A 230,686-nucleotide genomic window follows, 5' to 3' on the forward strand; every position below is an offset into this window, starting at 1 on the left:
GTACGCAAGTACACCCTTGGGAACGCGAGCAGTATATGACGACTTACTAAGAGAATCGCTGGGACGGTTCTCGCGATTCATAGTAGAATTTAAAAACAGAATGGGCTTTATATTAAAATTAAAAGCGGCATATCCTCTCAAAATAGAGTAGGATATGCCGCTTTTTATAAGCTCTATATTTGTGTAAGAAAGGTGATTAAGGAGACTGAATTAGTAGAACAGTCGAGTTGCGTATGCAATAGTAGCTTCGTTGTTTTAGTATCAAGAAAATTTCTGAATTACTACTCTGTAATCATTTTCTCCATCATAACCTGTTCATAAGTCCGATACCCCCCATCAAGATTAACCGCCTCAAACCCATTCTCCTGAAGTATACGTGTCGCAATATACCCCCGTAACCCAACCTGACAGTGCACATAAATCGTCTCACCCTGCGGTAGCTCAAGAAGCTTACTCCGTAATTCATCAACTGGAAGATTAATAGCTCCTTTTATAAATCCATTCTTAAATTCTCCAGGGCTTCGCACATCAATAAGCGTACCGCCGTTTTCCACGATCGCATCAATCTCATGCCACTGAACGGTTTCCAGCATCCCTTCAACCATGTTACTTGCTACATATCCCGCCATATTCACCGGATCTTTCGCTGAAGAGTAAGGAGGAGCGTATGCCAGTTCTAAGTCAGGGAGGTCGAGAACGGTTAAGCCCCCTTTAATCGCGGTTGCGATGACATCGATTCGCTTATCCACGCCATCCTTACCGACTGCTTGCGCACCGAAGATCTTTCCGGTTTCTTTATCGAAAACAAGCTTTAAGGCAATAGGGGAGGCGTTTGGATAATATCCAGCGTGTGAACCTGGATGAACGTGTACGACTTCATAAGCAATACCAAGGCTTTTTAAGGTTTTTTCATTATTACCTGTCGTAGCAACAGCATAGTCAAACACCTTGGCAATCGATGTTCCAAGTGTCCCTTTATACGGCGTTTTTTTGCCGTAAATGTTATCAGCAACGAGTCGTCCCTGTCTATTTGCCGGCCATGCTAAAGGAATCATGGTTGTTTGCTTGTTAATGAAACATTTTACTTCAATGGCATCGCCAATTGCATAAATGGAAGGATCACTCGTTTGGAGGTATTCGTCTACTTGAATGCCGCCTCGTGCTCCTACAGATAACCCGGCATGGACAGCGAGTTCATTTTCAGGGCGGACACCGATAGACAATATGATCAGATCCGTTGCGATTTCTTTTCCGCTTATGGTGAGTAATTTCGTTCCATTGTTTTCGAATGCTTTTACCCCGTCATTTAAAATCAGGTGAATGCCTTTATCTCTAAGGTGCTGGTGAACGATTGCGGCCATTTCATAATCGAGCGGTGGCATGATTTGATTTGCCATTTCAATCAGTGTGACGTTCATGCCAAGGTCGCTCAAGTTTTCAGCCATTTCAACTCCGATAAAACCACCGCCTACGACAACAGCTTGGGACGGGTTCTCTTCATCAACATAAGCCTTGATCCGATCGGTATCAGGAATATTGCGAAGCGTAAAAAGCGCCTCTGCTTCATTAAGACCAGGGATTGGTGGCACAATCGGACGCGCTCCTGGTGAAAGAATTAGTTGATCATACGTTTCTTCGTAAGTTTGACCGGATTTTAAATCGTGCACAAAGATGGATTTTTTTGCACGATCAATTCGTGTAACTTCGCTCAATGTACGAATATCAAAGTTATACCTTGCGGCCATGCTTTCTGGTGTTTGGACGAGTAGTTTCTTGCGGTCTTCAATCGTTCCACCTATATAGTAAGGGAGCCCACAGTTGGCATAAGAAATATACTCCCCTTTATCAAACATGACAATCTCTGCCGTTTCATCTAATCTTCTTAAACGAGCAGCTGCTGTTGAGCCACCAGCTACGCCACCAACAATGACTATTTTTTTACTCATATGATCGTCTCCTTTTTAATTACCCTGTGGGGTATTTACATTTTTATTATAGATCATTGAATCAAAAAGAAATGTGACATACCTCACTATTTTAATAGATTGGTGGAGAAATGAAACGAAGGTATTGTCACTACTAATAGAGCTTCTAAATGTTAATTAGAGAGAAGCATAGAGGGGGGAGTGATAAGGTATTACAAAGATATTCCTTTATGTAAAAAGCGATCATCCAGGCTTAATGACAGTGAAACCTCATTACAGAACTTTTCTGTTAGACTAAGTGAATCGGCTCGAAGGCGTGTGGAAATCACACGGCAACATCTGCCAGTCGTTACATATCCTAAATTTTCATCTGACTATTAAGTTGCAAACTTCAGCTAGAATCAGTTACAGGAGGAATTTACATGAACAAATCTAGATTAACCGCACGAATTGCTTCATCTACTTTGGTGGCCGCGATGGTCTTTTCTCCGGTCTTAAGTGAAGGGGCTTTTGCTAAGGTCGATTCAAATGACGTGAAGCAAAGTGATACAGTTAGTTCATCAATCAACGTTCTGGGTAGTGGAGATCGTGGCGAGGCTGTTACGGCACTGCAATCAGAACTGGAATCTCTCGGTTATTATACCTATCACGTCGATGGTATCTTTGGTCAGATCACAGAAGATGCTGTTGAAGATTTTCAAGAAGATAAGGGACTTACTGTTGACGGTATAGCTGGACCTGAGGTTATGGGTGCACTATCTGCTACGGATTCCCGAGCTACTGAACCGAATTCCGATGACACACCTACTGAGTCCGTCTCGCAATCTGAAGTTGTTTCCACTGCGAAAAGCTTAATTGGAACGCCATATGTTTGGGGTGGTACAACACCAGACGGGTTTGACAGCAGTGGCTTCATCCAATATGTGTTTAACGAAGCTGGAGTCGACATATCACGAACGGAACGTGATATGTGGAAATATGATGGAACAGAAGTAGAGTCTCCGGCGATCGGAGATGTTGTCTTTTTTGAAGGCACGTATGATGTAGAAGGAGCTTCACATAGCGGAATCTATATCGGCGACAACAAAATCATCCACGCTGGTAGCGGCGGTGTAGAAGTCACTGATCTTAGCTACGACTTTTGGAAAGACCATTATTTAGGCGTGAAATCATTCAAATAAATCCAAAGCCAGTGCCCGGCGCACTGGCTTTTTTCTATGGAATAGAAGTACCACAATTCTTTTATGCTCATTTACAGCCGCTTCAAATATGAATATAGTTGTAAGTACATAGGTATGGAATGGAGGTTATTCATGGATTACATACAGCACCTACGTTCCATGGTAGGTCACGAGAAAGTGATTATGGTCGTCGCGGGAGCAATGGTTTTTGATGATGAGAATCGCCTTTTGCTGCAGCTTCGTACTGATAATGAGTCATGAGGATTGCCTGGTGGGTTTATGGACTTTAACGAATCAGTACAGGAAACGGCAAGAAGAGAAGTGTTGGAAGAGACTGGACTTGTGCTAAAAGAGATGTCACTCTTTGGTATCTACTCAGGTCCCGATAAAGAGAAAACGTTTGATAATGGCGATCAGGTTTCACCTGTTCAAATCCTCTTTCGCTGTCACGATTTTGATGGAGAACTGCGCGGAAGTGAAGAATCGTTCGAGACAGCATTTTTTTCACTAGATGCGCTTCCGGATCAACTTTTTACCGAGCACAAACTGATGATAAGTGATTTAATAAATGGTAAAGAACAGCCTATAATAGGGTAGTGGAAAAAATTTAAGAAGGAGTAATTCAATGTCAAAAAGGAAAGTATCTGTTTACATCGCGACAAGCGTTGACGGCTACGTTGCAACGGAAGATGACTCACTCGACTGGCTTTTTAAAGTTGAACCAGAAGGTGACGCGGGTTATGAGGAGTTCATGAAAGATGTGGACACCATGATTATGGGTCGTCGTACGTATGACTGGGTGATGGAACAGGAGAACGGAGTAAATCCGTATCAAGGGAAAATATCCTACGTGTATACAACTCAATCAAGAGAAAACACAGAAGATGTGACCTATACATCGGAAGATCCGACGTCACTCATTGAACGATTAAACGAGCAGGGTGGTGGAACGATCTGGCTCATCGGTGGTGGTGTACTCGTTCATGAATTTCTTGAGAAAAATTTGATTGATGAATTTATTATCTCGCTTGCTCCGGCACTAATCGGAAAAGGGATTCCACTGTTTCAGAAAAGCGACGTTAAACACGATCTTGAATTAACCGATGTGCGCCAGTATGGACAGTTTGCCCAGCTACATTATCGCGTTAAGAAAGTTTAATCCAACTTATCAATAGAGAAAAGCCATTCTATAAATGCGCATGTTGCATCTTAGATGGCTTTTTGTTTAAGGTAAAAACGTTTCTAAATAAATGGTAAAAATATGGTATCGTATATTAGTACAATCATTTTTCTTAGAAAAGTGGAAAAACGAGTCTTTGGAGTGGTTATTTGTATTTACTGTTAGCGATTGTATTAGCGATGATTTTAGGATTTATTTTAATCATGCTAGGTCCACTTGTAGGAGGAATTGTGGCGTTTGGATTAGTAGCGGGATGTTTGTTTAGAGGGGTGTATTTACTTCATGACATGCATCGAAGAATCTCACGGATTACTCCTAAACCAGATCGAGCAAAAGAAGCGTATCAAAATTACATAAAAGAACGTGAAAATGTCTCTTCTTAAATGCTATATTATCTGGAGGTGCCGTTGAATGAAGAGGAAGTCGTTTTTCTATGCGGTTTTGGCTGGAATACTGGCTGTTTTAATTGTTTTTCTTCTAAATGGTTTCGTATTCGAATGGGCACCGTCGATAGGTATTTTTCTTGGGATCGCACTGAGTCAATATTATGGACAGCAGATTTTAAATAAAAAATGATATAGGTTGTGCCCACTTGTTAGAAGAGGTCATGATTACTATGACACCCATAGTTGGTTTTCCGTTTAAGCGCTCACTTTCTAATGTGAGCGCTTATTTGAGTAGTCAAAATATTTTTAAATCACTTGCGTAAACTGCTTCTGTTTTTGTCTGTTTTGGAGGTAAAGCTCTCACTATTTTAAAAATATTTCGCTTTTTATTACTATTTTAGTTGTAATGAAACTTATAATTATGTAATAATAGAAAATAATTAATGAAAGCCCTTACTTATGAGGGTGCATTAGAGGAGGAAGGCGGCATGGCGATCAAGACCACATATGTTTTACAAAAACGTGCGAGTACGGAAGAAGAGTATCCTCGACCTCAGTTTAAGCGAACGGCATGGTACGACTTAAATGGAGAATGGCAGTTTGAATTTGATGATGAAGATCGTGGAGAACCCGAAAAATTGTTTAATCAAAAGAAAGATTTAACGCAAACGATTCAAATACCTTACGCTTACCAGAGTAAAAAATCCGGCATTGAGGTAGATGAAAACCATGAAGTGGTTTGGTACAAGCGTGAATTTCATTGGGAGAAAGACACTAATAAAAAACTTTTGCTGCATTTTGAAGCCGTTGATTATCACACCAAAGTTTGGGTGAATGGAGAATTTATTGGTGAGCATGAGGGTGGCCATACCCCATTTAGCTTTTCCATCTCGAATGCCATCTGTAACGGTGAGAACACGATCGTCGTTCGGGTGGAAGATCGCAATAGTGTGGAGCAGCCGGTTGGGAAACAGTCGTGGAAAGGTGACAACTTTTTATGCTGGTATTCAAGAACGACAGGTATTTGGCAATCCGTTTGGCTTGAGGAAGTGCCTTTTCAGTATATTGAGGATGTTAAGATGACGCCTCGAGTAGAAGAAGGGAGACTTTCGATTGAAGCGAGTCTACCACGTCAAAAGAAAAAAGCTTACTTCGAGGCAAACGTTTATTTTAAAGGGGAGTGGATCGATACCGTAGGCGTATGGGTGAAAGAAAATCAAACGAGTGTAGAGCTCACCGCCAACGTTGAATCGGACCAAGCTGATTTTCGCGTCTTTTATTGGACGCCAGATACACCGAATCTGTATGATGTTACGTTTCAACTATTTGTCGATCAAGAGATTGTGGATACGGTCGAAAGTTATTTTGGGATGAGGAGTATTGAAGTTCAGGAAGGTCGGATTCTACTTAACAGAGATACTTTTTACCAAAAACTAATTCTCGATCAGGGCTATTATAACGATTCGTTGATGACCGGGAATTATGAACAGATGGAGTCTGACCTTCTTAAAGTGAAGGAGATGGGGTTCAACGGTGTTCGACGCCATCAAACAATTGCGGACAGACGGTACTTAGCTCTTTGTGACGAATTAGGTTTAGTCGTGTGGGCTGAGATGCCAAGTAGTTTTAAGTTTAGTAGCACGTCGATGTTTCGCATGATGAATGAAACGAGAGAGATGGTGCAAAAACATTATAACCATCCGTCGGTTATTATTTATACCCTTATGAATGAATCTTGGGGCGTGAATGAAATCTACCACCGAGAAGATCAGCAGGCATTTGTAAACGCTCTCTATTATCAGACAAAGGCTCAGGATCCGAGTCGCCTTGTAGTAGGAAATGATGGATGGGAACATACGCTAACCGATATCTTGACGATACATGATTACAATTCTGATGCGGAATCTTTAAGAAATAGCTATGAAAAGATGGATTTTGTAAATGGTAGTCCTTCGAAAACAAGCCGGAAGCAAAATTATGCGAAAGGCTATGCATACCGAGGGGAACCGATCATGATCAGTGAATATGGCGGTATAGCTTATGGTAATGAACAGAGCGATGTTGAGTGGGGCTATGGTAGTCGCCCTCAAACGGAGGAAGAGGTACTCCATCGTTTGGAAGAACTAACAAAAGTGATTATGGAGAATGACAGCATTCAAGGTTTTTGCTATACCCAGCTGACAGATGTAGAGCAGGAAGTGAATGGACTTCTTGATCATCATCATGACTATAAATTTGATCCAAAAAAAATTAAGAAGATCTTATTATCCAGGCAGTCCAACGGTTTTATCTTTGAATAATAGAGGGGGAATAAACGATGGAAACAGCGAGAAAGTATGCTTCACCTAATATCGAAACGAAAGAGGATATCCGACCGAAAGAATTTGCTTCTTATTTTGGATATGGGTTTGGGCAGTGTATTAGCTTTGGATTGGTAGGATCTTATATTCTCTTTTTCTATACCGACATTTTAGGAATATCCGCTGCAGCAGCAAGTATAATTTTCCTTATTGCCAGAACGTGGGATGCAATTAATGATCCGATGATGGCTTCTGTGATGGACACGCTTCATTCAAGACACGGAAAGTTTCGACCTTATTTAAAGGTCATGCCGTTTTTCGTTGCGATCATCACGATTGTCTGTTTTCTCCCCTTAGATGGACTAAGTCCAACTGCCAAGTTAATTTATGCGGGTGGCACGTATATCCTTTGGGGTATGATTTATACCGTTTCGGATGTACCGTACTGGTCGCTCTCCTCTGTGATGAGTCAGGATGCACAGCAGCGCACGAAATTAATTACGTTTGCGAATATGGGCGTTTTCGCCGGTATTGCTTTATCGCCAGTCTTATTTGTCCCCCTTGCTGAGTGGCTGGGTGGAGACGATATGGGGCAGGGGTACTTCCTTGCAACAGTGGTGCTCATGGTTTTTGCGCTACCGATCATGCTGAATGGATTTAAAAATACGAAGGAACGAGTCAAAGCTCCTAAGACAAAAGTAAAGCTCTCTGATGCAGCACGTGCCATCAAAGCAAACAAACCAATGTTCGCCGTATTAGTCGTTTTCTTTTGCAACGTTTTTATGAATATTACTCAAGCCTTAAACGTTTTCTTTTTCACATACAATCTTGGAAGCGCTTCACTCATGTCCATTTTCGGTATTATTAGTTTAGCTAGCTGTATCGGGTTTTTCATTATCCCAACGCTAGCAAAGCGATTCAAGAAGAAGCATATGCTCATGACGATTGTTGCCCTTGATATTGTCATCCGTGTCATCTGGTTTACTGTTGGTTACTCCAGTGTATTTGTTTCCTTTGTATTTATCGCGATCACCATGCTCCTTTACACGGCAACGGGGCCATTAATTTCCTCGATGCTAGCAGAAACAATCGAATATACCGAATTGAAAACTGGGAAACGAAATGAAGCAATCATCTTCTCTGGACAAACCTTTACAGGGAAACTATCTGTAGCGATTGCGGGTGGTGCGACTGGGCTGATCTTAACATGGATTAACTATCGTCCTAATGAGGCTCAAACTGATTTTACACTTGATATGATGTTTTTCGTTATCGCGCTATTACCTGCACTAGGTTCACTTATAAGATTAATTGTGATGTATTTTTACTCTTATACAGAAGACGAGTACAATGTAATTGTTGAAAAACTGCACGAAAGAAAATTGAGAGAGCAATAGAATAAGTTCCATAACAGTAGTAGCTCCCTTAGTAGGGGGCTACTACTGTTATGTCGATAGTTTGTTATAATTGGTCCTAGGAATAAAAGAGGGAGGTCTGAGTCATTTGAAAAAGTTACAGCTATCTTTTGATAACATGGTGCCAATTAATAAAGCTCTTGCAAATCAAACAAGAGTGCAAATTCTTAAGTTGCTAAGTGACAAACCATATAATGTGAACGATTTAGCAGAAAAGCTTGGATTGCCTTTTTCGACAACTGCTTCACATGTTAGTAAATTAGAAGATGTTGCTCTCATTGCCACCGAGCTAGTACCGGGAAGAGGAACCCAAAAAGTGAGTGCGATGAATTATGATCGCATTGTCGTTGATTTATATAGTTCGGATGAAAAAAAGGAAGAGCAACAAGTCACCTACGAAATGCCAATAGGGGATTATCTCGACTGCCATGTGGTACCGAATTGTGGAATTGTAGATGAGAAGGGTTTTATCGGAATGCAGGATGATCCTCGTTCCTTTTATGAACCAGATCGAAAGCAGGCACAGCTCCTGTATTTTAAAGATGGGTATGTGGAGTATCGCTTTCCAAACCGCATTCCTTATGGCTTTAGAGCAAGTGAGTTAGAAATAAGTGCTGAAATTTGTTCAGAAGCGCCCAATCACAAACTAGATTGGCCATCTGATATAACGGCATGGGTGAATCATGAAGAAGTTGGAACGTGGACCTCACCAGGTGACTTTGGTGGAGAGAGAGGTCAGTTAACACCTGAATGGTGGCGAACCAATTTAACGCAGTATGGGTTGCTAAAGCATTGGAAACTGAATAAGAGTGGTTGTTATATAGATGGTGAGAAAATATCTGATCAAACGATTGATGATTTTCAGTTGTCTAACTACCCTTACATTGCCTTTCGATTAGGGATAAAAGAAGATGCTGTCAATAGTGGTGGAATGAATTTGTTTGGTCCTAAGTTTGGGAATCATGAACAGGGAATTGTGGTTCATATCAAATATGATTCGTGAATAAATGATAATGCTACGGTTGAAGGTGCAAGATAGTTGAAACTTTTAATCTAGCGCATCAAACAATGATCCATCTTACAAAGTGGACTACTTCATTCAAACATTTTTTCTTAGAAAGTAAAATTCCTAGTTCCTTACAATAAATATAAAAAAACAGTGCCGCTGACTAGTTAAAGAACGATTCATTAGAAAGGCGTGATTTCTTTGACTCTTTTAAGAAAAGTGAATTTGTTATTGGCAATCGTAGCAATAGGAATGGCTTTCTCTCATTTTTTTATTTTTCCTAACGCGATTTCTAGTCAAGTCTTTATATCATTTTTGTTTGTTATGTTTCTGTTATTTGGAATAGAAAAAATTAGAGAAGAAAAACAAAATAAAAAAATAGCCAATACATACATTGTTACAGCAGTCATTCTTTTCATTGTGTTAATGACTGATTTATTATAAAAAAATATAAACTAATGAAAAAGACTGCGCCTCAGAATACACCTTATTTCGCAACTTAGTAAACTATAATTAAATTATGTAAACTAGAAAGGGAGATCATATGCCCGACTGGTCCTATCATGTGATATTTAAACCTTTTCTATCAAAATGGTGTCCCGAATTTTCACGAGAGTTTATACATCAGTCCATGAATTGTATTGCTTCACTTCCAGGTGGACAGCATCTCATTCACTTTTTAGGCAGAGAAGAGGTTTCCGATGAGCTGATGGTTAAGATCGAGGACATTACTTTTCCAGGCTGTGTGGGGCTATCTAGCAAAATTGATCCCAGACTTTCTGGTTTAAAAGGATTTAGCCACTTAGGGTTTGGCTGTATTGAAATTGGTCCGATTACGAAAGAGCCATCTGAAAAATACACAAAACCAACAAGGCTTCAGAATGGAAGTATTGCTCTTTCTAAACAGGGAGAGAGAGCGGGTCTTGTAAAGACCCTTCAACGGTTAGGTCAATCCAAGCTGGTTCAGCCCGCTATGTTCCAGTTAAGCGGTACAAACGCTGAGCTAATTGAGATCGCTAGAGCTTTAAAACCTTATAACGGTGTTTATGAAATTGATTATAGTGAAATCGATTTTACGAATATGGATGTGCTGAGGTCCATTCGAGAATGGAAAAGCATTTATATTCGCGTGCCAGGTAATCAAATTGAAAAGGCTGACTTGCATTCTATTTTTCCATACATAACGGGTGTTGTGATTGATGAAGTGCAAGGTTTGGATACGTTGGCAAATCTTGCGATACATAAGGAAGCGATTGTCTATTGTCAAAATGAATATCCTTCATTAAGACTGGTGACCGTGGGTGGAGTGAAAGAGCCAGATGATGCTGTACAGCTATTAAATCATGGTGCTGATTTGTTGTTCCTATCGGGTGAATATGTCGAAGTTGGGCCAGGCTTGCCTAAGAGAATTTATGAAGCGATCAACGATGAGAGCGCATTTCAAGAAGAACTTAGTGGATGGAAAGACTACTTCTTGTTTGGATTATTCATCATGATTGGTGGCTTGATTGCTTTAGTGTTAAGTCTCACTTCGATTGTTTTACCTTATGATGAAAGCTTCATGCAGCTAACTCGTGAGGAGCTTCTGCTCTTTAATGAACGACTCTTATGGTTTATGGCACATGACCGAATGACGTTAGCTGGAACGATGATTTCTGGTGGCATTGTTTATATGACGTTGTCTTATTACGGAGTTAAAAACGGTTTGCTGTGGGCGAAGCAGGCGATTGATATTGCGGCAATTATCGGTTTTCTAGGTATCTTGCTTTTCATTGGCTATGGCTACTTCGATTGGCTACACTTGCTGTTTTGGATTATACTATTACCCTTTTACTTGAGAGGATATGTGAAAACGAAAGGGATAAAGAGGACGCCGAAATCACGCAACCGTCGAAATGACCTGGCATGGCGTAAAGGCATTATGGGGCAATTTTGTTTTGTTATGCTTGGATTTTCATTTGTTCTTGGTGGAGTGATTATTTCTGGAATTGGTGTGGCAGGGGTATTTGTGCCAACGGATTTACAATACATCTGCATGCCAGCGGATCTGATTCACTCATTCAATGATCGGTTGATCTCTGTCATCGCCCACGACCGTGCTGGATTCGGAGGAGCGATGATGAGCGTTGGATTGTTAGTGCTAATGTCTGCTCTCTGGGGCTTCCAATCGGGGAATACCTGGCTATGGTGGATGTTTCTTATAGGAGGTTTACCTGCGTTTGTAGCAGGAATTTATGTACACATCATGATTGGCTACACGACGTTTATTCACTTGCTACCGGCCTACATCGTTCTTGCGCTATTCTTTGGAGGGTTGTACTTTTCAAAAAGTTATTTGATGGGGAAGTATTCATATTGAAGAATTAGAAGTGGATTCTCGATTGTTCAATGGAGTCCTATTTTAATCGGAAGCTGAAGTTCACTTTAGGGTGCTTCGGCTTTTTTATATGAATTATTTCCTAATTTCATCCTAAAGTCGTAGAGAAGTTCATTCATTGTACTAGCGCTATGACGCTGAAGAAAGCTTAAAATATAAGTATGTCTCAATTAGATTTTTGGAAGTATCGTGCTTATATATAGTAATTGGAGGGAACGACGATGAAATTTCAAGATTTTAACGCAGTTCAAGTTCGAATAGCTAGGCCGACCGATCAATTTGATAAGATTATTCAGTTTTACGAACATGGATTAGGTTTGCAGCGAGTAGCTGAATTCACAGGACATGAAGGATATACGGGCGTGGTATATGGTTTACCACAACTATCCTATCAACTAGAGTTCACGTCACATGAAGAAGGTAGCCCTTGCCCTGCTCCTACTGCTGATAACTTGATTGTTTTCTATATTCCAAATGGAGAAGAGCTGAAAAGCGTAGCAGAAAGGCTTCAACAAATGGGGCATAGGGAGGTAGAACCAGAAAATGTGTATTGGAAAAAGAAAGGATTAACGATTGAAGATCCTGATGGCTGGAGAGTTGTATTAATGAATACAGAAGGGATTTAAACTTAATCGATACCTAACTTTTAAATTTGTAGTTGGAATCGGGAATGGAATAATATGTTAAAATCAATGGTGAAGATAAAAATGATTTATTATATTGAAACTGCTTACACCAAAATTACGTAAAGCGGACACCACGTTAAAAAGGAGGAGAGCGCAAATGACACCTGTTATCTTAACAATTATAACGGTTACAGCCTTAATTATAGCCACATTTATCGTTTTTCGTAAAAGAAAAGCGGCTGGTTTGACCGGTATAAGAAGTGCCTTAACACCAATGTTTCTCTTTCTCATTGCGATCGTGAACCTTTTAGCTTACTGGTTTGATTTCATGGGAATGATCAACTGGGTTGCGATGATGGTTTTTCTCTTACTCGGTGCTTATTTTACTAAGTACACCTTCAAAACTGAAAACAAGACTTAATCTGTTGTTTGGCTGAAAGGGTGTAAGTAATTATATGCCAAAAAACATTAAACTGGCTCTGATTGTCACAGTGTTCTTAGCTTTGCTCCTTGGAGGAATTTTGATCACTGCATGGATCGATTCATGATCGGTAAAGTTCTTTTATAACAAATGATTTAGCATGGGGGAAAACAAGATGGAAGTTAGAATACATAGACTTCAAGAAAGTGATGCGGAATCATTGTTTCACTTTGAGGTCGCAAACAGAAGCTTTTTCAATAAGATGGTCCCAGATCGTGGTGAGGATTATTATAAGTTTGAGACGTTTAACGATAAGCTCGTACAATTAATAACTGAGCAATCTCTGGGTTTATCGACCTTTTATCTTGTAAGAGATGAAAATGGCACGATTATAGGAAGAATTAATTTAGTTGATTTTAATCACTCTAACCAGAGCGTCGAGCTTGGCTACAGAATTAGTGAAAATCAGTCTGGTAAAGGTATGGCTACATTAGGTGTCAAGCGAGTACTAGATGAGGTCTATCATCAAAATAAGATTAAGCACATCTCCGCTAGGACAACGAAAGACAATCTTGCTTCACAAAAAGTACTTGAAAATAATGGTTTTACATACATCTCTACAGATCCAGATGAAGTGCTATTGAACGGAGTAAAAGTAAATTTAATTCACTATCGGTGGAGTAAATAATTAACTTATGCTAAGAAATGACCTGGTATCTTGAAAGTTGTGAAGCGAAATTAAAAGAGGGGGAAGGAATGAATGTATCAGAAATGCTGTCTATGCAGGCGAGAGGGCTTCCTAATCATGAAGCGATTGTATCGAATGGAAAGAGAATATCTTAAAGTGAGTGGGATACGGTAGTCAATTAGTTAGCTTCCTCCCTACGATCGCATGTCATCGATCGAGGAGATAAAGTGGTTCTTTATATGCCGAATACGAAAGAGTTTCTCTTTATTTATTATGCTGTTCAACGAATTGGTGCCCTAGTTGTACCGATTAATGCAAAGCTGATTGCAGCAGAAATCACAAGCAAGGAAGAAAAACCGTTAAATCGATTGCTGATTGTACTAGTGAAAAAGAGTCCGCAGAGCAGGCGGTTCACTTCTCCCATGAAGCGATTATTACAAAAAACATAAGTAAAATAAAAAGACCTCACCTTCTTACTTATGAAGGTTGGGGTCTTTTGTAGGTTTTAAGTAGAAATTTTATCCTGGCTGCCTCTGACCAAGTTCTTGATCGATCAGTAAGAGTGCGGACGTGTTATCTCCTGCTAATTTCAGCCTTTCGACAATCGTAAGTGCCTGTGCTTCTTCGTCAATCTGTTCGCGTAGGAAATCCTGAACGATGACGGCCGTTTGCGGATCAATTTTTTTGATGTAGTTATAAGCCTGACGATAAGAATTCGTAACATACTGTTCGTGTTCTAAAACTTGCTGGAACGTTTCGAGCGGCGTTCCAAAGTCTGTCGATTGTTCTGGGAGAGCACCTAATTTAACAACGCCATCTTTACCGGCTAAGTAATTAATTAGAGTAAGAAGATGCGTTCGTTCTTCATCAGATTGAATTCTTAACCAACTGGCCATTCCAGTATAATTCTTTCGATCCAAGTAAGCAGACATCGCTAAATATAGCGTGGTTGAAATGTGTTCAATTTGAATCAGTGTGTTTAAAAGTTCTTGAACTTCTTTTTGTACCATTACAATCACCTCATCATCTTACTATCATCACAAGTTATGAAGATGTGGATTGTCTCGTTACGATTAAGAGAGCGACCTTCAAGTAGTAATCGATCATAAAAAAAAGAAGCGCAATTTGCGCTTCTAGTGGATTGAGCGGAAAACACCAACCACTTTACCAAGGATCGAAACATTATCAAGAATGATTGGTTCCATCGATGAGTTTTCCGGCTGAAGTCGGAAGTAGTTGCTTTCTTTAAAGAAACGTTTTACCGTTGCTTCGCCATCGTCCGTCATCGCAACAACGATGTCTCCGTTATTTGCAGTTGGTTGCTGCTTCACGATAACCATATCACCGTTATAAATACCAGCTTCAATCATACTATCCCCTTCGATGACAAGAATGAATGTATGCTCTTCATCCTGAGCGAACTGCTCCGGAAGAGGGAAGTACTCTTCAACATTTTCAATCGCTGTGATTGGTTGACCAGCTGTTACTTTACCAATGACAGGAACATTAACCGTGTGCTGACGTGGGATGTCGATCGCTTCATCAAGGCCCAACACTTCAATGGCTCTTGGCTTTGTTGGGTCTCTTCTGATATAACCTTTTTTCTCGAGTCTTGCCAGGTGGCCATGGACAGTTGAGCTTGAAGCAAGTCCAACGGCTTCGCCGATTTCTCTAACAGACGGTGGATAACCTTTTTGTTTTACTTCGACTTTAATAAAGTCCAGAATGTCCTGCTGACGCTTTGATAGTTTCATATTTCTGGCACCTCGTTCCAATCTATCTATTTGTTACTAGTATACCAGAATTTTTGTTCGCATACAAACATAAGTTCGAAGTTACTAGTTGACACGAACAGGGGTTCTGATTATACTAAAAACAGAACAAATATTCGTATATGGGGTGATTGGGATGAGAAAGCAAGCTGGGGGCTTGTCTGGAATTGATTTTCTTGTCATTATATCTTTTGTAGCTGTGTTAATTATTGTGTTCGTATCTTTGCGAACAGCTGCAGCTGAGGAGTATGATCGGTATACAACGATTCAACTGGAGCACGGTGATACGGTTTTAGAAATTGCTGATGAATATCGTTCCGCACATGAATTGTCTGATCAGAAATTTGTTAGCTGGGTTGAAGACGCTAATCGCATAGATGCTAATCGAATTACAGCAGGAGATACTCTCATCATCCCTGTTGAAGCGAACGCTACCGCACTTGGGGGTACAGAATAAAGAATGAACGCCGTTATTTATTGCCGAGTAAGCACAAAAAAAGAAGCGCAGGAGTCGTCTCTTGCAAGGCAAAAAGAAGAATTGCAACGTTTTGCATCACAGTCAGGTTTTACCGTTCACCGAATGATTGAAGAAAAACACAGCGGGTATGACATTGATCGCGATGGCATACTCGAGGTACTGGATTTGTTAAAAGAAGGGCAAGTCGAAGCATTGCTCATTCAAGATGAAACAAGACTTGGACGAGGGAACGCTAAAATTGCTCTTCTTCATGCCGTTCACAAATACGGCGGAACCATTTATACGGTAAATCAAAATGGAGAACTTCAATTATCGGAAGCTGATTCAATGGTGCTTGAAATTGTAAGTATTGTCGAAGAATTTCAGCGAAAGCTTCACAACTTGAAAATCAAACGCGGTATGGATAAGGCGGTGAAAGAAGGCTATCGACCGCAGCGAAATTTAAGTCATCAAAATAACGGTGGAAGAGACCGTGTTGAAGTACCGATCGAAGAAATTGTTAATCTTCGTAATCGTGGCTTAACGTTCCATGAGATTGCAGCAACGCTTAAAGGTTTTGGTCACCATGCATCAAAAGCTACGGTACATAGACGCTATAAGGAATATGTTGACGAACAGAGTGAGAAGCACTAAACTTGTCTATGGTAAAAAGATGCGTTAGCATAGAACGTACAAGTTGCAGTAAAGGAGCTTTTTTACATGCTTTCTCAAGATAAAATTCAACGAATTAACGAGCTATCTCGTAAATCAAAAGAGTCATCTTTAACAGATGCTGAGAAAAAAGAACAAAAAGATCTTCGTCAGGAATATCTGGCAAGCCTTCGTTCTTCTTTTAGTAACCAGCTTCACTCCATCAAAGTTGTGGATGAAGAAGGCACAGACGTAACGCCTGAAAAATTAAAAGAAAGCAAGAAAAATCGCGGCTTTCTTCAGTAAAAAATAGCCTAATTTTGCATTTAGCAAAATTAGGCTATTTTTATGGTTGCAATTTTTCAAATATTCGTTATACTGTACTATAACAAGATGTACTAATACAAAAACGGAGAGGGCGGATAAGATGTTTGTTGTAACTGATTCTGCAGCTGAGTTTTACAAAAACGAAATGGAACTTGGTCATGGTGATTGTCTAAGATTGTTTGTGCGTTATGCAGGAAGTGGGGACAGCGGTGGTTTTTCCCTTGGAGTCATGTCTGACCGGCCTTCATATGATGATTATAAGCAAGAAATTGGGGGCGTTACTTACTTTGTTCGACCGGATGATCAGTGGTTTGTTGATCGAATGAAATTAGATTATGATGAAAGCAACGGTGGCGTTCTTTGTGACCTGCCGAGTATGGCATAGCAGTCAAGGACCTGTACTATAACATCTATGTTATAGTACAGGTCCTTTTTTGAATTCGACAAAACTAGTGATGTGACGCTCCAAGTATAGACAATCCTTTTAGAGAAGGTGCAGTATACTGTTTTTTATATGATTTGTTCTCTGATAAGGGGGAAGTGGTATGAGGCATTATGAAATGTATTTTGTTAAACAACACATCGCCGCTCAATATGCTGGCAAAGAACATCTTTTGTATCACCTTTTCCTTGAAAGAAAGCGAGCGATCCAGGTGGATGAGAAAGACCTTCTCGATAAGCAGGTTTCCTTTATTACTGAGCCCATTGCAGAAGAGGAGCTAAACACTTATCTTGTCAGCGAACTAGGGGCGTTCCGGACGTACGAATACAAAAACGAAGGGCACCGGTTAAGTATAAATCAATCAAAAAGCGATGCTTCTTTGTTTGTGAGAAAAGAGAAAGTGAATGTCTATGCGACTGGTGGTACTGAAGTTGAAACAGTCTTTTTTGAGGTGATTCGAAAATTAACTCCTTCTTTCTTCGCGATTGACTTCCAATCTGGTCGATATGGATGGCTTAACCCGATCAAACAGCAGAAACTAGTTTGAACAAACTCCTACTATTTTAGTAGACGTTATTGTATAATCATTACGGGTTGTAGTACACTATTGGAAGAGAAAGAATAAGGAGGAAATCTAGAATGTGGTGGATGTACACGCTTGTGGGCGTGCTAGCGTTGATTGCTGGAGTAGCACTTGGCTTTTTTATTGCCCGCAAATATATGATGGACTATTTAAAGAAGAATCCCCCTATTAATGAAAACATGCTTCGTGTAATGATGATGCAAATGGGGCAGAAACCTTCTCAGAAGAAGATTAATCAGATGATGAAGGCTATGAATAGTCAAATGACGAACAACGATAAATAGCGTAATGGCACTCTGTTAGCAGAGTGCTTTTTGTATGGAGTAATTTTGGTTGACGGGTCTAATTGGTGTGATGGTATGATAGATTAGACTATAAAAAATCAGGAAGTGTTTACATGACAATGAAAAAGTTAGTAGTAGCAACTGGACTTTCGTTTGCGCTTTTAGCCGGATGTCAGGCTGGAGATGAAGAGCAAACGTCTAACGAGCCGCAGAATCAAGCGGAGAACGGTGGACAAACGAATAACAACTCCACAACTAATTATGGAAATGCCAGCGATAATCAAGAGAACGATAGCCAGAAAGAAAATCAAGAGAGCAATAAAGAGCAGGATCAACAAAGTGACGATAAAGAGAGAGCAGCAGCCTATCCGACGATGGCTGAAACAGTCGAGAAAAATGGTGAGAATCAAACGGTCACAAATCCAGACAGCATTTATGTTGTTGCTAATAAAGAACGTAATCTACCTTCTGACTTTGTTCCGAAAAATCTTGTGGAACCAGACGTCTCTACATATGCCCCTGAAGGTGATCCGAAGCGTTTGATGGTAGAAGAAGCTGCCAGAGCGCTTGAACAAATGTTTAAAGGTGCAAAAGAAGATGGCTATGAGTTAAAAGCTGTTTCAGGTTATCGCTCCTATGAGCGCCAGGAAGCTATTTTTGCTTATAATGCTGAGCAGCGTGGAGAAGAAGTAGCGAACCAGGTAAGTGCACAGGCGGGACAGAGTGAACATCAGACGGGATTAACGATGGATATTAGCACACCTTCCCTTGGAAGCTCTCTTACTGAAGAGTTTGGTAACACACCAGAAGGGAAGTGGGTAGCGGAGCATGCGCATGAATATGGCTTCATTGTTCGTTACTTAAAAGGGAAAGAGGATATTACCGGATATCAATATGAGCCATGGCACGTTCGCTATGTCGGGAAAGAAGCGGCAGCTGATGTTCATGAGGCTGGCGTTACGCTTGAAGAATTTTTCTCTGAAGAAAAATAGTTATGGAATGTTCATAGTTTGAATAAGATAAATCGTTTAAAATAAAGGTTGAAAAGGTAACCACATGCACATGATAAGATCATGCATTAGACAGGGAGTAATTCAATGGCAGATTTGAACTTGTTTTTAGCGTTCGGTGCCGGCTTTTTATCATTTATCTCACCGTGTGTACTACCGCTTTACCCGGCGTTCATTTCTTACATCACAGGGGTTTCTGTGGATGACCTGAAAGAAGAACGTGGTATGATGCAAAAGAGAGCCATATTTCATACGATTTTCTTCCTAATTGGGTTTTCGATTATTTTCCTAGTGTTAGGAATGTCAACGTCCCTTGTTGGGAATTTGTTCATTCAGTACAAAGAGCTTCTACGTCAAGTGGGTGCCATTTTAATTGTGGTGTTTGGACTTGTTGTTGTTGGTTTTTGGACTCCGAACTTTTTAATGAAAGACCGTCGCTTAAAAATCCGCAACCGTCCATCTGGTTTTATTGGTTCTATTTTAATCGGAATGGGGTTTGCGGCAGGCTGGACGCCTTGTACAGGCCCGATTTTGGCAGCTGTTATTGCTCTCGGTGTTTCTAATCCTGGAGCTGGACTCATGTACATGGTAGCGTATACGCTTGGTTTTTCCGTGCCATTTTTCATTTTGTCCTTTTTTATCGGCAAAATGCAATGGATTAAGAGAAATAGCCGATTGATTATGAAGACTGGCGGGTATTTAATGATTGTCATGGGCGTTTTGCTTTACTTTAACTTCATGACAATGTTTACATCATTCCTTGTAAATAACCTGTTTGGTGGCTTTCAAGGATTCTAATTAAGAAAGGATGCGTTGGTTTGAAAGGAACAAATGACCTTATACTTAAAACGACGACAACCATTATCGTCTTTATTATTCTAGGATTTTCGATTTACTTATTTTTCGCAGGTCATAATGCACCGGGCGGGGGCTTTATTGGAGGTCTTATGACTGCCGGAGCATTGGTTCTTCTGTATATCTCATATGGTTTTAAAACCATGAAGAGAGTGATACGGATTGACTTTAAGAACTTTATTCCGATCGGTTTATTGATCGCCGTTCTTACGGGAGTAGGTTCGTTCATTTTTGGTCAACCCTTCCTAAGTCAAACGGATGCTTATTTTGAGTTACCGATTCTTGGACATTCTCACCTTGCGACCGCAATGCTATTTGATCTTGGCGTTTATTTCACTGTTGTTGGGGTAACAATGACGATTATTTTAAGTATTGCAGCCGATGAAGGAGAAGAGGAGCTTTCCAAATTAAATGGGTAGGGAAGAAAGAACGGTGGAATGCCGTTCTTTTTTTCGTGAGCTTGTATTTTTAGTCTCTTCCACATACAATGGAAATGATGGGTAGTACGGTATAGGTGAGGGATGAGTATATGCTGATTTTAAGTACAGTTGTAGGAGCGATGATGGCTCTTGCGATGGTAGTAATCAGGTTGAAAGCTTCAAAAAAACCTGCAACGATAAGGAAAATTATACTTCCGCCGTTTTTTATGGCGACCGGTTTTTTTATGTTTGTCGTTCCAGATGCGAGGGTTCCGTGGTACGAAGCAATTGAAGCGCTATCAGTAGGCGCAGCGTTTTCGCTGTTGTTAATTCGTACGTCGAAGTTTGAAATTAAAGATAATCAGATCTATTTAACTCGTTCAAAGGCATTTGCGTTTATTCTGATTGGATTACTATTAGTTCGGATTATTTTCAAACTAATCATTGGAGAGTCTATACCAGTTCTTCAGACGAGCTCGCTTTTCTTTGTGTTGGCATTTGGAATGATTGTACCGTGGCGAATCTCAATGTATTATCAGTTTAAGAAAACAGAGCGAAGTAGAACGCATGGAACAACACTTCATCAAACATTACTATAAAAAAACTCGTTTAGCTTAAGCTAAACGAGTTTTTTTATTGAAGCAAATGATGATAAGGGGTCATATCGATTCGCTTTTCATCCAGTTTTTTTACGAGCCACTTATGATCTCGTTTCGGAGTCGCGATAATGTACCCCCGAATGATTAGATCTTGAGACATGTTTTTTGCTTTTTCTCTTAGCGCAAGCTCACCTATTGTTCCTGCAATTTTATACTTCGCAATATCTCGAAACAATTCAGGTACGGGCGAGACCAATTCATCTAAAAGTTTCTTTTGATCGCTGCTCCACATATGCTTCGTTTGTTCAATATAGTGTTCTTGCCAGTCGAGAATAGACTTGCCATCTTCTTTAGGAAGGCGTTTTAAAAACTTCCGGAACATAAAGAATCCACCGATTGCGATCAATGAAATTAAGATTACTGTCCATCCGACGATAAACCACTGGAACCATCCTGCCAACGCACTCACCTCATGGCATCATAATGTAATTGGTTGAATACGGTCACATTATACGCCGAAAGCGCTTTTTAATCAAGAGGTAGCGGGTTAGTTTGACGGGCCAAGAAATTAGAGTTTCATCATCCTGAAACTAGATGGGAAATTCACTAGCAATCTGGATGAGGGTGGATTGGTAAATTCAAGTAGATCAACGCTCTTGAATGTGTAATTAAGATATTCTTGCATTTCAATTTTGACTTTCAAGCATACATCAAAATATTGTCTTTGCTAAGAAGAGGGGAGGGGAGTGACAGCAACACAGGTAGCATCAACAATATTAGCAGGTTCTATTGGAAGAGTAGCGGGATCAATCGATAGCCTTATTGTGTTATAAAAAATGTTGTGCAGTCGATGTAGTTTTGATGGTGGAGGAAATGCTTGAAAAGATTCCTGTCATGTAAAAATACATCCGGTTTATCAAGACAAGTTTACAATTTTTACGATATGTAAACTGATTAAAAATGAAAATGTAAGAGAGAGAATAGTGAGGAAAAGTTGTGAACGTTATAAGCTGAATAGATCGAAAGAAATCTCGTCATAAATAATGTGTCCCAGCCAGAAATGACTGACAGAATAAATGTTGGGGGAGCAGGTTATTTTTGCAGACCGATTTGTGAAGCGACGATCATCTTGCAAATGATTGAAGTTTAATTGGCGGGACTGTGTGGGAATCGAACCCACCGAAGACGGCACGCGCCTCCCAGGCGGTTTTGAAGACCGTGGCACTCACCAGACGTACAACCAGCCCCGAAATATAATGTACTTCTAATATAGTAACTGAATGAATAGAAATATTCAACGCAAGTGCTCAAATTGATTATTTCAGAAAAATAAATAGTAAACTTTGTAGTAAAGTTTTACTTTAAGGAAATTGTGCAGTTCCTTTTAGTAGAAGGTTGTCGAATAAAGTCCTATTGCAATATAAGTAGTTCGTTCTTTTGTGAAAATCGACAAAAATCGTTTTGTTTTATGAAATTCGAGTTTTCGACAAATTAACCAATAGAACAGTTTTCTATAACGAACTGATACAGTTTATAGAGTGATACAGGTCATAAATGAAGCTATAACAGTTTTGGCTGTGGATAGCTGTGAATAACTTTATCTTCATGCAGGATTGAATAAATATACAGGGGTGCATAAAAGGAAATTTCACTATTTTCTTAAACACAATGGTTTAAATTTGCATCCTGTACCTACATTTATTACTGTTAATAGGAGATGACAGGTGATAGGCAGGTGTAAGCATGAACTATTATACGATTGGACTAGCGGGGCACATTGACCATGGAAAAACGACATTAACAGGCGCATTAACAGGCGTTGACACAGATCGGTTGAAAGAAGAGAAGGAACGCAACATTTCCATTGAACCAGGATTCGCACCGTTTCAACTATCTGATGATATGAAAGTGTCCATCATTGATGTTCCGGGTCATGAACGATTTATCCGCCAAATGATTGCTGGGGTTGCTGGGATTGATCTAGTTGTTCCAGTTGTCGCTGCTGATGAAGGAGTGATGCCACAAACGCGAGAACATCTTGAAATTTTATCGCTTCTAGGTATACAGCGGTCGATTATTGCAATCACAAAAGCGGATATGGTGGAGGAAGACATGCTTTCTCTCGTGCAGGAAGATATTCTTGAATACATAAAAGGAACCGGGTTTGAGGGATCAAAGATTCATATCGTTGATGGCAAAAGTGGAAGAGGCGTTGCTGAGCTTAAGGATAGCCTTCACTCTTTTCTTATCAACACACCTTCAAGAAATAAAGCTGGAGCACTGAGGTTACCAATTGATCAAGTGTTTACTTTACAAGGCCACGGCACGATTGCACGAGGAACGATTTTTGATGGAGAGCTAAAAGAAGGAGAACTTGTTACACTACTTCCTGATCGCTTAGAAGCGCGAGTAAGACAAATACAAACGCACAGTACAAAAGTGGAGCAAGCTTTTGCGGGCGAACGAGTTGCGGTAAACCTGACAGGACCAGATCGACAACAGATGGTTCGGGGACAAGTCATTGTTAATTCCAATTACTATCCTGTTACGTCGACCATTGATCTTTCATTTACGAAAGCTCTTACGATGTCTCATGACTTGAAACAGCGAGCTGAAGTAACGGTACACATTGGAACGGCGGAGGTAAGAGGAACGATCGTCTTCTTCGATCGCAATACGCTTGAGGCCGGGAATCGAGAAGAACTCTTCTGCCAGATTCGACTCCATGAACCTATTACCGCTAAAAAAGGGGATCGCGTTATCGTGAGACGTCCTTCACCGGTTGAAACAATTGGTGGCGGCAGTATTCTTAATGTGGCAGGAGAGAAATATAAATTTGGCGCTGAAACAATCGCGAAATTTGAACAAATGATGAAAGGGACACCAGCTGAACAGCTTGAGCAAATTCTTGAAGCGGAGCAACTGTTATCAAAAGAACAAGTTATGCAACAAATTGGATTAAATGAGGAAGCGTTCCGCCAGCTTGAGGATGACGATCACCTTGTCTTTATCGACGGTGGTGTGACTTCACAAAATGTTTTTACACGAGTTGTAGAAGCGATTCATAAAAATTTGCAAGCGGCACATGAACGATATCCTATGCGAAAAGGTCCACAGAAAGCGGAAGTGGTGCAGGAGTTAAAGAAAACTTATCCTAAAAAAGTAATAGATACCGTCTTGAACAATCAGCTTCAGGAAGAATTGCAACAAAAAGGGCCATATCTTTCCATGCGAGCTTTTCAGCCATCGCTGCCGGCCGCATGGAAAACGCGTATGACAAAGGTACTAAAGCATTTAGAGGAGCAAGGAGTTAACGTCTCGCCAGTAGATCGTTTAATCGATGAGGAGCAAATTCCAGATCCATATAAGACGGAGTTTAAGAACTATATGTTGGAAGAAGAGATTGCGGTTAAATTAACGGACGAGCTTTATGTGCATGATGAAAATTGGAAGCAAACCATTGCATCTTTAAAAGCGGAAACAGATCAAGCCTTTACGTTACAGGAGGCGAAAGATGTTCTTAATGTAAGTCGAAAGTATCTAGTGCCGATCCTAGAGAAGCTTGATAACGAAGGATATACCGTAAGAAAAGATCAGGAGAGATATTGGAGAGTAGAGAAATAGATTGAAACTGAGGAGTGGAGAAACATGAAAAAAGCAATTCTTTTTATAATGGTGCTTATGCTCGGTATTCTTGCGGCATGTAGCTCGAATGAGAACGAAAATGCTTCAAACGATAATAGTGAAAAAGAAGAAGGGGCCTTTACAATTGGTGTAATCCCAGTTCAAACGGAAGGTGAAATTGAAGAAGCGATGACGAAGCTTCAAGGTGAGCTTTCAGAAAAACTTGATCGTGATGTTGAAATTACAACGTTTCCTGACTATAACGGTGTTGTGGAAGCGATGAATTATGATCAAATTGATATGGCTTATTTTGGTCCGCTTACGTATGTGATTGCGCACGAGAAAAGTGGTGCCAAAGCTATTGTGACTCAGTTGATCGACGGTGAGCCTTTCTACCATTCTTACATCATTACGAATACAGAAAATGAGTGGGAGACGCTTGAAGATTACCTTGAAAATAGTGAGGAAAGAAGCTTTGCATTTGGCGATCCTAACTCAACATCAGGTTCATTAATTCCTTCAATAGAGCTCCAAGATCGCGATGTCTTTGAAGATCAGGATACAAATGATTTTGCTTCTGTTGCCTATACTGGCTCTCACGATGCAACAGCTTTATCTGTTCAAAATAAACAGGTTGACGCAGGCGCAATTGATAGTGCGATTTATAATCAGTTGCTCGAATCAGGGAAAATTGATGGAGACAAGCTTAAAGTGATCTGGGAATCTGAAAAGCTTTTCCAATATCCATGGGCTGTTTCTAAAGGAACGGATGAAGAGACGATTGATCAGCTACAGAATGCATTTCTAGCTATTGAAGATGAAACGATTTTAAATGCATTTGGGGCATCAGGATTTACGAAAGCAAGTAATGAAGATTATGAGAGCATAAGAAGCGCTGCTGATAAGCAAGGGTTGTTAACGAAGTAGAATGGCCTGGTTTAAATGGAGGCACCTTATTCTATTTTTGATGGTAATTGGATTAATGGTGTGGAGCATAGGTGTTACGGAGTTTGATGTAAGGAAGTTTAGTCAATTTAACAATATGATCGATTTCCTGTCGAATTGGTTTCCGGTGAATATAGCGGTGCTTCCAACCATGTTAAAAGCAAGTCTTGTTACACTAGGAATGGCGTTTCTTGGAAGCTTTGTGGGTTTACTCGTTGCATTACCCATTAGCTTACTTGCTGCTAAAAATACGGCGGGCCCATTCTATGGGTCTGCGCGTGTTGGTTTAAGTTTCGTTCGGTCGATTCCAGAAATCGTATTAGGGTTAATGTTTCTTACGATTGTTGGACCTGGACCATTTGCGGCAACGATTGCGATCATCGTTCATAATGCGAGTGTTCTCTCTAAATTAATTGCAGAATTAATTGAAGCGGCTGATAAAGGCCCTCAGGAGGCTATGAAGGCAGTTGGGGCAAGACCGCTAACAGGCGCGTTATTTTCAGTCTTTCCTCAAATTTGGCCGAACGTCCTGTCGCATTATTTTTATCGATTTGAAGTGGCGATTCGAACTTCGTTAATGCTCGGTTTAGTTGGCGGGGGAGGAATTGGACAGCAGTTGTTTGTTCATTTTAAAACATTCCAATACTCGACCGTTGCGGTTGATGTGATGCTGATTATGATCATTGTCATTGTCGTTGATTTTCTCGGAAGTAGGGTGAGGCAATATGTCATGTAACGAAGCGTTGTTAACGGTTGAGAATGCATCCGTGCGCTATCAAAATGCTGAATCTTATGCGTTAGATCATGTTTCTCTCACCTTTCAAAGGGGCGAATTTGTTTGTATATTAGGAAAAACGGGCGCAGGTAAGTCAACGTTCATTCGGACGTTAAATGGTCTGCAATCTTTAACGGAAGGCGACATTATTTATAATGGTCGTTCTTTCCAAACGCTCGATCGAGAAGGGTTAAGAAGGCAAAGGCGAAGTATGGGGATGATTTTTCAGCATCATCAGTTGATTCCTCGTTTAACGGTCATGCAAAACGTCTACACGGGTTTATTCGGTTCTCGATCAACCATTCGCAACCTGGCTGGCTTATTTAATGAAAGTGAAAAAAAACTTGCAAGAGACGTTATCGAACAAGTTGAACTACTTCCTCATTTAAATAAGCGGGTAGATTTATTGAGTGGAGGGCAAAGGCAACGTGTTGGTATTGCCCGGGCACTTGCTCAATCGCCTGATATTTTTCTTGGAGATGAGCCTGTCGCAAGTCTTGATCCAGGTACAGCAAATCGCATTTTTCAACTCATTCACCGTTTGCATGAGGAGCGGAACTTATTAACGATTATAAACGTTCATGATGTCAAACTAGCGAAAAGATATGCCTCTAGAATTGTGGCATTAAAAGAAGGTCGCGTCGTATTTGATGACCGACCAGTAGCGCTTACTGAGGAGTTAGAAGATATGCTGTATGAACTATAAAAAAGGAAGTTGGGGATTCCCCAACTTCCTTTTTTTATTTGCTTGCGGTGATCGCAAATGCACCTTTGTCATTAACGTGACCGACAATGTAAGCTGATTTCCCTTTAGCATTCATCCGTGATACATATTCATTCGCTTCATACTCAGGCAAGCTAATTAATAGGCCACCAGAAGTTACCGCATCACATAAAATGAATTGCTCAAGTTCTGTGAGGTTTTCGTATCTGACAGATTCAGCAATCCAGCGGTGATTTGCTTTTGATCCACCAGGGATATAACCTTGCTCCGCTAGCTCAACAGTGCCAGGTAAGATAGGCACATTGTTATAGTCGATCTGAATGCTAACGTTGCTTCCGGTTGCCATTTCAAAAGCATGTCCGAGTAAACCGAAGCCGGTGACATCTGTTACAGCATTAGGTGTTAGACCTGATAGTTCTTCAGCTGCGGTTTTATTTAACTCAGCCATCGTTTCTGATACGCGCTGAAGCTGTTCAGCGGTTAACTTTTCAGGTTTAATGGCAGTTGTTTGTATGCCAACGCCAATAGGTTTTGTTAACACGATCGCGTCTCCCGGCTTAGCGCCAACGTTCATATGGATTTCATCTGGATGAACGAGACCTGTCACAGATAAACCAAACTTTGGCTCCTGATCATCAATAGAGTGTCCTCCGGCAGTAACAGCCCCTGCTTCTTCAACTTTATCAGCAGCGCCTTTCAAAATTTCTGCAAGGATGGAAGGGTCTAAAGATTTGATCGGAAAACCGACAATATTAAGAACGGTTTTCGGAACTCCACCCATTGCATAGACATCGCTTAATGAATTGGCCGCTGCAATTTGACCAAACATATATGGATCATCAACGATAGGTGTAAAGAAGTCTACCGTTTGAATCATGGCGAGTTCATCAGTTAGGCGGTACACGCCTGCATCATCGGAGGTTTCCACACCGACAAGTAAATTAGGATCATTTTTCTTATTAGGTAATTGACGCAAAACTTGCGTCAGGTCCTCAGGACCGATTTTGCATCCTCAACCACCTTTTGTCGATAGGGATGTTAAACGGATGTTTTCTGGATTTGACATATTACCACCTCCTACCATGAGTATAAATCTTTTCTTCGTATTTTTGAAATGATATAGTATGTACAACTTGAAATTCATTAGAGGAGGTAGCCTAAATGAAGTATCATGTAACGATCGAATTCTGCATGCAGTGAAACTACGCTCCAAAAGCCGCGAGTTTCGCGGAAGCATTATTTAACCATTTCAGACAGGAAATTAGTTCGCTAGAAATGATACCTGGTTCTGGTGGTGTGTTTGAAGTGACGGTAAATGATCAGCAGATGCATTCAAAAAAAGAATTAGGTCAATACCCGGAAGTAGAATCATTTATTAAGAAAATGGAAAGCAGAACGTTCGAGTAAGGCACCCCGTTCAGGGTGCCTTTCGTTTCGATATAGGAGTTGAGAGTTTGAAATTACTTAGAGAATTACCCCCGATTCATCAAATTCAAGAAGCGATGCTGAAAGAGAACATAGGGAGCGACCTCCCTCAGAAGCTTCTCAAACAAATGGTCCAACAGGAAGTGGACGAGCTTCGTGGCGCTTTACTAAAGGAAACGTATACCGGACATGCTCAAGATCGCCATGGTTTTCAAGTTGAAATTATAGCAAGCGTGAAAGAAAAATTAACGCGAAATGCTTTTAATTTAGTGCCGGTTATTAATGCAACCGGTGTCGTCCTACATACGAATCTTGGAAGAGCGAGATTAAGCGATGCTGCAATAGAGCATATGATTGAAGTAGCCAAAAGTTACTCCACCCTCGAATATAACCTCACAGAAGGACGGCGAGGCTCCCGACACACCATTGTTGAAGAAGCGGTTTGCAAGGCAACAGGGGCAGAAGCAGCTATGATCGTCAATAACAATGCTGCAGCTGTTTTCATGATTTTGAGCGCCCTTGCAAAAGAAAAGGAAGTGGTTGTGTCACGAGGCGAACTCGTTGAAATTGGCGGATCCTTTCGGGTTTCTTCAATAATGGAAGAGAGTGGGGCGCGCTTGAAGGAAGTAGGCACCACGAATAAAACGCATCCTGCTGACTATGAACAAGCTGTGAATGATGAAACGGCGATGTTAATGAAAGTGCATCGTAGCAATTTTGCCATTGTTGGTTTTACGGCAGAAGTAGAACGCGAGCAATTAGCATCCATTGCAAAAAAACAACAGGTCATTTTTTACGAGGATTTAGGAAGTGGCGCATTGTACGATTATCGAAAAGATGGTATTGGAGAAGAGCCTACTGTTCAAGAAACGCTTGCTGCTGGTGCAGACTTAGTATCTTTTAGTGGTGATAAGCTCCTTGGTGGCCCGCAGGCAGGTATTATCGCTGGTAAGAAAGAACTTGTCGATCGGTTGAAGAAACATCAGCTGGCACGTGTATTACGCGTAGATAAGTTTACTCTTGCTGCTCTTGAGGCAACCTTACTCGAGCATTTGTATGAAGAAGCAAACAATATCCCTGTGATCAGAGATATTACGGTATCGCCAGAAGAGGTGCGAAAGCGTGCACTTCAGTTCAAAGAAAAACTTGAAACGAAGTGTTCGCATTATCAAATTGATGTGGAAGTGGGTGTTTCCCAAGTTGGTGGCGGGACCATGCCTGCGGTTGAATTGCCAACATCTGTTGTTGTCATTCGAACTGGCCGTTTCAGTGTGAATGAACTTGAAGAAAAGCTTCGAATGCGTCATCGCCCAATCATTACCCGTATTAAGGATGAAAAAATTCTAGTTGACCTTAGAACTTTAACGAAAGAAGAAGAAGAAGTGCTTTTAAGCGAATTGATGAACATATGTAACGAGTAAAAGGCGGCCGTTTGGCCGCCTTTGTCTTTGAGTTTTAGAACCCTTCACCATTTTTTTGTCGCGTATGGTTTCTGTTTTTAACTTTATGAGAACCTTTCATGGGTTCAGGCTGACCAGTGTGGCCTTTAGGAGCGTTTTTACGAATATCTTTAAACGTATTACTTTCAGTCATAATAATCCCTCCTTACTCCTTAGTATGGACAGGTTGATGGCTGTTATTCTGATCGAATAGGACGTCGTTACATGGTTACACTATGGTGAAAGCAATAGAAAAGGAGGTTGAATGAATGCCATATAATAAAGATAAGCAACAATCATTTCAAGCGGCTCAACAGGGATATGAACAGGCAGTTGATGCTAAAAAAGAAATCGTTGTAAGTAGCAGTGGGTATGGAAAAGATTTAAAACACCTTCAGCAAGAGGTTGGTGAGGCGAAACAGCAGATCGAAAGCGCGTTAGTAAATGCATCTGAACATCAGCGCACGCAGTTGCTTCAGTTCCAACAGGATCTGCAGTCCATTGAAGCAGAAATTAACAACGAGTGACACTAAAAAACCCGTCATCCAATTGTGACGGGTTTTGCTTCTATTGGCGTTTTTTTGTCTTTTTATTATATTGTTTCTGTTCTGCTGTCATATGCTCATGCGCATACTCATTATCATAGCCAGCACCGTTTCCCTGTGCGCCAGCATCATTCATACCTGGGCGAACACCATTTGCTTTACGTTTTCCCAATGTTATCACCTCCCTCGTTCTAACATGTCCTGAACAGGGGAAATTATGTGGTGATAAGCTAGACTTATCAATAGCGATAACAATGTTGTTATTTACTTATGTTTAGAAATTTACTAAACTGGATAAAGGGAAGTTGAAAACGTTTTTTCGACATCCGCTTTGTTATGCAATTTGGAGGAGGGAACTACATATGGCAAATCACGAACTTTATAATTCCAAAGCAACATTCGATGCCAATGGTAAATCATACTCCTTCTATCGTCTTCAGGCGTTAGAAGAAGCAGGCATCGCTAAGGTAAGCAAGCTCCCTTACACGATCAAAATTTTGCTCGAATCCGTGTTACGTCAGTATGACGGTAAAGTAATTAAAGAAGAGCACATTGAAAATCTCGCTAAATGGGGAACTAGCGAGCAAAACAAAGATATTGACGTACCATTTAAACCTTCACGCGTTATTCTTCAAGATTTCACAGGCGTACCTGCTGTTGTTGACCTTGCGTCACTTCGTAAAGCAATGGCTGATATCGGCGGAGACCCTGATAAAATCAACCCTGAAATCCCAGTGGATCTTGTTATTGACCACTCGGTACAGGTTGATAAATACGCATCAGACGATGCACTTGAATTTAATATGAATAAAGAATTTGAACGTAACCTTGAGCGTTATAAGTTCCTTAAATGGGCTCAAGATGCTTTTGATAACTATCGTGCCGTTCCACCGGCAACTGGTATCGTTCACCAAGTAAACCTTGAGTACGTTGCGAACGTTGTTCAAGAAAATACAGTTGATGGCGAAAATGTTGCCTATCCAGATACATTATTCGGAACTGACTCCCATACAACCATGATCAACGGTCTTGGTGTTCTTGGATGGGGTGTTGGTGGTATTGAAGCTGAAGCTGGTATGCTAGGTCAGCCTTCTTACTTCCCAGTTCCTGAAGTAATCGGTGTGAAGCTTACTGGAGAACTTCCAAGCGGAACAACAGCAACGGATCTTGCGCTAAAAGTGACTCAGCTTCTTCGCGAGAAAAAAGTTGTTGGGAAATTTGTTGAGTTCTTCGGACCAGGGCTATCTGGCATGCCTCTTGCTGACCGTGCAACAATTTCCAATATGGCACCAGAGCAAGGTTCTACATGTAGCTTTTTCCCAGTTGATGAAGAAGCACTTGAATACATGCGCCTAACTGGTCGCTCTGAAGAGCACATTAACCTTGTGCGTGAATACTCAATCGCTAACGGATTGTTCTACACACCAGAATCAGAAGATCCTGAATTCTCAAGCGTTGTTGAACTTGATCTTGGAACAGTAGAACCAAGTCTTGCTGGTCCTAAGCGCCCACAAGATCTGATTCTTCTTTCAGATATGAAAAAAGAGTTCAATAAAGCAGTCGTTGCCCCTCAAGGTAACCAGGGTCTAGGTATGGATAAGAAAGAATTCGATAAGGAAGCTGTTGTTAAATTTAACGACGGAAAAGAAGTAACGATGAAAACAGGTGCAGTTGCGATCGCAGCGATTACAAGCTGTACAAATACTTCAAACCCTTCCGTTATGCTTGGTGCGGCTCTTCTTGCGAAGAAAGCTGTTGAAAAAGGACTACAAGTTCCTGAATACGTGAAAACAAGCCTTGCGCCAGGATCTAAAGTCGTAACAGACTACCTTGATAAGTCTGGACTAATGCCTTACCTAAGAGACCTTGGTTTCCACCTGGTTGGCTACGGATGTACAACGTGTATCGGTAACTCCGGTCCACTGAAAGAAGAGATTGAAGATGCGATTGCGAAGAGCGATCTTACGGTGACTTCTGTTCTTTCAGGTAACCGTAACTTTGAAGGACGTATCCACCCACTAGTAAAAGCAAACTACCTTGCTTCACCACCGCTTGTCGTTGCTTATGCACTTGCTGGTACTGTAGATTTCGATCTTCATTCTGATTCATTCGGTAAAGATAAAGATGGAAACGACGTTTACCTAAGCGATCTTTGGCCATCACCTGAAGAAGTGAAAGAAGCCGTTGCTGAAACAGTAACACCAGAAATGTTTAAGCGTCAGTACAAAACTGTATTCGACGAAAACAAACGTTGGAACGAACTAAGCACAAGTGAAGGAGATCTTTATAACTGGGACGATGAGTCTACTTATATTCAGAACCCTCCATTCTTCGAAAATCTTTCTAAAGATCCAGAAGATATTCATGAGCTTAAAGATCTAAGAGCAATCGCGAAGTTTGGTGATTCCGTTACAACGGACCACATTTCTCCAGCTGGTGCCATTGCAAAAGATATGCCTGCAGGGCAATATCTACAAAATAATGGCGTTCGCCCAATTGACTTTAACTCTTACGGATCACGTCGTGGTAACCACGAAGTTATGATGCGCGGTACGTTTGGTAACATTCGTATTCGTAACGAAGTAGCTCCAGGCACTGAAGGGGGCTGGACAACATTCTGGAACACGGATGAAGTTATGCCGATTTATGATGCAGCAATGAAATACAAAGAAGAAGGAACAGGTCTAGTTGTTCTTGCTGGTAAAGACTACGGCATGGGAAGTTCACGTGACTGGGCTGCTAAAGGAACAAACCTTCTTGGAATTAAAACGGTTATTGCAGAAAGCTACGAAAGAATTCACCGTAGTAACCTTGTATTGATGGGTGTGCTTCCACTTCAATTTAGAGATGGCGAGACTGCAGATACGTATAACCTTACTGGTAAAGAAACGTTTGCTGTTGAAATCACAGAAAACGTGAAACCACGTGATGAAATTAACGTAACGGCAACATCTCCAGAAGGCGAAACGCAAACATTTAAAGTACTTGCTCGTTTTGATAGTGAAGTTGAAATTGACTACTATCGCCACGGCGGTATTCTTCAAATGGTTCTTCGCGATAAAATTGCAAATTAACTTAGGAAGGATGGCAAATGCCATCCTTTTTTTGTTTATTACGACATTGTAAACACAAAAAATTCATTATAATAAACAAAAAAATCGGATTTTTGTAATAAGTTTCAATAAATCGGGAATAATGGTTTTAAAACCTGTTGAAGAGGAAAGGAGACTAATATGAGAAAGTCTAAGAAGGTTTCATTTAAAGAATTGGTTATGCAAAATAAATTGGAAATAATGAGTGACAAGAAAGCGATTGACCGCATTGAAGATAAATTCGAACAAAAACATGCAAAAAATTTGTAAACGGGTAGATATTTCTCCTCTAGTTGCACAGCCTATAGCGTAAAGGAGGAGATTAATATGAGTAATCCAAAAAAGTTCCCTAAATCATTTAAGCCTAATCACCTCGCTTCTGTGAATCCTGAAGCAGAGGGGAACAAAGGAAAACAGATGCAAACAAAAGGAAACGCTGAACCGGACTACGCCCCTCCAAAAGGGAAATAGGCTGATGACAACCAGAAAGGAAAACTCTTTCTGGTTTATTTCAATTTTAACAACTTCTTTTCATTTCATGTAAAGTCGTCCTAAAGGATGGAAGTGTCGCGAAAGCTTAGGAGACAAACGTTTTCGGGGGGAACATTATGACAATTACAGCAAGAATTGAACCAATCACAGCTAAGGGCAGTGAAGCAGAGCGAAATGAAGATCTTCTTGTGAAAGAACTTGAAATAAAAATGCAGCAAATGGGTTATCTCGTTCCATATCGTGAAGAGTTAAATTGGGATCGTACCATTGCAAGTCTAGAGTTAGGAGAAGCGCAAACTCTTCATCAATTGAAAAAAGCAGCAGCCAAAAATGATCGTGTCCTTCTCATATATGCACGTTTATTTAAAGGGACGATTTTTCAACACCTTATTCTACACCCTAACCAGTCTGGTATCTATCTTCCCTTTCGATTTGAAGAACCATTTGTGCTACAAGTAGAAGATAGAAAAATATGGATTGGCTCTTCTGTAAGGCTTCTTGAGGAATTATCTTGGCTTCAAATTAGCTTTGATCAAGGAAATCATCAGGAAAGTGTGAAAGAATACTGGCAGAATCTAATCGAGATTTCAAAAAAAAGCGTAACGTACATGAGCCCGATTATTTTTGAAGAAGCCATTTAGAAGATTTTAGTAGAAGAAGAAAGGGTATGGGACTATAGGAGAGGTGATAGAAGTGGATCATAAAGAAGAGTTAGGTAGTGACATTTACCGTATGCTTGAAGCATCTGGGCCACCTTATGGTTGTGGAACTGCATCAATCGTAGGTGGTTTTGCAGCGAGGCTAGCGGTCATGAGTCTTACAATTTCTGATATCGAGCACGACCTACATGATGTCCCAGGGTCTTTTTTCCTTATGTGTGATGAAGATGACCGTGAATTTCAATCTTTCCTTGAGGAAGGAGGAAATCACTCCCCTAACGACGTACCGATTCGATTATTGGAATGCACGTATCGGCTTCTCGTTGAATTATCTTCGTATGAAGATCAAATTCAGGAAAACGTAGTAGTAGATTATCGGATGGGCATTCGTATGTTGAAACAGGTATTTACAGCAGCTGAAAACATCCTTCTTAATAATGGGTGTTCAGCCGACGTTCGGAAAGAGATGTTATTTTATGAAGGGAAGCTAGAAGGGACCTTACCTAAAAGTCTCCAGTCCTAAGCGCATATCTCATGAATTTGTAAGCCATAATAAGCTCGTAACACCTTGTCATTTCACTTATAAACAGGGAGGGCTTACTTTGAAAGCAAATGCAGATGATCGTCGAGATAACGCAGAAAAATTAAAGAGCATGGTACAAGACACGATTGAGAATATTCATGATGCTGAAGCATCTTTAGAATTTACGGATAGCGATATACAAAAAAAGGCGATTAAAGAAAAGAATCAGCGCAGAAAACAAAGTATTGAGTCAATGCGAAATGAAATTAAAGATGAATCAAAACAATAAGTAGTTTAAGGACTGAATGACAAAACGTCATTCAGTCCTTCTTATTCATGCTTCATGGGAGGTTTATGATAAAATAGAATTGACACCACGTTGAAGTTAGGAGAGGAAACAGGATGTACATAGCTACTACGTCAATAGATGTTCGATATGCAGAAACCGATCAAATGGGGGTTGTTTATCATGCCAACTATCTTGTTTGGTTTGAACTTGGCAGAACAGCTTTAATAAATGATTTAGGATTCCGGTACGCTGACATGGAAAAAGAGGGGATTCTATCTCCGGTCATGGATATAAAAGCAAGCTACAAACATCCCGTTCGATATGGCGATGAAGTAAGAGTGAAGACCTGGGTGGATTCTTATGATGGTCTTCGCGTCAATTATGGGTATGAAGTAATCAATGGAGACGGTGATATTTGCGTGACGGGTGAATCAATGCATACGTGCGTGAAGCGAGATACGTTCCGTCCTGTATCTATTCGAAGAAAGTTTCCGGAATGGCATCAGGCGTATGAAAATGCCAAAAAGCAACCTGCTTCTTCTGGAGCTGAATAATGGCATTTGGCTTGTCAAAGGGTGAGCTTTCAGAATGGAAAGCAAAGGTTAAAAGAGGAGAAATCGCTTTATTAACTCATTTTTGGTATGATCCTCGTTTTCCACAATTTCATTCAGTTACAAAAGCGGGATGCAGTGATAAAGAAAAGCTTGCAAAATGGGGCCAACAGTATGGATTAAAGCGAGAGTGGATGCACGAACGGGAAATGTTCCCGCATTTTGACTTGCTTGGAGACGACCAAATTCGAATTCTTGAACAAGAAGGTTTACGCTCTCACATTCAGCGATTTCGGCTAAAAAAGATCTATTAAAAAAACGCGAAAGCGAGAGGCTTTCGCGTTTTTCACATCAATTTCCGTGCACAAACTGAATTTCTTCTTTATTTCGACTGAATTTAACAGTGAAATCTTGATTCTCAAAGAACCATATGTCCTTTTGTTCTACAAAAAAGGTAATGCCTTCTTCTTCAAGCATAAGAGCAGGCTCAATTGGCTCTTCCACAGTCATGCCAAGTGAAAATCCATCTTGTACAGTACTGCATCCACCTAAGCGTACAAAAAAGCGGAGATGATCCCCTTTTTCAAGGTCCATTTCTCTTTTAAACCAGTTCATAGCCGGTTTTGTAATTGTCATTTTCAAGTGTCATTTCCTCCTTTGCCGAACGGGTCTACTCATACTATTATAAAGAAGTAGAGGGAACTTGCAAAAAGAAAAAGGTTATGGAACGAAAAAATGGCAATAATTCCATACCTTGAATGGAAGCATTTCGTATTTTGCGTTAATTCTTCATACAATAAGGGTATAAAAAGAATTGTAATGAGGAGGTTTTTAAATGAAAAAACAGAGAGTATGGCTGTTTTTATTCCTCATTCTTGCTGGAGGTATTTTATTAAGCATTAAACCAATAATGGAATACCGCAGTCAGCGTTTGAATGAAATAAAGCAAGCAGCATCCATGATGGTGATGAGTGAAGCACCAAATGAAACTGTCATTTCATCAATAGCAAATAAAAATGATCAAGCTAAAACGGATATAGAACCAGAAGTGACTGCTATCAAAGAAGAACATAAGCCTGAGAAAGTTGAAAAAGCAGTCACAGATCCAGATATTCGAATTGTAGGCCTCGGTGATTCTCTCACTAAAGGTAGCGGGGATTCGACAGATCAAGGATACATCGGAAGGCTTGCTGCGAACCTTGAGCGTGATACAGATACATCGATATTAGTTGAAAATTACGCGGTTCATGGTAGACAAACTCCTAAATTATATAAAATGTTGGTAGAAAATAATGCGAAAGCTTCGCTTGCAGAAGCTGATTTGATCGTCATGAGCATTGGTGGAAATGATTTAATGAAAGTTGTGAAAGAACATTTTCTAGACTTACAGATCGATGTTTTCCAGCGTGAACAAACAAGCTATGTTGAACGACTTGATGCGATTATGAAACGTATTCGAAGCATCAATTCTGATGCACCGATTTTGTTTATTGGCCTATATAATCCATTATTAGAGAATTTTCAATCGGTGACAGAAATTGATCAAATTGTACAAAGGTGGAATGGCGCAAGTCAAGACACAGTAGAAAAGGATAATCGTACGACATTTGTACCGATATATGAATTGTTTAGCTCAGTTGATGAGAATTTATTTTTTGAAGATGGATTTCATCCGAACGATCAAGGATATGAACTCATTGCAAGACAAATTCAATATCGATTGAAGCAAGACGCTATTGTCGAAGAGATCCCTTTTGAATAGCACGTGTACGAGATATACTCCTTTTGATAGAATAGTAGTAACAATGGATAGAGAAAAGGAAAATGACAATGAAGCGATGGATGAAATGGTTGTTAATCACCCTGATTCTTTTAATTTTTAGTGGGGCAGGGACGTTCACTTATTTTTATTTCAACACGGATTCACACTCTGATCAAACGAATTCACTCCCATTGAGTGATAAAATACAGGAAGCGTTTCAAGAGGAACCGGATCTTGACGAGCCAAAAAAAATTCGAATTGTAGGACTTGGAGACTCCTTAACAAAAGGAGTTGGAGACCATGCAAAAGAAGGATACATTGGCTATGTAAGTGATAAGTATTTTGAAAAGGATCAAGATGCAACTGTCACGCTTAAGAATTATGCCATTACAGGAAGTGAAACAAAGGATCTATTAAAACGGCTTGAACAAGAAACTGTGCGGAATGGGGTTCAAAAGGCTGATTATATTTTTTTAACGATCGGTGGAAATGATCTTTTCGGTGTTGTGAAAAATCACTTTATGAATTTGGATCAGCAGTTTTTCACTCTTCAAAAGAAAATCTATCTAGAAAACCTGACGACTATTTTAGCTACTATACGTAACCTTAATCCCGATGCGCCAATTTATTTTACGGGTTTATTCAATCCCTTTTCGAAAGCATTTGGAGATATTCCTGAAATGAATGAAATTGTGGATGATTGGAATCAAGGAAGTCGCTCAACGGTTTCAGATACAACTGATGCAACGTTTGTACCAGTTGCTGATTTGTTTCTTGAAAGTGAGGAGAACTTATTATACGAAGACGCTTTCCATCCTAATGATGATGGTTATCATTTGATGGGAGATCGAATAGTGTCTTATTTAAAAGAAAATAACGTAGCAAATCGATAAAGGCAGGGAATGGTTTATGGATGCATCAGAAAAATTTGAACGGCAATACCAAGCACTTGCGAAAAATTACGAAGTGCCAGAAGTCATCTCATCGAAAACAAAGCTTATTTTTATATTAGAATCTCCACACGTAGCGGAAGTGAAAAACGGCGTACCCGTTGCTGGTCCTTCAGGTGCGACGATGTCAAAGAAGCTTTTTGGGCCAGACTATGCAAAGCCTCTTGGACTATTATTGAAAAAGCACCGTGAAGAAGAGTTGGAAAGACCTTCTCTTGATGTAGTCGGTTTGCTAAATGTTTGTAATATACCAATGCAAGCTAGACCTTATGCATCTGAAGATCTAGAAAGCAACCGTGAGTTACTAGATTGTCTGGGTACAATTCGAACATCTGCAAAGAAAACGCCTTTTAAAGATGAAGCGTTAGTTAAGGTTAATGAACTTCTTTTAACAAAATTCAAAAACCGATTGATGGAACTGATCGATCGAGAAGTGACGATCGTCCCCTGTGGACGATTTGCTCAAAAGTATTTTGAACTCGCAAATGTATCGAGTGATAAATGGACGATAGTGCAGGACGTTCCTCATCCTAGCTATAATTCTTGGAGTCGTGAGCGTTATCAGGAGCCTGTCAATAGGGTAGTTGATGCGTTTAATTGTCATAAAATATAAGGATGTTTATTGAATAGAACGAAAAGCCCCATTCGAATTCGTATGGGGCTTTTTCTATGAAATAAGACAGCACATAGAGCGAATGCATAAATATTGGCTCCGTTGTAATATAAATGTAATGAAAGGAGGGTTGACATGATGAAGAAATGGGCAGCTTTACTTCTCGTCTCGTTGGTATTCATGAGTGGATATGCGATCACCCCTCATCATTCGACTGACATCATTCAAGCATCAGCATATGTTGTTCAAGATGAAGATCTACCTTATTGTCATTAATTAATGAAAAGGGGTCTGTCGTGTGTCTGCACCTTTCCAATTTATATTAAACCGAATGAATAGTCCATGATCTCTTTGAAAGGAGGACATGCTATGGAAGAACTCACATTGTTTATTACGGCAGGACTTTTCTTCGTGTCTCTCTTTAATTTCATCGTTATTTTGATTGAAAAGACAAAGCATAAATAAGCTACGCATTTTGAATCATTCCAATTTTCTTTGCATAATGATCGACATGTTCTTTAAAAACCTGGTTTTGATCAAGTTCAAAAATGGTAGAGGCTGTCGCGAGATATTCATAAGCTAACTCTTGCTTGCCGAGTAGATAGTGAAGCTTGCCACACTGATAGCTAAGTTCGCCAAAAAGATAGAGGCGCTGTTTCTCGCGACAAAGTAAAAATCCTTCTCGTGCAATGGACAGAGCTTTCTCGTAGTTTCGGCAAGTGGATAGAGCTTTGGAATAATTATAATAGAGACGGATTTCAATCGTTTCATCATTAATAATGGGGAAAAAGCGAACATGATAGAGCGCTTTATGAAATAACGGTAGCGCGCGTTCCCAATCTTTTTCCTCACTATACAAGATTGCCATGCTAATGAGTAGTTCGATTTCACGTTCTGAGTAATTCTTGGAAGTAGTCGTTGTAAGGCGTAGGGCTTCATCTAGAAGTTGAAGTGCAGAGTGGGGGTCTCGTTCTAAATAATAGGTGCAAATCGCTTTGTGCCAGAGATAGAATTGTTTATTCTTTACTGTTCGAAATAGCGGGTTCGCTTCTTCTGCTTGAAGGATTTCAGCAACTTCACGATACTCGCGCCGTTTAATGTGTTTTCTAACCTGTCGAATCACTTCATTCACATAATCAAGGCGAGGTGTCTCTTTCATATGAAAAAAATAATTAATATCAACGCCAAGTCTTGATGCCAATTGGTAAAGAAGCTCTGCGGAAGGTGATACATCATTGTTTTCAATCTGGCTTATTAACGCTTGTGTACAGATGCCTTCTGATAAATCGGACTGTGATAGTCCAAGGTACAATCGAAGTTCGCGCAACGCATATCCGAGTGTATCCTGACGCACCTGCAATCCCCCTTTTTTTGACCTCATTGTATCACGATTCTCTTTTAAATACATATTTTTCTAAATAAAATACAGTAATATTATTATGTAAACTAATATGTATGAAGGGATTTTTCACTTGGTCGAGAAACTCTTTATTATAAGGCTAAGTTAGCTGTATAAAAAGGAGGAGAAATGTTGTCTTATTTACCATCATTTGAATTAACCAATCAAGTCGTTGTCGTGACAGGTGCAGGAAAAGGAATTGGGAGAGCACTTGCGATAGGAGCGGCAGAAGCAGGGGCTGATGTTGTGGTCCTAGCAAGAACAGAAGCGGATATTCAAGAAACAGCTGGACTTGTTCGGGATGTTGGTCGAAAGGCTTATCCCATTCGAGCTGACATAACAAAAGAGAGCGAACTCACAGAAGCTGTTCAACAAATTGAAAAAGAAGCGGGAAAGATTAATGTGTTAATTAATAACGCAGGAATGAATATTCGCTCAAAAGCGAGCGATGTGACGGAAGTGGAGTGGACGCAAATTTTCCAAACAAACTTGCAGGGCGCTTTTTTTATGTCGCAAAAGTGTGCAGAAGTAATGAAACAAGGTGGAGGGGGAAAGATTATTAACATCTCTTCTGTTGCGGGGCACGTTGCGTTAAGAACAGGAGTCGTATACGCAGCATCTAAAGCAGGTATGATTCAGATGACAAAAAACCTTGCACTAGAATGGGCTGAGAATGGTATTACAGTTAATGCAATTGGGCCGTGGTATTTTAGGACACCACTTACAGAAAAGTTATTGCAAGATGAGCAGTACTTAGCAGATATACTAAATCGTACTCCAATGAAAAGAGTGGGTGAACTAAAGGATTTAGTTGGAGCAGCCGTATTTTTGTCCTCTGATGCATCAAATTACATAACAGGTCAAACGCTGTTTGTAGACGGTGGAATGACGAGCTATGGATTTTAGAAAAAAACCGTTACTCAGCTGAGTAACGGTTTTCCTATTAGTCGACTAAATCAGCTGAAAAGCTTGGCGCTGTAAGGCCAGCATCTTCGTAAACTGTAGCCATTTTTTCTTCAAAAGAAGCGAATTGTGCATCGCTTTCTTCATAAGTTGCTTCAGGCTCGTCAGAAAGATTAGCGGCACGTGTTTCATAAGATTTAGCAAGATCCTCTAATGCTGCTTCAATGTCGCTTTTGTAAGTGTCCAGCTCAGCTGGGACTTCGACAGCACGAACATCTTCAGCAACGGTTTTAGCAGCTGCTTCAGCATCAGCTTTCATCGTAGCAAGCTCTTCATCAGATGGTTTTTCTTCCACCACTTTAGCAGCTTCAAAAGCGTAGATAGGACTATCATTCTTATTAACTGTTTGAATTAAATTCATTTGAAAGTCGAGAAGATCACTTTTTACATCCGTTTCACTAGCATCACTTGTTTCTTCTGTGCTTCCTGAATTATTCGTAGCGCCGCCTTCGTTTGCTTCATTGTTGCTACAAGCAGCTACAAAAACGAAAACAAGCAGCATCGCTAGCGGTAAAAATCGTTTCATTCAAAACCCTCCTAATTTTTAGAAAATTCCCTTTCGATTACAAATTCTAGTGTATTCAATGCTGTTTGTAAACTAGAAAAAGATAAACTTGGCATAAATTGTAATAAGTAAAACTATTCAGAAAAATACAGGTGAAGGCAAGCAGTCGAATATGTTATTGTGGAGAGGGAAAAAAATGGCTAGAGGAGTGGGAAGATGATTTTAGTAAACAACGATTTAATGACAAGAGATCAGGCAACAATAGATATTGAAGATCGAGGTTACCAATTTGGTGACGGCGTTTATGAAGTCGTACGAATTTACAATGGTGTTTTTTTCGAATTGGATGCACACCTTGATCGATTAGAAAGAAGCGCAGGTGAGATTAAAATTGTTTTACCATTTACTCAAGAAAAATTAAAAGCCAATTTAAACAAGCTCATTCAGCAAGTTCCTGTGCAAAGTGGGCATGTTTACATGCAGGTGACAAGGGGTGTTGCTCCGAGAAATCATCCGTTTCCGGCAAAGACAGAACCTGTCTTTGTAGCCTATACAAAAGAATACGAGAAAGAGCCATCACGCTCACCAGGACGAGCTGTTTTCACAGAAGATATCCGCTGGTTAAGGTGTGACATTAAAAGCTTGAATTTACTCGGAAATGTGCTGGCAAAACAGTTTGCAAACGAACAGAATGTCGATGAAGCGATTTTTCATCGAGGGGAATGGGTAACGGAAGGAAGTTCTACGAATGTATTTATCGTAAAAAACAACGTACTTTATACGCACCCTGCCAACCATTTTATTCTGGATGGAATTACGAGAAAAGTTATTCTTTCTGATGCCAATGAACTGGGAATACAAGTAGAGGAAGAAGCGTTTACAAAGCAGGATCTACTTAATAGTGATGAGGTGTTTATCTCAAGTACGACGCAAGAAGTAAGACCGATAGTAGAAGTGAACGGTCAACCGATTGGAACTGGAAAAGAAGGCGTGATAACTTTATCTCTTCATGCGAAATTCACTAGTCGTTTAAGGTGATCAATTGGTTTAAACAAAAATCTTTTTATTTTGTTTAGTTGAATTTTGCACGAAACAGTGGTACTGTTAACTTTGGCTATATGTGAATGAAGAGTTGCTTGTTCCGAGCGTTTTCCAACATTAGGGAGATGCTTTTTTGAACATTATCAGGAGATTTTTCTCCCGTCTATAGCATTTAATGCATTTTAAAAGTAAAAAGGAGTTTTTAAAAGTTGAAAAAATTTCAAGATCTAGGTTTAAGTAATACGCTGCTAGAAGCAGTTAATCAAATGGGATTCGAAGAAACGACACCAATTCAAGCAGGTACGATTCCTCTAGCGCTTGAAGGCAAAGACGTTATCGGTCAGGCTCAAACTGGTACTGGTAAAACGGCTGCTTTTGGTATCCCAATGATTGAAAAGATTGACACTTCTCTATCTCATGTACAGGGAATCATTCTTGCGCCAACACGTGAGCTTGCTGTACAGGTTGCAGAAGAATTGAACCGTATTGGTCAAGCAAAAGGCGTGCGTGCCCTTCCTATATACGGTGGACAAAGCATCGTTCACCAAATCAAAGCACTTAAAAAGAGACCTCAACTAGTTGTTGCTACACCAGGGCGTCTTATTGATCATATGGAACGTAAAACGATTCGTCTTTCAGAAGTTTCATTTGTTGTTCTTGACGAAGCAGATGAAATGCTTAACATGGGCTTCATTGAAGATATCGAAAAAATTCTAAAAGGTGTTCCTGAAAAGCGTCAAACGCTTCTATTCTCTGCGACAATGCCGAAACGTATCGCAATTCTTGCAGAGAAATTCATGAGCAACCCTGAAACAGTTAGAACGAAATCGAAAGAAATGACTGTTCCTGCGATTGAACAGCATTACTATGAAGTTCGTGATTCTAAGAAATTCGATATTCTTTGTCGCCTTCTTGATACTCAGTCTCCTGAGCTTGCGATTGTATTCGCAAGAACTAAAAAGCGCGTAGACGAAGTATCTGAAGGACTTAAGAAGCGTGGATACATGGCTGAAGGAATTCACGGTGACCTTCCTCAAGGGAAGCGTGATCAAGTTATTAAACAGTTTAAAGACAGCACAATTGACATCATGGTAGCAACAGACGTTGCGGCACGTGGTCTAGATATTAGTGGTGTAACGCACGTTTATAACTTTGACATTCCTCAAGATCCTGAAAGCTACGTTCACAGAATCGGTCGTACTGGCCGTGCTGGTAAATCAGGTCTTGCTTCAACGTTCATCACTCCACGTGAGTATGATCACTTGAAAGTGATTGAGAAGATCACGAAGAAAGACATGCAGAAGCGTACGATTCCTAGTTTTGCTGAAGCAATGGAAGGCCAGCAGCAAATGGCGATTCAGCAGCTTCAAAGCACAATTGAAGAGCAGGATCACTCAGTATACCGTTCATCAGCTGAACAACTTCTTGATGATCATGATTCAGTAACGCTTCTTTCTGCAGCTCTTAAGTTGCTAACAAAAGAGCCGGATACGACTCCAGTTAAGATTACTGAAATCGCGCCACTTCGTGCTAAAAAAGCTCATGGCCGTGGCGGCAGTGGCGGTGGAAACCGCAACCGTAACCGCAGCAATGATCGCGGAGGCCGTAAAGGTGGAAGCGGTGGCGGATATCGCGGAGATCGTAGTAACAGCGGAGGCGCTAGCAAGCGTCGTAAGTTTAACGACAAAGGAAATAAATAAGACATGCCAAAAAGTCGGGAGAAATCCCGGCTTTTTTTATTTGTCATGATCAATAAGTGTGAAAAACCCAATCAAATTCATTTCTGGTTTCATTGATGATAAGAGAGAATATTTTTAGACAATACTGGGAAAATGTCACTGAAAGCGTTATTCTTAGAGAGACACTATTTACGGAAAGGCAGCGGGATATTATGAAGCATGATTACCAGTCACAGACGAAAGTAAAAGAAGACGTCCTGCTAGAACGTCTTGCTCTCATCCAAACAGAGTTAGCGCATGCAGAAGCATCGAAAATGAAACAATTAAGCGATAAATTGATGAGTGGTGAACAGCACTTTCTTTTCTCGGGGCATTTTTCTGCAGGAAAGTCATCATTAATTAATGCGTTATTTGAAACCAATTTACTGCCATCAAGTCCTATTCCTGCAAGTGCGAATACGGTTCGTATCCGGTCTGGACAATCAGGTGCTTCTGTTCATTTTATCAATGGCAAAAAAATGATTTTTAAAGCGCCATATGATATCGATCAAGTAAAAGGTTACTGCCTGAATGGAGAGGAAGTAGAGCGCGTGGAATTATCTGCGCCATCTAAGATCGAAAAAGACGTTATTTTCATTGATACACCTGGAATCGATTCAACTGACGAGGCTCATAGGCTTTCGACCGAGTCATCCATGTATTTAGCAGATGTCGTTTTCTATGTGATGGATTATAACCATGTTCAATCGGAAGTAAACTATCAGTTTATCCGCGAGTTATATCGTCAAAATAAGAAAATCATACTAATTGTGAACCAAATTGACAAACATAACGAAGCTGAGATTTCATTCAAATCCTTCAAGAAATCAGTTGTGGAGTCTTTTGAGACGTGGGGGATGTCACTCGAATCGTTTTTCTTTATCTCCCTGCGTGATCTAAACCATCCTCAAAACCAATTTCATCAGTTGAAAACCTACATCGAAGGTCTTTCCAAGAAAACTCCCGAGGATAAAGTTAAGCGAGTTTACGATGCGGCGATCGAACTTATTGAAAACATTGACACGGTTGATGAGGATAATGAGGTGATCCAAGCTTATGAGGAGATGGAAACCAAACTCTCTTTTTCAAAGGAGCGCATCAAGCTGATTGAAGAGGAGTTTCAATCTGAAGCTTCAACGATCCAGAAAAGCGCGATTCTAATGCCTTATGAAGTAAGGGAGGCAGGGCGTGCCTATCTAGAATCTTTACAATCTGGATTTAAGGTTGGGCTAATTTTTCGTGACAAAAAAACACAGCAGGAACGTTCGATCCGATACGAGGCATTTGTATCAGGTTTAGAGGAACAAGTGAAGTCACAGCTTGAATGGCATTTTAAGGAGCTACTTCAGGAGCTAAAATCGACTGCAGCCTTAACGAAAGTCGACCCTCCAGTTTTAGATGATTCATTCCACGTCGATTTCACCGTTATTCAAGAAGAAGCAAAAAAGGGGAACGGTGCAACGGGTGAAGCGGTGCTTCATTATACCGAAAATGTCGCTTATAGCATGAAAACTCAAATCAAGCAGCAAGCAGAAAAACGAAAGAATTTGCTCATTGATCAGGTGAATGTAGAGCATAACCAAATCGCGATGGATGTCCAAAAAGCTTTTGAAACTCAAGTTGGAGAAAAAGATTCCGAAGTCTTCTTAGCAAAGATGGAATTGGTGAGTGAGAAAGCTAACGGCCTATGGGCGATTCTTGAAGGAAGTCGTGATGAAGAAGCTAGACGCATAGCGAACAGTGAAGATCGACAAGAGGAACGCCAGCAGGTCATTATTGTGGAGTCCATCGAAAAAACAAACAATGAAATTCACAGCGAAAATGAGGGCTCCTTAGTAGAGGAAGTTGTTAAAAAGAATGATGATGACCTTCCTACTTCTGAAACGACTGTACAGGCGCTTCAAAATATCGCGACTGAACTAACCGATCTTCCAGGTTTCGATCATACGAAGCAAAATTTAATAAAAAAAGCGAGTAAACTTGCGGATCAATCTTACACAGTTGCGTTGTTTGGTGCATTTAGTGCTGGCAAATCATCTTTTGCGAATGCTTTGATAGGTGAGAAGATATTACCTTCTTCGCCGAATCCAACGACGGCAACGCTTAACCGCATTTGTCCTGTTACAACGGAGCACGCACATAAAACGGCGATGATTCATTACAAGACGGAAGAGGAGCTTCTTGAAGACTTAAATCATTCTCTTTCTTATTTTGGAGAACAGGCTTTTTCGCTTCGAGACAGTTTGCAAATTATATCAGCTGGTAAGCTGTTCAAGCGGGAGTCGGCCGAAACAAAACCTCACGCGTTATTTTTACGCGCGGTCGTTAAGGGAGAAGGGGAGCTTTCGTACCTTGGAATGGACCGAGAAGTAACGATAACAGAATACGAACATATGATTGTAAACGAATCAAAAGCAGCTTTTATCGCTTCCATTTCTTTATATTACGATTGTCCTCTAACGAGAGAAGGTATAACGCTTGTGGACACGCCTGGAGCGGATTCGATCAACGCTCGACATACGGGCGTTGCTTTTCAATATATGAAAGCCGCTGACGCAATTCTGTATGTGACCTATTACAATCACGCCTTCTCAAAAGCAGATCGCGAATTCTTAATTCAGCTTGGGCGGGTGAAAGATGTGTTTGAGATGGATAAGATGTTCTTTCTTCTAAATGCTTCTGATCTTGCAGAAAACGACGGGGAACTTCGCACTGTACTCGATCACGTGAATAAACAGCTGCAGCAGTATGGGATTCGCTATCCATCCCTTTATCCGGTTTCAAGCCTTGCGGGAATGCTTTCATCAGAAACGCTAAGTGAGGATGATGAAGCGTTTCTTTCAAAGTTACCAAAACAACTCAGAAATAAAGGTGGACTTGCTTCTTTTGAAGAACGCTTTTATCGCTTTATTCGAACAGATCTATCGAAAATGGCCGTTGAAGCAAGCCTAAGTGAAATAACCCGTATCAGAGAAGAAATCGCCCATTGGATCGAGCATTTTGAATTGAATGCCAATGAAAAAGAAGAGCAGCTGAAGCGCTTGTACCTTCAAAGTGATGAGGCGATTGAAGAAGTGGAGCAATATGCCGTTTCAAACTCCTTACAACAAATTGAACAGGAGTTAACAGAACTTGTGCACTACGTGCCGCAACGCCTTTTCTACCGTTTTAATGACTTCTTTAAGGAAGCATTTAACCCCTCTATCATTCAAAGCCGTGATGGACTAAATGCTGCATCGCGTTCACTTCTAGAAGATATTGAACAAGATCTTCTTCAAGAGTTGAGAGCGGCGTCACTCCGGATCGATCGGTTTATTAAGCGAGAGCTTCAAAAGAATGAGAAAGACATGCAGATGACAATTAGAAACCACTTAACAGATTTCCGCTATGTGTCTAACGAATCAAGGGATATGGCGACACCTGCATTTTCAGCTTCACTCACAACCTGGATCAGCAGTGAAGCACTTGTAAAGTTAGCGCGGAGTTCTTTTAAATCTTCAAAGCAATTTTTTGAACAAAATGGAAGAGATAACTTACACGATGTGCTGAAAAAGGAATTTCAACAGCCTGTTAGTGACTATTTAGCTACGGAACAACAGGTGATTGCGTCAATGGCGACGAATTTTTATGAAGAAAACCTTGATGAAATGAAGCACGAGATCCAAAACGAAATAAGGGAGTACATTGAAACGAGAACAACCATGTTAAATAGTAATTTATCAAAAGGTTTCTTACAAACGAAACAGTCAAATGTAGCAAGAATTCAAACGAACTTATTGGGGGAATAGGCGATGAAAAATCTTGTTTCTGTTGAATGGCTCGCACATCATTTATACGATGAACATCTTGTGATTGTTGATTGTCAGTTTGAATTAGGCAAGCCTGAAAGTGGCTATGCTGCTTATGTAGAAGGTCATATCCCTGGGGCTCTATATGCTGATCTTGAAAAGGATTTATCGGGTGAAGTCGGAGAGCACGGTGGGAGACACCCGTTACCAGATCAAGAACAGCTTCAGGAGCTCGTTGAAAGGTTAGGGATCCAGCAGGATTCAAAAGTGATTGCATATGACTATGAATATGGGGCAATGGCTGCAAGATTATGGTTTTTACTTGGTTTTGCTGGTCATAAGGAGCGAGCTGTACTTGATGGAGGACTGAAAGCGTGGAGAGGGGAGGGGCATAAGCTTGAGACGAAGGTTCCGGAAGTTAACCGCTCTGAATATCCAATTAGCCTTGATAAATCAATGATTGTTTCGATGAACGATGTGAAGCAGGCGCAACAAGAAGGGAGAACGATTATTGATTCTCGTACTCCAGAGCGTTTTAATGGAGAAAAAGAGCCGATTGATCAACAAGCGGGCCATATCCCTGGGGCAATCAACTATTTTTGGAAAGATAACTTGAACGAAGATCAAAAATGGAAAGACCCTGAAGAGAGAGTAGGGATAAACGAGCACGGTCAGGAGCCAATTGTTTACTGTGGGTCTGGGGTAACTGCTTGTGTGAATTTGCTCGCTCTACAGGAAGCCGGGGTGCATGCGAAGCTTTACCCAGGTAGCTATAGTGATTGGGTGTCTTATCAAAATAATCCAATTGATTCAAACTAAATGAAAGCCAGCCCGAAACACATGTAGGGCTGGCTTTTTTCTGAGCATTTATATGGTTTTAAAGAGTAGAAAGAAATCGTTCTAGTCGATCCATCCCTTCTTTTAACACATCGAGATTATATGCGAAGGAAATTCGAACATATCCTTCTCCGAATGTGGAAAAAGCGCTGCCTGGCACAACAGCAACATTGCCTTCTTTTGCGAGTTTCATGGCAAAATCAAAAGAGGTTAAGCCAAATTGTTTAATAGAAGGAAGGATATAGAATGCGCCGTCAGGCTTGATTGGTGATAGCCCCATTCCGACTAATCGATCAAATACATAGTTCATTCTTTTCGAGTATTCCGTTCTCATTTCAATGGGATCATCAAGTCCGTTATCCAACGCTTCGAGAGCAGCATACTGAGAGACAGAAGAAGCGCAGGAAACGTTGTATTGGTGCACTTTCAAAATGTGTTTTGCGAGCGCTTCTGGTGCAAATAAAAATCCAATTCGCCATCCTGTCATTGCGTGGGACTTGGAAAGTCCATTTATGACGATTGTCTTTTCTCGCATGCTAGCAAATTGAGCGATGGAAGCGTGATCTCCTGAGAAGGTTAGTTCTGAATAAATTTCGTCAGAGAGAACAAAAATGTTTTTATCTTCCAATAGAGCCGCAAGATCCTCAAGTTCAGCTGCAGACATGGCGACGCCTGTTGGGTTGGATGGTGATGGAAGAATGATGCATTTTGTTCGTTCTGTCAGCGCTGATTCAATTAGTGAGCGTGACAACTTAAAGCCATTTTCCGTCGTATCAACGTGTACAGGAACAGCGCCACATAGCGTAATGATTGGTTCGTATCCGGGATATACTGGTCCAGGCAATATAACCTCATCGCCTTCAGTAAGAAGAGTACGAAGCGTTACATCAATCGCCTGGCTAGCGCCTGAGGTAGTAATGACCTCAGTTTCTGGCTTGTATGTTAGGTTGTACTTTGTTTTTAGAAAATGGGATGCCGCTTTACGGAGTTCAAGTATGCCAGCATTGTGTGTATACGTCGTCTTATTTTGATCAATGGCCGATTGAGCCGCTTCCTTAATGTGACCGGGCGTTTCAAAATCTGGCTGACCGATTGTTAACGAAATCATGTTTTCATAATCTGCCACCATATTAAAAAAAGTACGGATACCTGAAATTTCAATGTTGTTTACTCGAGGGTTTAATAAATGTTCCATAGGGCTGTCTTCCTTTCCGTCTCAACTTCTCATAAACATCATTGTAGCATAATTTTTAAACTATCGTCGAAATGAAGTTCTTTTGCGGATAAGTTCCAAAATGGATTAAGAATGTAGGTGTTGATAACTCGGCTAAGTACTGGTAGTATTGGTTTTCTGAGACTTATCAACAGAAGAAACTATATACCCACACCCGGTATTTTCATTTCGCTCGGGGGTATGGTAGGGGGATATAGGTTACCCACAAAATTCTGTGGATAACCAATATTCAGATAATTTAGGGCGGATCACCAAATTCTTTCATGATACACAAAAGACCAGATTCCGGGGTAGTGGAATCTGGTCTTTTTAGTTTGATGACAAAATACTGTCTGTCAAATAAGCCAGTAAAGCGAATTGAACGTGGATGCGCTGTTCATAAGAGTAAATATCAATTCCCATTAGCTTTTCTAATTGTTTAATTCGATAATTTAGCGTATGCCTGTGTATGAAAAGTTTATCCGCTGTGCGATTAATAACAAGGTTATTTTCTAAAAAAGCTTCAAGCGTTCTCATTAGTTGAGATTGGTGTTTCTGATCATACGAGACAATCGGTGATAAGAGAGGTTCATAATAAGCCGTAAGATCCTCTCCATTTTCTTTTAAGCGAATGAATACCTGGTAAGCTCCTAAGGATTTAAATTGAATGAGAGATTCTTTTCGATACCGGGCAAAATGATGAGCAACTAACGCTTCTTTAAGAGCAGATTCAAGCTCCCGAATTCCTGTAGCTGTGCTCACACCTACAGTAGATAAAGAAGACTCTTGCTCGTCTATAAATGATTCAAAATCACCGCATAAAAGAACGACAACGTGATCCATTTTCCTTTTGATTAAGCCTTTTGTTCTTGTTGAAATCAACGTTTGCTGACACTGCAGTTCGAGTTCAGATAAGTTGGAGGAAGAAAGAACAGCTACGCAGTTAAGACGGGTTAAATCATAGCCCATTTCTTTGCTTTTCTTTAGAATCGTTTTCTCATCTTCATACGAATGCGAAAAGAGGATATCAAGAAAATCCGCTTCCATTTGTGATCGTGTATCTTCAATAATTCGTAACTTAAGAAATTCAATCGCAAAGATATTCGCTGCTTGTTTAAGCGCAAGCTGATCAAGTGACGTGAGAGGAGTCTGTTTTTGAATGAAGATCGTTCCGATCGTTTGCCCTTCTGTCACAATCGGATAAGCGTGTTCGATTGGATATTGTCGGTTAGTTATATATGATCCTGCTAAAAGAGCTTGATTTGATTCATAGAGCGATACATTGCAGTGAAGTAATTTTGAAAGCGCATCTGTTAACGATGAAAAGCCGGTATTTTTAATGACTAGAGCTGTTAATTCATCTTGAATGCGCTGTGCTTGTGTGAGCATACTAAGCTGCTTATTAACAAGTTGTTCGAGTATACTTCTAGTAACGGTAGAAAAATTCATCGTTCTTGGAATTTCAAGGAGCGGTAACCCCGTTCGATTTGCGGCTTCAATCATCGCTAATGGCACAACATCCAAGTAAAATCCCGTATGGATTGCAACCGCGGAAAGCTGCCGGTTTGAAAGTGCGTGGATGAGCATTGAGTAAGAGTCGGATTTTTCATGCCAACCATATGCAGTAGTAATTAAGAATTCACCTTCATGAAGACGTGTGACGTCCTCCATAACTTCCACAATCGTTAACCACTTAATATCGCGATCGATTCCTTGCTTTCCAGCAATTAATTTGATTTCCCTCATTTCGGATAGTTGTAACGCCTCTCTAACGGATAGTCCCATCGATGTGTCCCCCAATCCTCTTATCCAAATCGTACAACAAAGTCTGAATTTTTTGTAGATGGTGTGGAATAGAATTTTCTCGCTATCCCACATAGGCTAGAGATATAGACAAAAAAAGTGAGGTGACAAATCCGAAATGACGAAAAGAACCCACTTGATCAAACCTTTGCTTGGGATGGATTATGCTGTTATTTCTCACGGAAAAGGAATTTATTTATACGATGAACAAGGTCATGCTTTTATTGATGGATGCTCTGGGGCAGTCACTGCGAACATCGGGCATGCCGTTCCAGAAATTAAAGAAGCGATGGTCGCGCAAGTAGATCAGGTATCATTTGTGTATCGTTCCCAGTTTACAAGCACTTCAGCTGAGCAACTTGCAGAACGTCTTTGTCAATCTGCACCGGGTGACCTTGACTGGGTGTTTTTTGTGAACAGTGGATCTGAAGCGATGGAAACGGCTTTAAAAATAGCTGTTCAGTACTGGCAGGAACTTGGTCGTCCAACGAAGAACAGAATCATATCACGGTGGATGAGCTACCATGGAATTACAATGGGAGCGCTATCGATGTCAGGTCATGTGATTCGGAGAAGTCGTTTTAATGCGATGCTTGAACACTATCCAACGCTATCGCCTCCTTATTGTTACCGATGCTCTTTCCATGATCATTGCCCAAATTGTTCGAAACAATATGCGTTTGAATTTGAACAAACCATTCAACGGCTCGGTGCCGAAACAATCGCAGCCTTTGTTTGTGAGCCTGTGATTGGTGCAGCTGGAGGAGCTGTGGTACCACCTGATCGTTATTTTCAAGAAATGAAAGCCGTTTGTGAACGCTATGATATTCTCTTTATCGCGGATGAAGTTATGACAGGTATAGGTCGAACAGGGAAGATGTATGCGATGGAACACTGGGGAGTTGCCCCGGATATTTTAGCACTCGGTAAAGGAATGAGTGCCGGTTACACACCGATGGCAGCAACGCTAGTTTCGGATCGAATCATCCAAGTAATTGAACGAGGATCAAAGGTCGTCTTAAGCGGGCATACGTTTAGTGCAAACCCATTATCATCCGCTATTTGTCTTGCTGTTCTCGACTATATCGATAAAAACGATGTTGTTCAAAATGCTTCCAAAAGTGGGGCCATTCTTATAAAAGGATTAAAAGAGTTACAAGCACAATATTCCATTATCGGAGATGTGAGAGGGCTCGGTTTACTAACGGCCATTGAATTTGTTCAAGATCAAGTGACAAAAGAGCCGTTTTCGCTTCAACATGAAGTGACAAATCGTTTTATTCGGAAATGTTATGAAGCTGGTCTTCTAGTATATACAGCTGCAGGTGGCCTAAACGGGATGGCTGGTGACGCTGTCATTGTGGCGCCTCCGCTTGTGATTAAAGAACATGAAGTTCAGCTTCTCTTATCCAAGCTGAACGTAGGGTTGATTGAATTGGAGAAGGAACTTGAAGCAGAAGGACTCTACCAAAAGCGCTCGATAAGCTGATGATCGGAGGAAACTCAATATGCGAAGTAAGACATGCGACTTGTCAGAACTAGATATTTTGAAAGATAACATGACCATCATGTGCGGTGGTTTTGGGGGAGTCGGTTCACCGCCATCGCTTATTGAATGGATACTAGATTCCGGCATTAAAAACATCACCCTGATTTGTAACGATGCTGGATTCCCTTGGATAGGACCGGGCAAGCTTGTAACGGAAAAAAGGGTTTCAACACTCATTGCCTCGCATATTGGATCTAATCCTGAAGCGGGGAAACAAATGCATCGAGGAGAGCTCAATGTTCAATTTTATCCCCAGGGTACGCTTGCAGAGAAAATTCGTGCAGGTGGAATGGGACTTGGTGGGATATTAGTCGATGTAGGGCTTGGAACATCTGTTGAAGAGGGTAAAGAAAAGGCAGTTGTCCTGGGAAAGGAATATATGATTGAACCTGCTTTAACGGCAGATCTATCGATTGTGGCCTGTAAGCAAGCTGATTTATACGGGAACCTGCTTTATGATCAAAGCGCGAGGAACACGAATCCGCTTGTGGCACAGGCTGGCGATCTAACGATAGCGGAAGCGGCTGAAATCGTCCAAATAGGTGAGCTTGATCCTGAACAAATTGTAACGCAAGGTGTTTTCGTTGATCACGTGATCAAAAGCAAAGGGGTTGATTGGAAATGGGTATGGGAGCTGAAACGAGAAGGTTGATCGCTCAAAGAGCTGCACGAGAAGTAACGTATGGCATGATGGTTAACCTTGGGATCGGTATTCCTACGCTAGTAGCCGACTATATTCCAGCTTCCCTGGACGTTATGCTTCATACGGAGAACGGCATTCTAGGCATGGGAGGTAGCCCGGAGCCTGGTCATGAGGACGGGAACCTTTCAAACGCCGGAGGTTACCCAGTCACGATTCAACCCGGTGCTTCTTTTTTTGATAGTGCAGAAGCATTTGGAATGGTGAGAAGGGGTTATCTCGATTTAACGATTCTCGGTGCTCTTGAGGTAAGTGGTAAAGGAGACATTGCCAATTGGATTGTTCCGGGAAAAAGGGTTCCCGGGATGGGGGGAGCAATTGATCTTGCCCAAAAAGCTAAGAAAGTGATTGTTTTAATGAGCCATACAACAAAGGAAGGTTATCCTAAAATTGTACAAGAATGCTCCTTACCTTTAACGGTTAAAGAGGGTGCTGATATGATTATGACTGAGCGAGCAGTGATGAAGGTGGAGAATGGTAAACTTTATTTGTTAGAAGTGATGCCAGGCTACTCCTTGGGCGACGTGTTAAACGCTACAGAAGCGCAGGTAAATGTTGATCATGTAAGGGGGCGAACGTATTGAAGAGTAAAATCAAAAAATGGATGGATGATCATCAAAACAGCGGCATAAACCTCCTTCAACGATTTGTGCAGTGTGACAGTGTACAGGGAAATGAAGCAGAAGTGCAGCGCCTTGTGGAAGCTGAACTCGAACAATTAGAAATGAAAGTCGATCACTTCTTTCCAGGGCCGGAGACGATCAATCATCCTGCCTTTTGTGCAAATCGTACTGATTTTTCGCAAAGTCCTAATATCGTCGGCGTTTGGAGGGGGAGTGGTGGTGGTCAATCTCTCCTATTAAATGGCCACATTGACGTAGTACCACCGGGGAATAGGAGCGATTGGGAAGAGGATCCCTATAGTGGATTAGTGAAGGGTGGTCGGATTTTTGGAAGAGGCGCCACGGATATGAAAGGCGGGAATACATCTATGCTTCTTGCCTTAAAATGCATAAAAGAATTAGGAATTGTATTAAAAGGCGATGTTATTTTTGAAAGCGTTGTCGAAGAAGAAAGTGGTGGAACAGGTACGCTTGCGGCAATTGAGCGCGGGTATCAAGCGGATGCCGCGCTTATTCCCGAGCCTACTAAAATGAAAATTTTTCCGAAACAACAGGGGTCAATGTGGTTTCGCTTAAACGTAAGCGGTCGAGGCGCGCATGGGGGAACACGGTATGAAGGGGTTTCAGCGATTGAGAAAACGATGTTAGTCCTTACAGCAATACAGGAGCTCGAGCAAAAGCGAAATGACGGGATTACGGATCCCCTTTATCAAAATATACCAATCCCTGTCCCGATTAATATTGGGAAAATTTCTGGTGGCGACTGGCCATCTTCAGTGCCTGATCAGGTAGTTGTCGAAGGGAGAATGGGGGTTATTCCTGGTGAAGAGTTAGATCATGCAAAAGAAGAAATGACGCGTGCGTTAAAGGAAGTGGACGACGCCTGGTTATCGGAAAACCCAGTTGGAATCGAATGGTTTGGAGCGAGATGGCTTCCTGGTGAAGTAGCTGAAGATCATCCTCTCGTTACGGTTATTCGTCGTAATTACAAGGAAATAACGGGAGAAGAAGTGGTTGTTGAAGCGTCTCCGTGGGGGACGGATGGAGGCTTGTTGCAAGAAGTAGGAAAGACGCCTTCCATTGTGTTTGGTCCTGGCGAGACGGCTGTTGCTCATTTTCCTAATGAATACATCGAGGTTGAGAAGATGATGCTAGCGGCAGAACTTTATGTTCACATCATAATGGAATGGTGTGGGTTTAACGATTAAGAGCGGAGGCGCTCTTTTTTCTTTTTTAAAGGAGTTCCTTCTAAGAAAGAAGAAATACTGTTTAGGAAGTGTGGGAGGGGTTGCGGGTGAATCAAAAACAATTAGAAGCAGTGGAACAAGTATATCGTGGTGAGGACTATACGTTTACTTGTACGCTTGATCGCTTTAATGAGCGAATTCGTGTGGATCATTATGATGGTAATCTTCGTTCCATTGCCGCTCACATTCAGAGTATCTTTACAAATGAGTATACAAAATGCATTGTGAAAGCAAAAGGTGAACACGTTTCGTTCTTTCTTTCCGAATGCTACACGTATGAAGGCGTCATTCAATCCTATTATTCAGGGAGTGATGCTCATTTAATGACGTTATATAACGGAGCCTGGCGTCGTAATAGCCAAACGTGGTTGGAAGAGGATCAGCTACTAGCTGCTGTTCGTATGAAGCAAGTCTCTCCACTTAAGGAAAAGCCTCTTATGCGAAAAGGGACGGAAGCAGATGCAGAGAAACTTGCAGCTCTCTACCAAAAGGTGTTTGCCGTTTACCCAACCCCGATGGATAACCCAAACTATATTAAAAAAGTGATGAGAAGTGATACAATTTTCTTTCTGATTGAAGAGAATGACCGAATTGTGAGTGCTGCTTCAGCAGAAGTGAACCGCACGTATAAAAACGCGGAAATGACAGATTGCGCCACGCTCCCAGAATACAGAAAAGGAGGTACGATGCGCCACTTAATTATGGCGTTAGAACAAGAACTGCTTCGAGAAAATATTTATTACGCATACTCGATTGCGAGAAGCCGATCGTTTGGCATGAACGCTGTTTTACATCAGCTTGATTATCAATACGGAGGAAGGCTTGTCAATAATGTGAAAATTTTTCAAGATTGGGAGAATATGAATCTTTGGAGTAAGCTTCTTATTAAAAGTGCTGAATAATGGGCACTAATAGATGAATTTCTGGCATTAAGGAGGACGTCTATGAGGAATACGTTAACTGAAGGCATGTTTGAAGCCATTTTAGAAAGTATTGATGAGGGCATTCACGTTGTAGATAATCAAGGTGTTACGATATACTACAATGAAATTGCAGCAAAACACGATGGATTACTTGTAGAAGATGTGTTAGGAAAGCATTATTTAGAAGCGTTTCCTTCTCTTTCAAAAGAAACGAGTACGCTCTCACACGTTCTGATGACGAGAAAAGCGATTTTTAATAAAGATCAAACGTATCGAAACATGAAAGGGAAACTTATCTCAACAATAAATACAACGTTGCCTATTGTCGTTAAAGGTCATTTAGAAGGTGCTGTAGAGATTGCTCGTGACATTTCTCGTATTAAAACGTTATCGGACAAGGTAATGGAGTTACAATCAAAAATGAACAAGAAAACAGCGAAAGAATTTGATGATGGAACCAGTTATACGTTTGATCACATTCGAACAAATGATCCAGTGTTTATGCAAGTGAAGGAGCGGGCAATGAAAGCTTCAGCTCTAAACTCTCCTATTCTTGTTTATGGTGAAACAGGTACTGGAAAGGAGCTAATTGTGCAGTCAATTCACAATGCTTCAAAACGACCAGGACCATTTATCGCTCAAAACTGTGCCGCCTTACCGGCATCGATTCTCGAGTCAATTCTTTTTGGAACGGCAAAAGGAAGCTTTACTGGTGCGGAGGAGAGAGAAGGTTTATTTGAGCTTGCGAATGGCGGAACGCTTTTTCTTGATGAAATCAATTCGATGCCAATTGATGTTCAAGCAAAACTACTTCGCGTATTAGAAGATGGGGTGATCCGACGAGTAGGCGCAGGCAAAACAAGAAAAGTAGATGTCCGTATCATTGCAGCGATCAATGAAGAACCGGAATTAGCCCTTGAAGACAGGCGCTTACGTGTAGATTTGTTTTATCGTCTAAATGTGATTTACCTTCGAATACCTCCGCTTCGTGCGCGACGTGGAGACATTCCCGATTTAATTGCCCATTTTATCGAAAAGTATAATAAGAAGTTCCAGAGGCACATTGTTTCTATTGATGAGAAAGCAGAGTTCCGATTGTATCATCGAAGTTGGCAGGGAAACGTACGAGAGCTGGAACATGTGATTCAATCAGCGATGAATTTTGCAGAAGGCGACATATTAGTTGAAAAGGACTTTCCGATGTTACTTTCAGAACCGATGCGAGAAATGGTGCAGTCTCTTCCGGAGATCTTACTTAAGACAGAGGCAGATCTTATCCAGCAAGCGATGAAAAATTGTCTTGGCAATGTGAAAAAAGCAGCAGAGCAGCTCGGTATTCCTAGACAAACGCTCCAATATAAACTTTCCAAACATCAAAGTCAGAGTGCCGAATAATGAGCACCTCTGACTTTTTTTATTGCACGTTACACCCCTAAAGCGTGGTACTCTGCTTTCTTGAAAGAAATAATGGAGCTGGCACGCTACTTGCATAGTATAGAAGTAGATTATATGAAGGGGGAATGTATGATGCTAATGCAACTTTATAAGCCTGGTCGTCATTGGAAAGACATTGAACTGTGGAAGGATGTTACCGAAGATCAGTGGAATGATTGGATCTGGCAGCTTACGAATACGATTCGAACGCTAGATGATTTAAAGAAAGTCGTTAATTTAACACCGGACGAAGAAGAAGGTGTCAAGATTGCGACAAAAACCATTCCATTAAACATAACACCTTACTATGCTTCATTAATGAATCCTGATGATCCTCGTTGCCCGGTACGCATGCAGTCAGTGCCAATTTCTCAAGAGATGTATAAAACAAGGTATGACCTTGAAGACCCTCTTCATGAAGATGAAGATTCGCCTGTTCCAGGGTTAACGCATCGTTACCCGGATCGCGTTCTTTTTCTAGTAACAAATCAGTGTTCTATGTACTGCCGTTATTGTACGAGAAGGCGCTTTTCTGGGCAAATTGGAATGGGCGTTCCAAAAAAACAGCTGGATGAAGCGATTCAGTACATTTCGAATACGCCTGAAGTGAGGGATGTTCTCATTTCTGGTGGAGATGGGTTATTGATTAATGATAAAATTCTTGAGTACGTTTTGAAAAATTTACGAGCAATTCCACACGTTGAAATTATTCGAATCGGAACGAGAGCGCCTGTCGTCTTTCCACAGCGGATAACGGAAGATTTATGTAATATTCTTAAAAAGTATCATCCTGTTTGGTTAAATACCCACTTTAATACAAGTATTGAAATTACCGAGGAATCCAAAAAAGCATGTGAAATGCTGGCAGATGCGGGTGTTCCAGTCGGAAATCAAGCAGTTATTCTTGCAGGTATTAATGATAGCGTCCCTATCATGAAGAAGCTGATGCATGATCTCGTGAAAATAAGAGTAAGGCCATACTATATTTATCAATGTGACTTATCAGAAGGAATCGGCCATTTTCGTGCTCCAGTTTCCAAGGGATTGGAAATTATTGAAGGATTGCGAGGACATACGTCGGGTTATGCCGTGCCGACCTTTGTCGTAGATGCACCTGGTGGTGGTGGGAAGATCGCTCTACAGCCGAATTACATGATTTCCCAAAGTGCAGATAAAGTTATTTTACGAAACTTTGAGGGAGTTATTACCTCTTATCCAGAGCCTGAAAATTATACCCCAGGCACAGCCGATACGTATTTTAATCAGGTTTATGAAATGAAGAAAAAACCTGCAATTGGGATCCATTCCTTGATGACGGATGAACGATTTAATCTTGTTCCAGAGGGGATACAGCGGTTTGATCGAAGGTCGAAGTATGAACAAGATGCGGCGCACAGCTCATTAAAAGATAAACGTGATAAGCGAGACTTAATGAAGGAAAAGAAATTTAATTCAGAGCAGCAGAAATACAAAGGCAGTGAGAAAGGAGAAGAAAGCGTATGATCTGCAAATGGTGCGAGCAACAGGGCGCATTTGAAACGCTTGATAAAGGGTATTGGGAGCTCCCAGACGGATCTAGAGCTGTAGAAATAAGTGATTTGCCGTCGATTCAATGTAGTGACTGTGGGATGTGTTACCAAACGGACGAATTAGTTGGTGATGTGGAGGAACAGCTTATGCTAATTGATACGTCGAAATTACCTCCTTCTTTTTCCTACAAAGAATTAATGAGTCAGGAGAGACTTTTAAAGAAAAACTATTTTGACATTAATCGTTATCCACTTTAAAAAGGACTTTCAAAGACAAAAATATGAATTAAAAAAAGTTATATCGGAATATTCTGAAAAATATTGATATTTTGACGATTCCCTCGTATAATAGAAAAAAGAGCTTCAGAGGGGGGAGAGCTAGCATGAACAATCATCATAAGTCGTATAAAGACAATATGAAACAACGTGCTATGAAAAAGAAACAAGAACAGGAAACGTTTGAGTTGGAATTGTACGCCCAATTAATCCTTGATGAAGCTGTCTTTACTTTCCAGGAAGAACGTTATCAGCAAACCATTGATCAAGCTCTAGACCGACGAGACGAGAAGGCATTTGAAGAAGCGTCAAGACAGTATGTTGCGTTTCTCCGTTCTTACAAACAGGAGCTTCATTTCGACTGAATAGAATGAGACCTAACTGACACAAACTAGAGAAGAATTACTTTCTAAAGGAGTGTCACAATGGGCAGACAGAAAAAAGGCAATCCAAATGCACAGCGTAATAATAATGCAAAACAGCAAAAAGCGAAACAAATGCCATCCTATGCAGAGATGGAAGCAGAAAAGCTCAAAAATCCGCAGTAAAGAAAGAAGCCTCCAATTCATTTTGGAGGCTTCTTCTTTTGCGCTCAAAACGTACTTTCTGAATCTATGTTACCATTACAAAAGAAAATAGGTTTTTTGAGCGAAGGGAAGATCAGAAACATGGGAAGACTAATCTTAATTGATGGGTTTAATTTATTAAGTAGGGGTTATTTTGCTACCGCATATGGAAAGTCAGAAGAGCAGCTTTCAAAAACCTCTGAAGGACTTTTCACAAATGCTTTAAGAGTGAAGCTACAAAAAATAATGTCTCTTATCAATGATTATGAACCAACTCATTTTGTTGTCACATGGGACGTAAAACGAAATGAAGTAAAGCGTAAAGCGCTATATGAAGACTATAAAGGTACAAGAGATGATCTACCAGCTCCTCTGATTCAGCAATATGAAACAGCAGTGAATTTGTTTAATGCAACAGGAATTCCCCAGATGAGTGTAGAAGGATTTGAAGCGGACGATGTTATCGGCACACTTTCAGAAAGATGGACAAAAGAGGGGCATGGCGATTGTTACATCTACAGTAACGATAAAGACTTGCTTCAGCTTTTAAATCCTGCTGTCTCACAAATCATCGCGGTTCGAAAAGAAGGAGACCGGGTATATACAGAAGATCATTTTATAACGGAGTATGGCATTACTCCTAGTCAGTGGATTGATGTGAAAGCTCTCTTAGGTGATAAGAGTGATAATATCCCTGGTGTTGCAGGTGTAGGAGACAAAGCAGCGTTACCACTTATTCAGCAATATGGATCGGTTCAAGGTGTGTATGAAAGTATTGGTGTACTAGACAGCAAATATAATCGCTATCGAAAAAAACTGACTGAGGGTGAGGAATTGGCGAAATTAAGTTTAGAGCTCGTTACAATTGAGCGCGCGATTCCTGAACTTGATCTTTATTCTTTTGCGGAGTGCAAGTTAGATCTTGATATTAACCAAATGAAATCCGAGCTCGATAAGCTAGGGTTACGCATCCGTATGTAAAGAAAAAGAACATAAAACAGCGCCTTTGCATATAAAGGCGCTCGTTTTGTTCGGTTAAAGGATTATTGTTCTTTCTGTTCATTTTGTTGAATTGCTTTTCGGGCGAGTTCGTCTGCCATTTTATTTTTGGAACTAGGAATCCACTTAATAAAACAGAGGTCAAACTGATCCACTAATTCAAGGCATCGAGTTAAATAGGGTAGATAATTTTTATTTTTGACGTACCTTCCATCTACAGCGCTGCTGACGAGCTGTGAGTCTGTTCGTATGGATAGTGTACGGTACTGTTTCTCTTTACAGATTGAGAGCGCGTGAATTAATGCTTCAAATTCTGCTTCATGGTTTGAGAGCATACCAAGTGGAAGAGCGGATTTAATGACGCTACCTTCAGCTTTAATAAAAACACCGGCGCCGGAAGGGCCTGGATTACCTGCGCTTGCTCCGTCTACATAGACTTCAATCATATGGTGCTCCTCTCTGTGGACTGGTCTTGCTGTATTTTATCATAATCATGTTCGTAGAGAGAAGACATACATTTAAGATAAAAGGAGAAAGCTGTATAGAAGGGACTGTGTGTAGGAGTGAAAAGTATGAAGAAAAAAGAAGTGATGATGGAAGTTGGATTAATCCTTGATACATATTGTCAGGATTGCTTATTAAAACGAGTCAACCAGCATGATTACGGTAAGTGTCACGCCCAGCGCTTTTGCATTACCGAATGCACGGTTGGAGATGAATTAAAACAATTAGGCAAACATTTGACATAAGGAGGACCAATAATGGATGTAATTGTAAAATGGAAATACAAAACGCCTAGAGGCATTTCCTCCTGGATGACGTCTGATGAAATGCCATTTAATGAAGCGATGTTAATGGCTCGTGATATTGTTAAAACGGGTCGCTCCATTGATTTATACTTTTTAGATAACAGAGGCACAAAATGGTCTGTGAAAGAATTAGAAACCTATATGACAAAAAAACAAGAACGCCCTGCTTCTATTGAAATTATTTTTGATGGTAGCTTTGATAAACAGACAAAGAAGGCTGGGTGTGGCGCAGTCATTTATTATTATGAGGGAAGAAAGAGAAAACGGATTCGTATCAATAAAGCGCTGGACTATCTTGAGAACAATAATGAAGCTGAATATGCTGCTTTATGGCTAGGTCTTCAGGAAATTAAAACGATTGATGTAGAAGATACGGAAATTCTGATTAAAGGGGATTCTCAAGTTGTCATCAACCAACTTGCAGGCGAGTGGGCTGTCTATGAACCGCTCTTTACGAGATGGATGGATCGCATTGAAGATACGCTCCAACAACTTAGACTGCAACCGGTGTACAAGTATATTTCTCGCGATGAAAATAAAGAGTCTCATCGCTTAGCGAAGCAAGCGTTGAATGGAACAGAAATTAGTAGCTCGATTGAGCTGGATAACGAATAAGAGAAGCAGCAATTAGGCTGCTTCTCTTATTCGTTCGCTTCTCTTAATTGAGTTTCGCATTTTTCAATCAATTCACTTGAGAATTCATAAAATTGTTCATTAGTACCGGATTTGTGTGAAAGTGCCTGCTGAAATTGCTCTTTGGCCTGGTTAATCGCGTCCTGAGCAGCTTTCAATTGATTCCCATTCATACTTTTTGTAGCCTGGCCAACCAGATGCTGTGCTGATTTAATGGACATTTCAATTTGTTGTAAATCAGAATATGGTTCTGACATGTCATCCCACCTTTATCAATCATTCAAGCATAGTATGGCCACAACTAATGGGAATTAACCGAAAAAAGACGCAAAAAAAGGAACTGATGTAGGCATCAGTTCCTTTGAGGTTTATAATTAAATTTTGTTAACGTTAGCAGCTTGAGGTCCGCGGTTTCCTTCAACGATTTCGAAAGAAACTTCTTGGCCTTCTTCTAGTGTTTTGAAACCTTCGTCATTGATTGCTGAGAAGTGTACGAATACATCGTCAGCTCCTTCGATTTCGATGAAACCGAATCCTTTTTCTGCATTAAACCATTTTACTTTACCGTTTTGCATGTTTGTTCCTCCTAAAAGCTTAGCACAATCCTTGTGCACTTTAAATTTCAACCATTCACCGGATGTTGAAGAAGAGATATTCGATGTGTACGAGAAGTGCACAAAAAATCGAATTCAAATTCTCAATCAAATATCCTATGTGATAAATGGTTAATTTAACTATAACGTCTCACTATAAAAATGTCAACACTACCTAGAGAATAGCACATAATCCTTAACGTAGAGAATAAAGTTGGGTAAGATGGAAAATGGAGTTATGCAATTTAATTTATGGAGGGGTTTTATGAAGCCGGGACTAACATATAAGAGTGATATCGAAATTGCACAAGAATCGAAAATGACGCGAATTAAATCGATCGCTGCACAATTAGGGTTACATGAAGATGAATGGGAGCCATATGGTCATTATAAAGCGAAAATTTCATTGAATACGATGAAACGTTTGAATACTCATCCTTCTGGTAAAGTTGTGCTTGTTACTGCAATCAATCCGACCCCTGCAGGAGAAGGGAAAAGTACGGTAACAGTCGGTCTTGCTCAAGCATTAAATCGAATCGGTGAAAAAGCCATTGTCGCAATGAGAGAACCTTCACTAGGGCCAAGCATGGGTATTAAAGGTGGTGCAGCTGGGGGAGGATATTCTCAAGTTATGCCAATGGAAGACATTAATCTCCATTTTACAGGAGATCTACATGCCATAACGTCTGCTCACAATGCTCTTTCTGCCCTTATTGATAATCACATTCATCAAGGAAATGAAGTCGGATTTGATACTAGACGCGTGACGTGGAAGCGAGTTGTAGATCTGAACGACCGGGCGTTACGAAACGTTATTGTTGGTTTAGGCGGTCCAACGCAAGGAGTGCCCCGTGAAGATGGATTTGATATCACAGTAGCGTCAGAGATCATGGCCATTCTTTGTCTAGCATCCGACTTATCAGATTTGAAGAAGCGGATTGCTTCAATTGTGATCGGATATCGCTTAACAAAAGAGCCGATTACAGCTGGTGACTTAGGTGTAGAAGGGGCGATTACACTTCTATTAAAAGATGCCATGAACCCAAATCTCGTTCAGACGTTAGAAAATACACCTGCGCTCATTCATGGGGGCCCATTCGCAAATATTGCTCATGGGTGCAATAGCGTCGTTGCAACGAAAATGGCTCAAAAGCTTTCTGATTATGTGATCACAGAAGCTGGTTTTGGGGCAGATTTGGGCGCTGAGAAGTTCTTTGATATTAAAACGAGAGCAGGAGAAATTGAACCAGCAGCAACTGTTATCGTTGCCACAATTCGTGCTCTTAAAATGCACGGCGGCGTAGCGAAAGATCAGCTTAAAAAAGAAGATGTTGGTGCGTTACAAGCAGGGCTTGTTAATCTTGAGCATCATGTATCTTCCGTTAAAAAATTTGGTGTTCCTTTTGTAGTGGCGATTAACCGGTTTGTTACTGATACCGAACTTGAAGTAAATGCATTGCTTCAATGGTGCAAGGAAAAGGACATACCAGTGGCTTTAACAGACGTATGGGCAAATGGTGGAGAAGGTGGAGTAGAACTTGCTAAAACGTTATTAAACGAAATGGAACAAAATGAGAACCATTTCAAACCTCTCTATGACCTTGAAAGCACCATTGAAGAAAAGTTGGAAAAAATCGCAACAGAAATTTATGGAGCTGAAGGCGTCGATTTATCCGCTAAAGCAAAAAAGCAAATGCAAGAATTTGAGGAAAATGGGTGGGGGCATCTGCCAATTTGTATGGCGAAAACACAGTATTCACTTTCGGACGATCCTTCACTACTCGGACGGCCATCTGGCTTTCGAATAACGATCCGTGAATTTCGCCCTTCCATTGGAGCCGGATTTATCGTAGCATTAACCGGTAACGTGATGACCATGCCAGGATTACCTAAAAAACCAGCAGCTCTTAATATGGATGTTTCAGAAGATGGAACCGCAATTGGGCTTTTCTAGAAAGTGTGGCTAAAAAATGTCGAATACTGCTTTATCAAAGAAATTAATACGTGATTCTAGAACGACAAAATCAAGCTTTGTATTACCCTCAGACACGAATACACATGGAACACTATTTGGTGGTAAACTAATGTCCTACATAGATGACATTGCGGCGATTTCAGCGTCAAAACACGCTAGATCCGCTGTTGTGACTGCATCAGCGGACTCCATTGATTTTCTAAGTCCGATTCGTGAAGGAGAAGTCGTTAGCTTAGAAGCCTATGTAAGCTGGACGCATAATACATCAATGGAAGTGTTTGTGAAAATCTTTGCCGAAAATGTGATTTCGAGTAAAAAGAAAGTATGTGCTACATCCTTTTTAACGTTTGTGGCGCTAGATGAAGAAAGCGTTCCGGCAAGGGTGCCAGAAGCCATTCCTGAAACGGAAGAAGAGAAGTTCGTGCACGATGGTGGTTACGAACGTATGAAAGCGAGAAAGGCTAGAAGGAAACATTCACAGACGTTAGCAAGTGAATTTGGCGTTTTTTCTTAAGTAGCTTCTCCTCAAAAAAAGATCTGCTGTTAGCAGATCTCACGTTTCAAATCCAAGAATAAAATTATTCTGTCGATCCTGAATTTGCTGTTGCGCTCTGTGAAGCGCGTCACGCTGTTCAGGATTTGCACTGTGAATCATTTTATCAAGTTCAACAGACATACGTTCAAGCAATTGTTGGGTTTCTGTATAACCCTTATCATTGACCGCTGATTGCTGCTTTGTAGCTAGTTGGAGCTGCTCGTCAGCATATTCAGTTAGCTCATGAGCGTTTTTTAACATTTCTTCTACTTTACGGTATGTGGACATGAGGAACCTCTCCTTTTGTATTGATTCATGATTAGTATTGACAGGAAAGATACTTTTATGAGAACGAAGGGGAAATAACAGAAGTGAAAGTGATATACTAAGATGAGAAACAAGAAAGGCGTGAATCAAGTTGGCAAGTGAATTACATGCAGGAGAAATGACTACGTTACGTGTCGCACGTATGCAAGAATACGGGTATTTTTTAACAAATGGATATGAAGATGTGATGCTTCATAAAAAAGAAGCTAAAAATCACTACGAAGAAGATGATGAAGTAGAGGTATTTCTATATCACGACCATCAAGGAAGACTTTCAGCCACTGAAACAGTTCCGCTCGTAACAATGGATTCCTTTTCGATTCTAAAGGTTGTAGAAGTGAAGCGAAGCCTTGGGGTATTTGTGGATATTGGTATTCAAAAGGACATGCTTTTATCAAAAGATGACTTACCTTATGACTGGGCTACCTGGCCTGCTATTGGAGATGAGCTCTATTGTGGGCTAAAGCTTGATAAAAAGCAGCGTCTTTTTGCTGATTTAAGTAAATTTGAAGAAATTCAGGAACTTTCTGTCGCAGCACCAGCAGATAGTAAAAATTCCGAAGTTGAAGGATTAGTTTTCCGCTTCCTTGAAGATGGCGTTTCAATTTTAACAAGTGAAGGGTATCTTGCCTATTTGCATAAAGATGAGATGAAAGAACAAGTAAGACTTGGTCAGCGTCTTACAATGAGAATTACATTTGTAAGGGAAGACGGTCGTGTGAACGTATCGACAAGACCTCTTGTAAAAGAAGCAAGACTTGAGGACTCAGATCGCCTTGTTGCATATATGGAGAAGCACGGCAATCAAATGCCTTTTACTGATAAAAGTGATCCAGAAGCGATTAAGAATGAATTTAACATAAGTAAAGCTGCTTTTAAGCGCGCAATGGGGAAATTGATCAAAGAAAAGAAGGTTGAACAACAAGAGGGAGTCACCATTTTAAAATCCTAATATGTCATCTTTTTCTTCGTGTAACTGGAGCTTACGGGCTAATACTATACCTAAGCTCCTAGAAAGGGGGCAAGTCATTGGATATTACTGACTATGACAAAGCTCTATATTACACGCATCATTGTGCTTGCATTGATCTTAGTGTTTTGATGATGAAAACAGAAGATGACATCCTTTCGAAGCGAATTGAACAATTTGTTTATGCCTTTATACGTGAAACTGAATTTATGAAGGTAAAGGAAGCACGGGATACGCTTCTTTCCTACATTGATTACGTATATCGGATGGAACCTGACCTTAGTGAAATGGCCGCTATAAATCAGACTTTAGACTGACCTCAAGCATATGGGGTCGGTTTTTTTATGGTTAAAAAGGTTTAAAATTGTCGAAAAGGGTATAATTGTAGTAAAAAATAAGGAGCAGGTGAGAAATATGAATCAACAGCAGCTGCACAGTGTACTTGAAAGTATGCGACTACCCAACGGAGCTTATGTTGCAAGTACATCGGATGATTACGACTACGTTTGGATCAGAGATGTATGCTATGCGGTTATGCCATATTTAAATTCGAAATGTTCACGATATGAAAAAGCGTACAATGCTTTACTCACACTACTTAGAAAATATGAGTGGAAGCTTGATATTCATACGGAACAAAAGCCACATTATTTACATGAATACATTCATGCACGTTATACAAGAAATTTAGAAGAAATTCCCGTCGAATGGGGACATGCGCAAAATGATGCAGTTGGTATTATGTTATTCGGAATCGGTCAAGGAATTCAAAATGGTAAGCCGATGTTAAGAGACAAAGTAGACCAGCGTATCGTTCAAAAACTTGTAGATTATCTAGAATGTCTCGAATACTGGAAAAGCCCTGATAATGGTATGTGGGAAGAAAATGTAGAATTACATGCGTCAAGCGTTGGAGCGTGTGTAGCGGGACTAAAAGCCGTTAAAACTCTCGTTAACGTACCGTCATATATGATTGAGGAAGGTGAAAAAGCTTTAGATAAACTTTTGCCTTGTGAAAGTGAAACGAAAGAAACGGATTTAGCTCTTTTATCATTAATTTATCCTTTAAATGTTGTATCAAGAGAACAAGCGATCCAAATTGTGGACCGGGTCACAGAACGGCTTGAGCGAGAACGAGGCATTATAAGGTATGAAAATGATGTGTATTATAACGAAGGTAGCGAAGCGGAATGGTGTTTTGGATTCCCGTGGTTAGGTCTTTGCTATGAGCAGCTAGGAGAACTTGATAAAATGAGTGAATACTGGTCGAAAACGATGAGTATAACACCTGAAAGTGGAAAAATTCCTGAACTTTATATTGGCGGTACGAATATTCCAAATAAAAACACACCGCTAGCTTGGTCTATTTCCATGGCTTATCAACTTCAAGTACGGATGAATGAAATGCAAGAGAATGTATCTTAAGGTTTTTATTTATAAATGTGAAAGGTTGCGCTACGATGCGCAACCTTTTTTTATTGCAATTTATGAAAAAATATTCCCTTATTTGTCGAAAAACACATGTATTTTTCGACAATAAATTTTTTAAGAGGAAACCTAAAGGTACGTGTCGAATCTTTAGGATGTAGAGGATAAGTATCGTGGAATCCCTCTATTTATCAATGAGAGCGAGGTGTCGCAATGACTGTATCTATGCCGACAGAGTATGATCGGTATCTATTTCATCAGGGAAATTTATTTCAGGCTTATCGTTCAATGGGCGCCCATTTAAGGGAAGAAGATGGACGGTTTGGAGTCAGGTTTACAGTCTGGGCTCCTCATGCTGTAGTAGTAGCCGTAACAGGGAATTTTAATCAATGGGATACCACATCGCATCGTATGGAAAAAGTGGAAGAGTCAGGACTATGGTCGTTATTTGTAGAACACTTATCAGAAAATGAGCTCTACAAATATGCTGTCGAAACAACTGCAGGGGAGACGCTCATGAAGTCTGATCCTTATGCTTTCTATTCGGAACTGAAACCGAAGACGGCTTCCATCGTAAAAAAAATTGATCATTTTGACTGGCATGATACGAAGTGGATGGCGAAACGAAAGAAAACTGCCCCATATGATGGGCCGCTATCCATTTATGAAGTTCATCCTGGTTCCTGGCGTAGGAAAAAAGATGGTTCCTATTATTCCTATAAGGATCTGATGCATGAATTGATTCCTTATGTGAAGGAACATGGGTATACCCACATTGAACTAATGCCGGTAATGGAGCATCCATTTGATCGCTCGTGGGGTTATCAAATTACAGGGTATTTTTCGGTCACAAGTCGATTTGGTGAGCCTGATGATTTAAAGGCGTTTATCGATAAGTGTCATCAGGAAGATATTGGCGTGATTCTTGATTGGGTGCCTGCTCATTTTTGTAAAGATGCCCACGGGCTCGGTCAGTTTGACGGCGGGCCGGTATTTGAACCGTCTGATCCGGCTCGAGCGGAACGGCATAATTGGGGAACTTATAATTTCGATTATAGTAAACCTGAAGTGGTCAGTTTTCTTATCTCGAATGCTGTCTTCTGGTTTGACTATTACCATATTGATGGGTTAAGGGTCGATGCAGTTTCACAGATGCTTCTTTATCACCATGACCATGAAAGCGGTGGCGTGGAAGGAGAGAATTCTGCAGCTAAGGAATTTATTCAGAAATTAAATCGAACAATCTTTGAACAATTCCCAAATGCTTTAATGATGGCAGAAGAGTCGACGGATTATCCGTTAGTAAGCGCACCTATTCATGAAGGTGGCCTCGGTTTCAATTATAAATGGAACATGGGATGGATGAATGATGTTCTGAAGTACATGGAGCTTCACATGGATGATCGTAAACACCATCATAACTTGTTAACGTTCTCTTTTTTCTACGCTTTTTCAGAAAACTATTTGTTGCCGCTTTCGCATGATGAAGTGGTACATGGGAAAAAGTCATTACTAAATAAGATGCCAGGTGACTATTGGCAAAAATTCGCTAATCTTCGAACGCTTTATGGGTACATGATGGCTCATCCCGGAAAAAAACTCCTCTTTATGGGAGGAGAATTTGGTCAATTCGTTGAATGGAAAGATTTATCTGAGCTTGACTGGTTGCTTTTTGACTATGACATGCATAGGAAGATGAACGCTTATGTAAAAGAGCTCAATCATTTTTATCTTGATTCAAGGGCAATGTGGCGCATTGATCATGAGTCTGAAGGATTTGAATGGATCGATGCGAACGATAACGCTCAGTCTGTCCTCACCTTTATGAGAAAAGGCAAAGCAAAAGGAGATTGCGATATCGCGATTATTAATTTTTCTCCTAATGTGTACTATGATTATCGGATTGGCGTTCCATCTACTGGAACGTATATTGAAATGTTTAATAGCGATCAAGAAAAGTACGGTGGGTCAGGTCAGTTAAACGCAGACGAATTGCAAAGCGAAAAAACGCCCTATCACAATCAACCTTATAGCCTGATGCTTAAAGTACCACCGCTTGGAATTGTTGTTCTCGGCAAAAAAAATAAAAGCAACCTTGAAAGGAGAAATCGCTATGTCTAAAAAACGTTGTGTCGCCATGCTACTCGCAGGAGGTCAGGGGACAAGATTAGGAAAATTAACGACTCGTCTTGCGAAGCCTGCCGTTCCGTTCGGAGGTAAATATCGCATTATTGATTTCACACTTAGTAATTGTAGCAATTCCGGTATTGATACGGTTGGCGTTCTTACACAATATCAGCCGTACATACTCAATTCATATATCGGAATTGGCAGTTCATGGGATCTGGACCGAAAAAATGGAGGCGTTTCCGTCCTTCCCCCTTATATGGGCCAAAAGGGTGGCGAGTGGTACCGTGGCACAGCGAATGCGATTTACCAGAACATGTACTATATCAAGCAATATGACCCAGAATATGTTCTTGTTATTTCAGGGGACCACATTTATAAAATGGATTATTCTGAGATGCTTGATTATCATGAGCAGCGTGATGCGGATGCAACGATTGCGGTTCTTGAGGTGCCATGGAATGAAGCAAGTCGCTTCGGTATTATGAATACGGATGACGAAGACCGGATTGTTGAGTTTCAAGAGAAACCAGCTGAACCGAAAACAAATTTAGCATCGATGGGCATTTATATTTTCAATTGGAAAACGCTTCAAAAGTATCTAACAGAAGATGAGCAAACTCCCGGATCATCTAATGACTTTGGTAAAGATATTATTCCAGCCATGATTGAAGACGAAAAGAACGTATTTGCTTACTCATTCAATGGATACTGGAAGGATGTAGGAACGTTACAAAGTTTGTGGGAAGCAAACATGGATCTTCTCGATGATGATCCAGCCTTGATTCTTAATGATCCAGCCTGGAAAATTTATTCGGTAAATCCAAATCAACCACCACAATATATCGCTCCTCAAGCGAAAGTGACACGTTCACTAGTAAATGAAGGGTGCGTTGTCTATGGAGACGTTTATCGATCGGTTCTTTTCTACGGCGTGCACGTTGGACTTGGAAGTACGATTCGAAACTCAATCATTATGCCAAATGTAAAAATTGGAGCAAATGTAACGATCGAAAACGCGATTGTAGAAAGTGGCACTGTAGTAGAAGATGGTATGTCATTAGGGTCAAGTGATGGTTCCATTTCTTTAATTGCTGATGGCGAAATCGTCTCGGTACCAAAATAGAGTAGGGGGATTAAACGATGAAAAAAGTAGTAGGAGTTATTAACCTCGTAGATGAAAAAAACACACTAAGTGAGTTAACCAATCATCGGAGCTTTGCCTCTGTTCCATTTGCAGGGCGGTATCGATTGATCGATTTCTCTTTATCAAACTTAACAAATGCAGGTGTTAACACGGTAGCCGTTTTTACTCGTGAAAAATACCGTTCCTTATTTGACCATTTAGGTTCAGGCCGAGAATGGGATCTCGATCGTCATCAGGGAGGGCTTTTCTTCCAGCCCCCTGCAGATGAAGAACGCAGAAATTCTGGTGACATCCATTCATTTTATGAGAACCTTTCTTTTTTTAAGAGAAGCCTTTCTCATTATGTTCTTGTAACGAACGGACAGCTTGTCTGGAACGTAGATTTCGATCAAATCATTGACGAACATGAGGCCGAGAATGCTGATATAACGGTTGTATACAAACCTTGTGACGACCCTTATACGAGTGGCAGTCATTATAACGTGTTATATACGAACGATGATGAACGGGTAGATCGGTTAAATTTAGGTGTTGAACCGTTGCCAGGAGATAACGTGTTTTTGAACACCTTCTTGATGAAGTCATCTCTCCTTATTTCTCTTGTTGAAGATAGCATTGAGAGTGGGAAGCATGAGTCCATTAATGAAGCGATTGCTGCAAATTTAGATCGTTACCATGTACACGCCCATCATTTTGGTGGATATGTTACCTTCATCGATAGTGTTGAGAGCTACTATCGTTATAGTATGGAAATGCTTGATCCAAATGTGACGCAGGAATTATTTTATAACACGGGACCAATTTATACGAAAGTAAAGCACGAATCTCCTGCGAAGTATTTAGAAAGCTCCAACGTATCGAACTCCTTGATTGCAAACGGCTGTACGATTTCAGGGACGGTAGAAAATAGCATTTTGTTTAGAGGAATTAGAGTTGGAAAAGGTGCAGTTATTAAAAACAGTATCATTATGCAAAAGTGTGAAATTGGTGAGGGTGCAGTGATTGAGAATGTGATTCTGGATAAAGACGTTTCCGTATCACCAAACGAGAAGGTCATTTCAGAAGATCAACCACGCGTTATCGCAAAATCGACTGTCATTTAGTAGGGGGAATTTGTAATGAACGTACTATTTGCCGCATCTGAAGGTCATCCATTTATTAAAACGGGTGGTCTTGGTGATGTGATCGGTGCTCTTCCAAAAGCACTTCAAAAACAGGGAGCAAACGTTTCTGTTATCTTACCTAAATATCAAGATATGAATGAGACGTTTAAAAGTCAGCTTGAATTAAAAGAGACGATTACCGTTTCAGTTGGCTGGCGTGATAAATATTGTGGCATTGAGATGCTTAAGTATGACGGCATCACCTATTATTTCGTTGACAATGAGTACTATTTTAAGCGAAGTGGTAGCTATGGATACTTTGATGACGGTGAGCGCTTTTCATTTTTTTGTAAAGCCGTATTAGAAGCGATCCCATATCTTGAAGATCAGCCTGACATTCTCCATTGCCACGATTGGCAAACTGGGATGATTCCTGTACTAAAGAAAGCCCATTATAGAAACCACCCTTACTATGAGGGAATTAAGGTCGTTTATACAATTCATAATTTGCGTTATCAGGGAATTTTTCCGAAGTCCATTTTGCATGATTTGCTAGATTTGAGTGAACTTCATTTTAATAATGAAGGGGTAGAGTTTCATGGTAATGTAAGCTTCATGAAAGGTGGACTGCTTTATGCAGATTACATTACAACTGTAAGTCCATCGTATGCAGATGAAATTAAACAGCCATATTTCGGTGAATACTTGGATGGAGTTATGAGGAAAAGAGAAAATGAATTTACTGGAATTATTAACGGGATTGATACGGACCTTTATGATCCAGCCAGTGATTCGGCTCTTGCTTATACGTATCACGCCTCACACTTTCTAAAAGAAAAAAACAAAACCGATCTTCAAAAAAATCTCGGTTTACAAATAGGAGAAGGCATTCCAGTTATTGCCCTCATCACGCGACTTGTCGAACAAAAGGGAATTGATCTGTTCTTCAGAGTCTTACCTGAAATAATGGAGCAAAAAGTCCAGGTAGTTGTTCTTGGAACAGGTGATGAGCATTACGAGCATATGCTTCGAGAAGCAGAAGCACACTATCCTGGTAGATTTTCAGCAAACATTTATTTTGATGATGGTTTTGCGCGCCAGCTTTATGCTGCATCTGATTTGTTCTTAATGCCTTCCCAATTTGAGCCATGTGGCATTAGTCAGCTTATCGCGCTACGATATGGCAGTCTTCCTATTGTTCGAGAAACTGGTGGCTTAAAAGATACTGTCCAACCTTATAACAAGTTTACAGGGGAGGGCCATGGATTTAGTTTTGCGAATTATAATGCGCACGAAATGTTAGATACGATCCGTCTTGCTCTTGATCTCTATCATCATGATGACATCACATGGAAAAAACTAGTTGTAAGAGCGATGCGTCTTAACTATTCGTGGGAAGCTTCATCAGTAAAATACTTAAATTTGTATCAAAACCTATTAAAATAATTTCAAACTTTACCGATAAGAAAAGCAGAGGGGAAACTCTCTGCTTTTTTCGTTAAGAATGCTACAAATTTAAGATAGGAGAAAATGACTGATGATATCATGTACAAAGTGCCAAACGATACCAAACATTCATTCTGCAGGTTATATAGAAATCTTTACTACCGTTCCTCAGCTTAATCAAAGTTTACATGACCTCATGGGCCGAAAGCAGCTAGACCATCCGCTAGTCATACCTTTTGTAGGTCAAGAAGCTTTAGCGGATGTTTGCCGCCTGATCGCTTCGAATTTCAATCAGGCAGCAGTTGACATGTTTTTTTGCTCAACATACTCAGAGAATGAAAGGGAGAAAAGTCAACCACTCTCATTCTCGCAATTTTATTCAAGAGTCCAGCATCCTGATTACATAGAAATAATGAAAAACTCACTTTTTACAAGTCATATGCAGCCGATCATCACGCTTGCTGATCAGAGTATTACAGGATATGAGTTTTTAATGCGGCCTACGAGTGAAGACTTTCTTTTTTATCCGAACGAATTATTTGAAATGGCAAGACAATCTGGTTTGCAGTCATTTCTTGATAGTGCCGCTAGAATTGCTTCACTTAAAGTAAGCGCCTCTCATCTAGAAAATGGGACGAAGCGATTTATTAACTTCTTACCATCTTCCATTTATGATCCTGCTCACTGCCTTCGAACGACGTTTCAAGCAGTGAATGCTTTCAAAATTGATCCGAATGACCTTGTGTTTGAAGTAGTGGAAACGGAAAAAATTAATGAAATTGCTCATTTGAAGAAGATTTTTAAAACCTATCAACAAGAGGGAATGAAGATGGCACTCGATGATGTTGGGTCAGGTTTTGCAACTAGAGAAATATTATTAGAATTAAAACCGGATTATGCAAAGATTGATCGAAGTTTGATTTCCCACAGTGACCAGGACCCTGTTAAACAGAAGTATTTAATTGAAATGGTATCGTTATCAAAAGAGGAAGGCATTACATTGCTCGCTGAGGGGATTGAACGAAAAGAAGAAGTTGATTTTTGTAGGGAAATAGGAATCCCACTTGGTCAGGGCTACTATTTTGGACGTCCTGCAAAGGAACCTGTTACAGCTCTACAAGTTTAAGTGGAGAGACATGACTAAATTTGAGTGAGTGACGCTTATGGTCAAGAGCTTCATAACTTCTCATACTATTAAGAAAAAGAAGGGCGCTCCCTTCTTTTTCTTATGGAAATTTAGACTAAAAACCGATATGCTTACGACAGATTACAAAATTGGGGTGACGGAATGTTAACGTTTTATCAACGCTATGCACGTACAGCTTTTGATATTGGACTTATCGTATTAACCGTATTTCTAATAATGTTAGTATCTAGTTTTTTATTTGATATTGCAGCACCCATTATCGTAGGGTATGTTATCTTTTTAATCATTGAACCTTTCGCACGTTTTCTACATCGAAAAGGAATTGGGAAGACAGCCGCAACGACCATTTCAACGCTTTTGTTTGTTCTTGTTGTCTTAAGTGTCGTCTTTCTAGCGGGAGCTATTTTTGTTCTTCAGTTACAAAATCTAATCGGCTTAATTCCTGGATACGTTGCGAAGTTTCAAGATCAGATTATGAATTATATTGAATGGGGACAGCTTCAGATAAATGCTCTCCCACCTGATGTACTTGAAAAGGCCCAGGACTTTTCATTAACTCTTGTAGAAAAGGCTTCCTTTATGCTTACTGCATTCTTAAATAGTGTGTTTGCCTTCGTAACTTCAATCCCAACACTTGTCATTAATTTTATTGTCGGAATCGTACTTGCTTATTTTTTAAGTATCGAAATTGAAATGTGGAAACGAATTGCAGTAAAACGCACGCCGAATACGTTTAAGACCGCGTACTACTTCTTAAAGGAGAATGTATTAAGCGGTATTGGAGCGTACTTAAAGGCGCAGTTAAAGCTCATAACGATTACGTTTGTTCTCGTTCTCTGTGGATTATGGATCTTGCGAGTAGATAATGCGTTTACCCTTGCTCTATTATCAGCGTTTTTTGATTTATTACCGCTTCTCGGTGTTTCGGCCATTTTTATACCGTGGGCTATTTATCTCTTTGCGGTAGGCCAAACATCTCTTGCAGTATCGCTTTTAATTTTGCTTGGGGTTGTCATGCTTGTGAGACAGATTATGGAGCCGAAAATCACGGGTGATTCTCTTGGTGTGTCAGCCTTTACAATTTTATCCTTTATGATTATTTCACTCTCATTATTTGGGATTTCAGGAGTTATTATTTCACCGATTTTACTCATATTGATCAAAGCTCTTTATGATCACGGGTATTTAAGTAAGTGGATCCATCTTCCTAGTGAAGAATTTTCAAATCCACAGGATAGACGGTAGGAAGGAAGAACGAATGTGAAACGAACGGGAAGTTTAATTATCGTAACGATTATCATTAGTGGTGTGATTGGCTTGATTTTAAAACAGTCACCGGATTCTTTTTCTCAGTCATTAAAAAAATCCGAGGTGCCAGAGGAGTATATTGATCTCTACCGTGAAGCAGGGGATGAATATGATGTGCAATGGGAGCTTCTCGCGGCTGTTCATCGTGTTGAAACAAAGTTCTCCACGATGTCGACATTAGAAAGTCCAAAAGGGGCAATTGGCCATTATCAATTTATGCCTCTAACCTGGATCGGTTGGAGTTATGGCGGCAGCCGTCTTGGTGAACTCGATAAGGATGATTTAGTGGATATTACGGATTTAGATCTTATTCAAAAACACGGTGGATATGGAAAAGATGGAAACGGTGATGGAAAAGCGGATCCTTATAATCTTAAAGATGCTGCTTATACAGCAGCAAGCTACCTTTCAGCCAATGGAGCTAGTGAGGGAAGACTGGAAAGTGCACTGTTTGCTTACAATCAAAGCGATGAGTACGTCGAAGAAGTGCTATCATTCTATAATGAATATAAAGAAAACGCTACAGTTGTGAAATTAGATCCTTGATTCAATGTAATGGTACAGTGCTTTCACATATGATAAAATCACGATTAGAAGGGGGCGATTGCGTGAAGATTGTTTCAATCGAACCGACTCCAAGTCCAAATTCGATGAAAATTAATTTAAGTGAAGAGTTACCATCTGGAGACACGAGGCAGTATAAACTTGAGACTGATCTCACAAATGCTCCACCGTATATTCAGAAATTAATGGCCGTTCCAGGCGTGAAGGGCCTTTATCATGTGATGGATTTTATTGCACTAGAACGAAATGCGAAATACGCCTGGGAAGATATTCTCCCAGGTGCAAGAGAGGCGTTCGGTGAAGTTGTTGAAGAATACAAAGCATCAGAGCAGGCTTCTGAAGATTTCGGTGAAATAAAAGTATCAATCCAAATGTTTCGTGGCATCCCGATGCAAGTGAAGCTAGAAGAAGGCGAATCTGAACAGCGCTTTGGATTACCTGAGCGCTTTATGCAAGCAGCAATGAAAGCCTCATCAGCTTCAGAAAATATGGTGATGGAGCGACAGTGGAAGGAACAAAATCCAAGGTACGGTTCACCTGAAGAAATCGGACAAGAGGTTACAGAAGAAATTGCGGCGACTTACAGTGAAGAGCGTCTTGAAGCACTTGTAAAAGCTGCATTTTCAGATCAAAGTGAATCAATTAAGCAAGAGAAAAAAGTGGTCACCCTTGCGATGCTTGATGATGCTGACTGGAAGGTCAGATACGCTGCACTTGACCGTATGGATCCAGAGCTTACTGATTTACCAGTGCTAGAAAAGGCATTGCAGGATGAAAAAGCTTCTGTACGACGGTTATCAGTCGTTTTCCTCGGTATGATCGAATCGAAGGAAGTGCTTCCGCTTCTTTATCAAGCATTGAAAGATAAGTCTGTTACAGTAAGACGAACAGCTGGAGATTGTTTGTCTGATCTAGGTTTTGTTGAAGCCATTCCCGAAATGATTGAATCGCTACAAGATCGTAACAAGCTTGTTCGATGGAGGGCGGCAATGTTCTTATATGAAGTGGGAGATGAAACGGCAATTCCGGCACTTGAACAAGCGGCAAATGATCCGGAGTTTGAAGTAAAGATGCAGGCCGGTATGGCGTTAGAGAGGATAAAAGGCGGAGAAGAAGCAAAAGGATCTGTCTGGCATCAAATGACGCAAGCAAGAAAATCAAATTAATTTCACAGGAGGTATAGGATATGAATCCATACGAAGAATATATGCGCCAGATGGCGCAGCCAATGCGTGATGAATTAACATCAGCTGGTTTTGAAGAGCTTACAACACCGGATGAAGTAGCAAGCTTTATTTCGGAGAAAAAGGGAACCTCACTTGTTTTTATCAACTCCGTATGTGGTTGTGCAGCTGGTCTCGCTCGCCCTGCCGCTCGTGAAGCGATTGAGTATGAAAAGAAACCAGAACATCTTGTGACCGTTTTTGCAGGACAGGATCGTGAAGCAACTGGAAAAATGCGTGAATACCTAGAAGGATATGAACCTTCATCACCTTCCATCGCCCTTTTAAAAGATGGTCAGGTACTTCACTTTATTCCAAGAGAAGACATTGAAGATCATGATGTGGAAGAAATCGTAGCAAACTTGACAGGAGCTTTTGAACAATATTGTTAATGACAAAACTCCACTCATATGAGTGGAGTTTTGCTCGAGTTAATAGGAGGTCGATAAAATGGATCACGTATTTGAACTGCAAGGAAGCTGGAAGGGTGGCCTCTCTGGAGAGGGGATTGTTAAAACGGAAAACCTTACGACAGACGTCTCAATCCCATCGTCAATGGGAGGAAGTGAAAAAGGAACGAACCCGGATGAATTGCTTTTAAGCTCCTCAGCTGCCTGTTATTTTATGACGATTGGCTTGTATTTAGAACGAAATGAAATTCCTTTTGAAGATATTAAAATCTCATCTAAATTGACCGTAAGTGATAAAGGAAGGCTTCACGTTGCATCTATTCATCATTATCCAGTCATCTACCTGTCAAATGATCCTAATGAGGCAATGACTGCACGAATTCATGACATTGCCCATCGAGCAGAGGAAGGCTGTATGATTACAAGAGCGATAAAAGGAAATGTTGATGTTGTCGTAGAACCATCTATAAAAAAAGTGTGATGTTTTTCACTGTAATCGTTCATTTGTTTTGATAAGCTGGCAAAACATGCCTGTCCTCACCATTTAGATCATATTATGAATCTGACCCTTTGCATTTCTTGCGAAAATCATTATAATAAGGTTTTGGAACGGAACAGTGACGGGCAAAATGGAAACAGTGAAATAAAGGAGATAGAAGCATGAATAAAGACTATCGTGTATTATTATTTTATAAATATGTACAAATTGATCAACCGGAAGAATATGTTGAAGAACACCTTGCTTTTTGTAAAGAGCATAATCTAAAAGGAAGAATCCTTATTGCGGGAGAAGGCATTAACGGAACGCTTTCTGGAACATTTGAAGAAACGCAGCAATATATGAATATGATGCATGCGGATGAGCGTTTTGCTGACTTGTTCTTCAAGATTGACGAAGCTTCTGAGCATCCATTCAAAAAGATGCACGTCCGTCTAAGACCAGAGCTAGTTACGCTTCGTCTTGACGAAAACCATGATCCAAACCAGGTCGGTGGTAAGCACTTAAAGCCTGCTGAGTGGCGTGAAGCGATGCAACAAGATGATGTCATTATTCTTGATACCCGGAATGATTACGAGTATGATGTCGGTCATTTCCGCGGTGCGATTCGTCCAGATATTAAGAATTTCCGCGATTTACCGGAGTGGGTACAAGAAAATCTTGCCGATCAAAAGGATAAAAAGATTCTTACGTACTGTACGGGCGGAATACGCTGTGAAAAGTTCACAGGCTGGATGGTTAATCAAGGATTTGAGGATGTTAATCAGCTTGATGGTGGTATCGTGACATATGGTCAGGATGAAGACACTAAAGGGGAACTTTGGGATGGACAGTGTTATGTGTTTGATGGCCGAATTACTGTTCCGATTAACCAAAAAGATCATGTTGTTGTTGGTAAAGATTACTTCACTGGTGAACCGTGTGAACGCTATGTTAATTGTGCAAGCCCTGAATGTAATAAACAAATTATTACATCAGAGGAGAACGAACATAAATACTTGCGCGGTTGTTCACATGAGTGTAGAACATCACCTCGCAACCGTTACGTAGCTGAACATGGCTTAACGGAAGAAGAAGTCAATGAACGTCTACAAAAATTAATGCAAGAGCATATTGAACAAGAGGTTTAATCAGAAAAGCTAGCTGTCTGCAGACAGCTAGCTTTTATTTGTCATATCTGATTTTATTTACTTTAAGAAGATGATCAACTTTTGAAAGACGATGGTCTTCTATTTTTTCGAGGTATTGATGAAGCGTTAACTCCATTTGGCAAAGAGCTTGAAATAGGTCACGGTGCCGCAACTCGCGATTTTCTGCAGATAGGGCAGTGAAGCCTGTCAGTATGTTTGGTAGCTCAGTTGAAAGCATCCGCTTTACAACATGGCGTTCCTCAAGGTCAAGCGGCTTAAGTTCAGGTAAGATTTGCCGGAAAAGGTGAATGAGCCTTGTCGCTCTAGAATGAATAACGCCACTAATATAAGCGTGTGTAGCCACTTGCTCTAAATGATTTAGCTGTTCTTTTAAAACCGGATCAATTGCTCCTTGATCTTGCGTTGCATTTGTACCTAATAAGGCGTGATCCAATAATTTCATGCGCTGAAAAATCCCTTTAAAAAAAGGAGAGCGTTTAATACTTCGCTTAATAATTTTTCCTCGGTCATTAATTAAAATGGTACCCTGCTTGCATTTACCTGAATCTCGTTTTGCAATCATTTGTCGTTCCCATTGAATGTAAAACTTTTTTGGTGTAGATGAACGGTCTTTTTGGCTGTCATATCCAGAAAATAAAATAAGGTTTCGGCGTATTTTTAAATAAACAGTAAATCCTCGTTCTGTACGTTTCCATTTTTGTGGCTTATTTTCTAAAGGATCGAGTTTATCAATAAATTCATCTAACAACTGTTCCGCATATGAAAGGAAGTTTGTTGTACTCGCATCCTGAAGTAGTGATGCTTCCACCGTCTTGAATTGCGGTGGTAACAGCTTTTCAAGCCACTGGGGTTCAGAAGAATCGAAAAGCCCCATGGGATTCCCTCCTGTCATTAAAGTCGATCGGCTGCATCAGATAGCTGCTTTTGCCTCGACGTTGTGCTATCCAATTTGGTTTTCATTTCATTGTTTAACTGATCCATTTCTAGTATGAACTTTTTACCGCTATCAATAATGCGAACATTAGATTTCTCTGTAATCTCAATGGCTTCGAATACATCCTGATAGGCTTTTCGGAAGGATTCAATCGCAATGGCCGGTTTTTCAAGTGTTTTGACCGTTTCCTCCGTATTTTGCTTTAGCATTTCAGCATTTCGAAGAAGCATTGACTCTGTTGCTTCGTTAACATTTTGAACAGCGGAAATTACCTTCTGCTGGTTGCCGAGTGCTAACTGGATCGAAGCTGTAACGGTGATGATGTTCTTCGTCATCGTAACGGCATTGAAGATTGCTTCTTCTAACTTTTCATTATTTTCCATGATCAAATCGACTGAGGCCATAGACTGACGAAGAACCATGACAGCCTGTGACATATTCTTTACTCGACTTACGACTTTTTGTTGCGCCTTTTGGATTGGAAGGGGATTGTCTTTCCATTCGGCCTTAGCCGCTTCCTCATCAAGCATTGTCATGAGCGTCTGACCTAGCTCCATTTGATCTTCTAAGCCGAAAATTCGATCTCTAGCCACATCTTTAAGTTCTTTTAACATCACATTATCTTCTTGTAGCTTATCTTTACCGGTTAGAAGAGACTCAACAATGACTTCAACCTGAGATTCTACCGTTTTATATTTCTTCGCATATTGTTCAACTTCATTGCGACCCATGACGCGATTTAGCAGTTTGTTAAATTTATTTTTCTTTAAGTAAGAGGGCTCAAGTTCTGAAACGTGCTCTCTAAGTTTGTGTAGATTATCAGGTAAATCGTTATTCGGTTGATCGATCATTCCTTTAACCGGTCGCTTTAATGCTTCTAATGACTCTCCAGCATCACGCTGGGCATCTTCACCTAGCCCAGATAAGGATTGAAGTATTTTATCTGTATCATCTTCATGATAAAAGCTTTGAATAATTTCCTCAGCTTTTTCACGTTGAGAGTTAACTTTTTCAGGCTGATTACTCATATATGACACTCCTTCAATAGAATGAAATCGTTTGGATATACTTCCTACCATTCTATACGAATAGATTTCGCGAAAAGTTTCAAAACACCTTCAGCAAAACCTTTCCCTTTGCGAAATAAGTACAAACGTATCGCATGTAAAATAGTTGAAAGATGATGAGAGGGGTGATATGTTTTAAACGGATTTATTTTAACGTTAGGACGTGATGAAAGATGAAAAATGTAAAGCTCTACACCCAACCAGCATGTCCGCCGTGCGAGTTTGTGAAAAATTATTTTCAAATGCACGGTGTCAAATATGAACTGTTAAATATAAAAGAAAACCAGGCAGCGCGAAATGAGCTCATCAACGAGCACGGATCAATGTCTACGCCAACGATTGTCATTGATGGTGAAGTGATTATTGGATTTGAACAAGAACGGATTGATGAACTTCTTGATCTTTCGTCTTCTAAAATGAAGGATTGATAACTTGTTGAAAGAGGGTGCATGAAATGATTGAGAAATTTGTACGAAATGATCGTCAGAAAGAGCTCCTTCATCTAGCTAGTAAGCATCGCGCTGAGCTTAGAGAGAGCGCTGAGCAAATTGACGAGGAAGCGCGCATTCCTGACTTCATTATAGCAAGTATGAAGGATTCAGGCTTTACTTCACTGCCCATTCCAGAAGAATTTGGTGGGAAAGGACTTTCACTTTACGAACTAGTCCTTATTCAAGAGGAGCTTGGGAAAGGCGAAGGAGCAGGTGCGTTATCGATTGGTTGGCACTTTGGTATTCTAAAAGATCTTCAAGATCGTCGACCTTGGAATGATCATACGTATGCGGAACTTTGTAAGGACGTAGTGAAAGGAGCTCTTGTGAATAGAGCTCAAACAGAAGAGGAAACTGGTGATCCAACGAGAGGAGGACTCCCTGCAACGATCGCTACAGAAGTAGAGGGGGGCTATCAGCTTACTGGCCGAAAAACATTCACAACGTTAAGTCCACATCTTGACTCTGTGATTGTAAAATCGACGTTAAATGGTGTGCCGGCTGACTTTTTAGTATCAATGAATCAAAAAGGTGTATCCCTTGAACAAACATGGGAAGTTTTGGGGATGAGAGGAACGAGGAGTGATGATCTTGTCTTAACAGACGTCTTCGTTCCGTCTGAAGCTCTCCTTGAAATTTATGATAAGGAACGCAAAACGGCATCCCTTCCTCCTGCATGGTTACTTCATATCCCGGCTGTGTATCTTGGAATTGCTGAATCTGCACGAGAAGAAGCGGTGAAATTTGTTACTTCTTATCAACCGAACAGTCTAGATATACCATTAAAAGATGTTCCCCATATCCAAGATAAGTTTGGTCGCATATCCCTTGCGCTCTTAAGTGCTCGTCACTTTCTTTATTCGGTCGCAGAGCAGTGGGATCAGTATCCAGAAGAGCGAATGAACATGCAGGGACAGCTTTTTGCTGCAAAAACCCAGGCAGTTAAAGCTGCGATGGAAGCTGTTGACCTTTCCATGCGCATTGTTGGGGGACGGAGTTTAATGAAAAAGAATCAGTTGGAACGCTTGTACAGAGATGTTCGAGCGGGACTTCATAATCCTCCTAGTGATGAATTAACGCTACAAGTTCTTGCGATGAAACAATTTTAATATGAGTGTTTACTCCTTCTATAATTGGAAGGAGTTTCTTTTTGTTCTTATATGTGGTTCTCATCCCTATGACTCCCTATTGTAAGTATGCTGTTCTTCCTCTATCCTTTATGACGTGTTAAAAGCTACTGAAAGGATGGGGTGTATGAAAAAGTCGGTTCTGACGATTTTAATGACAAGTCTCTTTTTTACGATGTTTTCTGCTCAGTCTCATCACGTAGTGGCGGTTACTATGATGAAGGCACCTCCGATGATCGAAGAAGAGCAAACTGCAATTGCTCCTAGTGAAACGCCTGAACCGGAAACGAAGCAGGATGTGGCGTTATTGCTTAACCTTCCTGTAAAAAATATGAATGATGTTAAGAAAGTAACGAAGGATCAATTTTCCGTTACCAACTATTCAATAGAAGAAATTGAAATGCTAGCCAAATTAGTTAATGGAGAAGCGAGAGGCGAAACGTTTGAAGGAAAAGTAGCGGTAGCTTCTGTGACCATTAATCGTGTTCTTTCTTCAAAATTTCCAAATAGCCTAAAAGAAGTAATCTTTGAAAGCGGCGCATATACGGCCGTATCAGATGGTCAATATGATCAGCGTCCAGGACCAGAGTCCTACAAAGCAGTTTATGCTGCACTTAGTGGACAAGATCCAAGTTCAGGCGCTTTGTTTTATTATAATCCTGATATTGCAACTGACGATTGGATTCGGACAAGGCATATTATTAAAGAAATTGGCAAACATGTCTTCACAAGATAAAATCCTCCTGACGAAGGAGGATTTTATGATATCATCGACTTGTACCCACAGTTTGATGAAGGAGTGAAGCGAAAATGACACAGAAAAAAACGTTTCAACCAGGTGAAATAGTCACAGCAGGATATAAGACAGGTAGGTATATTGGAGAGGTTGTAGACCTAAAGGATCCAAAAGCTGTTGTCAAAGTGCTTGCGGTGATGAAGCACCCAACACAGGGCGATCTTCATAATCCAAAACAGCTAGATGTTCCGCTTTTCCATCAACGTAAAGCGCTGGCTCAATTTGAGAAGGCTCTTGTGCCGTTATCAGCTATTAACCACTATGAAGGGGACGTTCCGAATTACAACGAATCGTTGCAAGAAGCCCTTGGTACACAAGAAGCTGAGTTAAAGCATGAAGGCGGAAGATGGGCAGAGGCCTCTCTCATTGAAATTGAAAAACTTAAAGAAGAGTATTTTCCGACAAGATAGTCTTCTTTACATCACTATTTAAATCGGGTAAGATATAGTATTGATTTAGGCTTGCAATAAGAAGACCTAAGTGAAGAAGACGTAAAGGGTGGTTTTTGATTTGCAATCAGAAGCTTCAGCATATCAAGTGCTGTTATATTATCAGTATGTAGAAATTGAAGATCCAGCTTATTTTGCTCGAAAGCATCTTAAGTTCTGTCAATCTTTGAATTTAAAAGGAAGAGTGCTTGTCGGTACAGAAGGAATTAATGGAACCGTTTCAGGAACCGTTCAGGATACTGAGCGGTATATGGAAGAACTAAAAGCTGACGAACGTTTCCACGATATGGTGTTTAAAATTGATGAAGCACATGGTCATACGTTTAAAAAGATGCACGTACGACCACGTGAAGAGATTGTTTCATTAAGACTTGAGGAAGATGTTAATCCGAAAGAAATCACCGGAAACTACCTTGAGCCTAAGGAGTTTATGGAAGCGCTAGAAGATGATGACGTGATTGTTATTGACGCTAGAAATGACTATGAGTATGATATTGGCCATTTCCGTAATGCCATTCGTCCTGACATTAAAGCATTTCGTGATCTTCCAGACTGGATCGAGCAGAATCTTGCCGACCAAAAGGACAAAAAAGTATTAACGTATTGCACGGGCGGGATTCGCTGTGAGAAATTTTCAGGATATTTATTAAAGAAAGGATTCTCTGATGTTTCTCAGCTTCATGGTGGGATTGTCACGTACGGTAAAGACCCAGAAGTACAAGGTAAATATTTCGACGGTAAGTGCTTTGTTTTTGATGATCGCCTTGCTGTACCTGTGAACCGTACTGATGAAGATACGGTGATAGGGAAATGCTATCATTGCGAAGAACCGGCAGATACGTACATTAATTGTGCCAATGTTACGTGTGACAAGCTTCATATCGTTTGTGATTCTTGCAAAGAAGAACATCAGCAATATTGTTCATCAGCTTGTGAGGAAGAAGTTCACATGGCGCAAATGTAACGCAGCGGATACCGCTGCGTTTTTTTTCCACTTAATCAGAGTGAGGAGGTACGTAGAGGTGTGTTTAATTGCTGTAGCAATAAATGCTCATAAAAAATACCCTTTTATTTTAATCGCTAATCGAGACGAGTTTTACGAGCGCCCAACAATGCCTGCGCATTATTGGGAAGATGTACCTGGATTACTAGGTGGTCGTGATTTGAAAGCAATGGGAACATGGCTTGGTGTTACAACAAAAGGGAAAATTGCTGCGCTTACAAATTATCGAGAGCCTGGTGAAGAACCTAAGAAGCATTCAAGAGGCGATTTAACTGCTGATTACTTGCGACAGAATCAAACAGCAGAGGCATATTTAAAAACCGTTCAACAAAAGAAAGAGCAGTACAATGGGTTTAATTTACTTGCGGGAGATTTCAACACCCTTTATTACTATTCAAATAAGCAAAACCAAATTTCCAGAGTAGAAAGTGGCATTCATGCGGTAAGTAATCATTTATTGAATACGAACTGGCCGAAAGTAGAGATGCTTAAGGAAGAGCTCACCAACTATATACGAGAAGAAAACGAACTTGATCAGGAACGGCTTTTTGAAATGCTCTCGCATGCTGATCCTGCGCCAGATCATTTATTACCTGAAACAGGGGTACCAATCGAATGGGAGAGAATGCTTTCACCGGTATTTATTTCATCTGAGAATTACGGTACAAGGGCGCAAACGATCATTACCGTTACATGGGATGGTCAAGTAACCTTTACCGAGCGATCAGGAAAGGATCAGGAAAACACGTACCAATTTATCCTGAATGAGGAATAAAGTTTCAGGTGCTGAATAAATTATGTGTTACCTGTAACTTTTCGATCTAAAATAAAGTAATAGGTTCTAGTTTCAAAACAAGCATACAGGGGTATTGGAAGTTAATACTTATGAGGAGGGGTTTTTTTGAAAAGAAAGCGTCACTATCTCGAAGATCAGCTTTTGAGGGAATCACTTGATATGAAGGAATACCGAAAATATGATTCTGAAATGGTGACTAAAAAAAGACCAGTACTCCGTCAAAATAAAAAGAAAAAACCACTCATTCAAACTCCAGTATAAGTGAGGGAGAAATCCCTCGCTTTTTTTATGGAAAAGGGTTGTGTTTTTTATAAAGCGATGATAAGATAAGTCTTGTCCTTAAAAAAACACATAAAATCAAGTGTTGACGAAGTAATGCTTCATATAGTATGATTATGAAGTCGCTGTTTAATGGAGGATTAGCTCAGCTGGGAGAGCATCTGCCTTACAAGCAGAGGGTCGGCGGTTCGAGCCCGTCATCCTCCACCATTAATTTTAGATGTACCATGAGCGTTATCACTCATAAAATTATGCCGATCTAGATCAATTGATAGAGCAAGGAGCAAGGCTTCACCGAATGATCTACGACTTGTCTCGACGCATCTTGCTTCAAAGCAAAGCTAGCAGAGGAAGAGACAACAACCTGATTAAGCTTCAATAGACTTCGCCGGTCTAGCTCAATTGGTAGAGCAACTGACTTGTAATCAGTAGGTTGGGGGTTCAAGTCCTCTGGCCGGCACCACACATGCGGGTGTGGCGGAATTGGCAGACGCGCTAGACTTAGGATCTAGTGTCTTACGACGTGGGGGTTCAAGTCCCTTCACCCGCACCATATATTTTTTGCGCCCGTAGCTCAATTGGATAGAGCGTCTGACTACGGATCAGAAGGTTAGGGATTCGACTTCTCTCGGGCGCACCATATTTCGGGGCCTTAGCTCAGCTGGGAGAGCGCCTGCCTTGCACGCAGGAGGTCAGCGGTTCGATCCCGCTAGGCTCCACCAATTATATATCGGAGGAATACCCAAGTCTGGCTGAAGGGATCGGTCTTGAAAACCGACAGGGGCTTAGTCGCCCGCGGGGGTTCGAATCCCTCTTCCTCCTCCATCTTTGCGGGTGTAGTTTAGTGGTAAAACCTCAGCCTTCCAAGCTGATGTCGTGGGTTCGATCCCCATCACCCGCTCCATTTTGTTGGCCCGTTGGTCAAGCGGTTAAGACACCGCCCTTTCACGGCGGTAACACGGGTTCGAATCCCGTACGGGTCACCAGCATCCTTTAACGAAATGATTTTCTCAAGCATACTCAGGAGAGATGCTTTTTTTGTTGTTTTCATTTCGGTACATCTCACTTGGATACCGCATACATTGCTGTATAAGAGAGAGGGGATGGACCGAATGTATTATGAAGAACATGAGCATATTGCTTACCACTATGACAACACTGATGCTTATCGCCAGCAGCCAATAGCACCAACATCGAGCCCACCTGCATCACCGCCTCCAAGACCAATGTCTTCTGCGCAAGCAGGAACATTTGCTGTTGATCCTGGCTCGATTAGAAGATGCATGTATCGATTTACGTATATTTGGATGAGGGATGGCAATTCGTTCTGGTTTTGGCCGGTATTTGTAGGGCGTACGTCTGTATCAGGATTTCGTTGGACTGGTAGAAGGTGGGTTTATACAGGAATTAGCTTAAGAAGAATTGACATGTTTCAATGCTAAATCGTGGAGCGCTTACATGAGGCGCTCTTTTTCATGACCTCATTGTGAAAAATAGCGTAAATATCTGGCTTTTTTTAATAGATCGTGCGAAAATAAGACTAACTATTGATCTTCGAAAGTCAGGTGCACATAATGAAATTTCCTCTATGGATGAGAAAGTTATTTGTAGCATTTGTCGCTGTTATGACGTTAGGAACGGTTATTCCTACTGGATACCTGGCAGATGAAAAAAACGAGCCGTCAGAGACGTATCAGGAGGAAGGCCATCTTCTTCTCGATTCATTGGACGAGCCTTTAGGGTTATTGGAACCTACGGAAGAAGAGGCTACAGATTGGCCGACAATTGCAGCTCAAGTTCCTTCTACTGAATTACTTGCGCATTTTGTCACTTATGCAAGTAGTCAGTCAGAAGAACAGGGATTATCAAAGTTTGGAGAAGCGATTTCAACTCGTGTAGGTAGCGAATATTCGGAGTCAATCGTTCCCAAAATGACAGAAGCTATTGTAGCATCCGTTGCAGATCTCGATATTGAAGAACTTAGGACGCTTCGTTTAACGGAATCACCGTCTGGCGGATATGGAGAGCGGATTCTTCATGTATACAGCGAACAGAGTGGAGAAGATCTTTTGCGATTTCACGTTCGAAGAGATCACCCACCTCAGGATGGCTACTGGTTTAACTTTCACTATCATGCAGCAGATGATAATTTTGAAGAGCATTATGAAGTAGGTAAAATTTATTGGGATAAAAACACTCCGCCTAAGTGGCTCTCTTAAGAGAGGTGCGCGGGGTGTTTTTGGTTGGAGAGTAGTAAGGGAGGATTACAGCCTAGATGGAACTTGTACAATGCATTAGAGATGTTTTTGAAGAAGAACCGCTTGTCGGTTCAGAAAACCCGTTTCAGCGGAAATTATTTAAAGAGGGAAATTTTTATCCGGTTTACAGGGATGAACACAATAGTTGGATTACACTCGATGAAGAAGGCGAACAGCATATCATTGCAACAGGGGATTTGTTAAATGATGATTTTTGGTTCACATTTCGGTTTCGAATCGCATAAGAAAAAGCCGCAGCGTGCGGCTTTTACTTCTTTTTAGGGCGCGCATTTTGCGGGCCTCTTTTTTTATTCATCAGAAGAGCGTCTTCGCCCTCTTTTTCGCCCTGGACCCCGGTTTTAGGATCATAAGCATTACGGTTTTTCATACAAGTGCCTCCTCTACGTGGATTCATCACTTAGTATGTCCGATTCTCATTAAAACATCGGGTTTTCTTCGATGAACTGGTAGACGTTATCAACAAGTTCATCTGGCGTTTCACCTGTCACACGTTCGCCGTTTACAAGGCAGTACATTTCTTGGCTACATAGCGTGCAATGGCCAAGACAGGAATATTCAAGGACGTCTAGGTCCGTATCTTTTTCTAGTGTTTCCATTGCTTTATGTGAACCGCTTGAAAGATTGCTCATGCAAAATTCTACAATTGGATTCATTTCTATTCACCTCAAGTTTTCCTAACAAATTCATAACTGTTTCCATTCTACCAAGAAGGGAGGAAAATGGACAACCATTTGCATGAAGGAAGAAACATATTGACTATTACTCATATAATTTGTAAGAGAAGGGTTTATTTCTTTATAATTAGGAAAAATAACATAATGAAGTCGATAGAGGAGGGTCATTATGCATAAAGCAGTTATTGTAGGAACAGGACCAGCAGGTTTAACAGCAGCGATTTACCTTGCGAGAGCGAATATGGATCCGCTTGTCATTGAAGGGCCGGAACCTGGTGGTCAGCTTACGTTAACAACTGATGTAGAAAATTTCCCCGGGTTTCCAGATGGCGTTCTTGGTCCTGAATTGATGGAAAACATGAAGAAGCAGGCGCTCCGTTTCGGTGCAACGATCGAACGCGGCTGGGTGAAGGACATTGATTTTAGTGAACGTCCTTTTAAATTAACAACGGATACGCTTGGCGACATCGTGGCAGAATCAGTTCTTATTTCTACTGGTGCTTCAGCGAAGCTTCTTGGAATTCCAGGTGAATCAGAGAATATGGGCAGAGGTGTAAGTACATGTGCGACGTGTGATGGCTTTTTCTTCCGTGGTAAAAAAATCGTCGTAATTGGTGGAGGAGACTCTGCGATGGAAGAAGCCACTTTTTTAACAAAATTTGCTTCAGAAGTAACCATCCTTCATCGTAGAAAGGACTTACGTGCATCAAAAATCATGCAAGAGCGCGCACGCACAAACGAAAAAATTAGCTGGAAACTCAATGCTTCACCTATTGAGGTTGTGGCCGAAAACAATAAAGTTAGTGGTATTAAAGTGAAGGATAGTGATTCCGGAAAAGAAGAAATTGTAAAAACGGATGGTATTTTCGTTGCCATAGGCCACCGTCCAAACACAGATTTTCTTCATGGGAAACTTAATATGGATGATAAAGGTTACATCCAAGTGGAACCGGGAACCACCAGAACGAATGTTGCAGGTGTATTTGCATGTGGCGATGTTCAGGACTTTACTTACCGACAAGCGATTACAGCAGCAGGAACAGGCTGCATGGCTGCGATGGATTGTGAGCGGTTCTTAGAAGGAAACGCCTTTATTGATTGGAGTATGTAAACATGAAAGCGCAGGGCATGTGCCCTACGCTTTTTTAATGGATATCGATATAGTTTGAATCGTTTTGAATCCGGTCGGCTTTCGGAATTTTAATTTCAAGAATGCCGTTTTCGTATTTTCCCTTCACATTTTTCATTGAGAAGTGATAAGGCAGTTTGATCGTGCGACTCGTACTCGCATAGGAGCGTTCTTGTTTATAATACTTTTGCTTATCGTTTCGTGTTTCCTGATATTCTTTCGACTCGATTGAAATGCGCAGTCCATCTCCAAGCGGTTCAACCTTAATTTGTTCTTTTGAAATACCAGGTAACTCTGCCTCTACGATAAAAGCAGCATCCGTTTCATATAGGTCAACGCGAAACGACTGCGCAGGCAGTAGATTGGCAAACGGCTCTTTAAAAAAATCATCAAACGTGTTCATCCAATTCTGAATAGCGGGATCTTGAAACAGTTTCGGCAATTTATCGCCTTTACCCATTTGACATTCATCCTTTCCAACATTTCTGATATACAGTATGTATGCCTATTGAAAAGGTTCCTTTTGGCTGTTTTTACAAGAGATTCTGAAGTTACTTCTCTACTTTCTTCATGTTACAATGGTCAGTAGAGAATTAAAGGAGGAGTACGATGAAGACTTATTTGCAGCTTTGCGAAGAAATTTTACATAACGGAACAAAAAAATCTGATCGAACTGGTACGGGAACAATGAGTGTATTTGGCCATCAAATGCGCTTTGATCTGCAGGAGGGTTTTCCAGCGTTAACAACAAAAAAACTTCACCTTAGATCCATCATTCATGAGCTACTTTGGTTTTTAAAAGGAGATACGAATGTGAAGTATCTTCAAGATAATGGGGTACGTATCTGGAATGAATGGGCCGATGAAAATGGAGAGCTTGGTCCCGTTTACGGTCATCAGTGGCGCTCATGGACAGGAGCAGACGGATCGACAGTTGATCAAATTGCAAAAGTGGTTGAGCAAATTAAAACAAATCCGGATTCCAGAAGAATGATCGTAACGGCATGGAACCCTTCTGAAGTTGATGAAATGGCTTTGCCTCCTTGTCACTGTCTTTTCCAATTTTACGTAGCGGATGGTAAACTTTCTTGTCAGCTTTATCAGCGGTCTGCTGATGTTTTTCTTGGCGTACCATTTAACATCGCTTCATATGCGCTTCTCACTATGATGATGGCACAAGTGTGTGACTTAGAGCCCGGTGAGTTTATTCATACGTTAGGCGATGCTCACATTTATAACAACCATATCGAGCAAGTTCAGCTTCAACTTACGCGTGATACGAAAGATCTTCCCAAAATGAAAATTAACCCAGAAGTGAAATCCATCTTTGATTTCTCATTTGAGGACTTTGAATTAACGGATTATCATCCTCACCCTCATATTAAAGGAGAGGTTTCTGTATGATTTCATTTCTTCTGGCAATGGATGAAAAGCAGCTAATTGGTAAAGACAACGATCTTCCATGGCATCTGCCAGCTGATCTTGCTTACTTTAAACGAATGACCACTGGAAAGTCGATCGTGATGGGAAGAAAAACATTCGAATCCATTGGAAAAGCATTACCTGGACGTGAAAACTATCTGATTACGAGAAAAAATCTTGAATATGAAGGGGTTACTGTTCTCCATTCAATTGAAGCTTTTCTCGATCTTACAAAGCGTGAGGAAAAAGAGTGGTTCGTGATCGGTGGAGCGGAAATTTATCGGCAAATTCTGCCGCATGCGGATCGACTATATATTACAGAAATTCATGAAACATTTAATGGGGATACTTATTTCCCTAACTTCTCTAAAGATGATTGGAAAGAAACATCGCGAGAAAAACATGAAAGCGATGAGCGAAATAAGCATAATTTTGATTTTGTTGTGTACGATCGTATCTAACTAAACCAATCCCCCGGTGAACGTCACCGGGGGATTATTTATTATGTTTTTGGAAAGGTAAAACCTTCTCCAAAAACATCTCGCACATCATGAACGACAACAAAAGCTTTATCATCAACTTGCTGAATCATTTTTTTGAGAAGAAAGAGCTCCTGTTTGTTAATCACAACGTATAGAATATCTTTTGATTCATTGGAGTAATGACCGCGTGCATTAATGACTGTAACGCCTCGGTCCATTTCTTCGCTTACTTTTTCTGCGATTGCGACGGTGCTATTTGAAATAATCGTAACGGCTTTTCGTGTATCAAATCCATCAATTAAATAGTCCAATATCTTCGTACTAATATAGATAGAAATTCCCGTATACATCGTATTTTCAATTCCAATTACGACAGAAGAACCGAGAACGACTAGAATATCGAATACAAACATCGATGTACTAACGCTCCATCCAAAGTGCTGATTAAGCATTCTGGCTACAATCGTAGAGCCGCCGGTTGTTCCACCGGAGCGAAGAACAAGGCCAAGTCCGATCCCGATGAATACACCTGCAAAGACAGTACCTAGCATGATATCAAGAGGTTCGCCCATTCCCTCAGTGAGCTGGATAAATAATGAGCTAAAGAAAATGGCAAGCATTGTGTACCATGTTACTCGTTTGTTTAGTACTTTGTATCCAATCGCTAAAAGTACAGCGTTCATTACAAAGTTCGTAATTCCTGGTGACCAATCAAGAATATAATATAGCGTCATGGAAATACCGGTTACGCCACCTTCACCTAATTCATTCGGAATCGCAAACAAGTTTACTCCAAGCGCAAAGAATAGCGATCCAATAATAATTAAAGTGATTTCTTTTCCAGTGTTATTCACTTTATCACTCCGTTCTGTTCCTGAATACGTAGGATAATATATCATATCGGATAAAGTCGAACAAGATTGTTCAACAATATTGTTCGAAAAAACAATTCATATGTTAAAATGAGGGAAAAGAAAGGTAAGGCGGGTCTTGAGATATGCGAAAAGAAACGGTCGAGCAAAAAGTATATCAGCTTATTAAGAATGCAATATTAAGGAGACAAATTGCACCCGGAAATCAGCTGTTTGAAAGTGCAATTGCAGCGAAAGTAAATGCTAGCAGAACGCCGATTCGTAGCGCCATTTCGAAGTTAGAAGCAGAGGGACTAGTCGATGTCATTCCGAATAAAGGGGCATTTATCGTTCAACCGACAATGGAAGAGATGATTCAGGCTTTTGAAATGAGAAAGGTCTTAGAAGAAATGGCAATTAGGGAAGGATACTCTAAACTAGTGAAAACACATATAGCGTTGTTAAAATCTCATACAGAGGAGATGAGTAAAGCTTTTGAAGCGGGGGACATGCTTGTATACCATGAGCAAAATAAAACGTTTCATCTTATAATGGCAAAAGCGAGTGGAAATCGTTATTTGATTGATTTTATGGAGAGGATATTAAACCAAATCACCATATATATGATTTTGTATGATGTTTTTAGAGAAAATGATGAAAATGATCTGCTCCAACATCATCAAATGATCCAGCTTATAGAGAAGAATGATAAGGAAAGCCTTCTTGAAGTGGTTAAGGAACACCTTAATCACAGTTTAACAAAGCTCGAGAATGACAAGCACAAATATCAGTCGCTTACGAAATTATTCTAAAGAAAGACGAGCTGTGTATAGCTCGTCTAAATAGGTTCCCTTATTCTGCAGGTCTCGGACCGGCATCCAGACCAGAACTTTCAACAGTCATCATAGGTTTTACTTCACAATCACCGTTAACGCGAACTTGACAGGAAAGACGTAGGTTTTCTTCTACACCTTTTTTCTTGAATGCTTCCTGCTCAATTTCTGTTAGATCTCCAAACTCCCCATTCATTACTTCAACACGACAAGTCGTGCATTTTGCTTTACCACCGCACCGGTGAAGCACCTGAACTCCGTTATCTTCAAGTGCAAGAGTTAGCTTTGTCCCTTCTTCTACGTCAAATGATCCGTGATCTGGTACTGTTACTTTAGCCAAAGAAATTCCTCCTTTATAAATCGTTCCCCGTTCACTTACTATCATATCGGAAATATGTACTCGTTTGAAGCACTCTTTTAATTGTAAAATTTCGTCGAATGATGTGTAAAGAATAGAAGGAAGGGTAAATAAGAAGTAGTAAAGATGAACCAGGAGGAAAAACATGGATAAAAAATATTTTACTTTAGAGGAAGCGAATAATTTATTACCCATGATTAAAAGAGAGCTTGCCGGATTAAAGCGTTTAAAAGCCCAGTTTAATGAACATTATGATCAAATTGAGCAACATAAAAAAACGCTTCTTTATCGCCATAAAACAAAAGTAGATGAGGATATTCTATTTAAGAAAGAAGCGCGTATGGAGTTTATGGAATTAGAGGCACAAACGTTTATCAATAATATTATGGCCCTCGGGGTCGAAATTAAAAACGTAGATGAAGGGTTAATTGATTTTCCTGCCGTTATCAATGGAAAAAAAGTGCTACTTTGTTGGAAAGAAGGGGAAAACGAGGTTTCCTTTTTTCATTCTGATTTTGGAGGGTTTAGCCAAAGAGAACCGATTGAAAACATCATTAAAGAAGAAGAGCAGGGCTGAGGTCGTTCAGCCCCCCTTATTTGGAAGAATAAATAAATTTCAATTACCGTACTAGTATAGAAAATAAAATATTGCTTACCTTAAGAAACAAGGGAGGTGAAGCAATGAAAAACCCAAAGCAAAATCAAAAGCATGAGACAGAATTTGCGAGTGAGCTTGCAGCTGATCAGAACAATAATAAGAAACATAAGAAAAATAAAAAACAGAAAAAGAATGCCTAACAAAAAGAAGCTCTTAATGGAGCTTCTTTTCTTTATGATAGTAGTAGATTAGTTCCCTTCTATCTCTAAAACAGTTAAAATAGAAAGCAGACTAAAGAGAGAAAAGGATGAGGATCATGAGCTTGTTACAGGCTGAATCAATCACCAAGTCATATGGAGAAAAAACATTATTCGATGAAATATCTTTTTCGCTCGAAGATAAGCAAAGAATCGGATTAATCGGTGTTAACGGGACTGGAAAATCGTCATTGCTTAAAATCCTTGCAGGGCTTGAATCAATGGATCGTGGCAAACTTTATCACGCAAATCAATTTCATGTGGAATATTTACCTCAAGATCCAGTGTTTATAGAGAAGAAGACGATTCTTGAAACGGTTTTTGATAGTGACGTACCGCTTTTTAATACGGTGCGGAAATATGAAGAGGCGCTTCAAACCGTAATGAATCATCCCGAAAAAGAATCTGCTCAAGAAAAGTTGCTTCAAGCACAAGAAGACATGGATCGTCTTCAAGCATGGGATTTTAGTACACAAGCTAAAACGATCTTAACGAAGCTAGGTCTCCAGGATTTTGAGGCAAAGGTTAATGCATTATCGGGTGGTCAACAGAAGCGGGTGGCACTAGCAAAAGCATTTATTAATCCTGCCGATTTATTAATTCTTGATGAGCCTACAAACCATATTGATAATGCTACAGTGGAGTGGTTAGAGCAGTATCTCGCGAGCTATTCGGGCACTCTTTTACTTGTCACACACGACAGGTACTTTCTTAATCGCGTAACGAATCGTATTTTTGAATTAGATAAAGGACGGTTATTTGAATATGATGGAAACTATGCGACGTTTTTAGAACAGAAAGCGTTGCGAGAAGAACGTGAAGCAAAAGAAGAAGATAAGCATAACAAATTACTTAAGAGTGAACTCGAATGGCTAAAAAAGGGAGCTAAAGCAAGAACAACAAAACAAAAAGCCAGGAAACAAAGAATTGAAAACATGAAAGAACTACCTGGGCGTGCGACTGAAGGCAATGTAGATATGGCATTAGGAGCTAGTCGACTAGGCAAAAAGGTGATTGAAGCAACTGACCTTACAAAAACCATTAATGGTCGCACCTTGACTGATCGGTTTAACTATCTTGTCCTTCCTCAAGATCGAATTGGTATCATCGGACCAAATGGTTCTGGTAAAACAACGTTACTCAATATGCTTGCAGGTCGGATTGCACCTGACTCTGGTCACGTTGAAATTGGGGTCACAGTTAAGCCTGGTTTTTACACTCAACAAAATGAAGGGCTTGATGAATCTTTAAGAGTTATTGAGTACATTCGAGAAGGGGGAGAAGAGGTTCGTCTACGTAAAGGCGGTACCGTTTCAGCTTCCCAAATGCTTGAGCGATTTTTATTTTCACCTGATATGCAGTGGACTTACATATCACGATTGTCCGGTGGAGAGAAAAGAAGATTATATTTGCTTCGCATTCTAATGGAAGAACCAAATGTACTTTTTCTTGATGAACCTACGAACGATTTGGATGTTCAAACGTTAGCGGTATTAGAAGACTACCTTGCTGATTTCCCTGGGGCTGTTATTACCGTCTCTCACGATCGCTATTTCCTTGATAAGATCGCAGAACAGCTTTTTGTTTTTGATGGCACAGGAAAGATTAATCATTATTATGGCTCTTACTCTGATTACCTTGATGTTGTAAAAAGAGAAAAAGAACTTGAAGCACTTGATAAAAAGCAATCGAGTCAAAAAGAAGACATTGTGAATGAAAAGCCTAAGCAAGTGAAATTATCCTATAAAGAAAAGAAAGAATGGGAAACCATTGGGGACACAATTGAGAAAATAGAGCAGCGCATTGAAGACGTGAAGAATGAAATTGCAGAATCAGGAAGTGATTTTGCCAAAGTAGACGAGCTCTATAAAGAAGAGCAGGCTCTTTCAATGGAGTTAGAAGAAAAAATTGAACGGTGGTCTGAGCTCTCGGAAAAAATGGAATAAGCAATACAAGATCCTACCATACACGCTGGTAGGATTTTTTTATCGTCTTTATATCCTTTAATCGTTAGAGTTGCAAAAAACTATGAAATAAAACTTCACAATGTCTTTAGAATATTTTGAGAAACGAAGTAAATAGTGGTATAATAATTCAGAAAGTTACGAATCTAGAGAGAAAGGAGAAAATTTGTGAAGTTTTATTTATCGGTAGATATGGAAGGAATAACAGGACTTGTTGATGACTCGTTTATTGATGCGAGCAAGCGGCACTACGAACGCGGGCAGGAAATCATGACAAAAGAAGCCAATCATGTGATTGAAGCGGCTTTTGGAAGTGGATGTTCAGCGATAACGGTGAATGATAGTCATTCAAAAATGAACAACTTGCTTTTTGAGAAGCTTCACCCTGAAGCAAGGCTCATTTCAGGGGATGTGAAACCTTATTCAATGGTTCAAGGGTTGGACAGTACATATGAAGGAATGGGAATGATTGGCTATCACGCACGCGCAGGCACTCCGGGTGCAATGTCTCATTCCATGTTCCACAATGTAAGGAATTTCTACATAAACGAGCAAGTAGTTGGAGAGCTAGGGATGAATGCTTACGTTGCAGGATATTTGGGTGTTCCAGTATTATTTGTCGCTGGTGATGATCGAGCAGCACTCGAAGCTGAACAGCTGATCCCAAATATTACAACTGCTGTCGTTAAAGAATCGATTTCGCGATCTTCTGCGCTTTTATTCTCTCCCCATAAAACAGAGAAGATTTTGCGTGAACAGACAGAGAAGGCGTTTATCAACAAACGCAGTGTCGAACCATTAGTGCCTCCTCGTAAGCCTGTTCTTCGTATTGAATTTAACAATTATGGACAGGCCGAGTGGGCGAGCCTTATGCCGGGTGTCGAGATTGAAACAGAAACGACCGTTAAATATCAAGCGAAAAATATGCTTGAAGCCTATCAAGCCATGCTTGTGATGACGGAATTAGCATCTAGAACAACATTTAGCTAGAAAGTAGGGATGCCTGTGGCGAAATATATTGTAAATCGTCTCTTCGCCATGGTGATTACATTATGGATCATCGTAACCATTACGTTCTTCTTAATGCACGCGGTTCCAGGGTCACCATTTAACCAGGAGAGAAACACCAGTGAAGCGGTGCAGCAAAATCTTGAAGCGCATTACCATTTAGATGAACCGGTCTTTATTCAATATGCGATTTATATTAAATCCCTTGCGACACTTGACTTTGGACCATCAATTAAACAATCATCTACCTCCGTTAATGAAATGATTGGGAGAGGGTTTCCTGTCTCAGCAGAGCTCGGAATAACTTCTCTTCTGATCGCGATTATTTCAGGCATCATACTTGGTATCATGGCGGCCCTTCGTCACAATGGGGCGATTGATTATATGGCCATGACATTTGCGGTGATTGGGATTTCAGTTCCTAACTTCATTATGGCGACACTACTTATTCAACAGTTAGCGGTCACGTGGGAAATTTTTCCTGTGGCGACATGGGCGTCACCAATGCATATGATTCTACCATCAATCGCGCTTGCTACAGGCCCAATGGCGATCATTGCGCGGTTAACGAGGTCAAGTATGATCGAAGTACTCAATCAAGATTACATCATGACGGCTCGTGCGAAAGGAATGACTACCTTTCAAATTGTTACAAAGCATGCGCTTAGGAATGCATTGCTACCAGTTATCACGATTCTAGGTACGCTTGTTGCTGGTGTATTGACGGGTAGTTTTGTTATTGAAAAAATCTTCGCCATCCCTGGAATGGGGAAATATTTTATTAACGGCATTAATGATCGTGATTATCCTGTCATTATGGGAACAACTGTCTTTTATAGTGCCTTCCTCATAATGATGCTCTTTATTGTAGACATTGCTTACGGGATATTAGATCCGAGAATTAAGCTACATAAGAGGGGGGAATAGCATGATACCAGAGCGAAAAGAAATGAAACAGGAGTTATCTGATGACCTGTTTCTTCCTGTACAAAACCCCTCTTCTAATGCTGAGATGATCGCGAAACCTAGTATTTCCTATTGGAAAGATGCCTGGATGAGGCTTTCTGGGAACAAGCTATCTATGGCTGGACTTGTGATGCTAGTTTTACTTGTATTAATGGCGATATTTGGGCCGTTATTAACGCCATATTCCTATGATCACCAGGTGCTAACAGAAGGCAATTTACCACCTTCTTCTGAACATTGGTTCGGTACAGATAATCTTGGACGAGATATGTTCACCCGAACATGGAATGGTGCAAGGATTTCATTATTCGTTGGATTTATGGCGGCCATTATCGATTTCATCATTGGAGTCGCTTATGGTGGGTTTTCTGGATACAAAGGTGGAAGAACAGACAATTTTATGATGAGAATTATTGAGATTTTATATGGTCTTCCATACTTGCTGATGGTCATTTTACTAATGGTAGTCATGGGACCTGGACTATTCACAATTATTATTGCGTTAACCGTAACGGGCTGGGTTGGTATGGCAAGAATCGTTCGAGGCCAGGTTCTTCAATTGAAGAACGCCGAGCACGTACTGGCATCTCGAACATTTGGAGCGCGTGCTGGTCGTGTTATTCGGAAGAACCTACTTCCGAATACAATGGGACCGATTATCGTTCAAATGACGCTTACCGTACCCACGGCGATTTTTGCAGAAGCTTTTTTAAGCTTTCTAGGGCTAGGTGTACAGGCACCTGTTGCGAGTTGGGGTGTTATGGCAAATGATGGTTTGTCTGTTATTTTATCTGGTCACTGGTGGAGATTATTTTTCCCTGCATTCTTCATTTCGTTAACGATGTTTGCTTTTAACGTTCTTGGCGATGGTTTGCAGGATGCTCTTGATCCAAAATTGCGTAAGTAAAACCTCATTTTCATGAGATTTCACTGATAATAAAATCATAAGGGGGAAATTTATTTGAAGAAAATCGTAACAATGCTACTTTCCTTGTTGCTTCTTATTGGAATCGTTGGTTGCACTACAACGGAAAATAGCTCATCAAATTCAAATTCAGGAAGTGACGATGCAAACCAAGAAGAGGGTACGAAGGTACTTAAGCTGAATAATGGAAGTGAACCAACTTCATTTGATCCACCAATTGGCTTTGATAGCGTATCATGGAACGCGTTGAACAACTTAATGGAAGGTTTAACGCGTCTTGATGAGAAGGATCAGCCACAGCCTGCTGCGGCAAAAGAGTGGGAGCTATCTGAAGATGGCAAAACGTATACGTTCCAATTACGTGAAGATGCGAAGTGGTCGAATGGAGAAGCCGTTACTGCTGAAGATTTTGAATATGCTTGGAAGCGACTAGCGAATCCTGATACGGCATCTCCAGCCGCGTTTCTTGCATACTTCATCGAAGGGGCGGAAGCATATAATACAGGAGAAGGATCAGAAGACGATATGATGGTAAAAGCTGTGGACGAAACGACGCTTGAGGTAACACTTGAAAGTCCAGTTGCTTTCTTTCCTAATTTGATTTCAAACCCGGCTTTCTTCCCTGTTCATAAGGCGACTGTAGAAGAAAACCCTGAATGGCATACGGAAGCAGATTCGTATGTAAGTAATGGACCTTTTAAACTATCAAAATGGGAACATGATTCTGAGTTTGAATTTAGTAAGAATGAAAATTATTGGGATGCTGCGAATGTAAAGCTTGACCAAGTAAATTGGGCAATGGTTGATGATACGAATACAGAGTATCAAATGTATAAAACAGGAGAGCTTCATACTTCTGATGTCCCAGCTGACTTAAGCGAAGAACTTTTCAGCGATGGAAAAGCTCAAGTGGAAGATCAGTCAGGAACTTATTTCTATCGCTTCAACCTTGAAATGGAGCCTTTCCAGAATGAAAATATTCGAAAAGCTTTTGCAATGGCCGTTGATCAGCAGAAAATTGTAGAGTTCGTTACGAAAAATGAAGAGAAACCAGCTTACGGCTTTGTTGCATATGGATTTGAAGATGCGGCAGGTGGTGATTTTAGAGAAGTTGGTGGTGATCTCGTCAAAACAGACGCGGATCAAGCAAAAGAACTACTTGAAAAAGGCATGGAAGAAGAAGGGTATGATCAACTTCCAGCTGTAACCTTAACGTACAATACGGATGATGCTCATAAAAAAATTGCTGAAACGCTACAACAAATGTACAAAGAAGTTCTTGGTGTAGATGTAGAGCTTGCGAACCAGGAATGGAATGTTTTCTCTGATGAACAAAAGCAGTTAAACTTGCAGTTTTCAAGAAGCTCATTCCTTGCCGATTATGGTGATCCGATTAACTTTCTTGAAAGTTTCCAAACGGATCATTCTATGAACCGTACTGGTTGGAGCAACGAGGAATATGATTCTTTAATCGCAAAGGCGAAAGAAGAAACGGATGAAGCGAAACGTTTCGAATACATGCATGATGCAGAAGCACTCTTATTCGAAGAAATGCCGATTTTCCCGATTCATTTCTACAATCAAGTTTACCTTCAGAGTGAAGATGTGACGGGAATTGTTCGTCACCCTGTAGGATACATGGAATTGAAATGGGCGGATATTAAGTAAAAGCACGGAGCCCGGTTTGAGTAAACCGGGCTCTTTTTTATAAGAAGACTATAAAGGAAATCTGAAAAAGGACTATAGTTCTAAGTTCATCATTGATAGAATAATTGTGATGAATGTCGTAAGCCTAGTTGAAATTTACCGGATCACGTCCTCATGAAAAGGAGAATTTGAATGAAGATCACGAACATTGAAACGTTTTGTGTATCAGTTCCATTGAAGAAACCATTTAAAACGGCGCTTCGAACGGTAACAGAGGCTGAAGCTGTGATGGTGAAAATCGAAGCAGAAGAATTAGTAGGTTTTGGTGAAGCTCCGCCAACGGTGGTGATTACGGGGGAGAGTCTGGCTAGTATTAATTCAGCAATACAACATGTGATTAAACCGAAACTAATTGGAATGAACCTCACAGAATATGAATCTATCTTCCACCAACTTCACAATGCAATGATCGGAAACACAAGTGCGAAAGCTGCGGTCGATATGGCCATTTATGACCTTATATCGAAAAAAAGTTCTCTTCCTTTATATCAGTTTTTAGGCGGTTATCGCAACACGATGCAAACGGACTACACCGTAAGCGTGAATGATCCTAATGAAATGGCTAATGATGCAGTCCAGTACATAGAAGATGGCTTTACCATTTTAAAAGTAAAAGTTGGAAAAGATACGATCCAAAATGATCTAAATCGCATTAGAGAAATTAGAAAACGCATTAAAAACAATGCCTGTATCCGATTAGATGCAAATCAGGGTTGGACGCCTAAAGAAGCCATTTATGCCATTCGTCAAATGGAAGAGGAAGGGCTAAACATTGAACTAGTTGAACAACCGGTACATAGAAAAGACTTAGAGGGATTGAAGAAAGTAACTGATGCTGTACTGACACCAATTATGGCGGACGAGAGCATATTTTCACCTCAAGACGCTCTTCAAGTCATTCAAATGCGTGCGAGTGATCTTATTAATATTAAGCTGATGAAATCTGGAGGCATTCACCAGGCACTTAAAATTAACGCACTTGCTGAGACTGCTGGAATGGAGTGTATGGTTGGCAGTATGATTGAATCCCGTGTAGGCATAACTGCTGCTGCTCATTTTGCTGCAAGTCAACGAAACATTACTCGATTTGATTTTGATGCGCCCCTTATGTTTCGAGACGATCTCGTTCAAGGTGGCGTTCACTATAGGAGGAATGTGATGACTTTTACGGAGACTCCAGGATTAGGAATTCACACAATTGAAAAGGATGGGATGACAATTGGAATTGACTAGAAAAACAATCGCTGTAACAGTAGCAACTTTATGGACTACACCAGAGAAAGCACGATCGATTGACAAGAATGCCATTACAAATCCTGTCTGCCTAATCGACTGGTTGGAGCCGTTAACATATACAGAAAGACTTGAGTTATGTGATCAAAATCATATTCAATCGCAAGTATTATACGGGGAAGAAGTCATTCTACTTGATCAACGAGGGAATTGGTCATACGTTCTAGTACCTTCCCAACCTTCTTCAAAAGATGAAAGAGGCTATCCGGGATGGATTCCAACGGTTCAACTATCGAGTCAATTACCTGATCCTAATTCCTTATGTGTTTCAACAAACAAACATGGCGCTAAACTACGTGACGTGACTAAAAACAGCGAGATGCTATTAAGTTATCAAACGATTCTACCTGTACTCGATGAACAAAAGTTGGATTATGTCGTTTGGACCCCTCATGGAGAGGGACGATTAGATAAGGAAGATGTAACACTTTGGAGAAAGAACGAGCAAGCGGGAACAGGGGATGAGCTTGTTCACGAAGCTGAAAAGTTTATTGGTCTTCTTTATTTATGGGGAGGTATGTCTTCTTATGGCTACGATTGTTCAGGATTTAGCTATAATATGGCAAGGTCCATTGGCTGTACAATTCCGCGTGATGCACATGACCAATTGAACAGTGGGGAAGCCGTTGAAGAAGGAGAGTGGGAAAAAGGTGATTTACTCTTTTTTGCTTATGAACATGGGAAAGGATCGGTTCACCATGTAGGCATTTATTATGGAGATGGGAAAATGATTCATTCTCCTAGTACAGGTCGATTTATTGAAGTAACACCACTTAAAGGAACCATTTACGAGGAAGAATTATGTGGGGTCGTACGTTATTGGGGGAAAAATTGATGCAGTTTGGACAGGTGAAAGAGAAAATCCAAGAGTGTTTTCACGGGCTTGAAGGGAATCAATCGATTTATGTATCGACCCCTGATGGCGAAATTGCGTTACATGCTGATCAGCCAGTATCCTCAGCAAGTATTATCAAAATCGCTATCTTGGTTGAAGCATTAAGACAAGTCGACAATGAACAGTTGACAATCGATCAGGTTGTCCAAATAGATAACGTAAATTATGTTGGGGGAGCCGGAGTGATAAACCACCTTTCACGTGATTATCAATGGAAGTTAGCTGACCTCCTCAAGTTGATGATCATATCCTCTGATAACACTGCAACGAATCAGCTAATTGATTTAGTTGGCGAACACAACATTAATCATACAATGAAAGCAGCAGGAGCCTTTCATTCAAAGCTTATGAGAAGGATGATGGACCGAGATGCTCTTAAATCAGGGTTGGACAACATGGTAAGTGGGAAAGACACGTATTTACTATTACGTGAATTTGTTACCCAGCATTTACTGTCACAATCTTCCATGGAATGGGGAGTAGAGGTTTTATTACAGCAGCAGTTTAAAGATAAGTTTCCAAGCAAAATTTCTTCTATAAAAGAAAATCTTCTTGCTCACAAAACCGGAGAACTGAATGGAGTCGAACATGACGCTGGTATACTGTTTACTTCTAATGGTCCTGTGGTTTATGCTTTTTTAACAGCAGGCTTATTGGAGAATCGTTATGGGCGAGAAGCCATAGCGAATGCAGGCAGGTTGCTGTATGACTTTTACAAGTAATAGATAGATATCGAAAGACGCTGTCCAAAAGTGGACAGCGTCTTTTCTATATGTTTAAGGTCCTATTGTTACAGAAGTGCCAATTGGAATCGTATTGGCGAGTTGTTCCACATCTTGATTATACATGCGAATACAGCCTCTCGAGACGTATTTTCCGATTGAGGATGGATCATTAGTACCATGAATGCCATAATGGATCTTCGAAATACTCATCCACATTGTTCCAAATGGGCCTCCAGGATTTGGGGCTTTATTAATAATAATAAACTTTCCAGTAGGCGTATTGTGAAGCATACGGCCAACGCCAACAGGGTATACCTTTACAGTAGATCCATTTTTTTGAAGCGTAAGTGTACGGTTAGTTAACGATATATAAATCGTAAAGGGCAGTGTGTTTGGATCTGGGTATCCTGGAATTTCAATTAGCTGGCCAGGGTATATGAGGTTTGGGTTAGCTAGTGAATTTGCCATAATGATTTGCGAAACAGGAATACGGTAATCACCACTAATCGAAGACAATGTTTCACCTGATTTTACAATGTGCTGCACAATGAAACCTCCTTAAACAATGTTATATCGAAGGGAATGAGAACAATGAATGTCATTATCGTTTCAGATACGCATATGCCACGGATGGCAAAGCAACTTCCAGAAGTTTTACGAAAGGAACTTCTTGGAGCAGATCTCATCATCCATCTAGGGGACTGGAAAACAAAAAAAGTGTATGAAGAATTAAAGTCGTTTGCACCTGTAACAGGAGTTTATGGTAATGTTGACGAAGCTTTTTTTATTGAACAATTCAACGATAAACTTGTCCTTGACCTGGAGTCTCATCGCATAGGCATCACGCACGGGCATGGTAAAGGAAAAACAACAGAGCAAAGAGTGATAGCTCAATTCGAAAATGAAGATGTAGAAATCATTCTCTTTGGGCATTCACACATCCCTCTTCATAAAGAGTATGAAGGGAGAATCCTCTTTAATCCTGGATCCCCAACTGATAAGCGAAAACAGTCCCATTACTCCTTTGGTAAATTAAGCGTAGTACGAAATCAGCCTCTTTACATCGAACATGTTTTCTTTCTGAAAAAATAGGGCATTACGTTAAAAACAAGCTTTTGTGCATAAAATGTTGAACTATTTCTGGCTAATATGTATAATGTTTGTATAACATATGTGCGAAGTTTCATATGCGGATGGAAGGGGAACTAATCATGTCAATAAAAAAACGAGTTATCGTAATCGGGGCTGGACCAGGGGGGCTTACAGCCGCCATGCTTCTAGCAAGTAAAGGACACTCGGTTACAGTCTATGAGAAACAGTCCTATGTCGGTGGTCGAACCTCGGGATTTGAGCGAGGCGGCTATCGTTTTGATAGAGGGCCAACCTTCCTTAACATGCCGCATATTCTTGAAGAAATGTTTGAAGAATCTGGACGGAATGTACACGACTATCTTGATTTAATCGAGATTGATCCAATGTATGAATTGAAATTCGATGACGTTTCTTTTTATCCTACGCGAGATCAGGATGAGATGGTACGTAGAATTGAACAAACTTTTCCTGGCGATGGAGAAGGATATAGGCGCTTTATGAAAGAAGAGAAAGAGAAATTTGAAGCGCTCATGCCTATACTCCAAAATAAACATGATTCTCTCCTTGACTATGGGAGATGGCGGTTTGTAAAAGCTTTACCAAAATTAACGGTAACGGATAGTGTTTATAAACGCTTATCTCATTATTTTCAGGATGAACGGCTGCGGTTATCTTTTACATTTCAGGCGAAATACCTTGGGATGTCCCCATGGGAGTGTCCCGGTGCGTTTACAATTCTATCTTATATGGAGCATGCTTACGGAATCTTTCATCCGATCGGAGGGCTGAATCAAATTCCAGAAGCCATGGCTAAAGTAATCAAAGAAGAAGGCGGAGACGTATATACGAATAAAGGTGTTAAACAACTACTGCTGGATGGGAAAACAGTGAAAGGTGTGGAACTCGAAGATGGGTCTGTGGAGTATGCAGATGAAGTTGTCATTAATGCAGACTTTGCCCATGCTGTAAATCATCTGATTCCATCAGGATCTGTGAAAAAGTATACACCTGAAAAAATGGAGCAGAAAAAGTACTCCTGTTCTGCATTTATGCTTTATCTAGGTGTTGATAAGAAATATGACTTACCTCATCATTCAATCATTTTCTCTTCTGACTATAAAAAGAACGTAGAAGAGCTTACAAAGCAAAAGATCCTTTCAGAAGACCCGTCTATTTATGTACAGAATGCTTCTGTCACAGATGACACGCTAGCACCAGAAGGGAAATCTTCTATTTATATCCTCGCCCCAGTTCCAAATAACTTTAGTTTAGTAGATTGGGAAGAGCGAAAAGGTGATTTTAGAAGGTTAGTTCTTGATCAACTTGAACAAAGAACAGGATTCAAAGATATTGAGCAACACATTGAAGTAGAAGAAATGTACACACCTACTGACTGGGAAATGGATTTAAACGTTTATAAAGGCGCAACGTTTAACCTTGCTCATAATCTTCCACAAATGATGTATTTCAGGCCTCCAAATCAATTTAAAGAGCTAAATAACTGCTGGTTGGTTGGCGGAGGAACTCATCCTGGAAGTGGGCTTCCTACTATAATGGAGTCAGCAAGGATTACGAGCAAAATGCTTCATGAGCAGGCGTCATTGGAGAGTGTGAAATGACGATCGGTATTGTAGGTGGAGGGATTGGCGGGATGCTTTCTGCGCTCCTCCTTTCACAAAAGGGATATAAAGTTGACATACATGAAAAAGCATCATCATTAGGTGGAAGACTTGCATTTATTGAAAAAGATGGATTCAAAATTGATAAAGGACCGACAATTGTGCTTCTTCCAGAAATGATATATGAGTTTTTGGATAAAGCAGGTATTCCGAGGGAAGAAGTCGAGATGGTAAGGTGTGACCCGCTGTATCGTATGATTTATCCTAATGGAGAAACGTTTACAAAAACGAGCGATATTGACAAGCAGTTAAAAGAAATTAATCGCATGTTTCCTGGTGAGGAACAGCACTTTCTCTCATACATCGAGGATATGCGTGAACGATTTATTAAGGGGAAAGCCGCATTTCTTGAACGGTCCTTTGTTAAACGGAAAGATTTCTTTACACCTAGTAATATTAAGCTTCTTCTCGAATTAAAAGCTTATCAATCTGTTCAATCACAAGTTTCAGATTATTTCAAAGATGAGCGATTGCAGGATGCCTTTTCCTTACAAACCCTTTATATTGGTGGTAATCCATCTGCTTCACCTGCTCTCTATTCACTTGTTCCATTTAGCGAGTATGAACATGGAATTTGGTATATCAAAGGAGGGTATGCGAGTCTTATTACTGTATTAGAAAAACATCTTCATCTACAAAATATTTCAGTTCACCTAGAATCCAATGTAGAGGAACTTCTTATCGATGGTCATGTATGTAAAGGGATTCGTACTTCGAGTGGCGAACATTATTATGATAAAGTAGTTTACAATGGAGATTTCCCTATGATTAAGCATCTTATAAAGGATGTGAAAGCACCTAGAAAGAAATACAAAGCCTCTTCTGGTTGTCTGCTTCTTTACATGGGGCTAGACCGAGTTTACGAGAATGCAGATGTTCATCAATTTTTCATGACGGATAACTTTTCTTCTCATATGAAGGACGTCTTTCAAAGCGGAAAACTGACTGACCAGCCAGCTATTTATACATTCCATCCTTCTCGAATTGATGAGACGTTAGCCCCTCCTGGTAAAGGTGTATTATATGTTCTCATTCCCGTCCCTTCAGGGGAATCGATTCAATGGGATGAAAAGGAGCAAGTAGCCTCCAGAATGATTGAACTTCTTGAATCACGAGGGTTTCCCGGTTTGCGTGAAGCAATCGAATGGATGGAGATTCGAACACCTGCTGATGCAGAGGTGGAAGGGTTGTATAAAGGTGGAAGTTTTGGAATCGCACCGACGCTCACACAATCCGGTGCCTTTAGACCACAGGTAAAACCTTTTAAATATGACAATCTTTATGCAGTTGGTGCGTCAATCCATCCTGGTGGTGGAATTCCTATTGTGATGCAGGGAGCGGATCTTCTTGTAAAAGAAATTGAAAGGGTGTGAACGAAAGATGCTTGAACAAGCCTATGCACACTGTGAAGCCATTATTAAACATCACTCCAAAACCTTTTATAAGGCTTTCTCTTTATTGCCACGTGCTAAGAGGAACGCCGTTTGGGCTGTATATGGCTTTTGCAGACAGGTTGATGACATCATTGATGAAGGCACAGATCCTGAAGCAGAACTAACCGTCTTTCGTTCTGAATTTGCCTCTTTTTTGAATGGACAAATCCCGCAAACCGACCCGATGTGGCTTGCACTTGAAGATGTATTCCGTCATTATCCAATGGAAGCAAAGGCCTTCCATGATATGATTGCAGGCCAGGAAATGGACTTATACAAAACCAGGTATTATACGCTTGATGAACTTGAACATTATTCTTATCATGTAGCTAGCACGGTAGGTCTCATGCTTCTTCCTATACTAGCGCCACAGAGAGTAGATCAACTACGAGAGAGTGCTATTTCACTTGGTCTTGGCATGCAAATTACGAATATATTAAGGGATATTTCAGAAGATCTTGATCGGGATCGTATTTATTTGCCTATTGATGAGATGACAAAAGCGGGGTATCATGTTGACGATTTAATGAGTAGAACAAAAAATGACGCTTTCGTAAGCGTTTGGGAAAAGTTAGCTTCTCGCGCCGAAATGCATTACGAACATGCTTTTTCAGCAATGCATCACTATCCACTAGATTCACGTCTTCCAGTAAAAAGCTCTGCTGTCTTTTACAAAGCAATCTTACAATCAATTCGAAAGAAAGACCATAACGTCTTCCAACAGCGTGCTTTTGTGTCTGATCAGGAAAAAGAAGCGCTTTTATCAGGAATTGCAGGAAACTAAAAAAAGCTCACCTTCATTTAAGGTGAGCTTTTTTGTTATCCTAAAAGTTGAAATAAAAAAGAGTTGTAACATTTGTGAAAATTTGAAATGATTAGGTGGGAATTGATGATTAATCTTTACTAAGTTAGGCGCTATACAACTTATAGGAAACTTGGTGAAACCGATGATAAAAATGTTTGATCATGATTTCTCCTTCTATCTTATGAAACCGTTACATACTTCTACCATCATGTATATCATTCTCTATCATGGCTGGGGGAGCAGTGCATCGAAGTACTTGGAGTATGCCTCCTCCTTGACAAGAAAAGGGTACACGGTCATTATTCCTGAATTGGTTTATCATGACACGAGAAATCCTCTTACTAATCCTTTTAATCTAAAAAATATGGAAACCTACTTCTGGAAAGTGGTTTTACAAAGTATCGATGAATGTCACCAGTGGTTAAACCGTTCAAACCTAAGAAAGGAAAACACGGTGGTTGCTGGGGTTTCAATGGGAGGATTTATTGCAACCGGCGTTTATGCGACTACTGATTTAAAGGGATTAGTAAGTATCAGTGGTTCGGGATCCTTCTTTTATTCAGAGCGGTTGTTTCGTCAAGCGTCGAGCCGAGATCCTCTTACGAATAAAGAAGAAACTAAGCTAAAAATGTATGACCCTATGAATCATGTTCATGGAGACGGTGAAATTCTACTGTTACACGGTGAACAGGATCAAATCATCTCAATCAAAGCTAAAGAAGATTATTTTGCTTATTTGACAGACAAAGGAAAAAAAGCGCAGTTGAAACGATATAAGGATGTCGAGCACGAATTTACAACATGTATGCAAACAGACATTTTAAACTGGCTAGAAGTTCAAGCAGCTAGGTGAGCGTTTTGTTACAAAAGTAAATTGAAAATGAAAGTATAAGGAAAGGGAGATTGTTTTTGATTCATATCGAAAAAAAGAAGGTTATTTTAAGAGAAGCAACATGGGAAGATATCAATACTTTATACTATTGGAAGTATGAAGAGAAAAATCAGGAAGCAAAAAAATGGAATGGTCCATATATTTTAGAAAAAAAGCTGTCGAGAATAGAGTATCGAAAAGAATGGCAAAGCCAATCGGATATTTATCCAGGTGTCCCAGATACCCTTGTTATTGAAGCTGATCATGAAGTGATTGGAACGGTTGGCTCCTATTGGGTTGATAAGTACACGAACTGGCTTGAAACAGGTATTGTAATCTACAACCCTCTCTTTTGGAATGGAGGATACGGTTATGAAGCGTATAAAGAATGGATAAACTTTCTTTTTCGTTCTACTGATCTTCACCGAATTGGGATGTCTACATGGTCTGGAAACATACGAATGATGAAAGTAGCAAGTAAAGTTGGTATGAAAGAAGAAGCTAGAATTAGAGAGGCTAGAATGGTAGAAGGCATCTACTATGATGCGATTAAGATGGGCATTTTACGCAAGGAATGGGAAATGACGCACGATTAAAAAGCTTGAATTGAAAATATGGAGGATATGATGAAGAAATTAACTTATACACGTTTACTAAATGAAACGATTTCTATATACGAAAAGAAAGGTAGTTTGGAAGCTTATCAATTTATGAAAGAAAATGCTGAGAAGGTAGATGGGAACGAAGCACAGCTCTACAACTTTCAATATGCGCTTGCTGCAGCATCAGACCTTAAAGAAGAGGCACTAGGAATCATGAAGGAAGCGATCCTCGATCATGGGTACTGGTATGAATATGCATATTTACAAGAAGACGAAGATTTGAATTCCCTCCGTTCATTTAAAGAGTTTCAGGAACTGGTTGAACTTTGTAAGAGAAGAGAAGAAGATGCAAAGAAGCAAGCAAAGCCCAAGTTAACAATTCTCAGTGAAGGTCAAAATCAACCTATTCTGATGGCGTTACATGGCGATCAAGAAAATGCCAAGATGACCTCATCCGTATGGAACCGTCCCGCGACACAAGGTTATACGCTTGCTTTTCCACAATCCTCTCAAATTCAGTTCTCAGATGCTTATGAATGGGAAGATTTACAAAAAGGTGTGCAGGAAATAAAAGAACATGTTAAAGAAATTTCTTCTCACGACTCATTTTTAATTGGAGGCTTTTCCGCTGGATGTCGCGTTGCACTTAAAGCGATGATGGAAGGACGCGTATCAGTAGATGGATTTGTTTTTGTCGCTCCATGGCTTCCTGAAATTGATGAGTGGAAAGAAGCGATGACTTCATTACAAAATACGAATATAAGCGGTTATATCATTTGTGGGGATCAAGACGATGATTGTTTGGAAGGCTCAAAAGCTTTATCAGCCATATTAGAGGAAAAAGGTATTGCACATGAATTGAAAGTCGTAAAGGGGCTGGATCATGAATACCCGGAAGCGTTTAATGAATCGCTACAGCGCGCTTTGAACTTTCTTAACAAACGAAAGTAAGGATATTTTTCACTTCACTTAAAAATGAGATTGATTTTAATGGTGAACTCACTCTATTACTTTCTGAAATTAGTTAGCGATTGAGAGGAGAGTCTTTAGTGAGAGAACGGATTGGGTCTTGTACACAATGTAAAAAATCAATTTATTGTTTGGATGGTTTTTTGGATGGTGTTATAGCTGAGAATCAAAAGCTATACTGCTTTCCGTGTTATGAGAGATCAGAATTTGAAGCATCTAAAACCTAGATGGGGAGTGGGGTAGGTTTAGTAGTGAGGTAGTCTTACATAAGGGGGAAAGAAAAGTGAGATTGTCGGAGGAAACGCAATATGTTAGAAGTATCTGTTTAGGACAAAGAGAATCGAATGAATTCCCCTTTTCTTTACCAGCCGTCCAATCACTTCAAGAAAGACTTTCTTTTCATCCGAATGTGACATACATTGTTGGTGAGAATGGCATGGGGAAATCGACGTTACTTGAAGGGATTGCAGGGGCGCTAGGCATAAATCCAGAAGGCGGAACAAAGAATTTTAATTTTTCTAGTTATGACTCCCATTCTAATTTACATGATTTCCTAAAGGTAACGAAAGGCGTACATAGACCAAATGATTTGTTTTTTTTTCGTGCAGAGACTTATTACAACCTTGCAACAAATATTGAAGAGCTCGATCGGGGAGGATTTGGTCCAAAAATCATTGATTCGTACGGTGGTCAATCGCTTCATGAACAATCACATGGGGAATCATTCTTTGCCACATTTATGTATCGGTTTAAGGGTGAAGGATTGTATATTTTAGATGAACCTGAAGCGGCACTTTCCCCAATCAGGCAGCTTTCAATGTTAACCAGAATACATGAGCTCGTTCAAGAAGGTTCACAACTCATTATTTCAACCCATTCACCAATATTAATGAGCTATCCTTATGCCAAAATTCTTCAGTTAACTGATAAAGGTATGTGTGATGTTACTTTAGAAGAAACCGATCATTACGTAACAATGAAGCAGTTTTTTGACGACAAGGATCGTCTTTTGCATCATTTGCTTAACGGATAAAGAAGTGGAACCAACAAGCTAAAACGAATTGAAAACAACGAAATGAGAAGCTCAATTGAAGTCTTGTAAATGATGAAAAGGAGCGAGATGGGATGTTTAGTTTACAAGTAAATGATGAATTAGCGTTGAAGTTACTTGAAATTGACGATGCGAAAGAGCTCTTTGCGTTAGTAGATGAGTCCAGAGGATATTTACGAAAATGGCTTCCTTGGGTAGACCACATGAAGAACGAGAAGGACTATGAACCTGTTATCGAAATGTGGTTAAAACAATTTTCTTCCCATGATGGTTATCAAACGGGAATTTTGTACAATGGAAAAATAGCAGGCATGGTCGGTTTTCATGGCATCGACTGGTCAAATAAAAAAGCAAGCATCGGCTATTGGTTAGCAGAAAACTTTCAAGGAAACGGTATAATGACAACTGCTGTGAAGGGAATCATTGACCAGGTGTTTCACGAGTATGGATTGAATCGCGTTGAAATTCAATGTGGGATTGAAAATAAGAAAAGTAGAGCAATTCCTGAACGCCTTGGTTTTAAACAAGAAGGAGTTATTCGAGATGCCGAATATTTGTACGACCATTTCCATGACATCATCCTATATAGTCTCTTATCGAGAGAATGGAAGTAACTTAACTGTTGGCGGGGTACATTAATAACTAGAAACTTAAAGCGTAATAAAAGGAATGCCATTCTTAATGGCTTCCTTTTTTTAGTATGCAAACCTAAGAACAATAATAAAATCGTTATAAAGAATAAAAAGTTATTGTTTTACGATAAATATTGTTTTACAATAAAACAATAACGAAGCGAGGTGCTAACGATGAATCGAGGATCTACCTATTTTTTAAGATCAGTTGTTCTTCTGCTTGGAACTTCAGTTCTATTATTATGTATATTTGGCTTACCGTGGATCGCTAAAGAAGCATCAGGAAATGCAGAGTTTGCTTCTCTGATCTATCCTGTCTTAATAGGAATGTACATAGCAGCTATCCCGTTTTTTATAGCATTATTTCAGGCATTGAGACTTTTACGCTTAATTGATAAAGACAATGCGTTCTCGGTATTTTCTGTCAATGCTTTAAGGGTGATCAAATTCTGTGCGGTGGCGATAAGTGTTGTCTATATAGTGGTTATGCCGTTTTTCTATTTCATCGGAGAGAAAGACGATGCGCCAGGAGTGATTTTAATTGGGCTCGTATTTATTTTTGCTTCACTTGTGATTGCTGTATTTACAGCAGTTCTTCAAAAATTATTAAAGAGTGCCATTGAGATTAAATCTGAAAATGATTTAACGGTTTGAGGTGAATAACATGGCAATTATTATTAATATTGATGTAATGCTGGCTAAAAGAAAAATGAGCGTAACCGAACTTTCAGGAAAAGTGGGGATCACAATGGCGAACCTATCGATATTGAAAAATGGGAAAGCTAAGGCGGTTCGTTTTTCCACATTAGAGGCGATTTGTAAAGCGTTAGACTGCCAGCCAGGAGACATTTTGGAATATAAGAATGAAGAAGATGCCGATGATTTATAATCTTAAGTTGGATTGTAGACGATGAAAGCAATGAAACAACTCGGTCATTTTGGTATGGAACAAGCGCTATCTTGTTTGTTTCCTGTTGTTATCTTCGCTTCTTTAGCCGCCACACAAATTATTTCATTACCTTTCCTACCACGTTATGATTGGCTGCTTATTATTTGCCTTTTTATGCAGTGGGGGATGGTACGCTCAGGTCTTGAAACGCTCGATGAGCTAAAGGTGATTACATTGTTTCATATCATCGGGCTAGCGCTTGAGCTCTTTAAAGTGCATATGGGTTCCTGGTCATACCCTGACGAGGGCTATACCAAAGTACTAGGAGTTCCTTTGTATAGTGGCTTTATGTACGCAAGTGTCGCAAGTTATCTTTGTCAGGCGTGGAGGAGGTTGCATGTTCAGCTCATCAACTGGCCGTCAAATTGGATTGTTATCCCTTTATCAGCTAGCATTTATTTAAATTTTTTTACTCATCATTATTGGATTGATGTCCGCTGGTGGTTATCTGGTCTCGTGATCATCGTATTCTGGAAATCATGGGTTACATACGAGGTTAACCGGAGTCAGTACCGTATGCCAATTGCTCTTTCTTTTGTTCTAATCGGTTTTTTTATATGGATTGCAGAAAATATTGCTACCTTCTTTGGCGCCTGGGAGTATCCGAATCAAACAGAGGCATGGAGTCTCGTTCATTTAGGTAAAGTAAGCTCTTGGCTTTTGCTTGTCATCGTGAGTTTTCTTATCGTAGCCACGTTAAAACGTGTCAAAGGAGAAAGTAGGTCCAGATGGCAAGAAAGTTTATTTGTTCGAGAGGATAGCAAGAAATTGCATGAGTGATTGCAGAAAGGGTAGTAGATTTTATGTTACCAAATGTTGAGTGCTTAGGTTGTAAATTAGCCAATAAAATGGAGCCTGTTCATGTGATTTATGAAGATGCTCAGGTTTGTTGCTTTTTAGATATCGAACCTTTTAATGAAGGTCACACGTTAATCTTACCGAAGAAGCATTTCTTAGATGTCGAGGAGTTAGACCCATTAACAGCAAATGCCATTATGAAAGCTTCAATGAAAATTTCAAAAGCACTCAAGCATCTATTCGCTCCAGATGGCATTAGTATTTGCCAAAATGGCGGTCAATTTAACGAACTTCCGAAAGAAGTCTCCCTCTTCAAGCGTGTGAAGGGCGTAGCACAACGGTAAGGGGGAGATGAATTTCGGTTGGGGGAAAACTCGAAATTTTCTGACTCTTTGTCTCCAAATGGTATAATTAGTCTTATTACGTATGAGGGCTGATATAAAAGTGAATTTAGATAGTAATAACCATTCAGTGCTCTTGATGTATTACCATTTGGTAATGGTTGTGAAACATAGAAGGAAAGTCATTGATGATACCATTTCAGATTATTCGAAAGAAAAGTTTGTATCCTTGGGTGAGAAATACAATATCACACTGGTCGAATGGAACCACGATTTTGACCACGTTCATATTCTCTTCAAAGCCCATCCTAATACCGAACTATCAAAGTTCATCAATGCCTATAAAAGTGCCAGCTCAAGACTGATCAAAAAAGAATTTCCTTTTGTGCGAAAGAAGCTATGGAAAGAAATGTTTTGGTCAAGAAGTTTTTGTTTGTTGATTACTGGTGGTTCGCCTATTGAGGTGGTTAAAAAATACATCGAAAATCAAGGGGTAAAGTGAGGTGATTGGATATGGCCAAACTGAATAAAGCATACAAATTCAGAATATACCCAACTGATGAACAGTCTTTGATGATCCGTAAAACCTTTGGTTGTGTTCGCTTTGTCTACAACAAAATGTTAGCTGAACGAAAAGAAGCCTATGAAAACCTAAAAGATGATAAAGAAGCATTGAAATCCGTAAAACACCCTACCCCTGCCAAGTACAAAAAAGAGTATGAATGGCTAAAGGAAGTAGACTCACTAGCGTTGGCAAACGCACAATTAAATTTAGATAAGGCATATAAAGCCTTCTTCAAAGGGAATGCCAAGTTTCCGAAATTCAAAAGCAAGCGACACAGACAAAGCTACACAACAAATGTCGTAAACGGTAATATCGAGTTGTTGGATGGTCATATCAAGTTACCTAAACTAAAAAAGGTCAAAATCAAACAACATCGAGAAATTCCTTTCGTGCACAAAATCAAATCTTGCACCCTATCGATCACGGCATCAGGAAAATACTATCTTTCTATTCTGACAGAGTATGAGAAGGAAATCGAAACCAAAGAAATCAAAGAAGTAATTGGGTTAGATTTTGCGATGGATGGGTTGTTTGTTGATAGTGAGGGTGAGAAAGCCAATTACCCTAAATTTTATCGCCAAATGCTTGATAAATTAGCAAAAGAACAGCGCAAACTTTCTCGAAAAAAGAAAGGCTCTTCGAATTGGAATAAGCAACGCATCAGAGTTGCCAAAATCCAAGAGAAAGTCGCCAATCAACGTAAAAACTTTCTTCACCATACATCAAAAAAATTAGTGACTCATTTTGACGCTGTAGTGATGGAAGATTTGGATATGAAAAGGATGTCGCAAGCATTAAAGTTTGGAAAAAGTGTTACTGATAATGGTTGGGGAATGTTCACCTCTTTCTTACAATACAAACTAAACGAACAAGGGAAACAACTTATCAAAATAGATAAATGGTTCCCATCCACAAAAACTTGTTCGAAATGTGGTTCGGTAAAAGAAATCAAACTATCAGAGCGAACTTATCAGTGCACTTGTGGTCTAAATATCGATAGAGATTACAATTCAGCACTTAATATCAAAAAAGAAGGCATTCGCTTATTAGCAAGTGCCTAATCAAAAGATAAACTTTTGGAACAAGAGGGTTAGCTTGGTCAATTTCGTCAGCTGATAAGAGTGGCGATTACCCAAGAAGCCCCCACTTCAAGCAACTCGTAAGGGTGGTAAGTGGTGGGAGTAGTTCACCGATTTAGGTCATTATCATATGCATTTGATTCCAAGGTTTCCTGGTCAACCATTTTATAACGAAGCAGAAATTGACAATACCAGGGAGAAGCAGAACCTTAAAGAAACAAGGACTAATTTAATCAAGCAATTACATGTTAATCAGTGGAGAGATTGAAAGAGATGTGGGATTGTATAAGAGGAAAAAGCTATCATATGACTCTGTCATGGATGGCTTTTTTTCATCAAGTGGGCTACATGCTGGAATAGGGAGGGGATTATGATTAAAGCGAAAGCAAGTTTAAGTGTAAAGCTAGCATTGATTTTGCAAATCATATGGTATTTCATGTTTTTTACTAATTTTATTGGAGTTATGGGTTCTCGGAGTTCGTTACTACAAAATATTATATGGCTTGGAATACCGTTGGTTGGAATAATTACTTCTTTAATTTATTTATTGAAATTTAGTTTTACAAGGGTTGCGCTTACTACTCTTACCTTATCACTACCGATTTGTCTATTATGGATATTAATTTCTGGTATAAGTAAAATGTGATTTTTTATAAATTTTGAGGAGCCGAGAGAAATGAAAATATCCGCCTGGATTTTATTAGTATTACATACAGTTATCCTATTTCTTTGGGTAATGAACTCTGTATATTTATTCTCATTTTTTGGTGTTGTGTTTTGGGCTATTTTAGTTGCCATAGGTTTTATTGTACAAAAACAGTTAAATGGGCAGTTGTTAATAAAAGTATCATTGTTGGCTTCAAGTTACCTTCTGATAGTACTGATTGGAGTTACAGTTGGGATCTACTTTGTTACAAGTTCGATGCCTTGATTTTTTTATAATTAAAGGGATTCTCTCTAGAATATGGAAGATTTAATAAACATCATTTAGGAGGTAGTGAAATGGTTTTTGAAATGACTACTCAAGTTTGTGTTTCCAACATGGCAGAGGGGCGTAAGTGGTATGAGACTTTTTTAAATAAGAAACCCGATTTTATTCCTCATGAGGGATTTGCGGAATGGGAACTCATTCCCGGATGCTGGCTACAAGTAGCAGAGGGGGAAGTAACAGAAGGAAATGGTTCTCTGCGGTTAGGGATTACTAATATTTCAGCTGAAAGAGATCGATTAATGAAACACTTAAAAATAGATAAGTTTGAAATACATTCGAGGGCTGAAGTTCCGGTTAAATGGGGTACGTTCACAGATCCCTGGGGAAACCGTCTGGGTTTTTTTGAATACCTGGATAAGAATGAAGAAGAAAAACAAAGGAAATCGATTACAGGTCTATAAGAAAGATGATTTTCAAATCTAGATGACGCTTATATAAAAACAAATTGAATTCGTGTAGGAGGTCAGTTGATGATTGAGAGAATTGATACTTTGTGCATGAAAGTAAAAAACGTTGAGAAATCAAGTGATTGGTACGAAGAATTATTAGGTTTCTCAGTAGTTTTTAAGGATATAGGCTATCGTTTGATCTGGATGATAATAAACTTCAAGTTTGTCATTTTAAAGAGTAAGAACAAGAGACAGAATAGCCTGGTATGACAATAAAGAGTAGAAGAGAAAAATGGAGGCCTCGAATGGGGAAGTTGTTTTTATATAGTGATCAAATTAGTGAATCTCCTGAAAATCAACGATTAGACTCGTTACTTTTTAATGGAATGGAAACGGAAAAAATTAAGGTTGGTTATATTCCATCAACGCAAGATAAAGATAAAAAGTATTTTCGTACAAAAGTGGATTACTACCAGAATTACGGTATTTCGGATATCGTGTTTTTTGATTTATACGCTGAATTTACTTCAAATAACATTAACAAGCTCATGGAATGTGACATTATCCATCTTTCTGCAGGAAACCCGATTGAGTTTAGAAAAGCGATTAAACATCGCAAAATGGAACAGGTTTTATGGAATTATTATCATAGCGGAGGAATCATTGTTGGCGTAAGTGGCGGTGCCGTTCAACTTGGTCAGTCTACGGCATTATTTCATCTTTTTAAGGGTTCAGACTGTGTGGAGTCTTCTGATGCACTAAAGATGGTGAATTTTGAATTTCTCCCCCATTACAATCGTTGGAATAATGACTTTAAACAAGAGGTTCTAGCATACTCAAAAAGAACGGGAACAAGAATTTTATGCGTGAATGACGGAGATGGGGTTATAGTCGATGGGAAGAACATCCAAATGATCGGTGATATTAAAGTAATTGGCGGAAAAGTGAAAAGCTGAATGAATGTTAGGGTAAAACGGTCTAAAACGAAGGGAAGCCCATAAACGGCTTTCCCTTCGTTTTTTTATCTTTATTAAACCGTAGAACGATCTTCTTGTATAATCTTTTCAGCGACATTTTTCCCACTAGTTACGACCATCGGTGATCCGCCTCCTGGATGCGTACTCCCTCCTGCAAAGTAGAGATTCGGTATGTCCTTTGATTGATTCGAAGGACGTAGGAAGCTGTTTTTTAAGGAGTTAGAGGAAATGCCGTACAAGGCTCCTCGGAAAGCGTGAAACCTCTCCTGAATCTCTTCAGGACCGACCAATTTCTCAACGACAAGATGTTTTCGAATCGACAGTCCGTGTTTTTCCAATTTATCGTACACCTTTTCTTTATAGTCTTCTAAAGAAATACGATTTTCGTCTGTTAAAGGCGGTGCGTTAACTAAAATAAAAAGGTTATCGCCGTCTGGAGAGACGGAAGGATCCGTGACAGAAGAATTTGAGATGTAAATTGTCGGATCGTCTGGCCACTGCCCGTTAAATAGCGTTTCAAACTCTTGAGCGTAATTTTTTGAAAAGTAAACTTGATGGTGCTCGAGGTTCTTTAACTTTGTTGATAGCCCGGCCATAATCACAAAAGCTGAAATCGATGGAGAAGACCGCTCAATTTTCTTGTTAGGCATTGATGGTCGATTTTTCTCATCTACTAAGTTCGGATAGGCGTGAAGCAAGTCTCCATTAATAATGACATGATCGATTTGAAGCGAGGCGGTCGCTGTATCAATTCGGCGCGCTTTTTTGTTCTCAATGTGTATGTTCGTTACCTGTGAATTAAGGTAAAAAGTAACGCCTAGATCCTTCGCTGCCATTTCAAGACTTTTTGCAAGCTTAGTGTTTCCGCCCTTTACATAATAGACTCCTTGTACCATTTCAAGATAGCCAATCATCGCAAATGTTGCAGGTGCTTGATAGGGGGATGAACCTATATACGTCGAATAACGATTAAAGGCTTTTAATAAGAGCGGGTGCTTAAAATAGCGTTCGTGAAAATGGTTCATTTTTTCTAGTGGCCGCACCTGCACCACAGCGTTAAAGAGACCGGGAGACAAGTAATCCTGCCATTTCGTAAACATTCTCGGAAAGAACGAGTTCTTAGATAAATAATAGAGTCGCTCGATTTCCTTTAAATAGGCGTGATAGTTCTCAGCAGCAAACGGATCAATCTTATGTAGTTGGGTTTTCATATATGTATCATCGGTACTCATCATAAAAGATTGTCCATCATGATCCACGTTTTTTGTATGATGATCGAGTTTTATCCAGCTGTAATAATTTCTAGGGTTAAGGTCTGCTTCTTCAAAAATAGAATCAAACACTTCAGGCATCGTCATCGTGTTTGGACCAAAATCAAAATGATGTGTTCCTATTTTAACGGGCATCATTTTTCCACCTGTATAAGTATTTTTTTCAAAAACATGTACATCGTATCCTTTGCTTGCTAGTTTAATCGAGGCAGACAGTCCACCGAGTCCAGCCCCGATAATCGCGATTGTTTTCATGAGTAAGTTCTTCCTTTCCAAACATACCCCTTCTGTTTTAAGCCTGTTCGCATTGAATGGATCAGAAGCGTCATAAATGCAATAGCGCTAAGTGGCATGAGAAATGCTAGCGTCATTTTCTGATTCGTTCTCCTATCAATCCATAGTTTTTGTAAAACGATAAGCAGGTAGGGGATAAATAAAGTGAGTTGAAGTGAGTCTGTCATAAAGGTATAAAGTCCAATCGGTAGTAGAACAAGCGGGCCGACATAAAAGAGACCGTAAAAAATAAATAGCATTATTATTAGAAACCTAGAGCGTCCAAGACCTGGGAATAAATTTTTCGTGAAACCTTCCCATACTTCTCGATTTGTTTGATACATGTAGCACGTGACCATGTTCGTAATATTCGCAAGGAGCACCTTACGTCCTTTTTTCTTAAATGCTTTTGCTAAATCAATGTCATCAAGTAGCGTTTCTTGAATGCTCGCATGACCACCAACCTGCTTGTATGCTTCCTGATGCACCATAATAAATGCCCCATGAGCTGCGGTGAAGGAGGGGAGCATTGTTCCGTTTGCTGGAGCTATTGGAAGATGGAAATGAACAACAAAATGTTGAAGTGGTACAAGTAGCTTTTCGAGAAAAAGGCTGACTGGAAATGCAGGGAAACCTGTTAACATAGAAGCCCTACGCTTTATCATAAGAGAGAGTGCTGCTTGAATGGCATTAGGCGACAAACGTAAGTCAGCATCATGAAAAAGCAAATAGTCTCCTTTCGCACGTTCACTAAGCTGATGACAAGCGTATACTTTACCAGTCCATCCTTCAGGAAGATCTTTCCCTTGTATAATGGTAAAGCGCTGATCGTTTTTTGTATATTTAAAAAGTAAATCCAGCGTTTGATCCGTAGAGTGATCATCCAGAAGGAGAACTTCAATGTTTTGATACGTCAGCTTTTTTAAACTTTGGACAAGCTCACTTACGTTACGTTCCTCATCACGAAGGGGGACAAGAATGGATACTAGCCCATTCTCGTCCCCCGTCCCTTGAAGGCGTGGCATGAATAGCGAATTAATGATCGTCCAAAGAAGAAATACACCAAGAATACAAGTATAAATAAGTATCATTAGACAGTCACCTCTTCGACTGTAGCATTTTGCTGATTTATTTTCTTCTTATAGGTTAGTAAAAGAAACAGTGTCGGAATAGATGTTAGTAAACAAGCAAGCCAGAGTCCGTCAAGCAATGCTAAGAAAATAAACATCCCCATTACCAATCCAAACAACATTGCCATTCGGTGTTTCCATACGTGGAAAGAAGCTTGATCAGGCACTTTATTCCGCACATAAAGAGGGTAGAGTAAAAGATGGAAAAAGAGAGACACCCAAAACCATCCAGTGAAATTTTGGAAAGGAACGTTATAATAAACGCCATTTCCCTCCCAACCCCAGTAGCCTTTTACTAAATAAGCGACGGGATCAATGATTAAATCAATTAAAACCGCAATGAGCGCGCCTGTTAGAGCATAAACGATCCATTTTATATAGCTTTCTTTCATTTTTTCGATGATTTGCATAGCTAAAACATGCGTGACGGCGATCACCATAATCCATGCAAAGCCAATGCCGATTGGAACCTCAGCAATTTTAAAACCAAAATCACCTGAATAAACATATTGGCCGAAGATAAGTCCGTAATGTACGCCAAGACCTTCTGCCAACATACTAATCACAAAGATAAAGGAGGCAAAAGATAGCCCCCATAAAGATCCGAAAGTACGTATAAAATAGATGCTGCCTAGTATTCCACAAAGTATGAGGAAAAAGGCATTTGCCCAATTAAGAAATGGGGGAAGCAGGTCGAATCCTACTAGGATCAACCCGCAGCAGTACCAAAAAATAAAAAGTCGAAAAATAATATTATCCCAATTCATGCTGCGAAGGTCCTTTCTTAGCCAGTTTGCTCATCTTTCAATTTCTGATCCTCCGCAATTAAGTCTGCAGTTAACTGTCCTGAGAGTGTGACCATCGGTACCCCACCGCCTGGATGTGTCGAACCACCTACAAAGTAGAGGTTATCAATCAACGTACTTCTAGATGGGATTTTAAATCCTCCGTTCACTTTACGATCGGTAGCAACTCCGTAAATCGATCCTCCATTAGATCCATATAAATTTTTAATATCATCCGGTATAAACTGATATTCGAATTCGATCGATTCACGAAGACCTGTCATGCCCATTCTTTCTAACTTATCAAGCACAATTTCGCGGTATCTACCGCGATGTTTTTCAAAGCTCTCGCCAGGCTGAAGTGGAGGGACATGCGTTAACACAAATAAATTTTCTTTTCCAGAAGGTGCTTGTGTCGGATCTGATTTTGAAGAGACGCCAATGTAAACAGTTGGATCGTCAGCAGGAACACCTTCATCAAAGATTTGTTTGAATTCAAGCTCTGGATCTTTCGAGAAAAAGAAATTGTGATGTTGCAGCTGATCGAATGTTTTATTAACTCCAAGTAACAGAACAAGACCTGATACAGTCGGTGTATATTTTTGGAGATCTTTTTTCACTTTTTCTGCTCCAGGTTCGCCTTTTAAAAGCGTCTCATGTGCAGGAATTCCTTCAAGGTTGCTGACAATTAAATCAGCTTCCATCGTTGTTCCATTTGCAAGCTTTACGCCAGCGGCTTTTTTGTTTACAGTAAGAATCTCAGCTACCTCTGTATTCACTTGAACGTCGACACCTAGTTCATCGAGAAGCTTTAGCATTCCTTCTGCTATGTTGTACATCCCGCCTTCAACATAATAGATTCCTAGACCAAGTTGGACGTACACAAGCTGTGATAGGATAGCAGGAGAATGATAAGGCGAAGAACCTATATACATAATGAAGAAGTTGAAAAGCTGTTGAAGATGCTTATCATCAAGATACTTTTCTGTAGCCTGATTCATTGATTTCATCGGATCCATTGTGAGAAGATCTTTAAATGAGTGAAGCTTTTGCAAATCTTGAATGCCTGATAAACTTTTCTTGTAAAAACTTTTAAGACTCAGGTCAAACATAGTTTTGCAATAATCTAAGTAGGATAGGAAGTTGGAATAATCTTTCTCTGAGCGTTTATGTACCTCAGATAACATGACCGCGATGTCACTCGTAACATCAATTTGTGCACCGTCTTCAAAAAAAGTTCTCCACTGAGGTTCAATTCGCTTAATCGTCATATAATCGTTTACATTTCGCTTCGCACTTTTGAACAGTTTCTCGAGCACCCAGGGCATTGTGAGGATGGAAGGTCCTGTATCAAACTTAAATCCTTGACCGGAACGTTTGTTTAACTTACCACCAGCTCGTTCGTTTTTTTCAAGTACAGTTACTTTGTGTCCATCTGCAGCGAGGCGAATAGCGGCTGAAAGTCCACCAAGGCCAGCCCCAATTACGATTGTTTTTTTGCTCATTCCTTCTCCTCCTTCATCAAATTAGCGTCATGAATCGACTTTTGTACACTGTCATTGTATAGTTTAGGTATAACCTTTGTAAAGGAATCATAACGCTGTTAAAGTGTTTAGTATGCTTTCTTGTTAATTACCTAAAAATGGATAGGTTAAACAATGTTGAAGTGAGGTATGCATATGCACGTTATCCACTTAACCGTCCTAGAATTAATCTTAGTGAATATTTTTGCATGGCTGATTATTCATGTATCTATCTCTTATATTTGCCTTCGTTTGCCAGATTCCTTTTACGAATCAAAAAAAACTGGGTTAGAGAGCAACAAAAAGGAACTAAATTTCTATGAAGGCTTACGAATACGTAAATGGAAAACCATACTTCCTGATGGGGGAGACGTGTTTAAAGGTGGCTTTCGAAAGAAAGAGTTAAAGACACTTAGCTCATCCTATCTTACGAAATTTATTGTTGAGACAAGACGTGCAGAAGTGACCCACTGGCTCCTAATCCCGCCTTCCATTTTGTTTTTTTTATGGAATCCAATGAATATTGGGTTCGCTATGGTTGGGTACGCACTAATTGTTAATCTTCCATTTATCCTGATTCAACGGTACAATCGACTCAGGTTAAAACCATTACTAAGTAAACAGTTGAAAAAAGAGCAGCGCAGGGGGAATTCCATTGGAACATTTGGGGTTTGAGCAAACCGAAAAACGAAAAAACGAGCATATCGACATCTGTCTTACAGAAGAAGTTGAAGGGGCAGGATTAACGACAGGACTAGAACGCTATCGTTTTAAACACAATCCATTACCTGAGATTGCTTATGATGAAGTGGATATCTCTACTTCTTTTCTAAATAAAAAATTAAACACGCCATTTCTTATAAGCTCAATGACCGGCGGCACTGAACGAGCATGGGAAATAAATAAGCGTCTTGCCAAAGCTGCTGAAGCACATGGGTGGGCACTTGGAGTAGGATCGATGCGTGCAGCGATTCAAGAATCCAAATCCGTATACTCCTTTGATGTGAGAAAATACGCACCAACCATCCCGGTCCTAGCTAATATTGGGGCTGTACAACTTAATTACGGTTTTACCATTGAAGAATGTAAGCGAGCCATTGATTTAATTCAAGCTGATGCGCTGTTGCTTCATTTAAATCCACTACAGGAAGTGTTTCAACCAGAAGGCGACACAGATTTCCAGGATTTAATTGTTAAAATTCGTGAAGTAGCAAAGGCGATTCCCGTTCCGCTTGGGATTAAAGAAGTTGGTATGGGGATTGATGCGAAGACAGCTCAGCGCCTGATTAGTGCGGGGGCCAGCTTTATCGATGTCGCAGGGGCGGGCGGAACGTCCTGGATTCAAGTTGAAAGCTATCGTTCTCATCAAACGATGCGCAGGCAAGCTGCGAAGGCTTTTGAGGATTGGGGGAACCCAACCGCAGATTGCATCATTGATGTGCGAAAGCAGCACCCTGATGTACCAATGATTGCAAGTGGAGGGCTAAAAAACGGTGTGGACGCAGCGAAAGCGATCGCCCTCGGTGCAGATGTTTCTGGATTTGGAAGGGCATTACTTGAAAATGCCGTAAATGAAACTGAAGAAGCGCTCTCAGAACAATTGAAACGAATTGAATTTGAATTACGAACTGCTATGTTTGGGATTGGTGCTTCGTCTATTAACAGGTTAAAATACAATAGCGCATTACGTAAGAAATAGTCAGGGCCCAGGCTCTGGCTTTTTTGTTTTTGTATAGGTCGTCTTCTAGCGTGCAAACTAGAGCAGAAGGAGGGCGAACTTATTGGACTGGTTATCTGTGTTCCCTTTTATCGTAGTGATAATGGTTGCGATGAAAACTAAGCTAGTGATTCCAGGTCTTACAGCAGGACTGTTAACGGCCTCATTTATTTATAAACCGGGCGTCATTAGTGGTTTACAGCAGTTTTATGAGTTTATCATGAGTGGTCTTAAAGATGAGAATAACGTTAAAATCGTTCTTTTTCTCTATATGTTTACCGGATTAATTGGATTAATGAAATATACAGGTGGAATTAAAGGGTTTGTTCATCTAGCATCTTCGAAAATCAATACAAAAAAAGGAGCATTGTTTCTTACTTGGATCTCGACAATTGGAACCTTTAGCGCTCCGAGCTTTCGCATTGTAACAGTAGCACCAATCATGAAAGCTCTTCTAAATAAAGTGAAAATCACGCCTCAGGAACTTGGATTTGTGATCGAGACGACTGCCACTCCAGTGATTGTATTGATGCCAATTGCGACTGCTTTTGTTGGATACATGTCGTCTGTTGTTCAGCTTTCTTTAAAAGCGGAAGGCATTGAAGGTGATGGTTATCGTTATTTTCTTCAAAGTATTCCGTATAACTTTTTTTCCATCAGTATCATTCTAATCGGCTTTTATTTAAGCTTTTTTCATCACAGCAAAAAACAAGCGACTGATGCAGGGAATCAAGAGAAGGAGCTAGATGATCAGTGGGAGGACTGTCATCCAGCCGTAGCAAAAGACCTTCCAAAAAAGCCGTTCAACTTATTACTGCCGCTTGGAGGAGTCATACTGTTAACTCTTTTTCTTACGTATTGGAGTGGGTATGAAAAAGGCTTTACCTCCTTACTTCAAGCATTCATTGAGGCGGATGTGCTTGATGCCATGGTATTTGCTCTATTAACAACGGTGCTACTTACATTCCTTTTTTATTTATTCCAGCGTTTCTCCTTAAAGGAACTCGTGACTTTCTTTATTGAAGGAGGAAATGAAATGATGCCGGTGATCATATTGTTAACGGTTGTGTGGGGGCTCGCTGCCTCAACTGAAGCGCTTGGATTTTCAACATTTGTCACATCTAATCTTGATTGGATTCCATCGTTATTCGTTCCGCCTGTTTTGTTTCTTGTTGGTGCGTTTATTTCTTATTTCATTGGTTCGTCGTGGGGAACTTGGGGGATTTTAATGCCGCTTGGTATTTCGCTTGGTCATTCAACCGGAACCGATCTTCCTCTCGTCATTGGAGCCGTATTTGCGAGCGGTACATTTGGAGCTTTTTCTTCACCGTTAAGTGATAATACGAATACAATAGCGAGAATTTTAAAGTTAAACCCGATGACATATGCTAAATTTAAACTAACTCCTGCACTTATTGCAGCAGGGACGGCTGCAGTAGGATATTTTATTATTTCTTTTGTGATTTAGCTTGAGCACTTTTCTATTGACAACTGTTTTAATACCATTTATTATTGAGATTAACTTAATAATCCTTTGTTTAAAGGATCTTCTTATTCAGAGAGGTGGAGGGACTGGCCCTTAGATACCTCGGCAACGGACCAATGAACATTTTGTTCATGCGGAACCGTGCCAATTCCTGCGGCGAAAGTCGGAAAATGAGAAGAGGCTCGGTATATCCAAACCCTCTTCTGTTCGGGCAGATGAGGGTTTTTTGTATGCATCCTCATCTGGAAAATTGTTTTAGTAGAGGGAGTGAACGATCTTGCATACACTAATGGATAACGAAACTAGAAAACAGCAACTTATTAAGACCCTTCTCCAAAAAGGAATCTATAAGAAGGGTGCCAAACAGCTTTATATGTTAACACTAAATGAACTGGAAAACATATATGATCGATCTGAAAAAATCAATACGATAACTGGAAACGGAGTGGTCAAAGTGGAGCAAGCAACATTTGCAGCAGGGTGCTTTTGGGGTGTAGAAGCACTATTTCAACAATTAAACGGCGTTATTTCGACAACAGCAGGATTTACTGGTGGTGAAACAATTAACCCTACGTATGAAGATGTTTATTCTGAGTTAACAGGTCATGCAGAATCCGTGCAAGTTGAATACGATCCTTCCCTCATTTCTTATGAAGAGCTCGTGGAAGTGTTTTTTGAAAATCATAACCCAACTTCTTTAAATAAACAGGGAGAAGATATCGGAACCCGCTATCGCTCAGCGATCTTTTTCCATTCTAATGAGCAGGCAGAAATTGCATTAATTGCAAAAGAAAATCTTGAGCGTTCAGGGCGTTTTAAGAAACATGTTGTTACTCAAATTGTTCCGATCACTTCATTTTATCGTGCAGACGAATATCACCAAAGTTATCTTGCTAAGCGTGGACAGTCTTCTTGTAAAATTTCGTAACACAAAAAAGCTTTTCCTCAATAGTATGAGGAAAAGCTTTTTTAGTTTGGTTGGTTTACACCGATTTGATCAAGAAAAATCTTTCCTTTTGGAGAGGCGTTAAACTCAAACGTGATGGAGTCGATCTCATCTAGCTTCACAAATCTGTTTTCCTTCTTGAAAAGTTGTATCGGAATGTTAAACGTTTGGAGTACGGGTTCGGTAGGTTCACCGTAACGCCGTTCTTCAAAAAAATTTGTTTTCGTATGCTGAATAGGGAGTGCCCCGTGCATTGGCATAATATCACTTAACAATACGCTGGATGACTCACCGTTGGCTGAGCTTACAGTTACCCTAAAATCAACCGGCTGTTGATCTTCTGCTTCCGATACGTTTGCTGCAGTAAATGTTAGTGCGCTATTCGGTGTGAAATGATATGGATCTTGTAACGGTTTCGTGAGATCTAGTGAGTAAGATGCATTTTTTGAATAGGATTGATCCCATTTCAAAAACACACCGTGAGTTCCTCTTTCCTTATCTCTACGAAATTCAAGTTCCCCTTCATACCACTGAATAAAGCTATTGGCTTCTATATCAATAAAAGGTGATGTTGCGGTTAGCACGTTCACATCTTCCTCAAAGTCACTGAATATATGGTAGGACGGATCTTCGTATTTACTAATATAAGTTGTCTTGGGTAACCACTCAAGTGCATAGCGGTAATCCTCAAACATTGGCTGATAACGATCATCTTCATGAAGAGTTGCCTCTAGAAAACCGGATACGTAAGTGCTTGCAATCTGACGCTGCTCATCGCCTTCAAGTAAAGGCTGTTTATTTAATAGTAATGTAAAAGGGAAGTACGTATCATTTTCTCCCCAGGTGGTGTTAAATTGTCCATGATTAGCACCATCAATATAAAGAGACGATTTCATCGCATTTTCGCTACCTGTTAATTGAATACCGTTATATTGGCGATCTCCTTCAAATTCAGATAAGTCACTATCATAAGAACCACCAAGTAATAAGTAATTTACATCATCAACTTCAATTTTACGATCAGAGAGAGTTTGATAATCGGTTGGAGCCAGTGCAATTACGGTTTCAATCTTGTAGTTAAAGTCAAAACGCATGTTAGCATTGTTTGGATAGCGATCGAGTTCATTGAATTTTGTCGCAAGGATAGCTGCTTGCCCCCCGCGAGAGTGACCAATTAACGCAATGTGATCCATATCAACTTTATTGAAAAATTGGGTATCTTGTTGTGTCGATAACGATTCAATTTCTTCAATGTGTTTTAGTAATAACCAGGCTCGGCCATTAATATCTCCTGATACACCGCCTGACCAAGAAGAGTTGAAGAAATTTTCATCAACTGATATGGTTAAAAACCCTCTACTTGCAAGCAGCTCTCCTAAATAATTGTAGCCTTGATCTGAAAAATCTTCCATTTTATGATTTCCATGTACGATAAGAACGAGTGGGAAAGGACCTTCACCTTCTGGCATAAATACACGGCCATTTAGTGGAACGTTAGCATCTTTAAAACCCCAAAACCATTCCCGTTCTTTAGACCATTCTCCAATCATGCTTGAAGCATTAACGGACCTTGTTTGGAGGTCGACTTCATTACCGAATTCGTCTCGTTGCTTATCAGTTCCACTTCCGTATGTAAACGTATTTACTTCAAGCGCACCATATTCCGATGGGTTTTGACTGACGGTGGAAAATGGCTCAACGGTGTTGGCGAGGCGCTCATCCATGGTACCAGGGGTAAATAGCCAGTAACAAAAAATGCCTGTTACGAAAACCCCTAAAAGTAGCATGATGATTGAAAGTGGTTTCTTCAATCCAGTAGTTAGCGGGTATCCAAACAGTACTCCAGTAATAACGCCAATAGCAACTAAGAGATAGGCAAGGGGGAGAATGTTCTCAAGACTGCGAAATTGATCTAACGTGTAAATCGTGATTGTAAGGGAAATACCTAAACTAGCGATGAAAAGAGTAGGAAGTTTTTTAACTCTTTTTATAAACCATTCTCCCATTTTCACGGCTACCCATGTTCCAATAATAGCTATTAGAAAGAAAAGAAAGAGATCTACTAATTTTCCGAGTCCAGTATGAAAATCAAAACCGATGGCGAAGATTAGAAGCATTGTGATTAATGTGGCACCATAGGAAGCGCCTTTCCAACTCGCATTAAAAAAAGACTGTACAGGCAACCTTATGCGCGTAAATAGTTTTTTTACTTTATTCTGGTTATGCGTCTCTTTACGTGTCTTTCCGTACTCTGGTTCCTGTTCCACGCGAATCCTCCATTTCATTATTCACTTCTTTTATTATAGCAAATACATAAAGAAGAGAGGGAAATCATAATGGCTAATCCCCATTCATTTAATTGTCAAATCGAAATCAGCAAAGTATTTGATTCTTACTTAGATAAGTCGTACAATTAACATAACGCTTAATGTGAAGTATTTCACAAACGTGCGTTTGTGATTGAGATGAAGGTGGGGATAAGGTGAAGAACGAGCTTAAAGCATATGGTTCAGATTTTAAAATTACGCACCTCTTGATGATTTTAGGCGCGCTTTTAATAGGTGCTTCAATTATTGCACAGGCCTTTCTTACAGTAGAAATTGTAAACAACGTTTTTGTTGATAAAACAGCCTTTGAAGAAAACGTGCCTTTTCTTATTAGTTTGTTACTTGTGTTGATGTTGCGACCATTCTTATCTTACTTAATGGGCAGAGCAGGAGTAAAGATGGCTGCTACAGTAAAACAAAGAATTCGTAAAGCGCTATTAGACAAATTTTCGCGGGAAGCGCTACTAACTTCTCATCAAGGGCAATCTGGTCAGAAGGTGAGCGTCTTGCTTGATGCAGTTGATGAGATCGATGCTTATTATAGTAAATACATTCCACAAGTGTTCAAAACAGCCGTGATCCCAATTTTTATTTTAGTTGCTGTTTCTACTCAGCATCTCGAAACAGGACTAATCATGATGGTAACAGCACCATTCATTCCAATATTTTATATAATTATTGGGATACGTACTCAGAAAAAATCTGAAGAGAAGCTTGAACAAATGACTGTTTTTTCTGGACGCTTTTTAGATACGATCCAAGGATTGACTACGTTAAATTTGTTTCGGCAGTCAAAAAAATACCGAAACATTATTAAAGAAAGTAGCTTAAACTACCGTGACGCTACAATTGAAGTATTAAAAGTTGCTTTCGTTTCCTCTTTAATGCTTGAGTTAATTTCTATGCTAAGCATCGGCATTATTGCGCTTGAAATCGGTCTTCGTCTCATTGTGTTTAACAGCATGTCTTTTGCAACGGCATTTTTTCTTCTTATCCTTGCTCCAGAATTCTACCTTTCATTAAAAGAACTAGGCAGTGCATTTCATACTGGGAGAGGGAGTATGAGCGCAATGAAAAAGGTAAGTGAAGAACTAGGTCGTGAGAGCGAGGAAGTGACATGGGGAGATCGGTTTATTGAAAATAGAAAAACTCCACCAAAGATTGCTTTAAAAGACGTTTCTTATCAGTATAAAGACAGTGGTTTCTCTTTATCATCTCTAAATATAACTATTGAACCTTATCGTCAGGTAGCGGTAATCGGGCGAAGCGGGTCTGGTAAGTCAACGTTTTTGCATATGATTGCCGGGTTGCTACCACCACAACAAGGTGAGATTGCGGTCGATGATCATTCCATGACAAGTTTAAATGAAGGTAGTTGGTTTTCACAGGTTAGCTATATCTCTCAGCATCCGTATATATTTACAGGGACGATAGCTGATAACATACGTATCGGATCAAAGAATGCTAGCCAATCTGAAATTGAAGATGCAGCGGTAAAAGCTGGTATATCAGCATTTGTTGCTACACTAGAACAAGGTTATGAAACGATCATTGGTGAATCGGGTCGCGGTTTATCTGGAGGAGAAAAACAGCGTCTGGCACTGGCACGTGCTTTTTTAAAGAAGCCAAATGTCATTTTGTTTGATGAGCCAACAACCGGACTTGATTTATATACAGAGAAAGTACTTCAATCAGCGATGAATTCATTATCTCAAAACGCTACAATGATTACAGTGGCGCATCGACTTCATACCATTCGAAAAGCCGACCATATCATTGTGCTCGATCAAGGAAAGATGATGGCTGAAGGCACTGACAAAGCACTTTATGAGTCAAGTGAATTATACCGGGAGATGGTAAATGTTCAAACAGAGGAGGTAACCTTATGAGAGAAATAGCATTTGTTTGGCGTGAAATGCTGACCGAGAAAAAAGATATCCTTCTTTCCATCTTATTTGGCTTTATTGCTGGTATAACAGCTGTTGCTCTTTTTGCTGCAAGTGGCTACTTAATTTCTAAGGCAGCATTGTCGCTACCTGTTTTCGCATTAGCCATCTTAACAGCTGTCGTGAAATTTTTCGGACTTGCTCGTGCAGTAGGCCGTTACTTTGAAAGAATTTATTCTCACCGCGCCACATTTTCAATCTTAAGCAACATGCGCGTATCATTTTATAAAAAGCTTGAACCAGTTGCAGCGAGCTTAACTCAGAAACACCGAAATGGAGAATTGCTAGGGCGAATCGTAGGAGATATTGATCGGCTTCAGCATTTTTATTTGCGTGTCTTGTACCCACCGATCGTATTTATTCTTATTTTCCTTGTTACCATTTGGTTTACATTATTCTTTTCAATTAAAATTGCCGGTTTAATGCTGTTAGGTGTTTTTCTTACTGGGATAATAATTCCTGGTTACTTCGCGTGGCGTATTCGAAAAAAAGATCAGGCCGTTCGTGCACTGAGAGGAGAATTTGCAGCTGATTCGGCTGAGTTCTTCAATGGCTATCGTGATTTGAAAATCATGAGAGAAACCGCTAAGAGGAAAGAAGAGTTGGAAGCAAAATCAAGCGCTACTTTGAAGGCAGAAAGTAAAGAAAGTAAGGCGGAAGTTTTTCATCAGGCGGTTAACTCATTTATCTCTTTATTTGTCACATGGTGTGTCATAGTGGTGGGGGCCTATCTTGTGACAACTGGAGAATTGGATGGAGTATTTCTCGCCATGCTTGTCCTTATCTCCTTAACGTCGTTTGAGAATGCGGTGCCGATGGCGATCGTGCCAGCTTATTTACAAGATAGCATCGTAGCATCCAAAAGACTTTCAGATGTACAAGCTGTCACTTCGAATAACATAAAGCAAACAGTAAAGCTTTCAGAAGATAAACCATTTTCGCTATTAGCGAAAAATGTAACTTTCTCATATCCAGGTGAAGAAAGAAAAGCACTGAAACATGTATCCGTTCATATCCCAGTAGGGGGGAAAACGGCGATCGTTGGGCCTAGTGGTTCTGGTAAGTCAACGCTTTTACAACTTTTCCTTAAGTTCTATGAGAGCGGGGGACTAGAAGTGAATGGTGATTCGACTCAAACGCTATCACAGGAGCAAATTTGGTCAGAAACAAATGTTGTCCTTCAACAAAACCATTTTTTCTCAGGCTCTATTCGTGACAACTTGAAACTCGCCGGAGAGACGTTAACCGACGAACAGTTAACGAATATCCTTGCTATTGTTCAACTCCATCATCTTTCTCTTGATTACGAAGTTCATGAAAAGGGTGCCAACCTATCCGGTGGGGAACAGCAGCGTCTTGCCATTGCAAGAGCTCTGTTAAAAGGAAAGCGTGTCTGGTTATTAGACGAGCCAACTTCCTCGGTAGATCTTTTGACAGAAAGATTAATCCTTAACCATTTATTTGATCGAGCCAAAGAAGATACGCTTCTTTTGGTCAGTCATCGACTGAACAATCTTGAAAAGATGGATCAAATTATCGTGATGGATTCAGGTGAAATTGTTGAAAGTGGTACGTACAAAGAATTGATGAAGAGTAAGGGATATTTTTATCAAATGAGAGAAATCGAGAAAAGCGTTCTTGTGTAGACTTAGCTTCCAATATGCTGCCATGTAGCAGTTAATTGGAAGCTTTTTATTATTTATTATAAAAAAAGAGGATAAGTATCCTTTTTATGGAATTTTGTAGAGATAAGTAAAAAGGAGGAGTTCTCTTGTTAAATAACGTGTGTGTCATAACAATCAAAGTGTCGAATATGAAAGAATCTTTAGCGTTTTACACTGGAGTACTAGATTTTAAAATTTCAAAAGAGTACGGACCGAACATTGTGAGTCTTCAACATGAGTCGATTCCGATCGTTCTCGAAGAAGAGTCTCAAGAAACTGTAAAAAACAGCGTTCTGATAGCGATTCAATCAGATAATATCCATCAAGATTTTCAGTGGTTTAAAGATAAAGAAGTATCGATTTTATCGGAAGAGCCAGAACCTTGTCCACCGGGTTTGTTTTTTGTGATAGAAGATCCGTCGGGGAATCAGATCGAAATACTTCAATTTATGAATTGATTGGTTACATAAATGGTATTTAAATCATTTGTTTGGCGCTCTGTTTCTCAATTTCTGTTAACATCACTGGGGATTCTATTAATAGGATCCTTACCTTACCTCTTTTTTAATATGAAGAGCCAACTTGAAATATTGAAGATGATTGATCAAAAAACGCTATCAAACACGCTTTTTTTATATGATACCATCGTATTTAACGTGGAAGCTTATGTAAATCAACTTGTTCATACAATCAAGGTATTGTTTAACGGAAATATGCTTGACTATTACACAAGAGGAAGAAATGTACCATTATTTCCTGATTTGTGGCATGCCTATAAACTTTCTATGTCTTACTTAGTCGGATCCTTAATCATCTCTGTGTGTGCAGCGATAGTACTCACGATTGTAACCATGGTGTTTCCGAAACGAATGAGAGGTTATCTAAAAGGCTTTTTCTTTCTTATTGAATCCTTACCTGATATATTCGTTATCTTACTTGCTCAGTTAGGTGTGATTTGGATTTATAAACAGACAGATCTTCTTCTATTCAATGTAACAAGCGGGTTTAATGAAAATGCAATCGTTTTACCGATTCTAATTCTATCTTTACTTCCTTCTGTTTACATTTATAAATACTTATTACTCTCCTATGAAGAAGAAGAAGTAAAGCCCTATGTTGTACTGGCAAAAGGTAAAGGAATTGATCACTTTACAATTCTACTAGTACACATGTTTCGGAATGCAATGGTGTCATTATTTCACCATTTTAAAGGGATTTTTCTCCTTGCTCTAGCGAACTTGCTTATGCTTGAGTTGATTTTTGACATGAATGGTTTAATGATGTTCATTTACAAACATGGAGCCGTCAATACAGAAATAGTGACGCTTTCTCTATATATGATTTTTTTACCATCTTTTATTCTTTTTACCTCAATTGAATGGTTGATTAAACGATGGACGGCAAAGCGAGAGGGGGCAATATGAGAAAAGATTCACTTTTACGAAATGGCCCTTTTGTCTTCGGTGTTGTTTTTTTATTACTCCTATCACTAAGTAGTTACTTTTACAGTTTTTACAGTTTAGAAGTTCATCCTGATAAAATGCTTTATGATAAAAATGGAAATGTTATGGCATTAGCACCATTTGCTCCTTCGCTCAACTTTCCACTTGGAAGTGATCTTGACGGCAATTCGTTTGTATTTAAACTAATAGAAGGTGCTAAATATACGATTGGGTTATCCCTTATCGTTGCCTTTTTTAGAGTCGTCTTTTCATGTATGTTTGGCTATTTGCTTTATCGTATGCCTTTTTCATTAAGAAATTTATTTGGTGGCCTTTCGAACGTGTTTCATTATGCCCCTGTTACGATTTTTACTTATATCCTTATCGCACCTGTCATATTAACGTTTAGTTGGAGCTATGATGTTTCTACGAAAATCATTTTTCCAATGTTGATATTGATTGGTATTAGCATTCCTGTTTTAGCTCTTTATGTACAAAATGAATTGGATTCCATATCTACAAACGAGTTTATAGATAGTGCAAAAGTATTGGGAGGAAGTAGGTTTCATCTTTTAAGAAAACATCTAGCCCCTTTTATGTATCCGAAGTTATTGCTTCTATTTGTGCAGCAGGTAGGTCAAGTACTCATTATATTTGCCCATCTAGGACTATTAAATGTTTTTATCGGAGGCACGGATGTAAGGGTGATGGATGTTGATTTTAAAACAGGCGAGACGACAACGGAATCCTTTTCGATGACGAATGAGTGGGCCGGTTTGATCGCTCAAAACTTCCAGTATGCCCAGTCGTTTCCTTGGATGGTTCTAGCACCAGTATCTGCTTTTGCACTATCCATTCTCGCAATTAATAGTATTGTTTACGGATTAACGAATCGCAAAACAGTTAAGAAAGGTGTTGGCAAAAAGAGTCTACCTGAGAAAACGGCCATTCTTAAACAAACTCACTTTGAATTAAATGGAGCAGGCCATTCATCAAAACAAGGTTAATACTATCCGATACGATCACTTGTACGCTATACTAATAGCTAGCGTATTTTTTAGAGAGAGGGATGTTACGATTGGCCGTTTGTATTATCGCCGAAAAGCCAGACCAGGGAACGCGCCTTGCAGCGCCTTACCCAACTGAAAAAAAACAAGGATATTTGTACATAAAACCAAACCCGGACTTTCCTGACGGAGCTTATATGACATGGGCGGTGGGACACTTATGTGAACTTGTTTCGCCTGAAACCTATGAATCTTCATGGAAGAAGTGGTCTCTTCAAACACTTCCTATGATTCCAAACCAATTTCAATATCAGGTAACGAAAGGAAAATGGAAGCAGTTTAACGTGATTAAAGAACTAGTCAATAAAAAAGATGTTGGCTCAATTATCCATGCTGGAGATGCTGGAAGAGAAGGTGAGCTGATCGTTCGAACGATTTTGAATCAGGCTCGTTGTAAAAAGCCGATGAAGCGGCTTTGGATTTCTTCCTTAACTGAGCGTGCTGTAAGGGAAGGATTTCAATCTCTGTTAGAAGAAGAAGAGACTCGTAATCTTTACTATGAGGCTTATGCTAGATCATGTGCAGATTGGGTGGTTGGCATTAATGCTTCGCGTGTTTACACGCTTCTTTTTAAACAGAAGGGTGTTCAGGATGTGTTTTCTGCAGGGAGAGTTCAAACGCCTACACTTGCGTTAGTTGTGCAAAGAGAGAAAGAAATCGCGGACTTTAAATCAGAGCCATTCTGGGAAGTTAAGGGCACGTTTGACTATAACGGAAAAATCGTTGTAGGTAAGTGGATTAAAGACGATCAAACGAGGTTGCAATCTCCCGAAATGGCGCAGGCAGTCGCTCAATTTTGTAACCAAAAAGACTGCATTGCAAGTGAAGTAAAGAAAGAAAGAAAGCAATACAAGCCTCCTTTTTTGTATCAGCTTTCTTCTCTTCAATCGACTGCGAATAAACGATACAAATTTTCGCCGAAAAAAACGTTGGACATTGCGCAAAAGCTTTATACGAAAGGGAATATTTCTTATCCACGAAGTGATTCTAGCTTTGTTACGAAGGATGAAGCGGCTGAATTTCCATCCATTTTATCAAAGCTACAAAAACAAAGTGCTTATCAAGATTATTTTCCATTAAAACGGGAGTCGATCTTAACTGACAAGAGGTTTGTCAATGCGTCAAAAGTAAGTGACCACTATGCGATCATCCCAACAGAACAGGTCCCAAACCTTGATAAACTGTCAGGTGATGAGGCAAAGATTTATGATTTAATTGCAAGAAGTTTACTTGCGGCGCACGAAGAGGCCTCAATCGTTGATTATACGACTTTATTCACGCTTGTCGATCAGCGAGCTTTGTTCCAATCAAAAGGGCAGGTTCGCGTGCAAGAAGGTTGGCAGCGAATCATACCATCGACTCAAAAAGATGAGGAACTACCTGCTATTGAGCAGAACGAGCAAGGTAAGGTGCTTTCAGCAGAAGTAACAGAGGGTAAAACCCAGCCGCCAAAACGATTTACTGAAGGTCAGCTGATTACAATGATGAAAACGGCTGGAAAGCATCTTGACGATGAGTCATTAGAGAAAATCCTTAAAGATACAGAAGGACTAGGAACAGAAGCAACGAGGGCGGGCATTATTACGATGCTGAAAGATCGGAAATACATTGAAGTTGTTAAGAACCAAGTATTCGCAACAGATAAGGGAGTTCTTTTAATTGACTCCATTGGGGACGCTGTTCTTTCAAGTCCAGAAATGACGGCGAAGTGGGAGCAGCGGCTCAAACAAATTGGTAGCGGTGAAGCGTCACCCCAAACCTTTATGGAGTCTGTTAAGAAGCTTGCAGCGAAACTAACATCAGATGCGATTGAATCTTCAGCTTCCTGGGATTTAAAGGATATAAAAATAGAAGCCCAACCTTCAAAAAAATCAATAGGGAAAAAGATCGGTATATGCCCGCTCTGTGGTTCTGATGTACTTGATAAGGGGAAGTTGTTTGGATGTAGTAGCTATTCTAAAACAAACTGTGCATTTACAATTTCTAAACGTATTCTGGGGAAACCTATTTCACAAACCAATGCAAAGAAAATTCTAACAGACGGAAAATCAAATGTAATTAAAGGATTAAAAAGTAAAAAAGGCACATTCGATGCAGCGCTCGTTTGGAGTGCTGAAGAAAAGAAACTAACATTTGAATTTGAAAAGAAGTAATTTGAAGCATGCCTCTACTAAAGGCATGCTTTTTCTATTTGGAGATAGGGCTGATCTTAAATATAAAAATAATCAAAATAATTGTTGTATATATATTCTTAAATATGTATAATCATTCAATAAGAACAGTAAGAGGGAGTGGAAATAGTGAAAGCAAGTATTGTCGGTGCTAGCGGATATAGCGGCCTTGAATTAATTCGCTTATTGCTTAGTCACCCTGAAGTAGAAATTAATACAATTGTATCTCCATCTAATGCTGGAACGAATGTACATGATGTTTTCCCACATCTCACGAATATCCAAGTAAGTCAGTTCGAAGCGCTTGATGTAGAGGAGCTTGCTTGCGAATCAGATGTGATCTTCTTTGCAACACCAGCTGGCGTGAGCGGCCAATCTGTTCCTTTACTGCTAAATAAGGGTGTTCCAATCATCGATTTATCCGGAGACTTCCGATTAAAGAATGGGGATTTATACGAAAAATGGTATAACCATTCCTCTCCGCCAGATGGAGCTTTAACAGAAGCGGTATATGGATTATCGGAATACTATTCAGAGGACATTAAATCCGCAAACTTAATTGCCAATCCGGGATGTTATCCGACGGCAACGCTACTTGGACTTCTTCCGATCATTCAAAAAGGATGGGCTGATCCATCGTCTTTAATCATCGATGGAAAGTCGGGACTTTCAGGAGCAGGACGTAAAACGAGTCTTACAGCCCATTATTCTGAAGTTAATGAGAATGTATCAGCATATAAGTTAGGCAAACATCAGCATATCCCTGAAATCGAACAAGTGATTTCGAATCAAATCGGTGAAAATGTCAATGTATCGTTCTCTACCCACCTCGTCCCGCTTACAAGAGGGATGATGTGTAGTATGTATGTAAATCTATCTCATGATCGATCTGAAGCAGAAGTGATTGATCTTTACCAATCAATCTATGAGGATCATCCTTTTATCCGCGTGATGCCTGAAGGTAAATGGCCCTCAACAAAAGGTGTTTCCGGTTCTAACTACTGTGATATTGGTCTTTCTGTTGATCCGAGAACAAATCGCTTAACGATCATCTCGGTGATTGACAATTTGATGAAGGGTGCCGCTGGTCAAGCTGTACAAAATATGAATCTACGATTTGGTTATCCTGAGACAGCAGGTCTTAGTTTATCTCCAGTATTTCCATAAACCTACTAAACGAAAGGGTTGAATGCATTGGCAACATCGACTGTAAATGAGGAACTTTTTTCAATCGTAAACGATGGCACAGTTACTTCTCCTAAAGGTTATGAAGCTGGTGGGTTTCATGCAGGTTTAAAACGAAAGCGTAAGGATCTTGGCTGGATAAAGTCCGTTGTCCCAGCCAATGCTGCAGGGGTGTTTACATTGAATACTTTTCAGGCACCGCCATTAAAGGTGACAAAAGAAAGTTTAAAAGGTGGAAAGCTTCAAGGTCTTATTGTGAATTCAGGGAACGCAAATGCTTTTACAGGTGAAAAAGGGCTTGAAGATGCCTATGAAATGCGTAAACAGTTTGCATCTGTCATGGGATTGACTGAAATGCAAACAGCAGTGACTTCAACTGGAGTGATTGGAGAGTATTTGCCGATGAAGGCCATCATTCAGGGGATTCATCAGATCCCACAATATGCGCGAAAAACAAGCGGATCTGATTTTGCTGAAGCGATCGTCACGACGGATACGATGACAAAGGAAGTGGCAGTAACATGTAAGATTGATGGTAGGGAGATAACGATTGGAGGCGCTGCAAAAGGCTCCGGTATGATTAAGCCGAATATGGCTACGATGCTAGCATTTGTAACAACTGATGCCAAAGTAGAGAATGACGCTCTTCAGTCAGCGTTAAGCTCTGTGACTGACACGACCTACAACATGATAACTGTCGACGGTGAAACGAGTACAAACGATATGGTTCTCCTTCTCGCAAACGGGCAAGCTGAAAATGAAGCGTTATCTGAAAGCCATCCTGAGTGGCAAACGTTCTTAAGCTCGCTTGAGTATGTGTGTCAGCAGTTAGCTAAATTAATCGCAAAAGATGGCGAAGGGGCTACTAAACTCGTAGAAGTTCACGTAAAGGGAGCTCAATCAGAAGACGGCGCAAAAGCAATCGCAAAATCTGTCGTTGGGTCTAGTTTAGTGAAAACAGCCATTTATGGAACCGATGCAAACTGGGGACGCATTGTTTGTGCGATTGGGTACAGTGGTGAATCTGTTCAAGAAGATTCTCTTTCCATCTCACTGGGTCCCATTAAAGTAGTGGATTATGGGATCACCACCGAATTTAGTGAGGAAGAGGCAAAAACCTATTTAGAAAACGAGAACATTCATATCTATATTGATTTGCATAACGGAAACGAAGAAGCAACAGCATGGGGGTGTGACCTTTCTTATGACTATGTCAGAATCAATGCTTCCTACAGAACATAATCAGAAATATTTTGTTATTAAATGTGGTGGAAGTATATTAAATCAACTTCCAGACTCCTTTTACCTTGACCTAGTAGCTGTGAAAAAACAAGGTTATCATCCCGTACTCGTTCATGGTGGAGGCCCTGAAATCTCTAGGATACTTGATAAGCTATCAATTCAGACAACGTTTGTCGATGGACTACGTGTCACAACGGATGAGATGGTCGATACAGTTGAGATGGTACTTAGCGGTAAGGTGAATAAACAGCTCGTGAGGAAGATTCACCGTGCAGGAGCGAATGCCATTGGCATTAGTGGCGTAGACGGAAAGCTGTTTTCATGCAAACAGTCTAGTCAGTCACTCGGCCGTGTAGGGGAAGTCATCCATGTCGATAAAGCACTAATTGAACAACTCTCCCAAGCTGGATACATACCAGTTATCTCACCAATCAGTATGGATGAAGATAGCGAGACACTTAACATAAATGGGGATGAAGCCGCATCAGCTGTCGCTCAAGCGCTGCATGCAGATATTTGTCTCGTTAGTGATACGCCGGGTGTGTATGAAGCAATTGATGGGCAGAAATTTATTTTCAGAACGCTAGATGAGCAAAAAATAACAAGTTTAATAGACGAAGGCACGATTATTGGTGGGATGATCCCAAAAGTGAAAGGAGCGATTGCCGCTCTTTCGGATAAAGTCTCCTCTGTCACTATTCTTGATGGTCGAGAAGAGAATGCCTTGCTAAAAGCAGTCGCACATGAACCTGTTGGAACGCGAATTGTTCGAAAGGAGTTTGAGAATGTCACTAACTGAAACGTCACAAACAAGCATCATGCAAACATATAATCGACTTCCGATTACTGCCGTTAAAGGTGAAGGAAGCTTCCTATATAGTGAAGACGGAACAAAGTATCTTGATTTTACTTCCGGAATTGCCACATGTAATCTCGGTCATCAACCAGAAGCGATTAAAAAAGCTGTATCAGATCAGTTGGATCTCCTCTGGCATTGTTCAAATTTATACCATATCCCAAAACAGCAGGAGCTCGCTGACCTGTTAACCCAGAAAAGCTGTTTTGACCAGGTGTTTTTCTGTAATAGTGGTACAGAAGCGAATGAAGCAGCGATTAAGCTCGTTCGAAAATGGAGCGGTAAAGAAACGATTGCGACGTTCTCGAAGTCCTTTCATGGTAGAACGCTAGGTTCTCTTTCTGCTACAGCTCAACCAAACCTTCAAGATGGATTTGGCTCTATGCTTTCTGGTTTTGAATACTTTCCTTACAATGATTTTGATCGTTTATCAGAAATCGAGGAACTAAAACCAGCAGCCGTCATGTTAGAGCTCGTCCAGGGTGAAGGAGGCGTTCGTCCAGCAGATCAGGAGTGGATCTCGGAGCTTGTGTCGATTTGTAAATCGAACAATATTCTTATCGTCGTTGATGAAGTGCAAACTGGGATGGGGCGAACCGGTACGCTATTTGCACATGAGCAATATGGATTTGAGCCAGATATTATGACGCTTGCAAAAGGGTTAGGTTCAGGGTTCCCGATTGGTGCGATGCTTGCGAAGGAAAGCGTAGCGTCAACATTTGGTCCAGGAACTCATGGCAGTACGTTTGGAGGAAATCCACTTGCTTCTACTGCTGCGACTGAAACTGTAAATGAGATCATCTCTTTAATGAACCATGCAAAAGAGATGGGAGAGTTTATGGTAAATGCAATTCAAAATTTATCAAAGAAGTACAAATCCATGATCGAAGTGAGGGGACTAGGATTACTTTTAGGAATTGAGGTGAAGGATGCCGCACCATTTGTTAATCAGCTGAGAGAAAAAGACGTTCTTGTTTTAAGTGCAGGACCTACCGTCATTCGCATACTCCCACCTCTCAATGTGAGTATGAAGGAAGCAGAGGAATTTTTAAAGAAACTAACAGAGGTTTTTAAGGCAGCAGATGAGGAGGATCAACCATGAAAAAAGGGTATCTTGTATTAGAAAACGGAGCAGTATTTGAAGGCGATCTAATAGGGGCGATTGAAGCTTCTGGTGAAGTAGTTTTCAATACAAGCATGACTGGTTATCAAGAGATTGTATCGGATCCTTCTTATGCCGGGCAAATCATCGTCTTTTGCTACCCACAAATCGGTAACTATGGAATGAACAAACTTGATAGTGAAAGTGAACACCTTCATCTTCATGGTGTCGTAACAGGAGAGCAGTGTGAGGAACATAGTCATTATTTAGCAACAGGTTCCTTCTCAAATGGTTTATTACAGAATGAAATTCCTTCTTTAACAGGTGTAGACACACGTGCCCTCGTTAAAATGCTGCGGGATTATGGAACAATGAAAGGACAGATAACGGCTGAACTTCCTAATAACAACGTTGAATGGAAATCAGAGAAATCTTTTGTTCCAAATGTATCAGTAAAAGAAAAAACACATTATCCAGGTGAAGGGCCACATATTATTCTGATGGACTATGGGTATAAGAAATCAATTCTTACGTCACTTCAATCTTTAGGTTGCGCTGTAACAATCATGCCATTTGATACAACTTTTCAGGAAGTTGTTGACTTACATCCAGACGGAGTGGTGTTAAGTAATGGTCCTGGAGATCCTGATGCATTATCTGCAACTTTTGAGACGATCCGGCTTATAAGTGAAAAATATCCAACTTTCGGGATTTGTCTTGGCCATCAGCTTCTCGCTCTTGCACACGGGGCGTCCACTCGAAAGCTACCTTTTGGACATCGGGGGTCGAATCACCCGGTGAAGCATTTGGAGACGGGGAAAGTGTTTATCACCTCCCAAAACCATGGTTATGAAGTCGTCCAGGACACCTTAGAAGATACAGGGTTTGCGCTAACTTTTGTTAATTTAAATGATGGAACTGTTGAAGGATTAAAACATCAACATTACAACATTCAATCGGTGCAATTCCATCCTGAAGCACACGCGGGACCTTCTGATACAGCTTTTTTATTCGATGCATTTATGAACCAGATTACAAGAACAGGAGACCAGCATTATGCCTTTACGTAAAGAGTTAAAAAAAGTTGTCATTTTAGGATCTGGCCCTATTGTCATTGGTCAGGCAGCGGAATTTGATTATGCAGGTACACAGGCGTGCTTGGCGCTAAAAGAAGAAGGGATTGAGGTTGTCTTAATTAATAGCAATCCAGCCACCATTATGACGGATTCATCTATTGCGGATCATGTTTATATGGAACCAATGACGCTTCCTTATGTAGAGGAAATCCTAAAAAAAGAAAACCCTGATGGCATCATTGGCACACTTGGTGGTCAAACAGGTTTAAATCTTGTCGTAGAGCTTTATGAAAAGGGAATTCTAGAAAAGTTGAATGTGGAACTTCTTGGAACATCTGTTGAATCCATTCAAAATGGGGAAGACCGTGAGAAGTTTAGACAGTTAATGATTGATATTGGCGAACCGGTACCTGAATCGAAAATTGCCCTGACAAGGGAAGAGGCGTTAACGTTCGCTCGAGAAATTGGTTATCCGATTATGGTTCGCCCCGCTTATACAATGGGTGGCGAGGGCGGTGGATTTGCAGCTGATGACAACGCATTGCTTGAAATTGTTGATCACGGCCTTTCTTTAAGTCCTATTCACCAGGTGCTCATAGAAAAAAGCATGCTTGGCTGGAAAGAAATCGAATATGAAGTGATGCGTGACGAAAATGATACGTGCATGATTGTCTGTAACATGGAAAACATGGATCCTGTTGGGATTCATACAGGGGATTCGATTGTTGTTGCACCATCTCAAACGCTGAATGATTACCAATACCAGATGCTGCGAAACGTTTCGTTGAAAGTGATTCGCGCGATTGATGTTATTGGTGGTTGTAATATTCAAATTGGATTAAACCCTGAATCAAACGATTATTACATCATTGAGGTGAATCCGCGGGTAAGTCGTTCATCTGCATTAGCTTCTAAAGCTACTGGCTATCCGATTGCACGTATGGCTGCAAAATGTGCCATTGGCTTTACATTAGATGAGCTTCCAAATCCAATTACAGGTAATACTTATGCAGCATTTGAACCTGCCCTTGACTATTTAGTTGTCAAAATACCGAGGTTCCCATTTGATAAGTTTCCTGAAGGTGATCGCGTACTTGGAACGCAGATGAAAGCAACAGGAGAAGTGATGGCAATTGATCGAAGTTTTGAAGGTGCTTTAAACAAAGCTGTAAGATCTCTTGAGAGTGGTCATCAATCGTTAACAGGGTTATATGAAGAGGTTAGTCAAGAGTACCTAAATGAACAGCTAATGACGCCAACAGATGAAAGACTTTTTTTAATTAGTGAAGCTTTTCGAAGAGGTTATTCTGTAGAGGACATTAAATCACTTACAGCCATTGATCGCTGGTTTCTTCATAAGGTGAAGCGAATTGTTGAAGCGGAAGTAAAGATAATGAATAAAACAGATCTGTCTCTAGAATTGCTGATTCACGTAAAGCAATTAAACGTTAGTGATGCCTACATTTCGAAAGCAACTGGAAAAACGATCGATTCTATCATGAGTATGTGTAAAGAAGCGGGCATCCAGAGGGGAATGAAGCAAGTCGATACGTGCGCTGGTGAATTTGAAGCGATCACACCTTATTTCTACTCTACTTATTTAGGGAGTGATGAGGTGCAGAAAACCAATGAGCCGGGTATTCTCGTCCTTGGTTCTGGACCAATTCGAATCGGGCAAGGAGTAGAATTTGACTATTGCTCTGTTCACGCCACACAGGCAGTGAAGAAGTTAGGCTATCGTGCGATTGTTATGAATAATAACCCTGAAACAGTCAGCACAGATTATAGCGTTGCCGATCGTCTTTACTTTGAACCGTTGTCACTTGAAGATGTTCTAGGGGTAATTGAGAAGGAGCATATTATTGGAGTAGCCGTACAATTTGGTGGTCAAACGGCAGTTAATTTAGCGGAAGAGTTGCACGAGCGCGGAGTTCCAATCCTCGGTACACCTGTTGAGAACATTAATAAAGTCGAGGACCGTGATCAATTTTATCAATTGTTGGATTCTCTTTCGATTCCTTATATAGAAGGGAAAATGGCTTACAAGCCAAATGAAATGAAGGAGCTTGCCGCAGAGTTAGGGTTCCCGATCATTGTAAGACCTTCCTATGTGATTGGCGGACAAAACATGTTTATCTTCCGTCATATGGATGAACTGAAACGGTATACGCAAAAATTAGAGAGCAGTTCAAAGAAAATGTGGCCATTCCTTCTCGACCGCTTTGTGGAAGGAATTGAATGTGAAGTCGATGTGATTTGCGATGGAGAATCAATCGCCATTCCTGGCATTATGGAGCACCTTGAACGAGCGGGCGTTCATTCTGGAGATAGCACAGCGATTTATCCACCTGTATCCATTACAGAAGAGCAGAAAGAAACGATTACGATGTATTCTGAAAAGCTCTCTCAAGCGCTCGAATGTCGAGGGTTAATGAATATTCAATTTGTCATCGATCAAGGCATCATTTATGTTCTTGAAATTAATCCAAGATCTTCGAGAACGGTACCCGTTATCAGTAAAGTAACGAACATTCCAATGGTTGAATGGGCGATTAAAGCTCAATTGCAAAGTAACTCTTTAGAAGCAACGGGATTATTAGAAGAGAAGCCTTATTACACGGTGAAATTTCCAATCTTCTCAAATGGAAAGTTAAAAAACGTTGACCATGTTCTTGGACCAGAGATGAAGTCTACAGGAGAAGTCCTTGCTATGGCAAAAACATCGGAAGAAGCATTAAGAAAAGCGATTGTATCAACGTGGGATCCGAATAAGCTACCTTCTTCCATACTATGTTCAATTAGTGAAGAGCATAAAGAAGCTGCATGTGATGTACTAATGAAGCTTAAAGAAAAAGGTGTAACAATATACGCAACCTCTGGAACAGCCAAATTGTTAAATGATAAAGGGATCCAATCAATCGTGATTAAAAAAGATTTAGATGAAATTGAGGCGCTAATGAAAGAAGAGCTAAGCGCAGTTGTATCGATTCCGACAATCGGCAGAGAAAAAGAACGTTCTGGATTTCAAATGCGCGCACTCGCCACACGATATAAAATTCCATGTTTTACGCATCTTGACACGCTTCAGTTATTGGTCTTAGAAGGATCCAAGACACTTGAAGTCAACAGTCTAGAGCATTGGCACCAAATGAAAGAAACTCCAATCGGGCAGGAAGGATGATTGAATGATGCAGTCGGTAAAAACGCAAAATGAAATCGCAGAAGGAATGAAGGGGAAAGATTTTCTAACGATCGCTGAACTGAGTAGTGAGGAGATTCATTATCTTTTGCAAGAAGCTGAACAGTTGAAAAAACTTCAAAAGGAAGGGATTCCTCATGAAGAATTAAAAGGAAAGGTGCTAGGGATGATCTTCGAAAAGTCATCAACAAGAACGCGTGTATCATTTGAAGTAGCGATGCTTCAGCTTGGCGGGCATGCTTTGTTTCTTAGTTCGAAAGACATTCAGCTTGGAAGAGGTGAGACGGTTGAAGACACCGCTAATGTGCTAGCAGGGTACCTTGACGGAGTAATGATTCGAACGTTTGGCCATGAGACGATTGAACGTTTTGCGAAAGCTTCTTCCGTTCCTGTTATTAACGGATTAACAGATACACATCATCCAGCACAAATTCTTGCTGATTTACTAACGATTATCGAGCATAAAGGTCATTTAAGTGGATTGAAAGCAGCTTATTTTGGAGATGGCAACAATGTGGCTCATTCACTTATTGAAGGGGCAGCGAAAGTGGGCATGAATTTCACGATCGCCTGTCCAGCAGGGTATGAACCAGATGAAGCGATCGTAGCGAAAGCGAACGAAGTAGCGAAAGAAAATGGTTCAGTCATCGAAGTAACCACTGATCCTCTTGCAGCTGCCAAGAATGCGGATGTTCTAATTACCGATGTTTGGGCGAGTATGGGGCAGGAAGACGAGCAAGCTGAACGCGAGGGCGTTTTCGAACCTTATCAAGTGAATGAGGAGCTATGCATAAACGCTGATAAAAATTACATCTTTATGCATTGCCTTCCAGCGCATAGAGGAGAAGAGGTTACAGCGGAAATTATCGATGGTTCTCATTCAGTTGTATACCAGGAAGCAGAAAATCGTCTCCACGCTCAAAAAGCCCTTTTGAAACTTTTATTAAAAAGTTAAATTTTTTTCGTGCAATTTGAATAAATATACGTTATCATAGATATTAATACAAAGATAAGGAGTGGATGACATGGCAAAAGAGAAAATCATTCTTGCTTATTCCGGAGGTCTTGATACCTCCATTTCGATAAAATGGTTAGAAGAAAAATATGGATACGAGGTTATTGCGCTAGGCCTTGATGTAGGAGAAGGGAAGGATCTAGAATCCATTAAAGAAAAAGCGTTAAATGTAGGTGCCTCAAAAGCTTATATGATTGAAGCGAAAGAACTTCTTGCTGAGAACTATCTTTTACCCGCATTAAAAGCAAATGCATTATACGAAGGGAAATACCCGCTATCCTCAGCACTGTCACGTCCCCTCATTTCAAAGCTTCTCGTTGAAGCAGCTGAACGTGAAGGAGCTACGGCAGTGGCACATGGATGCACAGGAAAAGGAAATGATCAGGTTCGCTTTGAAGTATCGATTCAAGCGTTGAATCCGGACTTGAAAGTGATCGCTCCTGTTCGTGAATGGGGAATGACGCGTGATGAACAGATTGCTTACGCACAAGAAAAAGGGATCCCGGTTCCAGTTAAACTTGATAATCCATTTTCAATTGATGCCAACATTTGGGGACGTGCATGTGAAGCTGGTGTACTTGAAGATCCGTGGGCTGAGGCTCCAGAAGCCGCATTCGATTGGACAGCACCAATTCACCTAACACCTGATGAGCCGGAATACATTGAAATTGATTTTGTAGAAGGCTGCCCAACAGCACTTAATGGCCAAAAGATGGGGCTAGTTGATCTTATTGAGAAGTTAAATGAAATCGGCGGCGTCCACGGTATTGGACGTATTGATCATATTGAAAATCGTCTTGTTGGGATTAAATCAAGAGAAGTATATGAAAATCCAGGCGCGCTCATTTTGATTAACGCTCATAAAGAACTAGAATTTTTAACACATACTCGTGAAGTATCACAGTTCAAAACGACGATTGATCAGCAGCTTTCAAAACTGATCTATGATGGTTTATGGTATTCACCACTTCGTCAGGCGCTTGAAGGGTTCATTAACGAAACCCAGAAAGTAGTAAGTGGTAAGATTCGTCTTAAACTACACAAAGGGTCAAACACAGTAGTTGGACGTAAATCAGGGAACTCTCTCTATAACGAACAACTTGCAACATATCTTAAAGGTGATCTCTTTGATCATGATGCAGCAGTTGGCTTTATCAAACTTTGGGGCTTACCAACGAAAGTAAATGCAGAAGTGCATAAGAAACAAAAAGTAACTCAATAAGGAGATGTTAGTGTGTCTAAGCTATGGGGTGGACGCTTTACAAAAGAAACAAATAAGCTTGTAGAAGAATATACAGCTTCGATCCAGTACGATAAAGAACTAGCAGAAGAAGATATTGAAGGCAGTCTGGCCCATGTTCAGATGCTTAGTGAATGCGGTGTGATTAGTTCCTCTGATATGGAAGAAATCAAGCGTGGTTTACTCATTGTTCTTGAGAATATTCAGAATGGAACGTTTAAATATGATGTTTCTCAAGAAGACATTCATATGAACATTGAAAAAGCACTTATTGATGAGATTGGACCTGTAGGTGGAAAGTTGCACACTGGAAGAAGCCGTAATGACCAGGTTGCAACAGATATGCATATGTATTTAATGAAAAAGGTTAACCTTTTTATTTCTCATATCGAAGAGGTTCAGCAGGCGATTCTAAGCCAGGCTGAATCTCATGTTGAAACAGTTTTACCAGGGTATACACATTTGCAGCGAGCTCAACCTGTCTCATTTGCGCATCACATGCTCGCGTATTTCTGGATGTTTGAACGTGATAAAGAAAGATTCCAAGACAGCTTAAAGAGAACGAGTATGTTACCGCTAGGTGCAGGCGCATTAGCTGGAACAACCTTTCCGATTGATCGCCATCGTACGGCAGAACTGTTAGGGTTTGACGCCGTTTATCCGAATAGCATGGACGCTGTTAGTGACCGTGATTTTATTGTCGAGTTTCTTTCAAATGCTTCCATGCTTATGATGCATATGTCCCGTTTGTCGGAAGAAATGGTGATCTGGAGCAGTCAGGAATTCCAATTTATCGAACTAGACGACTCTTTCTGTACGGGATCGAGTATTATGCCCCAGAAAAAGAATCCGGATGTTCCTGAACTTCTTCGTGCGAAAACAGGTCGAGTGTATGGGAATTTGTTTAGCTTGTTAACTGTATTGAAGGGACTACCGCTTGCTTATAACAAAGACATGCAGGAAGACAAGGAAGGCATGTTTGATACAGCTAAGACGCTTGATGGCGCTCTTCAACTTTTGGCGCCTATGATTGAAACAATGACTGTACAGACAGAAAACATGAAGCAAGCAGTTAATGAAGATTATTCTAATGCAACAGATATTGCGGATTATCTTGTGAACAAAGGCATGACGTTCCGTGAGTCACATGAGGTAATAGGGAAAATTGTCCTTTATGGAATCGAGAGAAAGAAATTTTTACTTGATCTTACAATGGAAGAATTTAAATCATTCACTCCGTTGTTTGAAGAAGATGTATTTGATGTATTAAAACCTGCTAATGTGATGAATGCAAGAAAAAGTTATGGAGGAACGTCGCCAGAGCAAATCGCGATTCAGATTAAATTAGCTCATAAGCATGTGAAAGAAAATGCATAAAGGGCCCTATCCGATAGGATAAGACCCTCATGAAGAAGGAAGTTATTAGCGTTTGCTAAACAAGCGATGGGGTAGAACGGTAGTTGTCTTTTGGAGACACCTCTTTCTAATGAAAGTTGTTAGAGCCTTGTTTTACCAACAGAGTAGTTCAACGCGACCATCTCCTTAAAAGCTTCCGTTTTCCTTATGCACTTTTGTTCTTCCCTCTTCACTAGTTATGATAGCCACTTTCATCTTGTTCTATACATGCCCATTCAAATTTTTTTCGGATACTTTTTTTCTGAAAGTGGGAGAATAGAAAGAGATGAAAGGAGGGATTTGATGGGCCGAGGAAAAGCATTTGACCATAAGAAAAAAGGGATGGAACGCGAACGACCAAAAACAGCAGATCGCACTAAATTCCCTTATGAAGCTTCAACAGGACATAAAACAATCCGTAACGAAGAACGTGAAGAATAAACCGAGCTTCCTGCACATGCAGGGAGCTTTTTGTTTTTACGAAGCTTGCTTTCTTGAGCTTCATTACCAAGTCCAGTAAACTTAGTGGTAGATGATTAAAAAGGGGATTTTAATATGGATTCAGTAGGCCTTGTATTAGAAGGTGGAGGAATGAGAGGGGTATACACAGCTGGTGTTTTAGAGTATATGATGGAGAATAATCTCTACTTTCCGTACGTTATTGGCGTCTCAGCTGGAGCGTGTAATGCTGCATCGTATCTTTCAAGGCAAAGTGGAAGGAACCGTACAGTTCTTATTGATTACGTAAATCATCCGGAGTACATCTCATACAAAAATTTAGTTCGCAAAAAGCAACTTTTTGGGATGGACTTAATTTTTGATGAAATTCCTTCCACACATGTACCGTTTGACTTTCATACATTTCAGAATGCTACGGAACAATTTGTAATTGGGACAACCGATATTTTTACAGGAAAACCTTATTATTTTAATAAGAAAGATGATGGTGAGCAAATTCTTTCCATTTTGAGAGCATCAAGCTCTCTGCCATTTATGGCTCCCCCCGTTCAAATTTACAATCGTTTTCACCTTGATGGAGGCATTACAGATCCAATACCTGTTCAAAAATCAGAAGCTGATGGTAATCACAGTCATGTCGTTGTTTTGACACGTAATGAAGGATATCGAAAACAAAAATCTAAGCTTTCCTGGATGATTCAACGATTATATCGGAAAAATCCAGCACTCGCTTTAGCCATTACTGCCCGCTATAAACATTACAACCAAACGCTTGATCATATTGAAGCCAATCGGGAGAATTACTTTATCATTCAACCTTCCTCACCTCTTGAAGTAGCACGGATAGAAAAGTCACAGCTTCGTCTCACGACTTTATACAATCAAGGATATGAAGAGATGAAAAGGCATCATAAAGAACTAGAAGCTTGGCTTGAAAAGAGGGAATTAGCGAAGGAAACTGTTTGAATGTGTGATCATATGTTTAATCATATGGCAAACTTGGGAACAGTTCACCAACACTATGTAGGAGGTCTTTCAAGTGAAAAGCTATCAATTATACATTAATGGTGAATTTACTAATAGTCATTCAGAAGAAATGCTCGACGTGATTAATCCAGCGACAGAAGAAGTGATTTCAAGAATTCCAAAAAGCGATGAGAATGACGTGCAGCGTGCTATAGAAGCAGCTAAAGGTTCCCAAAGAGAGTGGGAAAAGAAACCTTCAATCGAACGAGCAGAATACTTATACAAACTTGCCAATAAAATAGAAGAGAAAAAAGAGACGTTTATTAACATGTTAACTGAAGAAAATGGTAAAACAGTAGATGCTTCAAAGGCTGAAGTAGACTTAACGATTGATTACTTCCGCTATATGGCAGGCTGGGCAAGAAGATATGAAGGAGAAGTTCTACCAAGTGATCGCCCAAATGAAAATATTCTTGTTCTGAAAAAACCAATTGGAATTGTTGGTGGTATCGTTCCATGGAACTTCCCAATGTTCATCTTTGCTCGAAAGGTAGCACCAGCATTTGTAACAGGTTGTCCGATCATTATTAAACCAAGTCAATATACGCCGAATACAGCATGTGAGCTAGCAAGCATTATTCATGATATTGGCGTTCCTAAAGGAGTATTTAGTTTAGTCACTGGTAAAGGCTCAGACATTGGCACGCCACTTGCTTCTTCACCAGACGTACAGATGATTAGTTTAACAGGAAGCTACCCAGCAGGTTCAAAAGTGATGGAAGCAGCGGCTAAAAACATTACGAAAGTGAACTTGGAGCTAGGTGGTAAAGCACCAGCAATCGTGACAAAACATGCTAACGTTGATCTTGCTGTTGAAAAGATTACGACTTCACGTATTACGAACAACGGTCAGGCTTGTACGAATGCAGAGCGTGTTTATGTTCATGAAGACGTAGCTGAAGAATTCATTTCAAAGATAACAGAAACGTTCAAGAATACAAAAGTTGGGGATTCATTAAAAGAAGATGGATGTGACATTGGACCACTAGCGAATAAACAGCAAATCGACTCTGTTGAAGAAATGGTTAACAATGCCGTTAAAGCTGGTGCAGTTGTAAAAACAGGTGGAAAGCGTGTAGACCGAGATAAAGGCTTTTTCTTTGAACCAACTGTTTTGACAGATGTATCACAGGATATGAATGTCATTCAAGAAGAAATTTTTGGGCCAGTTTTACCAATTGTTGTTTATAGTGATTTTGATAAAGTGCTTGAAATGGCAAACGACACTTATTACGGTCTTTCTTCATCAATCTTTAGTGATAACATGCATGAAGTCATGAAAGCTTCAAATGTTCTTCGCTATGGTGAAACGTATGTGAACCGCGAGAACTTTGAAGCCGTACAAGGTTTCCACGCCGGAATGGGCCAATCTGGTATTGGCGGTGCCGATGGAAAACACGGTCTTAATGAATACCTTAAGACACACGTGATTTACATGGAATATGATCAAGATATTAAATAATGAAAACCGGGCATATGCCCGGTTTTCTAATGTTTGAAGAAAGTTGAATCTAGGGCGTATAATAGGAAGGCAGAACAATTTTAATATGAAGAAAAGAGGGAGAATATGTTTGATTCTCGTATTATAGAGTTTGCTGAGAAATTAGTCCAATACTCAACCAAGGTTCAGCAAGGTGAACATGTGTTAATCGAAGCCTTTGATGTAGACAATACTCTTGTACGCAGCATTGTGAAAGAGGTACATAAAGCGGGTGGTTTTCCTCATGTCAACTTGAGAGATAATCAAGTTCTTCGGGAACTATTGATGAATGCGAGTGAAGAACAAATCACGGAGTGGGCTGAGATTGATTTAAATCAAATGAAGAAAATGAATGCTTACATTGGAATACGTGGCTCTGAGAATATTAATGAGCTTTCTGACGTACCAGAAGCGAAAATGGCGTTATATAATCAAATTTACAAAACAAAAGTTCACAGTAATCAACGTGTGAAGCATACAAAATGGGTTGTGATGAGGTATCCAAATGAATCAATGGCACAGCTTTCTGGCATGAGTACTGAAGCATTTGAAGATTTCTACTTCAATGTTTGCACGATGGATTATGCAAAAATGAGTGAAGCGATGGATTCACTTGTGGATCGTATGAACAAAGCCGACGAGGTTCGAATTGTTTCTCCTGACACAAACCTGAGTTTCTCCATCAAAGATATTCCAGCTGTAAAATGTGCTGGTGAACTTAATATACCAGATGGGGAAGTTTTTACTGCACCAGTTAAGGAAAGTGTAAATGGTGTCATTACGTATAATACACCTTCTCCTTACAATGGTTTTGTATTTGAGAATGTCCAGCTTACGTTCGAAAACGGGAAAGTGATCGATGCTGAAGCAAATGATACAGAGAGGCTAAATCAAATTCTCGATACGGATGAAGGAGCTCGGTATATCGGCGAATTTGCGATTGGTGTCAATCCGTTCATTCGTGAGCCAATGAAAGATATTCTATTTGATGAAAAAATAGATGGTTCTTTCCATTTCACACCAGGACAAGCATACGATGAAGCGCCAAACGGCAATGATTCATCTGTTCACTGGGACCTTGTTTTAATTCAACGCCCTGAATATGGTGGCGGTGAAATTTGGTTTGATGACGAGTTAATTCGCAAAGACGGCAAGTTTGTCCCTGAAGCGCTTCAAGTGTTAAATCCAGAAAATCTTAAATAAAGATGAGAAACGCATCCATTGGATGCGTTTTTTCGTACAGATGACCAATCACATTTTCATCCTTTTGAATATAAATAAAGAAAACTACTTTAAGACAGGAAGTGCCTTCCAATGGAAATACATTGTGATGGATGTACGAAGGAGATGAGAGACTGGGAAACCATTCATATGGTGAAGTTCGATAAATGGTATGTTGGTCATTTCAACTGTTTATTGAACTTGAAAAAAAAATTGAATCTCAATAGACCGATTAAGTGGGATAAATTAGAAGGTAAGAAGGATAATCAAAAAGACTCGGATGGGAAAACAGCGAATTAGATCGAGGGGCAAGAAAAGACGCTAACTTTAGGTAGCGTCTTTTCTTGTGATTTTTATATGAAACATCCTCCTTATTCACCGCTTTCTTCCATAGACAATATGTAAATGGAATGCTAGTCACCTGTGGAAGATGAGGTGAATATTGTAGAGCATCTAATAAATGAGGTGATACAATGTTAGCTTGTCATCCTGCAATAGGTTACACAGCAATTGGTGACTCTATTACATTAGGAACGGGGACCTTGTTGTTTTCTCCAACTTTTGTAGATTTTTATAAAAATGATTTACAATGTTCCATAAGAAAAAAGGTGAATGTAAGTGTTTTTGCTGAAAATGGTGCGACAACGTTGCAATTGAAAAAATGGCTTGCTTGCTCGAAGATCGACCTGGGACAAACGGAAATCGTAACTTTAACAGCTGGTGGAAATGACCTTATCGATGCGGCTGAATCTTACGCGATAACGAAAAAAGATACTGTGTTGGATGATGCTTTAAAGGTTTGCTGCCAAAATATGAGCTGGATTGTGTCCTATTTGTCTAAAGCTCTCAAACAGTCAGATGGAAATGCGATGATACGAATTGTTAACTTGTATAACCCCATTCCTACTATTCCTTTTTCGGATTACTGGGTAAAGCAGTTCAACCGTCATATTGACAAATGTTCCACTGGAGAGTTGGTGAGAGTGGCTAATGTATTTCCTGTTTTTAAAGGGAGAGAAAAGCAATTGCTAGCTTCAGATTGTATCCACCCGAACACGCATGGACATAAAGAAATTTCAAATGTACTTATGAAAACAGGAATTACTTTATAAATGTTTAATTAATTGAAAGCAAGGGTAAATTTTTGTGTTAATACATTATAGAAATACTGGGGAGGAACATATGGTACATCAATCGATTCAGTTAAGCGAATTACGAGAACAATTGCTTCATTCCTTTGAGGCAATACGCGCAATGACAAATACATTAGTGGAAACGCTTGAGACGGAGGATTTTACCATCCAATCAATTCCCGATGTAAGTCCTCCCAAATGGCATATGGCCCACACGACTTGGTTTTTTGAGACGTTTATTTTAAAACAGTATAAAGAAAATTATGAGTCTTTTCATAAAGAATTTGACTATTTATTTAACTCGTATTATGAAAGTGTTGGAAGTTACTTTCCGCGTCATTCAAGGGGATTATTAAGTAGACCAAGTATAGATAAAGTAAGAAGCTATCGTTCGGATATCAATGAAGAAATAGTTAACTTAATTCAACAACTCGATGAAGGACATCTTCATCAAGTTGCAGATCTCGTTGAAATTGGACTAAATCATGAACAGCAACACCAAGAACTTTTAATGACAGATATTAAATATAACTTCTCCATTAATCCGTTGTACCCTGTATACCGTCCACTTGATGGCGAACCTACAGCAAAAGCGACACCGTTAGAATGGGTGTCATTCGAGGGTGGACTTATTGAAACGGGTATGGATGAAGATGACGGCTTTTCTTTTGACAATGAGCGACCAGTACATAAGGTATGGCTTGAACCATTTAAGTTAGCGACAAGAACTGTGACGAACGGAGAATACATGGAATTTATCAATGCTGGAGGCTATGAACAGGCTGCCTACTGGCTGTCTGATGGTTGGGCAACTGTGAAGAAAGAAAATTGGAAAGCGCCATTGCATTGGATCGAAAAAGATGGTGAGTGGTATGCGTTTACACTTCATGGACTAGTGCCGATTAATAAAGAAGAGCCTGTTACCCACGTTAGCTATTACGAAGCCGAAGCCTATGCAAGTTTTGTAGGGAAGCGCCTACCTTCAGAATCAGAATGGGAAGTTGCAGTGAGGGATCAGCCGATCGCTGGTAATTTTGTAGAGGATGGTCACTATCATCCGGTTGCATCAGTGAAAGAAGAAGAAGGTAACATAAAAAAAGCTTATGGAGATGTATGGGAATGGACGAAAAGTCCTTATATGCCATATCCAGGTAATAAACCTCTTGAGGGTGCATTAGGTGAATATAATGCCAAATTCATGAGTAGCCAAATGATTTTACGAGGAGGATCATGCGTTACTTCGCAAACACATATCCGTCCGACATATCGTAATTTCTTTGGTCCTGAGAAACGCTGGCAATTTACAGGCATTCGTCTTGCAGAGGACGCACAATGATAAAAACCTCGGATCGTATTCAGTTAGTTGATTTCTTGCAGGAGCAATCTGATCGTTTTCAAGAAGTGATTGGGGGCTTGACAGCTCCTGAGAAAAGACTCGAACCTAAATTCTTGTATGATCAATATGGATCAGAGCTATTTGAGGAAATTACGCAGCTTGAAGAATACTATCCAACTCGTACGGAATTGGCGATCATGGAAGAATGTTTGGATGAGATTTTGTCTTTTATTGGTAAAGACTCTCGGATCATCGAATTTGGTAGTGGTGCAAGTCGTAAAATAAGACTTCTACTAGCATCGGGTATGATTAATGAGTATTGTCCAATTGATATTTCAAAATCGTTTTTAAAAGAGTCGATCAAACAGCTCTCATCTGATTATACAGACATTAAAATTACTGGAATTGTAGCTGATTATACAACGCACCTTAAACTTCCTGATCATTTATTGGATGCTTCAAGAAAAAAAACCGTCTTTTTTCCGGGTTCAACAATCGGTAATTTTGATAAAGATGAAGCTTTAAAATTTCTAACTAGAATTTCAAGTGTGTTGTCAAGCCAAGATGGATTACTAATTGGCGTGGACTTAAAAAAATCACCGGCTCGTCTGCATCAAGCATACAATGACGAAAGTGGCGTTACGGCTCAGTTTAATTTAAATATTCTTCGTCATTTAAATAGAGAGTACCGGGCACAATTTAATCTAGAACAGTTTGAGCACTACGCGTATTATAATTCTAGCCTTGGAAGAATTGAGATGCATCTAGTTAGTTTGCTAGATCAACATGTGGGAATAGGCGATCACACCATCCAATTTAGGGAACATGAGTCCATCCATACAGAAAACTCGTATAAGTACGGTATTAAAGAATTCCAACAGTTAGCGGAAAATGCAGGTTTTCTACCAATGAAAACCTGGACTGATAAGGAGAGGCTTTTTAGCTTGCATTATTTTAGTGTTAAGTAATGTATGCTTACTTACAGACAGAGAATGATTATTTCGATATAATTGTTAGTGAAGATACAGTTGAAGGAGAGATAAATATGAAGAAAATCGAAACAACTGATTCCTATCAGTCATTCATTAACAATAAGGATATATCCATTCTAAAATACGAAGCAAACTGGTGTCCTGATTGCAAACGTCTTGATTTTTTTATTGATGATATCATTAATGTTAATCAAGATAAGTCCTGGGCTCAAATTGACATTGAACAGTTTCCTGAAATCACAGAGGAAAATAATGTAATGGGCATTCCTAGCTTACTCGTTTATAAAGATGGGAAGAAAGTTGGTCACTTGCATAGTGCAAATACAAAAAACCCCGATCAAGTGAAAGAATATCTAAGTCAGTTTTAATAATAAGAGAAGGTTGCATGTGCAACCTTCTCTTATTTTGTAAGGACATATTCAACTGAGCCGTCGTTAAGTGAATGAACGTAAGCAATTGAGTAGCCGATGCTAAGATAAATCGATAGGGTTTCTGTACATGAAGGATGGAGGGGCTCAGTTGGTGCGTGAAGGCTTTTGTAGAGTGCAGTTGTTTGATTGGAAAATGGTGAACAGTGGAGAAGTACGACATGTTTTCCACTCCAAGCAGTACCGATTTGATGTCGTCTCATGACACTCCTCCTTTACCGTATTTTTAGTTTTCTTCAATCACCTGCAACAATGAGAAGCTACTCGGTTTAGACGGAAAGATTCACTTTGGTGATAGGAGTATGATATGATTCTTGCAAGTTGAATGATATGAATACGACATTATTTTAAAAATATTTTGAATTTTTTCTGCGTAGCTGGTATATTAGTAACATATACCGGCAAACTTCTCTTAAAAATTTGCGGATTCTTTAAAAACATGTAACATTTCTAGGAAAATAGTCGGTGCATGTCATTTCTTAATTCTCCAGATAAGGGCAAACCATTCTAAAGAATGGGACGCAAAGACACAGGTCTAATGTTGGGTCACCAACGATGACGGCTGGTCCTCCTGGAAACCCGATAAGGAGGAGAAAAGAATGACCATGGCAGAGATTAAGCCTAAGAAAGTACTTGATCAAGAATGGGTTATTCTAATGAGGGCTGCCCGGGAGCTTGGATTACAAAAGGAAGAGGTAAGGACATTCCTAAGACAAGATAAAAAACCAACATCCACGAATGTACATAAATGATAAGCGACCAGTAAGGTCGTTTTTTTCTGGCTTAATCCTTGACTTTAGGTGAACATTTTTTGTATCATATGTCATATCAATCTCATACATAACCATACTAACTATGAAGGACAAATAGTAATCAGATAAACCTCAATGAAGCGATTCGGGGATGGTGCGAGCCCGAATAAGGTCTGATGAAACGGCGGTCTGGAGTTTACGTTCTGAAAGTGGATGCATGATATGCATCAACTAGGGTGGAACCGCGGGTGCATAAGCTCTCGTCCCTGGACATTTATTGTCCATGGAGCGAGAGCTTTTTATATTGATTGAAAAAAGGAGAGAATAACATGACAATTTCTATGGATCAGATCGTATCTGTATCAAAGCACAGAGGATTTATTTTTCCAGGGTCTGATATTTACGGAGGACTCGCAAATACGTGGGACTATGGTCCGCTTGGCGTAGAATTAAAAAACAATATTAAAGGAGCATGGTGGAAGAAATTTGTTCAAGAATCTCCATATAATAGTGGCCTAGATGCTGCCATATTGATGAACCCTAAAACTTGGGAAGCTTCAGGGCACCTAGGTAACTTTAATGATCCATTAATCGATTGTAAAAGTTGTAAAACAAGACACCGTGCTGACAAGTTAATTGAAGACGCACTATCGACAGAAGAAGATGAAATGATTGCTGACGGCCTTTCATTTGAAGAAATGGAAAGACTTATTAAAAACAACAACATTACATGTCCTGAATGTGGTAGTGAAGACTTTACAGAAATACGTCAGTTTGATTTAATGTTTAAAACACATCAAGGTGTAACGAAATCAAGCACAAGTGAAATTTACCTTCGACCGGAAACGGCACAAGGGATTTTTGTTAACTTTAAAAATGTACAACGTTCGATGCGTAAAAAAGTACCTTTTGGTATTGCGCAAATAGGAAAAAGCTTCCGAAACGAAATCACACCTGGTAACTTTACGTTCCGGACTCGCGAATTTGAACAAATGGAGCTGGAATTTTTCTGTAAACCTGGTGATGAACTAGAATGGCATGACTATTGGAAAGAGTATTGCAAAAACTGGTTGCTGAATCTTGGGGTAAAAGAGGATAGCATTCGATTACGTGAGCATGCGGAAGATGAGCTTTCTCATTATAGTAATGCAACAACTGATATTGAGTATAAATTCCCATTTGGTTGGGGTGAGCTATGGGGTGTTGCTTCAAGAACAGATTACGATCTTAAGCAGCATATGGAACACTCAAATGAAGATTTTACTTATCATGATCAGCAAACGGGTGAAAAGTATGTACCATATTGTATCGAGCCTTCACTCGGTGCAGATCGTGTGACGCTTGCCTTTTTGATTGAAGCATATGAAGAGCAAGAGCTTGAAGATGGCACTTCTAGAAGTGTGATGCACTTCCATCCGGCGATTGCGCCATTTAAAGCAGCTGTCTTCCCACTTTCTAAAAAACTTTCTGAAGAAGCGCGTGCCGTTCATGCTGAGCTATCTAAATACTTTATGGTTGATTATGACGAAGCTGGTTCAATCGGTAAACGTTACCGTCGTCATGATGAAATTGGTACACCATACGCGATTACGTTTGATTTTGATTCTGTAGAAGATCAGCAAGTCACGATTCGTGACCGTGATACGATGGAACAAAAAAGAATGCCGATTTCAGAACTGAAAAGCTTTCTTGAAGAAAAAACACAATTTTAATTAAAGTAGCCGCTCATGTACGAGCGGCTTTTCTTTACTAATGAGGAGAGTGAGTGAAAGGTGAGAATACTTTGGGATTTTGATGGGACATTATTTGATACATATCCAGCGTTTACAAAAGTGATGAAACAGTTAGTCTCCTCGGAGATATCGGAAGAAGAGATATTGAGGGAGTTGAAAGTTTCCTTTCATCATGCAACAGAAGTATTTCAATTAACCGAGGAGCAGATTACAGCATTTCGCAAAAAAGATAATGCCCTTTCGCCTGACGATAAACCACCATTTAAAGGATTAAAAACGATTCTGGAAAAAGCCGAGTTAAATGTGATCATGACACATAAACCACGTGCTGAAGTGATTGCTATTTTAAAGCATTTTGATATGGAACATTATTTTGCTGATCTCATAGCAGGTGACGATGGTTTTCCACGAAAGCCCGATCCTGCTTCGTACCATCATTTGAACGATCAATACCATTTGGACCTTGCGGTAGGGGATCGTCTGTTGGATATTCTTCCTGCAAAAGAAGTGGGTATGAAAACATGTCTCTTTCAAAATGACTCTCCAGGAGCCGATTTTTATGTGACAAATTATCATGACCTAAATGAAATGCTATGGCCTTCTAATTATTCATAATCAAGTAGTTGATCCCCTTTGTGTCCGTATGTGATAATACACATATGAACACAAAGGGGATGTTTTGGTTGGATAAAAAACTTCGGTTTATATTGATTACATTTTTGCTAGGTGTTTTTCTAGGTGCTCTGGACTCAGGCATCGTATCTCCTGCGTTAACGACCCTTATAGAAGATCTAGGAATTGACTTAAAATGGACGGTTTGGGTAGTAACGATTTATACGCTCGTCTATGCGGTAAGCATGCCAATTGTAGGGAAACTTGCTGATTTATTTGGCAGAAAACGAATTTTTCTAACTGGAATTATGTTATTTGCTATTGGTTCTGTAATCGCTGGATTTAGTCAGTCACTTTCCTTTCTTCTTGTTGGTCGAGCCGTTCAAGCTCTCGGTGGTGGTGGCATTATCCCTATTGCAAATGCCGTAATCGGAAGCAGCTTTCCAAAGGAGAAACGGGGCATGGCACTCGGTTTTGTTGGAGCTATGTTTGGAATAGCGACGATTCTTGGACCAAATGTAGGAGGTTTTTTCGTTGCTCAGTTTAGTTGGAGATGGATATTCTTCATTAACGTCCCTATTGCACTTATTATCATCATAATGGGCTTAAAACTTCCCGATGATCGAAAAGAGACAAAAAAACCTTCACTTGATTGGGGCGGAGCAGGTGTATTATCTTTTGTTATCATAAGTCTTCTACTTGGATTAACGAATCTCGATACGAATGAATTTGTGCAATCGATCCAATCGCTCATGGTTTGGCCGCTTTTACTAATTAGTGTTGTTTTTATTTATCCACTTATTCGAGTGGAAAAAGCTGCAAAAGACCCGATTCTTAAATTAAGTTACTTTAAAGACCGCAATATCGTGTTAGCTTTACTCATTTCAATGATTACAGGTATTGGCATTATTAGTATGATTTTTGTTCCTTCATTCTCAGAAATCATATTATTGCTTTCAAGAGGTCAAGGTGGGTACGTTATGACAATTCTGGCAGTAGCATCTGGTTTTGCTGCTCCTATAGGTGGAGTGCTTCTCGACAAGTGGGGAGCAAAACAAGTTGTATTACTTGGCTTTTCATTAAGTCTTCTTGGTTCACTTTCCTTTGTTTATATAGCAGATGGATGGATCACACTATCTCTCGGGATGATTCTGTCTGGTATAGGTATAGGATTCACTATGGGAACACCATTAAATTATATTATTCTTGAGCTAACACCTGATCATGAAGCAGGATCAGCTCTATCTCTCGTAAGTTTGTTTAGATCGGTAGGTACTTCACTTGGCCCTGTTATTCTTGCTGGTTTTATCGCTATGTCAGGAGTAACATTTAGCGGAAGCAAAATGTCTGAAGCGATCAGAGATGTTATTTTATCCGGCTATCAACATATGTACCTTGCTGCCTCCGTTATTTTCTTGATTGGTCTTATACTCGGAGTCTTTCTGAAAATGCCTCCCAAGTCTTCCGAGGTTCAAAGTTCATAGTAAATGGTAAATTCGCAAGATTTTTTCCTTCATTAAAATAGCTTACAAAAAGCCAGATCTGAACACGTATGCTCGATCTGGCTTTTTTTATTGCCCAAACCTGTTAAGAACTTCATAGAAGTGTTTAAGAAATTCGAAAAACTTTCTTTCTGAAGGGGCTAGTTCTCTTCCTTGAGGAATAATGACGCCCACAGTTCTTGTCACGTTGGGCTCTGATAATTCAATTTTTACTGTTTCACCAGGCAACTGTTCTGAGAGTGTTATTTCAGGTAAGAGACTTACACCTAATCCTGCTGCTACAAGCCCCTTAATTGTATCAATGTCTTCCCCTTCAAATGCAATTCGAGGTTTAAAACCAACCTGCTGACATGCTGATGTAACTAGATGATGAAGCGCATATCCTGAACGAAATAAAACAAACGGTTCATTCTTCAATTGTCCTAGTCTCAACATTGGATAATCTGCTAACTCGTGTGAGATTGGTAGAAGAGCGAGTAGTTTTTCAGTGAAAAAGATGTGGCCTTCAACATCTGTTCGATCTTTTGGTACTGGAGATACGAAGGCAATATCGATTTCTCCTTTGCTGACAGCGTCCGTCAGATCTTGCACAGATCCTTGCCTTAATTGAAATCCAACGCTTGGATGCTCTTTACGAAATGCTGATATAACAGTAGGTAGCGTTTTGGCGGCTAAACTGTTCGGAAAGCCGATGCGGATTGTTCCGGTGTCTGGATTTAGAAATTCGTAGACTGCTTGTCTCGCACGTTCAATTTCTGAAATGGCCGTCTCGGCGTGATCCATAAATATTTGTCCAACTTGAGTTAACTTTACGTTTCTCCCTTCCCGAATAAATAATTGCACGCCAAGTTCCGATTCAAGATTGGCAATTTGTCGACTTACAGCTGATTGAGCAACATGAAGAGAAGTAGCTGCTGCTGTAACATGTTCTCTTTTTGCAACTTCCATAAAATAATATAACTGCCTAAGTTCCATAAAAAAGCAATCTCCCTTATAATTCATATCAATAATAGATCAATTATATCTAAATTATATATTGGAAGCATTGGTTAAAGCAATGTACAATGAGTGTAGAATATTTAAACAATTTCGACGTTATGGCGTTAAAGCGAGAAACCATAATGAATTGGGATAAGAGCGAGGAGTGGGAATATGGACAGAACAAACTTTCCAGAGAAACAGGGATTATATGATCCAATTCATGAGCATGACGCTTGTGGCATCGGACTGATTGCTAATATAAATAATGTACCAGCGCATGACATTATTGAAAAGGGAGTCTATATGCTACGCCAGCTAGATCATCGCGGAGGGCAGGGAAGCGATCCTGACACGGGTGACGGTGCGGGCATTATGCTACAGATTCCACACGAATTTTTCCAGAAGAATTCTGGGTTTAACCTCCCGAATAAAGGGGAGTACGGTGTTGGAATGATGTTCCTACCCGTTGATAACCAGCTGAGACAGCGCGCAAAACAAATTGTTGAAAAAGCAATCGAGGAAGCAGGCCAAGAATTTATTGGCTGGAGAACAGTTCCTGTAGATGAAACAACAATTGGAGAAGCTGCATGTATTGCTCAGCCTGTCATTCGACAGGTCTTTATTAAGAAAAGCGATATTTCTGCTGAAGAATTTGAACGTAAATTGTACGTCATTCGTAAAAAAGCCGAAAAACAAGTATCTCAAGATTCACAGCTATCAAAGACAAAGTATTACGCAGCTAGTTTCTCAAAAGATACGATTGTTTATAAAGGAATGCTTACACCAGAACAGCTTGATCAATTTTATTTGGATTTAAAAGATCCAAGTTTTAAATCTGCTTTTTCGATGGTACATTCACGTTTCAGTACAAATACTTTTCCTAGTTGGGATCGGGCCCATCCAAACCGCTACCTCATTCATAATGGAGAGATTAATACGCTTCGAGGGAATGTAAACTGGATGAGAGCAAGAGAAGGGGCTCTTCAATCAGATGTATTTGGAGATGATATGAAAGACATTGCTCCAATCGTACGACCAAATGGGAGTGATTCTTCCTCGTTAGATAACTGTCTTGAATTTTTGAATCTTTCAGGTCGTTCACTACCCCATGCGGCAATGATGATGATACCAGAACCGTGGGATCGTGATGCAACGATGCTTGATCCTAAGAAAGCTTTCTACGAGTATCATAGTACGTTAATGGAACCATGGGACGGACCGACAGCGATCGCGTTTACGAACGGTCGTCAAATCGGAGCGATGCTTGATCGAAATGGTCTGCGTCCTGCTCGATATGTGATCACAAACGATGATACATTTATTCTTTCATCCGAAGTTGGAGTTATTGAAATTGATGAAGAAAAGATAGCTGAGAAAGGTCGCTTAAGCCCTGGCAAAATGCTTCTTTTAGATCTTGAGGAAAAGCGACTTGTATATGATGAAGAGATTAAAACACAAATCGCAACAGACAAACCGTACCGCAAATGGTTAGATGAAAATTTAATGAGCTTGTCTCCTGAAGCAAGTAAAACGAGAGAAATTGATGAGAAAGAGCTCATTAAAACGCAAAGAGCCTTCGGTTACACATATGAAGAGTTAACGAAGAATATTGCTCCAATGGTAACAGAGAAGAAAGATCCAATTGGCTCAATGGGGAACGATGTCCCGCTTGCTGTTCTTTCTGAGCGACCACAGCTATTGTTTAACTACTTTAAGCAACTGTTTGCTCAAGTTACGAATCCACCGATCGATTCCATTCGTGAAGAATCGGTTACTTCAACAATGACGCTGCTTGGACCAGAGGGAAACTTGCTTGAAACGGATCCAGGAAGTGCTAGAAGAATTCGACTTGAAACACCGATTCTTACTGATAGTCGTTTTGAAGCGATTAAAGCATTAAATGAAGAGGATTTTCATCCTGAAACATTAAGTTTGCTGTTCGATGCAGCTCGTGGTGAAACGGAAATGGAACATGCTTTACTTGCCTTGTTCCGAAAAGCTGATCGTGCCATTAAAAACGGGAAAAGCATTCTTGTTCTTTCAGATTCAGGGGTGAACCGCGATAAAGCAGCGATTCCATCATTACTTGCTTTGAGTGGTCTTCATCATCACTTAATTAAGAGAGAAACTCGAACGAAAGTAAGTTTAATTGTTGAATCAGGTGAGGCTAGAGATGTTCATCAGTTTGCCATGCTAATTGGCTATGGTGCTGACGCTATTTACCCATATGCCGCTTACGATTCAATTGATCAGATGATTTTGGACGGCACCATTGAAGGATTTACGTTCGATGATGCGATTGGAAATTACATTGAGGCTGCCACAACAGGTATCGTTAAAGTGATGTCGAAAATGGGTATTTCGACTATTCAAAGCTATCGCGGGGCTCAAATCTTTGAAGCAATCGGGGTAAGCAACGAAGTGATTGATCGTTATTTTGCTGGCACCGCCTCACAAATTGACGGCATTCCAATCGATATTATTGCGACAGAAACGCTGATGAGACACCATTTTGCTTATCATGATTCCGAATATAGTGATTTAACTCTGGAAACAGGAAGTGAACTTCAGTGGAGGAATGGAGGAGAGCATCACTCATTCAATCCGAAAACAATTCATACCCTACAACACGCTGCTAGAAGTAATAATTATGAACTATATAAAAAATTCTCTGGAATGGCTCTTGAAGAGAATTTAACTTATCTTAGACAGGCGATTGATTTTGGCTCAAAAGAAGCGATTTCAATTGATGAGGTTGAAAGTATTGAATCCATTACACGTCGGTTTAAGACAGGTGCAATGAGTTACGGCGCTCTAAGTGGTGAGGCTCACGAAGCTCTTGCGATTGCAATGAACCGCATTGGAGGACGGAGTAATAGCGGTGAAGGTGGAGAAGATCCTTCTCGCTTTACGCCAGATGAAAATGGGGATCTTCGTCGAAGTGCGATTAAACAGGTAGCCTCAGGTCGTTTCGGCGTATCAAGCTATTACTTAAGCAATGCAGATGAAATACAAATTAAAATGGCGCAAGGTGCCAAGCCGGGTGAAGGCGGTCAGTTACCTGGTAAGAAAGTATATCCGTGGATCGCCGAAGTTCGTGGATCGACGCCAGGAGTCGGTTTGATTTCACCACCACCACACCATGATATTTATTCAATTGAGGATCTTGCCCAACTCATCCATGATTTGAAGAATGCAAATCCATCTGCACGAATTAACGTAAAGCTCGTTTCAAAAGCAGGCGTTGGTACGATTGCTGCAGGAGTAGCAAAAGGGCTGGCAGATGTTATTCTCATTAGCGGATATGAGGGTGGAACAGGAGCATCGCCAAGAACGAGTATTAAACACGCGGGTCTTCCATGGGAACTTGGTTTAGCTGAAACGCATCAAACGCTCGTATTGAATGATCTTCGTGATCGCGTGGTTCTTGAAGCGGATGGAAAAATGATGACCGGTCGTGATGTTGTAATGGCAGCCATTCTTGGCGCAGAAGAATTTGGATTTTCAACTGCACCTCTTGTTGTTCTTGGATGTATTTTAATGAGAGCTTGTCATTTAGATACATGTCCAGTTGGTGTAGCAACTCAAAATCCTGAACTTCGCAAGAAATTTATGGGTAACCCTGATCATGTGGTTAATTATATGCAGTTTATTGCTCAAGAAGTGCGAGAAATCATGGCTGAACTTGGATTTAGAACAATTGAAGAAATGATTGGTCGTACCGATGTACTGAAAGTTAGTCGTCGTACAAAAGACCATTGGAAAGCAAGATATCTTGATCTTAAACCACTTCTTTATCAGCCGCATGTATCCGATGAAGTCGGTAGATTCAACCAGCGGCAGCAGGATCATAAACTAGATGCTGCGCTTGATAATACGTCAATCATACCTGCAGCACTTGGAGCGCTTGAGGAGCAAAAACCTTTTGAAGGCTCTTACGTTATTCGCAATACAAACCGTGTTGCTGGTGCGCTATTAGGACATGAGATTACGAAGCGATATGGTGCTGATGGACTTCCAGAAGATATGATTCGCCTGCATTTTAAAGGGTCTGCTGGTCAAAGTTTCGGAGCATTTGTACCTAATGGGGTGACAATGCAGTTAGAAGGCGATGCAAACGACTATGTTGGAAAAGGATTATCAGGCGGGAAACTCATTATTCATCCTTCCGCTAAAGCAGGGTTTGCTAGAGACGAAAATACAATCGTTGGTAACGTTGCTTTTTATGGAGCAACTTCAGGTGAAGCATATATCAGTGGGCTTGCAGGAGAGCGTTTCTGTGTAAGAAACAGTGGTGCAAAAGCGGTTGTAGAAGGAATTGGCGACAATGGATGTGAATACATGACGGGTGGCCGGGTCGTTGTGCTTGGTGAGACAGGAAAGAACTTTGCAGCCGGTATGTCTGGAGGAATTGCATACGTTCTATCAGATGATCAAGAAGCATTTAAACGCAATGTTAATGCTGAAATGGTCCATGTTGAAACATTGAGCAACTATGAAGAGATTCTTGAAGTAAAGCATATGATTCAACAGCATGCTTACTTTACTGATAGTCCAAAAGCCATTCGTTTTATTCAAAACTGGAATGAAGTTGTAGGGAAGATCGTGAAGATAATTCCTAAAGAATTTAAGAGAATTACAGAATCGTTAGAAGAGCTTAAAGAACAAGGATACAAAGACGATGACGCAGCATATGAAGTGTTCCAACAGGCAAAGAACGGTGAAGTAAAGCCACGTAAAAGTGATCTGGAGCCGGTATAAGGGGAGGTATTCGATTGGGTAAGCCAACAGGATTTTTAGACTATCCTAGAGAAAAAGCACGTGAAAGAGATCTATCAACACGACTGAAAGATTGGGGAGAATACCAACTTCCTCAATCTGAAGAAAACTTAAAAACTCAGGGGGCACGCTGCATGGATTGCGGCACGCCCTTCTGCCACTCAGGAATAGAATTAAATGGTAGTGCATCAGGTTGTCCACTCTATAACCTTATTCCAGAATGGAATCATCTTGTTTATCAAGGGAAATGGAAAGATGCCCTCGATCGCCTGCTTAAAACAAATAATTTTCCTGAATTCACTGGCAGAGTATGCCCTGCGCCATGCGAAGGTGCCTGCGTAGCAGCGATTCCTGATGATGCAGTTGCGATTAAAAGCATTGAAAAAGAAATTATTGACCGCGGTTTTGCGGAAGGATGGATGACACCTCAGCCTCCTAAAAATCGTACGGGGAAAAAGATTGCGATCGTGGGATCAGGTCCCGCAGGGTTGGCTGCCGCTGATCAGCTGAATAAAGCAGGACACTCCGTAACAGTATATGAACGTGATGATCGTATTGGCGGTTTATTGATGTACGGCATTCCTAACATGAAACTAGATAAAGAGTTGGTGGAGCGCCGTGTAAAACTTCTTGCTGATGAGGGCGTAACTTTTGTTACGAATACAGAAATCGGTAAAGATGTGACACAAGCTGAGCTTCGTGATGAACATGATGCGGTGATTCTTTGTACGGGAGCTCAAAAGCACCGTGACCTTCCAATTGAAGGACGTAAGCTTGGAGGAATCCATTATGCAATGGATTACTTAAAGCAAAACACAAAGAGCTTGTTAGATTCGGAGCTTCAAGATAAGAAGTATGTTTCAGCAGAAGGAAAAAATGTTATTGTAATTGGTGGTGGAGATACAGGGGCGGACTGTGTTGCTACAGCACTTAGACACGGATGCAAAAGTGTCCACCAATTTGGTAAACATCCGCAGCTAACAGCAGATCGAATGATCGATAACCCTTGGCCAGAATTCCCGAAAGTTTTTACTCTTGATTATGCTTATGAAGAGGCTCAAGCAGAGTACGGTGAAGACCCTCGTCAATATTCCATCATGACGAAAAAATTCGTTGGTGATGAGAATGGTAAAGTAAAAGAGCTACACACGGTTACGATCGAAAAACATGTTGATAAAAGAGGGAATGTGTTCATGAAAGAACTTCCTGGAACAGAACAAGTTTGGCCAGTTGAACTTGTCTTAATTGCAATTGGATTTACTGGACCTGAGGAAGGTGTTCTTGAGCATTTTGAAGTCGATCAAGATAACCGTAAGCGCGCGAAGGCAGAATTTGAAGATTACCGTACGAATGTAGACGGTGTGTTTGCAGCGGGTGATGTTCGTAGAGGACAGAGCCTCATCGTATGGGCAATCAATGAAGGACGCGGAGTAGCTCGTGAAACGGATCGCTATTTAATGAACAAAACGGTTATGCCTTAATAACAAGAAAAGCACTCCAGTGGAGTGCTTTTCGGTTTGTTACGAAGAACGATCTTTCGTGTGGATGATGGCGAGCACAAGAGCGGAAAAGCTGACCATTAATGATAGGGCCTCAAATACGCTAAGCATCACATCACTCCTTTACAAATAGAATGTCACTTTCAGGGGTTGTCCTATACGCAAAAAAGCGAAGTATTTGACAGAATGTCTGGAATCAAATACACTTAAATCAAATATCTCGAATTAAAGATATTTATCATTTTCAAATTAGATGATTAAGATAATTGTAATGCGGGAACCTTCTAAAATGGATGTAACAATGAAAAGGAGACTTATAACTTATGAAGCACACAACAGGAATACACCATATTACAGCAATCGTAGGAAATCCTCAGGAAAATGTCGACTTTTATAGTGGGGTTTTGGGGCTACGCCTCGTTAAAAAAACAGTGAATTTTGATGACCCAGGAACGTATCATCTTTACTTCGGAAACGAAGAAGGAGCACCAGGTACAATTATGACGTTCTTCCCCTGGTCAAACGCTCATGATGGTGAAATTGGTTCTGGCCAAGTAGGCGTAACAAGCTTCGTAGTTCCAACAGGTAGCCTATCATTCTGGAAAAAACGCCTGGACAAGTTAAATGTAGAAAACGGTGAGATGACTCGCTTTGGTGAGAAGGTTCTTGCTTTTGATGATCCTCATGGCTTGCATCTAGAGCTTGTTGAACGAGAAGAAGGTGAACCTAATACTTGGAGTTTTGGCGGTGTTAGTACGAAACATGCAATCAAAGGATTTGCCGGTGCAACGCTATTAACAGGAAAACCAGATTCAACAATGACGGTTCTTGAAGAAGTTCTCGGTTTTATCCGTGTTGCGGAAGAAGAGGATTTCGTTCGGTTCAAATCAAGTGCTTCTATTGGTAATACGATCGATGTTAAGAAAACACCAATGGTTTCTGGGAGAATGGGGTCAGGGACAGTCCACCATATTGCATTACGTGCAAATGATTTCAATGATCATGAGGAATGGAAAAATTTACTCGAGGAAAAAGAGTATGGTCCTACTCCAGTCGTAGATCGTCAATATTTTAATGCCATTTACTTTAGAGAAGAAGGCGGAATACTTTTTGAAATTGCAACAGATCCTCCAGGATTTGCAAAAGATGAAGACCCTGATGAAATGGGGAAAAAGCTTCTTCTACCACCATGGCTTGAGGAAAAGCGTCCTGAGATTGAACGTGTTTTAGAGCCTGCAAATGCAAGAGTGCTTGAGGGTGACAAATAGTGAAGCACATTTTCAAACAAGGAAAAAAGGATCTTCCCGTATTACTCTTACTTCATGGGACGGGGGGAACAGAAGAAGATTTGGTTCCTCTAGCTGAGCTTATTGCGCCAGCGTACTCGATTCTAAGTGTGAGAGGCAATGTTTCAGAAAATGGAATGCCGCGGTTTTTTAAACGATTAGCAGAGGGCGTTTTTGATGAGGCTGATTTAATTGAGAGAACGCATGAGTTAAATGCTTTCATTGATGAATCCGCGAAAAATTATAACTTTGATCGTAATCATGTTATTGCCATAGGCTATTCAAATGGTGCTAACATAGCCGGAAGTTTGCTTTTCCATGACGCAAACGCACTTAGAGGCGCCATTCTTCATCACCCGATGGTGCCACTGCGAAATCTGAAGCTACCTAATCTTTCTGGAAAGCCTATCTTTATAGGAGCAGGAGAGAATGATCCGATTTGCTCTCCTGAGGAAACGAAGGAACTTTATGAAATGCTCTCTCATGCTGGGGCAGATGTATCGGTCCATTGGGAAAGTGCTGGACATCAATTAACAAGGTCAGAAGCTGAAACAGCAGCAGATTGGTTTCATAAGCATATTAAATAGCTGAGTGCTTTATCGTAGACTCAATAATAAAAAAGCAAGCATCAAAGTCGCATAACTTTGATGCTTGCTTTTTTTGGTAAACCAGTTTAAGTAGAGGAACCCTGGCGTGAAATAAGGATACGTTCTCCATTAATAGTTATTGGTTGTTTTTTTACGGTTGAATTAAATTTTAAAGGCGTCTCACGTATTTGTTGAAATACGTGAGACGCCTTTAACGTAGCTACTAACCAGCAGATTTTGTTGTTTTCTTTTCATCACGATCGATCACGGCAGCTCCGATAATGTCTCCTAGTACGTTTGAAGCTGTGCCAGCCATACCGATTAGTACATCAACACCTGCGATGAGAGCGACAATTTCTAATGGTAAATTAAACATTGTTAATACAGCTGATAGTGTCACTAAGCCAGCAGCTGGAATGCCCGCTGTGCCTATAGAGAGAAGAGTGCCAATCGCAACGATGATCACATAATCCATAATCGAGAAGTTTAACCCTGTTACATTTGCAGCAAATACAATCGAGGCTCCCATTCTTAATGCTCCTCCATCAGAGTTAAACACAGCTCCAATCGGTAAAGAAAAGTTCACAATTCGCTCTGAAATACCAGCTTTCTTTGCAGAGTCAATGGCTATCGGAAGAGAAGCGATACTACTTGATGTGAAAAAGGCTGTAAGATAAGCGTCCTTTGTTTGAGAGAAGAAGTGTCGAATACTCAACTTTGAGTATTTTAGAAAAGAAGTATAAATCAGTGCCCACAACAATAGAACACCCAAGTAAAACACCCCTGTAAAAGCGATGAGTGACTGGAAGGTTTGAAAGCCCTGATTACCGAACGATGTTGCGCTGATCGCAAATATACCAATTGGTGCATAAAGCAAAATTCCCTGTAATAGCAAGAAGAACAAGTCATTTGCAGATGAGAAAAGACGATGGAGCCTTTCACCTGATTCCCGCAGATCTTTTTTCTCGGAATAACGCATTTTTCCCATCGTTAATCCGATGATCACAGCGAGAAAGAGAATGCCCATTAGCTGGCCAGAAGAAAAAGTTTCAAAAAGGTTACTAGGCACAATGTTAAGAAGTACATCAGAAAATCCTGGTGTATCTGGCTTTTCTACTTTAGCATCTGGAAGGGTTAAACCAGTACCGGGGTTAATCCATAAAGCGATTGTGACCCCTATTAATACAGCCGCGGCTGTCGTTAATCCGTAATACACGAGCAGCTTGCCGCCAAGGCGACCAAGGTGTTTCGGATTCATTTGATTAATTGCGATTACTACTGTTAAGAAAATGACTGGAATTGCCACGAGGTTGAGCAAGTTGATCAAAATGGTACCAAGTGGTTTAATAATTTCGATACTTGGTCCAAAAAGAACACCTGTTACTATACCTAATAGAAAGCCAAGGGTCATTTTTAATACGAAAGAAGAATTTTTATACAATTGCCACATTACCTGCATGGTTACACCTCTTATTAAATAGTGTTATTAGTATAACAGCTAGAAAGAAAATTGTTTAGAAATTATATTTCCTTTTAAAATAAAATATATTTACAAGAGGTTATTTATCATTGGATATTGAGATTGTACTTGATTTTTAAATAGCTTTTTAAGATATTTATATTTCCTTTTGATATTTTTTTAGAATAGTATTTTGAGGATAACCTTTTCCTCTATTATTTGCTTTTGAAGGCACATGGTATACTAACTAAGAAGGAATTAGAAGGAGTTTAGAAGAATGATTTTTACAACTGCAGGTAGACCAACTGAATCGCTAGTGAGAGAAGCGAAAAGACTGAGCCGCTTACAAGAAGGCACATACATACCAAGGGAAAAACGATCGATTAGCCAACTTATGAATCTATGTGATGAACCACTTATAGTTGTTGGATTTGATCGCCTTTTTCTATATAAAGATCATGCAGAAAAGCCTGTTTTCTTCCATCCAAATTCAGCCATGTTTCGTACGAAAGCGCTCTTACGTGGACGCAGCGATGCGTTCATTCAGGCGAGCGGACTGAATAAAGGTATGAGTTTGTTAGACTGTACTGCGGGACTGGGAGCTGACAGCATCGTTGCTAGCCTTGTTGTAGGAGAAGCTGGAAGTGTTCAAGCAATCGAAGGCTCAGACCATGCTCTTATACTTCAAGAGGGACTAAAAAATTGGCAAAGTGGCGAGGCAAAGATCGATAATGCTATGAGGAGAGTAGTCGTGATAGGGAAGCGGTATGAAGCTGTATTACCGAATTTACCTGATGATTCAGTAGATGTGGTTTATTTTGACCCAATGTTTGAAGATACCATACTAGAATCTGATGGGGTACTAGAAATGAAAAAGATTGCCCTGTACGATGCGCTATCTGAGGAAATGATAAAAGAAGCAAAACGAATTGCTCGTATAAGGGTTGTTTTAAAAGATTCATGGAAAAGTTCACAGTTTCAAAAGTTTGGCTTTCAACAGCAAATTCGAAAAACATCCAAATTTCATTACGGAATCCTTGAATGTAAGGAGTGAAGCAATTTGATACCAGATCACTTAGATTATAATTTAAAAATCCTGTTTATCGGTTTCAATCCTGGGCTTCAATCAGAAGAAGTAGGCCATCACTATGCGAATCCTACAAATCGTTTTTTTGCTGTATTAAATGAATCGGGACTGACTGACCGGAAGCTCTCACCAGAAGAAGATCATAGACTTCTAGAATATGGGTATGGATTAACGAATATCGTTGATCGTCCTACAAGAGGTGCGAGTGACTTAACTATTGAAGATTATGTCCAAGGAAGAAAACATCTTTTAAAAAAAATTAATGTGTATATGCCATTAGTAAACTGCTATGTCGGGAAAGGAGTATATCAGAAATTTTCTGGTATAAAAAAGGTTGATTGGGGATTTCAACCGATTAATCAAGTGGAAGGTGTACGCGACTTTGTTGCACCATCTACAAGCGGATTAGTTAGGATGTCTCTTAACGAATTAACTGAAATTTATCGTCAATTAAAAGTGGATAAGGTCCATTAGGAGGTAATGGGTATGTCGAATACAAATAAGAGTACTGAGCGAAAAAACTTGCTACCTGAACATAAGGAAGAATTACTTCGCAAATTAAAAGAGCGCTTTGAAAAACATATGCAGCGTCATAATGATATTGAATGGGCATGTGTACAATCAAAGCTTGAGGAAAATCCTGATAAACTATGGACTCTAAATGAAATGGAAATGACGGAAGGAGAGCCAGATGTTGTAGGTTATCTCCAAGAAAGTGACGAATACATTTTTTATGATTGTTCTTCTGAGAGTCCTAAGGGCCGCAGAAGTGTTTGTTACGATCGAAAAGCTTTAGAATCCAGAAAAAAATTCAAGCCTGAGAATAACGCTATTGAAATGGCAACATCCATAGGAGCTGAACTTCTAACAGAAGAAGAGTACCGCGAATTGCAAACGCTAGGGAACTTCGATGTGAAAACGTCGAGTTGGGTGCAAACTCCCGCTGATGTGAGAGAACTCGGGGGCGCCCTTTTTTGTGATCGTCGCTACGGTCGGGTGTTTGTTTATCACAACGGCGCAGAATCTTATTATGCTGCTAGGGGATTTCGCTGCTCACTAAAGGTGTAATTATCATTTGGACTTAGTAAATCTAATTTAATACTTGATTTACTAATTTCAGCTTCAAATTAATGTAAGCGCTATTGTGAAGTTAACTTGAACGGAGGATAAGATGAACAAGGGGAGTTTTTTCATACAGGAACGCATGGCAACTCATAACGTAATTGGTATAAGTTTAGCGGTTGTGAACCACTGCAAAATAAGTCATACGGAATGTTTTGGTTTATTAGAAGCACATTCAACTAAGAGGGTAGAAACTTCTTCTCTTTTTAATGCGTGTTCTGTTAGTAAGTTTCTTACGTCAGTACTTGTAATGATTTTAGTGGAAAAAGGAAACCTTGATTTAGATATAGATGTAAATGAACTTCTAACTTCCTGGAAGCTTCCAAACAAACTATTTATGAATCACAAGGTGACGCTTCGTTACTTACTTAGTCATCAATCAGGCATAATAGACCCTATTGGTAGTTTTGGTCAGCTTGATCAAATTGATACGGATCCTCCATCCATGGTCGAGCTTTTAAAAGGAAGAACAGTCTATTGTAAAGAACCTATTCAAGTAAAATACAAACCTGGCAGTGACTTTCAGTATTCTGATGCTGGATTTTGTACCATTGAACAAGTAGTAGAAGATGTGACTGGTATGAATTTTAATGAAGTTATGAACGATTTCATTTTTAAACCATTAAACATGAGTCGTAGCACCACAGATTTCACCAGGTTAACAGCCTTTAGTGGAGAAATTGCTTCTGGTCATCATAAAACGGGTGAAAAAGTGAAAGAAAACGATACGATTTATCCATATGCAGCTGCATGTGGTCTTTGGACCACACCTACAGATTTATCTTTGTTTATGGTGGATCTCTTGAAGTCTATGAAAAATGAAAGCAGAATAGGACTATCTGCAAGTAGTGCCATGCAGATAATGAGTTCGTATGGTGATAGAGAGTGGGCAGGATTAGGTGTATTTCTAGAACGCTCAGGGAAACATTTCAAAGTCTTTTCTCTTGGATGGGGAGTTGGATTTCAATGTATGATGGCACTCTATCCCAAATTAGAAAATGGAGTAATCATTATGACAAATACAGATTTAGGTGTACATCAAGATGAAGGCATTATAGGGGACATCATTCGATCACTTACACTCGAATAATAGTTAGGAAAAGGTGGCGACTATTGTTTTTAACTGAAAATGAAAAACGATCCTGCTTGCTCGACAAGATCAGGATCGTTTTTATTATACAAATCGTAGCAATAACCGCTTTAACAATGGTGTTAAATATGCGGGTATTTCATTCGCGGATGGAATGACAAGACTTTGCGTCCCGTAGATATTTCGCATCGTATTTTTCTCTTTTTCTTGTGGTTCTCCATTTGATAAAAAGACACCGATTACTTCATAACCTTTTTTTCGTGTCTGAATAACGGCTTCATGTGTATCGATGATGCCATTTTCACTATAATCGTAAGCAGAAGGTTCTCCATCTGTAAAGACGAGTAAGATTTTATGTTTTTCATTTCGTTCAGCTAGTTCTTCAGCAGCTTTTCGAATCGCATAACCATCCCGATTGTCTTCTTCAGGCTCCAATTGCATAATTTTTGCACCTTCATTAGGTTGAGTCGAGCGATGATAGTCGACGATTTGAAAAAGGGTATTTGGCTGTTCCTCGTCATCTGCATCGAAAGCATCTTCATAGAAGCCAGTGATCGAGTGTTTAATATTGAGTCCTTTTAACGTCTCGTGGAAAAGCGTAATTCCTAGGCGAGTTTCTTCCATCTTATCGTACATTGATGCCGAACAATCGACAAGCAACGAGAAGGTGACATCTAGCTCGGTACTAGGCGAATTCTTTTTATAAAAGAGACGAGGATTTTCGTCTGTTAATAACCTAAGCAGCTTGCGATTCAACCGTCCAAAGTGGAGGTCGCTTCTGGGAGCAATTTGTTTTTGCTCAATCGTTTTTTGGATGGCAGACCGAAGAGATTTTTCAGCATATTGAATTTCAGCTTTTGCTGTTCGGTAGCTAGACAGCTCTTCAGTTGTCGGTTTTTCAGCCAGACGAGTTACTTCTTTTACATTTCGGTTCGCTTCACCTAGAGGTTCCTGTGAAGAAGCGACGGTTTTTGTATCATGACTTTCAAGAAGAGCTTCTTCATCAAACTGACTGCCTTCAGATTGTTTAGAAGCCCCTTGAACACTAACAAAGGCCTGATCACCTGATTCTTCTTTTCGTTCTCCTTCACCGATGAGGTCGGATTTTGCCCCTTCTTCCAAATCAAATTGAAGGAAATTAGAGCCTTCTTGTTCCTGTTCTTCATGCCACGTATTCATTTCTTCATCATAGGTTTCTTTATCTTCTTTATCCGTCGTTTCCATTGTATCGTCACTCTTCAACTGACGAGCTTCTTCATCCTCTACTACTACCGAGGGATTTGCAGATGTCCCATACATCGTTAAATATTCTGTTGTCATATCGAAATGATCATCGTTTAGCTCCTGACAAAAAGCGTTTGTGAGCGTAACGACTGCTTTTGTTGAACTCGCTTTAGAAATCTCCATAATTAAATGGCGCAAATAGGGCTTATATTCTGCCAGGTCATTTCCAAGAGCAACTGGTTTACCGATCGCTTGGAGGTAGATGGCGCAAAATAAAGCATCAAGCAGCTGGTTCTGACGATTATGAACGTCGAGACGTCCTCGAAAACGCTTCTGAAATAGCGTTTGTCTCGTATCAAAAGCTGCACTCATTCCAGGACGGATCGATTTGCAAATCTTCTCAAGTCTTATATCTTCTAATAACGCAAATAGCTGTTTACGAAAAAGAGGATGGGATTGGTTTTTAAGAGTAGAGAGGTAACGATCTACTTCATTGAAATTTGTATAATGAACATTACCAAGTGCACGAAGGTAGATATCACTTTTCATGCCATCAAATTGTGTGCCATCAAAAATATCATTCCAATAATGACTGACCGTAATCAACTTTTCAGCCGGTCTGTAGTATGAATGGAAAGCGAACTGAACTTCACTCTCTATGTGACTCAGTGTTTCAGCGAGATCAGATAAACTTAGATGAAGAAAAGGATCCGTCTGATTCTCAGCAAAGTTTAGAAACTTCATTTATGCTTTCTCCTGATAACGTCCAAAAATCGTTTCTGCGATGTTTTCCACTGCAGCTTTTTCACGCTCATCTTCAAGCTTATCTGTAATTGCACGTTTAATCGCACGTCTCGCTTCCATAAATGTTGTTAAGTCACACGCATCTAGGAGTGAACGAGGAGATGCGGCTTCTTCTGAAATCTGGCCATCTCTTACTTTTGATTGAAGGTCAGCAGATAGCGTCACAAACTGATCAAGCTGATCTGAGTCGTCTAGAAGCGATTGTTCACTTAACATTTCTTTTAAAGCTTGTCCTTGTAAGTAAGGCACTTCTATTACGATAAAGCGATTTTTTAATGCTTCATTTAATGGTGCTGTTCCAATATATCCTTCATTAATTGCAGCAATAACACCAAAGTTCTCTTTTGCACGAACCGTTTCTCCAGTGAAAGGATTGAGTACCATGCGACGATAGTCAAGAACACCATTTAGAATAGGAAGTGTTTCTGCTTTCGCTGTATTTATTTCATCAATATAGAGAAGTTCACCGTTTTTCATCGCATTTTCCACTGGTCCAGGAATGAAGGTAATATGCGCATTGTTTTGTTCGTCATAACTTAGCGTTTTGTACCCTAGGAGCGCTTCTGCATCTAGATCAACGGAGCAGTTAATCGAGTACATAGGTTGGTTAAAGAAATAGCTAATTAATTCGGCTAGTTTTGTTTTACCAGCTCCTGTTGGTCCTTTTAGCAAAACATTCTTCCCGAGAACTAGAGCTGTTACGGCATCTTTTACAATTGACATGTCCGGTGCTGTGTATCCTTTTGAACCAATTAGGTAGTGGTCCGGGTTTGTATTTGCATCGCGTCGGTCTTCAATACGGTTCTGTATTTTATCTGGAATATCAAACGTTTCATATAATTGCATGTGTTATACCTCCGAGTTTAAAATTCACATCTATTCAAAAGTTAACTATAACGGAAAAAAACAGTCTCTGTCTAATGAAAGTCGTTCGGATGTCAACGTCAATCATTTTACCGAGCGGAATAGATGAGCTATACTAGTTCTAGCAAGTAGGCCTAAGAAAGAAGGGGGCATAAGAAATGAAGCCTATTCAAATAGAAAAAGTACAAGAAATTCTTGAAACATTTGAAAACAAAGAGCTGTATTTTCACTTAGAAACGACGAGTGGTGCCTATGCTGCTCAAGATAAAGAAAAGCTTGCGGTTGGAGCTTACATAAGAAACGGCTCAATTCAATTCACCAATGTAAAAATGGCTGGTAGCGGTCCATTTCGCGTTGGGTTTAAATTAAATGACGGCTGGATGTATGCGGAAGGCTTAACCGATTATCAGTTGGACGATGGTCGTCTATTAATGGCAGGTCATGATTCAAGCGGCCGTTTAGCTGTAGCCGTACAACTAAGCTATACACCATTCGACTAAGGAGGTAACGATGATGGAGAAACAAGTCCTAGTTGTTTTCCCGCACCCGGATGATGAAGCTTTCGGTACTGCAGGGCTAATAACGAAATTTGTAAATGATGGCGTGCCTGTCACGTATGCATGTGCAACGCTAGGAGAAATGGGACGCAATATGGGTAACCCATTCTTTGCAACAAGAGAAACCCTTCCAGAAGTACGTAAGAAAGAATTGCAGGATGCTTGCAATGCAATGGGGGTTAAAGACGTTCGCATGCTTGGCTTCCGTGATAAAACGCTCGAATTTGAAGATCCTGAACTGCTAGTTTCAACGATAGCGAAGCTCGTTGATGAATTGAAGCCGTCGTTGATCATTACATTTTATCCTGAATACGGTATCCATCCTGATCATGATGCCTGTTCGGCTGCAGTCATTGAGACGTTAAAACGAATGCCGAAAGAAGGCCGTCCAACGGTTTATGCTTTGCCTATTACTCCGGATCGCGAAGCAGTACTCGGTAAGCCAGATAAAGTATTTGATGTAACGGATGTGTTAGAAACGAAGATTAAAACAATCGAAGCTCACCGCTCCCAAACGGAGGCTATGGTGGCAAGACTTGAAGATGGCTCAATCGATCCTAACTCCGAAATGATGTCATTTATTAAGCAAGAATCCTTCTGGATCTACCCATTTGATGAATAAGTTCTGAAGCGTTCATATCTATTCCGAACAGAACGTGATATAATTTGCACTATAATATGATAGATGGAGGAATACGACCTAAATGATTACAGTTACAGATGTCGGCTTACGATATGGTGATCGTAAGCTTTTTGAAGATGTTAATATTAAATTTACTCCAGGAAACTGTTATGGGCTAATTGGTGCGAATGGCGCAGGTAAGTCAACGTTTCTTAAGATTTTATCAGGTGAAATTGAACCGCAAACAGGCGATGTTCACATGGGACCTGGTGAACGACTAGCGGTCCTAAAGCAGAACCATTTTGAATACGAAGAGTATGAAGTGCTAAACACCGTTATTATGGGGCATGCTCGTCTTCATGAAGTAATGCAGGAAAAGAATGCGATCTACATGAAAGAGGACTTCTCTGATGAAGATGGTATGAAGGCTGCTGAACTTGAAGGTGAATTTGCTGACCTTAATGGGTGGGAAGCTGAGTCTGATGCAGCCGTATTGCTGAAAGGTCTTGGAATTTCAGAAGATCTTCATTACAAGAAGCTTGCAGATCTTACCGGTTCTGAGAAAGTAAAAGTTCTACTTGCACAGGCACTATTTGGTTCCCCAGATATTCTTCTTCTGGATGAGCCTACGAACAACTTGGATCTTTCTGCGATTCAATGGCTAGAAGAGTTTCTTATTAACTTTGAAAACACCGTTATCGTTGTATCCCATGACCGTCACTTTTTAAACAAAGTATGTACGCACATGGCTGATCTTGATTACGGTAAAATTCAAGTATATGTAGGTAACTACGATTTCTGGTATGAATCAAGCCAGCTTGCTCGTACGATGAAAGAAGATGCGAACAAGAAGAAGGAAGAGAAAGTAAAAGAACTTCAAGCGTTTATTCAGCGTTTTAGCGCGAACGCTTCGAAGTCCAAACAAGCGACATCGCGTAAAAAACTTCTTGATAAGATTACGCTTGATGATATTAAGCCATCGTCAAGAAAGTATCCTTACGTAGCATTCACACCAAATCGTGACATTGGAAACGATGTTCTTCACGTAGAAGGTTTAACGAAAACGATTGATGGTGTAAAAGTTCTTGATAACGTGAGCTTTATGCTCAATAAAGATGATAAAGTGGCACTTGTAGGTCGTAATGAAATTGCGAATACGGCGCTTATTAAAATCTTGATGGGTGAAATGGAAGCAGATAGCGGCACGTTCAAGTGGGGCGTAACGACTTCTCAGGCTTATTTCCCGAAAGATAACTCGGAATACTTTGAAGGCGTCGATACAAACCTTGTTAACTGGCTTCGTCAATACTCTCCAGAAGATCAGAGCGAAAGCTTCCTTCGCGGTTTCTTAGGAAGAATGCTATTCTCTGGAGAAGAAGTATTGAAGAAAGCAAGCGTTCTTTCCGGTGGAGAAAAAGTACGCTGCATGCTTTCAAAAATGATGCTTAGCGGTGCGAACGTTCTTGTACTTGACGATCCAACAAACCACCTGGATCTTGAATCGATTACTGCACTTAACAATGGTCTTATGAATTTTAAAGGTGCGATGATCTTTACTTCTCATGACCACCAGTTCATTCAAACGATCGCAAACAGAGTCATTGAAGTAACACCTAAAGGGATCATTGATAAAGAAGCGACGTATGATGAATACCTTGAAAATACTGAGCTACAAGCAAAAGCACAAGCGATGTATAATTAATATGGTAAAAGCGGGTCCCCTAAATGGGACCCGCTTTTATTCGTATATTGTTCGTTTTGCTTTCTGAACATGACGCAAACGAAGAAATAAGGTAATGGCCGCAACAAAAAGTCCAGCACTCAGACCGACCCAATAACCGTATGGACCAAACGCTGTGTATTTCGCAAGTATAAAACCTAAAGGAAGACCGATCACCCAATAAGAAATTAAGCTCATAACGAGTGTCACATTTACATCCTTATAACCTCGGAGTGCTCCCTGAATTGGAGCAGCAACAGCATCTGAAAGCTGGAAAAAGATCGCGTAGATTAAGAATACTTTAATCAGGTCGAATACGTTTTGATTACTTGTATACCAGCTTGCTACTGCATCATTGAAGAGATATAAACATAGAGCTGAAAACAAAGCCATACCAACTGCAAAAGCAATGCCTATGTAACTGTAGTGTTTCGCATCCAGTAATCTTTTTGCGCCAACTTCAAATCCGATAGCGATTGTTAACGCCATAGAAATACTAAGTGGAATCATATATAGAAGAGAGGCGAAGTTGATAGCCGCCTGATGAGCAGCAATCGTTTCGGTTGAATACGTGCTCATTAATAGCGTAACGGCGGCGAAAATACTTACTTCAAAAAAGATGGAAAAACCAATAGGCACGCCAATTTTCAACTGTTCTTTCCAAGTTGAAAATGAGATTGAATAAAAACGTTTGAAGATCCCGTATGCTCTAAACGGTCTTACTTTTATCACGACCAGTAATGCGATGAAAAGAATAAACCAGTAAGTGATCGCCGATGCATATCCGGCACCAACACCGCCTAACTTGGGAAATCCCCATTTACCAAAAATGAGAACGTAATTGAAAAATACATTGATTGGAAGCGATGTAAGAGTAACGAGCATCGTGGTTCTTGTCTCTCCAAGGGCATCAAAGAAACTTCTTAAAACGGAGTAAATAAACAGTGGGATAATCCCAAATGAAAGTCCGATTAAATACTCTTTTGCAATTTGAGCTACGTTGTCCTGAAGATCCATTGTATTTAAAATAGGATCCAAAATGAAACTTCCAACTACTAAAATACTAAGTGATAACACAATGGAAAGATAAATGCCTTGCAGGACTGAAAAAGAAACACGTTCTTCCTGTTTCGCCCCAATATAATGTGACACGATTGGCGTTATGGCAAGTAAAATGCCGCTTAAGCCTGTGAAGACAGGGACCCAAAGACTTGAGCCAATCGCAACCCCGGCAAGATCATTCGCCCCAGCTCTTCCGCTCATGATCGTGTCTACAAAGTTCATTGAATACAGACCAACTTGCGTAATTAAAATCGGGTACAAAATGACAATTAATAGTTTGATTTTTTCCTTGAGTGAATGTGTTGGATACATGGTGCAACATCCTTGCTATGTAGAATACTGAACACGGAAATTATAGCACATTCTACCTCATCAATTAGTAAGTTATGCTACACTAAATATGTGAAATAGTGAACATATAGAATGAGGTGTTAATCTATGAATAGGCGAGAAGAAGTGGATACAAATATTATTCTTTTTGATGGGGTTTGCAATTTATGCAATGGATTAGTAAAGTTTATGTTTAAATACGATAAGAAAGCCGTTTTCTCTTTTGCATCTCTTCAATCAGAAACGGCAGAGATCCTTCTTAGGAAAGCTGGTCTTACAGAAGTACCAGATAGTGTGATTGTGATAAAAGAAGGGAAGGCGCTAGTTAAATCCGAAGCAGCTCTTTCGATCATTCAACAACTTGGCGGATGGTTTAAGCTATTGCTAATATTTCGCTTATTCCCACGTTCAATTAGAGATCGGCTCTATGACGAAGTAGCCAAACGTCGTTATAAATGGTTCGGAAAAAAAGAAAGCTGTATGATCCCAACAAAGGAACAAAGAAAGCGGTTTTTGTGAAAAGAAAAACGTTGAAATTGCATTCCTATCAATTTTGTTGTTATATAATGGAAAAATAATGAAGAGAAGAAGGATATACGAATTCTTCTAGCAAGAAAGGCATTGATCACTCATATAACTTACATATCGCAATCATGCATCACTTGAGAGGAGGATTTCATGGAGCATGTCATTATAGTAGAGGGTGTATCTAAAAAGTATGGTTCTGTGTTTGCAGTGAAGGATTTATCTTTCTCCGTAAAAAAAGGTGAAATCTTCGGCATTATTGGTCCTAATGGTGCAGGCAAAACAACGACGCTTGAAATGCTTGAAGGTATATTAAAACCTAATAGCGGTACGATTGATGTATTAGGCTATGTTCCAACGAAACAGTTGCGCGCATTGAATAAGCGCATTGGCGTACAATTTCAATCCACTTCGATCCAAAAGAAAATGAAAGTAAAGGAAGCGCTTCAATTGTTTGCATCATTTTACGATGGGCCGAGTCAAAAGGATCATTTGATTGAATTACTCGGACTGCACGAGAAGTTAAACGTAAATTTTGAAGATCTATCAGGAGGTTGGAAGCAACGTGTCACGCTAGCACTCGCTACGATTCATCAGCCTGAAATCTTATTTCTTGATGAGCCAAGTATGGGGCTGGATCCTCATGCACGTAGGGAGATGTGGTCATTGATTGAACGATTGAGAAAACAGGGCTGTACAATTGTGATTACTACCCATTACATGGAGGAAGCAGAAAAATTATGCGACCGTGTCGCTATGATTTACCATGGTGAATTAAAAGCGCTTGATAAGCCACAGCAGCTATTAAGTGGGAGCATTTCAAAAAATATCACTTTCGAAAGCCATCAGTTAAAACTTGAGGATATAGAACCAATACCAGGTGTGATAAGAGTCGAAGAAAATGACGGGCTATTTCACGTGTTTTGTAAAAATCAGCAAGAAACAGCTTATCATATTTTTCGCATCTGTCATGAACGAGAAATTTCTCTTTCGAACTTCTATTTCGAGAAAGGTACTTTAGACGACTTATTTGTACACTATCTCGAAGAGGAGGTCGGCCAATGAACGCTGTCGTGCAGTTAGCGATTCTAGAAACGAAAATGTTCTTTCGAGATCGTTTAAGTGTGTTTTGGACCTTTCTTTTTCCTGTTGTCATGATCTGGCTTTTTGGTTCCATGTTCGTAGGAAATGAAATGAACGGCCTTACTTTTGCTGAGCAGTTTGTTCCTTCTTGGATTGGCGTAAACATTGTAACAACTTCTTTTTTTACTTTAGGTACGGTTCTTGCTGGCTACCGTGAAACAGGCGTTTTGCGAAGGTATCAATCAACCCCGCTTCAGCCTTGGAAAATTCTCGCAGCGCATACTGTGCAGGGGACTGTTATTTTCTTTTTTTCTGCAGTGTTACTGATGGTCTTTGGAATGTGGATGTATGGCCTCTCCTTACCTGAATATATTGGAAGCACACTGCTAGCTTTAGTTATTAGTATTCTAGCTTTCTTTCCTTTTGCTCTATTCCTTACATCGCTTGCTAAAAATACCCAGGCTGCTGCCGCAATTAGTTCCCTCTTCTTAAACGTCATGCTTTTTTTATCTGGGGCCACTTTTCCAATTGCCTTTATGCCAGAAGCGCTTCAGTTCGTTGCCAAACTACTTCCGCTTTATTATGTGATTAATTTGCTTCGCGGAACGTGGAACGAAGCTCCTATTTCCTCATATGGATTTGAAGTAGGGATTTTGTTAGGAATTTCAGTAGTTTCAATCCTACTGGCCTCTCGTTTTTTTAGATGGAGCGGAAAGTAGCAGTAGACGAAAATGGTAAGGGTTGTAAAAAATAAACTTTACTCATTTCAACCATCTTTAATTTGATGATTCGGTTTAAAATACGAACGTTTTATTGTTTTTATTTGAAAATATTCATGTTTTACTTGAACCTCACTTATGGGTTTGCTATGGTAGGTAAGTACTAACTAAATCAATTTTTACTCGTATATTCTCAGAAATATGGTCTGAGCGTTTCTACCCGGTTCCCGTTAAAGTACTGGACTACGAGTTGAAGTATGCTGATAACTGTCTTTGTTTTTATAATGAAAAATAAGATGACAGCTATTTTTTATACTTGAACTTTTGTGGTCTGGAGGGTAGAACATTACACCATCCAGACTTTTTTTTCACGAATACGAGAATGGTATTCTAGAAGGGAGCAGCAAAAGAAAGGTTAGTCAGTCAGGTTATCGTGTTTATTTTAAAAAATATCCGAACTTACATACTAGGGAGAGAGCAACCATGAGGAAACCAGTGATTAAAAAATACGTAGCAACAATGATGCTAACTTTACTTTTGCTAGTTGTTTTGTCAGCATGTAACTCTGAATCAGAATCTTCTGCAGAGCAAGAGACAACGGAGCGTCCCATTCTTGTTCAGGGACCAATGCCAATTGAAGCAGAAAAATTTGCAGAAAGATTAGAAAATGTGACGGAAGAAACTTCAGGATCATTTGTTTTTTATAAAGGAACGGTAGATGATTATCCAGTGATTGTTGCAAAGACAGGAAAAGGTATGGAAAATACAGCTGCTGCAACAGCCGTAGCCATCGAGAAGTACAATCCACTTGCGATTATCAACCAGGGTACTTCGGGTGGTCATGACCCCGAATTAGATGTATTTGATATCGTTCTAGGCAAAAGAACGACGAACACCGGGTCTCTAAAGACGGTTAATTTGAATGAGGATGAAGGTATAAAGCCAACGGAATGGAAGCCAATGGATTTAATGGCTTCTGAGGGTAGCGCAGGAGAAGATCCTGATGCAGAAAATATACGCTACTTTGAAGGAGACCGAGATTTACTTGCTGCAGCAAACGCTGTAAAAGATGACTATCAAAAAGGAAAAGTTGTGGAAGGAACGATCGGTTCTGCAGACGTGTGGAATAATGAAATTGATCGTATTAATTGGTTTCATGAGAAGTATGGTACATCCGTTGAAGAAATGGAAGGCGCAGCAGGAGCTCAAATCGCTCAAGCCTACGATGTCCCTTTCCTTGGGATTCGTATTCTTTCAAATAATAAAGTAAACGGAGGAGAATATAACCCAAGTACCGCTGAAGCAAATCAGGAATATGTTTACAAAGTTGTCCAACAATATATAAGAAATAACTAGAATACGGCCGTGTTTTAACAAGAAACAGCTTAAGTCATAAGTGCAAGGTAAGACGCACTTTTCTTAAGCTGTTTTTTATATTCTAAACTATCTCACTTTCCTACTTGCGACAGTATGCTAGTTTTTTGTGCATTTCATTTTACACTTTGTATAGTGTATCAAAGAAATGAATCTTCTACACTTTTATTAGAAAGAAAATTCAGTTAATTACTCGAATGGGAGGTTATACATATGTCAGATTCAGTGAAAATTGGGTTGATTCAGGCAAAAAATGAGGTTGATGGCAACGAACCGGTTGAGCTGCATAAGCAAAAAGCGATTGAAAAACATATTCAGCTTGTAAGAGAAGCAAGTGAAAAGGGGGCTCAAATTGTTTGTTTACAAGAGATTTTCTATGGACCGTATTTTTGTGCAGAGCAGAATACGAAGTGGTACGACGCTGCAGAAGAAATTCCGGAGGGACCAACAACGGTAAGGTTTCAAGCACTTGCTCGTGAACTTGGGATCGTGATCGTATTACCTATTTATGAACGTGAAGGCATATCAACTTATTACAACACAGCAGCTGTCCTTGATGCGGACGGTTCCTATCTTGGAAAATACCGAAAACAACATATTCCGCACGTAGCGGTTGGGGACAACGGACACGGGTTCTGGGAAAAGTATTATTTTAAGCCAGGAAACCTGGGTTACCCAGTGTTTGATACGGCTTTCGGCAAAATTGGCGTGTACATTTGTTATGATCGTCACTTTCCTGAAGGAGCGCGCTTGCTTGGGTTAAACGGAGCAGAAATTGTTTTTAACCCTTCCGCTACAGTAGCTGGACTTTCTGAATATTTATGGAAGCTTGAGCAGCCAGCTCATGCGGTAGCGAACGGCTACTATTTAGGAGCTATTAATCGTGTCGGGACTGAAGCGCCATGGAATATGGGAGAATTTTATGGCCAGTCTTATTTAGTAGATCCACGTGGCAACTTTGTTGCGATGGGCTCGCGTGATGAAGATGAAGTTATTATCGGTGAAGTGAATAAAAAGATGATTCGTGAAGTTCGAGATACATGGCAATTCTATCGTGATCGCCGTCCAGAAACTTACGGAGAAATGACGTCGTTATTACCTTAGCGAGCAGGTGTGGTTTGGCCACCTGCTTTTTCGTTTAAAGCTCTTGCAGAACAGAGCTCATTTTATTTATAGGGGGGACTCATATGAGTACTAGCGAACCAATGATTCAACGAGAGCTTCAGAAACGATTTACCGAAGTCACACCACCGCTCACGAACCAGGAAGCGTTTCAAGAATCGCAAAGGTGTCTTTATTGTTACGATGCTCCGTGCATCCAGGCGTGTCCAACCGGCATTGATATCCCTACCTTTATTAAGAAAATCGCGTCAGGTAATATGAAAGGTTCCGCTAAAACAATCATGACAGCCAATCCAGTAGGGGCAAGCTGTGCAAGAGTTTGTCCAACTGAAGAACTATGTGAAGGTGCTTGCGTACTTAATCATTCGACGAAACCGATTTTAATCGGAAACCTTCAAAGGTACGCCACTGATTGGGCAATAAAAAATGATCAAGTCCTATTTAAAGAAGGTCAACCAAACGGTAAGAGCGTCGCCATTGTGGGGGGAGGTCCAGCGGGATTATCTGCCGCTCGCGAGCTTGCTCTACTTGGGTATAGTGTGACGGTTTATGAAGCTGAAAAGCAAGCAGGGGGTCTCGATACGTATGGGATCGTCTCATTTCGCTTACCAAAGGCAATATCTTTATGGGAAGTTGAGCAAATTGAAAAACTAGGCGTTACGATTAAAACGGGTGTAAAGATTGGGGAAGATATTCCATTTACTGAGCTTCTTTCAACGAATGATCGCGTGATTTTAGCAATTGGAATGGCAAACGTCCCTGATCTTCAAATTCCAGGAGAAAATGCGGAGGGCGTTTATGATGCGATTGAACTCGTTAAGATGACGAAAGACGCACCATTTCCAACTCACTTAAAAAATAAGAAAGTTGTTGTTATTGGTGCGGGAAATACTGCAATCGATGGTGCTACTTGCTCCGTTCGACTTGAAGCAGAAAATGTGAAAATTCTTTATCGTCGATCCGAACAAGAAATGACCGCCTATGATTTTGAATACGAGTTTGCCAAACAAGATGGCGTTGAGTTTCGCTGGTTAACCCAGCCGGTCGAAATCATCACAAATGAATCAGGAGAAGTAAAAGGAATGAAATGCGTTAAAATGAAGCTCTCAGAAGCCGCTGAAGATGGGAGAAGGAGCACTGAACCTATTCCGAACTCTGAATTTTTAATTGAATGCGATGCGATCGTAAAGGCGATCGGTCAAAAGCGTCATCTTTCTTTTATTGAAGATCTTGGTATTGCGCATAACGACGGCGTTATTTTAATTAACCCTGATACGATGGAAACATCCAATCCAAAAATCTATGCTTGTGGAGATGTGATCTTTGGAAAAGGACAGGGGGAAGCCATGGTTGTTTCCGCGGCACAACAAGGGAAAACAGCTGCTTATCATATGCATGAAAGTTTAAAAGAAACGTACTCAGCTTAAGAGGAGAAAGGGGAATAACGATGGCAGATCTTAGAACGAACCTTGCGGGAATTACTTCACCGAACCCATTTTGGCTCGCATCTGCACCACCTACGAACTCAGGCTATCAAGTGCAGCGTGCGTTTGAAGCAGGATGGGGAGGAGCTGTTTGGAAAACGTTAGGGGATCCAATTCTAAATGTTTCTTCAAGATACGCAGCCGTTCACTTTAATGGGCAGCGCGTAGCTGGATTTAATAATATTGAGCTCATCACGGATCGACCACTGGAAGTGAATTTAAAAGAAATCTATGAAACGAAGAAAAAATTTCCAAATCACGCTGTAGTTGCTTCGTTAATGGTTGAGCCCAATCAAGATGCATGGCATGAAATTGTTAAAAAGACAGAGGCGGCAGGTGTCGATGGTCTCGAACTTAACTTTGGTTGTCCTCATGGAATGGCTGAACGAGGAATGGGGTCTGCGTCCGGGCAAGTGCCTGAACTTGTAGAAAAGCAAACCTATTGGGCCAAAGAAGCGGCTGAAACACCAGTTATAGTTAAGTTAACACCTAATATTACGGATATTACTGCTACGGCTGAGGCTGCTGTTAGGGGTGGAGCCGATGCGGTGAGCATGATTAATACGATTAATAGTCTTGCTGGAGTGGATATTGATACGTGGCGACCCATTCCGCATGTTGGAGGAAAAGGCGCACATGGTGGCTATTGTGGACCTGCCGTGAAGCCGATCGCATTAAACATGGTCAGTGAATGTGCTAGGAATAGTCGTATTAATGTCCCGATTTCTGGTATGGGTGGCGTATCTAATTGGCAGAATGCGATTGAATTTATGTTAATGGGCGCAAGCAATGTACAAATTTGTACAGCAGCGATGCACCACGGTTTCCGCATTGTCGAAGATCTTATCGACGGTTTGTCTACGTATCTTGATGAAAGAGGCATTCTTTCAGTTCAAGACATTATTGGAAAATCTGTTCCTACCTTTTCAGACTGGGGAAACCTCGACCTTAATTACAAAGTTGTCGCGCGGATTAATAATGACGTTTGCATTAATTGCAATAAATGTCACATTGCCTGCGAAGACACTTCTCATCAATGTATTGATATGTTAAAAGATCCACAAGGACATGCCATTCTTCAAGTAAGAGAAGAAGATTGTGTTGGCTGTAATTTATGTTCAATCGTCTGTCCAGTTGATGGTGCGATTGATATGGTGGAGCTAAAAAGTGACTTGCCACCGATGACCTGGAATGAACGTCAATCGCTCATCGGTTCCCTTAAAGATCATAAAGTTACCAAGTAAATAGGAGGACTTAAAATGAAAAAAATTATTCGAAATGGAACGATTGTAACGGCAAGTGAAACGTATCAGGCAGATATTCTTATATCAAATGGCGTTATCTCTTCTATCGGAAAAAGCATTGAAGTGGAGGGTGCTGAAGTTGTTGATGCTACGGATCGCTATGTTTTTCCTGGCGGTATTGACCCCCATACACATCTTGAAATGCCATTTGGAGGCACAGTAACAAAAGACGATTTTGAAACTGGAACGATAGCGGCAGCGTTTGGTGGAACAACCTCGGTCATTGATTTTTGTCTCACTGAAAAAGGAAAACCACTTTCTCACGCAATTAAAACGTGGCATGACAAATCAAAAGATAAATCGGTTATCGATTATAGCTTTCACTTAATGATTAGTGAAATAAATGACGCTGTTTTGGATCAATTACCTGATGTGATCAATCAAGAAGGAATTACATCTTTTAAAGTATTTATGGCCTATAAAAACGTCTTTCAAGCAGATGATGAAACACTTTATCGTACCCTTTTAGCAGCGAAAGAGCATGGGGCACTCGTCATGGTTCATGCGGAAAATGGAGATGTTATCGAATATTTAACAAAAGAAGCGCTAGCAAAAGGACAGACAGAGCCGATTTATCATGCTCTTACAAGGCCACCGGAAGTTGAAGGAGAGGCCACTGGGCGTGCTGCACAATTAACAGGACTCGCTTCTTCTCAATTATATGTCGTTCACGTAAGTTGCCAGGAGGCGGCTGATAAAATTGCGGAAGCAAGAAAGAAAGGCTATGACATACATGGAGAAACGTGTCCGCAATACCTTGTTTTAGACCAATCGTACTTAGAGAAACCTAACTTCGAAGGCGCAAAATATGTATGGAGTCCACCTCTGAGAGAAAAATGGAATCAGGATGCGCTGTGGAATGCACTTAGAACGGGACAGCTAGAAACAATTGGCTCGGATCAGTGCTCTTTTGACTTTAGTGGTCAAAAAGATTTGGGAAGAGATGATTTTACAAAAATTCCAAATGGCGGACCAATGATTGAAGATCGATTTAGCATTCTTTTTTCAGAAGGTGTTCGAAAAGGTAGGATTTCGTTAAACAAATTTGTTGATATTACTTCTACAAAATCAGCTAAGCTATTTGGGCTATTTCCAAAGAAAGGAACCATTTCGATTGGAGCTGATGCCGATTTAGTCATTTTTAATCCAGAAACAAAACGAAAAATTTCTGCCGACACTCACCATATGGCAGTTGACTACAATGCGTTCGAAGGGATGGAAGTGACTGGTGAACCTGAAACAGTACTAGTAAGAGGAGAGTTTGTTATCAAAAACAAACAGTTTGTTGGAACACCGGGTTCAGGACAGTATCTGAAACGAGCAAAGTATGGCAAGACGACAAATATGACAGACAAGCCGATGATGATCCAGTAAGAGACTGAAAAAGGAGATAGCTGAATGAAAAAAGATGAAAGCTATTTAAAATCACCGGACCTTTTGCCAATTGCTCATAAGGATAAAAAGATCGGGACCGGCGGGTTTGCCATGATGTGGGTTGGGATGGCTGTTGTGCTTGCAGCGTTTGCAATTGGTGGAGCAGGGGTTCAATCCTTATCACTGACATGGGTCGTCGTTGCAACGATTATTGGAACGATTGGAATTGGGTTGTTTATTACGGTGATAGGTGATATTGGCATTGAACATGGGTTATCTTTTCCCGTTTATATGAGAGCGCCTTTTGGAACGATTGGAACTCATATACCCTCAATCGTTAGAGGACTTGCAGCATCATTCTGGTTTGGAATCAACACTTACTTTGGCGCAACCGCGATGAATGCGATTTTAAACGTTCTATTTGGATTTGATAACTGGTTCGTCTGTTTCCTTATATTTGCTACTGTTCAGCTTGTTAATACAGCGCTTGGCATTAAAGCTGTGGAACGATTCGCAGATCTTGCCGCCCCTGTTATTATCATTATTTCGGTTTGGATGTACGCTTCTCTTTCAGAACAAGCCATTTCTCAAGGCAGAGAAGTGTGGGCTTGGATTGAAAGTCCTGTAACAGGTGGGGCTGCAGTAACTGCTTTTCTTGTCGTCATCTTTAGTAATATGGGATTTTGGGCAACGATTTCAGCTGACATTCCATCGATCTCTCGCTTCATAAAAGCTCCTAAGTTTGAACGAAGCTGGGTAAAAAGAAATAAAGGAACACTTGTCGGAAGTATGGTTGCGTTACCGATTACCCAGACCTTCATGGTCGTAATCGGTGGTGTGTCTTACATTGCTGTATCAAATTACGATCCAGTAGTTGCGTTACAAGAAGCCGCGACAGGTTTGGTGCTAGGTGTCCTTCTATTAATGATTGTACTTGCACAGTGGTCAACAAATGTTTCTGCAAATCTTGTGCCAGCCGCAACGATTTTTTCAAATGTTGGAGGTCCAAGAGTACCGTTTTGGGCTGGGGTATTCATTGCCGGGATTGTTGGATCGGTTGTTCAGCCTTGGAGTCTATTTAATATACTTATCCCTATTCTATTGATCGTGGGTGGGATCTTATCCGCTATCGTTGGTATTCTCTTTGCTGACTATTATCTTTTACGAAAAAGACGCGTAAATGTGCCAGACTTGTATGAGAAAGATGGCCAGTATCGCTATATGAACGGTGTTAACGCTGCTGGTTTTATCGCCTGGTTCATCGGGGGATTAGCTGCTTATTTTCTTTCTAACTACTCGTTTTTAGTCGGTTTTCTTGTAGGCGCCGGCACTTATTACGTATTAGCAAAGTACTGGTGGTTCAAAAAATACAAACAAGCAGAAATGCTTGATCCAAGTGATGAGAAATATCTCGGCATTACAGTTGGGCGTGATTGGATCATCGGAAGTGACAGTGAATCTCAAGCTGTGCAAGAAGTCGGTAGTGGACTTGATGAAAGGAGGTAAGGTGATGAAAGAACATCAGCATTACTTAATTGAACGCGAGAAGATCGACTATTTTATTGATCGTGGCTATCGCATTAATGGAATTACGGAAAATTTAAGTGGAGCCTTCATCGAGTTTGTTCTAAAGGACGTAAAGTCAGGTGAAATTTCGAATGAAATTCTTCATATTCAGACAGCAAATGGGAGAAAATATTTCTCAGCTCTTCTATTAAAACAGATCCAATCCGTTACCTAAGGAGGAGGGAAGAGATGGAGTACAACTTGTATTCAAAAGATAGCGCCTATCCATGTGAAGTGACGATCGATGAGGAAAACGGTCGCTATATGATAAGAAAAGCGGATACGAGCGGAGAAATATTTAATTCAGCAGCGGAATTAACGTCATGGATTCGATCCAATTGGAAAGAGACGGACTTTCGAAGTAAAAAACAGTATTATTATCTCATGGAACTATTAGATGAATATGAATGGGAAGTCGAATCCGGGCAATAGTTGTCCGGTGTTTTTTTATTTATTATATAAATTTCATATACCGTACAAATATCAAATAAATAAAATCTGGCATTATGACTAATTGTGTCACAATATAGAGAATAAGTAGAAATGATTTTGATGATATAGTAAAGTTATTCTCACGAGATGTAAGCGCTAACATAAATGATGACTGAAAGATAATCTTCCACAATTCCCCATCATTACAAAACTTCATGGTTAGATTAATCATATAATCTTCAGAAGAGGAAGTGATCGGATGCTGCGAATGACCAGTTTAACAGTCCATGAAGTGTTAGAAAGAGATCATTTTCAACATGCTACTGTCATAGCTGGTAAAGAGGGCTTAACTAGACGAATTAAATGGGTGCACGTGATGGAAGTAACGAGTGTAAAACAGCTTTTACATGGAGAAGAATTAATTCTATCGACTGGCTTTGTATGGAAAGATAATGTGCAGGTTTTTCGTTCGATCGTAAAACAATTGATACAAAGTCATGCTGCAGGTCTTTGTATTGAAATTGGTACATATATGGATCATATCCCCTTAGAAATTATCGAACTGGCTAATGAACATCAATTCCCCATCATTGTATTTACAAAAGAAGTTCGCTTTGTAGATATCACTCAAGATCTTCACTCCCTTTTAATTGCCCATCATTATCAAATGATTTCAGATCTCGAACAATTTTCACAAGAGCTCAACCGTCTCCTTCTTCTTCCTGGATGTTTAACGAAGATTTTATCGCTATTGTCTATAAAAACAGGTATGCAGGTTATTTATAATCCAAAAGAAGCAGCGCCTATTTTTGTGCCAGAAGCGACAGAAGAAAAACGAGAAACTTTCATGCATTTTCTGAAAATCCAACCTGACGGGAAAGGGCTCGTACTTCAACCCGTTCGTGCAATGGATTATCATTTTGCAAACCTTAGCCTTGTACCAGCACAGCATGCGTCCGTCTCAGATTATGACATGTTACTACTTGATCGTAGCGCAACCGCAATTGCTCAATATCTTCTTCGAGAGCTATATATTGAAGAAAAGAAGCGAGCATTAGAGACAGAGTGGTTATATGACTGGCTTGAAGGTAAGCACACGGAAGAGCGAATTTTGTCCTATCTCGTTGACGTAGACGAAACACTCATACCACGTGGACTTCATGTATGTACATGCAAATTTAAAAAGCCACATGATTCATACACATCTTCTCAAATGACGTATTTCATGCTCCTTATGCGTTCGATGTTTGAGCAAGAAGGTTTTTTTATATTATCGTTAACAACTCGGAATAAGCTGATCATTATCGTACTAAATAGGCGGACAGAAGAAAATGTGGAAGAACGATTGCGTGAAGCTTTTAACCGTTTTCTACAAAGTGATATTTTACAGAAAGAAACCGTACCAGAAGTTGAAAAAATTGGGGTTGGGAAACATGTCCGATTATTAAAAGACATGCACAGAAGCTATGATTCGTCGCTTGAAACCATCACGATGAATGACAAGATACCGACAAACCCTTCCCTCGTTACCTATTACAACGACTTTCATATCTATCGTATGATCTTCCACCTGGCAAAAGGAAAAGAGCTAAATGAGTTTATGTATGATTATTTAGATCCGGTTATTGAATATGATGTAAAGAACAATAGTAATCTTTTAAACACCTTGAAAGTCTATATGTGTTGTAATGGTTCAAAAAAGGAAACTGCTGAACAACTCTATGTAGTGAGACAAACACTCTATCACCGCTTAGAAAAACTAGAGGAATTGCTTGGCCCAGATTTCATGTGTTCTCCGAAACGTTTAGCAATCGAATTCGCTATTCATGCATACAGTTATTTAAAACAGCAGGGCTAAATGTGCAACGTGTACAAAACGTAGCATATCCATGTTACGTTTTGTCTAATGAATGAAAGCCGTTACATCCCCTACAATGAAAATAGGAAAGATTAAAGGAGGGCATGTAATGACTGTTGTAAAAAAGGGAACCACTTTATTAAAAAACTTTGTCAACGGAGAATGGGTGAGCGCCAAAAGTAAAGATACGCTTGAGGTACCAAATCCTGCAACTGATGAAAACCTAGCATTTGTGCCACTGTCTTCAAAAGAGGACGTGGATCTTGCGGTTAGTGCTGCATCAGCTGCCTATCAAACATGGAGTAAAGTACCTGTTCCGAAAAGGGCACGCATCCTTTTTAAGTATCACTCCCTTTTAGTGAAACACCATGATGAACTAGCAGAACTAGTTGTAAAAGAAAATGGTAAAAGCTTTAAAGAAGCTCATGGAGAAGTGCTTCGAGGTATTGAGTGTGTAGAGTTTGCAACAGGTGCCCCTTCTTTAATGATGGGAGACAATCTGTTGACGATTGCAGAAAATATTGATTCAGAAATGTTCCGCTATCCAGTAGGAGTAGTCGGAGGGATTACACCTTTTAACTTTCCAATGATGGTGCCACATTGGATGTTTCCACTTGCGATCGCGTGTGGCAATACGTTTGTCTTAAAGCCTTCTGAACGAACGCCAATTCTTGCTAATCGTATGGCTGAATTATTAACAGAAGCAGGATTACCAAAAGGCGTATTTAATATCGTGCACGGAGCACATGACGTTGTAAATGGCTTATTAGAACATGATGACATAAAAGCAATTTCATTTGTCGGATCCCAACCAGTTGCTAAATATGTCTATGAAGAAGCTGCCTCTCGTGGTAAAAGAGTGCAGGCCCTTTCTGGAGCCAAAAATCATCATATTGTTATGCCCGATGCTGATATTGAGAAAGCAGTACAACAAGTCATAAGCTCAACATTTGGTAGTGCTGGACAGCGGTGTATGGCTTGTAGTGCCGTTGTGATTGTTGGAGATGGTGAGTCATTTATTTCTGCACTTAAAGAAAAAGCAGATGATTTAAAAATGGGAAATGGTTTAGATGAAGAAGTTCTACTAACGCCTGTTATCCGAAAATCTCATCGAGAAAAAGTGCTAGGTTATATCGATAAAGGATTAGAAGAAGGGGCAGCGTTAATTCGTGATGGTCGCAGAGAAATAGATGCTCACGAAGAAGGGAACTTTCTTGGACCAACAATATTTGATGAAGTAACGCCTGATATGACGATTGCGAAAGAAGAAATATTCGCACCTGTTCTAAGCTTGTTACATGCAGATTCGATCGATTCCGCTCTCGGCATTCTTCGTAAATCACGATATGGAAATGGTGCGACTATTTATACGAAAGATGCAGGTGTGATTAGGCAATTCCGTGAAGAAGCAGATGCGGGGATGCTTGGTGTTAATGTTGGTGTACCAGCTCCTATGGCTTTTTTCCCTTTTTCAGGATGGAAAGATTCTTTTTATGGGGATCTGCATGCAAATGGAAAAGATGGTGTCAATTTTTATACAAGAAGAAAAATGATTACAACTCGCTTTGACTACTAGAGGGGAGAGAAGAGTATGCAAACTGCTCACGAGAATCTTGCAGGAAAAGACGAGAAATATGTTTGGCATGCGATGCGACCATATGATCCGAAATCGACAATGGTAATTGAAAAAGCAAAAGGCGCGTGGTTATCTGATTACGATGGGAATCAATTTCTTGATGCTATGGCGGGTCTTTGGTGTGTGAATGTTGGATATGGTCGAGAAGAGCTCGCTCAGGCAGCTTTCGATCAGCTTAAAGAACTATCTTATTATCCCTTAACACATACACATGCTCCGGCGATTAAATTAGCGGAAAAGTTAAATGAAATGCTTGGTGGAGGATATGTCATCTTCTTTTCAAACAGCGGTTCTGAAGCAAATGAAACTGCATTTAAGATCGCCAGGCAGTATCATGAGCAAAAAGGGGAAGGAAGTAGACATAAAATTGTTTCACGTTATCGGGCGTATCATGGAAATACGATGGGGTCATTAGCTGCAACCGGTCAGGCACAGCGGAAGTATAAGTATGAACCGCTTGGCCAGGGCTTTTTACATGTGCAGCCACCAGATACGTACCGTGATGTAGAAGACGATCGGGTTCAACTTGCGTCCGTCAAAGCAGTTGACGATCTGATGACCTGGGAACTGAGTCAGACTGTAGCAGCAATGATCATGGAACCCATCATCACAGGTGGAGGAATCATCATGCCTCAACAAGATTACATGAAATCCGTAAAAGAAGTATGCGAAAAGCACGGTGCTCTTTTAATCTGTGATGAAGTGATTTGTGGTTTTGGAAGAACAGGTAAAGCATTTGGTTTTATGAATTACGATGTTAAACCTGACATTGTAACAATGGCAAAGGGGCTAACGAGTGGATACCTTCCTTTATCAGCTACAGCAGTGAAAGAAGAAATTTATGAAGCATTTAAAGGGAAAGGTTCATATGATCACTTTCGTCACATAAATACATTCGGAGGTAATCCTGCATCATGCGCACTTGCTCTAAAAAATCTAGAAATTATGGAACGGGAAAAGCTTTTCGACCGGTCTCAAGAATTAGGAGAAAAGCTGAAGCGTCAATTAATAGAGCAGTTATCTTCTCATTCCAATGTCGGCGATATCCGTGGGAAAGGGTTGTTGATTGGAATTGAGCTTGTTGAAGACAAAAGGACAAAAAAACCGCTTGCCGTGGGGGAACTAAATAAAGTGATCGGTTATTGCAAATCGAAGGGAGTAATCATCGGAAAAAATGGTGACACCGTAGCAGGTTATAATAATGTTCTTACGATGGCCCCTCCATTAATGATCGAAGAAAAAGACATCGATTTACTTGTGGATACCATTGTAGAAGGAATATCCCATTTATAAAGGTGCGCCTCACGCGCACTTTTTCCTATGGACTCGTTATAAAAAAAGATTGAATAATTAAAATAATTGGTTTATAGTAAAGATGTTACATACCGACTGGTTAGTTGATAAAGGAGGATGAAAATGAAAGCGATTCAATTAACAGAGTTTGGTGGTCCGGAAGTATTAAAACTAATCGACTTGGATGTGCCTGAGCCAAAAGGACACGAAGTACTTATTGAGATTCAAGCAATCGGGGTTAATTACGCAGATACCGCAAGAAGAGAAGGCCAATATGTTGTGGAAACACCTCTACCGTATGTGCCAGGTTCTGAAGTGGCTGGTGTTGTAAAAGCAGTTGGAGAAAAAGTGACTTCTGTAAAACCAGGTTCTTCGGTGGTCACATTATTAGGCACAAAAAATGCAACAGGTTATGCAGAATATACGTTAGCTGATGAAAGAGGACTCATTGCGATTCCAGATGGCGTTGATCCTCAGTATGCAGTAGCTCTCCCTCTACAGGGATTAAGTGCTTATCACACACTTAAGACAATGGGGCGTTTTGAAAATGGAGAAACGGTTTTGATTCATGCTGCAGCAGGCGGCGTTGGAACAATTGCAGTACAGCTCGCCAGACTATGGGGAGCTAAAACAATTATTGGTACAGCAAGCAGTGAAGAGAAAAGAAAGCTTGCAGCTGATATGGGAGCAGATATTACGATCGATTATACGAAAGAAGGCTGGGAACAAGAAGTTTTAGAAGCTACGGAAGGTAAGGGAGTAGACGTGATTCTTGAAATGGCAGGAGGAGACGTTTTCAGAAAATCGTTGAATTGCCTTGCACCTTTCGGACGACTCGTCATATATGGGGTAGCAAGTGGAGAACAAAGCCGCTTTTATCCATCTTCCTTAATGGAGAAAAATCAGTCTGTAGTTGGCTTTTTTCTACCACAGATGATGCGTAAGCCGTCTCTTTATCAGAAGAGTCTAGAAGAACTCCTAAACTATATGCAGAGTGGAGAACTTAAATTGACGATCGGCGGGGTTTTTGAGTTAGAAAAGGCAGCTGATGTTCATCGTATGCTTCAAGGACGCCAAACGAAAGGGAAGTTAATCCTAACTCCTTGATTGAAAAAAGAAGCGTGCATCAAACAAAGACGATCGAATTTGGTCGTCTTTTTTACATGGAGAAATTAGTTTTGATATTCTCTGTTAGAAAATCGCTATTGCCTATTCACTATGTTAACACTTTGTGGTAATTTAGTATTGCACTGTGTTAATATTCGAAATATTTTTCAGTGAAAATTTGATATTGTTGAAAATTTTTTCGGAAATTTGCTTGAAAGTTTTGTGAGCAATCTAATACTATGCTAAAATATCAATGAAAGCGTTTTTTTAAAAGAATGTTTCAAAAAGTGAAAAGAGTGTAAAGAACTAGTAAGAAACTAAACTTTAACGAAGTTAGAAACCGTTCAATGCACGATTTAAGATTAAACCCAGCAGGGAGGTAGCATGCTTTGAATACCAAACAGTCCAGAGTGGAACATCCATGGCAAGAATTTTATGGACCAAACCTTGGCTATGCCATTGAATTATACGAGAAATATCAAGAGGATCCTGAGTCAGTTGATCCTGAAATGCGTCAAAAATTTGATCAGTGGGGACCTCCACCATCATCACAGGAAGTCATTGAATCTACTAGTCAGCCAGCCAACCTCAAAAAGGTTATTTCTGCTGTTAAATTAGCCGACAACATTCGTACATATGGGCATTTGGCAGCAGCAATTAATCCACTAACGAATGAAAAATCTGATCAAGATTTCATGACACCTCAAAATTACGGGCTTTCCGATGAAGACTTGAAAGCGATTCCTGCTCAGGTTATTTGGGAGAACGCACCAAGAGATGTCACCAATGGACTACAAGCAATTCAAAAACTTCAGGATCTTTATACAAAGTCCATGTCTTATGAGTTTACTCATGTTCATGCGGAAGATGAGCGTAAATGGTTAGATGAGATGGTTGAGAATGATTCTGTAAGCCGTACGCTTACGAATGACGATCGTATCGCACTGCTAAGAAGACTAACAGAAGTAGAAGGCTTTGAAAAATTCCTTCATAAAACATTTGTTGGCCAAAAGCGTTTCTCGATTGAGGGCGTTGATGCTATGGTGCCAATGCTAGATGATGTGATTAAATGTGGTGCAAGTGATGGTGCTAAGAACGTTATGATTGGAATGGCTCACCGTGGTCGCTTAAATGTTCTTACACACGTATTAAATAAGCCTTACGAAAAGATTTTTGCGGAATTCCACCATGCACCAAACAAGGAACTCGTTCCTTCTGAAGGTTCAATGGGTATTAACTATGGTTGGACAGGCGATGTCAAATATCATATGGGTGCTGACAGACAAATCGAGGATTCGGAAACAGCAAGTGCAACAATTACACTAGCCAATAATCCAAGCCACCTTGAGTTTGTTGATCCTGTTGTAGAAGGTTATGCTCGCGCTGCACAAGAAACGCGTAATGAAAAAGGTGAACCGAAGCAAGATTTCACTAAATCTTTTGCGATATTAATCCATGGTGACGCTGCTTTTCCAGGCGAAGGTGTGGTAGCAGAAACGCTAAACTTAAGTCAGCTAAAGGGATATCATACGGGTGGCACAATTCATATCATCGCCAATAATCAGCTAGGTTTTACAACGGAAAGCACGGATTCGAGATCTACAAAGTATGCAAGCGATCTCGCAAAAGGATACGAAATTCCGATTGTTCATGTGAACGCCGATGATCCAGAAGCTTGTCTTGCAGCGATGCATCTTGCGTATGAATATCGAATGAAATTTAATAAAGATTTCCTTATTGATTTAATTGGCTATCGTCGTTTCGGTCATAATGAAATGGATGATCCAGCAGTTACTCAGCCACATTTATATGAAAAAATTAAGAATCATCCTACTGTTCGAGCGAGCTATGCAAAGTATTTAACAGAGCAAAGTGTGATAGAAGACGGTCAGGGCGAAAAGTTAGATGAAGAAGTACTTTCTGAGCTTCAGACCGAATACGACAAGATCGCTAAAGGTGGAGACGGGAATGGCGAAGTACAAGAGCTTCAACCACCAAAAGAAATTGTTAAGGGACTCCCTTCTATAGATACAGCTGTTTCACTAGAAACGCTAAAAGATATTAACAACAAGCTGTTAACCCGTCCAGATGGATTTAATGTCTATCCTAAGCTTGAGCGCATTCTAAAACGCCGACTTGATATGTTAGAAGAAGGCGGTAAAGTAGACTGGGCGCTAGGTGAAACGTTGGCATTTGCTTCAATTCTTAGCGACGGAACGCCAATTCGTATTACAGGGCAGGACTCTCAGCGTGGAACATTTGCTCAGCGTCATCTCGTTCTTCATGATAAAGAAACAGGCGTAACTTTTTGCCCACTACATGAATTACCAGAAGCTGAATCATCCTTTGCGATTCACAATAGTCCACTTTCTGAAGCATCAGTGGTCGGGTTTGAATACGGATATAACGTATTTGCACCAGAAACGCTCGTTATTTGGGAAGCGCAGTATGGTGACTTTGCGAATGCCGCTCAGGTCATTTTTGATCAATTCGTTTCGGCCGGTCGAGCTAAATGGGGACAAAAATCAGGAATGGTTCTTTTACTACCGCATGGTTACGAAGGTCAAGGTCCTGAACATTCAAGTGGCCGAGTTGAACGCTTCTTGACATTAGCTGCTGAAAATAACTGGACAGTTGCTAATTTAACGAGTGCTGCTCAGTACTTCCACATTTTAAGAAGACAAGCGGCTATTCTAGAGAAACAGGAAGTGCGTCCACTTGTTATCATGACGCCAAAGAGCCTTCTTCGTAATCAGCGCACATCATCTCCTGGCTTTGAATTTAGTCAAGGCCAGTTCTTGAGTGTTGTGGAGCAAGCAGGACTTGGTGAAAAGAAAGATAAAGTGGAGCGTATTGTTTTATGTACTGGTAAAGTAGCTGTGGACCTTGCAACTGAAATAGAGTCTTCTGATGAGAAGTACGATTGGCTACACGTTCTTAGAGTAGAGCAGCTATATCCATTCCCTGAAGAAGAAGTGAAAAACATATTTGACCGCTATTCAAACGTCAAAGAAATTATCTGGCTGCAAGAAGAACCAAAAAATATGGGATCTTGGAATTACATTTCTCCTCGTTTAAGGGAGACGGCATCAGAAGGCGTTTCTGTAAGCTATGTAGGACGTCCGGATCGTTCAAGTCCTGCTGGCGGAGAACCGAATGTGCATAAAAAAGATCAAGAACGAATCATTCAGGAAGTACTAGAACCATCTAAAACTGTTTCCCATCAAGGAGGTAATCGTCGTGATTGAAGTTAAAGTACCAGAACTAGCAGAATCCATTACAGAAGGTACCATTTCTCAATGGTTAATCAAAGTAGGAGACAAAGTTGAAAAAGGTGACAACCTTGTTGAGCTTGAAACAGATAAAGTTAACATTGAAGTGAGTGCAGAAAACGATGGCGTCATTGAAGAACTTTTGAAAGAGCCTGGCGATAATGTTGAAGTTGGAGAGATTATTGCTTATCTTGGCAACGGAGAAGGTAGTTCTTCTAAGTCGTCAGATCAAGACTCTTCTCCAAAAGAAGAAGCAAAGAAAGAAGAGAAAGAAGCACCTGAAGAAGCAAAGTCAAACGAAGAATCTAAGGCGCATGCAACAGACTCTTCAGAAGACGAAAAATCTGAGAATGGACGCACAGTAGCTTCACCTTCTGCAAGAAAGCTTGCACGTGAACTAGGCGTTGATTTGAATAACGTTGAAACGCGTGATCCATTAGGTCGCGTTCGACCAGACGATGTGAAGGCTCATGCAGACAAAGCAAACCAAAAAGAAGCGCCTAAGGAAAAGAAACAAGAGGCACCTAAGCAACAAAAACCATCTCCTGAAGCGAATGACGGCAAACCGGTTGAGAGAGTTAAGATGTCTCGTCGTCGTCAAACCATTGCGAAACGTCTTGTTGAAGTTCAGCATACTGCAGCAATGCTAACAACTTTTAACGAAGTAGACATGACGGCAATTATGGAACTTCGGAAACGTCGCAAAGATAAATTCCTTGAAGATAATGATGTGAAGCTTGGCTTTATGTCCTTCTTTACGAAAGCAGTTGTTGGCGCACTTAAGAAATATCCTCGTTTAAACGCGGAAATTCAGGATACTGATATTGTACTGAAGAAATTTTATGATATCGGTATCGCAGTTGGAGCAGAAGAAGGACTAGTAGTACCAGTCGTTCGTGATGCAGACAAGCTATCTTTTGCAGGAATTGAACAAGAAATTGGTAATCTTGCAAAGAAAGCACGAGACAATAAACTTAAACTTGATGAACTACAAGGTGGATCATTTACGATTACAAACGGAGGAATCTTTGGATCGATGCTTTCAACACCGATTCTAAATGCACCTCAAGTTGGTATACTAGGTATGCACAAGATCCAGTGGCGCCCTATGGCAATTGATCAGGAACGAATGGAAAACCGTCCGATGATGTACATTGCACTATCCTATGATCACCGTATTGTTGACGGTGGAGAAGCAGTTAGCTTCCTTGCTAAAATTAAAGAACTTCTTGAAGATCCAGAACAGCTTCTTCTAGAAGGATAAATCGAAAGAACCTGAATCAGTAGATTCAGGTTCTTTTTCTACATTTTTGAAAGGAGAAGGCGGATCCTTTATCTTATCGCTCCTGTCATGTAAAATAGAAAGAAAGTTGAAAGGGGTGAAAGATTTGATTCATCAAACATGGAAAGAGACATCAACGATTAAAAAGGTGAAGTGCATACATACTGATGCCAAGAAGTACATGGTTAACCGTGTTTTAACTGAAGGTCAAATTTATGAAGTGAAAAATGAAACAGAAGAATTTTTATTCGTCTTAGACAATAGTGGTAAAATCGGTGGGTTTTATAAAGAGTATTTTGAAGAAGTAGAGTAAGTGTAGGAAACCAGATCAAAAGTGATCTGGTTTTTTTGTTAGCGCAAAAAGGGACATTGGATTATATCCAATGCCCCTTACGTAAGTTAACAAAATTGATCATTTTTGTTAGGGTTCTTCAATCCGAAAATCGGTCTTAAATAAAGAGCAAGATAGGATCCTGCCAGAGCAACGACCATCCAAACCCAGCCGTGGAGACTAAAGGAAGCAATTCCGCCAAAATAGGCACCTATATTACATCCGAAGGCTAGTCTAGCACCGTATCCCATAAGCAGTCCTCCAATGATCGATGCGGCTGCTAACTTAAATGGCACTCTTCTCATGATAAAGGCCCCGCCAGCGCCAGCTGCCACAAATGCACCAAGAATAACACCAAAGTTCATGACGCTTGTAGAATCAGTAAGAATCGATTGCTGGAGTGCTTCACCTTTCGCGCCTGACCAATATCCCCATTGTGTTACATCAATTCCAAGAAACAAAGCGATTTTTGATCCCCATAAAGCAAAAGCGGATGTAATTCCCCATGGATTTCCGCGCGATATCAATGTGAGGGCATTTAAAACAGCTAATGCGATTGCTGCAATCCAAATCGGCCATGAGCCACGAAAAATTCGCTTCCAACCTGATGTTGTAGGAAGAGGCTTCATTTTTGGTGGCTGTCGTTTTTTAGCGATGAATTTTACAGCGAAAAAAATAATCCCAAACAATGCAAGTTGCACAATCCAGGCACCAAAATATCCTAATCCAGTATCTTCAGCTAAGGAGATAGCTTGAAAAGAAGGCATTTGATTTACCCAGAAATCAAAGTGCCATGCACCGATGACAGATCCGACGATAAAACCGAAAAGAGTAAGTAGCATTTCAGTTTTCCCCCACCCTACTGTATAGAGTGTACCTGAAGCGCATCCCCCGCCTAGCTGCATCCCAATTCCAAATAAGAATGAACCAACCACTACGCTTGTTCCAACAGGAAATACATATCCCGTTGGAGTCGTTCCAAATAATCCAAAGCCGTTAGAGAGAATCGGCGCAAACAGCGTACTAGCTACCGCAAGCATCAGCATATGCGACTGAATTGCTGTTCCATTTCCTACACTTAATAATTGTCTGAAAGCAGAAGTGAAACCAAATCTTGCATGTAATAAACAATAGCCAAGTAATAATCCTAAGCCAAATAAGACAAATTGCTGAATTCCTTGATCCACTAATAAGATTAACGCGAGTAGTCCAATGACCAAAAAGCCTCCTGTTAAAACGGGCTTTTGAGGAGCTTTTAAGAAAGGTAATTGTAAGTTTGTTTTTGAAGAGTGAACAGGTTGTTCCATTGCCATGTATAATGCACCTCATTCCGATGTATTTAGTATGAATTGATTTGTATATCCTACATGAATTTTTTATATCTGTAAACTATTACATACCAAATCTTTTTAACTCTATCGATGAAATAGACATATCTTTCTCTACTTGGAGATTGTGCTATAATGACACGTGTAGCAATGAAGGTTAATTTATTCATCAGGAGCTTAAGATTAGGTTTTAAAACCGTCTCAGGCTATTGGAGGTCGAGACATTGGATAATGAGCAATTAATTGAAAAAGCATTTGATTTTATTCAACAAATGTATGCTGAACTAACAATCGATCCGTCACGCATACAAGACCGTAAAAAGGAAATTATGCATGAAATTAAAGCAACTGGTTCCTATACACATACATATGATGAACTTTCTCAAGGAGCTAAAATGGCCTGGAGAAACAGTAATAAGTGTATTGGTCGCTTGTTCTGGAATACGATGACTGTATTGGATGCGAGGTATGCTTCGAAACCTAAAGAAGTAGCGGGTGCACTCCTGCACCACATTCGCACCGCTTCAAACGGCGGAAAAATCAAGCCAACGATTACTATTTTTCAGCCAGGTAAAATTCGTGTTTGGAATCATCAGCTTATTCGCTATGCAGGTTATGAAACTGATAAAGGTATCATAGGGGACCCTGATTCGGTTGCTTTTACTAAGGAAGTCATGAAACTTGGATGGGAAGGAAAGGGAACACAATATGATATACTTCCGCTAGTTTTCTCAATAGATGGAGCAATACCAAGTTTCGTTGAAATTCCGAATGAAGACGTACTTCAAGTCGTGATTCAACACCCGGACTACGATTTTACTCCATTACGTGCACGGTGGTATGGCGTGCCCATCATTTCAGATATGCGATTAGAAATTGGAGGTATTAGTTATGATGCCGCACCATTTAATGGGTGGTATATGGGCACAGAAATAGGAGCAAGAAATTTAGCTGATACTAATCGGTACAACCTTTTGCCGGATGTAGCTAAACTTTTAGACCTAGATACAAGTTCAAATGCAACGCTATGGAAAGATGTCGCATTAGTTGAACTAAACAGGGCTGTCCTTTATTCCTATCAAAATAAAGGGGTAAGTATTGTTGATCATCATACAGCCGCAAAACAATTTCAAAAATTTGAGCAAAATGAAGAGAAGGCCGAGCGAGAAGTTACTGGAAATTGGACATGGCTAATTCCACCTGTGTCGCCAGCTACGACTCATATCTTCCATAAACCCTACAAAAACAAAATTGTAACACCGAACTATTTTTATCAATCAAAACCTTATTAAGCGAGGGAGAAACTTGGTTATTGAAAAAGCTTATTTCACCATTCATGAAGGTCTTGAATCAACATTTGAAGCGACATTTAAAGAAGCAGTACGTTACATTGCAGAAACAGCAGGATACATCCATTACCGCTTGTTGAAATCAATTGAATCAGAGCGTAAGTACGTCATTTTCATTGAGTGGGAGACACTTGCCTCACATACTGAAGGCTTCATGTCATCCGATCGATTTGAAAAATTTACGTCTTTAGTGGAGCCATTCCTTGAAAATGTAGAGATGGAGCACCTCACACCCGTTCATTCAGATCTATAAACCCACACCTTTGTGGGTTTTTTAGATGCAAAAAACTATACATTCGATTTAAAAAAGGGTATGGTAGGATATAGTTATATTCCTATAAGAAAGGTTGGTTTTGGAATGCCTTCATCTATCCCCAGACCATTAGTTCGATTAAACCAATCGTTTATTTTTATATTTGCTACAGGTTTTGTATTCTTTTCACATTGGCTTTTCCTCATGATCCCACTCATTGCTGGATTGATGGGTTTGTTACTACATTTTAATCCAGTGCTGAAAGTGGGAAAACAATTCTTAATGAAACCACTTAATCAATATATTCCTGAGGATGCCGAGCAACAAAATTTCAATCAAAAAATAGCAGTATCGCTTCTTACAATTTCTTTTATAGCTCACATGTTTTCCATTGAATGGTTAGCAATCACAGCTGCAGTCCTAGTAGCTTTAGCTTCGTTTATCGCTATTCTAGGGTTCTGTATCGGTTGTTTTGTTCGTTTTCAATGGAAGCAGTATCAATATAGACGGTCACAGCACTCTTAAAAGGCAGCTTGGCTGTCTTTTTTTTGACTGAAAAACCTGAAAAGTTAATTTCTGATATACTTAAGAAAGAGATAAGATGAAGATTAGAAAGGATAGGTTTGGATGAGAGAGAATATTTATGATTTAATCGGTGTAGGAATTGGACCATTTAATTTAGGATTAGCTGCATTGTTGGAACCTATAAATGAAGTGGATGCCTTGTTTTTCGATCAGAAACTTGAATTTGATTGGCATCCAGGTATGTTGATTGAAGGAACCAGATTACAGGTACCTTTCATGGCGGATTTGGTCACAATGGCGGACCCAACAAATCCATATAGTTATTTAAATTATTTGAAACATCAAAATCGCTTATATAACTTCTATTTCTTGCAACGACTTGAAATGCCTCGAAATGAATATAACCACTATTGCCAATGGGCAGCGGGTCAGTTGGAAAGCTGCCAATTTGGAACAAAAGTAACGAGCATTGTACCTGTAGGAGATCCTGTTGAACATTATGAAGTGGTTGTTGAAAACCTTGAAACACATGAAGTGAATACGTACTTTGCTAAAAATATGATACTCGGTGTTGGAACCGTTCCTTCTTTACCTTCATCACTTCAGGGGATGAAAGAAGAAGATGTATTTCATTCATCAACATTCCTTCAGCACACTGAACGATGTTCTAAGGCAAAAAGTATTACTGTTATTGGGTCAGGTCAAAGTTCTGCAGAAATTTTCAGGGAACTTTTGAAAGACCGAAAAGAGCATGGGTATTCACTTAATTGGATAACACGCTCACAGGGGTTTTTCCCAATGGAGGAAACCAGATTAAGCCTTGAGCATTTTTCACCCGAGTATATCGATTATTTCTATGACCTACCTCAGGCTCAAAAAGATGACATTTTTAGTGGTCAACAGCTTCTCTACAAGGGAATTAGTCCACATACTATTACTGACATATATAACCTGTTATATGAACAATCTGTAGGTGGCGAAAAGATGGATGTCACATTAATGCCGTTAATCGAAGTAAACGGGATTAAAGAAAAAGAAGACGGTACTGGTTATGAATTAGAATGTCGTCAATGGCAAAAGGATGAAAAGTTTCTTATTGAAAGTGAAGTTGTTGTGGCGGGCACTGGCTATCGACCTTTAATTCCTCACTGCCTTGAAGACCTTAATCATTTAATTGAGTGGGATGAAAAGGGACGCTACCATGTAACAAAGGATTACCGTCTTCGATTAAAGAAAGAAGCGAATGCGAATATCTTTGTACACAGCGGCATGCAACATACGCACGGAGTAGGATCAACAAATTTAGGGCTTGCTGTTAATCGAAATAAAATTATTATTAATGAGCTTTTAGGAAAAGAGTTTTATCCGATCCTTGAAGGAAATATTTTTCAACAATTTGAAGTAAAAGAGTAGTTAAACTTTCTATTTATAGGTAAACATTTTATGATAAAAGAAAATAGAAAGGAACGGTGATGAGTGTGATGGTCCGATGAATCAATACCAATCACTAACATCCAACAATTTTCTTGCAAAATTGCTTACTCAGTACGCGAGCATTCATCATAGAGCAATTGGATCTGCTGCAGAAGAATACATCAAACAGCTTGGAATTAGAACGGGAGAGTGGCTAGAGTCTCACTATCGTCCTCTTGAATGGACGCCTGATGACTATGCCAGGGTGATCGTTGATATCAAGAATTCCATTGGAGGAGAGTTCTATATATCAGAAGTTACTCCTACCTATGTGGTTGTGAAAGCGAATCGCTGTCCATTTGGAGATCAAGTAACGAACGCACCACATCTTTGTACCATGACATCAAGTGTGTTTGGGGGAATCGCAGCAAGGCATTTTAAGTATGGAGAAGTAAATCTTCGGCAAAGAATTGCACTTGGTGACCCGGTTTGTGAAGTAATGATAGCGTTTGAACCTGGAATTGAAACGGGAGACCGATATGAAAACCTCCCGGTAACGCCAGAGAATGGTGATCCTTTTACGTGGGAAGAAGATACGATCACACTCTTAAACCAAGAGTTAAAACGGAGTGACGAGATGGTAATGAAATTGGTTCAAGAATTAGAAGAACTTAAAAATCAAGTTGACAATCGTTAGATCTAAAACCAGCCTGGCAGTAAACGGGCTGGTTTTTTGTATGAAATTCTGAATTAATCAGAAACTAATCACAAAGGGGTGAAAAATATGGAGAAAAACGCTAGAGGATATGTTCAGGAGAGTTGTCAAGCTCTAGAAGAAGCGAGTCGTTGTTTGCAACAAGCATTATCAACAGTTGAGAAGGATCAAAATCGAGATCGCATACAGCAGTCATTAGATGGATTAACAGCTGTTCAATCTCATTGTAGTGAAACGGCAAACGTACTTTCAAAACAATAAAATTTTTTTAGAAGAAATTTGAAAAATGAAGTTTTAGAAGAAATAAAATCGGAAATGGTGGACTAACGTTACACATAAGGAGGGATAGATCATGAGTCTTTTGTTTGGAAAAGGCATGCAGGCATTCGAACAGGATGCGAAAGCAGAGAGAGAAAAAGTACAAACTTCTCCAATTGCACACTCGAATAAAAAATCAAGATTAAAACAGAAACCGACTAAATTCTAGCCATCCTTTTGGATGGTTTTTTTATTGATTTTTGCGTGACTAGAAATAAAGCAATAAAATTTCAATGTTAATAATACAAAATATAAAACTGTAAAAAAATGATTAGATTATGCCATGAATGGGAAATGTCTTCTTATGAGTATAAGAATAATGGAGGAGATTTCAAATGGTTAAACAATGGACAACTACAACATTGCATAATGACGTAGAAATGCCAACGCTTGGTCTTGGTGTTTGGAAAATGGAGAATAACGATGAAGTAAAAACAGCAGTCAATGCCGCAATTGATGCAGGATATAAAGCGATCGATACTGCTGCTGCATACAAAAATGAAGAAGGTGTTGGTGCTGCTATTAAAGAAAGCAGTACACCACGTGAAGAACTTTTTATTACATCAAAAGTATGGAATGATGATCAGGGCTATGATTCAACCCTTCAAGCATTTGAAGATACGGTTTCAAAGCTTGGAATTGATACGTTAGATCTTTATTTAATTCATTGGCCCGTAGAGGGCAAATATAAAGAGACGTGGAAAGCGATGGAGAAGCTCTACAAAGATGGTCGAATTCGTGCCATTGGGGTCAGCAATTTCCATCCCAATCACCTTGAAGATTTAATGAAAGATGCAGAAATTAAACCGATGGTAAACCAGGTAGAATTCCATCCACTTTTAAATCAAAAAGAGCTTCGTGAGTATTGTAAACAGCATTCTATTCAACTAGAAGCATGGTCACCACTTGCACAGGGAAAACTATTAGATCATGAAGTTGTGAAAGAAATTGCAGAACAGCACGGTAAATCTACTGCTCAAGTGATCATTCGCTGGGATCTTGAACATGAAGTAGTGACAATTCCTAAGTCGTCAAATCCCGAGCGTATTAAACAAAACTTTGATGTTTTTGATTTTGAATTAACACAAGATAACATTCGCGCGCTTGATGAGTTAAATCAGAATGAACGAATGGGTCCTGATCCTGACAACTTTGATTTTTAAGACGAAGCCGGCCATGTGCCGGCTTTTTGTATGCAACCATTCCTTTTTTGTTACGTCTGTATTGTGAAGGGAGAGAAGAAAATGAGGAAATGGCTGTATGGATCTGTACTACTAGTATTGATCGTAACTTTTTTCTCAGGTGTGTGGTATACGATGATTCGAGAATCGAGTATAGAAGCGGTGAATTCTTTAGCACCTATCGCGAAGACTCAGGAAGATCATGAGTACTATGAACCTGGTGAGCCTTATGTCGAAGAAGATATGGATGGGAAGGAGCTTTTTCGATTGGAAGTTCATGTGTTGGATGAATTGCCTGAAGAAGCCAAGTTAAAAGAATTAGATAAAACACAAGAGTATATTGGATTTGAACTTTATGCGAAAAACGATCAAGAAACTGGCCTCGATTTCAAGCCTTATTATTCGAAACTACAAGTAAATGGTTCGCAAGTAGCACCTGCCGACTTTGTAATAATTGAACAAGACGGTTGGAACAAATTCATGATGAAAAGCAAAGGTTCATTTCGGCTTGTGCTCATTTATGCTGTCGATCGAAATGCAAAGGAGATGACGCTTGTGATTTCCCCTGAATTCTACTATAAGGATATCTTGTATAAATGGATGAGGTAGCATTTTCATTAAATTTGACAATGTTACGGAAAGGAGATAAAATTATCTCGAATTCGAGATAATTAAAAGGAGAGATGAGTCAATTGCGTATACAACGTTTTCGTGTAAATCAGCAGGGCGTAGGGGAATTTGATGGTGGTAAAATCACAGAACAAAAGCCAATTGGCTTTCCAGGAGAAGGATCAGAGGTAAAACGAGTTGGTCCTTTGTTTTATTGGGCATGGGCTAAAGCAGAGCATGAAGGGTATATCCCTCTCCATCCACATCAAGGATTTGAAATCATTACGTATGTTATTAGTGGAAAAGCAGAGCACGGAGACTCACTAGGAACTAGAAGTGTTGTGGGAGCCGGTGGCCTTCAAGTGATGCAAACAGGATCGGGTGTTTCTCATGAGGAAGGGTTCGTTGGTCCAGATATGCAAGGATTTCAAATTTGGTTTGAGCCTCATTTACGAGAAGCCCTGCGTCGCAAACCAACTTACCAACAGTTTGAACACGAAGAGTTTCAAACAATCGTTAAAGATGGAGTGAAAATAAAAGAAATTCTAGGAGATGATTCCCCTGTTTCATTCGAAACAGATGCACTTATGTGGGATGTTTTGATTGAGGACGAAATCATGTTTCAACAATCCTTAACTAAAGGACGCTCGCTCAGTGTTCTTGTTTTAGAGGGTGTTGGTGAACTAAATGAGCATGTTTATGAAGCGAAAGATTTTTTTGTTATTGATGGTGCAGAACGTGTTGAAATGATCGTTCAAGCTAAAGAAAAGACGCGACTTTTAATAATTGAGGTTCCGACATCAGTCAGTTATCCATTCCTTCGAAAATAATCTTATATGCTTTTCCCGATCGATTTACTGGAGATTAATTCCTCTTGTAGTGTACGATAGATAGTATACATCAATTGGAAGGGCTGGAATCTTATAATGAATCACTTATATCATTCTTATCTAAAAAATAATCGGCAGAAGAAATTACTGAAGATGGCGAATACGCTCGCAGATTCGTTTTCTGAGAGGGCCGATGCAATCGACAAGGAAGGTCGTTTTCCTTTTGAGAATTTCGAAGAATTAAAGAACTCCGGATATGTTGCCTTAACTGTTCCAGCAAAGTTTGGTGGAAAAGCAATTGATTTATATGAATTTGTTATGCTTCAAGAGCGTATTGCAACAGGAGATGCTGCTACCGCGCTCTCTATTGGTTGGCACCTTGGGCTTATGCTTGAAATGAGAGACGAGCAAACGTGGACAGATGACGTTTTTGAACGACTTAGTCGTCTTGTTATGAAAGAAAATGCTCTGTTTAATCGTGCCGCTTCAGAGCCTGCGACAGGAAGTCCGACCCGTGGTGGAATGCCAGAAACGAAGGCAACAGAAAAAGATGGACAATGGATTGTTAACGGACGAAAGTCGTTTACTTCAATGGCACCTGGACTCCAATACGCGCTTGTTTCTGCTCAAATTGGAGATACAGGTCAAAAAGGTTTTTTCCTTATTGATATGAACCTGTCAGGTGTCAAGATTGAAGAAAAATGGGATACGATCTCGATGAGAGGGACACGAAGTGATGATCTTGTACTAAACGATGTTCTCCTACCGAAGGATGCTTTAGTGGAAGGTCCTGAATCCCCTAAGAGTAAGTTACCAAAAGCGTGGCTTCTTCACATTCCTGCATGTTATTTAGGAGTTGCAATAGCTGCTCGAAATGAAGCGATCGCTTTTGCATCTACATATTCTCCGAATAGTCTACCCGGTCCCATTAAAGAGGTACCCGAAGTGCAGCGGAAAATCGGCGAAATGGAATTAGAATTGATGCGAGCACGAGAAATGATGTATTCTGTTGCTTTAAGATGGGTTTCTGAACCTGAAAAAAGGTCAGAAATGGGACCTGAACTAGCTGCTGTTAAACATGTTGCGACAAATAGCGCAGCTAATGTGGTAGATCAGGCAATGAGAATTGTTGGAGCTAGAGCGCTTTTTAAGGACAACCCAATGCAGCGACATTATCGTGACGTAAGAGCGGGTTTACACAATCCACCAATGGATGACGCTGTTATTTCCATGCTTGCAGGGAATGCCATCAGTCATTATGAATCTTCCTAAGGGGAGATTTTTTTTTTGAGAAAAAAATGAAACCATCTCCAATTAGACGTTTTTTACTATCACATGTTTCAATATGCCAGCAATCTAGTTCATTAGATTTAAATTAGTCAGAAAAAAAGGAAAAAACCATTCGAATAGCGAAATAGATCATTAAGAAACGAAAGGAGGGGAGAAAAGTGAGAGAACGTCGAACCGTTTCTTTAAGTGGAAGCTTGTTGTTAACTTATCCATGGGAAATGGAGCGTAAGGAGCAAGCATTAAAAGAACAAGGTATCTATAATAGGAATAGCCAAAAAGAACAGGAGTTGAAGGAGAATAAATGATTTCCTTTCATGACAGTCTCTTAATAAATGCATTATAGCTTAGAGCCGCGCGAAAGAATAATCGCTTCGGCTCTATTTTAATTGGAAAGGATGTAGGTCTTATTTTATCTAAAAAAACAATCGGTTATGGAATGATGTTATCTAGTATTCTTATTTTAAGTATGGGCTGTAAACAAGGGAAAGGCACGTTACATCAAAAAGGAAAATGGTCATCATCTTTACATAGAATATTAAGCGATCATCGACTCAAAGGAGCAATTGCTGGAGTCAGCGTTCGATCTGCAAAAACTGGGGATTTACTTTTTAATCATAATGGAGATACAAGACTAACTCCTGCTTCAAATATGAAGCTCATTACTGGAGCTGCTGCCCTCGAAATGCTTGGTTCTGATTACCGTTTTACAACTGAGGTTTGTACAGATGGCGAAATACACGACGGAACTTTAATTGGCAATCTTTATTTAAGAGGAAAGGGAGACCCTACCCTTTTAAGAGAAGACTTTGATCAATTTGTTAGTGAGCTTAAATCAATTGGTGTGAAACGGATCGAAGGAAATGTAGTAGCAGATGAATCGTGGTTTGATGATCAGCATCTTTCTGAAGATATGATTTGGAGCGATGAGCACGAATATTATGGAGCGCAAATTTCAGCGCTTACCGTTTCTCCAAATACCGATTACGATGCAGGAACTATTATGGTGACTGTTTCGGGAGGGGAAATCGGGAGTGCACCAGAAGTCGTGCTTCATCCTAAAACTAATTATGTCGACATTAATAATTTGGCAACGACCGTATCTTCTGAAGAAGAAGGGGAACTTGTTATTAAACGGAATCATGGGTCAAACACGATCACTATTTCAGGTACTATTTCACAGGTTGGTGATCCGAAAACGAATTGGATCGCTGTTTGGAATCCTTCCGCTTATGTAATGGACCTTTTTTTCGAATCGCTGCAAACACATCACATCACTCTATCTGGCAAAAAAGAGATTGCGTCTACACCTAGCCATGCAAAAACGCTTTTATCCAAGAAATCGATGCCGCTTTCTGAATTACTCATACCGTTCATGAAACTAAGTAATAATGGACACGCAGAAGTACTTTTAAAAGAAATGGGGAGGGTTCATTTAGGAAAAGGGAGCTTTGAAGCAGGGTTAGAAGTCGTTAAGACTTTTTTGAGAAGTGAAGGGTTAAATCCTAATAACATGTGTCTACGAGACGGATCCGGCATCTCGCAACTGAACCTTATTCAACCAAACGAACTTTCGAAGCTTTTATATACATTACAAAGTAAGAATTGGTTTGCATCGTTCTTTGATTCTCTCCCAGTAGCAGGAGCTCAAGAGCGGTTCGTAGGGGGTACACTACGTGAGCGGTTAAGACAAACTTCTGCTGAAAATGTAATCATCGCTAAAACTGGTTCGCTAATAGGGGTTACCTCAATGTCCGGTTATATTAAAAGGAAAGAGCCTCTAGTTTTTTCAGTGATTATGAATAACTTTCTTGATGAAGAAGAAATGGAGAAAATTGAAGATGAAATTATGCTTATATTAGCGGGTGAGGTATTGTAATATGGCTGCAATTGCAGCCTTTTTTAATGTAGATTATGAGGAAATAAGACTCAGAAAAATGGATTTTACGTCAGTTTACATGATGACTGGTATAATAGGTATGGATTTGATAAAGAAAGCTAAAGTCTTGAGCGAATTGTGATTATTTCAGATATACATAGAAATAGGCATGCAGCCTAAATAAAAAGAAATACAAACGGTGTAATACCGATGAGAGAAAGGGGGATTTCATGCTTAAACGGCTCTATCAGTACCTTTTATTTATATGTGTGATTTTATCTGTATCAACAATCTGGTATGAGTCTCCCATACAACAGGAGATCTTGATTGGTACATGGATTGTCTTCTTCATTGATTATATTGTGTTTCTTTATTTATCAAAAAGCCGATGGGACTACATTAAACGTCATCCTTTTGATTTGGTTGCATTGATCCCTCTTGACTCCATTTTTCAAGGAGCAAAGCTTGCCAGACTTTATCGATTATGGCGGATTAAAACAATTGCAAAGCGATTTAGTAACCCCATTCTAGGGAAAGCCATGGGAATGTCACCTCAAACATGGTTTTTCACAAGTTTTGCCTTTGTGATTGTTTCAACATTTCCGTTTTATTTCTATGAGCCTGTTGTCGATTCTTTTCAGGATGCTGCGATATGGTCATTCGGTTCAATTATATTTGTTGGACGATTTTCCGTTGAACCAACCTCTTTTATTGGAAAAATGGTGATCATTCTCCTTACGATTGTTGGCATTCTTCTTCATGCTTTGATCGTTCGGACAGCTTTTCGATACGTGGATTATTTACGAAAAAAATGGTCATCCAAAGAAGATGACCATTCAGAAGCCTAGTAAAACCATTTAACGATAAAGAAAGTTAAAAGAGAGAGCGTGATGGATACAATTGTGATAATCGCCATTGGCTTCAGTGCTTTATTTTTTAAATCTTTTAAACTAACGCTTAAACCAAGGCCTACCATAGCAGCGGTTAAACACCACGTTGTAATCTCTGTCACAACATTCATGGCTGAATCAGAGAAGGGGATAATGGGCCCGAGAAGGAATGTTCCAGCTAGACTCATGAGCACAAAGCCAACTAAAAACCAAGGAAATGCTACTTTTTGTTGCGTACCCTTGTTTTTGCGTTTCATTAGATACATGAACAAAAAACATACGGGGACAAGGAGAAAAACCCTTCCAAGCTTGGCGAGTAAGCCCATTGCTAATGCAGTTTCTCCCCCTGGTGCTGCTGCTAGAGCAACGTGAGCGACTTCATGGAGTGAAATTCCAGACCATACGCCATATTCACTTGATGTTAGTGGCAGGAATGGGCGAAGAATCGTATACCCAATGGAAAAAATCGTTCCAAACAAAGCAATAATACCAACGCCGATTGCTGTATCTTCTTCTTTCGCTTCAACGATCGGTGCCACAGCTGCAATTGCAGCAGCTCCGCAAATCCCTGTACCTGCGCCAAGAAGCAGCGTAATAGACTTATTAGCATTCATTACTTTAGAAAGCCAAACGGATGATAATAGAGCAAATGCAATAACAAGTGCACCTAGTAATAGAATAGGTAGTCCATCTTGAAGAATCATACTAACATTTAATTTAATTCCATATAAAATGATCGCAAACCTAAGTAGTTTTTTTGATGAAAATGTGATGCCTTTTCTAAGCCACTCCGGATAGCCAGCCACTTGTCGATATGCGATCGCAATTAAAATCGCCGAGGCTAGTTGTCCAGTAAGCTTAAACCCTGGCACCATGGCTAGAAAAAAACCTAATAACGCAATAAAAAACGTAAAGGCAATGCCAAGAATCCAGCGTATGGGTTCCGGTAGAGATTGCTGATGTCTTAACGTGTTGATCATATTCTTTCCTCCGTTTCTCCTTCTATAGTTTACTTTACGAAGTATTATAAGTGAAATAATTATATTGAATGGTTATAATAAGTATTAACTTATAGCGAGAGGTGAGGAAGTGGATCAGCAATTAAAAGTGTTTGTTACAGTCGTCGATAAACGAAATTTCTCCAGAGCAGCTGAAGAACTACACATGACACAGCCTGCCGTTAGTCAATATATTAAAAGCTTAGAAGACAGCCTTGGTACTAAGTTACTAGAAAGAAACAACCGATCGGTAGAAATGAACAAAGCGGGTGAAATTGTTTATCATCATGCAATAGAGTTATTAAACTTATATTCAAAAATGAACTATTTATTGGATGACTTGACGAACAGAGCAAGTGGTAAACTGACAATCGGTGCAAGTTACACTTATGGTGAATATGTTTTGCCACATGTTATTGCTTCAATACGAGAAAAGTATCCTTTAATTACACCAGCTGTCACCATTGGAAATTCCAGAGAAATTGGAGATCTTGTTTATTCCCATCAGCTAGATGTTGGTATTATTGAGGGAGACTATCCAGCACGAGACATGAAAGTAGATAGTTTCACACAGGATGAAATGGTCATAGTAGCAGCCCCTTCACACAAGGATGTCGATCATGGAAGCAATCTGGAAAATGAAATGTGGATTGTCCGTGAAGAAGGTTCTGGAACGAGAGAAGCGACTGAAAAAATGTGGGAGCTTCTATCGGTAGTACCTTCTCAAAAAATGGCATTTGGAAGTACGCAACTCATTAAAGAGTCCGTCGAAGCTGGAATTGGCATAGGTATCCTATCAAAATGGACAATTCGAAAAGAATTGAAACTCGGAACACTAAAGATTCTTGAATTGCCCAATTTCAGATACACACGAACGTTTTCGATATTAATGCGCTCTCCCTTTCAAACGAAAGTTCTTGAAGTCTTTCTCGATCACGTCCATTCTCATCATAAAACATAAGCATTCAGTAGAGAGTTATTGGTGATCATGATATAGTATAGAAATTGTGAAAGAACGAATGGTTAAAAGGAAGCGATAGATAATGAAAGAAATCATAGAAGAATGGCAATTAGCGCTTCGTGCGGAAATAGCACATTTAAAAAAGTTTGGAAGTAGACCAATAAAAATTGTTAACGGTCGATTATTATCCGGCGATGATTTTCGATACTATTTTGATGCACGTTCGCCTATTCAAATTCCATCTGGGTCAAAAATTCGAATTGAAATGAAACATATAAAACGCGATGGAAGAATGTTATCTTCAGAAGGCAAAAATGTCATTCTCGCTCTTGAAGGTGATTTTGGCGATCAAATTAGAGAAGCCGATCTTTACCATGATCCGTGGGAATTGCTTGATGAGCTGCACGAACGCCTGGAAGAAATAAAGAAAAGTAAAAGAAGGTTAGCACGGGTTAGCAAATTAATGAATCCACCTAAAACGGTTAAACATCCTGAAGAAAAAATTAAGAGTCATCTTCACGAGTTGATTCTTAGGTCAAAATACAATCCAGTAACTTATGTATGGGGGCCACCAGGAACTGGTAAAACGCATAACCTGGCAAGAGCCGCCGCAAACCACTTTTTTAAAGGAAATAGCGTTCTAATTTTATCGCATAGTAATCAAGCTGTTGATGTTTTAATGAGAGAAATAGCTCTTTTTGCTGAAAAAAGGGAGAAGTTTGAAGAAGGTAAAATCATGCGCTATGGCCTGCAACGTGATGTTCCATCTATATTGCCGCTATATACAGATCAGTTACTGAGGGCACAACATCCAGATCTTGCTGAAGAGAAAGAGAGTATAGTGGAGGAAAGAAAGAATTTAAAAGACGATTTATCAAATTCCTTTAGCAATCGTGATTCAACTCAGCTGCTAAAGTTAGAGTCTAAATTAGGAAATGTTCTCGAAAAGATTAGGCGTAAAGAAATGGAATTCGTTCAAAACGCTACGATAATAGGAACTACTTTAACAAAAGCGGCGATTGATGAAACGATTTATCGAAAAAGAGTTGATGTTGTTATTATTGATGAAGCTAGTATGGCGTACGTGCCCCAGGCAGCGTTTGCTGCCTCGCTTGGAAAACGGGTTGTGATATGTGGTGATTTTAAACAGCTTCCCCCTATAGCATCATCCCGGCATCCGCTAGTTTCGAAGTGGTTAAAAGAAGATGTCTTCCATCGAGCAGGCATCATTGAAACAGTTGAATCTGGTAACCTTCACCCTCAATTGTTTCTTTTAAATGAGCAGAGGCGCATGCACCCTGTTATTTCCGCTTTTACAAACAAAACGATTTATCATTCTCTTGTAAAGGATTATCCCAACACTGCGGCGTTAAGAGAAGTCATTACTGAAAAACTTCCTTTCAAAGGGAGGGCTTCCGCTCTCATTGATACGAGTCATACAGGTGCTTATTGTTTCACTGGCCACTCGTCAAAATCTCGGATGAACGTATGGCAACTCTTTTTATCTTTTCAAGCAATTTACGAATCATTGCAATCAGGAATGACCTCGATTGGCTATGTAACACCATACCGTGCCCAATCGAAACTCATGGGTTTATTGATAGAAGATCTTCTTTCACAGACTGACCAAGCAGATATTCTTTCAGCAACTGTTCATCGATTTCAGGGAAGCGAACGAGATATGATGGTGTTTGATACAGTAGATAGTGATCCAGAATTCCGTCCTGGAATGCTACTTACAAGAAATAATAGCGAGCGTTTAATCAACGTAGCTATGACCCGTACGAAAGGGAAATTCATACATGTTAGCAACGTTGACTATTTCAAAAAGCGGATGCCTCAATCAAAAACGCTCAGGCAATTAGTGGAGCACCAGTTACAGAAAAACGAAAGAATAGGACCTACTCAAATAGGAAAGTGGATTACACATCATCATGCTCAATTAAAATGGAGTCATGCTTTAAACACGGAAGACGTATTTCATGATATTCAGAAAGCAAACGAAATCATCATTTCCATTCCAAGCGGCACATCGCTAACAAAAGAGTGGATAAAAACGTTGAAATCCTCACCAGGCAAAACAATCATCCTCTCCCAAACGGTCGTTCAAGCGATTCCGTTGGCGGTTCATATGGCGTATGACGTTCCCTTTCCCTTTGTAGCTATTGATCGAAAAATATTCTATCTTGGCGTGCCATTTGAAGGAATGAAAAATGTCCTTCCACCTGCGGTTTCAGTAAGATTGGAATCAGCACTTGTTACTGGTGAGATCGTAAATCAAATCCTCCCATTAGACGCTTAAAAGGGAGTCCATTTGCTTTTCTTCACTTTCGTTACTGTGTTAAAGTTATAGAGACGAAAGAATTGAATGAAAGCGGGTGACTTATGGCGATTCAAAAACTTGAACATATTGGTGTACAAGTGCGAAACATTGAAGCATCGAAGGGGTTTTATCAAGGAATGATTGGACTCGAACTACTTGATGAATTTGATCATCCTGATGGCGATAAAAAACTCGCTTTTCTTGGGTTTAATGGTGAAATTTTAGTGGAGTTAATAGAAGGCTATGATTCAGATTTACCTACGGAAGGTAAAGTTCACCATATCGCCTTTACAGTAGAAAATATTGAACAAGAACGCAACCGTCTTCATGATCTTGGTGTAACGTTTATTGATGAAGGTATCAACACATTGCCTAACGGAGCAAAGTATCTTTTCTTCGCAGGACCAGATGGTGAATGGCTTGAATTTTATGAACCTGCATCTAACTATAGCAAGTAACACAAAAAGACAGTGTCCCCGTGTGAAAGGGCACTGCTTTTTTCTGTTCAAGAGCTCCAATCCTTTCGTTTCTAAGCGCTCGTCTTCGCTTTTCTTGTCTAGCTACGACTCGCAGAAACGCCTGGATTTCACTCTTTCACAAAACACAAAAAGCGTGTTTGGTTCAAGAGCTCCAATCCTTTCGTTTCTAACCGCTCGTCTTCGCTTTTCTTGTCTGAGCAGGAAACTCTTAAAAAGGGTGGTCATGCTGTAAGATTGAAGAGAACAAAAGTCATAGAAAGAAGGAATCGTTATGGCCAAACAGCAAGATCTTCAGAAAGAGAAGATCTGGACGCGTGATTTTATTTTTATTTGCATGGCAAACTTTTTTATTTTTGCAGGATTCCAGATGACTTTACCTACACTACCTTTGTTTGTGAATGAACTTGGCGGCAGTGATCAGCTAATTGGTTTTGTGGTCGGTATCTTTACCTTATCCGCTTTACTTATTCGACCATGGAGCGGGCACGTATTGGAATCACTTGGAAGAAAAATCATTTTCTTAATTGGATTATTGGTTTTTGTCATATCGGTTGGATCTTATGCGTTCACTGGCAGTCTTGTTCTGTTATTCCTAATGAGAGTAGTCCAGGGACTCGGATGGGGTATGTCGACAACAGCGGTAGGCACAATCGCAACGGATTTAATTCCACAAAAGCGAAGGGGAGAAGGAATGGGATATTTTGGCCTTGCAGGAAATTTAGCAATGGCATTTGGTCCAGCTCTTGGTTTATTTCTAATCGCTCTTTCTGGTTTTAAAACAATGTTTTTGATTGCAGCCTCTGCCGGTTTGCTTTCATTCATTATCGCTTCAATTATTCGCTATAAGCCTGCGAATAAAACACCGATTGAGAAAAAGAAATGGGACATTTTTGAGAAAACAGCCTTGATGCCTTCGATATTACTTTTCTTCATTACAATGGTGTTTGGAGGAATTGCTACCTTTCTACCATTGTATGCTGAACAGTTAGGTATTGATGGAATTGAATGGTACTTTGTCGTGTTTGCTGTATCGCTTATGCTTGTGCGTGCTTTCGCAGGACGAATCTATGATCGGAAGGGCCATAAAGCTATTTTTCTTCCCGGCGCTTTTTTAATTCTAGCGGCAATGATTGATCTTACGTTATTGGCGAATCAATTTATGCTCATTCTTGCAGCTGTATTATTTGGGATTGGGTTTGGGTCTGTACAGCCAGCCCTTCAAGCATGGGCAGTTAATGAAGCACCAATTCACCGAAAAGGAATGGCTAATGCTACCTTTTTCTCGTTCTTTGATTTAGGAGTAGGTCTAGGGGCAATGTTTTTCGGTTTGATCGCATCCACATTTGGCTATGCTGATATTTATTTAACAGCAGGTATATCCGTTCTCATTTCAATGGTGATTTACGTTATATATTTAAAAAGAAGTGCTGCGGTACAAAGACATCATGAAGCTGTTCAATGGAAATAGAAAAATGAGCTCGTAAGTCGAGCTCATTTTTTTCTTATCGACTACTCGGAATGAGCATCTCCTTGTTCACTTCATTTAGATCGCGACACCCTGACAACGCCATCGTTAAATCGAAATCAGCAAGAAGGTTAGAAAGTATATGCTTCACGCCTGCTTGCCCGGCTACAGCTAATCCGTACATACATGGTCGTGCTACGAGAACGGCTTTGGCCCCAAGAGCAATGGCCTTAAATACATCAGCACCTCTTCTAATTCCACTATCCATTAAAACAGGAACTTGATTTTCCACAGCTTCCACAATAGCCGGTAGAGCATCGAGTGCTGAGATTGCACCATCCACCTGGCGCCCACCATGGTTTGAGACAATAATCCCATCGGCTCCATATTTTAAAGCTAGTTTGGCATCATCGGGATGAAGGATGCCTTTTAAAATGATGGGCAAAGACGTATACTTTCTTAGCTCTGCTAAATCCTCCCACGTTAGTCCTGCATTTCCAAATACATGAGTCCAATGCATAATTGCCCCCATAGCATCTTCTTCAGGAGGTACATGGAGTCCAGCGCGAAAAGCAGGATCCGTTAAATAGTTACCAATTCCTTCTCCAATCAGAAAAGGCAAGTACACATTCTGTAGATCTAATTCACGCCATGCCATCATAGGAGTGTCAAGCGTTACGACGATTGCTGAGTATCCAGCGAGTTCCGCTCGTTGAACAAAACTTTTAGCGATCTCTGGATCTCGACTCCAGTAAAGTTGAAACCACTTAGGTGCGTCTCCCATTATTTCAGAAATTTCTTCCATAGAATGACTTGATGCAGAGCTTGCAATGTAGGGGATTCCCATTGAAGCAGCAGCTTTCGCTGAAGCAAGTTCGCCTTCTTGATGAATAATGGATTGCACACCAATTGGAGCAACTAACAACGGAGCAGGAAGCATCTGACCGTACATGCCTACCTTTAAGTTTCGGTCTTCAACATGACGAAAGACGCGAGGCACGATATTCCATCTCTTAAATGCTTCACGGTTCGCATTTTTCGTTTCTTCTGCACCAGATCCTCCAGCTACATAATGATAAGGTCCATCCTCAAGAATATCGCGCGCGCGTGCTTCCCAATCTTCATATCTTGTTGGTAAACGCTCCGGATCAGGTGAATGCATTTGTTTGTAAATACCAAACTGAATTTCATTGCCGATATTACTCATTGGAACGACTCCTTTATGAATGTAGTTAGTTGAATCTTCTTTGCTTTCTATCCAATTCCTTCTTTAAAATGGAAACTTTATTTTAATATAATCAGAGAATAGCAGGATTTTGTATGTCGGCTTCGAAATAGTAGGATGGCACTAAATTTGCATACTGGGGGACAATCATGAAGCTTTCAGTCATACATACGAACGATATTCATAGTCACTTTAACAACTTCGCTAAAGCATCATCACTTATTCGGGATTATGCAGATGAACACACGCTAGTGTTAGATGGTGGGGACTTTGCTGATTTTAAAAGTATCGAGCTTCAGGGAACACGAGGGATTGGTGCAGTGAAGATGTTGGAATCGACCGGTTACGACGCGATTACGATAGGTAATAATGAACTATTTAATGGAAATGATACATTAGAGCATATGGCGGTTCAGAGCACGGTACCGTTCATTAGTTGTAATCTTCTAAAAGCTAATGGTGAATCGTTCAATGGAGTATGCAGTAGTACGATTCTAATTAAAAATAAACTTCGCATTTTAATTACGGGTGCTTCTCCAGATTTACAAGAGTTCAATGATTTGATGGGCTTTCAAATTTTAGATTATGTAGAAGCGATCAGAGCAGAAATCAAGAAGCAACATGGAAACTATGATGTTTGTATTGTTTTAAACCATGTTGGTACACAAGCAGATATCGAATTAGCTGAAGCCATCGATGAAATTGACTTGATTTTGTCCGCACATGACCACTTCCTTTAT

The 230,686-nt window shown here is 40.1% G+C and carries 237 protein-coding genes, 9 tRNA genes, 3 pseudogenes and 3 riboswitches (1 of these 252 running past the window's edge); of the genes and pseudogenes, 210 read left to right on the plus strand and 39 right to left on the minus strand.

The window, feature by feature from the left end:
* Positions 1 to 281: 281 nt before the first annotated feature.
* A complete protein-coding gene (locus ATG70_RS06205; protein WP_098443479.1) occupies positions 282 to 1,946 on the minus strand; it encodes a CoA-disulfide reductase in 1,665 nt (554 codons plus the stop codon).
* Between the two features lie 401 nt (positions 1,947 to 2,347).
* On the opposite strand from ATG70_RS06205, the gene ATG70_RS06210 reads away from it, so the two are divergent.
* The 15 genes and pseudogenes from ATG70_RS06210 to ATG70_RS06270 all read left to right on the plus strand — a co-directional run.
* Positions 2,348 to 3,106 carry a C40 family peptidase gene (locus ATG70_RS06210; protein WP_098443480.1) on the plus strand — a complete coding sequence of 253 codons (759 nt, stop codon included), beginning with the start codon at positions 2,348 to 2,350 and terminating at the stop codon, positions 3,104 to 3,106.
* Positions 3,107 to 3,238: 132 nt separating this feature from the next.
* Positions 3,239 to 3,367: a hypothetical protein gene (locus ATG70_RS22920; protein ID WP_306472686.1), complete on the plus strand. Its 129-nt coding sequence runs from the start codon at positions 3,239 to 3,241 to the stop codon at positions 3,365 to 3,367.
* 3 nt (positions 3,368 to 3,370) lie between these two features.
* Positions 3,371 to 3,703: an NUDIX domain-containing protein gene (locus ATG70_RS06215; RefSeq protein ID WP_306472687.1), complete on the plus strand. Its 333-nt coding sequence runs from the start codon at positions 3,371 to 3,373 to the stop codon at positions 3,701 to 3,703.
* Positions 3,704 to 3,731: 28 nt separating this feature from the next.
* Positions 3,732 to 4,265 carry a dihydrofolate reductase family protein gene (locus ATG70_RS06220; protein ID WP_098443481.1) on the plus strand — a complete coding sequence of 178 codons (534 nt, stop codon included), beginning with the start codon at positions 3,732 to 3,734 and terminating at the stop codon, positions 4,263 to 4,265.
* A gap of 170 nt (positions 4,266 to 4,435) precedes the next feature.
* On the plus strand, positions 4,436 to 4,669 hold the full coding sequence (locus ATG70_RS06225) for a hypothetical protein (RefSeq protein WP_098443482.1): 234 nt from the start codon (positions 4,436 to 4,438) through the stop codon (positions 4,667 to 4,669).
* A gap of 28 nt (positions 4,670 to 4,697) precedes the next feature.
* On the plus strand, positions 4,698 to 4,862 hold the full coding sequence (locus tag ATG70_RS22410) for a hypothetical protein (RefSeq protein WP_179886202.1): 165 nt from the start codon (positions 4,698 to 4,700) through the stop codon (positions 4,860 to 4,862).
* Between the two features lie 298 nt (positions 4,863 to 5,160).
* A complete protein-coding gene (locus ATG70_RS06230) occupies positions 5,161 to 6,972 on the plus strand; it encodes a glycoside hydrolase family 2 protein (RefSeq protein WP_098443483.1) in 1,812 nt (603 codons plus the stop codon).
* 17 nt (positions 6,973 to 6,989) lie between these two features.
* Positions 6,990 to 8,369: an MFS transporter gene (locus ATG70_RS06235; RefSeq protein ID WP_098443484.1), complete on the plus strand. Its 1,380-nt coding sequence runs from the start codon at positions 6,990 to 6,992 to the stop codon at positions 8,367 to 8,369.
* Between the two features lie 106 nt (positions 8,370 to 8,475).
* Positions 8,476 to 9,390, plus strand: a complete 915-nt coding sequence (locus ATG70_RS06240) for an ArsR/SmtB family transcription factor (RefSeq protein WP_098443485.1) — start codon at positions 8,476 to 8,478, stop codon at positions 9,388 to 9,390.
* Positions 9,391 to 9,624: 234 nt separating this feature from the next.
* Positions 9,625 to 9,837 carry a hypothetical protein gene (locus ATG70_RS06245; protein ID WP_142329561.1) on the plus strand — a complete coding sequence of 71 codons (213 nt, stop codon included), beginning with the start codon at positions 9,625 to 9,627 and terminating at the stop codon, positions 9,835 to 9,837.
* Positions 9,838 to 9,937: 100 nt separating this feature from the next.
* Positions 9,938 to 11,752 carry a dihydroorotate dehydrogenase gene (locus ATG70_RS06250; protein WP_098443487.1) on the plus strand — a complete coding sequence of 605 codons (1,815 nt, stop codon included), beginning with the start codon at positions 9,938 to 9,940 and terminating at the stop codon, positions 11,750 to 11,752.
* Positions 11,753 to 11,991: 239 nt separating this feature from the next.
* On the plus strand, positions 11,992 to 12,396 hold the full coding sequence (locus ATG70_RS06255) for a VOC family protein (protein WP_098443488.1): 405 nt from the start codon (positions 11,992 to 11,994) through the stop codon (positions 12,394 to 12,396).
* A gap of 157 nt (positions 12,397 to 12,553) precedes the next feature.
* Complete coding sequence (locus ATG70_RS06260) at positions 12,554 to 12,817, plus strand: hypothetical protein (RefSeq protein ID WP_098443489.1); 264 nt, start codon at positions 12,554 to 12,556, stop codon at positions 12,815 to 12,817.
* Between the two features lie 175 nt (positions 12,818 to 12,992).
* Positions 12,993 to 13,505, plus strand: coding sequence for a GNAT family N-acetyltransferase (locus ATG70_RS06265; RefSeq protein ID WP_098443490.1), 513 nt, complete (start codon positions 12,993 to 12,995; stop codon positions 13,503 to 13,505).
* 194 nt (positions 13,506 to 13,699) lie between these two features.
* Positions 13,700 to 13,954, plus strand: a pseudogene (locus ATG70_RS06270) (AMP-binding protein); the annotation flags it as partial.
* 69 nt (positions 13,955 to 14,023) lie between these two features.
* On the opposite strand, the gene ATG70_RS06275 reads toward ATG70_RS06270, so the two are convergent.
* Both ATG70_RS06275 and lexA read right to left on the minus strand, forming a co-directional pair.
* Entirely contained in the window at positions 14,024 to 14,515 is a 492-nt protein-coding gene (locus ATG70_RS06275) for a ferritin (protein ID WP_098443492.1), read from the minus strand.
* 123 nt (positions 14,516 to 14,638) lie between these two features.
* The gene (gene lexA, locus ATG70_RS06280; protein ID WP_098443493.1) at positions 14,639 to 15,259 is read right to left on the minus strand and encodes a transcriptional repressor LexA; all 621 of its coding nucleotides are present in this window, start codon (positions 15,257 to 15,259) and stop codon (positions 14,639 to 14,641) included.
* 154 nt (positions 15,260 to 15,413) lie between these two features.
* Here lexA and yneA point away from each other — a divergent pair, with 154 nt between their 5' ends.
* The 10 genes from yneA to ATG70_RS06330 all read left to right on the plus strand — a co-directional run bounded on the left by yneA (position 15,414) and on the right by ATG70_RS06330 (position 20,904).
* Positions 15,414 to 15,734, plus strand: a complete 321-nt coding sequence (gene yneA / locus ATG70_RS06285) for a cell division suppressor protein YneA (protein WP_098443494.1) — start codon at positions 15,414 to 15,416, stop codon at positions 15,732 to 15,734.
* Between the two features lie 3 nt (positions 15,735 to 15,737).
* Entirely contained in the window at positions 15,738 to 16,388 is a 651-nt protein-coding gene (locus ATG70_RS06290) for a YneB family resolvase-like protein (protein WP_098443495.1), read from the plus strand.
* A gap of 66 nt (positions 16,389 to 16,454) precedes the next feature.
* The gene (locus tag ATG70_RS06295) at positions 16,455 to 16,691 is read left to right on the plus strand and encodes a DUF896 domain-containing protein (protein ID WP_098443496.1); all 237 of its coding nucleotides are present in this window, start codon (positions 16,455 to 16,457) and stop codon (positions 16,689 to 16,691) included.
* A 121-nt stretch (positions 16,692 to 16,812) separates the two neighbouring features.
* Positions 16,813 to 17,097 carry a HesB/YadR/YfhF family protein gene (locus ATG70_RS06300; protein ID WP_098443497.1) on the plus strand — a complete coding sequence of 95 codons (285 nt, stop codon included), beginning with the start codon at positions 16,813 to 16,815 and terminating at the stop codon, positions 17,095 to 17,097.
* Between the two features lie 160 nt (positions 17,098 to 17,257).
* Complete coding sequence (sirA, locus tag ATG70_RS06305) at positions 17,258 to 17,701, plus strand: sporulation inhibitor of replication protein SirA (protein WP_098443498.1); 444 nt, start codon at positions 17,258 to 17,260, stop codon at positions 17,699 to 17,701.
* Between the two features lie 92 nt (positions 17,702 to 17,793).
* Entirely contained in the window at positions 17,794 to 18,021 is a 228-nt protein-coding gene (locus ATG70_RS06310; RefSeq protein ID WP_098443499.1) for a YneF family protein, read from the plus strand.
* Positions 18,022 to 18,134: 113 nt separating this feature from the next.
* Positions 18,135 to 19,013, plus strand: a complete 879-nt coding sequence (locus ATG70_RS06315; RefSeq protein WP_098443500.1) for a M15 family metallopeptidase — start codon at positions 18,135 to 18,137, stop codon at positions 19,011 to 19,013.
* Between the two features lie 105 nt (positions 19,014 to 19,118).
* Positions 19,119 to 19,829: a cytochrome c biogenesis protein CcdA gene (locus ATG70_RS06320; protein ID WP_098443501.1), complete on the plus strand. Its 711-nt coding sequence runs from the start codon at positions 19,119 to 19,121 to the stop codon at positions 19,827 to 19,829.
* A 20-nt stretch (positions 19,830 to 19,849) separates the two neighbouring features.
* A complete protein-coding gene (locus ATG70_RS06325; RefSeq protein WP_098443502.1) occupies positions 19,850 to 20,305 on the plus strand; it encodes a Na(+)/H(+) antiporter subunit B in 456 nt (151 codons plus the stop codon).
* Between the two features lie 110 nt (positions 20,306 to 20,415).
* On the plus strand, positions 20,416 to 20,904 hold the full coding sequence (locus ATG70_RS06330) for a CcdC family protein (RefSeq protein ID WP_098443503.1): 489 nt from the start codon (positions 20,416 to 20,418) through the stop codon (positions 20,902 to 20,904).
* A gap of 34 nt (positions 20,905 to 20,938) precedes the next feature.
* Here ATG70_RS06330 and ATG70_RS06335 read toward each other — a convergent pair whose 3' ends face one another.
* Together ATG70_RS06335 and ATG70_RS06340 are read right to left on the minus strand one after the other, a co-directional pair.
* Positions 20,939 to 21,364: a DUF2621 domain-containing protein gene (locus tag ATG70_RS06335; protein ID WP_098443504.1), complete on the minus strand. Its 426-nt coding sequence runs from the start codon at positions 21,362 to 21,364 to the stop codon at positions 20,939 to 20,941.
* Between the two features lie 691 nt (positions 21,365 to 22,055).
* A tRNA-Sec gene (locus ATG70_RS06340) sits at positions 22,056 to 22,152 on the minus strand.
* Between the two features lie 495 nt (positions 22,153 to 22,647).
* On the opposite strand from ATG70_RS06340, the gene selB reads away from it, so the two are divergent.
* The 4 genes from selB to phnC are packed head-to-tail and all read left to right on the plus strand — an operon-like array spanning position 22,648 to position 26,954.
* On the plus strand, positions 22,648 to 24,528 hold the full coding sequence (gene selB / locus ATG70_RS06345) for a selenocysteine-specific translation elongation factor (protein ID WP_098443505.1): 1,881 nt from the start codon (positions 22,648 to 22,650) through the stop codon (positions 24,526 to 24,528).
* 24 nt (positions 24,529 to 24,552) lie between these two features.
* Positions 24,553 to 25,455, plus strand: coding sequence for a phosphate/phosphite/phosphonate ABC transporter substrate-binding protein (gene phnD, locus ATG70_RS06350; protein ID WP_098443506.1), 903 nt, complete (start codon positions 24,553 to 24,555; stop codon positions 25,453 to 25,455).
* Between the two features lie 55 nt (positions 25,456 to 25,510).
* Positions 25,511 to 26,209 (plus strand): phosphonate ABC transporter, permease protein PhnE, encoded by a 699-nt coding sequence (phnE, locus tag ATG70_RS06355; protein WP_257147628.1) that lies wholly within the window; start codon positions 25,511 to 25,513, stop codon positions 26,207 to 26,209.
* A complete protein-coding gene (phnC, locus tag ATG70_RS06360) occupies positions 26,199 to 26,954 on the plus strand; it encodes a phosphonate ABC transporter ATP-binding protein (protein ID WP_257147629.1) in 756 nt (251 codons plus the stop codon). The genes phnE and phnC overlap by 11 nt, the downstream gene beginning before the upstream one ends.
* A gap of 34 nt (positions 26,955 to 26,988) precedes the next feature.
* Here phnC and selD read toward each other — a convergent pair whose 3' ends face one another.
* Positions 26,989 to 28,038, minus strand: a complete 1,050-nt coding sequence (gene selD, locus ATG70_RS06365) for a selenide, water dikinase SelD (protein ID WP_098443508.1) — start codon at positions 28,036 to 28,038, stop codon at positions 26,989 to 26,991.
* A 146-nt stretch (positions 28,039 to 28,184) separates the two neighbouring features.
* On the opposite strand from selD, the pseudogene ATG70_RS22415 reads away from it, so the two are divergent.
* Both ATG70_RS22415 and selA read left to right on the plus strand, forming a co-directional pair.
* Positions 28,185 to 28,379: pseudogene (locus ATG70_RS22415) on the plus strand (Rdx family protein); the annotation flags it as partial.
* Positions 28,380 to 28,426: 47 nt separating this feature from the next.
* Positions 28,427 to 29,818, plus strand: coding sequence for an L-seryl-tRNA(Sec) selenium transferase (gene selA / locus ATG70_RS06375; RefSeq protein ID WP_257147630.1), 1,392 nt, complete (start codon positions 28,427 to 28,429; stop codon positions 29,816 to 29,818).
* Positions 29,819 to 29,852: 34 nt separating this feature from the next.
* Here the strand turns inward: selA and ATG70_RS06380 are convergent, their stop codons facing one another.
* On the minus strand, positions 29,853 to 29,990 hold the full coding sequence (locus ATG70_RS06380; protein ID WP_098443510.1) for a small acid-soluble spore protein P: 138 nt from the start codon (positions 29,988 to 29,990) through the stop codon (positions 29,853 to 29,855).
* A gap of 115 nt (positions 29,991 to 30,105) precedes the next feature.
* Here ATG70_RS06380 and ATG70_RS06385 point away from each other — a divergent pair, with 115 nt between their 5' ends.
* Positions 30,106 to 30,363: a hypothetical protein gene (locus ATG70_RS06385; protein ID WP_098443511.1), complete on the plus strand. Its 258-nt coding sequence runs from the start codon at positions 30,106 to 30,108 to the stop codon at positions 30,361 to 30,363.
* Between the two features lie 40 nt (positions 30,364 to 30,403).
* Here ATG70_RS06385 and sspO read toward each other — a convergent pair whose 3' ends face one another.
* Positions 30,404 to 30,553: a small acid-soluble spore protein O gene (gene sspO, locus ATG70_RS06390; protein WP_098443512.1), complete on the minus strand. Its 150-nt coding sequence runs from the start codon at positions 30,551 to 30,553 to the stop codon at positions 30,404 to 30,406.
* Positions 30,554 to 30,743: 190 nt separating this feature from the next.
* Between sspO and acnA the strand changes: the two genes are divergently transcribed.
* The 8 genes from acnA (at position 30,744) to ATG70_RS06430 (ending at position 36,301) form a co-directional block, all read left to right on the plus strand.
* The gene (gene acnA, locus ATG70_RS06395) at positions 30,744 to 33,455 is read left to right on the plus strand and encodes an aconitate hydratase AcnA (RefSeq protein ID WP_098443513.1); all 2,712 of its coding nucleotides are present in this window, start codon (positions 30,744 to 30,746) and stop codon (positions 33,453 to 33,455) included.
* Positions 33,456 to 33,614: 159 nt separating this feature from the next.
* Complete coding sequence (locus ATG70_RS06400) at positions 33,615 to 33,743, plus strand: FbpB family small basic protein (RefSeq protein WP_098443514.1); 129 nt, start codon at positions 33,615 to 33,617, stop codon at positions 33,741 to 33,743.
* Positions 33,744 to 33,800: 57 nt separating this feature from the next.
* Positions 33,801 to 33,944 (plus strand): small acid-soluble spore protein N, encoded by a 144-nt coding sequence (sspN, locus tag ATG70_RS06405; protein ID WP_098443515.1) that lies wholly within the window; start codon positions 33,801 to 33,803, stop codon positions 33,942 to 33,944.
* Between the two features lie 137 nt (positions 33,945 to 34,081).
* Positions 34,082 to 34,606 (plus strand): hypothetical protein, encoded by a 525-nt coding sequence (locus tag ATG70_RS06410; RefSeq protein ID WP_098443516.1) that lies wholly within the window; start codon positions 34,082 to 34,084, stop codon positions 34,604 to 34,606.
* Positions 34,607 to 34,658: 52 nt separating this feature from the next.
* Entirely contained in the window at positions 34,659 to 35,147 is a 489-nt protein-coding gene (locus ATG70_RS06415) for a hypothetical protein (protein WP_098443517.1), read from the plus strand.
* A 79-nt stretch (positions 35,148 to 35,226) separates the two neighbouring features.
* Entirely contained in the window at positions 35,227 to 35,436 is a 210-nt protein-coding gene (gene tlp / locus ATG70_RS06420) for a small acid-soluble spore protein Tlp (RefSeq protein ID WP_098443518.1), read from the plus strand.
* 113 nt (positions 35,437 to 35,549) lie between these two features.
* On the plus strand, positions 35,550 to 35,990 hold the full coding sequence (locus tag ATG70_RS06425) for an acyl-CoA thioesterase (RefSeq protein WP_098443519.1): 441 nt from the start codon (positions 35,550 to 35,552) through the stop codon (positions 35,988 to 35,990).
* Positions 35,990 to 36,301 carry a hypothetical protein gene (locus tag ATG70_RS06430; protein ID WP_098443520.1) on the plus strand — a complete coding sequence of 104 codons (312 nt, stop codon included), beginning with the start codon at positions 35,990 to 35,992 and terminating at the stop codon, positions 36,299 to 36,301. Before ATG70_RS06425 ends, ATG70_RS06430 begins: the two co-directional genes overlap by 1 nt.
* A 37-nt stretch (positions 36,302 to 36,338) precedes the next feature.
* Here the strand turns inward: ATG70_RS06430 and ATG70_RS06435 are convergent, their stop codons facing one another.
* Positions 36,339 to 36,629, minus strand: a complete 291-nt coding sequence (locus ATG70_RS06435; protein WP_098443521.1) for a HesB/YadR/YfhF family protein — start codon at positions 36,627 to 36,629, stop codon at positions 36,339 to 36,341.
* Between the two features lie 193 nt (positions 36,630 to 36,822).
* On the opposite strand from ATG70_RS06435, the gene ATG70_RS06440 reads away from it, so the two are divergent.
* The 5 genes from ATG70_RS06440 to ATG70_RS23025 all read left to right on the plus strand — a co-directional run bounded on the left by ATG70_RS06440 (position 36,823) and on the right by ATG70_RS23025 (position 39,777).
* Positions 36,823 to 37,749 (plus strand): DUF459 domain-containing protein, encoded by a 927-nt coding sequence (locus tag ATG70_RS06440; RefSeq protein ID WP_098443522.1) that lies wholly within the window; start codon positions 36,823 to 36,825, stop codon positions 37,747 to 37,749.
* Positions 37,750 to 37,817: 68 nt separating this feature from the next.
* Positions 37,818 to 38,642 carry an SGNH/GDSL hydrolase family protein gene (locus ATG70_RS06445; protein ID WP_179886203.1) on the plus strand — a complete coding sequence of 275 codons (825 nt, stop codon included), beginning with the start codon at positions 37,818 to 37,820 and terminating at the stop codon, positions 38,640 to 38,642.
* A 16-nt stretch (positions 38,643 to 38,658) separates the two neighbouring features.
* The gene (locus tag ATG70_RS06450) at positions 38,659 to 39,312 is read left to right on the plus strand and encodes a uracil-DNA glycosylase family protein (RefSeq protein ID WP_098443524.1); all 654 of its coding nucleotides are present in this window, start codon (positions 38,659 to 38,661) and stop codon (positions 39,310 to 39,312) included.
* Positions 39,313 to 39,447: 135 nt separating this feature from the next.
* A complete protein-coding gene (locus ATG70_RS22420; protein ID WP_179886204.1) occupies positions 39,448 to 39,588 on the plus strand; it encodes a hypothetical protein in 141 nt (46 codons plus the stop codon).
* Positions 39,589 to 39,681: 93 nt separating this feature from the next.
* Positions 39,682 to 39,777, plus strand: a complete 96-nt coding sequence (locus tag ATG70_RS23025) for a putative holin-like toxin (protein ID WP_425589651.1) — start codon at positions 39,682 to 39,684, stop codon at positions 39,775 to 39,777.
* 1 nt (position 39,778) lies between these two features.
* On the opposite strand, the gene ATG70_RS06455 is transcribed toward ATG70_RS23025, so the two are convergent.
* Complete coding sequence (locus ATG70_RS06455) at positions 39,779 to 40,666, minus strand: helix-turn-helix domain-containing protein (RefSeq protein ID WP_179886205.1); 888 nt, start codon at positions 40,664 to 40,666, stop codon at positions 39,779 to 39,781.
* A 174-nt stretch (positions 40,667 to 40,840) separates the two neighbouring features.
* Between ATG70_RS06455 and ATG70_RS06460 the strand changes: the two genes are divergently transcribed.
* Entirely contained in the window at positions 40,841 to 41,617 is a 777-nt protein-coding gene (locus ATG70_RS06460) for an SDR family NAD(P)-dependent oxidoreductase (RefSeq protein WP_098443526.1), read from the plus strand.
* A 37-nt stretch (positions 41,618 to 41,654) separates the two neighbouring features.
* On the opposite strand, the gene ATG70_RS06465 is transcribed toward ATG70_RS06460, so the two are convergent.
* Positions 41,655 to 42,200 (minus strand): hypothetical protein, encoded by a 546-nt coding sequence (locus ATG70_RS06465; protein ID WP_098443527.1) that lies wholly within the window; start codon positions 42,198 to 42,200, stop codon positions 41,655 to 41,657.
* A gap of 195 nt (positions 42,201 to 42,395) precedes the next feature.
* On the opposite strand from ATG70_RS06465, the gene dat reads away from it, so the two are divergent.
* The 4 genes from dat (at position 42,396) to ATG70_RS06485 (ending at position 49,545) form a co-directional block, all read left to right on the plus strand.
* Complete coding sequence (dat, locus tag ATG70_RS06470) at positions 42,396 to 43,217, plus strand: D-amino-acid transaminase (RefSeq protein WP_098443528.1); 822 nt, start codon at positions 42,396 to 42,398, stop codon at positions 43,215 to 43,217.
* A gap of 212 nt (positions 43,218 to 43,429) precedes the next feature.
* Positions 43,430 to 44,920: a DEAD/DEAH box helicase gene (locus ATG70_RS06475; protein WP_098443529.1), complete on the plus strand. Its 1,491-nt coding sequence runs from the start codon at positions 43,430 to 43,432 to the stop codon at positions 44,918 to 44,920.
* Between the two features lie 191 nt (positions 44,921 to 45,111).
* On the plus strand, positions 45,112 to 48,726 hold the full coding sequence (locus tag ATG70_RS06480; RefSeq protein WP_179886206.1) for a dynamin family protein: 3,615 nt from the start codon (positions 45,112 to 45,114) through the stop codon (positions 48,724 to 48,726).
* A 3-nt stretch (positions 48,727 to 48,729) separates the two neighbouring features.
* Positions 48,730 to 49,545: a sulfurtransferase gene (locus ATG70_RS06485; RefSeq protein ID WP_098443531.1), complete on the plus strand. Its 816-nt coding sequence runs from the start codon at positions 48,730 to 48,732 to the stop codon at positions 49,543 to 49,545.
* A gap of 58 nt (positions 49,546 to 49,603) precedes the next feature.
* On the opposite strand, the gene ATG70_RS06490 is transcribed toward ATG70_RS06485, so the two are convergent.
* Complete coding sequence (locus tag ATG70_RS06490) at positions 49,604 to 50,758, minus strand: aminotransferase A (RefSeq protein WP_098443532.1); 1,155 nt, start codon at positions 50,756 to 50,758, stop codon at positions 49,604 to 49,606.
* Between the two features lie 348 nt (positions 50,759 to 51,106).
* A complete protein-coding gene (locus ATG70_RS06495; protein WP_179886207.1) occupies positions 51,107 to 52,561 on the minus strand; it encodes a PucR family transcriptional regulator in 1,455 nt (484 codons plus the stop codon).
* 136 nt (positions 52,562 to 52,697) lie between these two features.
* On the opposite strand from ATG70_RS06495, the gene ATG70_RS06500 reads away from it, so the two are divergent.
* The 11 genes from ATG70_RS06500 (at position 52,698) to ATG70_RS06545 (ending at position 62,407) form a co-directional block, all read left to right on the plus strand.
* A complete protein-coding gene (locus ATG70_RS06500) occupies positions 52,698 to 54,068 on the plus strand; it encodes an aspartate aminotransferase family protein (RefSeq protein WP_098443534.1) in 1,371 nt (456 codons plus the stop codon).
* A 19-nt stretch (positions 54,069 to 54,087) separates the two neighbouring features.
* The gene (locus ATG70_RS06505; protein WP_098443535.1) at positions 54,088 to 54,780 is read left to right on the plus strand and encodes a CoA transferase subunit A; all 693 of its coding nucleotides are present in this window, start codon (positions 54,088 to 54,090) and stop codon (positions 54,778 to 54,780) included.
* Entirely contained in the window at positions 54,750 to 55,412 is a 663-nt protein-coding gene (locus tag ATG70_RS06510; protein ID WP_098443536.1) for a 3-oxoacid CoA-transferase subunit B, read from the plus strand. The genes ATG70_RS06505 and ATG70_RS06510 overlap by 31 nt, the downstream gene beginning before the upstream one ends.
* A 20-nt stretch (positions 55,413 to 55,432) precedes the next feature.
* Positions 55,433 to 56,659: a peptidase gene (locus tag ATG70_RS06515; protein ID WP_373560777.1), complete on the plus strand. Its 1,227-nt coding sequence runs from the start codon at positions 55,433 to 55,435 to the stop codon at positions 56,657 to 56,659.
* An 86-nt stretch (positions 56,660 to 56,745) separates the two neighbouring features.
* Positions 56,746 to 57,600, plus strand: coding sequence for a putative beta-lysine N-acetyltransferase (gene ablB, locus ATG70_RS06520; RefSeq protein WP_306472689.1), 855 nt, complete (start codon positions 56,746 to 56,748; stop codon positions 57,598 to 57,600).
* Between the two features lie 42 nt (positions 57,601 to 57,642).
* Positions 57,643 to 59,016 (plus strand): sigma-54 interaction domain-containing protein, encoded by a 1,374-nt coding sequence (locus ATG70_RS06525; RefSeq protein WP_098443538.1) that lies wholly within the window; start codon positions 57,643 to 57,645, stop codon positions 59,014 to 59,016.
* A 132-nt stretch (positions 59,017 to 59,148) separates the two neighbouring features.
* A complete protein-coding gene (gene ablA, locus ATG70_RS06530; protein ID WP_098443539.1) occupies positions 59,149 to 60,558 on the plus strand; it encodes a lysine 2,3-aminomutase in 1,410 nt (469 codons plus the stop codon).
* Entirely contained in the window at positions 60,555 to 60,842 is a 288-nt protein-coding gene (locus ATG70_RS06535; protein ID WP_098443540.1) for a YokU family protein, read from the plus strand. Before ablA ends, ATG70_RS06535 begins: the two co-directional genes overlap by 4 nt.
* A gap of 125 nt (positions 60,843 to 60,967) precedes the next feature.
* A complete protein-coding gene (locus ATG70_RS06540; RefSeq protein WP_098443541.1) occupies positions 60,968 to 61,225 on the plus strand; it encodes an IDEAL domain-containing protein in 258 nt (85 codons plus the stop codon).
* A 60-nt stretch (positions 61,226 to 61,285) separates the two neighbouring features.
* Positions 61,286 to 61,408: a hypothetical protein gene (locus ATG70_RS22760; protein WP_255461983.1), complete on the plus strand. Its 123-nt coding sequence runs from the start codon at positions 61,286 to 61,288 to the stop codon at positions 61,406 to 61,408.
* A 120-nt stretch (positions 61,409 to 61,528) separates the two neighbouring features.
* Entirely contained in the window at positions 61,529 to 62,407 is an 879-nt protein-coding gene (locus ATG70_RS06545) for a 5'-3' exonuclease (RefSeq protein WP_098443542.1), read from the plus strand.
* Positions 62,408 to 62,469: 62 nt separating this feature from the next.
* On the opposite strand, the gene ATG70_RS06550 is transcribed toward ATG70_RS06545, so the two are convergent.
* Complete coding sequence (locus tag ATG70_RS06550) at positions 62,470 to 62,871, minus strand: reverse transcriptase-like protein (RefSeq protein WP_098443543.1); 402 nt, start codon at positions 62,869 to 62,871, stop codon at positions 62,470 to 62,472.
* Between the two features lie 126 nt (positions 62,872 to 62,997).
* Between ATG70_RS06550 and ATG70_RS06555 the strand changes: the two genes are divergently transcribed.
* Together ATG70_RS06555 and ATG70_RS06560 are read left to right on the plus strand one after the other, a co-directional pair.
* Positions 62,998 to 63,174, plus strand: coding sequence for a zinc-finger domain-containing protein (locus tag ATG70_RS06555; RefSeq protein WP_098443544.1), 177 nt, complete (start codon positions 62,998 to 63,000; stop codon positions 63,172 to 63,174).
* A 12-nt stretch (positions 63,175 to 63,186) separates the two neighbouring features.
* Complete coding sequence (locus ATG70_RS06560; protein WP_098443545.1) at positions 63,187 to 63,849, plus strand: reverse transcriptase-like protein; 663 nt, start codon at positions 63,187 to 63,189, stop codon at positions 63,847 to 63,849.
* 26 nt (positions 63,850 to 63,875) lie between these two features.
* Here ATG70_RS06560 and ATG70_RS06565 read toward each other — a convergent pair whose 3' ends face one another.
* Positions 63,876 to 64,124, minus strand: a complete 249-nt coding sequence (locus ATG70_RS06565) for a DUF2564 family protein (protein WP_098443546.1) — start codon at positions 64,122 to 64,124, stop codon at positions 63,876 to 63,878.
* Between the two features lie 117 nt (positions 64,125 to 64,241).
* Positions 64,242 to 64,442 carry a cold-shock protein CspD gene (gene cspD, locus ATG70_RS06570; protein ID WP_098443547.1) on the minus strand — a complete coding sequence of 67 codons (201 nt, stop codon included), beginning with the start codon at positions 64,440 to 64,442 and terminating at the stop codon, positions 64,242 to 64,244.
* 283 nt (positions 64,443 to 64,725) lie between these two features.
* Here cspD and ATG70_RS06575 point away from each other — a divergent pair, with 283 nt between their 5' ends.
* Together ATG70_RS06575 and ATG70_RS06580 are read left to right on the plus strand one after the other, a co-directional pair.
* Positions 64,726 to 66,414 carry a formate--tetrahydrofolate ligase gene (locus tag ATG70_RS06575; protein WP_098443548.1) on the plus strand — a complete coding sequence of 563 codons (1,689 nt, stop codon included), beginning with the start codon at positions 64,726 to 64,728 and terminating at the stop codon, positions 66,412 to 66,414.
* 16 nt (positions 66,415 to 66,430) lie between these two features.
* Positions 66,431 to 66,949, plus strand: a complete 519-nt coding sequence (locus tag ATG70_RS06580; protein ID WP_098443549.1) for an acyl-CoA thioesterase — start codon at positions 66,431 to 66,433, stop codon at positions 66,947 to 66,949.
* 39 nt (positions 66,950 to 66,988) lie between these two features.
* On the opposite strand, the gene ATG70_RS06585 is transcribed toward ATG70_RS06580, so the two are convergent.
* Positions 66,989 to 67,258: a DUF2524 family protein gene (locus tag ATG70_RS06585; RefSeq protein ID WP_098443550.1), complete on the minus strand. Its 270-nt coding sequence runs from the start codon at positions 67,256 to 67,258 to the stop codon at positions 66,989 to 66,991.
* A 130-nt stretch (positions 67,259 to 67,388) separates the two neighbouring features.
* Between ATG70_RS06585 and ATG70_RS06590 the strand changes: the two genes are divergently transcribed.
* The 14 genes from ATG70_RS06590 to trhO (ATG70_RS06655) all read left to right on the plus strand — a co-directional run bounded on the left by ATG70_RS06590 (position 67,389) and on the right by trhO (ATG70_RS06655) (position 81,799).
* On the plus strand, positions 67,389 to 68,249 hold the full coding sequence (locus ATG70_RS06590) for a CvfB family protein (RefSeq protein ID WP_257147631.1): 861 nt from the start codon (positions 67,389 to 67,391) through the stop codon (positions 68,247 to 68,249).
* A 77-nt stretch (positions 68,250 to 68,326) separates the two neighbouring features.
* The gene (locus ATG70_RS06595) at positions 68,327 to 68,584 is read left to right on the plus strand and encodes a YhdB family protein (RefSeq protein WP_098443551.1); all 258 of its coding nucleotides are present in this window, start codon (positions 68,327 to 68,329) and stop codon (positions 68,582 to 68,584) included.
* A gap of 97 nt (positions 68,585 to 68,681) precedes the next feature.
* Complete coding sequence (locus tag ATG70_RS06600; protein ID WP_098443552.1) at positions 68,682 to 69,692, plus strand: glycoside hydrolase family 15 protein; 1,011 nt, start codon at positions 68,682 to 68,684, stop codon at positions 69,690 to 69,692.
* A 216-nt stretch (positions 69,693 to 69,908) separates the two neighbouring features.
* Positions 69,909 to 71,816 (plus strand): 1,4-alpha-glucan branching protein GlgB, encoded by a 1,908-nt coding sequence (gene glgB, locus ATG70_RS06605; RefSeq protein ID WP_098443553.1) that lies wholly within the window; start codon positions 69,909 to 69,911, stop codon positions 71,814 to 71,816.
* On the plus strand, positions 71,809 to 72,948 hold the full coding sequence (locus ATG70_RS06610) for a glucose-1-phosphate adenylyltransferase (RefSeq protein ID WP_098443554.1): 1,140 nt from the start codon (positions 71,809 to 71,811) through the stop codon (positions 72,946 to 72,948). The genes glgB and ATG70_RS06610 overlap by 8 nt, the downstream gene beginning before the upstream one ends.
* A gap of 17 nt (positions 72,949 to 72,965) precedes the next feature.
* Positions 72,966 to 74,072, plus strand: a complete 1,107-nt coding sequence (gene glgD / locus ATG70_RS06615; protein WP_098443555.1) for a glucose-1-phosphate adenylyltransferase subunit GlgD — start codon at positions 72,966 to 72,968, stop codon at positions 74,070 to 74,072.
* 15 nt (positions 74,073 to 74,087) lie between these two features.
* On the plus strand, positions 74,088 to 75,518 hold the full coding sequence (glgA, locus tag ATG70_RS06620) for a glycogen synthase GlgA (RefSeq protein ID WP_098443556.1): 1,431 nt from the start codon (positions 74,088 to 74,090) through the stop codon (positions 75,516 to 75,518).
* Positions 75,519 to 75,609: 91 nt separating this feature from the next.
* On the plus strand, positions 75,610 to 76,644 hold the full coding sequence (locus ATG70_RS06625; protein ID WP_098443557.1) for an EAL domain-containing protein: 1,035 nt from the start codon (positions 75,610 to 75,612) through the stop codon (positions 76,642 to 76,644).
* Positions 76,645 to 76,806: 162 nt separating this feature from the next.
* Positions 76,807 to 77,910 (plus strand): sporulation integral membrane protein YtvI, encoded by a 1,104-nt coding sequence (gene ytvI, locus ATG70_RS06630; RefSeq protein ID WP_098443558.1) that lies wholly within the window; start codon positions 76,807 to 76,809, stop codon positions 77,908 to 77,910.
* A 15-nt stretch (positions 77,911 to 77,925) separates the two neighbouring features.
* The gene (locus ATG70_RS06635) at positions 77,926 to 78,519 is read left to right on the plus strand and encodes a lytic transglycosylase domain-containing protein (RefSeq protein ID WP_098443559.1); all 594 of its coding nucleotides are present in this window, start codon (positions 77,926 to 77,928) and stop codon (positions 78,517 to 78,519) included.
* Positions 78,520 to 78,581: 62 nt separating this feature from the next.
* On the plus strand, positions 78,582 to 79,703 hold the full coding sequence (locus ATG70_RS06640; protein ID WP_098443560.1) for a conserved virulence factor C family protein: 1,122 nt from the start codon (positions 78,582 to 78,584) through the stop codon (positions 79,701 to 79,703).
* 20 nt (positions 79,704 to 79,723) lie between these two features.
* Complete coding sequence (locus ATG70_RS06645) at positions 79,724 to 80,152, plus strand: BrxA/BrxB family bacilliredoxin (RefSeq protein ID WP_098443561.1); 429 nt, start codon at positions 79,724 to 79,726, stop codon at positions 80,150 to 80,152.
* A 58-nt stretch (positions 80,153 to 80,210) separates the two neighbouring features.
* The gene (locus ATG70_RS06650; protein ID WP_098443562.1) at positions 80,211 to 80,651 is read left to right on the plus strand and encodes an OsmC family protein; all 441 of its coding nucleotides are present in this window, start codon (positions 80,211 to 80,213) and stop codon (positions 80,649 to 80,651) included.
* A 179-nt stretch (positions 80,652 to 80,830) separates the two neighbouring features.
* Positions 80,831 to 81,799 (plus strand): oxygen-dependent tRNA uridine(34) hydroxylase TrhO, encoded by a 969-nt coding sequence (trhO, locus tag ATG70_RS06655; protein ID WP_098443563.1) that lies wholly within the window; start codon positions 80,831 to 80,833, stop codon positions 81,797 to 81,799.
* Between the two features lie 34 nt (positions 81,800 to 81,833).
* On the opposite strand, the gene ATG70_RS06660 is transcribed toward trhO (ATG70_RS06655), so the two are convergent.
* Both ATG70_RS06660 and ATG70_RS06665 read right to left on the minus strand, forming a co-directional pair.
* Positions 81,834 to 82,694 (minus strand): hypothetical protein, encoded by an 861-nt coding sequence (locus ATG70_RS06660; RefSeq protein WP_098443564.1) that lies wholly within the window; start codon positions 82,692 to 82,694, stop codon positions 81,834 to 81,836.
* Positions 82,695 to 82,711: 17 nt separating this feature from the next.
* Entirely contained in the window at positions 82,712 to 83,782 is a 1,071-nt protein-coding gene (locus ATG70_RS06665) for a toxic anion resistance protein (RefSeq protein WP_098443565.1), read from the minus strand.
* Positions 83,783 to 83,994: 212 nt separating this feature from the next.
* On the opposite strand from ATG70_RS06665, the gene ATG70_RS06670 reads away from it, so the two are divergent.
* The 18 genes from ATG70_RS06670 to ATG70_RS06750 all read left to right on the plus strand — a co-directional run bounded on the left by ATG70_RS06670 (position 83,995) and on the right by ATG70_RS06750 (position 91,265).
* On the plus strand, positions 83,995 to 84,249 hold the full coding sequence (locus ATG70_RS06670; RefSeq protein WP_098443566.1) for a glutaredoxin domain-containing protein: 255 nt from the start codon (positions 83,995 to 83,997) through the stop codon (positions 84,247 to 84,249).
* 26 nt (positions 84,250 to 84,275) lie between these two features.
* Positions 84,276 to 85,421, plus strand: coding sequence for an acyl-CoA dehydrogenase family protein (locus ATG70_RS06675; RefSeq protein ID WP_098443567.1), 1,146 nt, complete (start codon positions 84,276 to 84,278; stop codon positions 85,419 to 85,421).
* Positions 85,422 to 85,566: 145 nt separating this feature from the next.
* The gene (locus ATG70_RS06680; protein ID WP_257147632.1) at positions 85,567 to 86,175 is read left to right on the plus strand and encodes a cell wall hydrolase; all 609 of its coding nucleotides are present in this window, start codon (positions 85,567 to 85,569) and stop codon (positions 86,173 to 86,175) included.
* A gap of 74 nt (positions 86,176 to 86,249) precedes the next feature.
* Positions 86,250 to 86,645 carry a kinase-associated lipoprotein B gene (locus tag ATG70_RS06685; RefSeq protein WP_098443569.1) on the plus strand — a complete coding sequence of 132 codons (396 nt, stop codon included), beginning with the start codon at positions 86,250 to 86,252 and terminating at the stop codon, positions 86,643 to 86,645.
* Between the two features lie 100 nt (positions 86,646 to 86,745).
* Entirely contained in the window at positions 86,746 to 87,648 is a 903-nt protein-coding gene (gene trhO, locus ATG70_RS06690; protein ID WP_098445742.1) for an oxygen-dependent tRNA uridine(34) hydroxylase TrhO, read from the plus strand.
* A 58-nt stretch (positions 87,649 to 87,706) separates the two neighbouring features.
* A complete protein-coding gene (locus ATG70_RS06695; RefSeq protein WP_098443570.1) occupies positions 87,707 to 88,462 on the plus strand; it encodes an NRDE family protein in 756 nt (251 codons plus the stop codon).
* Between the two features lie 126 nt (positions 88,463 to 88,588).
* Positions 88,589 to 88,744, plus strand: a complete 156-nt coding sequence (locus ATG70_RS22425; protein ID WP_160919417.1) for a hypothetical protein — start codon at positions 88,589 to 88,591, stop codon at positions 88,742 to 88,744.
* A gap of 152 nt (positions 88,745 to 88,896) precedes the next feature.
* Positions 88,897 to 88,972 (plus strand) — tRNA-Val (locus ATG70_RS06700).
* A 177-nt stretch (positions 88,973 to 89,149) separates the two neighbouring features.
* A tRNA-Thr gene (locus ATG70_RS06705) sits at positions 89,150 to 89,225 on the plus strand.
* 5 nt (positions 89,226 to 89,230) lie between these two features.
* Positions 89,231 to 89,315, plus strand: a tRNA-Leu gene (locus ATG70_RS06710).
* Between the two features lie 10 nt (positions 89,316 to 89,325).
* A tRNA-Arg gene (locus ATG70_RS06715) sits at positions 89,326 to 89,402 on the plus strand.
* Positions 89,403 to 89,408: 6 nt separating this feature from the next.
* A tRNA-Ala gene (locus ATG70_RS06720) sits at positions 89,409 to 89,484 on the plus strand.
* Between the two features lie 10 nt (positions 89,485 to 89,494).
* Positions 89,495 to 89,587: transfer RNA gene (locus ATG70_RS06725), tRNA-Ser, on the plus strand.
* A gap of 5 nt (positions 89,588 to 89,592) precedes the next feature.
* A tRNA-Gly gene (locus ATG70_RS06730) sits at positions 89,593 to 89,666 on the plus strand.
* Positions 89,667 to 89,673: 7 nt separating this feature from the next.
* Positions 89,674 to 89,748: transfer RNA gene (locus tag ATG70_RS06735), tRNA-Glu, on the plus strand.
* A gap of 126 nt (positions 89,749 to 89,874) precedes the next feature.
* A complete protein-coding gene (locus tag ATG70_RS06740) occupies positions 89,875 to 90,204 on the plus strand; it encodes a transporter (RefSeq protein WP_098443571.1) in 330 nt (109 codons plus the stop codon).
* A 132-nt stretch (positions 90,205 to 90,336) separates the two neighbouring features.
* Entirely contained in the window at positions 90,337 to 90,981 is a 645-nt protein-coding gene (locus ATG70_RS06745) for a YpjP family protein (RefSeq protein ID WP_098443572.1), read from the plus strand.
* Between the two features lie 56 nt (positions 90,982 to 91,037).
* Entirely contained in the window at positions 91,038 to 91,265 is a 228-nt protein-coding gene (locus ATG70_RS06750; RefSeq protein WP_098443573.1) for a hypothetical protein, read from the plus strand.
* Positions 91,266 to 91,457: 192 nt separating this feature from the next.
* Here ATG70_RS06750 and ATG70_RS06755 read toward each other — a convergent pair whose 3' ends face one another.
* Entirely contained in the window at positions 91,458 to 91,694 is a 237-nt protein-coding gene (locus tag ATG70_RS06755) for a YuzB family protein (RefSeq protein ID WP_098443574.1), read from the minus strand.
* 190 nt (positions 91,695 to 91,884) lie between these two features.
* On the opposite strand from ATG70_RS06755, the gene trxB reads away from it, so the two are divergent.
* Entirely contained in the window at positions 91,885 to 92,826 is a 942-nt protein-coding gene (gene trxB, locus ATG70_RS06760) for a thioredoxin-disulfide reductase (RefSeq protein ID WP_098443575.1), read from the plus strand.
* 34 nt (positions 92,827 to 92,860) lie between these two features.
* Here the strand turns inward: trxB and ATG70_RS06765 are convergent, their stop codons facing one another.
* Positions 92,861 to 93,304 carry an Hsp20/alpha crystallin family protein gene (locus tag ATG70_RS06765; RefSeq protein ID WP_098443576.1) on the minus strand — a complete coding sequence of 148 codons (444 nt, stop codon included), beginning with the start codon at positions 93,302 to 93,304 and terminating at the stop codon, positions 92,861 to 92,863.
* Positions 93,305 to 93,453: 149 nt separating this feature from the next.
* Between ATG70_RS06765 and ATG70_RS06770 the strand changes: the two genes are divergently transcribed.
* On the plus strand, positions 93,454 to 94,248 hold the full coding sequence (locus ATG70_RS06770) for a thymidylate synthase (RefSeq protein WP_098443577.1): 795 nt from the start codon (positions 93,454 to 93,456) through the stop codon (positions 94,246 to 94,248).
* Positions 94,245 to 94,727 carry a dihydrofolate reductase gene (locus ATG70_RS06775; RefSeq protein ID WP_098443578.1) on the plus strand — a complete coding sequence of 161 codons (483 nt, stop codon included), beginning with the start codon at positions 94,245 to 94,247 and terminating at the stop codon, positions 94,725 to 94,727. Before ATG70_RS06770 ends, ATG70_RS06775 begins: the two co-directional genes overlap by 4 nt.
* Before the next feature lie 41 nt (positions 94,728 to 94,768).
* Here ATG70_RS06775 and ATG70_RS06780 read toward each other — a convergent pair whose 3' ends face one another.
* Entirely contained in the window at positions 94,769 to 95,602 is an 834-nt protein-coding gene (locus ATG70_RS06780; RefSeq protein WP_098443579.1) for a YitT family protein, read from the minus strand.
* 143 nt (positions 95,603 to 95,745) lie between these two features.
* Here ATG70_RS06780 and ATG70_RS06785 point away from each other — a divergent pair, with 143 nt between their 5' ends.
* Positions 95,746 to 96,411: a GntR family transcriptional regulator gene (locus ATG70_RS06785; RefSeq protein WP_098443580.1), complete on the plus strand. Its 666-nt coding sequence runs from the start codon at positions 95,746 to 95,748 to the stop codon at positions 96,409 to 96,411.
* 40 nt (positions 96,412 to 96,451) lie between these two features.
* Here the strand turns inward: ATG70_RS06785 and ATG70_RS06790 are convergent, their stop codons facing one another.
* Complete coding sequence (locus ATG70_RS06790; protein ID WP_098443581.1) at positions 96,452 to 96,772, minus strand: 2Fe-2S iron-sulfur cluster-binding protein; 321 nt, start codon at positions 96,770 to 96,772, stop codon at positions 96,452 to 96,454.
* 163 nt (positions 96,773 to 96,935) lie between these two features.
* On the opposite strand from ATG70_RS06790, the gene ATG70_RS06795 reads away from it, so the two are divergent.
* The 9 genes from ATG70_RS06795 (at position 96,936) to ATG70_RS06835 (ending at position 107,125) form a co-directional block, all read left to right on the plus strand.
* A complete protein-coding gene (locus ATG70_RS06795) occupies positions 96,936 to 97,367 on the plus strand; it encodes a DUF2203 domain-containing protein (RefSeq protein WP_098443582.1) in 432 nt (143 codons plus the stop codon).
* A 337-nt stretch (positions 97,368 to 97,704) separates the two neighbouring features.
* On the plus strand, positions 97,705 to 99,591 hold the full coding sequence (locus ATG70_RS06800; protein WP_098443583.1) for an ABC-F family ATP-binding cassette domain-containing protein: 1,887 nt from the start codon (positions 97,705 to 97,707) through the stop codon (positions 99,589 to 99,591).
* Between the two features lie 186 nt (positions 99,592 to 99,777).
* Positions 99,778 to 100,599 carry a M55 family metallopeptidase gene (locus ATG70_RS06805; protein WP_098443584.1) on the plus strand — a complete coding sequence of 274 codons (822 nt, stop codon included), beginning with the start codon at positions 99,778 to 99,780 and terminating at the stop codon, positions 100,597 to 100,599.
* A gap of 15 nt (positions 100,600 to 100,614) precedes the next feature.
* Positions 100,615 to 101,544: an ABC transporter permease gene (locus tag ATG70_RS06810; RefSeq protein WP_098445743.1), complete on the plus strand. Its 930-nt coding sequence runs from the start codon at positions 100,615 to 100,617 to the stop codon at positions 101,542 to 101,544.
* An 85-nt stretch (positions 101,545 to 101,629) separates the two neighbouring features.
* Complete coding sequence (locus ATG70_RS06815) at positions 101,630 to 102,490, plus strand: ABC transporter permease (protein WP_224880170.1); 861 nt, start codon at positions 101,630 to 101,632, stop codon at positions 102,488 to 102,490.
* 54 nt (positions 102,491 to 102,544) lie between these two features.
* Positions 102,545 to 104,176, plus strand: a complete 1,632-nt coding sequence (locus ATG70_RS06820; RefSeq protein ID WP_306472690.1) for a peptide ABC transporter substrate-binding protein — start codon at positions 102,545 to 102,547, stop codon at positions 104,174 to 104,176.
* Between the two features lie 171 nt (positions 104,177 to 104,347).
* Complete coding sequence (locus ATG70_RS06825) at positions 104,348 to 105,448, plus strand: dipeptide epimerase (RefSeq protein WP_098443586.1); 1,101 nt, start codon at positions 104,348 to 104,350, stop codon at positions 105,446 to 105,448.
* Positions 105,435 to 106,343, plus strand: a complete 909-nt coding sequence (locus ATG70_RS06830; RefSeq protein ID WP_098443587.1) for a C40 family peptidase — start codon at positions 105,435 to 105,437, stop codon at positions 106,341 to 106,343. Before ATG70_RS06825 ends, ATG70_RS06830 begins: the two co-directional genes overlap by 14 nt.
* Positions 106,343 to 107,125 (plus strand): serine hydrolase, encoded by a 783-nt coding sequence (locus tag ATG70_RS06835; protein WP_179886208.1) that lies wholly within the window; start codon positions 106,343 to 106,345, stop codon positions 107,123 to 107,125. The genes ATG70_RS06830 and ATG70_RS06835 overlap by 1 nt, the downstream gene beginning before the upstream one ends.
* A 54-nt stretch (positions 107,126 to 107,179) precedes the next feature.
* On the opposite strand, the gene ATG70_RS06840 is transcribed toward ATG70_RS06835, so the two are convergent.
* Complete coding sequence (locus ATG70_RS06840) at positions 107,180 to 107,677, minus strand: L,D-transpeptidase family protein (RefSeq protein ID WP_098443589.1); 498 nt, start codon at positions 107,675 to 107,677, stop codon at positions 107,180 to 107,182.
* A gap of 42 nt (positions 107,678 to 107,719) precedes the next feature.
* On the opposite strand from ATG70_RS06840, the gene ATG70_RS06845 reads away from it, so the two are divergent.
* From ATG70_RS06845 to ATG70_RS06940, 19 genes and pseudogenes are all read left to right on the plus strand, one after another.
* Complete coding sequence (locus ATG70_RS06845) at positions 107,720 to 108,220, plus strand: metallophosphoesterase family protein (protein ID WP_098443590.1); 501 nt, start codon at positions 107,720 to 107,722, stop codon at positions 108,218 to 108,220.
* Between the two features lie 119 nt (positions 108,221 to 108,339).
* Complete coding sequence (locus ATG70_RS06850; RefSeq protein ID WP_179886209.1) at positions 108,340 to 109,839, plus strand: phytoene desaturase family protein; 1,500 nt, start codon at positions 108,340 to 108,342, stop codon at positions 109,837 to 109,839.
* Positions 109,836 to 111,272, plus strand: coding sequence for a phytoene desaturase family protein (locus ATG70_RS06855; RefSeq protein WP_098443591.1), 1,437 nt, complete (start codon positions 109,836 to 109,838; stop codon positions 111,270 to 111,272). Before ATG70_RS06850 ends, ATG70_RS06855 begins: the two co-directional genes overlap by 4 nt.
* A 7-nt stretch (positions 111,273 to 111,279) precedes the next feature.
* Positions 111,280 to 112,116 carry a phytoene/squalene synthase family protein gene (locus ATG70_RS06860; protein WP_098443592.1) on the plus strand — a complete coding sequence of 279 codons (837 nt, stop codon included), beginning with the start codon at positions 111,280 to 111,282 and terminating at the stop codon, positions 112,114 to 112,116.
* Between the two features lie 163 nt (positions 112,117 to 112,279).
* Positions 112,280 to 112,990, plus strand: a complete 711-nt coding sequence (locus tag ATG70_RS06865; protein ID WP_098443593.1) for an alpha/beta hydrolase family protein — start codon at positions 112,280 to 112,282, stop codon at positions 112,988 to 112,990.
* A gap of 56 nt (positions 112,991 to 113,046) precedes the next feature.
* Positions 113,047 to 113,604 (plus strand): GNAT family N-acetyltransferase, encoded by a 558-nt coding sequence (locus ATG70_RS06870; protein ID WP_098443594.1) that lies wholly within the window; start codon positions 113,047 to 113,049, stop codon positions 113,602 to 113,604.
* Positions 113,605 to 113,634: 30 nt separating this feature from the next.
* Positions 113,635 to 114,561 (plus strand): alpha/beta hydrolase, encoded by a 927-nt coding sequence (locus ATG70_RS06875; RefSeq protein ID WP_441296343.1) that lies wholly within the window; start codon positions 113,635 to 113,637, stop codon positions 114,559 to 114,561.
* Between the two features lie 301 nt (positions 114,562 to 114,862).
* Complete coding sequence (locus tag ATG70_RS06880; protein WP_098443596.1) at positions 114,863 to 115,612, plus strand: AAA family ATPase; 750 nt, start codon at positions 114,863 to 114,865, stop codon at positions 115,610 to 115,612.
* A gap of 92 nt (positions 115,613 to 115,704) precedes the next feature.
* On the plus strand, positions 115,705 to 116,244 hold the full coding sequence (locus ATG70_RS06885) for a GNAT family N-acetyltransferase (protein WP_098443597.1): 540 nt from the start codon (positions 115,705 to 115,707) through the stop codon (positions 116,242 to 116,244).
* Between the two features lie 192 nt (positions 116,245 to 116,436).
* Positions 116,437 to 116,916, plus strand: coding sequence for a DUF2975 domain-containing protein (locus ATG70_RS06890; RefSeq protein WP_098443598.1), 480 nt, complete (start codon positions 116,437 to 116,439; stop codon positions 116,914 to 116,916).
* A gap of 10 nt (positions 116,917 to 116,926) precedes the next feature.
* Positions 116,927 to 117,151, plus strand: a complete 225-nt coding sequence (locus ATG70_RS06895; protein WP_098443599.1) for a helix-turn-helix domain-containing protein — start codon at positions 116,927 to 116,929, stop codon at positions 117,149 to 117,151.
* Between the two features lie 21 nt (positions 117,152 to 117,172).
* Entirely contained in the window at positions 117,173 to 117,991 is an 819-nt protein-coding gene (locus ATG70_RS06900; protein ID WP_098443600.1) for a DUF817 domain-containing protein, read from the plus strand.
* A gap of 23 nt (positions 117,992 to 118,014) precedes the next feature.
* Positions 118,015 to 118,302, plus strand: a pseudogene (locus ATG70_RS06905) (HIT family protein); the annotation flags it as partial.
* 151 nt (positions 118,303 to 118,453) lie between these two features.
* Positions 118,454 to 118,852, plus strand: a complete 399-nt coding sequence (tnpA, locus tag ATG70_RS06910; RefSeq protein WP_098443602.1) for an IS200/IS605 family transposase — start codon at positions 118,454 to 118,456, stop codon at positions 118,850 to 118,852.
* Positions 118,853 to 118,863: 11 nt separating this feature from the next.
* A complete protein-coding gene (locus tag ATG70_RS06915) occupies positions 118,864 to 119,976 on the plus strand; it encodes an RNA-guided endonuclease TnpB family protein (RefSeq protein ID WP_098443603.1) in 1,113 nt (370 codons plus the stop codon).
* 694 nt (positions 119,977 to 120,670) lie between these two features.
* Positions 120,671 to 120,925 (plus strand): hypothetical protein, encoded by a 255-nt coding sequence (locus ATG70_RS22430; protein ID WP_098443605.1) that lies wholly within the window; start codon positions 120,671 to 120,673, stop codon positions 120,923 to 120,925.
* Between the two features lie 71 nt (positions 120,926 to 120,996).
* Positions 120,997 to 121,386, plus strand: coding sequence for a VOC family protein (locus tag ATG70_RS06930; protein WP_098443606.1), 390 nt, complete (start codon positions 120,997 to 120,999; stop codon positions 121,384 to 121,386).
* A 69-nt stretch (positions 121,387 to 121,455) separates the two neighbouring features.
* Entirely contained in the window at positions 121,456 to 121,644 is a 189-nt protein-coding gene (locus ATG70_RS06935) for a VOC family protein (RefSeq protein WP_098443607.1), read from the plus strand.
* Between the two features lie 35 nt (positions 121,645 to 121,679).
* Entirely contained in the window at positions 121,680 to 122,330 is a 651-nt protein-coding gene (locus ATG70_RS06940) for a Type 1 glutamine amidotransferase-like domain-containing protein (RefSeq protein ID WP_179886210.1), read from the plus strand.
* A gap of 74 nt (positions 122,331 to 122,404) precedes the next feature.
* Here the strand turns inward: ATG70_RS06940 and ATG70_RS06945 are convergent, their stop codons facing one another.
* Genes ATG70_RS06945 through ATG70_RS06960 form a run of 4 tightly spaced genes read right to left on the minus strand, consistent with a single transcriptional unit; the run spans position 122,405 to position 127,315 of the window.
* Positions 122,405 to 123,877, minus strand: a complete 1,473-nt coding sequence (locus ATG70_RS06945) for a phytoene desaturase family protein (RefSeq protein WP_098443609.1) — start codon at positions 123,875 to 123,877, stop codon at positions 122,405 to 122,407.
* Entirely contained in the window at positions 123,874 to 124,986 is a 1,113-nt protein-coding gene (locus ATG70_RS06950; protein ID WP_098443610.1) for a glycosyltransferase, read from the minus strand. The genes ATG70_RS06945 and ATG70_RS06950 overlap by 4 nt, the downstream gene beginning before the upstream one ends.
* Complete coding sequence (locus tag ATG70_RS06955) at positions 124,986 to 125,792, minus strand: carotenoid biosynthesis protein (RefSeq protein WP_098443611.1); 807 nt, start codon at positions 125,790 to 125,792, stop codon at positions 124,986 to 124,988. Before ATG70_RS06955 ends, ATG70_RS06950 begins: the two co-directional genes overlap by 1 nt.
* A gap of 17 nt (positions 125,793 to 125,809) precedes the next feature.
* Positions 125,810 to 127,315: a phytoene desaturase family protein gene (locus tag ATG70_RS06960; protein WP_098443612.1), complete on the minus strand. Its 1,506-nt coding sequence runs from the start codon at positions 127,313 to 127,315 to the stop codon at positions 125,810 to 125,812.
* Between the two features lie 174 nt (positions 127,316 to 127,489).
* Between ATG70_RS06960 and ATG70_RS06965 the strand changes: the two genes are divergently transcribed.
* From ATG70_RS06965 to msrA, 4 genes are all read left to right on the plus strand, one after another.
* Complete coding sequence (locus tag ATG70_RS06965; protein ID WP_098443613.1) at positions 127,490 to 128,008, plus strand: glycosyl-4,4'-diaponeurosporenoate acyltransferase; 519 nt, start codon at positions 127,490 to 127,492, stop codon at positions 128,006 to 128,008.
* On the plus strand, positions 127,989 to 129,032 hold the full coding sequence (gene fni, locus ATG70_RS06970; RefSeq protein WP_257147633.1) for a type 2 isopentenyl-diphosphate Delta-isomerase: 1,044 nt from the start codon (positions 127,989 to 127,991) through the stop codon (positions 129,030 to 129,032). The genes ATG70_RS06965 and fni overlap by 20 nt, the downstream gene beginning before the upstream one ends.
* Before the next feature lie 121 nt (positions 129,033 to 129,153).
* Positions 129,154 to 130,518 carry a Na+/H+ antiporter NhaC family protein gene (locus tag ATG70_RS06975; protein ID WP_098445746.1) on the plus strand — a complete coding sequence of 455 codons (1,365 nt, stop codon included), beginning with the start codon at positions 129,154 to 129,156 and terminating at the stop codon, positions 130,516 to 130,518.
* Between the two features lie 80 nt (positions 130,519 to 130,598).
* Positions 130,599 to 130,713: riboswitch (SAM riboswitch) on the plus strand.
* A 100-nt stretch (positions 130,714 to 130,813) separates the two neighbouring features.
* The gene (gene msrA / locus ATG70_RS06980) at positions 130,814 to 131,464 is read left to right on the plus strand and encodes a peptide-methionine (S)-S-oxide reductase MsrA (RefSeq protein WP_098443615.1); all 651 of its coding nucleotides are present in this window, start codon (positions 130,814 to 130,816) and stop codon (positions 131,462 to 131,464) included.
* Positions 131,465 to 131,505: 41 nt separating this feature from the next.
* Here the strand turns inward: msrA and ATG70_RS06985 are convergent, their stop codons facing one another.
* Positions 131,506 to 133,749, minus strand: a complete 2,244-nt coding sequence (locus ATG70_RS06985; RefSeq protein WP_179886211.1) for a hypothetical protein — start codon at positions 133,747 to 133,749, stop codon at positions 131,506 to 131,508.
* A 215-nt stretch (positions 133,750 to 133,964) separates the two neighbouring features.
* On the opposite strand from ATG70_RS06985, the gene cydD reads away from it, so the two are divergent.
* The 24 genes from cydD (at position 133,965) to ATG70_RS07100 (ending at position 162,424) form a co-directional block, all read left to right on the plus strand.
* Positions 133,965 to 135,698, plus strand: coding sequence for a thiol reductant ABC exporter subunit CydD (gene cydD, locus ATG70_RS06990; RefSeq protein WP_306472691.1), 1,734 nt, complete (start codon positions 133,965 to 133,967; stop codon positions 135,696 to 135,698).
* Positions 135,695 to 137,401, plus strand: coding sequence for a thiol reductant ABC exporter subunit CydC (gene cydC / locus ATG70_RS06995; RefSeq protein ID WP_098443617.1), 1,707 nt, complete (start codon positions 135,695 to 135,697; stop codon positions 137,399 to 137,401). The genes cydD and cydC overlap by 4 nt, the downstream gene beginning before the upstream one ends.
* 125 nt (positions 137,402 to 137,526) lie before the next feature.
* Positions 137,527 to 137,877 carry a VOC family protein gene (locus ATG70_RS07000; protein WP_098443618.1) on the plus strand — a complete coding sequence of 117 codons (351 nt, stop codon included), beginning with the start codon at positions 137,527 to 137,529 and terminating at the stop codon, positions 137,875 to 137,877.
* Between the two features lie 138 nt (positions 137,878 to 138,015).
* Positions 138,016 to 138,843 (plus strand): hypothetical protein, encoded by an 828-nt coding sequence (locus ATG70_RS07005; RefSeq protein WP_142329563.1) that lies wholly within the window; start codon positions 138,016 to 138,018, stop codon positions 138,841 to 138,843.
* Complete coding sequence (locus tag ATG70_RS07010; RefSeq protein ID WP_179886212.1) at positions 138,840 to 139,868, plus strand: ABC transporter permease subunit; 1,029 nt, start codon at positions 138,840 to 138,842, stop codon at positions 139,866 to 139,868. The genes ATG70_RS07005 and ATG70_RS07010 overlap by 4 nt, the downstream gene beginning before the upstream one ends.
* Positions 139,869 to 139,930: 62 nt before the next feature.
* Positions 139,931 to 142,081, plus strand: a complete 2,151-nt coding sequence (locus ATG70_RS07015; protein ID WP_098443621.1) for a DNA topoisomerase III — start codon at positions 139,931 to 139,933, stop codon at positions 142,079 to 142,081.
* A gap of 147 nt (positions 142,082 to 142,228) precedes the next feature.
* Positions 142,229 to 143,266, plus strand: coding sequence for an N-acetyl-gamma-glutamyl-phosphate reductase (argC, locus tag ATG70_RS07020; protein ID WP_098443622.1), 1,038 nt, complete (start codon positions 142,229 to 142,231; stop codon positions 143,264 to 143,266).
* 27 nt (positions 143,267 to 143,293) lie between these two features.
* Positions 143,294 to 144,526 (plus strand): bifunctional glutamate N-acetyltransferase/amino-acid acetyltransferase ArgJ, encoded by a 1,233-nt coding sequence (gene argJ, locus ATG70_RS07025; protein ID WP_098443623.1) that lies wholly within the window; start codon positions 143,294 to 143,296, stop codon positions 144,524 to 144,526.
* On the plus strand, positions 144,489 to 145,325 hold the full coding sequence (gene argB / locus ATG70_RS07030; protein ID WP_257147635.1) for an acetylglutamate kinase: 837 nt from the start codon (positions 144,489 to 144,491) through the stop codon (positions 145,323 to 145,325). Before argJ ends, argB begins: the two co-directional genes overlap by 38 nt.
* Positions 145,312 to 146,484, plus strand: coding sequence for an aspartate aminotransferase family protein (locus ATG70_RS07035; protein ID WP_098443624.1), 1,173 nt, complete (start codon positions 145,312 to 145,314; stop codon positions 146,482 to 146,484). The genes argB and ATG70_RS07035 overlap by 14 nt, the downstream gene beginning before the upstream one ends.
* Entirely contained in the window at positions 146,481 to 147,554 is a 1,074-nt protein-coding gene (locus ATG70_RS07040; RefSeq protein ID WP_098443625.1) for a carbamoyl phosphate synthase small subunit, read from the plus strand. The genes ATG70_RS07035 and ATG70_RS07040 overlap by 4 nt, the downstream gene beginning before the upstream one ends.
* On the plus strand, positions 147,541 to 150,741 hold the full coding sequence (carB, locus tag ATG70_RS07045) for a carbamoyl-phosphate synthase (glutamine-hydrolyzing) large subunit (RefSeq protein WP_098443626.1): 3,201 nt from the start codon (positions 147,541 to 147,543) through the stop codon (positions 150,739 to 150,741). Before ATG70_RS07040 ends, carB begins: the two co-directional genes overlap by 14 nt.
* Before the next feature lie 4 nt (positions 150,742 to 150,745).
* Positions 150,746 to 151,714 carry an ornithine carbamoyltransferase gene (gene argF / locus ATG70_RS07050; protein ID WP_098443627.1) on the plus strand — a complete coding sequence of 323 codons (969 nt, stop codon included), beginning with the start codon at positions 150,746 to 150,748 and terminating at the stop codon, positions 151,712 to 151,714.
* Between the two features lie 70 nt (positions 151,715 to 151,784).
* Positions 151,785 to 152,996: an argininosuccinate synthase gene (locus ATG70_RS07055; protein WP_098443628.1), complete on the plus strand. Its 1,212-nt coding sequence runs from the start codon at positions 151,785 to 151,787 to the stop codon at positions 152,994 to 152,996.
* Between the two features lie 12 nt (positions 152,997 to 153,008).
* On the plus strand, positions 153,009 to 154,391 hold the full coding sequence (argH, locus tag ATG70_RS07060; protein ID WP_098443629.1) for an argininosuccinate lyase: 1,383 nt from the start codon (positions 153,009 to 153,011) through the stop codon (positions 154,389 to 154,391).
* 321 nt (positions 154,392 to 154,712) lie between these two features.
* On the plus strand, positions 154,713 to 154,850 hold the full coding sequence (locus tag ATG70_RS22435; RefSeq protein ID WP_159782543.1) for a hypothetical protein: 138 nt from the start codon (positions 154,713 to 154,715) through the stop codon (positions 154,848 to 154,850).
* Between the two features lie 114 nt (positions 154,851 to 154,964).
* Positions 154,965 to 155,834, plus strand: coding sequence for a patatin-like phospholipase family protein (locus ATG70_RS07065; protein WP_098443630.1), 870 nt, complete (start codon positions 154,965 to 154,967; stop codon positions 155,832 to 155,834).
* A 73-nt stretch (positions 155,835 to 155,907) separates the two neighbouring features.
* Positions 155,908 to 157,356, plus strand: coding sequence for an aldehyde dehydrogenase (gene aldA, locus ATG70_RS07070; protein ID WP_098443631.1), 1,449 nt, complete (start codon positions 155,908 to 155,910; stop codon positions 157,354 to 157,356).
* Positions 157,357 to 157,461: 105 nt separating this feature from the next.
* Positions 157,462 to 158,577: an aminopeptidase gene (locus tag ATG70_RS07075; RefSeq protein ID WP_098443632.1), complete on the plus strand. Its 1,116-nt coding sequence runs from the start codon at positions 157,462 to 157,464 to the stop codon at positions 158,575 to 158,577.
* Between the two features lie 111 nt (positions 158,578 to 158,688).
* A complete protein-coding gene (locus ATG70_RS07080; protein WP_098443633.1) occupies positions 158,689 to 158,895 on the plus strand; it encodes a hypothetical protein in 207 nt (68 codons plus the stop codon).
* Positions 158,896 to 159,068: 173 nt separating this feature from the next.
* Entirely contained in the window at positions 159,069 to 159,707 is a 639-nt protein-coding gene (locus ATG70_RS07085) for an SGNH/GDSL hydrolase family protein (RefSeq protein WP_098443634.1), read from the plus strand.
* 70 nt (positions 159,708 to 159,777) lie between these two features.
* Positions 159,778 to 161,064 (plus strand): ergothioneine biosynthesis protein EgtB, encoded by a 1,287-nt coding sequence (gene egtB, locus ATG70_RS07090; protein ID WP_098443635.1) that lies wholly within the window; start codon positions 159,778 to 159,780, stop codon positions 161,062 to 161,064.
* Positions 161,061 to 162,032 carry an L-histidine N(alpha)-methyltransferase gene (egtD, locus tag ATG70_RS07095; RefSeq protein ID WP_098443636.1) on the plus strand — a complete coding sequence of 324 codons (972 nt, stop codon included), beginning with the start codon at positions 161,061 to 161,063 and terminating at the stop codon, positions 162,030 to 162,032. The genes egtB and egtD overlap by 4 nt, the downstream gene beginning before the upstream one ends.
* Positions 162,033 to 162,109: 77 nt before the next feature.
* Positions 162,110 to 162,424, plus strand: coding sequence for a thioredoxin family protein (locus ATG70_RS07100; RefSeq protein WP_098445749.1), 315 nt, complete (start codon positions 162,110 to 162,112; stop codon positions 162,422 to 162,424).
* Positions 162,425 to 162,456: 32 nt separating this feature from the next.
* Here the strand turns inward: ATG70_RS07100 and ATG70_RS07105 are convergent, their stop codons facing one another.
* The gene (locus ATG70_RS07105; RefSeq protein WP_098443637.1) at positions 162,457 to 162,687 is read right to left on the minus strand and encodes a hypothetical protein; all 231 of its coding nucleotides are present in this window, start codon (positions 162,685 to 162,687) and stop codon (positions 162,457 to 162,459) included.
* A 283-nt stretch (positions 162,688 to 162,970) separates the two neighbouring features.
* Positions 162,971 to 163,059: riboswitch (cyclic di-GMP riboswitch) on the plus strand.
* 24 nt (positions 163,060 to 163,083) lie between these two features.
* On the opposite strand from ATG70_RS07105, the gene ATG70_RS07110 reads away from it, so the two are divergent.
* The 4 genes from ATG70_RS07110 (at position 163,084) to ATG70_RS07125 (ending at position 167,065) form a co-directional block, all read left to right on the plus strand.
* Positions 163,084 to 163,236, plus strand: a complete 153-nt coding sequence (locus ATG70_RS07110; RefSeq protein ID WP_098443638.1) for an anti-repressor SinI family protein — start codon at positions 163,084 to 163,086, stop codon at positions 163,234 to 163,236.
* A gap of 329 nt (positions 163,237 to 163,565) precedes the next feature.
* Complete coding sequence (locus ATG70_RS07115; RefSeq protein WP_098443639.1) at positions 163,566 to 164,948, plus strand: glycine--tRNA ligase; 1,383 nt, start codon at positions 163,566 to 163,568, stop codon at positions 164,946 to 164,948.
* Between the two features lie 60 nt (positions 164,949 to 165,008).
* Positions 165,009 to 165,584, plus strand: a complete 576-nt coding sequence (locus tag ATG70_RS07120) for an HAD-IA family hydrolase (RefSeq protein ID WP_098443640.1) — start codon at positions 165,009 to 165,011, stop codon at positions 165,582 to 165,584.
* A 68-nt stretch (positions 165,585 to 165,652) separates the two neighbouring features.
* Positions 165,653 to 167,065, plus strand: a complete 1,413-nt coding sequence (locus tag ATG70_RS07125; protein WP_179886213.1) for an MFS transporter — start codon at positions 165,653 to 165,655, stop codon at positions 167,063 to 167,065.
* A gap of 87 nt (positions 167,066 to 167,152) precedes the next feature.
* Here the strand turns inward: ATG70_RS07125 and ATG70_RS07130 are convergent, their stop codons facing one another.
* Entirely contained in the window at positions 167,153 to 168,058 is a 906-nt protein-coding gene (locus ATG70_RS07130; RefSeq protein WP_098443642.1) for a LysR family transcriptional regulator, read from the minus strand.
* A 177-nt stretch (positions 168,059 to 168,235) separates the two neighbouring features.
* Between ATG70_RS07130 and gltB the strand changes: the two genes are divergently transcribed.
* Complete coding sequence (gltB, locus tag ATG70_RS07135; protein WP_098443643.1) at positions 168,236 to 172,825, plus strand: glutamate synthase large subunit; 4,590 nt, start codon at positions 168,236 to 168,238, stop codon at positions 172,823 to 172,825.
* 14 nt (positions 172,826 to 172,839) lie between these two features.
* Entirely contained in the window at positions 172,840 to 174,324 is a 1,485-nt protein-coding gene (locus tag ATG70_RS07140) for a glutamate synthase subunit beta (protein ID WP_098443644.1), read from the plus strand.
* Positions 174,325 to 174,363: 39 nt separating this feature from the next.
* On the opposite strand, the gene ATG70_RS22765 is transcribed toward ATG70_RS07140, so the two are convergent.
* Positions 174,364 to 174,453 (minus strand): putative holin-like toxin, encoded by a 90-nt coding sequence (locus ATG70_RS22765; protein ID WP_224880206.1) that lies wholly within the window; start codon positions 174,451 to 174,453, stop codon positions 174,364 to 174,366.
* A 212-nt stretch (positions 174,454 to 174,665) separates the two neighbouring features.
* Between ATG70_RS22765 and ATG70_RS07145 the strand changes: the two genes are divergently transcribed.
* Positions 174,666 to 175,610 carry a ring-cleaving dioxygenase gene (locus ATG70_RS07145; protein ID WP_098443645.1) on the plus strand — a complete coding sequence of 315 codons (945 nt, stop codon included), beginning with the start codon at positions 174,666 to 174,668 and terminating at the stop codon, positions 175,608 to 175,610.
* Positions 175,610 to 176,215, plus strand: a complete 606-nt coding sequence (locus ATG70_RS07150; RefSeq protein WP_098443646.1) for an alpha/beta hydrolase — start codon at positions 175,610 to 175,612, stop codon at positions 176,213 to 176,215. Before ATG70_RS07145 ends, ATG70_RS07150 begins: the two co-directional genes overlap by 1 nt.
* Positions 176,216 to 176,438: 223 nt before the next feature.
* On the opposite strand, the gene ATG70_RS07155 is transcribed toward ATG70_RS07150, so the two are convergent.
* The gene (locus ATG70_RS07155) at positions 176,439 to 177,674 is read right to left on the minus strand and encodes a dicarboxylate/amino acid:cation symporter (protein WP_098443647.1); all 1,236 of its coding nucleotides are present in this window, start codon (positions 177,672 to 177,674) and stop codon (positions 176,439 to 176,441) included.
* Positions 177,675 to 177,951: 277 nt separating this feature from the next.
* Between ATG70_RS07155 and ATG70_RS07160 the strand changes: the two genes are divergently transcribed.
* The 4 genes from ATG70_RS07160 (at position 177,952) to ATG70_RS07175 (ending at position 180,973) form a co-directional block, all read left to right on the plus strand.
* A complete protein-coding gene (locus ATG70_RS07160; RefSeq protein ID WP_098443648.1) occupies positions 177,952 to 178,728 on the plus strand; it encodes a class I SAM-dependent methyltransferase in 777 nt (258 codons plus the stop codon).
* Positions 178,729 to 178,734: 6 nt separating this feature from the next.
* Positions 178,735 to 179,235, plus strand: a complete 501-nt coding sequence (locus ATG70_RS07165; protein WP_098443649.1) for a mismatch-specific DNA-glycosylase — start codon at positions 178,735 to 178,737, stop codon at positions 179,233 to 179,235.
* A gap of 12 nt (positions 179,236 to 179,247) precedes the next feature.
* Positions 179,248 to 179,829: a DUF4256 domain-containing protein gene (locus ATG70_RS07170; protein ID WP_098443650.1), complete on the plus strand. Its 582-nt coding sequence runs from the start codon at positions 179,248 to 179,250 to the stop codon at positions 179,827 to 179,829.
* Between the two features lie 103 nt (positions 179,830 to 179,932).
* Positions 179,933 to 180,973: a serine hydrolase domain-containing protein gene (locus tag ATG70_RS07175; protein ID WP_098443651.1), complete on the plus strand. Its 1,041-nt coding sequence runs from the start codon at positions 179,933 to 179,935 to the stop codon at positions 180,971 to 180,973.
* An 84-nt stretch (positions 180,974 to 181,057) separates the two neighbouring features.
* Here the strand turns inward: ATG70_RS07175 and ATG70_RS07180 are convergent, their stop codons facing one another.
* Together ATG70_RS07180 and ATG70_RS07185 are read right to left on the minus strand one after the other, a co-directional pair.
* Positions 181,058 to 182,941, minus strand: coding sequence for a vWA domain-containing protein (locus tag ATG70_RS07180; protein WP_098443652.1), 1,884 nt, complete (start codon positions 182,939 to 182,941; stop codon positions 181,058 to 181,060).
* The gene (locus tag ATG70_RS07185) at positions 182,942 to 183,847 is read right to left on the minus strand and encodes an ATP-binding protein (protein ID WP_098443653.1); all 906 of its coding nucleotides are present in this window, start codon (positions 183,845 to 183,847) and stop codon (positions 182,942 to 182,944) included.
* 176 nt (positions 183,848 to 184,023) lie between these two features.
* On the opposite strand from ATG70_RS07185, the gene ATG70_RS07190 reads away from it, so the two are divergent.
* From ATG70_RS07190 to ATG70_RS07200, 3 genes are all read left to right on the plus strand, one after another.
* Positions 184,024 to 184,365 (plus strand): YojF family protein, encoded by a 342-nt coding sequence (locus ATG70_RS07190; RefSeq protein WP_098443654.1) that lies wholly within the window; start codon positions 184,024 to 184,026, stop codon positions 184,363 to 184,365.
* Positions 184,366 to 184,375: 10 nt separating this feature from the next.
* Positions 184,376 to 185,044 (plus strand): bacillithiol biosynthesis deacetylase BshB2, encoded by a 669-nt coding sequence (gene bshB2, locus ATG70_RS07195; protein ID WP_098443655.1) that lies wholly within the window; start codon positions 184,376 to 184,378, stop codon positions 185,042 to 185,044.
* Positions 185,045 to 185,126: 82 nt separating this feature from the next.
* The gene (locus tag ATG70_RS07200) at positions 185,127 to 186,746 is read left to right on the plus strand and encodes an ABC-F family ATP-binding cassette domain-containing protein (protein ID WP_098443656.1); all 1,620 of its coding nucleotides are present in this window, start codon (positions 185,127 to 185,129) and stop codon (positions 186,744 to 186,746) included.
* Between the two features lie 36 nt (positions 186,747 to 186,782).
* Here ATG70_RS07200 and ATG70_RS07205 read toward each other — a convergent pair whose 3' ends face one another.
* The gene (locus tag ATG70_RS07205; protein WP_098443657.1) at positions 186,783 to 188,138 is read right to left on the minus strand and encodes an MATE family efflux transporter; all 1,356 of its coding nucleotides are present in this window, start codon (positions 188,136 to 188,138) and stop codon (positions 186,783 to 186,785) included.
* Between the two features lie 126 nt (positions 188,139 to 188,264).
* On the opposite strand from ATG70_RS07205, the gene ATG70_RS07210 reads away from it, so the two are divergent.
* The 18 genes from ATG70_RS07210 to ATG70_RS07295 all read left to right on the plus strand — a co-directional run bounded on the left by ATG70_RS07210 (position 188,265) and on the right by ATG70_RS07295 (position 209,900).
* Entirely contained in the window at positions 188,265 to 188,675 is a 411-nt protein-coding gene (locus ATG70_RS07210) for a thiol-disulfide oxidoreductase DCC family protein (protein ID WP_098443658.1), read from the plus strand.
* 159 nt (positions 188,676 to 188,834) lie between these two features.
* Positions 188,835 to 189,746, plus strand: a complete 912-nt coding sequence (locus ATG70_RS07215; protein ID WP_098443659.1) for an ABC transporter ATP-binding protein — start codon at positions 188,835 to 188,837, stop codon at positions 189,744 to 189,746.
* Entirely contained in the window at positions 189,743 to 190,483 is a 741-nt protein-coding gene (locus ATG70_RS07220) for an ABC transporter permease (RefSeq protein WP_098443660.1), read from the plus strand. Before ATG70_RS07215 ends, ATG70_RS07220 begins: the two co-directional genes overlap by 4 nt.
* Positions 190,484 to 190,646: 163 nt before the next feature.
* Positions 190,647 to 190,749, plus strand: a riboswitch (purine riboswitch).
* A gap of 217 nt (positions 190,750 to 190,966) precedes the next feature.
* Positions 190,967 to 191,839, plus strand: coding sequence for a 5'-methylthioadenosine/S-adenosylhomocysteine nucleosidase (locus ATG70_RS07225; RefSeq protein ID WP_098443661.1), 873 nt, complete (start codon positions 190,967 to 190,969; stop codon positions 191,837 to 191,839).
* Between the two features lie 231 nt (positions 191,840 to 192,070).
* Entirely contained in the window at positions 192,071 to 192,961 is an 891-nt protein-coding gene (locus tag ATG70_RS07230) for a nitrilase-related carbon-nitrogen hydrolase (protein WP_098443662.1), read from the plus strand.
* 83 nt (positions 192,962 to 193,044) lie between these two features.
* Positions 193,045 to 194,406 (plus strand): NAD(P)-dependent oxidoreductase, encoded by a 1,362-nt coding sequence (locus ATG70_RS07235; RefSeq protein ID WP_257147636.1) that lies wholly within the window; start codon positions 193,045 to 193,047, stop codon positions 194,404 to 194,406.
* Between the two features lie 20 nt (positions 194,407 to 194,426).
* The gene (gene preA / locus ATG70_RS07240; RefSeq protein WP_098443663.1) at positions 194,427 to 195,707 is read left to right on the plus strand and encodes an NAD-dependent dihydropyrimidine dehydrogenase subunit PreA; all 1,281 of its coding nucleotides are present in this window, start codon (positions 194,427 to 194,429) and stop codon (positions 195,705 to 195,707) included.
* A 15-nt stretch (positions 195,708 to 195,722) separates the two neighbouring features.
* Positions 195,723 to 197,141, plus strand: a complete 1,419-nt coding sequence (hydA, locus tag ATG70_RS07245) for a dihydropyrimidinase (protein ID WP_098443664.1) — start codon at positions 195,723 to 195,725, stop codon at positions 197,139 to 197,141.
* Positions 197,142 to 197,165: 24 nt separating this feature from the next.
* Positions 197,166 to 198,647 (plus strand): NCS1 family transporter, encoded by a 1,482-nt coding sequence (locus tag ATG70_RS07250; RefSeq protein ID WP_098443665.1) that lies wholly within the window; start codon positions 197,166 to 197,168, stop codon positions 198,645 to 198,647.
* A 4-nt stretch (positions 198,648 to 198,651) separates the two neighbouring features.
* Complete coding sequence (locus ATG70_RS07255) at positions 198,652 to 198,882, plus strand: hypothetical protein (protein ID WP_098443666.1); 231 nt, start codon at positions 198,652 to 198,654, stop codon at positions 198,880 to 198,882.
* A 14-nt stretch (positions 198,883 to 198,896) separates the two neighbouring features.
* Positions 198,897 to 199,139, plus strand: coding sequence for a hypothetical protein (locus ATG70_RS07260; RefSeq protein ID WP_098443667.1), 243 nt, complete (start codon positions 198,897 to 198,899; stop codon positions 199,137 to 199,139).
* 259 nt (positions 199,140 to 199,398) lie between these two features.
* Complete coding sequence (locus ATG70_RS07265; RefSeq protein ID WP_098443668.1) at positions 199,399 to 200,997, plus strand: PucR family transcriptional regulator; 1,599 nt, start codon at positions 199,399 to 199,401, stop codon at positions 200,995 to 200,997.
* Between the two features lie 109 nt (positions 200,998 to 201,106).
* Positions 201,107 to 202,573, plus strand: coding sequence for a CoA-acylating methylmalonate-semialdehyde dehydrogenase (locus ATG70_RS07270; protein ID WP_098443669.1), 1,467 nt, complete (start codon positions 201,107 to 201,109; stop codon positions 202,571 to 202,573).
* Positions 202,574 to 202,588: 15 nt separating this feature from the next.
* A complete protein-coding gene (locus tag ATG70_RS07275; RefSeq protein WP_098443670.1) occupies positions 202,589 to 203,926 on the plus strand; it encodes an aspartate aminotransferase family protein in 1,338 nt (445 codons plus the stop codon).
* Positions 203,927 to 204,049: 123 nt separating this feature from the next.
* Complete coding sequence (locus tag ATG70_RS07280) at positions 204,050 to 205,033, plus strand: quinone oxidoreductase family protein (RefSeq protein WP_098443671.1); 984 nt, start codon at positions 204,050 to 204,052, stop codon at positions 205,031 to 205,033.
* A gap of 389 nt (positions 205,034 to 205,422) precedes the next feature.
* Complete coding sequence (locus ATG70_RS07285) at positions 205,423 to 208,281, plus strand: 2-oxoglutarate dehydrogenase E1 component (RefSeq protein WP_098443672.1); 2,859 nt, start codon at positions 205,423 to 205,425, stop codon at positions 208,279 to 208,281.
* Positions 208,274 to 209,569, plus strand: a complete 1,296-nt coding sequence (gene odhB, locus ATG70_RS07290) for a 2-oxoglutarate dehydrogenase complex dihydrolipoyllysine-residue succinyltransferase (RefSeq protein ID WP_098443673.1) — start codon at positions 208,274 to 208,276, stop codon at positions 209,567 to 209,569. The genes ATG70_RS07285 and odhB overlap by 8 nt, the downstream gene beginning before the upstream one ends.
* Before the next feature lie 124 nt (positions 209,570 to 209,693).
* On the plus strand, positions 209,694 to 209,900 hold the full coding sequence (locus ATG70_RS07295) for a DUF6501 family protein (protein ID WP_098443674.1): 207 nt from the start codon (positions 209,694 to 209,696) through the stop codon (positions 209,898 to 209,900).
* Between the two features lie 86 nt (positions 209,901 to 209,986).
* Here ATG70_RS07295 and ATG70_RS07300 read toward each other — a convergent pair whose 3' ends face one another.
* Complete coding sequence (locus tag ATG70_RS07300) at positions 209,987 to 211,225, minus strand: YeeE/YedE family protein (RefSeq protein WP_257147766.1); 1,239 nt, start codon at positions 211,223 to 211,225, stop codon at positions 209,987 to 209,989.
* Positions 211,226 to 211,470: 245 nt separating this feature from the next.
* Here ATG70_RS07300 and ATG70_RS07305 point away from each other — a divergent pair, with 245 nt between their 5' ends.
* The 15 genes from ATG70_RS07305 to ATG70_RS07360 all read left to right on the plus strand — a co-directional run bounded on the left by ATG70_RS07305 (position 211,471) and on the right by ATG70_RS07360 (position 222,453).
* Positions 211,471 to 212,538 carry a nitric oxide synthase oxygenase gene (locus ATG70_RS07305; protein WP_098443676.1) on the plus strand — a complete coding sequence of 356 codons (1,068 nt, stop codon included), beginning with the start codon at positions 211,471 to 211,473 and terminating at the stop codon, positions 212,536 to 212,538.
* Between the two features lie 13 nt (positions 212,539 to 212,551).
* On the plus strand, positions 212,552 to 212,848 hold the full coding sequence (locus ATG70_RS07310; protein WP_098443677.1) for an antibiotic biosynthesis monooxygenase family protein: 297 nt from the start codon (positions 212,552 to 212,554) through the stop codon (positions 212,846 to 212,848).
* Between the two features lie 105 nt (positions 212,849 to 212,953).
* Positions 212,954 to 213,373: a DUF4395 domain-containing protein gene (locus ATG70_RS07315; RefSeq protein ID WP_098443678.1), complete on the plus strand. Its 420-nt coding sequence runs from the start codon at positions 212,954 to 212,956 to the stop codon at positions 213,371 to 213,373.
* A gap of 102 nt (positions 213,374 to 213,475) precedes the next feature.
* Positions 213,476 to 214,786: a lysine N(6)-hydroxylase/L-ornithine N(5)-oxygenase family protein gene (locus tag ATG70_RS07320; RefSeq protein WP_098443679.1), complete on the plus strand. Its 1,311-nt coding sequence runs from the start codon at positions 213,476 to 213,478 to the stop codon at positions 214,784 to 214,786.
* Positions 214,787 to 214,862: 76 nt separating this feature from the next.
* Positions 214,863 to 215,483 carry a methanogen output domain 1-containing protein gene (locus tag ATG70_RS07325; protein ID WP_098443680.1) on the plus strand — a complete coding sequence of 207 codons (621 nt, stop codon included), beginning with the start codon at positions 214,863 to 214,865 and terminating at the stop codon, positions 215,481 to 215,483.
* Positions 215,484 to 215,570: 87 nt separating this feature from the next.
* The gene (locus ATG70_RS07330) at positions 215,571 to 215,762 is read left to right on the plus strand and encodes a hypothetical protein (protein ID WP_098443681.1); all 192 of its coding nucleotides are present in this window, start codon (positions 215,571 to 215,573) and stop codon (positions 215,760 to 215,762) included.
* A gap of 91 nt (positions 215,763 to 215,853) precedes the next feature.
* Positions 215,854 to 215,988, plus strand: a complete 135-nt coding sequence (locus tag ATG70_RS22770) for a hypothetical protein (protein ID WP_255461985.1) — start codon at positions 215,854 to 215,856, stop codon at positions 215,986 to 215,988.
* Positions 215,989 to 216,154: 166 nt separating this feature from the next.
* Positions 216,155 to 216,982 carry an aldo/keto reductase gene (locus tag ATG70_RS07335; RefSeq protein WP_098443682.1) on the plus strand — a complete coding sequence of 276 codons (828 nt, stop codon included), beginning with the start codon at positions 216,155 to 216,157 and terminating at the stop codon, positions 216,980 to 216,982.
* Between the two features lie 81 nt (positions 216,983 to 217,063).
* Complete coding sequence (locus ATG70_RS07340; protein WP_098443683.1) at positions 217,064 to 217,609, plus strand: hypothetical protein; 546 nt, start codon at positions 217,064 to 217,066, stop codon at positions 217,607 to 217,609.
* A 74-nt stretch (positions 217,610 to 217,683) separates the two neighbouring features.
* On the plus strand, positions 217,684 to 218,439 hold the full coding sequence (locus ATG70_RS07345) for a pirin family protein (RefSeq protein WP_179886214.1): 756 nt from the start codon (positions 217,684 to 217,686) through the stop codon (positions 218,437 to 218,439).
* 96 nt (positions 218,440 to 218,535) lie between these two features.
* Positions 218,536 to 219,711: an acyl-CoA dehydrogenase family protein gene (locus tag ATG70_RS07350; protein ID WP_098443685.1), complete on the plus strand. Its 1,176-nt coding sequence runs from the start codon at positions 218,536 to 218,538 to the stop codon at positions 219,709 to 219,711.
* A gap of 176 nt (positions 219,712 to 219,887) precedes the next feature.
* A complete protein-coding gene (locus tag ATG70_RS22440; protein WP_160919521.1) occupies positions 219,888 to 220,034 on the plus strand; it encodes a hypothetical protein in 147 nt (48 codons plus the stop codon).
* 134 nt (positions 220,035 to 220,168) lie between these two features.
* Positions 220,169 to 221,605, plus strand: coding sequence for a D-alanyl-D-alanine carboxypeptidase/D-alanyl-D-alanine endopeptidase (dacB, locus tag ATG70_RS07355; RefSeq protein ID WP_257147637.1), 1,437 nt, complete (start codon positions 220,169 to 220,171; stop codon positions 221,603 to 221,605).
* A 1-nt stretch (position 221,606) separates the two neighbouring features.
* Positions 221,607 to 221,747: a hypothetical protein gene (locus ATG70_RS22445; RefSeq protein WP_179886215.1), complete on the plus strand. Its 141-nt coding sequence runs from the start codon at positions 221,607 to 221,609 to the stop codon at positions 221,745 to 221,747.
* Between the two features lie 88 nt (positions 221,748 to 221,835).
* The gene (locus ATG70_RS07360) at positions 221,836 to 222,453 is read left to right on the plus strand and encodes a hypothetical protein (RefSeq protein ID WP_098443686.1); all 618 of its coding nucleotides are present in this window, start codon (positions 221,836 to 221,838) and stop codon (positions 222,451 to 222,453) included.
* Here ATG70_RS07360 and ATG70_RS07365 read toward each other — a convergent pair.
* A complete protein-coding gene (locus tag ATG70_RS07365; RefSeq protein WP_098443687.1) occupies positions 222,450 to 223,475 on the minus strand; it encodes a YeiH family protein in 1,026 nt (341 codons plus the stop codon). The genes ATG70_RS07360 and ATG70_RS07365 overlap by 4 nt on opposite strands.
* Before the next feature lie 109 nt (positions 223,476 to 223,584).
* On the opposite strand from ATG70_RS07365, the gene ATG70_RS07370 reads away from it, so the two are divergent.
* The 4 genes from ATG70_RS07370 (at position 223,585) to ATG70_RS07385 (ending at position 228,724) form a co-directional block, all read left to right on the plus strand.
* Positions 223,585 to 224,454 carry a LysR family transcriptional regulator gene (locus ATG70_RS07370; RefSeq protein WP_098443688.1) on the plus strand — a complete coding sequence of 290 codons (870 nt, stop codon included), beginning with the start codon at positions 223,585 to 223,587 and terminating at the stop codon, positions 224,452 to 224,454.
* An 82-nt stretch (positions 224,455 to 224,536) separates the two neighbouring features.
* Positions 224,537 to 226,756: a DEAD/DEAH box helicase gene (locus tag ATG70_RS07375; RefSeq protein WP_098443689.1), complete on the plus strand. Its 2,220-nt coding sequence runs from the start codon at positions 224,537 to 224,539 to the stop codon at positions 226,754 to 226,756.
* An 83-nt stretch (positions 226,757 to 226,839) separates the two neighbouring features.
* Positions 226,840 to 227,235: a VOC family protein gene (locus tag ATG70_RS07380; protein ID WP_098443690.1), complete on the plus strand. Its 396-nt coding sequence runs from the start codon at positions 226,840 to 226,842 to the stop codon at positions 227,233 to 227,235.
* A 292-nt stretch (positions 227,236 to 227,527) separates the two neighbouring features.
* Entirely contained in the window at positions 227,528 to 228,724 is a 1,197-nt protein-coding gene (locus ATG70_RS07385; RefSeq protein WP_098443691.1) for an MFS transporter, read from the plus strand.
* 34 nt (positions 228,725 to 228,758) lie between these two features.
* Here ATG70_RS07385 and ATG70_RS07390 read toward each other — a convergent pair whose 3' ends face one another.
* A complete protein-coding gene (locus ATG70_RS07390; protein ID WP_098443692.1) occupies positions 228,759 to 229,928 on the minus strand; it encodes a lactate 2-monooxygenase in 1,170 nt (389 codons plus the stop codon).
* A 167-nt stretch (positions 229,929 to 230,095) separates the two neighbouring features.
* Here ATG70_RS07390 and ATG70_RS07395 point away from each other — a divergent pair, with 167 nt between their 5' ends.
* On the plus strand, positions 230,096 to 230,686 hold the 5' portion of the coding sequence (locus tag ATG70_RS07395) for a bifunctional metallophosphatase/5'-nucleotidase (protein ID WP_098443693.1). It continues 777 nt past the right edge of the window; only the first 591 of its 1,368 coding nucleotides appear in the window; it begins with the start codon at positions 230,096 to 230,098; the stop codon falls past the right edge of the window.

The sequence above is a fragment of the Bacillus sp. es.036 genome, from assembly GCF_002563635.1.
Classification (GTDB): Bacteria; Bacillota; Bacilli; order Bacillales; family Guptibacillaceae; genus Guptibacillus.

What these genes read in the sequence shown, in the direction of transcription:
- ATG70_RS06290 (WP_098443495.1), top strand. Translation starts at nt 15,738, where the DNA reads ATGAACGCCGTTATTTATTGCCGAGTAAGCACAAAAAAAGAAGCGCAG.
- ATG70_RS07380 (WP_098443690.1), top strand. Translation starts at nt 226,840, where the DNA reads ATGGCGATTCAAAAACTTGAACATATTGGTGTACAAGTGCGAAACATT.
- ATG70_RS06875 (WP_441296343.1), top strand. Translation starts at nt 113,635, where the DNA reads ATGAAGAAATTAACTTATACACGTTTACTAAATGAAACGATTTCTATA.
- ATG70_RS22410 (WP_179886202.1), top strand. Translation starts at nt 4,698, where the DNA reads ATGAAGAGGAAGTCGTTTTTCTATGCGGTTTTGGCTGGAATACTGGCT.
- ATG70_RS07250 (WP_098443665.1), top strand. Translation starts at nt 197,166, where the DNA reads ATGAAAAAAGATGAAAGCTATTTAAAATCACCGGACCTTTTGCCAATT.
- ATG70_RS06550 (WP_098443543.1), bottom strand. Translation starts at nt 62,871, where the DNA reads ATGATTGAAGTCTATGTAGACGGAGCAAGCGCAGGTAATCCAGGCCCT.
- ATG70_RS06565 (WP_098443546.1), bottom strand. Translation starts at nt 64,124, where the DNA reads ATGTCAGAACCATATTCTGATTTACAACAAATTGAAATGTCCATTAAA.
- ATG70_RS06755 (WP_098443574.1), bottom strand. Translation starts at nt 91,694, where the DNA reads ATGAATCCAATTGTAGAATTTTGCATGAGCAATCTTTCAAGCGGTTCA.
- ATG70_RS06950 (WP_098443610.1), bottom strand. Translation starts at nt 124,986, where the DNA reads ATGATACTTATTTATACTTGTATTCTTGGTGTATTTCTTCTTTGGACG.
- yneA (WP_098443494.1), top strand. Translation starts at nt 15,414, where the DNA reads ATGAGAAAGCAAGCTGGGGGCTTGTCTGGAATTGATTTTCTTGTCATT.
- ATG70_RS07340 (WP_098443683.1), top strand. Translation starts at nt 217,064, where the DNA reads ATGAGGAAATGGCTGTATGGATCTGTACTACTAGTATTGATCGTAACT.
- ATG70_RS22765 (WP_224880206.1), bottom strand. Translation starts at nt 174,453, where the DNA reads ATGCTTAGCGTATTTGAGGCCCTATCATTAATGGTCAGCTTTTCCGCT.
- ATG70_RS22420 (WP_179886204.1), top strand. Translation starts at nt 39,448, where the DNA reads ATGATGAAGAAATGGGCAGCTTTACTTCTCGTCTCGTTGGTATTCATG.
- ATG70_RS06860 (WP_098443592.1), top strand. Translation starts at nt 111,280, where the DNA reads ATGCTTGAACAAGCCTATGCACACTGTGAAGCCATTATTAAACATCAC.
- ATG70_RS06625 (WP_098443557.1), top strand. Translation starts at nt 75,610, where the DNA reads ATGATATCATGTACAAAGTGCCAAACGATACCAAACATTCATTCTGCA.
- ATG70_RS06500 (WP_098443534.1), top strand. Translation starts at nt 52,698, where the DNA reads ATGACGAAAAGAACCCACTTGATCAAACCTTTGCTTGGGATGGATTAT.
- ATG70_RS06250 (WP_098443487.1), top strand. Translation starts at nt 9,938, where the DNA reads ATGCCCGACTGGTCCTATCATGTGATATTTAAACCTTTTCTATCAAAA.
- ATG70_RS07080 (WP_098443633.1), top strand. Translation starts at nt 158,689, where the DNA reads ATGGAAATACATTGTGATGGATGTACGAAGGAGATGAGAGACTGGGAA.
- hydA (WP_098443664.1), top strand. Translation starts at nt 195,723, where the DNA reads ATGAAAAAAATTATTCGAAATGGAACGATTGTAACGGCAAGTGAAACG.
- ATG70_RS07270 (WP_098443669.1), top strand. Translation starts at nt 201,107, where the DNA reads ATGACTGTTGTAAAAAAGGGAACCACTTTATTAAAAAACTTTGTCAAC.
- carB (WP_098443626.1), top strand. Translation starts at nt 147,541, where the DNA reads ATGCCTTTACGTAAAGAGTTAAAAAAAGTTGTCATTTTAGGATCTGGC.
- gltB (WP_098443643.1), top strand. Translation starts at nt 168,236, where the DNA reads ATGGACAGAACAAACTTTCCAGAGAAACAGGGATTATATGATCCAATT.
- ATG70_RS07375 (WP_098443689.1), top strand. Translation starts at nt 224,537, where the DNA reads ATGAAAGAAATCATAGAAGAATGGCAATTAGCGCTTCGTGCGGAAATA.
- ATG70_RS07145 (WP_098443645.1), top strand. Translation starts at nt 174,666, where the DNA reads ATGAAGCACACAACAGGAATACACCATATTACAGCAATCGTAGGAAAT.
- ATG70_RS07105 (WP_098443637.1), bottom strand. Translation starts at nt 162,687, where the DNA reads ATGAGACGACATCAAATCGGTACTGCTTGGAGTGGAAAACATGTCGTA.
- ATG70_RS06750 (WP_098443573.1), top strand. Translation starts at nt 91,038, where the DNA reads ATGGAACTTGTACAATGCATTAGAGATGTTTTTGAAGAAGAACCGCTT.
- bshB2 (WP_098443655.1), top strand. Translation starts at nt 184,376, where the DNA reads ATGATGGAGAAACAAGTCCTAGTTGTTTTCCCGCACCCGGATGATGAA.
- ATG70_RS06265 (WP_098443490.1), top strand. Translation starts at nt 12,993, where the DNA reads ATGGAAGTTAGAATACATAGACTTCAAGAAAGTGATGCGGAATCATTG.
- ATG70_RS07200 (WP_098443656.1), top strand. Translation starts at nt 185,127, where the DNA reads ATGATTACAGTTACAGATGTCGGCTTACGATATGGTGATCGTAAGCTT.
- acnA (WP_098443513.1), top strand. Translation starts at nt 30,744, where the DNA reads ATGGCAAATCACGAACTTTATAATTCCAAAGCAACATTCGATGCCAAT.
- ATG70_RS06210 (WP_098443480.1), top strand. Translation starts at nt 2,348, where the DNA reads ATGAACAAATCTAGATTAACCGCACGAATTGCTTCATCTACTTTGGTG.
- ATG70_RS06665 (WP_098443565.1), bottom strand. Translation starts at nt 83,782, where the DNA reads ATGAGTAATCAGCCTGAAAAAGTTAACTCTCAACGTGAAAAAGCTGAG.
- ATG70_RS06680 (WP_257147632.1), top strand. Translation starts at nt 85,567, where the DNA reads ATGAAAAAGTCGGTTCTGACGATTTTAATGACAAGTCTCTTTTTTACG.
- ATG70_RS07345 (WP_179886214.1), top strand. Translation starts at nt 217,684, where the DNA reads ATGAGTCAATTGCGTATACAACGTTTTCGTGTAAATCAGCAGGGCGTA.
- ATG70_RS06845 (WP_098443590.1), top strand. Translation starts at nt 107,720, where the DNA reads ATGAATGTCATTATCGTTTCAGATACGCATATGCCACGGATGGCAAAG.
- ATG70_RS06525 (WP_098443538.1), top strand. Translation starts at nt 57,643, where the DNA reads ATGAGGAATACGTTAACTGAAGGCATGTTTGAAGCCATTTTAGAAAGT.
- ATG70_RS06310 (WP_098443499.1), top strand. Translation starts at nt 17,794, where the DNA reads ATGTGGTGGATGTACACGCTTGTGGGCGTGCTAGCGTTGATTGCTGGA.
- ATG70_RS06220 (WP_098443481.1), top strand. Translation starts at nt 3,732, where the DNA reads ATGTCAAAAAGGAAAGTATCTGTTTACATCGCGACAAGCGTTGACGGC.
- ATG70_RS07230 (WP_098443662.1), top strand. Translation starts at nt 192,071, where the DNA reads ATGTCAGATTCAGTGAAAATTGGGTTGATTCAGGCAAAAAATGAGGTT.
- ATG70_RS06440 (WP_098443522.1), top strand. Translation starts at nt 36,823, where the DNA reads ATGAAAAAACAGAGAGTATGGCTGTTTTTATTCCTCATTCTTGCTGGA.
- ATG70_RS07180 (WP_098443652.1), bottom strand. Translation starts at nt 182,941, where the DNA reads ATGAAGTTTCTAAACTTTGCTGAGAATCAGACGGATCCTTTTCTTCAT.
- ATG70_RS06610 (WP_098443554.1), top strand. Translation starts at nt 71,809, where the DNA reads ATGTCTAAAAAACGTTGTGTCGCCATGCTACTCGCAGGAGGTCAGGGG.
- ATG70_RS07275 (WP_098443670.1), top strand. Translation starts at nt 202,589, where the DNA reads ATGCAAACTGCTCACGAGAATCTTGCAGGAAAAGACGAGAAATATGTT.
- ATG70_RS07040 (WP_098443625.1), top strand. Translation starts at nt 146,481, where the DNA reads ATGAAAAAAGGGTATCTTGTATTAGAAAACGGAGCAGTATTTGAAGGC.
- ATG70_RS07155 (WP_098443647.1), bottom strand. Translation starts at nt 177,674, where the DNA reads ATGCAGGTAATGTGGCAATTGTATAAAAATTCTTCTTTCGTATTAAAA.
- ATG70_RS07100 (WP_098445749.1), top strand. Translation starts at nt 162,110, where the DNA reads ATGAAGAAAATCGAAACAACTGATTCCTATCAGTCATTCATTAACAAT.
- ATG70_RS06850 (WP_179886209.1), top strand. Translation starts at nt 108,340, where the DNA reads ATGTCAATAAAAAAACGAGTTATCGTAATCGGGGCTGGACCAGGGGGG.
- ATG70_RS06505 (WP_098443535.1), top strand. Translation starts at nt 54,088, where the DNA reads ATGCGAAGTAAGACATGCGACTTGTCAGAACTAGATATTTTGAAAGAT.
- ATG70_RS06900 (WP_098443600.1), top strand. Translation starts at nt 117,173, where the DNA reads ATGAAAGCAATGAAACAACTCGGTCATTTTGGTATGGAACAAGCGCTA.
- ATG70_RS07320 (WP_098443679.1), top strand. Translation starts at nt 213,476, where the DNA reads ATGAGAGAGAATATTTATGATTTAATCGGTGTAGGAATTGGACCATTT.
- ATG70_RS07205 (WP_098443657.1), bottom strand. Translation starts at nt 188,138, where the DNA reads ATGTATCCAACACATTCACTCAAGGAAAAAATCAAACTATTAATTGTC.
- argF (WP_098443627.1), top strand. Translation starts at nt 150,746, where the DNA reads ATGATGCAGTCGGTAAAAACGCAAAATGAAATCGCAGAAGGAATGAAG.
- ATG70_RS06485 (WP_098443531.1), top strand. Translation starts at nt 48,730, where the DNA reads ATGAAAAATCTTGTTTCTGTTGAATGGCTCGCACATCATTTATACGAT.
- ATG70_RS23025 (WP_425589651.1), top strand. Translation starts at nt 39,682, where the DNA reads ATGGAAGAACTCACATTGTTTATTACGGCAGGACTTTTCTTCGTGTCT.
- ATG70_RS06965 (WP_098443613.1), top strand. Translation starts at nt 127,490, where the DNA reads ATGCACGTTATCCACTTAACCGTCCTAGAATTAATCTTAGTGAATATT.
- ATG70_RS06800 (WP_098443583.1), top strand. Translation starts at nt 97,705, where the DNA reads ATGAGCTTGTTACAGGCTGAATCAATCACCAAGTCATATGGAGAAAAA.
- ATG70_RS06425 (WP_098443519.1), top strand. Translation starts at nt 35,550, where the DNA reads ATGTACATAGCTACTACGTCAATAGATGTTCGATATGCAGAAACCGAT.
- ATG70_RS07115 (WP_098443639.1), top strand. Translation starts at nt 163,566, where the DNA reads ATGACAATTTCTATGGATCAGATCGTATCTGTATCAAAGCACAGAGGA.
- ATG70_RS07335 (WP_098443682.1), top strand. Translation starts at nt 216,155, where the DNA reads ATGGTTAAACAATGGACAACTACAACATTGCATAATGACGTAGAAATG.
- ATG70_RS06795 (WP_098443582.1), top strand. Translation starts at nt 96,936, where the DNA reads ATGGATAAAAAATATTTTACTTTAGAGGAAGCGAATAATTTATTACCC.
- trhO (WP_098443563.1), top strand. Translation starts at nt 80,831, where the DNA reads ATGAATAAAGACTATCGTGTATTATTATTTTATAAATATGTACAAATT.
- egtB (WP_098443635.1), top strand. Translation starts at nt 159,778, where the DNA reads ATGGTACATCAATCGATTCAGTTAAGCGAATTACGAGAACAATTGCTT.
- ATG70_RS06575 (WP_098443548.1), top strand. Translation starts at nt 64,726, where the DNA reads ATGAAGCCGGGACTAACATATAAGAGTGATATCGAAATTGCACAAGAA.
- ATG70_RS06975 (WP_098445746.1), top strand. Translation starts at nt 129,154, where the DNA reads ATGGTTGCGATGAAAACTAAGCTAGTGATTCCAGGTCTTACAGCAGGA.
- ATG70_RS22760 (WP_255461983.1), top strand. Translation starts at nt 61,286, where the DNA reads ATGGGCAGACAGAAAAAAGGCAATCCAAATGCACAGCGTAATAATAAT.
- lexA (WP_098443493.1), bottom strand. Translation starts at nt 15,259, where the DNA reads ATGAAACTATCAAAGCGTCAGCAGGACATTCTGGACTTTATTAAAGTC.
- argB (WP_257147635.1), top strand. Translation starts at nt 144,489, where the DNA reads ATGACTATGTCAGAATCAATGCTTCCTACAGAACATAATCAGAAATAT.
- ATG70_RS06400 (WP_098443514.1), top strand. Translation starts at nt 33,615, where the DNA reads ATGAGAAAGTCTAAGAAGGTTTCATTTAAAGAATTGGTTATGCAAAAT.
- ATG70_RS06430 (WP_098443520.1), top strand. Translation starts at nt 35,990, where the DNA reads ATGGCATTTGGCTTGTCAAAGGGTGAGCTTTCAGAATGGAAAGCAAAG.
- ATG70_RS06685 (WP_098443569.1), top strand. Translation starts at nt 86,250, where the DNA reads ATGACACAGAAAAAAACGTTTCAACCAGGTGAAATAGTCACAGCAGGA.
- ATG70_RS07110 (WP_098443638.1), top strand. Translation starts at nt 163,084, where the DNA reads ATGACCATGGCAGAGATTAAGCCTAAGAAAGTACTTGATCAAGAATGG.
- ATG70_RS06955 (WP_098443611.1), bottom strand. Translation starts at nt 125,792, where the DNA reads ATGAATTGGGATAATATTATTTTTCGACTTTTTATTTTTTGGTACTGC.
- ATG70_RS06235 (WP_098443484.1), top strand. Translation starts at nt 6,990, where the DNA reads ATGGAAACAGCGAGAAAGTATGCTTCACCTAATATCGAAACGAAAGAG.
- trxB (WP_098443575.1), top strand. Translation starts at nt 91,885, where the DNA reads ATGCATAAAGCAGTTATTGTAGGAACAGGACCAGCAGGTTTAACAGCA.
- phnD (WP_098443506.1), top strand. Translation starts at nt 24,553, where the DNA reads ATGAAAAAAGCAATTCTTTTTATAATGGTGCTTATGCTCGGTATTCTT.
- ATG70_RS06585 (WP_098443550.1), bottom strand. Translation starts at nt 67,258, where the DNA reads ATGTCCACATACCGTAAAGTAGAAGAAATGTTAAAAAACGCTCATGAG.
- ATG70_RS06230 (WP_098443483.1), top strand. Translation starts at nt 5,161, where the DNA reads ATGGCGATCAAGACCACATATGTTTTACAAAAACGTGCGAGTACGGAA.
- selB (WP_098443505.1), top strand. Translation starts at nt 22,648, where the DNA reads ATGAACTATTATACGATTGGACTAGCGGGGCACATTGACCATGGAAAA.
- ATG70_RS07220 (WP_098443660.1), top strand. Translation starts at nt 189,743, where the DNA reads ATGAACGCTGTCGTGCAGTTAGCGATTCTAGAAACGAAAATGTTCTTT.
- ATG70_RS06510 (WP_098443536.1), top strand. Translation starts at nt 54,750, where the DNA reads ATGGGTATGGGAGCTGAAACGAGAAGGTTGATCGCTCAAAGAGCTGCA.
- ATG70_RS06885 (WP_098443597.1), top strand. Translation starts at nt 115,705, where the DNA reads ATGTTTAGTTTACAAGTAAATGATGAATTAGCGTTGAAGTTACTTGAA.
- ATG70_RS06600 (WP_098443552.1), top strand. Translation starts at nt 68,682, where the DNA reads ATGAATCAACAGCAGCTGCACAGTGTACTTGAAAGTATGCGACTACCC.
- ATG70_RS06540 (WP_098443541.1), top strand. Translation starts at nt 60,968, where the DNA reads ATGAACAATCATCATAAGTCGTATAAAGACAATATGAAACAACGTGCT.
- ablA (WP_098443539.1), top strand. Translation starts at nt 59,149, where the DNA reads ATGCTAATGCAACTTTATAAGCCTGGTCGTCATTGGAAAGACATTGAA.
- ATG70_RS07035 (WP_098443624.1), top strand. Translation starts at nt 145,312, where the DNA reads ATGTCACTAACTGAAACGTCACAAACAAGCATCATGCAAACATATAAT.
- ATG70_RS06315 (WP_098443500.1), top strand. Translation starts at nt 18,135, where the DNA reads ATGACAATGAAAAAGTTAGTAGTAGCAACTGGACTTTCGTTTGCGCTT.
- ATG70_RS06815 (WP_224880170.1), top strand. Translation starts at nt 101,630, where the DNA reads ATGATCGCGAAACCTAGTATTTCCTATTGGAAAGATGCCTGGATGAGG.
- ATG70_RS06380 (WP_098443510.1), bottom strand. Translation starts at nt 29,990, where the DNA reads ATGACTGAAAGTAATACGTTTAAAGATATTCGTAAAAACGCTCCTAAA.
- ATG70_RS07055 (WP_098443628.1), top strand. Translation starts at nt 151,785, where the DNA reads ATGGCAAAAGAGAAAATCATTCTTGCTTATTCCGGAGGTCTTGATACC.
- ATG70_RS06205 (WP_098443479.1), bottom strand. Translation starts at nt 1,946, where the DNA reads ATGAGTAAAAAAATAGTCATTGTTGGTGGCGTAGCTGGTGGCTCAACA.
- ATG70_RS22445 (WP_179886215.1), top strand. Translation starts at nt 221,607, where the DNA reads ATGGCTGCAATTGCAGCCTTTTTTAATGTAGATTATGAGGAAATAAGA.
- ATG70_RS07265 (WP_098443668.1), top strand. Translation starts at nt 199,399, where the DNA reads ATGCTGCGAATGACCAGTTTAACAGTCCATGAAGTGTTAGAAAGAGAT.
- ATG70_RS07215 (WP_098443659.1), top strand. Translation starts at nt 188,835, where the DNA reads ATGGAGCATGTCATTATAGTAGAGGGTGTATCTAAAAAGTATGGTTCT.
- ATG70_RS06545 (WP_098443542.1), top strand. Translation starts at nt 61,529, where the DNA reads ATGGGAAGACTAATCTTAATTGATGGGTTTAATTTATTAAGTAGGGGT.
- ATG70_RS06460 (WP_098443526.1), top strand. Translation starts at nt 40,841, where the DNA reads ATGTTGTCTTATTTACCATCATTTGAATTAACCAATCAAGTCGTTGTC.
- ATG70_RS22430 (WP_098443605.1), top strand. Translation starts at nt 120,671, where the DNA reads ATGAAAATATCCGCCTGGATTTTATTAGTATTACATACAGTTATCCTA.
- ATG70_RS07010 (WP_179886212.1), top strand. Translation starts at nt 138,840, where the DNA reads ATGAGAAAAGATTCACTTTTACGAAATGGCCCTTTTGTCTTCGGTGTT.
- ATG70_RS06320 (WP_098443501.1), top strand. Translation starts at nt 19,119, where the DNA reads ATGGCAGATTTGAACTTGTTTTTAGCGTTCGGTGCCGGCTTTTTATCA.
- ATG70_RS07225 (WP_098443661.1), top strand. Translation starts at nt 190,967, where the DNA reads ATGAGGAAACCAGTGATTAAAAAATACGTAGCAACAATGATGCTAACT.
- ATG70_RS06865 (WP_098443593.1), top strand. Translation starts at nt 112,280, where the DNA reads ATGATAAAAATGTTTGATCATGATTTCTCCTTCTATCTTATGAAACCG.
- ATG70_RS06515 (WP_373560777.1), top strand. Translation starts at nt 55,433, where the DNA reads ATGGATGATCATCAAAACAGCGGCATAAACCTCCTTCAACGATTTGTG.
- ATG70_RS22435 (WP_159782543.1), top strand. Translation starts at nt 154,713, where the DNA reads ATGGGCCGAGGAAAAGCATTTGACCATAAGAAAAAAGGGATGGAACGC.
- ATG70_RS06445 (WP_179886203.1), top strand. Translation starts at nt 37,818, where the DNA reads ATGAAGCGATGGATGAAATGGTTGTTAATCACCCTGATTCTTTTAATT.
- ATG70_RS06275 (WP_098443492.1), bottom strand. Translation starts at nt 14,515, where the DNA reads ATGGTACAAAAAGAAGTTCAAGAACTTTTAAACACACTGATTCAAATT.
- ATG70_RS07235 (WP_257147636.1), top strand. Translation starts at nt 193,045, where the DNA reads ATGAGTACTAGCGAACCAATGATTCAACGAGAGCTTCAGAAACGATTT.
- ATG70_RS06410 (WP_098443516.1), top strand. Translation starts at nt 34,082, where the DNA reads ATGACAATTACAGCAAGAATTGAACCAATCACAGCTAAGGGCAGTGAA.
- ATG70_RS06890 (WP_098443598.1), top strand. Translation starts at nt 116,437, where the DNA reads ATGAATCGAGGATCTACCTATTTTTTAAGATCAGTTGTTCTTCTGCTT.
- ATG70_RS06945 (WP_098443609.1), bottom strand. Translation starts at nt 123,877, where the DNA reads ATGAAAACAATCGCGATTATCGGGGCTGGACTCGGTGGACTGTCTGCC.
- ATG70_RS07175 (WP_098443651.1), top strand. Translation starts at nt 179,933, where the DNA reads ATGAACAAGGGGAGTTTTTTCATACAGGAACGCATGGCAACTCATAAC.
- ATG70_RS06660 (WP_098443564.1), bottom strand. Translation starts at nt 82,694, where the DNA reads ATGGGGCTTTTCGATTCTTCTGAACCCCAGTGGCTTGAAAAGCTGTTA.
- ATG70_RS06835 (WP_179886208.1), top strand. Translation starts at nt 106,343, where the DNA reads ATGCAGTTTGGACAGGTGAAAGAGAAAATCCAAGAGTGTTTTCACGGG.
- ATG70_RS06295 (WP_098443496.1), top strand. Translation starts at nt 16,455, where the DNA reads ATGCTTTCTCAAGATAAAATTCAACGAATTAACGAGCTATCTCGTAAA.
- phnC (WP_257147629.1), top strand. Translation starts at nt 26,199, where the DNA reads ATGTCATGTAACGAAGCGTTGTTAACGGTTGAGAATGCATCCGTGCGC.
- preA (WP_098443663.1), top strand. Translation starts at nt 194,427, where the DNA reads ATGGCAGATCTTAGAACGAACCTTGCGGGAATTACTTCACCGAACCCA.
- ATG70_RS06645 (WP_098443561.1), top strand. Translation starts at nt 79,724, where the DNA reads ATGAATCCATACGAAGAATATATGCGCCAGATGGCGCAGCCAATGCGT.
- ATG70_RS06300 (WP_098443497.1), top strand. Translation starts at nt 16,813, where the DNA reads ATGTTTGTTGTAACTGATTCTGCAGCTGAGTTTTACAAAAACGAAATG.
- ATG70_RS06675 (WP_098443567.1), top strand. Translation starts at nt 84,276, where the DNA reads ATGATTGAGAAATTTGTACGAAATGATCGTCAGAAAGAGCTCCTTCAT.
- ATG70_RS06260 (WP_098443489.1), top strand. Translation starts at nt 12,554, where the DNA reads ATGACACCTGTTATCTTAACAATTATAACGGTTACAGCCTTAATTATA.
- ATG70_RS06745 (WP_098443572.1), top strand. Translation starts at nt 90,337, where the DNA reads ATGAAATTTCCTCTATGGATGAGAAAGTTATTTGTAGCATTTGTCGCT.
- ATG70_RS07210 (WP_098443658.1), top strand. Translation starts at nt 188,265, where the DNA reads ATGAATAGGCGAGAAGAAGTGGATACAAATATTATTCTTTTTGATGGG.
- ATG70_RS07130 (WP_098443642.1), bottom strand. Translation starts at nt 168,058, where the DNA reads ATGGAACTTAGGCAGTTATATTATTTTATGGAAGTTGCAAAAAGAGAA.
- ATG70_RS07015 (WP_098443621.1), top strand. Translation starts at nt 139,931, where the DNA reads ATGTTACGATTGGCCGTTTGTATTATCGCCGAAAAGCCAGACCAGGGA.
- ATG70_RS06670 (WP_098443566.1), top strand. Translation starts at nt 83,995, where the DNA reads ATGAAAAATGTAAAGCTCTACACCCAACCAGCATGTCCGCCGTGCGAG.
- cydC (WP_098443617.1), top strand. Translation starts at nt 135,695, where the DNA reads ATGAGAGAAATAGCATTTGTTTGGCGTGAAATGCTGACCGAGAAAAAA.
- dacB (WP_257147637.1), top strand. Translation starts at nt 220,169, where the DNA reads ATGTTATCTAGTATTCTTATTTTAAGTATGGGCTGTAAACAAGGGAAA.
- ATG70_RS06960 (WP_098443612.1), bottom strand. Translation starts at nt 127,315, where the DNA reads ATGAGCAAAAAAACAATCGTAATTGGGGCTGGCCTTGGTGGACTTTCA.
- ATG70_RS07085 (WP_098443634.1), top strand. Translation starts at nt 159,069, where the DNA reads ATGTTAGCTTGTCATCCTGCAATAGGTTACACAGCAATTGGTGACTCT.
- phnE (WP_257147628.1), top strand. Translation starts at nt 25,511, where the DNA reads ATGGTGTGGAGCATAGGTGTTACGGAGTTTGATGTAAGGAAGTTTAGT.
- ATG70_RS06480 (WP_179886206.1), top strand. Translation starts at nt 45,112, where the DNA reads ATGAAGCATGATTACCAGTCACAGACGAAAGTAAAAGAAGACGTCCTG.
- ATG70_RS06895 (WP_098443599.1), top strand. Translation starts at nt 116,927, where the DNA reads ATGGCAATTATTATTAATATTGATGTAATGCTGGCTAAAAGAAAAATG.
- glgA (WP_098443556.1), top strand. Translation starts at nt 74,088, where the DNA reads ATGAACGTACTATTTGCCGCATCTGAAGGTCATCCATTTATTAAAACG.
- ATG70_RS06915 (WP_098443603.1), top strand. Translation starts at nt 118,864, where the DNA reads ATGGCCAAACTGAATAAAGCATACAAATTCAGAATATACCCAACTGAT.
- ATG70_RS06770 (WP_098443577.1), top strand. Translation starts at nt 93,454, where the DNA reads ATGAAGACTTATTTGCAGCTTTGCGAAGAAATTTTACATAACGGAACA.
- ATG70_RS07185 (WP_098443653.1), bottom strand. Translation starts at nt 183,847, where the DNA reads ATGCAATTATATGAAACGTTTGATATTCCAGATAAAATACAGAACCGT.
- ATG70_RS06535 (WP_098443540.1), top strand. Translation starts at nt 60,555, where the DNA reads ATGATCTGCAAATGGTGCGAGCAACAGGGCGCATTTGAAACGCTTGAT.
- ATG70_RS07170 (WP_098443650.1), top strand. Translation starts at nt 179,248, where the DNA reads ATGTCGAATACAAATAAGAGTACTGAGCGAAAAAACTTGCTACCTGAA.
- ATG70_RS06560 (WP_098443545.1), top strand. Translation starts at nt 63,187, where the DNA reads ATGGATGTAATTGTAAAATGGAAATACAAAACGCCTAGAGGCATTTCC.
- ATG70_RS22770 (WP_255461985.1), top strand. Translation starts at nt 215,854, where the DNA reads ATGAGTCTTTTGTTTGGAAAAGGCATGCAGGCATTCGAACAGGATGCG.
- ATG70_RS07160 (WP_098443648.1), top strand. Translation starts at nt 177,952, where the DNA reads ATGATTTTTACAACTGCAGGTAGACCAACTGAATCGCTAGTGAGAGAA.
- dat (WP_098443528.1), top strand. Translation starts at nt 42,396, where the DNA reads ATGATTTTAGTAAACAACGATTTAATGACAAGAGATCAGGCAACAATA.
- glgD (WP_098443555.1), top strand. Translation starts at nt 72,966, where the DNA reads ATGAAAAAAGTAGTAGGAGTTATTAACCTCGTAGATGAAAAAAACACA.
- ATG70_RS07350 (WP_098443685.1), top strand. Translation starts at nt 218,536, where the DNA reads ATGAATCACTTATATCATTCTTATCTAAAAAATAATCGGCAGAAGAAA.
- ATG70_RS06935 (WP_098443607.1), top strand. Translation starts at nt 121,456, where the DNA reads ATGATTGAGAGAATTGATACTTTGTGCATGAAAGTAAAAAACGTTGAG.
- ATG70_RS07390 (WP_098443692.1), bottom strand. Translation starts at nt 229,928, where the DNA reads ATGAGTAATATCGGCAATGAAATTCAGTTTGGTATTTACAAACAAATG.
- ATG70_RS07075 (WP_098443632.1), top strand. Translation starts at nt 157,462, where the DNA reads ATGTTTGATTCTCGTATTATAGAGTTTGCTGAGAAATTAGTCCAATAC.
- ATG70_RS06580 (WP_098443549.1), top strand. Translation starts at nt 66,431, where the DNA reads ATGTCGAATACTGCTTTATCAAAGAAATTAATACGTGATTCTAGAACG.
- ATG70_RS06785 (WP_098443580.1), top strand. Translation starts at nt 95,746, where the DNA reads ATGCGAAAAGAAACGGTCGAGCAAAAAGTATATCAGCTTATTAAGAAT.
- ATG70_RS06450 (WP_098443524.1), top strand. Translation starts at nt 38,659, where the DNA reads ATGGATGCATCAGAAAAATTTGAACGGCAATACCAAGCACTTGCGAAA.
- ATG70_RS07005 (WP_142329563.1), top strand. Translation starts at nt 138,016, where the DNA reads ATGATTGATCAAAAAACGCTATCAAACACGCTTTTTTTATATGATACC.
- ATG70_RS06855 (WP_098443591.1), top strand. Translation starts at nt 109,836, where the DNA reads ATGACGATCGGTATTGTAGGTGGAGGGATTGGCGGGATGCTTTCTGCG.
- ATG70_RS07360 (WP_098443686.1), top strand. Translation starts at nt 221,836, where the DNA reads ATGCTTAAACGGCTCTATCAGTACCTTTTATTTATATGTGTGATTTTA.
- ATG70_RS07300 (WP_257147766.1), bottom strand. Translation starts at nt 211,225, where the DNA reads ATGGAACAACCTGTTCACTCTTCAAAAACAAACTTACAATTACCTTTC.
- ATG70_RS07190 (WP_098443654.1), top strand. Translation starts at nt 184,024, where the DNA reads ATGAAGCCTATTCAAATAGAAAAAGTACAAGAAATTCTTGAAACATTT.
- ATG70_RS06385 (WP_098443511.1), top strand. Translation starts at nt 30,106, where the DNA reads ATGCCATATAATAAAGATAAGCAACAATCATTTCAAGCGGCTCAACAG.
- ATG70_RS07255 (WP_098443666.1), top strand. Translation starts at nt 198,652, where the DNA reads ATGAAAGAACATCAGCATTACTTAATTGAACGCGAGAAGATCGACTAT.
- ATG70_RS06255 (WP_098443488.1), top strand. Translation starts at nt 11,992, where the DNA reads ATGAAATTTCAAGATTTTAACGCAGTTCAAGTTCGAATAGCTAGGCCG.
- ATG70_RS06555 (WP_098443544.1), top strand. Translation starts at nt 62,998, where the DNA reads ATGAAGAAAAAAGAAGTGATGATGGAAGTTGGATTAATCCTTGATACA.
- ATG70_RS07315 (WP_098443678.1), top strand. Translation starts at nt 212,954, where the DNA reads ATGCCTTCATCTATCCCCAGACCATTAGTTCGATTAAACCAATCGTTT.
- cspD (WP_098443547.1), bottom strand. Translation starts at nt 64,442, where the DNA reads ATGCAAAACGGTAAAGTAAAATGGTTTAATGCAGAAAAAGGATTCGGT.
- ATG70_RS06930 (WP_098443606.1), top strand. Translation starts at nt 120,997, where the DNA reads ATGGTTTTTGAAATGACTACTCAAGTTTGTGTTTCCAACATGGCAGAG.
- egtD (WP_098443636.1), top strand. Translation starts at nt 161,061, where the DNA reads ATGATAAAAACCTCGGATCGTATTCAGTTAGTTGATTTCTTGCAGGAG.
- ATG70_RS06330 (WP_098443503.1), top strand. Translation starts at nt 20,416, where the DNA reads ATGCTGATTTTAAGTACAGTTGTAGGAGCGATGATGGCTCTTGCGATG.
- sirA (WP_098443498.1), top strand. Translation starts at nt 17,258, where the DNA reads ATGAGGCATTATGAAATGTATTTTGTTAAACAACACATCGCCGCTCAA.
- ATG70_RS06765 (WP_098443576.1), bottom strand. Translation starts at nt 93,304, where the DNA reads ATGGGTAAAGGCGATAAATTGCCGAAACTGTTTCAAGATCCCGCTATT.
- ATG70_RS06490 (WP_098443532.1), bottom strand. Translation starts at nt 50,758, where the DNA reads ATGGAACATTTATTAAACCCTCGAGTAAACAACATTGAAATTTCAGGT.
- ATG70_RS07365 (WP_098443687.1), bottom strand. Translation starts at nt 223,475, where the DNA reads ATGATCAACACGTTAAGACATCAGCAATCTCTACCGGAACCCATACGC.
- ATG70_RS06650 (WP_098443562.1), top strand. Translation starts at nt 80,211, where the DNA reads ATGGATCACGTATTTGAACTGCAAGGAAGCTGGAAGGGTGGCCTCTCT.
- ATG70_RS07280 (WP_098443671.1), top strand. Translation starts at nt 204,050, where the DNA reads ATGAAAGCGATTCAATTAACAGAGTTTGGTGGTCCGGAAGTATTAAAA.
- ATG70_RS07325 (WP_098443680.1), top strand. Translation starts at nt 214,863, where the DNA reads ATGAATCAATACCAATCACTAACATCCAACAATTTTCTTGCAAAATTG.
- ATG70_RS07330 (WP_098443681.1), top strand. Translation starts at nt 215,571, where the DNA reads ATGGAGAAAAACGCTAGAGGATATGTTCAGGAGAGTTGTCAAGCTCTA.
- sspN (WP_098443515.1), top strand. Translation starts at nt 33,801, where the DNA reads ATGAGTAATCCAAAAAAGTTCCCTAAATCATTTAAGCCTAATCACCTC.
- ATG70_RS06495 (WP_179886207.1), bottom strand. Translation starts at nt 52,561, where the DNA reads ATGGGACTATCCGTTAGAGAGGCGTTACAACTATCCGAAATGAGGGAA.
- ATG70_RS06775 (WP_098443578.1), top strand. Translation starts at nt 94,245, where the DNA reads ATGATTTCATTTCTTCTGGCAATGGATGAAAAGCAGCTAATTGGTAAA.
- ATG70_RS22920 (WP_306472686.1), top strand. Translation starts at nt 3,239, where the DNA reads ATGGATTACATACAGCACCTACGTTCCATGGTAGGTCACGAGAAAGTG.
- glgB (WP_098443553.1), top strand. Translation starts at nt 69,909, where the DNA reads ATGACTGTATCTATGCCGACAGAGTATGATCGGTATCTATTTCATCAG.
- ATG70_RS06740 (WP_098443571.1), top strand. Translation starts at nt 89,875, where the DNA reads ATGTATTATGAAGAACATGAGCATATTGCTTACCACTATGACAACACT.
- ATG70_RS06465 (WP_098443527.1), bottom strand. Translation starts at nt 42,200, where the DNA reads ATGAAACGATTTTTACCGCTAGCGATGCTGCTTGTTTTCGTTTTTGTA.
- ytvI (WP_098443558.1), top strand. Translation starts at nt 76,807, where the DNA reads ATGTTAACGTTTTATCAACGCTATGCACGTACAGCTTTTGATATTGGA.
- ATG70_RS07385 (WP_098443691.1), top strand. Translation starts at nt 227,528, where the DNA reads ATGGCCAAACAGCAAGATCTTCAGAAAGAGAAGATCTGGACGCGTGAT.
- ATG70_RS07260 (WP_098443667.1), top strand. Translation starts at nt 198,897, where the DNA reads ATGGAGTACAACTTGTATTCAAAAGATAGCGCCTATCCATGTGAAGTG.
- ATG70_RS07065 (WP_098443630.1), top strand. Translation starts at nt 154,965, where the DNA reads ATGGATTCAGTAGGCCTTGTATTAGAAGGTGGAGGAATGAGAGGGGTA.
- ATG70_RS06825 (WP_098443586.1), top strand. Translation starts at nt 104,348, where the DNA reads ATGAAGATCACGAACATTGAAACGTTTTGTGTATCAGTTCCATTGAAG.
- ATG70_RS06940 (WP_179886210.1), top strand. Translation starts at nt 121,680, where the DNA reads ATGGGGAAGTTGTTTTTATATAGTGATCAAATTAGTGAATCTCCTGAA.